General features: G+C 50.8%; 205 protein-coding genes. 83 read left to right on the top strand and 122 right to left on the bottom strand.

All coding sequences use genetic code 11. From position 1 onward, the window contains the following. Positions 1-147 precede the first annotated feature (147 nt). From PsW64_RS12275 to PsW64_RS12245, 7 genes are all read right to left on the bottom strand, one after another. On the bottom strand, positions 148-1,731 hold the full coding sequence (locus PsW64_RS12275; protein WP_063303776.1) for an ABC transporter substrate-binding protein: 1,584 nt from the start codon (positions 1,729-1,731) through the stop codon (positions 148-150). A gap of 424 nt (positions 1,732-2,155) precedes the next feature. Then, a complete protein-coding gene (locus PsW64_RS12270) occupies positions 2,156-2,983 on the bottom strand; it encodes an ABC transporter ATP-binding protein (RefSeq protein ID WP_063303775.1) in 828 nt (275 codons plus the stop codon). Continuing rightward, entirely contained in the window at positions 2,983-3,825 is an 843-nt protein-coding gene (locus tag PsW64_RS12265; RefSeq protein WP_063303774.1) for an ABC transporter ATP-binding protein, read from the bottom strand. Before PsW64_RS12265 ends, PsW64_RS12270 begins: the two co-directional genes overlap by 1 nt. 2 nt (positions 3,826-3,827) lie before the next feature. Beyond that, a complete protein-coding gene (locus PsW64_RS12260; RefSeq protein WP_063288355.1) occupies positions 3,828-4,727 on the bottom strand; it encodes an ABC transporter permease subunit in 900 nt (299 codons plus the stop codon). Positions 4,728-4,730: 3 nt separating this feature from the next. Next, positions 4,731-5,741 (bottom strand): ABC transporter permease subunit, encoded by a 1,011-nt coding sequence (locus PsW64_RS12255; RefSeq protein ID WP_063303773.1) that lies wholly within the window; start codon positions 5,739-5,741, stop codon positions 4,731-4,733. Between the two features lie 127 nt (positions 5,742-5,868). Next, positions 5,869-7,458: an ABC transporter substrate-binding protein gene (locus PsW64_RS12250; protein ID WP_275078088.1), complete on the bottom strand. Its 1,590-nt coding sequence runs from the start codon at positions 7,456-7,458 to the stop codon at positions 5,869-5,871. A gap of 585 nt (positions 7,459-8,043) precedes the next feature. Beyond that, entirely contained in the window at positions 8,044-8,487 is a 444-nt protein-coding gene (locus tag PsW64_RS12245; protein ID WP_057466043.1) for a MerR family transcriptional regulator, read from the bottom strand. Positions 8,488-8,939: 452 nt separating this feature from the next. Between PsW64_RS12245 and PsW64_RS12240 the strand changes: the two genes are divergently transcribed. Both PsW64_RS12240 and PsW64_RS12235 read left to right on the top strand, forming a co-directional pair. Beyond that, complete coding sequence (locus PsW64_RS12240; protein ID WP_057466042.1) at positions 8,940-9,152, top strand: SlyX family protein; 213 nt, start codon at positions 8,940-8,942, stop codon at positions 9,150-9,152. 263 nt (positions 9,153-9,415) lie between these two features. Continuing rightward, positions 9,416-10,096 (top strand): GntR family transcriptional regulator, encoded by a 681-nt coding sequence (locus PsW64_RS12235; protein ID WP_063288353.1) that lies wholly within the window; start codon positions 9,416-9,418, stop codon positions 10,094-10,096. A gap of 51 nt (positions 10,097-10,147) precedes the next feature. Here PsW64_RS12235 and PsW64_RS12230 read toward each other — a convergent pair whose 3' ends face one another. From PsW64_RS12230 to motA, 39 genes are all read right to left on the bottom strand, one after another. Further along, entirely contained in the window at positions 10,148-10,444 is a 297-nt protein-coding gene (locus PsW64_RS12230; protein ID WP_208980746.1) for a hypothetical protein, read from the bottom strand. 64 nt (positions 10,445-10,508) lie between these two features. After that, positions 10,509-11,000, bottom strand: a complete 492-nt coding sequence (locus tag PsW64_RS12225) for a flagellar basal body-associated FliL family protein (protein WP_063293136.1) — start codon at positions 10,998-11,000, stop codon at positions 10,509-10,511. A gap of 6 nt (positions 11,001-11,006) precedes the next feature. Beyond that, complete coding sequence (locus tag PsW64_RS12220; protein ID WP_057466039.1) at positions 11,007-11,459, bottom strand: hypothetical protein; 453 nt, start codon at positions 11,457-11,459, stop codon at positions 11,007-11,009. Continuing rightward, a complete protein-coding gene (locus PsW64_RS12215; RefSeq protein WP_063303772.1) occupies positions 11,452-11,943 on the bottom strand; it encodes a rod-binding protein in 492 nt (163 codons plus the stop codon). The genes PsW64_RS12220 and PsW64_RS12215 overlap by 8 nt, the downstream gene beginning before the upstream one ends. Before the next feature lie 61 nt (positions 11,944-12,004). Further along, on the bottom strand, positions 12,005-12,409 hold the full coding sequence (locus PsW64_RS12210; protein WP_063303771.1) for a hypothetical protein: 405 nt from the start codon (positions 12,407-12,409) through the stop codon (positions 12,005-12,007). A 4-nt stretch (positions 12,410-12,413) separates the two neighbouring features. After that, positions 12,414-13,169, bottom strand: a complete 756-nt coding sequence (locus PsW64_RS12205; RefSeq protein ID WP_208980745.1) for a flagellar biosynthetic protein FliR — start codon at positions 13,167-13,169, stop codon at positions 12,414-12,416. Further along, complete coding sequence (gene flhA, locus PsW64_RS12200; RefSeq protein ID WP_063288349.1) at positions 13,166-15,247, bottom strand: flagellar biosynthesis protein FlhA; 2,082 nt, start codon at positions 15,245-15,247, stop codon at positions 13,166-13,168. Before flhA ends, PsW64_RS12205 begins: the two co-directional genes overlap by 4 nt. Positions 15,248-15,390: 143 nt before the next feature. Beyond that, the gene (fliQ, locus tag PsW64_RS12195; RefSeq protein ID WP_063288348.1) at positions 15,391-15,657 is read right to left on the bottom strand and encodes a flagellar biosynthesis protein FliQ; all 267 of its coding nucleotides are present in this window, start codon (positions 15,655-15,657) and stop codon (positions 15,391-15,393) included. Between the two features lie 23 nt (positions 15,658-15,680). Next, positions 15,681-16,181 carry a flagellar hook assembly protein FlgD gene (gene flgD, locus PsW64_RS12190; RefSeq protein WP_208980744.1) on the bottom strand — a complete coding sequence of 167 codons (501 nt, stop codon included), beginning with the start codon at positions 16,179-16,181 and terminating at the stop codon, positions 15,681-15,683. 11 nt (positions 16,182-16,192) lie between these two features. Beyond that, complete coding sequence (flbT, locus tag PsW64_RS12185) at positions 16,193-16,636, bottom strand: flagellar biosynthesis repressor FlbT (protein ID WP_063288347.1); 444 nt, start codon at positions 16,634-16,636, stop codon at positions 16,193-16,195. Positions 16,637-16,651: 15 nt separating this feature from the next. After that, positions 16,652-16,999 (bottom strand): flagellar biosynthesis regulator FlaF, encoded by a 348-nt coding sequence (gene flaF / locus PsW64_RS12180; protein WP_063303770.1) that lies wholly within the window; start codon positions 16,997-16,999, stop codon positions 16,652-16,654. Positions 17,000-17,040: 41 nt separating this feature from the next. Then, positions 17,041-18,114 (bottom strand): flagellin N-terminal helical domain-containing protein, encoded by a 1,074-nt coding sequence (locus tag PsW64_RS12175; RefSeq protein WP_063303769.1) that lies wholly within the window; start codon positions 18,112-18,114, stop codon positions 17,041-17,043. Position 18,115: 1 nt separating this feature from the next. Next, entirely contained in the window at positions 18,116-19,546 is a 1,431-nt protein-coding gene (gene flgK / locus PsW64_RS12170) for a flagellar hook-associated protein FlgK (protein ID WP_063303768.1), read from the bottom strand. A gap of 10 nt (positions 19,547-19,556) precedes the next feature. Beyond that, the gene (locus PsW64_RS12165; RefSeq protein ID WP_063303767.1) at positions 19,557-20,774 is read right to left on the bottom strand and encodes a flagellar hook protein FlgE; all 1,218 of its coding nucleotides are present in this window, start codon (positions 20,772-20,774) and stop codon (positions 19,557-19,559) included. Between the two features lie 89 nt (positions 20,775-20,863). Further along, positions 20,864-21,439 (bottom strand): transglycosylase SLT domain-containing protein, encoded by a 576-nt coding sequence (locus PsW64_RS12160; RefSeq protein ID WP_057466028.1) that lies wholly within the window; start codon positions 21,437-21,439, stop codon positions 20,864-20,866. Further along, entirely contained in the window at positions 21,396-22,769 is a 1,374-nt protein-coding gene (locus tag PsW64_RS12155) for a flagellar hook-length control protein FliK (protein ID WP_063303766.1), read from the bottom strand. Before PsW64_RS12155 ends, PsW64_RS12160 begins: the two co-directional genes overlap by 44 nt. Next, positions 22,769-24,007: a hypothetical protein gene (locus PsW64_RS12150; protein WP_063303765.1), complete on the bottom strand. Its 1,239-nt coding sequence runs from the start codon at positions 24,005-24,007 to the stop codon at positions 22,769-22,771. The genes PsW64_RS12155 and PsW64_RS12150 overlap by 1 nt, the downstream gene beginning before the upstream one ends. Next, complete coding sequence (locus PsW64_RS12145) at positions 24,007-25,728, bottom strand: flagellar motor protein MotB (protein ID WP_063303764.1); 1,722 nt, start codon at positions 25,726-25,728, stop codon at positions 24,007-24,009. Before PsW64_RS12145 ends, PsW64_RS12150 begins: the two co-directional genes overlap by 1 nt. Before the next feature lie 5 nt (positions 25,729-25,733). Then, positions 25,734-26,366, bottom strand: coding sequence for a hypothetical protein (locus PsW64_RS12140; RefSeq protein ID WP_063303763.1), 633 nt, complete (start codon positions 26,364-26,366; stop codon positions 25,734-25,736). Further along, positions 26,363-28,045, bottom strand: coding sequence for a flagellar basal-body MS-ring/collar protein FliF (gene fliF / locus PsW64_RS12135; protein ID WP_063293147.1), 1,683 nt, complete (start codon positions 28,043-28,045; stop codon positions 26,363-26,365). The genes PsW64_RS12140 and fliF overlap by 4 nt, the downstream gene beginning before the upstream one ends. Positions 28,046-28,181: 136 nt before the next feature. Beyond that, positions 28,182-28,517 (bottom strand): hypothetical protein, encoded by a 336-nt coding sequence (locus PsW64_RS12130; RefSeq protein WP_063303762.1) that lies wholly within the window; start codon positions 28,515-28,517, stop codon positions 28,182-28,184. Between the two features lie 197 nt (positions 28,518-28,714). Then, positions 28,715-29,716 (bottom strand): flagellin N-terminal helical domain-containing protein, encoded by a 1,002-nt coding sequence (locus tag PsW64_RS12125; RefSeq protein WP_063303761.1) that lies wholly within the window; start codon positions 29,714-29,716, stop codon positions 28,715-28,717. Between the two features lie 191 nt (positions 29,717-29,907). Further along, the gene (gene fliP / locus PsW64_RS12120) at positions 29,908-30,663 is read right to left on the bottom strand and encodes a flagellar type III secretion system pore protein FliP (RefSeq protein WP_063303760.1); all 756 of its coding nucleotides are present in this window, start codon (positions 30,661-30,663) and stop codon (positions 29,908-29,910) included. Next, positions 30,663-31,172, bottom strand: coding sequence for a flagellar basal body-associated FliL family protein (locus PsW64_RS12115; RefSeq protein ID WP_057466019.1), 510 nt, complete (start codon positions 31,170-31,172; stop codon positions 30,663-30,665). Before PsW64_RS12115 ends, fliP begins: the two co-directional genes overlap by 1 nt. Positions 31,173-31,183: 11 nt before the next feature. Then, positions 31,184-31,894: a flagellar basal body L-ring protein FlgH gene (gene flgH, locus PsW64_RS12110; protein ID WP_063299060.1), complete on the bottom strand. Its 711-nt coding sequence runs from the start codon at positions 31,892-31,894 to the stop codon at positions 31,184-31,186. Then, positions 31,891-32,370 (bottom strand): MotE family protein, encoded by a 480-nt coding sequence (locus PsW64_RS12105; protein ID WP_208980743.1) that lies wholly within the window; start codon positions 32,368-32,370, stop codon positions 31,891-31,893. The genes flgH and PsW64_RS12105 overlap by 4 nt, the downstream gene beginning before the upstream one ends. Before the next feature lie 150 nt (positions 32,371-32,520). Continuing rightward, positions 32,521-33,645: a flagellar basal body P-ring protein FlgI gene (gene flgI, locus PsW64_RS12100; protein ID WP_057466016.1), complete on the bottom strand. Its 1,125-nt coding sequence runs from the start codon at positions 33,643-33,645 to the stop codon at positions 32,521-32,523. A gap of 4 nt (positions 33,646-33,649) precedes the next feature. Next, a complete protein-coding gene (flgA, locus tag PsW64_RS12095) occupies positions 33,650-34,132 on the bottom strand; it encodes a flagellar basal body P-ring formation chaperone FlgA (protein ID WP_208980742.1) in 483 nt (160 codons plus the stop codon). A gap of 10 nt (positions 34,133-34,142) precedes the next feature. Then, complete coding sequence (gene flgG, locus PsW64_RS12090) at positions 34,143-34,931, bottom strand: flagellar basal-body rod protein FlgG (protein ID WP_057466015.1); 789 nt, start codon at positions 34,929-34,931, stop codon at positions 34,143-34,145. A 23-nt stretch (positions 34,932-34,954) separates the two neighbouring features. Next, positions 34,955-35,311 (bottom strand): flagellar hook-basal body complex protein FliE, encoded by a 357-nt coding sequence (locus tag PsW64_RS12085; RefSeq protein ID WP_057466014.1) that lies wholly within the window; start codon positions 35,309-35,311, stop codon positions 34,955-34,957. After that, positions 35,311-35,727: a flagellar basal body rod protein FlgC gene (flgC, locus tag PsW64_RS12080; RefSeq protein ID WP_193757797.1), complete on the bottom strand. Its 417-nt coding sequence runs from the start codon at positions 35,725-35,727 to the stop codon at positions 35,311-35,313. The genes PsW64_RS12085 and flgC overlap by 1 nt, the downstream gene beginning before the upstream one ends. Positions 35,728-35,735: 8 nt before the next feature. After that, positions 35,736-36,206 carry a flagellar basal body rod protein FlgB gene (flgB, locus tag PsW64_RS27115; RefSeq protein WP_244277268.1) on the bottom strand — a complete coding sequence of 157 codons (471 nt, stop codon included), beginning with the start codon at positions 36,204-36,206 and terminating at the stop codon, positions 35,736-35,738. A 74-nt stretch (positions 36,207-36,280) separates the two neighbouring features. Then, positions 36,281-36,730 (bottom strand): hypothetical protein, encoded by a 450-nt coding sequence (locus PsW64_RS12070; RefSeq protein ID WP_208980741.1) that lies wholly within the window; start codon positions 36,728-36,730, stop codon positions 36,281-36,283. A 39-nt stretch (positions 36,731-36,769) separates the two neighbouring features. Further along, positions 36,770-37,831 carry a flagellar biosynthesis protein FlhB gene (gene flhB / locus PsW64_RS12065; protein WP_063303759.1) on the bottom strand — a complete coding sequence of 354 codons (1,062 nt, stop codon included), beginning with the start codon at positions 37,829-37,831 and terminating at the stop codon, positions 36,770-36,772. Positions 37,832-37,886: 55 nt separating this feature from the next. Continuing rightward, entirely contained in the window at positions 37,887-38,918 is a 1,032-nt protein-coding gene (locus PsW64_RS12060) for a flagellar motor switch protein FliG (RefSeq protein ID WP_063288329.1), read from the bottom strand. Between the two features lie 51 nt (positions 38,919-38,969). Then, positions 38,970-39,248 (bottom strand): flagellar motor switch protein FliN, encoded by a 279-nt coding sequence (gene fliN, locus PsW64_RS12055; RefSeq protein ID WP_244271751.1) that lies wholly within the window; start codon positions 39,246-39,248, stop codon positions 38,970-38,972. 134 nt (positions 39,249-39,382) lie between these two features. Further along, positions 39,383-40,033, bottom strand: coding sequence for a hypothetical protein (locus PsW64_RS12050; RefSeq protein ID WP_063303758.1), 651 nt, complete (start codon positions 40,031-40,033; stop codon positions 39,383-39,385). After that, positions 40,014-40,979: a flagellar motor switch protein FliM gene (locus PsW64_RS12045; RefSeq protein ID WP_057466008.1), complete on the bottom strand. Its 966-nt coding sequence runs from the start codon at positions 40,977-40,979 to the stop codon at positions 40,014-40,016. The genes PsW64_RS12050 and PsW64_RS12045 overlap by 20 nt, the downstream gene beginning before the upstream one ends. Beyond that, positions 40,979-41,866 carry a flagellar motor stator protein MotA gene (gene motA, locus PsW64_RS12040; RefSeq protein WP_057466178.1) on the bottom strand — a complete coding sequence of 296 codons (888 nt, stop codon included), beginning with the start codon at positions 41,864-41,866 and terminating at the stop codon, positions 40,979-40,981. Before motA ends, PsW64_RS12045 begins: the two co-directional genes overlap by 1 nt. A 323-nt stretch (positions 41,867-42,189) precedes the next feature. Here motA and flgF point away from each other — a divergent pair, with 323 nt between their 5' ends. Genes flgF through fliI form a run of 3 tightly spaced genes read left to right on the top strand, consistent with a single transcriptional unit; the run spans position 42,190 to position 44,939 of the window. After that, the gene (gene flgF, locus PsW64_RS12035; protein WP_063288327.1) at positions 42,190-42,915 is read left to right on the top strand and encodes a flagellar basal-body rod protein FlgF; all 726 of its coding nucleotides are present in this window, start codon (positions 42,190-42,192) and stop codon (positions 42,913-42,915) included. After that, on the top strand, positions 42,915-43,604 hold the full coding sequence (locus tag PsW64_RS12030) for a hypothetical protein (RefSeq protein ID WP_063303757.1): 690 nt from the start codon (positions 42,915-42,917) through the stop codon (positions 43,602-43,604). Before flgF ends, PsW64_RS12030 begins: the two co-directional genes overlap by 1 nt. Positions 43,605-43,622: 18 nt before the next feature. Beyond that, on the top strand, positions 43,623-44,939 hold the full coding sequence (fliI, locus tag PsW64_RS12025; protein WP_063288325.1) for a flagellar protein export ATPase FliI: 1,317 nt from the start codon (positions 43,623-43,625) through the stop codon (positions 44,937-44,939). A 60-nt stretch (positions 44,940-44,999) separates the two neighbouring features. Here fliI and PsW64_RS12020 read toward each other — a convergent pair whose 3' ends face one another. Continuing rightward, positions 45,000-45,674, bottom strand: coding sequence for a response regulator transcription factor (locus tag PsW64_RS12020; RefSeq protein ID WP_057466177.1), 675 nt, complete (start codon positions 45,672-45,674; stop codon positions 45,000-45,002). 755 nt (positions 45,675-46,429) lie between these two features. Here PsW64_RS12020 and PsW64_RS12015 point away from each other — a divergent pair. The 3 genes from PsW64_RS12015 (at position 46,430) to PsW64_RS12005 (ending at position 54,420) form a co-directional block, all read left to right on the top strand. After that, complete coding sequence (locus PsW64_RS12015; RefSeq protein WP_063293158.1) at positions 46,430-47,746, top strand: UDP-glucose dehydrogenase family protein; 1,317 nt, start codon at positions 46,430-46,432, stop codon at positions 47,744-47,746. Positions 47,747-47,978: 232 nt separating this feature from the next. After that, entirely contained in the window at positions 47,979-49,961 is a 1,983-nt protein-coding gene (locus PsW64_RS12010; protein ID WP_208980740.1) for an autotransporter assembly complex protein TamA, read from the top strand. Between the two features lie 52 nt (positions 49,962-50,013). After that, positions 50,014-54,420 (top strand): translocation/assembly module TamB domain-containing protein, encoded by a 4,407-nt coding sequence (locus PsW64_RS12005; RefSeq protein ID WP_063303756.1) that lies wholly within the window; start codon positions 50,014-50,016, stop codon positions 54,418-54,420. Here PsW64_RS12005 and PsW64_RS12000 read toward each other — a convergent pair. After that, the gene (locus tag PsW64_RS12000; RefSeq protein ID WP_063303755.1) at positions 54,417-55,433 is read right to left on the bottom strand and encodes an Ldh family oxidoreductase; all 1,017 of its coding nucleotides are present in this window, start codon (positions 55,431-55,433) and stop codon (positions 54,417-54,419) included. The genes PsW64_RS12005 and PsW64_RS12000 overlap by 4 nt on opposite strands. Positions 55,434-55,886: 453 nt before the next feature. Here PsW64_RS12000 and PsW64_RS11995 point away from each other — a divergent pair, with 453 nt between their 5' ends. The 8 genes from PsW64_RS11995 to PsW64_RS11955 all read left to right on the top strand — a co-directional run bounded on the left by PsW64_RS11995 (position 55,887) and on the right by PsW64_RS11955 (position 63,510). Beyond that, positions 55,887-57,362, top strand: a complete 1,476-nt coding sequence (locus PsW64_RS11995) for an NAD-dependent succinate-semialdehyde dehydrogenase (protein WP_063303754.1) — start codon at positions 55,887-55,889, stop codon at positions 57,360-57,362. 70 nt (positions 57,363-57,432) lie between these two features. Next, positions 57,433-57,981, top strand: a complete 549-nt coding sequence (locus PsW64_RS11990; RefSeq protein WP_063303753.1) for a GNAT family N-acetyltransferase — start codon at positions 57,433-57,435, stop codon at positions 57,979-57,981. 93 nt (positions 57,982-58,074) lie between these two features. Continuing rightward, positions 58,075-58,578: a class I SAM-dependent methyltransferase gene (locus PsW64_RS11985; protein ID WP_063303752.1), complete on the top strand. Its 504-nt coding sequence runs from the start codon at positions 58,075-58,077 to the stop codon at positions 58,576-58,578. A gap of 318 nt (positions 58,579-58,896) precedes the next feature. Further along, positions 58,897-59,475, top strand: coding sequence for a YceI family protein (locus PsW64_RS11980; protein ID WP_063293164.1), 579 nt, complete (start codon positions 58,897-58,899; stop codon positions 59,473-59,475). Between the two features lie 99 nt (positions 59,476-59,574). Continuing rightward, positions 59,575-60,144, top strand: coding sequence for a cytochrome b (locus PsW64_RS11975; protein ID WP_063303751.1), 570 nt, complete (start codon positions 59,575-59,577; stop codon positions 60,142-60,144). Between the two features lie 21 nt (positions 60,145-60,165). Beyond that, positions 60,166-60,735 (top strand): YceI family protein, encoded by a 570-nt coding sequence (locus PsW64_RS11970; protein ID WP_063303750.1) that lies wholly within the window; start codon positions 60,166-60,168, stop codon positions 60,733-60,735. Positions 60,736-60,918: 183 nt separating this feature from the next. Further along, entirely contained in the window at positions 60,919-62,553 is a 1,635-nt protein-coding gene (locus tag PsW64_RS11965) for a fumarate hydratase (RefSeq protein ID WP_063303749.1), read from the top strand. A 360-nt stretch (positions 62,554-62,913) separates the two neighbouring features. Then, positions 62,914-63,510: a L,D-transpeptidase gene (locus tag PsW64_RS11955; RefSeq protein WP_057465994.1), complete on the top strand. Its 597-nt coding sequence runs from the start codon at positions 62,914-62,916 to the stop codon at positions 63,508-63,510. A 28-nt stretch (positions 63,511-63,538) separates the two neighbouring features. Here the strand turns inward: PsW64_RS11955 and PsW64_RS11950 are convergent, their stop codons facing one another. Further along, positions 63,539-63,907 carry a gamma-butyrobetaine hydroxylase-like domain-containing protein gene (locus PsW64_RS11950; protein WP_063299075.1) on the bottom strand — a complete coding sequence of 123 codons (369 nt, stop codon included), beginning with the start codon at positions 63,905-63,907 and terminating at the stop codon, positions 63,539-63,541. A gap of 189 nt (positions 63,908-64,096) precedes the next feature. Between PsW64_RS11950 and moaA the strand changes: the two genes are divergently transcribed. Further along, complete coding sequence (gene moaA / locus PsW64_RS11945; RefSeq protein ID WP_063288316.1) at positions 64,097-65,131, top strand: GTP 3',8-cyclase MoaA; 1,035 nt, start codon at positions 64,097-64,099, stop codon at positions 65,129-65,131. Between the two features lie 55 nt (positions 65,132-65,186). On the opposite strand, the gene PsW64_RS11940 is transcribed toward moaA, so the two are convergent. Then, positions 65,187-65,366, bottom strand: a complete 180-nt coding sequence (locus PsW64_RS11940; RefSeq protein ID WP_057465992.1) for a Flp family type IVb pilin — start codon at positions 65,364-65,366, stop codon at positions 65,187-65,189. A 574-nt stretch (positions 65,367-65,940) separates the two neighbouring features. On the opposite strand from PsW64_RS11940, the gene PsW64_RS11935 reads away from it, so the two are divergent. Further along, positions 65,941-66,849 carry a LysR substrate-binding domain-containing protein gene (locus tag PsW64_RS11935; RefSeq protein ID WP_063303747.1) on the top strand — a complete coding sequence of 303 codons (909 nt, stop codon included), beginning with the start codon at positions 65,941-65,943 and terminating at the stop codon, positions 66,847-66,849. 105 nt (positions 66,850-66,954) lie between these two features. On the opposite strand, the gene apbC is transcribed toward PsW64_RS11935, so the two are convergent. Continuing rightward, positions 66,955-68,088 (bottom strand): iron-sulfur cluster carrier protein ApbC, encoded by a 1,134-nt coding sequence (apbC, locus tag PsW64_RS11930; RefSeq protein ID WP_063303827.1) that lies wholly within the window; start codon positions 68,086-68,088, stop codon positions 66,955-66,957. A gap of 652 nt (positions 68,089-68,740) precedes the next feature. Between apbC and PsW64_RS11925 the strand changes: the two genes are divergently transcribed. The 10 genes from PsW64_RS11925 (at position 68,741) to PsW64_RS11880 (ending at position 79,617) form a co-directional block, all read left to right on the top strand. Continuing rightward, on the top strand, positions 68,741-70,675 hold the full coding sequence (locus PsW64_RS11925; RefSeq protein WP_082831090.1) for a bifunctional 2',3'-cyclic-nucleotide 2'-phosphodiesterase/3'-nucleotidase: 1,935 nt from the start codon (positions 68,741-68,743) through the stop codon (positions 70,673-70,675). Positions 70,676-70,889: 214 nt separating this feature from the next. Beyond that, entirely contained in the window at positions 70,890-71,348 is a 459-nt protein-coding gene (locus PsW64_RS11920; RefSeq protein ID WP_063288313.1) for a BLUF domain-containing protein, read from the top strand. A 188-nt stretch (positions 71,349-71,536) separates the two neighbouring features. After that, on the top strand, positions 71,537-72,178 hold the full coding sequence (mobA, locus tag PsW64_RS11915; RefSeq protein WP_082831089.1) for a molybdenum cofactor guanylyltransferase MobA: 642 nt from the start codon (positions 71,537-71,539) through the stop codon (positions 72,176-72,178). A 105-nt stretch (positions 72,179-72,283) separates the two neighbouring features. Beyond that, positions 72,284-73,522, top strand: coding sequence for a molybdopterin molybdotransferase MoeA (locus tag PsW64_RS11910; protein ID WP_063303745.1), 1,239 nt, complete (start codon positions 72,284-72,286; stop codon positions 73,520-73,522). Positions 73,523-73,784: 262 nt separating this feature from the next. Next, positions 73,785-74,561, top strand: coding sequence for a transporter substrate-binding domain-containing protein (locus PsW64_RS11905; protein WP_057465987.1), 777 nt, complete (start codon positions 73,785-73,787; stop codon positions 74,559-74,561). 416 nt (positions 74,562-74,977) lie between these two features. Beyond that, a complete protein-coding gene (locus tag PsW64_RS11900; RefSeq protein ID WP_063303825.1) occupies positions 74,978-75,754 on the top strand; it encodes a transporter substrate-binding domain-containing protein in 777 nt (258 codons plus the stop codon). Between the two features lie 255 nt (positions 75,755-76,009). Continuing rightward, a complete protein-coding gene (locus tag PsW64_RS11895) occupies positions 76,010-76,786 on the top strand; it encodes a transporter substrate-binding domain-containing protein (protein ID WP_057465986.1) in 777 nt (258 codons plus the stop codon). 77 nt (positions 76,787-76,863) lie between these two features. Beyond that, positions 76,864-77,574, top strand: a complete 711-nt coding sequence (locus PsW64_RS11890) for an ABC transporter permease (protein ID WP_057465985.1) — start codon at positions 76,864-76,866, stop codon at positions 77,572-77,574. Further along, entirely contained in the window at positions 77,571-78,488 is a 918-nt protein-coding gene (locus PsW64_RS11885) for an ABC transporter permease (protein ID WP_063303744.1), read from the top strand. The genes PsW64_RS11890 and PsW64_RS11885 overlap by 4 nt, the downstream gene beginning before the upstream one ends. Positions 78,489-78,735: 247 nt before the next feature. Beyond that, the gene (locus tag PsW64_RS11880; protein ID WP_063303743.1) at positions 78,736-79,617 is read left to right on the top strand and encodes an NAD(P)-dependent oxidoreductase; all 882 of its coding nucleotides are present in this window, start codon (positions 78,736-78,738) and stop codon (positions 79,615-79,617) included. A 64-nt stretch (positions 79,618-79,681) separates the two neighbouring features. Here the strand turns inward: PsW64_RS11880 and PsW64_RS11875 are convergent, their stop codons facing one another. The 3 genes from PsW64_RS11875 to PsW64_RS11865 all read right to left on the bottom strand — a co-directional run bounded on the left by PsW64_RS11875 (position 79,682) and on the right by PsW64_RS11865 (position 81,666). After that, positions 79,682-80,173, bottom strand: a complete 492-nt coding sequence (locus PsW64_RS11875; protein ID WP_057465982.1) for an Lrp/AsnC family transcriptional regulator — start codon at positions 80,171-80,173, stop codon at positions 79,682-79,684. Positions 80,174-80,407: 234 nt separating this feature from the next. After that, positions 80,408-80,941 (bottom strand): uracil-DNA glycosylase family protein, encoded by a 534-nt coding sequence (locus PsW64_RS11870; RefSeq protein WP_082831097.1) that lies wholly within the window; start codon positions 80,939-80,941, stop codon positions 80,408-80,410. A gap of 80 nt (positions 80,942-81,021) precedes the next feature. Next, positions 81,022-81,666, bottom strand: a complete 645-nt coding sequence (locus PsW64_RS11865) for a glutathione S-transferase (protein WP_082597167.1) — start codon at positions 81,664-81,666, stop codon at positions 81,022-81,024. 204 nt (positions 81,667-81,870) lie between these two features. Between PsW64_RS11865 and PsW64_RS11860 the strand changes: the two genes are divergently transcribed. From PsW64_RS11860 to PsW64_RS27905, 3 genes are all read left to right on the top strand, one after another. Further along, positions 81,871-83,421: a sensor histidine kinase gene (locus tag PsW64_RS11860; RefSeq protein WP_275078087.1), complete on the top strand. Its 1,551-nt coding sequence runs from the start codon at positions 81,871-81,873 to the stop codon at positions 83,419-83,421. A 46-nt stretch (positions 83,422-83,467) separates the two neighbouring features. After that, positions 83,468-83,824, top strand: a complete 357-nt coding sequence (locus PsW64_RS28440; protein WP_208980738.1) for a GFA family protein — start codon at positions 83,468-83,470, stop codon at positions 83,822-83,824. Positions 83,825-83,911: 87 nt separating this feature from the next. Next, complete coding sequence (locus PsW64_RS27905; RefSeq protein ID WP_208860398.1) at positions 83,912-84,268, top strand: GFA family protein; 357 nt, start codon at positions 83,912-83,914, stop codon at positions 84,266-84,268. Positions 84,269-84,432: 164 nt separating this feature from the next. Here PsW64_RS27905 and cobT read toward each other — a convergent pair whose 3' ends face one another. Further along, positions 84,433-85,461, bottom strand: coding sequence for a nicotinate-nucleotide--dimethylbenzimidazole phosphoribosyltransferase (cobT, locus tag PsW64_RS11845; protein WP_063293179.1), 1,029 nt, complete (start codon positions 85,459-85,461; stop codon positions 84,433-84,435). A 392-nt stretch (positions 85,462-85,853) separates the two neighbouring features. Here cobT and PsW64_RS11840 point away from each other — a divergent pair, with 392 nt between their 5' ends. From PsW64_RS11840 to PsW64_RS11830, 4 genes are all read left to right on the top strand, one after another. Then, positions 85,854-86,672, top strand: a complete 819-nt coding sequence (locus tag PsW64_RS11840; protein ID WP_063303741.1) for an adenosylcobinamide-GDP ribazoletransferase — start codon at positions 85,854-85,856, stop codon at positions 86,670-86,672. Positions 86,673-86,827: 155 nt separating this feature from the next. Beyond that, the gene (locus PsW64_RS11835) at positions 86,828-88,000 is read left to right on the top strand and encodes an alpha/beta hydrolase (RefSeq protein WP_063303740.1); all 1,173 of its coding nucleotides are present in this window, start codon (positions 86,828-86,830) and stop codon (positions 87,998-88,000) included. 40 nt (positions 88,001-88,040) lie between these two features. After that, positions 88,041-88,262, top strand: coding sequence for a DUF1289 domain-containing protein (locus PsW64_RS27110; protein ID WP_275078086.1), 222 nt, complete (start codon positions 88,041-88,043; stop codon positions 88,260-88,262). Then, on the top strand, positions 88,247-88,945 hold the full coding sequence (locus PsW64_RS11830; RefSeq protein ID WP_063288306.1) for a retropepsin-like aspartic protease family protein: 699 nt from the start codon (positions 88,247-88,249) through the stop codon (positions 88,943-88,945). Before PsW64_RS27110 ends, PsW64_RS11830 begins: the two co-directional genes overlap by 16 nt. 78 nt (positions 88,946-89,023) lie before the next feature. Here the strand turns inward: PsW64_RS11830 and PsW64_RS11825 are convergent, their stop codons facing one another. Both PsW64_RS11825 and dusA read right to left on the bottom strand, forming a co-directional pair. Beyond that, positions 89,024-89,845: a sulfite exporter TauE/SafE family protein gene (locus tag PsW64_RS11825; protein ID WP_063303739.1), complete on the bottom strand. Its 822-nt coding sequence runs from the start codon at positions 89,843-89,845 to the stop codon at positions 89,024-89,026. A 135-nt stretch (positions 89,846-89,980) separates the two neighbouring features. Next, the gene (gene dusA / locus PsW64_RS11820; protein ID WP_063303738.1) at positions 89,981-91,027 is read right to left on the bottom strand and encodes a tRNA dihydrouridine(20/20a) synthase DusA; all 1,047 of its coding nucleotides are present in this window, start codon (positions 91,025-91,027) and stop codon (positions 89,981-89,983) included. Positions 91,028-91,134: 107 nt separating this feature from the next. On the opposite strand from dusA, the gene PsW64_RS11815 reads away from it, so the two are divergent. Beyond that, entirely contained in the window at positions 91,135-92,262 is a 1,128-nt protein-coding gene (locus PsW64_RS11815) for an integrase (RefSeq protein WP_063303737.1), read from the top strand. 113 nt (positions 92,263-92,375) lie between these two features. Further along, the gene (locus tag PsW64_RS11810) at positions 92,376-93,233 is read left to right on the top strand and encodes a hypothetical protein (RefSeq protein ID WP_153042365.1); all 858 of its coding nucleotides are present in this window, start codon (positions 92,376-92,378) and stop codon (positions 93,231-93,233) included. A gap of 34 nt (positions 93,234-93,267) precedes the next feature. On the opposite strand, the gene PsW64_RS11805 is transcribed toward PsW64_RS11810, so the two are convergent. After that, positions 93,268-94,134, bottom strand: a complete 867-nt coding sequence (locus PsW64_RS11805) for a BRO-N domain-containing protein (protein ID WP_063303735.1) — start codon at positions 94,132-94,134, stop codon at positions 93,268-93,270. After that, a complete protein-coding gene (locus PsW64_RS11800; protein ID WP_063303734.1) occupies positions 94,131-94,388 on the bottom strand; it encodes a hypothetical protein in 258 nt (85 codons plus the stop codon). The genes PsW64_RS11805 and PsW64_RS11800 overlap by 4 nt, the downstream gene beginning before the upstream one ends. Between PsW64_RS11800 and PsW64_RS28340 the strand changes: the two genes are divergently transcribed. The 5 genes from PsW64_RS28340 to PsW64_RS11780 all read left to right on the top strand — a co-directional run bounded on the left by PsW64_RS28340 (position 94,387) and on the right by PsW64_RS11780 (position 97,976). Then, complete coding sequence (locus PsW64_RS28340) at positions 94,387-94,512, top strand: hypothetical protein (RefSeq protein WP_256387153.1); 126 nt, start codon at positions 94,387-94,389, stop codon at positions 94,510-94,512. The two genes, PsW64_RS11800 and PsW64_RS28340, sit on opposite strands and share 2 nt — an antisense overlap. Before the next feature lie 236 nt (positions 94,513-94,748). Next, positions 94,749-94,961 (top strand): hypothetical protein, encoded by a 213-nt coding sequence (locus PsW64_RS11795; RefSeq protein WP_153042364.1) that lies wholly within the window; start codon positions 94,749-94,751, stop codon positions 94,959-94,961. A gap of 3 nt (positions 94,962-94,964) precedes the next feature. Then, entirely contained in the window at positions 94,965-95,558 is a 594-nt protein-coding gene (locus PsW64_RS11790; protein ID WP_063303732.1) for an ABC-three component system protein, read from the top strand. Next, the gene (locus PsW64_RS11785; protein WP_063303731.1) at positions 95,555-96,076 is read left to right on the top strand and encodes an ABC-three component system middle component 5; all 522 of its coding nucleotides are present in this window, start codon (positions 95,555-95,557) and stop codon (positions 96,074-96,076) included. Before PsW64_RS11790 ends, PsW64_RS11785 begins: the two co-directional genes overlap by 4 nt. Then, a complete protein-coding gene (locus PsW64_RS11780) occupies positions 96,063-97,976 on the top strand; it encodes an AAA family ATPase (protein WP_063303730.1) in 1,914 nt (637 codons plus the stop codon). Before PsW64_RS11785 ends, PsW64_RS11780 begins: the two co-directional genes overlap by 14 nt. A gap of 70 nt (positions 97,977-98,046) precedes the next feature. Here PsW64_RS11780 and PsW64_RS11775 read toward each other — a convergent pair whose 3' ends face one another. The 37 genes from PsW64_RS11775 to PsW64_RS27365 all read right to left on the bottom strand — a co-directional run bounded on the left by PsW64_RS11775 (position 98,047) and on the right by PsW64_RS27365 (position 126,594). Further along, on the bottom strand, positions 98,047-98,262 hold the full coding sequence (locus PsW64_RS11775) for a hypothetical protein (protein ID WP_063303729.1): 216 nt from the start codon (positions 98,260-98,262) through the stop codon (positions 98,047-98,049). A 42-nt stretch (positions 98,263-98,304) separates the two neighbouring features. Continuing rightward, positions 98,305-98,499 carry a hypothetical protein gene (locus tag PsW64_RS11770; protein ID WP_063288283.1) on the bottom strand — a complete coding sequence of 65 codons (195 nt, stop codon included), beginning with the start codon at positions 98,497-98,499 and terminating at the stop codon, positions 98,305-98,307. A gap of 76 nt (positions 98,500-98,575) precedes the next feature. Continuing rightward, the gene (locus PsW64_RS11765; protein ID WP_193757792.1) at positions 98,576-98,923 is read right to left on the bottom strand and encodes a thermonuclease family protein; all 348 of its coding nucleotides are present in this window, start codon (positions 98,921-98,923) and stop codon (positions 98,576-98,578) included. Positions 98,924-98,969: 46 nt separating this feature from the next. Next, the gene (locus tag PsW64_RS27600; protein WP_193757791.1) at positions 98,970-99,341 is read right to left on the bottom strand and encodes a hypothetical protein; all 372 of its coding nucleotides are present in this window, start codon (positions 99,339-99,341) and stop codon (positions 98,970-98,972) included. Further along, positions 99,304-99,525, bottom strand: a complete 222-nt coding sequence (locus PsW64_RS11760) for a hypothetical protein (RefSeq protein ID WP_063303727.1) — start codon at positions 99,523-99,525, stop codon at positions 99,304-99,306. Before PsW64_RS11760 ends, PsW64_RS27600 begins: the two co-directional genes overlap by 38 nt. Further along, positions 99,522-100,028 (bottom strand): hypothetical protein, encoded by a 507-nt coding sequence (locus PsW64_RS11755; protein ID WP_063303726.1) that lies wholly within the window; start codon positions 100,026-100,028, stop codon positions 99,522-99,524. Before PsW64_RS11755 ends, PsW64_RS11760 begins: the two co-directional genes overlap by 4 nt. 34 nt (positions 100,029-100,062) lie before the next feature. Then, the gene (locus PsW64_RS28435; RefSeq protein ID WP_446737468.1) at positions 100,063-100,329 is read right to left on the bottom strand and encodes a D-Ala-D-Ala carboxypeptidase family metallohydrolase; all 267 of its coding nucleotides are present in this window, start codon (positions 100,327-100,329) and stop codon (positions 100,063-100,065) included. 647 nt (positions 100,330-100,976) lie between these two features. After that, positions 100,977-101,981 (bottom strand): phage late control D family protein, encoded by a 1,005-nt coding sequence (locus PsW64_RS11745; protein ID WP_063303724.1) that lies wholly within the window; start codon positions 101,979-101,981, stop codon positions 100,977-100,979. Positions 101,982-101,984: 3 nt separating this feature from the next. Next, positions 101,985-102,191 carry a tail protein X gene (locus tag PsW64_RS11740; protein ID WP_206599555.1) on the bottom strand — a complete coding sequence of 69 codons (207 nt, stop codon included), beginning with the start codon at positions 102,189-102,191 and terminating at the stop codon, positions 101,985-101,987. Positions 102,192-102,210: 19 nt separating this feature from the next. Then, a complete protein-coding gene (locus tag PsW64_RS11735) occupies positions 102,211-102,639 on the bottom strand; it encodes a phage tail protein (protein WP_057466123.1) in 429 nt (142 codons plus the stop codon). 23 nt (positions 102,640-102,662) lie between these two features. After that, positions 102,663-105,830, bottom strand: a complete 3,168-nt coding sequence (locus tag PsW64_RS11730) for a phage tail tape measure protein (RefSeq protein ID WP_063303723.1) — start codon at positions 105,828-105,830, stop codon at positions 102,663-102,665. A 168-nt stretch (positions 105,831-105,998) separates the two neighbouring features. After that, a complete protein-coding gene (locus PsW64_RS11725) occupies positions 105,999-106,307 on the bottom strand; it encodes a phage tail assembly protein (RefSeq protein WP_063303722.1) in 309 nt (102 codons plus the stop codon). 9 nt (positions 106,308-106,316) lie between these two features. Further along, a complete protein-coding gene (locus PsW64_RS11720) occupies positions 106,317-106,823 on the bottom strand; it encodes a phage major tail tube protein (protein WP_063303721.1) in 507 nt (168 codons plus the stop codon). Between the two features lie 9 nt (positions 106,824-106,832). Beyond that, positions 106,833-108,233, bottom strand: coding sequence for a phage tail sheath C-terminal domain-containing protein (locus PsW64_RS11715; protein WP_063303720.1), 1,401 nt, complete (start codon positions 108,231-108,233; stop codon positions 106,833-106,835). 70 nt (positions 108,234-108,303) lie between these two features. Continuing rightward, positions 108,304-108,708: a hypothetical protein gene (locus PsW64_RS11710; protein ID WP_063303719.1), complete on the bottom strand. Its 405-nt coding sequence runs from the start codon at positions 108,706-108,708 to the stop codon at positions 108,304-108,306. A 20-nt stretch (positions 108,709-108,728) separates the two neighbouring features. Continuing rightward, complete coding sequence (locus PsW64_RS11705) at positions 108,729-109,472, bottom strand: hypothetical protein (RefSeq protein WP_063303718.1); 744 nt, start codon at positions 109,470-109,472, stop codon at positions 108,729-108,731. Then, positions 109,469-110,155 carry a phage tail-collar fiber domain-containing protein gene (locus PsW64_RS11700; protein ID WP_063303717.1) on the bottom strand — a complete coding sequence of 229 codons (687 nt, stop codon included), beginning with the start codon at positions 110,153-110,155 and terminating at the stop codon, positions 109,469-109,471. Before PsW64_RS11700 ends, PsW64_RS11705 begins: the two co-directional genes overlap by 4 nt. Next, complete coding sequence (locus PsW64_RS11695) at positions 110,152-110,889, bottom strand: phage tail protein I (RefSeq protein ID WP_063303716.1); 738 nt, start codon at positions 110,887-110,889, stop codon at positions 110,152-110,154. The genes PsW64_RS11700 and PsW64_RS11695 overlap by 4 nt, the downstream gene beginning before the upstream one ends. Then, complete coding sequence (locus PsW64_RS11690; RefSeq protein WP_063303715.1) at positions 110,882-111,841, bottom strand: baseplate assembly protein; 960 nt, start codon at positions 111,839-111,841, stop codon at positions 110,882-110,884. Before PsW64_RS11690 ends, PsW64_RS11695 begins: the two co-directional genes overlap by 8 nt. Before the next feature lie 22 nt (positions 111,842-111,863). Next, positions 111,864-112,238 (bottom strand): GPW/gp25 family protein, encoded by a 375-nt coding sequence (locus tag PsW64_RS11685; RefSeq protein WP_063303714.1) that lies wholly within the window; start codon positions 112,236-112,238, stop codon positions 111,864-111,866. Positions 112,239-112,241: 3 nt separating this feature from the next. Next, entirely contained in the window at positions 112,242-112,442 is a 201-nt protein-coding gene (locus PsW64_RS11680; protein ID WP_063303713.1) for a hypothetical protein, read from the bottom strand. Between the two features lie 12 nt (positions 112,443-112,454). Then, positions 112,455-113,069 carry a phage baseplate assembly protein V gene (locus tag PsW64_RS11675; protein WP_063303712.1) on the bottom strand — a complete coding sequence of 205 codons (615 nt, stop codon included), beginning with the start codon at positions 113,067-113,069 and terminating at the stop codon, positions 112,455-112,457. Positions 113,070-113,084: 15 nt separating this feature from the next. Continuing rightward, the gene (locus PsW64_RS11670; protein ID WP_063303711.1) at positions 113,085-113,873 is read right to left on the bottom strand and encodes a hypothetical protein; all 789 of its coding nucleotides are present in this window, start codon (positions 113,871-113,873) and stop codon (positions 113,085-113,087) included. Next, complete coding sequence (locus tag PsW64_RS11665) at positions 113,873-114,247, bottom strand: hypothetical protein (protein ID WP_063303710.1); 375 nt, start codon at positions 114,245-114,247, stop codon at positions 113,873-113,875. Before PsW64_RS11665 ends, PsW64_RS11670 begins: the two co-directional genes overlap by 1 nt. A 2-nt stretch (positions 114,248-114,249) precedes the next feature. Continuing rightward, positions 114,250-114,552, bottom strand: coding sequence for a hypothetical protein (locus tag PsW64_RS11660; RefSeq protein WP_063288263.1), 303 nt, complete (start codon positions 114,550-114,552; stop codon positions 114,250-114,252). Beyond that, on the bottom strand, positions 114,552-115,607 hold the full coding sequence (locus PsW64_RS11655) for a major capsid protein (protein WP_193757789.1): 1,056 nt from the start codon (positions 115,605-115,607) through the stop codon (positions 114,552-114,554). Before PsW64_RS11655 ends, PsW64_RS11660 begins: the two co-directional genes overlap by 1 nt. Before the next feature lie 13 nt (positions 115,608-115,620). Continuing rightward, positions 115,621-115,971, bottom strand: coding sequence for a hypothetical protein (locus PsW64_RS11650; RefSeq protein ID WP_063303708.1), 351 nt, complete (start codon positions 115,969-115,971; stop codon positions 115,621-115,623). Further along, positions 115,968-117,044: a head maturation protease, ClpP-related gene (locus PsW64_RS11645; protein ID WP_063303707.1), complete on the bottom strand. Its 1,077-nt coding sequence runs from the start codon at positions 117,042-117,044 to the stop codon at positions 115,968-115,970. Before PsW64_RS11645 ends, PsW64_RS11650 begins: the two co-directional genes overlap by 4 nt. A gap of 24 nt (positions 117,045-117,068) precedes the next feature. After that, positions 117,069-117,329, bottom strand: a complete 261-nt coding sequence (locus PsW64_RS11640) for a hypothetical protein (RefSeq protein ID WP_153040889.1) — start codon at positions 117,327-117,329, stop codon at positions 117,069-117,071. After that, entirely contained in the window at positions 117,322-118,953 is a 1,632-nt protein-coding gene (locus tag PsW64_RS11635) for a phage portal protein (RefSeq protein ID WP_063303705.1), read from the bottom strand. Before PsW64_RS11635 ends, PsW64_RS11640 begins: the two co-directional genes overlap by 8 nt. Then, the gene (locus PsW64_RS11630) at positions 118,938-120,992 is read right to left on the bottom strand and encodes a terminase gpA endonuclease subunit (protein ID WP_063303704.1); all 2,055 of its coding nucleotides are present in this window, start codon (positions 120,990-120,992) and stop codon (positions 118,938-118,940) included. Before PsW64_RS11630 ends, PsW64_RS11635 begins: the two co-directional genes overlap by 16 nt. A gap of 16 nt (positions 120,993-121,008) precedes the next feature. Next, positions 121,009-121,692 (bottom strand): hypothetical protein, encoded by a 684-nt coding sequence (locus PsW64_RS11625; RefSeq protein ID WP_063303703.1) that lies wholly within the window; start codon positions 121,690-121,692, stop codon positions 121,009-121,011. 169 nt (positions 121,693-121,861) lie between these two features. Further along, on the bottom strand, positions 121,862-122,398 hold the full coding sequence (locus PsW64_RS11620) for a phage tail protein (protein ID WP_063303702.1): 537 nt from the start codon (positions 122,396-122,398) through the stop codon (positions 121,862-121,864). 115 nt (positions 122,399-122,513) lie between these two features. Continuing rightward, positions 122,514-123,245, bottom strand: coding sequence for a hypothetical protein (locus tag PsW64_RS11615; protein WP_063303701.1), 732 nt, complete (start codon positions 123,243-123,245; stop codon positions 122,514-122,516). A 312-nt stretch (positions 123,246-123,557) separates the two neighbouring features. Continuing rightward, positions 123,558-125,216, bottom strand: a complete 1,659-nt coding sequence (locus PsW64_RS11610) for a DNA primase family protein (RefSeq protein ID WP_063303700.1) — start codon at positions 125,214-125,216, stop codon at positions 123,558-123,560. Continuing rightward, entirely contained in the window at positions 125,213-126,352 is a 1,140-nt protein-coding gene (locus tag PsW64_RS11605; RefSeq protein ID WP_063303699.1) for a DUF7146 domain-containing protein, read from the bottom strand. The genes PsW64_RS11610 and PsW64_RS11605 overlap by 4 nt, the downstream gene beginning before the upstream one ends. After that, the gene (locus PsW64_RS27365) at positions 126,352-126,594 is read right to left on the bottom strand and encodes a hypothetical protein (protein WP_153042363.1); all 243 of its coding nucleotides are present in this window, start codon (positions 126,592-126,594) and stop codon (positions 126,352-126,354) included. Before PsW64_RS27365 ends, PsW64_RS11605 begins: the two co-directional genes overlap by 1 nt. A gap of 77 nt (positions 126,595-126,671) precedes the next feature. On the opposite strand from PsW64_RS27365, the gene PsW64_RS11600 reads away from it, so the two are divergent. Both PsW64_RS11600 and PsW64_RS11595 read left to right on the top strand, forming a co-directional pair. After that, positions 126,672-127,349 (top strand): hypothetical protein, encoded by a 678-nt coding sequence (locus PsW64_RS11600; RefSeq protein ID WP_063303698.1) that lies wholly within the window; start codon positions 126,672-126,674, stop codon positions 127,347-127,349. Between the two features lie 107 nt (positions 127,350-127,456). Next, on the top strand, positions 127,457-128,248 hold the full coding sequence (locus PsW64_RS11595; protein WP_063303697.1) for a hypothetical protein: 792 nt from the start codon (positions 127,457-127,459) through the stop codon (positions 128,246-128,248). Positions 128,249-128,319: 71 nt separating this feature from the next. On the opposite strand, the gene PsW64_RS11590 is transcribed toward PsW64_RS11595, so the two are convergent. From PsW64_RS11590 to PsW64_RS11580, 4 genes are read right to left on the bottom strand one after another with little or no spacing between them, the layout of a single operon-like run. Continuing rightward, positions 128,320-129,078 carry a BRO-N domain-containing protein gene (locus PsW64_RS11590; protein ID WP_063303696.1) on the bottom strand — a complete coding sequence of 253 codons (759 nt, stop codon included), beginning with the start codon at positions 129,076-129,078 and terminating at the stop codon, positions 128,320-128,322. Beyond that, positions 129,078-129,251: a hypothetical protein gene (locus tag PsW64_RS27595; RefSeq protein ID WP_193757788.1), complete on the bottom strand. Its 174-nt coding sequence runs from the start codon at positions 129,249-129,251 to the stop codon at positions 129,078-129,080. Before PsW64_RS27595 ends, PsW64_RS11590 begins: the two co-directional genes overlap by 1 nt. After that, positions 129,248-130,015 carry a Rha family transcriptional regulator gene (locus PsW64_RS11585; protein WP_063303695.1) on the bottom strand — a complete coding sequence of 256 codons (768 nt, stop codon included), beginning with the start codon at positions 130,013-130,015 and terminating at the stop codon, positions 129,248-129,250. The genes PsW64_RS27595 and PsW64_RS11585 overlap by 4 nt, the downstream gene beginning before the upstream one ends. Further along, complete coding sequence (locus PsW64_RS11580) at positions 130,003-130,284, bottom strand: hypothetical protein (RefSeq protein ID WP_063303694.1); 282 nt, start codon at positions 130,282-130,284, stop codon at positions 130,003-130,005. The genes PsW64_RS11585 and PsW64_RS11580 overlap by 13 nt, the downstream gene beginning before the upstream one ends. Before the next feature lie 330 nt (positions 130,285-130,614). On the opposite strand from PsW64_RS11580, the gene PsW64_RS11575 reads away from it, so the two are divergent. The 5 genes from PsW64_RS11575 (at position 130,615) to PsW64_RS11550 (ending at position 134,420) form a co-directional block, all read left to right on the top strand. Beyond that, positions 130,615-132,099, top strand: a complete 1,485-nt coding sequence (locus PsW64_RS11575; protein ID WP_063303693.1) for a pentapeptide repeat-containing protein — start codon at positions 130,615-130,617, stop codon at positions 132,097-132,099. Beyond that, a complete protein-coding gene (locus PsW64_RS11570) occupies positions 132,100-132,528 on the top strand; it encodes a hypothetical protein (protein WP_063303692.1) in 429 nt (142 codons plus the stop codon). A 90-nt stretch (positions 132,529-132,618) separates the two neighbouring features. Next, positions 132,619-133,056 carry a hypothetical protein gene (locus tag PsW64_RS11565; protein WP_063303691.1) on the top strand — a complete coding sequence of 146 codons (438 nt, stop codon included), beginning with the start codon at positions 132,619-132,621 and terminating at the stop codon, positions 133,054-133,056. Positions 133,057-133,284: 228 nt separating this feature from the next. Further along, on the top strand, positions 133,285-133,722 hold the full coding sequence (locus PsW64_RS11560; RefSeq protein WP_063303690.1) for a hypothetical protein: 438 nt from the start codon (positions 133,285-133,287) through the stop codon (positions 133,720-133,722). Positions 133,723-134,099: 377 nt separating this feature from the next. Then, a complete protein-coding gene (locus PsW64_RS11550; RefSeq protein WP_063303688.1) occupies positions 134,100-134,420 on the top strand; it encodes a hypothetical protein in 321 nt (106 codons plus the stop codon). A 29-nt stretch (positions 134,421-134,449) separates the two neighbouring features. Here PsW64_RS11550 and PsW64_RS11545 read toward each other — a convergent pair whose 3' ends face one another. The 3 genes from PsW64_RS11545 to PsW64_RS11535 form a co-directional block, all read right to left on the bottom strand. Next, on the bottom strand, positions 134,450-134,968 hold the full coding sequence (locus PsW64_RS11545; protein ID WP_063303687.1) for a hypothetical protein: 519 nt from the start codon (positions 134,966-134,968) through the stop codon (positions 134,450-134,452). Continuing rightward, positions 134,965-135,459 carry a phage regulatory CII family protein gene (locus tag PsW64_RS11540; protein ID WP_063288237.1) on the bottom strand — a complete coding sequence of 165 codons (495 nt, stop codon included), beginning with the start codon at positions 135,457-135,459 and terminating at the stop codon, positions 134,965-134,967. The genes PsW64_RS11545 and PsW64_RS11540 overlap by 4 nt, the downstream gene beginning before the upstream one ends. A gap of 213 nt (positions 135,460-135,672) precedes the next feature. Continuing rightward, a complete protein-coding gene (locus PsW64_RS11535; RefSeq protein WP_063303686.1) occupies positions 135,673-135,927 on the bottom strand; it encodes a hypothetical protein in 255 nt (84 codons plus the stop codon). Between the two features lie 89 nt (positions 135,928-136,016). Here PsW64_RS11535 and PsW64_RS11530 point away from each other — a divergent pair, with 89 nt between their 5' ends. The 4 genes from PsW64_RS11530 (at position 136,017) to PsW64_RS11515 (ending at position 138,258) form a co-directional block, all read left to right on the top strand. Beyond that, a complete protein-coding gene (locus PsW64_RS11530; RefSeq protein WP_063303685.1) occupies positions 136,017-136,331 on the top strand; it encodes a helix-turn-helix domain-containing protein in 315 nt (104 codons plus the stop codon). A 768-nt stretch (positions 136,332-137,099) separates the two neighbouring features. Further along, the gene (locus tag PsW64_RS11525) at positions 137,100-137,384 is read left to right on the top strand and encodes a hypothetical protein (protein WP_063303684.1); all 285 of its coding nucleotides are present in this window, start codon (positions 137,100-137,102) and stop codon (positions 137,382-137,384) included. Positions 137,385-137,386: 2 nt separating this feature from the next. After that, positions 137,387-137,959: a hypothetical protein gene (locus PsW64_RS11520; protein ID WP_063303683.1), complete on the top strand. Its 573-nt coding sequence runs from the start codon at positions 137,387-137,389 to the stop codon at positions 137,957-137,959. Beyond that, positions 137,956-138,258: a pyocin activator PrtN family protein gene (locus PsW64_RS11515; RefSeq protein ID WP_244277265.1), complete on the top strand. Its 303-nt coding sequence runs from the start codon at positions 137,956-137,958 to the stop codon at positions 138,256-138,258. Before PsW64_RS11520 ends, PsW64_RS11515 begins: the two co-directional genes overlap by 4 nt. A gap of 54 nt (positions 138,259-138,312) precedes the next feature. Here the strand turns inward: PsW64_RS11515 and PsW64_RS11510 are convergent, their stop codons facing one another. Beyond that, positions 138,313-142,347 carry an Ig-like domain-containing protein gene (locus PsW64_RS11510; protein ID WP_193757787.1) on the bottom strand — a complete coding sequence of 1,345 codons (4,035 nt, stop codon included), beginning with the start codon at positions 142,345-142,347 and terminating at the stop codon, positions 138,313-138,315. 818 nt (positions 142,348-143,165) lie between these two features. Here PsW64_RS11510 and PsW64_RS11505 point away from each other — a divergent pair. Next, the gene (locus tag PsW64_RS11505) at positions 143,166-143,411 is read left to right on the top strand and encodes a hypothetical protein (RefSeq protein WP_063303681.1); all 246 of its coding nucleotides are present in this window, start codon (positions 143,166-143,168) and stop codon (positions 143,409-143,411) included. A 101-nt stretch (positions 143,412-143,512) separates the two neighbouring features. Here PsW64_RS11505 and PsW64_RS11500 read toward each other — a convergent pair whose 3' ends face one another. Further along, the gene (locus PsW64_RS11500; protein WP_063293183.1) at positions 143,513-143,869 is read right to left on the bottom strand and encodes a winged helix-turn-helix transcriptional regulator; all 357 of its coding nucleotides are present in this window, start codon (positions 143,867-143,869) and stop codon (positions 143,513-143,515) included. A gap of 212 nt (positions 143,870-144,081) precedes the next feature. Between PsW64_RS11500 and PsW64_RS11495 the strand changes: the two genes are divergently transcribed. The 5 genes from PsW64_RS11495 to PsW64_RS11475 all read left to right on the top strand — a co-directional run bounded on the left by PsW64_RS11495 (position 144,082) and on the right by PsW64_RS11475 (position 148,990). Beyond that, positions 144,082-144,366, top strand: coding sequence for a putative quinol monooxygenase (locus tag PsW64_RS11495; RefSeq protein ID WP_063303680.1), 285 nt, complete (start codon positions 144,082-144,084; stop codon positions 144,364-144,366). 427 nt (positions 144,367-144,793) lie between these two features. Next, entirely contained in the window at positions 144,794-145,264 is a 471-nt protein-coding gene (locus PsW64_RS11490; protein ID WP_082827131.1) for a cupin domain-containing protein, read from the top strand. A gap of 11 nt (positions 145,265-145,275) precedes the next feature. After that, positions 145,276-146,763, top strand: coding sequence for a flavin-containing monooxygenase (locus PsW64_RS11485; RefSeq protein ID WP_063303821.1), 1,488 nt, complete (start codon positions 145,276-145,278; stop codon positions 146,761-146,763). A gap of 302 nt (positions 146,764-147,065) precedes the next feature. Continuing rightward, positions 147,066-148,556, top strand: coding sequence for a hypothetical protein (locus PsW64_RS11480; RefSeq protein WP_063293184.1), 1,491 nt, complete (start codon positions 147,066-147,068; stop codon positions 148,554-148,556). A gap of 197 nt (positions 148,557-148,753) precedes the next feature. Continuing rightward, positions 148,754-148,990 carry a hypothetical protein gene (locus PsW64_RS11475; RefSeq protein ID WP_057465945.1) on the top strand — a complete coding sequence of 79 codons (237 nt, stop codon included), beginning with the start codon at positions 148,754-148,756 and terminating at the stop codon, positions 148,988-148,990. 68 nt (positions 148,991-149,058) lie between these two features. On the opposite strand, the gene PsW64_RS11470 is transcribed toward PsW64_RS11475, so the two are convergent. Continuing rightward, a complete protein-coding gene (locus PsW64_RS11470) occupies positions 149,059-149,937 on the bottom strand; it encodes a DMT family transporter (RefSeq protein WP_063303679.1) in 879 nt (292 codons plus the stop codon). A gap of 146 nt (positions 149,938-150,083) precedes the next feature. Here PsW64_RS11470 and PsW64_RS11465 point away from each other — a divergent pair, with 146 nt between their 5' ends. Continuing rightward, positions 150,084-150,584, top strand: a complete 501-nt coding sequence (locus PsW64_RS11465; protein ID WP_063303678.1) for a MarR family winged helix-turn-helix transcriptional regulator — start codon at positions 150,084-150,086, stop codon at positions 150,582-150,584. Positions 150,585-150,789: 205 nt separating this feature from the next. Here PsW64_RS11465 and PsW64_RS11460 read toward each other — a convergent pair whose 3' ends face one another. Continuing rightward, positions 150,790-151,893 carry a metal ABC transporter solute-binding protein, Zn/Mn family gene (locus PsW64_RS11460; RefSeq protein ID WP_063303677.1) on the bottom strand — a complete coding sequence of 368 codons (1,104 nt, stop codon included), beginning with the start codon at positions 151,891-151,893 and terminating at the stop codon, positions 150,790-150,792. Positions 151,894-152,142: 249 nt separating this feature from the next. Between PsW64_RS11460 and PsW64_RS11455 the strand changes: the two genes are divergently transcribed. Both PsW64_RS11455 and PsW64_RS11450 read left to right on the top strand, forming a co-directional pair. After that, positions 152,143-152,622 carry an Lrp/AsnC family transcriptional regulator gene (locus PsW64_RS11455; protein WP_063303676.1) on the top strand — a complete coding sequence of 160 codons (480 nt, stop codon included), beginning with the start codon at positions 152,143-152,145 and terminating at the stop codon, positions 152,620-152,622. Between the two features lie 243 nt (positions 152,623-152,865). After that, a complete protein-coding gene (locus PsW64_RS11450) occupies positions 152,866-153,987 on the top strand; it encodes a saccharopine dehydrogenase family protein (protein ID WP_063303675.1) in 1,122 nt (373 codons plus the stop codon). Positions 153,988-154,084: 97 nt separating this feature from the next. On the opposite strand, the gene cydC is transcribed toward PsW64_RS11450, so the two are convergent. Both cydC and cydD read right to left on the bottom strand, forming a co-directional pair. Next, the gene (gene cydC / locus PsW64_RS11445; protein WP_063303674.1) at positions 154,085-155,824 is read right to left on the bottom strand and encodes a thiol reductant ABC exporter subunit CydC; all 1,740 of its coding nucleotides are present in this window, start codon (positions 155,822-155,824) and stop codon (positions 154,085-154,087) included. Beyond that, positions 155,821-157,626, bottom strand: a complete 1,806-nt coding sequence (cydD, locus tag PsW64_RS11440; RefSeq protein WP_063303673.1) for a thiol reductant ABC exporter subunit CydD — start codon at positions 157,624-157,626, stop codon at positions 155,821-155,823. The genes cydC and cydD overlap by 4 nt, the downstream gene beginning before the upstream one ends. A gap of 451 nt (positions 157,627-158,077) precedes the next feature. Between cydD and PsW64_RS11435 the strand changes: the two genes are divergently transcribed. Next, positions 158,078-158,578, top strand: coding sequence for a hypothetical protein (locus PsW64_RS11435; RefSeq protein WP_208980737.1), 501 nt, complete (start codon positions 158,078-158,080; stop codon positions 158,576-158,578). A 45-nt stretch (positions 158,579-158,623) separates the two neighbouring features. Here PsW64_RS11435 and PsW64_RS11430 read toward each other — a convergent pair whose 3' ends face one another. Next, positions 158,624-160,123 carry a CoA-acylating methylmalonate-semialdehyde dehydrogenase gene (locus PsW64_RS11430; RefSeq protein ID WP_057465938.1) on the bottom strand — a complete coding sequence of 500 codons (1,500 nt, stop codon included), beginning with the start codon at positions 160,121-160,123 and terminating at the stop codon, positions 158,624-158,626. Positions 160,124-160,313: 190 nt separating this feature from the next. On the opposite strand from PsW64_RS11430, the gene PsW64_RS11425 reads away from it, so the two are divergent. Both PsW64_RS11425 and PsW64_RS11420 read left to right on the top strand, forming a co-directional pair. After that, positions 160,314-161,204 carry a LysR family transcriptional regulator gene (locus PsW64_RS11425; protein WP_063288218.1) on the top strand — a complete coding sequence of 297 codons (891 nt, stop codon included), beginning with the start codon at positions 160,314-160,316 and terminating at the stop codon, positions 161,202-161,204. A gap of 112 nt (positions 161,205-161,316) precedes the next feature. Beyond that, positions 161,317-162,156, top strand: coding sequence for a hypothetical protein (locus tag PsW64_RS11420; RefSeq protein WP_063293190.1), 840 nt, complete (start codon positions 161,317-161,319; stop codon positions 162,154-162,156). Between the two features lie 87 nt (positions 162,157-162,243). On the opposite strand, the gene PsW64_RS11415 is transcribed toward PsW64_RS11420, so the two are convergent. Beyond that, entirely contained in the window at positions 162,244-163,755 is a 1,512-nt protein-coding gene (locus tag PsW64_RS11415; RefSeq protein ID WP_063293191.1) for a phosphomannomutase/phosphoglucomutase, read from the bottom strand. A 109-nt stretch (positions 163,756-163,864) separates the two neighbouring features. Beyond that, the gene (locus PsW64_RS11410) at positions 163,865-165,268 is read right to left on the bottom strand and encodes a mannose-1-phosphate guanylyltransferase/mannose-6-phosphate isomerase (RefSeq protein ID WP_063303672.1); all 1,404 of its coding nucleotides are present in this window, start codon (positions 165,266-165,268) and stop codon (positions 163,865-163,867) included. 236 nt (positions 165,269-165,504) lie between these two features. Here PsW64_RS11410 and PsW64_RS11405 point away from each other — a divergent pair, with 236 nt between their 5' ends. The 12 genes from PsW64_RS11405 to PsW64_RS11350 all read left to right on the top strand — a co-directional run bounded on the left by PsW64_RS11405 (position 165,505) and on the right by PsW64_RS11350 (position 180,506). Next, positions 165,505-166,818: an acetylornithine deacetylase/succinyl-diaminopimelate desuccinylase family protein gene (locus PsW64_RS11405; RefSeq protein ID WP_063303671.1), complete on the top strand. Its 1,314-nt coding sequence runs from the start codon at positions 165,505-165,507 to the stop codon at positions 166,816-166,818. Between the two features lie 20 nt (positions 166,819-166,838). After that, positions 166,839-168,350, top strand: a complete 1,512-nt coding sequence (locus PsW64_RS11400; RefSeq protein WP_063303670.1) for an ABC transporter substrate-binding protein — start codon at positions 166,839-166,841, stop codon at positions 168,348-168,350. 197 nt (positions 168,351-168,547) lie between these two features. Beyond that, positions 168,548-169,495, top strand: coding sequence for an ABC transporter permease (locus PsW64_RS11395; protein WP_063296325.1), 948 nt, complete (start codon positions 168,548-168,550; stop codon positions 169,493-169,495). Then, positions 169,492-170,376: an ABC transporter permease gene (locus PsW64_RS11390; RefSeq protein ID WP_063301878.1), complete on the top strand. Its 885-nt coding sequence runs from the start codon at positions 169,492-169,494 to the stop codon at positions 170,374-170,376. The genes PsW64_RS11395 and PsW64_RS11390 overlap by 4 nt, the downstream gene beginning before the upstream one ends. Beyond that, positions 170,373-172,010 (top strand): ABC transporter ATP-binding protein, encoded by a 1,638-nt coding sequence (locus tag PsW64_RS11385; RefSeq protein WP_063303669.1) that lies wholly within the window; start codon positions 170,373-170,375, stop codon positions 172,008-172,010. Before PsW64_RS11390 ends, PsW64_RS11385 begins: the two co-directional genes overlap by 4 nt. Positions 172,011-172,082: 72 nt before the next feature. Next, on the top strand, positions 172,083-172,781 hold the full coding sequence (locus PsW64_RS11380; protein WP_063303668.1) for a class II aldolase/adducin family protein: 699 nt from the start codon (positions 172,083-172,085) through the stop codon (positions 172,779-172,781). A gap of 67 nt (positions 172,782-172,848) precedes the next feature. Continuing rightward, complete coding sequence (locus PsW64_RS11375) at positions 172,849-173,781, top strand: ROK family protein (RefSeq protein ID WP_063303667.1); 933 nt, start codon at positions 172,849-172,851, stop codon at positions 173,779-173,781. Between the two features lie 72 nt (positions 173,782-173,853). Continuing rightward, complete coding sequence (gene argE / locus PsW64_RS11370) at positions 173,854-175,008, top strand: acetylornithine deacetylase (protein WP_063303666.1); 1,155 nt, start codon at positions 173,854-173,856, stop codon at positions 175,006-175,008. A gap of 287 nt (positions 175,009-175,295) precedes the next feature. Further along, on the top strand, positions 175,296-177,458 hold the full coding sequence (locus tag PsW64_RS11365) for an anthranilate synthase (RefSeq protein WP_063303665.1): 2,163 nt from the start codon (positions 175,296-175,298) through the stop codon (positions 177,456-177,458). Between the two features lie 404 nt (positions 177,459-177,862). Next, positions 177,863-178,882: an ABC transporter substrate-binding protein gene (locus PsW64_RS11360; protein WP_063303664.1), complete on the top strand. Its 1,020-nt coding sequence runs from the start codon at positions 177,863-177,865 to the stop codon at positions 178,880-178,882. 63 nt (positions 178,883-178,945) lie between these two features. Beyond that, positions 178,946-179,713, top strand: a complete 768-nt coding sequence (locus PsW64_RS11355) for an ABC transporter ATP-binding protein (protein WP_063303663.1) — start codon at positions 178,946-178,948, stop codon at positions 179,711-179,713. After that, the gene (locus PsW64_RS11350) at positions 179,706-180,506 is read left to right on the top strand and encodes an ABC transporter permease (RefSeq protein WP_063303662.1); all 801 of its coding nucleotides are present in this window, start codon (positions 179,706-179,708) and stop codon (positions 180,504-180,506) included. The genes PsW64_RS11355 and PsW64_RS11350 overlap by 8 nt, the downstream gene beginning before the upstream one ends. Before the next feature lie 42 nt (positions 180,507-180,548). On the opposite strand, the gene PsW64_RS11345 is transcribed toward PsW64_RS11350, so the two are convergent. Beyond that, positions 180,549-181,010, bottom strand: a complete 462-nt coding sequence (locus tag PsW64_RS11345) for an SRPBCC family protein (protein WP_063296316.1) — start codon at positions 181,008-181,010, stop codon at positions 180,549-180,551. Beyond that, positions 180,982-181,320 (bottom strand): ArsR/SmtB family transcription factor, encoded by a 339-nt coding sequence (locus PsW64_RS11340; RefSeq protein ID WP_063296315.1) that lies wholly within the window; start codon positions 181,318-181,320, stop codon positions 180,982-180,984. The genes PsW64_RS11345 and PsW64_RS11340 overlap by 29 nt, the downstream gene beginning before the upstream one ends. A 238-nt stretch (positions 181,321-181,558) precedes the next feature. Between PsW64_RS11340 and PsW64_RS11335 the strand changes: the two genes are divergently transcribed. Next, entirely contained in the window at positions 181,559-182,209 is a 651-nt protein-coding gene (locus PsW64_RS11335) for a peroxiredoxin (protein WP_063303661.1), read from the top strand. An 83-nt stretch (positions 182,210-182,292) separates the two neighbouring features. Here PsW64_RS11335 and ilvD read toward each other — a convergent pair whose 3' ends face one another. The 8 genes from ilvD to PsW64_RS11295 form a co-directional block, all read right to left on the bottom strand. Further along, entirely contained in the window at positions 182,293-184,140 is a 1,848-nt protein-coding gene (gene ilvD / locus PsW64_RS11330; RefSeq protein ID WP_063303660.1) for a dihydroxy-acid dehydratase, read from the bottom strand. 191 nt (positions 184,141-184,331) lie between these two features. Continuing rightward, on the bottom strand, positions 184,332-185,633 hold the full coding sequence (locus PsW64_RS11325) for an NAD(P)/FAD-dependent oxidoreductase (protein ID WP_063303659.1): 1,302 nt from the start codon (positions 185,631-185,633) through the stop codon (positions 184,332-184,334). An 18-nt stretch (positions 185,634-185,651) separates the two neighbouring features. After that, positions 185,652-186,992 (bottom strand): NAD(P)/FAD-dependent oxidoreductase, encoded by a 1,341-nt coding sequence (locus tag PsW64_RS11320; protein WP_063303658.1) that lies wholly within the window; start codon positions 186,990-186,992, stop codon positions 185,652-185,654. Between the two features lie 184 nt (positions 186,993-187,176). Beyond that, positions 187,177-187,944, bottom strand: a complete 768-nt coding sequence (locus tag PsW64_RS11315; RefSeq protein ID WP_057465964.1) for an SDR family NAD(P)-dependent oxidoreductase — start codon at positions 187,942-187,944, stop codon at positions 187,177-187,179. A gap of 111 nt (positions 187,945-188,055) precedes the next feature. Further along, positions 188,056-189,525 carry an adenylate/guanylate cyclase domain-containing protein gene (locus PsW64_RS11310; RefSeq protein ID WP_057465918.1) on the bottom strand — a complete coding sequence of 490 codons (1,470 nt, stop codon included), beginning with the start codon at positions 189,523-189,525 and terminating at the stop codon, positions 188,056-188,058. Between the two features lie 86 nt (positions 189,526-189,611). Further along, complete coding sequence (locus tag PsW64_RS11305) at positions 189,612-190,433, bottom strand: MBL fold metallo-hydrolase (protein ID WP_063303657.1); 822 nt, start codon at positions 190,431-190,433, stop codon at positions 189,612-189,614. Between the two features lie 13 nt (positions 190,434-190,446). Beyond that, positions 190,447-190,887 (bottom strand): cyclic nucleotide-binding domain-containing protein, encoded by a 441-nt coding sequence (locus PsW64_RS11300; protein WP_193757786.1) that lies wholly within the window; start codon positions 190,885-190,887, stop codon positions 190,447-190,449. Positions 190,888-190,987: 100 nt separating this feature from the next. Further along, a complete protein-coding gene (locus PsW64_RS11295) occupies positions 190,988-193,579 on the bottom strand; it encodes an ABC transporter ATP-binding protein/permease (protein WP_063303656.1) in 2,592 nt (863 codons plus the stop codon). 253 nt (positions 193,580-193,832) lie between these two features. Here PsW64_RS11295 and PsW64_RS11290 point away from each other — a divergent pair, with 253 nt between their 5' ends. The 5 genes from PsW64_RS11290 to PsW64_RS27900 form a co-directional block, all read left to right on the top strand. Next, on the top strand, positions 193,833-195,074 hold the full coding sequence (locus PsW64_RS11290) for a glycosyltransferase family protein (protein ID WP_057465963.1): 1,242 nt from the start codon (positions 193,833-193,835) through the stop codon (positions 195,072-195,074). 2 nt (positions 195,075-195,076) lie between these two features. Then, positions 195,077-196,315, top strand: a complete 1,239-nt coding sequence (locus PsW64_RS11285; RefSeq protein WP_057465915.1) for a glycosyltransferase family 4 protein — start codon at positions 195,077-195,079, stop codon at positions 196,313-196,315. After that, complete coding sequence (locus PsW64_RS11280) at positions 196,315-197,445, top strand: glycosyltransferase family 4 protein (RefSeq protein WP_063303655.1); 1,131 nt, start codon at positions 196,315-196,317, stop codon at positions 197,443-197,445. The genes PsW64_RS11285 and PsW64_RS11280 overlap by 1 nt, the downstream gene beginning before the upstream one ends. Beyond that, on the top strand, positions 197,445-198,644 hold the full coding sequence (locus PsW64_RS11275; RefSeq protein ID WP_063303820.1) for a glycosyltransferase family protein: 1,200 nt from the start codon (positions 197,445-197,447) through the stop codon (positions 198,642-198,644). Before PsW64_RS11280 ends, PsW64_RS11275 begins: the two co-directional genes overlap by 1 nt. Further along, positions 198,634-199,148, top strand: a 515-nt coding sequence (locus tag PsW64_RS27900; protein WP_208980736.1) for a polysaccharide deacetylase family protein, incomplete at its 3' end; no start/stop codon positions are given. The genes PsW64_RS11275 and PsW64_RS27900, both read left to right, overlap by 11 nt.

Below are 199,148 nucleotides of genomic sequence, written 5' to 3'. Positions count from 1 at the left end.
GCTCCGCCAGCAGCCCGTTACGTAGGCATGCGCTTAGTATGGGCATGGTTTTGAGCCAGGGGGATAAGTCTTTACACACTGGCATACAGAAACAAAAAAGCCCCAGCACATGGCCGGGGCTTTTCGCATTCCAGAGAGAACTCTGAATTACTTGAGGTCAACGCCGTAGAAGATGTGACCACCGAATGGATCGATCTTGTAGTTTTCGACCTTCACAGAAACTGGCTCAGAAACAACAGAGTGAGCGATGGTTGCCCATGGAGCTTCACGCTTGAAGACCACCTGTGCCTGCTCATAGAGCTTGGTACGCTCAGCAACGTCTGCAGTTACTTTCGCTTTCTGGATCAGGTCTTCAAACTCAGCGTTACACCATTGAGCGCGGTTGGAACCACCAACGCCGTCACAGCCAAGAAGAACTGCGAGGAAGTTGTCCGGGTCACCATTGTCACCAGTCCAGCCGAGCAGAACAGCACCGTCACGGTCTACCTCTTTAGAGCGCTTCAGGTACTCACCCCACTCATAGGAAACGATCTCAACGTCAACACCAGCCTTTGCGAAGTCGCCCTGAATAACTTCAGCCATACGACGTGCGTTCGGGTTATAAGGACGCTGAACAGGCATCGCCCAGATCTTCATCTTCAGATCTTTAACGCCTTCCGCTTCCAGAGCAGCTTTTGCAGCAACCGGATCATACTTATCATCCTGAAGGTCTGCATTGTAAGACCAGATGGTCGGCGGGATTGGGTTGGAAGCGACTTTACCAGCACCCTGGAACACTGCGTCCAGAATTGCCTGCTTGTTGACAGCCATGTTCAGAGCCTTACGGACCTTCACGTTGTCAAACGGTGCAACCTTGGTGTTGTAAGCCAGATACCCAACGTTCAGGCCTTCCTGCTGCATGAGGTTGATCGATGGATCATCCTTCATTGCTGCAATGTCAGCTGGGTTTGGATAAGGCATTACGTGACATTCGCCAGCTTTCAGCTTCTGATAGCGCACGGACGCATCAGGAGTGATCGCGAATACCAGATTGTCGATTGGTGCTTTGCCAGCCCAGTAATCCGGGTTTGCTTTATAGCGGATCAACGCATCTTTCTGATAGCCAACCAGCTGGAATGGGCCGGTGCCAACAGGGTTCTGATCGAATGCATCCTGATTGTCCATCATCTTCTCTGCGTATTCAGCAGAGTGAATGGAAGCAAAATCCATCGCAAGGTTTGCGATCATTGGCGCTTCTGGACGGGTCAGAACGAACTTCACAGTGTAGTCGTCTACCTTCACGATCTCTTTGATGAGATCAGGCATGGACATTGCGTTGAAGTATTCGTAGTTACCGCCGGAAACGCTGAAGTATGGGTTTTCTTTGTTGCCCTGACGGTCGAAGGAGAAGATCACGTCGTCCGCGTTGAAATCACGCGTTGGAGTGAAGTCTTTGGTGGTGTGGAATTTTACGCCCTTACGCAGCTTGAAGGTGTATTCCTTACCATCTTCAGATACGTCCCAGCTTTCAGCCAGTGCCGGAGCGATGCTTGTTGTACCGCGCTCAAATTCAACCAGCTTGTTGAAGATCTGGCGGGAAGACGCATCAAATGTTGTGCCTGCTGTGTAGAGCGCTGGTGTGAAGCCCTCAGGAGAACCTTCTGAGCAGTATACCAGTGTTTTGGCCATGCTTGGTGCAGCAAACGCCATTGTTGCAGCCAACACACTGCCCATAAGAATTGATTTTTTCATTTCTCGTGTCCCCAATCACCTAAAGTGAATGCAAAAGCCAAGGCCTTTGATCATTTATCGAAGCTGCTTGATGCAGTTCTTCTCATAGGATTTTGCAGCGCCACACCGCAGGCTCACCTCAAGCCTACGAACCTCTCCTCAAAGAAGAAGTCATGTTCAGAATGATTTCAGGAAGAAATAGCGCGGATAGAGCACAAAATAAGCCCCCTTCCGCTGCATCGTGTCCTCCCCAGCACACCCCATATGCAACAGCTGCAAACGGGAGTACCTTATACGTAATTCTCGGTAAAATCTCCTCTTAATTGCGCATTTTTCAAAGAAATTGTTTCAACATTGCACTGAATTGGGAAAATCGTTAATGAAATGACAAAGGGCGGCTCCCCGATGGGAACCGCCCTTTTAATTTTCAAACTACACAATCAGCTTAGTGAGAAGCAGCAAGCCGCGCTTTGATGTGAGCGATGTCTGCCTGAGGCGTCGCGTTGAACAGTGTCTGGGTATACTCATGCTGAGGATTTCCAAACACTTCGTCGCGCGTGCCGTACTCAACCACTTCGCCATAATACATCACCATGACCTTGTCCGCGATGTAGCGTACCACAGACAAATCGTGGGAAATGAACAGGTAAGTCAGGTTGAACTCATCCTGCAAATCTGCCAGCAAGTTCAGGATCTGAGCCTGAACGGACAGATCCAACGCTGAAACAGGCTCATCAAGAATGAGGAGTGACGGGTTGAGAACCAGTGCACGACCAATCGCAATACGCTGACGCTGACCACCAGAGAACATGTGCGGATAGCGGTTGAAATGCTCAGGACCAAGACCAACCTTAACCAGCATTTCCATCGCCTTGTCGCGGCGCTCGGCTGGAGACATGGTGGTGTTGATCATCAAAGGTTCGGTAAGAACGTCACCAACACGCTGGCGCGGGTTCAAAGACCCGTACGGGTTCTGGAACACGATCTGCACCTTGGAGCGCATGTCCTTGGACAGCTTTTCCTTTGAGATGTCGATCGGGTTGCCCTCAATGAGAAGCTCCCCTGCCGTTGCCGGATCGATCAAAGTCAGGATACGCGCCAATGTAGACTTGCCGCAGCCGGATTCTCCCACCACAGCAAGCGTTTTGCCGCGTTCCAGACTAAAGCTGATGCCCTTCAGAGCACGGTTAACATGCTCTTTTCCGAAGATACCTTCTTTGGTGCGATATTCGCGAACCAGATTGCGCGCTTCGAGGATGATATCGTCAGCCATTATGCAGCTCCTTCATCGCCGAGGTGAAAATCAGAGACCGTTGGCAAACGATCGCCTGTCGCGTTTTCAGGAAGCGCGGAAAGCAGTGCCTTGGTGTACGGGTTCTTCGGGCTTTCAAAGAGTGAGAGAACATCTGACTCTTCCATCTTCTTGCCTTTGTACTGAACCACCACACGGTCAGCCGTTTCAGCAACCACTGCCATATCATGAGTGATCATGATCAGGCCCATGCCGCTTTCTTTCTGCAGATCAAGGAGCAGATCGAGGATCTGCTTTTGAATGGTCACGTCGAGCGCAGTTGTTGGCTCATCAGCGATCAGCAGCTTTGGCTTACACGCAATCGCCATAGCAATCATCACACGTTGACACTGACCACCAGACATCTGGTGTGGGTATTTTTTCAGCGCCTTCGCGGACTCAGGCATCCCAACAGAGTCGAGCAATTCAATAGCCCTTTCTCTTCGAGAAGTTCTGCTAAGCTTGGTGTGCTCTTTGAGGGTCTCATCAATCTGAGCACCGACAGTGAAGCATGGATTCAAGCTTGCAATTGGCTCCTGGAAGATCATGGAAATGTCTTTACCAATGATCTCGCGGCGCTTTTTTGCAGACATGGTCAGAAGGTCATAGCCTTCAAACTCCAGCTTGTCCGCCCACAGATGACCGTTGTTGGCCAGCAGGCCCATAACAGCCAACATGGCTACAGATTTACCAGATCCACTTTCACCCACAACAGCAAGAACTTCACCTGCGTCGACGGAATAGCTCACGCCATCCAGAGCCCGGAAACGTCCATCAACCGTGTCGAATTCAACCGTTAGGTTTTCAATTTCAAGAAGGGCCATCGTCAGCTCCTCTTCAGTTTAGGATCGAGAGCGTCACGCAGGCCATCACCGATCAAGTTGATTGCCAGCACTGTGGTTAAAATCGCAATACCTGGGAAGGTGACGACCCATGGCGCACGCAGGATGAACTCGCGAGATTCAGCAAGCATTGTGCCCCATTCCGGCTGAGGTGGCTGAGCACCCATACCGAGGAAGCCCAGAGCCGCTGCATCAAGGATCGCGGTGGAGAAGGAAAGCGCTGCCTGCACGATGAGTGGAGCCATACAGTTTGGCAGCACAGTCACGAACATCAAACGCAGAGTACCAACACCGGAAACACGCGCGGCCATCACATACTCACGGCTCATTTCGGACATCACTGATGCTCGGGTGAGACGCACATAGTATGGCTGCTGTACGATCGCGATCGCGATCATCGCGTTGAGGAGCGATGGGCCGAGAATAGCAACAAGCACCAAGGCCAGCAGCAACGACGGGAATGCCAGGATGATGTCCATGATACGCATGATGATGGTATCAACCCAACCACCAAACGTACCGGCCACCAGACCGAGACACACACCAACAACAAGCGCAACAGATACAACGACCACACCAATGAAGAGCGAGAACTGGCTACCGTAAATCAGGCGAGACAGCAGGTCACGCCCTACAGCATCTGTGCCAAGAACGTAGGACCAGCTCCCACCTTCCTGCCATGCTGGTGGCAGGAGCAGCGCATCGCGATACTGTTCGATTGGTGAATGAGGTGCAATAAAAGCTGCTCCCACAGCAATCACAACAAGCGTCAGGAAGAAGATCAGACCCGCAACAGCCCCTTTGTTGGTGCGGAAATGTCTCCAGAAATTGACGATAAGTTCAAACCGGGTATCCGGTCCGGAATTTTGTGTCACGTCAGCCATGATTTACTCCGTATGCCGAATTTTCGGATTAACCAGACCGTACATCAGGTCCACAATCAGGTTCACGATCATGACGATTGCAGCAATCATCAAAAGACCGCCCTGCACAACCGGGTAGTCACGACGGAAAATACTATCAACCATCCACTTGCCGATTCCCGGCCAGGAGAAGATGCTCTCTGTCAGGATTGCGCCGCCAAACAGCACGCCGATCTGCAAACCAATAATGGTGATGACCGGAATGAGCGCATTCCGCAGAGCATGAATGCCGACCACACGGAAGTTGGAGAGGCCTTTTGCACGTGCAGTACGCACATAATCTTCATCCAGAACTTCCAACATGGCAGAGCGCGTCTGACGCGCAATAACTGCCAGTGGAATAGTGCCCAGGACGACGGTTGGGAGAATCAGATGGCTTACAGCCGAGGTGAATGCACCTGGCTCATCTGAGAGCAATGTGTCGATCAACATGAAGCCTGTAACAGGCTCAATCCAGTACAACAGAGAGATACGACCTGAAACAGGTGTCCACCCCAAAATGCCGGAGAAGAAGATGATCAGCAGCAGGCCCCACCAAAAGATTGGCATGGAATAACCGGCCAACGCTGTTGTCATAACAGTGTGGTCCAGCGCCTTACCGCGCTTTACAGCTGCGATAATACCAGCAGGAAGCCCGACGACGATTGCAAACAGAATTGCACAGAGGCCAAGCTCAACCGTTGCCGGAAAGAGCGTCATAAACTCCTGAAGAACAGGCTGTTTTGTGACAATAGATACGCCAAGATCGCCTTGAACCAAATTGCCCAAGTAAGTGAAATACTGTTGCCAGATCGGTTCATTGTAACCGAACTGCACCATAAGTTCCTGATAGCGCTCAGGGCTTACACCGCGTTCGCCAGCCAAGAGCAGAATTGGATCGCCTGGCAGCAGGCGAATGAAGAAGAACGAGGTCAGAGTAACCCCGATAAAGGTCGGGATGAGCAAACCCAGTTTTTTTAATATGAGACGAAGCATACTTCAGTCACACCAATCAGAGGATTGTTTATCCGCAAGCCACCACTTGCGGTATGGAAGACTTTTCCAAAAAAGTATCCCGGCGAATACATCGCCGGGATACAAATTGTCCAGCGGAAAATTATTTCTACTTCAGATCTACGCCATAGAAGTAATGGCCACCAAACGGATCAATCTTGTAGTTTTCAACACGAACACTGATCGGCTCAGAGACAAGAGAGTGCGCAATAGTTGCCCAAGGCGCCTCACGTTTGAATACTACCTGAGCTTCCTCATAAAGTCTTGTGCGTTCATCTACGTCAGATACCTGTTTGGCTTGTACAACAAGATCATTAAATTCATCATTACACCACTGTGCACGGTTGGAACCGCCCACTGCATCGCAAGACATCAGCACTGCAAGGAAGTTGTCCGGATCACCATTGTCACCAGTCCAACCCAGCAGAACTGCGCCGTCACGATTGATGTCAGAAGAACGCTTAAGGTACTCACCCCACTCGTAGCTGACGATCTCGACTTTAACACCGATTTTCGCAAAGTCAGCCTGAAGGATTTCAGCCATACGACGCGCATTCGGGTTGTATGGACGCTGTACAGGCATCGCCCAGATCTTCATTGTCAGATCTTTGACCCCTTCCGCTTCCAAAGCCGCTTTTGCTGCTGCCGGATCATATGGGTCATCAACGATTTCGTTGTTGTAGGACCACATTGTCGGCGGGATTGGGTTTTTCGCGATCTGACCGACACCCTGGAACACAGCATCCAGAATAGCCTGCTTGTTGATAGCCATGTTCAGCGCTTTACGCACTTTTGGATTATCAAACGGTGCCTGCTGGGTGTTGTAGGCCATGTAGCCAACATTCAGACCTTCCTGCTGCAGAAGGGTGACGTTTGGATCTTTGGACATTGCATCCAGGTCAGCCGGGTTTGGATATGCCATCACCTGACATTCACCTGCAGCAAGCTTTTGATAGCGCACAGATGCATCTGGTGTGATTGCAAAGACCAGATTGTCGAGTGGCGCTTTGCCATTCCAGTAATCAGGGTTTGCTTTATAGCGGATCAGAGCGTCTTTCTGGTAGCCAACGAGCTGGAAAGGACCGGTACCAACTGGCTTCTGATCAAATGTGTCCTTGCTGTTCACCATTGCGTCTGCGTATTCAGCAGACTGGATGGAGGCGAAGTCCATCGCCAGGTTCGCAATCATTGGTGCTTCTGGACGGGTCAGCTTGAATTTGACAGTGTAGTCGTCAATCTTTTCAATGCTGTCGATCAGGTCAGGCATGTCCATGGCGTTAAAGTACTCGTAGGTACCGCCAGACACGTTATGATATGGGTTTTCCTTGTTGCCCTGACGGTCGAATGAGAAGATCACGTCATCGGCATTGAAATCACGGGTTGGTGTGAACCACTTTGTGTCGTGGAATTTTACACCCTTGCGAAGGTGGAAGGTGTATTCCTTGCCATCCTCAGAAACTTCCCAGCTTTCAGCCAGTGCCGGAGCAACTTCGGTTGTGCCAGGCTTGAACTCCACCAGCTTGTTGTAGATCTGACGCGAGCTTGCATCAAATGTGGTGCCTGCGGTGTACAGAGACGGTGTAAAGCCTTCCGGAGATCCTTCAGAACAGTACACGAGAGTTTTTGCCATTACAGGGCCAGCCACAACTGCTGCTGCGAACAGGCTACCACCAAGCAAGAGGCTTTTTTTCAAGGACATTGGTATTCTCATTCCGTTTTATTGCTTGTTCCAGTTGTTCTTCAACACTGCTTATTGTTGCAGTTTATTCAGGGATTTTGGCTTTGAGAGACTATTCCGGCAACGGAAGGATGGAAGGCCGTCTTCTCCACATAAAGATGCATGACGCGGTTTCCCTGCGAGATACATTCTTCAGGTTTTTCGATTTCGGCTTGCACGTAATTCCGCGACGAGATTACCCACTCATAGCTCAAACCAAATCAACGACATCGCACAATCATATGCGATTAATTCTTCGATGGTCGATTTTAGAACATTAAGTTTCGTTTCTGACTTCGGAAATAATTAAAAATTTCAGAAGCACTGTCTAATCGGTACGACTACCTAGAACTGCATCCTCAGGTTGTTTTATTCCTTCTTACTTACCTGAAATTACATAGGTATTCTTACCACATATTTGCGGTGTCGTAATTATACTTTAGAATCGAACTTGATTATTTAAACAGTTTTTACACAATACTTTCAGGAGCTTATACAAATTCAGGCCTGCAGATACGCGTATTGCGTGTCACACAAGCCTGTTATCCAACTGGTTTTGGAGTGTTTTTATTCTTCTGAAAGCTTAGCCATACATTCGTCATGTATGGACTGGATTTCGGAGATCGTGACTTCCAGCGCTTCTTTTCTCGCGCTCAGCTCTTTCAGCACTTCCCCGGTTCTAGATCCAAGGTACTCAAGCTGCTGGCGGTGCCCTTCCCCGTGCTGACCATAAAGGTCCAGGAAGTGCTTGATCTCGGAAAGAGAGGAACCAATCGCTTTACCGCGCAGGATCAACGCCAGGCGCGCTCTGTCTTTGCGGTTATAGATACGCACACCATTGACGCGCTGAGGTGAGATCAGACCTTTACTCTCATAAAACCGGATGGATCGGGTAGAAATCTCAAACTCTTCAGCCAGATCGCCAATTCCAAAAAGTTCCTGATCGGCGTGACCCGTTTCTTTTTCCGCTTCCGCGAGAGGGTTCAGCGTTTCTTCTCTTCTCTCAGACATGCATCCCCCTAACATTGAAGAACTTGATTGACGTTACCTAACGTCGCCGTAAAGCATTACCATAACGGCGACACTATATCACCAAATTGTCATTGCGTTTACGGCTTCTCGTTTTCTTCCTAATCTTTACCTATAGGATAACCATCAGAAATCAACACAAATTGCAATTAGCCAGATAGGTAATATTGCGAGATATCGATAGCGCCTTATAAAAAAGAACGGGATAAACCCACAAGAGATGCCATAGAACATCCGTATCCTGCGTGTTTTTGAATTTTTATTGCGCTGCCGCATTCCCCAGACTTGACAAGTTTGAGGTTTTGGAAGACCCCTGCCCCTACGACGCCTACTGAAGCAACTTGCCTTTGGCTTAGGTCATTTCAGTTATTTGTATGCGTATCCTCTTTTGCGAACCGACTGGCTCTTCAAGGAGATACGCTCTAGGATAAGTTATGAGTAAGAGTCTTGAGGAACGGGTCGACGAACTGGAAATGCATATCGCACACCAGAACGAAACGATCGAAACACTCAATGATGTGGTCTCCAATCAGGCACAGGTTCTTGACCGACTCGTCTCAGCAATGGGACAGATGAAGGACCACCTGCTTGATATTCAGGATCTGGTTGAACAAACACCTGCGAACCAGAAACCTCCACATTACTGAGCAAACAGGCTTTTCCTATACTAAGAGGAAACTATTTTCCTGCTGAACATCAGCAAAGATAGGTATACTCAGGTAAGGGGAAACCTGATATTAAGAGATGACAGGTCTGCTGTGCTTGAACGCAGGCCCTTTTTTCGTGGATCACTCAACGTTACGAGAGTGAACAATACAATTTTCTGTTCCGCCGCCTATAAGGGCTGCCACTGCTGTCCTTTTTTGAACAGCACCTGAGAACAAAAAAGCCTGGATGAGAAAGAAACCCAATGGCTATTGAGCAGATACTGGCGACCCATAAAAAGGAGAGCCTTGCCGATAAAGCTTATCGTCTGATTGAAGAGCTGATCGTCAACCTTGACCTTGCGCCTGGCATGGCGCTGACTGAAGGTGACCTTTGTGAACGGACCGGCATCGGCCGAACTCCAGTGCGCGAGGCCATCAAACGCCTTTCAACCGAAGGGCTGATCGTTATTCGCCCACGCAAAGGCCTGTTTGTTTCTGAGATTGAGACTTCCGAGTACGTTCTGGTTCTGGAAACCAGAAAGCCTTTGGAGCAGCTTCTCGTCGCTTCCGCTGTTAAGCGTGCGACTGCAGAAGAGCGCGAAGCTCTGCACCAGTGTGCTGAAGAAATCCTTGCGCAGGCCCGTGCAGGCGATGTGAAGGGCTATCTGCGCGCGGATAAGGTTTTTGATGAAGTGCTCTGTGCCGTCTCTCGGAACCCGTTTACAGCTCGCGCTGTGGCTCCGCTGCAGACTATGAGCCGCCGGGCCTGGAGTGCTTTCCGCGGCGCTGAGAAACTCGAAGATTCTGCTATTCGCCATCATAAGCTTGCTGAAGCTTTGGCAAACAACGATGCAGAGAAGGCAGAAGCGGCAGCTGTCGAGATGATGGACCATCTGACCAACTTTGCAGTCAAGCAAGCTGAAAAGACTGGCGACAACGCCTAGGTTCAGAGATCTCAATCAATAAGCAAAAAGCGGAGCCTGTGCTCCGCTTTTTTATTGCTCAGTTTTTGGCATTTTAAAGGTATCGATCCGGGCGTTACGCCCGCTTGCCCCGAGCAGAACCAAATAGGGTTGATCTGTTTGAATTACCGGTCGCTTTGCACCGTAAATGCCTGAGAGCCGCAAACGCACCTCACCGTGAGGTGTCATTCCTGTAACCATCCCCGCAGACATCTGAGAGAGCTTAATAGGAGCGTAAAGGATCTCGTAGGAGGGAGGGGCAGCTCCAGGTCTCATGACGACCACAGCGTTTGCTCTGATATCACGCCCCTCGTCCTGTACGTCGACCACTCCAACGGCTCGGTGTAAAATTTTATACTGGCAATTCATCTAGATAATCATCGTCGTCGATACATTATGAAGCCGCTGCCTGTTTGGCAGCATTTTCAACAATGTTGTCCTTCAAACTCGCAGGTACATGGAATGTAAAGTCCTGAATGAGGACGTCCTGCACGATATCTGTCGCGAAGCGTTCGTTGACACGGTCACGGACCTCGTCGGTCAACTCCTTCAGGTCAGATTTTTTCAGCTGGGCGAACTCTTTGTCAGCCTTGCTGTAAATGATACGGAAAGCTTCATCGACGATGAACGCATGAGGTGGAACCGCCAGCTTTGCAAGCAGTTCACTATCAACCGTGAACACAAACTGCGCAACAATATAACCGTGGATCTTGCCATCTTCGAGTACTGGAACGTTGATGGTCGGCGTGCTTTGATAATCCAGCCCTTCCAAATGCGCATTCTTTTGCAGCATCGGATCAAAGTCGGTCTTGTACAGAGCTGTAAAGTAGGCTGCACCGACGGTGACGAGACAGATCCAAACTCCGGTTACGAGAACTTTCAACATACGTTTTTACCAGCTTCCAACCAGAGATTCATAGGTGCCATCAGAGTCATGATCCTTCATCACTTGTGACAGGAGACCAGATACTTCTTTGACAGCATTGAGCTGGGTCGACAGCAGCTTCATATTAACTGCGAGCTTTTCCTGAAGTTCCTGAAGCCGGACAACGATCTCGCTTGGCAAGTTCTCAGGGCCAACGGCCTTGCCTGCCATATCAAGATCAAGCATCGCGCGGCCTTTGAGATAGGCACTCTCTTCCAGATCAATATCGCCTTTGCCGACCAGAGCTTCATTCTCGGTCGATAACAGCTTGTCTACGCGCCCAATACTTTTAGAAAGAGCAATGTAGTCTTCCGGCAAAATGTAAGCGTCGGTGTCATCAAGCTGCCCAGTGTCCTGAACCACCGGCTTTTCCTCATGCGGAACCAGTTCCTTGTGCTCACTGTCGATCATCTCAGACATTTATGCCTCTATGCTTTGGGAGAGTTGGACGAATGGTATCTGGCAGGAGCATTTCTGCCAGCCCAAGAGAACCTGTTTTAGCGAGTTGGTTTGCGAGCTGCTCCGCCATCAAGCCTTTCCACATGGTGCCTGCTGTCCCGCCGCCATAGACGTTTTCAGTCTCCTTGGGCAGCATGGACTTCACGAAGGTCTGCAAGACAGCACTTTCCAGCTTCTCACCAAGATCAGCTGTCTCAAGCTTCTTGGAGTAGCGGTTGGCCATTGACTTTAAGCTCTCAACGCCCTCCTGCCCCCTTGCCTGAGCTGTGTCAGCTTCCGCCATAAACCTAGAGAAGCTGCTTGAGGCCCAAGACGGCTCAGAGACAGGCAGATCCTTTGAAACAACGGCGGGAGCCTTAAGAGAGCGTGTGGCAGCTCTGACCTCAAAAGGGTCTGCTTGATTTATTACGTCCAGAACAAGATCGCTGACAGGCTGAATGGCCATGAGCACTCCCATTAGTCAAAAGAAGGGCATTTATAATTGGAAAGACCCTAATTTCTCAGACTTATCTGGACCTGACCTTCTTAGGTACTGCCTGTAGCTCTGCGATTTCCTGAAGCTGCTTTTTCTCTTCGGTCCGGTGATAAGACACCAGAGCTTTGCCATGATGCTTTTCAGTCATGGAAGTCTGCCTCTTCTGGTCAAGCAACTTGCCGAGCAACTCGCCCTTATGCTTTTCCTTCAGAGACTTGCTTCGATTGTTGGTATCCAGACGCCTTGAGATCGCCCGGTTCATCACTTCTCGTAATTCCCCTTCATGACGTCCCCAGTGGCTGACCAACTCCTCGCTCTCTTCGTCGCAACGCTGAATCTCACTTTCAAGAACCGCGATGTCATATTTGATCATCTGCTCTTTTTGTTCCTGAACCTTCATAATGCGCCGGAGGCGTGTGACACGTGCTTTATCCATGGCTTTACTGCAATACCAACCAGTCGCCGAGCCCTGCATAGAACAGGCGCAACAGCTCAGTTATGATCTGCCAGAGGATGAAAAGTCCCCCCATCATAACAACAGGCAGTGCTACAAAGTAGACTGGCATCTGAGGCATCAGTCTGTTGGTGAGGCCCAAGGTCAGGTTCACAACAACACCGTAGATCAAAAACGGACTTGTGATACGCAATGCCAGCAACAGGCCCTGCATCAGCTTGGTTGAGAACTGATCTACCGCTGCTGCGGGAACAAATTCCCCCCCCACCGGAATTGTCCGATAGCTCTCGGCAAGTCCAACAAAGACATCAGCGTGCGCACCAGTGATAAACAACATGGCAGTTGCAGTGAGCGTAACCAAAGATGCTAACGGTGGTAGCTGCTGAAATTCTTCGACAATAGTGACAGGCTGGTTGAAGCTGGAGGCATTCGCCGCCGCACCAACCATCATCTGAAGCATGCCGAAGAAGGCTCGTCCGAATGCTGCGATCAACAGTCCGATCAACAGTTCAACAAAAATGATGCGCAGCAACTCATCCAAAGGCGCAGCTGAGATGATTGGCTCAACCACCTCCAATATGAGAGGAGAGATCGCCAGGGTTGCAGATATTGCTATAAACAAGCGAACACGGATCATCACACGTGGCGACGAAAAACCCGGCATGGCCATGAGGCATGCTCCGACGCGGCAAAAGACCACGAAGACACTTAGGATTGCCTCAGGAGCATTTTCCAAGGTCACGAAATTGATCCCAATGCCTCGATATCAACGCCGCGGGCCACTTCCATATGAGAGAGAATTGGCAGTGCGGGGAACATACGTTCAGTGATCATGCGCACGTACTGACGTGCTTCCGGAGCAACGACGACAGCAAATCGCTGACCTGAAGAGATATGCTCTCGAATAACTTCAGCGCTGTCTTTTGCGAATTCTTCAACCTGCGAAGGCTCCATATCGAACTCAATGATTTCACCATTTGCGTCGCGGCGAAGTGCCTGATGGAATGCAAGGTCCCAGCGGTTCCCCAGACGGAGCACTTTGAGGCTCCCATCTCCGGCAATATCACCACAAATTTGTGTCGCCATGCGAATGCGCACGTGATCAGCAATTTGCTCAGGTCTGCGTGCATGAGGTGCGATCTCCGCAATCGCTTCCATGATCAGTGACAGATTTCGAATGGAGATACGCTCTGCAAGCAGCAGCTTAAGCACGGCCTGCAAGCCAGAGTATGAGATATGCTGCGGGCAGATATCATCGATCAGGCGTGTGTAAGCCGGATCAAGGCGATCTAACAGCTTACGCATATCTTTATAAGAGAGAAGCTGCGACAGGTTATTTCTGATCACTTCAGACAGATGTGTCAGCACAACTGAAAGGTTATCGACGGTCGTATAACCTTGACGTTTTACTTCATGTTCAAAAGCGGTCGGGATCCACATAGCCTGCATACCAAACGCAGGTTCGCGGGTCTCGGTTCCCGGAAGAGCTGGCAGCTCCCGATTGCCACCGATCACCATCAGTTCACCAACTTTGATGTTCTCAGAAGCGACAATCGTACCGTGGATACGAAACTCGTAACTCTTCGGCTCCAGATTGAGATTGTCCGTAACCTTGATCTCTGGAACCACAAACCCGTATTGCTCAGCAAACTTCTTACGCATCTTGTTGATGCGGTTTCCAATTTCAGGCTTTGCGGCCAAAAGACGGGCTGTGAGCTGCTTGCCAAGACGCATCTCAATCTCAGAAAGTTCAAGACTGTCCTTCACGGACTCTTTCTTGACTTCCTTCTGCATCTCAACTTTTTGCAGCTCGGCTTTCGCGAGCTCCGCCTTGGCTTCCGCTGCCCTTTTCGGAATAACGTAGGCAGAAAACCCAAGCACACCGCTCAAGAAAACAAACGGCAGGAATGGAAGCCCCGGAAGCAGCGACAGTAATAAAAGCAGCAGTGACGCGACAGCGAGCGCGCGCGGATATCCAGCCAGCTGCCCCATTACAGCTTGCTCAGCTGACCCTCTGGTCCCACCTTTCGAGACAAGAAGACCTGCTGCAAGAGAAACGATCAGCGCCGGAATCTGTGAAACAAGGCCATCGCCAACAGACAGTTTAGTGAAAACGTCGGCAGCTTCAGCTAAGTCCATGTTGTAGCGTGTAACGCCAATAACGATGCCACCCAAAATATTCACAACGGTGATGATCAATCCAGCGACAGCATCACCGCGCACAAACTTTGAGGCACCGTCCATGGCACCAAAGAAGGAGCTTTCCTCTTCCAGCTCTGCACGTCTGTGCTGCGCTTCCTTGTCATCAATCATACCAGCAGACAGATCGGCATCAATCGCCATCTGCTTGCCGGGAATACCATCAAGGGTAAAACGTGCACCAACTTCCGCGATACGACTTGCACCTTTGGTGATCACCAAAAAGTTCACCGTTACAAGGATCGCAAAGACGATGAGGCCGATGACAAAGTCACCGCTCATGACAAACTGAGAAAAGCCGTTGATCACATACCCAGCGGCGAGCGGTCCTTCATGGCCGTTTGCCAGAATAACGCGCGTTGTCGCAATATTCAGCGCAAGCCGAAGCATGGTCGCGATCAACAGAATGGTTGGGAATGAAGAGAACTCTAAGGGACGCTGGATCCAAAGCGAAACCATCAAGATCAAAACCGATAATGCAACTGATATTGCAAGACCGAAATCGATCATAAACGTTGGCATGGGAAGAAATAGCACAGACAGAATGAAGATAATTCCGACTGCAAATCCAATATCACGCTTGCTGTTTGGAGCAGCAATTCCCGTCACTGTCTGAGACATTCGCACCCTTCAATTCGGTATAAGCATACTGCGCTACTTAGGCCGAAACATTGGAGAAGGAAGCTTGTGTGAGGGTGGTCTGGAGGGAAATCAGCGTGAGCTATCCCCTCCTTGCTTATTGCGGCAAACCTGAAAAAGCAGGTTTAAAACCCGTATTCGATCCGTCCGTAGACCATCTCGGTCAACGAGAATATCTGGGAGCCGATATACGGGCCAGTCATGGCAATCAAAATAAAGATCACAACAATCTTCGGAATGAACGTAAGTGTCATTTCCTGAATTTGTGTGAGCGCTTGAAACAGAGCGATAATCAAACCAACAAACATGGCCCCACCAACGGCGGGACCAGTTGCTGTAATCACAGTCCAAATTGCGGTACGCACAATATCGAGTGCATCTGCCTCATTCATTGCTTTATGATCTCACTTCACCATTAAGATGTAGCATCAGACTCGTCAGGAGTGTCGGTATCAGCAGGGGTGTCAGTGTCAGTCGTCGCAGCAGATGCAGGACGCGAAATCTGAATACCAGGCACCAGAGCCACTTTTGTCCCATCTTCCAGAGTTGCAATCGAGCCATCTGTAAGGATCTGAACGGACTTGATTTTACCAGTCATGGTTTCCGTACCATCCGCATTAGGCACCTCAACTGTCGCACCGATCAGATTGTTGGCCTGATTGATGGAGTTCTGCTGAAGCATGGATGTCAGATGCGTGTTCGTTTTAGTGGACTGCTCCACAGCGGAGAACTGCGCCAACTGGCCCATATACTCAGCAGTATCCAACGGATCTGTCGGATCTTGGCTCTTAAGAGACTCCATGAACAGCATTAGAAACGCATTGTAATCTAAGTAAGCTTGCTCACTGCCCTGCGGCTTGAAGACAGGTTCATTGTTTTGAGTAGTATTTGCGGAAGATACTGGATCAACACTCATGTTTTTGTCCTTTAATTCTCGCCAACTGCACGCGCGAACGGCATAACAACTGTTTCGGGCTGATCATCCTCTTGCTTTTCGGACCAGATCGCCATCTCGATCTCAAAAAGCTTCTTCAGCGTGCGAAGTGCGTCAAAATAGCGTTTCTTTTTGATCTGAGCTTCAACAGTCGCAAGCCCCTCAAGAAGTTCAGTATTTTCAATAGCCATATGGATAGATGCAAGCATTAAGAGAGCTCGCTGAAGACTATCCATTTCCGTCTTGGGATCAATCAGAGCAGTCTGAATATAGAAATACAACTGACGCAGAGGAGTCGTCGTATCTTCTGGCTGCATAACATAAGCTTCGAGAAGAAAACTCGCGTCATTCAAAAGCTTCACCGAAGTCTTCTGCTCAAATGATAGAACAGCACCATTGATGAAGACCTTCTCACCCGCTTTTAAGTGCAAACGCATTGGATATTCCCTCGCTCAACTCAAGCCGTCACGAACAAGCTCGTTGATTTCAATAAGACTATGAAAATCATCGGAGTTTCCCGACCTGATCAAATCAGCCTGCTTCACGCACCAAATTCCGATTGAAATTAGATCGGCCCTTAACTCGGCAGGAAGCGCGTTTTCAGGACTACCCAGATCGTCGATTAGAATACTCCACAGTCGATGGACTGAAGTTAATGCTTGTGCTGCCTCATTAGAGCTACTTCCAGCATCTTTAGCTGCTTGCAGTTGTGCAACTACAAGTGAGAATAACTCACGCTCTTGCCCTCTTCGATCATAAGAAGAGTCTTCAAGAGCTTCTGCATAAGACATTTGATACATTCAACACTCCTAGAGAAATTCAACTCATCTCTTCTAATGACCTACAAATATCTCATGATATTTAGATCTTTGATCTTGGCAGTAATTGAATAAGTTGCCTCTAACTGAGTTTGAGCTTGACTCAACTCGACAGCAGCACGGTTCTCATCGACGTTTTCAAGATCAATGATCCGGGCGTTCAAAACATCTCGTTTAGCTTCAATGTCAGTGTTCGTGCGTGTTACATTAGCCTTAATCGCACCATTGGTAGCCGAAACATCGATTGTCTTACCAACACCTACATTCAGATGATTGATTGCTCGGTCGAAAATGAGCTCCTGAGCTCCTTCTCCAATGTCAAATTTTCCGAAAACTGCTACCATCGCGTAGCCTTTAGCCAATTCACTAAATGCTTTTGAATTTGCCGTACCTGAACCGTCCGTGGTGACCCCAGGACTGATCGTCGTCAACATTTTCTCTGTAGTTGCGGAAGTCCATGTCGGCGACCAACTAGCATCAAAAATACTATTGAATTCGGGACTATCTAAAAAAGCCTCCCAAGAAGCATCAGGCAGCGCCTCAATAAGCGCAGTATCAGTACCAATAGTTAACCCTGTGACAGCAAAGAACGCTTGCTCAATCGCCTGTTCAGGACCTGCGGGGTCTGCAGCCGACGGTGTTGGTGACACGTAATCGAAATCGCGAACTGGCGGAGTCCCTGTATTAATTCCGCCAAATACATACACTCCACCCACATTCGAATTTAAGGCATTTGTCAACTTGCCCAGTTCTGTATAAGCCAGTTCCGAAGCAGTCTTTAAAGTACCAGCATCTTTCTGCAATGCTACTAAGTTCGAACGAAAGTCCGTCGCACTTTTTTCAACATTATCCAGTGCTGTATCCATTACCTCAAAACGGGTAATGACTTGCTTATTTGTGTTCAGCTGGCTTACCATCTGTGAGTATTCAGAACGGAAAGATGTTGCCATCCCGGTCTGTGCACCTAAGGTTAAGCCAAAATCAGCATGTTTCTTTGAAGCGTTTTCGATTACCGCTTTATCTAACTGCGCTCTGTGCTCGATGAGATAGTCAGTTAAACGCAAAGAACTCGACAATGTAGAAACTGAATAGACCATTTTATCTCACTGCTCCCAAGAGCTCTTTGAACATATTGTCAACCGTCGTCATCAAACGAGCAGACGCAGAATAGGCTGTTTCAATTGTAAGAAGGCGCTGCATCTCAGTATCAATGTTGACACCAGTCGTATTTGACAGCATTTGAGCATTTGAACTAAACGCAGAGGCCTTCAACGTCGAATTCTCGGTCGCGACCTTGCGCTCAGCACTAAACCAACTCACCGTATTTGCAGTAAAATCCTGCAAGGTGGAATTAGCAGTTACCCCAGTGGCCCCGGTAAAAGACTGCACAGCATTAAGTTTATCTGTATAGCCGCGAAGCAGATCTGAATAACCAGCAGCATCACCCGTATTGTGCTCGTAACCAGCCGTGATGCCACCGTCACGAAGCAAGGTAACATCTGCCGCAACCAATGGGTTTACCTGCAAACGACTAACAGCATCCGCAGTGGTAGGTCCATCAAGGATAAAGAAACCAGGCCCATCACTTGTACCCGGAGCAGGCTGCGGTTCTCTAAAAGTCTCAACCAGCGCGTCCGCGACGGCATTAAGCTGCGTTTGCATCGTAACAAGAGTTTCATCTCTCGCTTTGGCATAACCAGCAATTGCTCCACCAGTGACTGGGGCAGTCGCACCAGGTCCTGCGACAGAAATACCATCTACAAGTATATTATTCCCGACATCTCCAGACCCTAAATGAAGAGAGGTGTCGAATGTAACTTCGCGCGCACTTTTCTCAAAAAGAGTGACGCCACTGTCGGTATAGATCGCCACCCCGTTATTGTTCTGCTGAAGAACTTCGATACCTATTTCTTCAGAGAGAACCTTTAACATTTCATCGCGTTGATCCATCAACGCGTTGACGTCCGTACCGGCAGCAGTGCCTAGAACGATTTTATCGTTAACACCCTCAAGATCAGAGAGGATACTATTTATATTGTCTACCGCACGCCCCATAGCTGCATCAGAGTTCAAGCGCGCTTCTTTAAGTGTCTCAGAAGACTGCTTCAATCCATCAACTAGGCTATGACCAGCATTTAAAACCGAAAGTCCGAGCACCTTATTTGACGGATCATTGCTGTAAGCAACAAGTGTCTCATTCAGCGTACCCATTGCAGTCGCAGTACTTGTACCAAAAGGCACTTGTCCTGACGGGTTAAGCTGATCAAGCAGTTTAGCGTAGGAACCCGCGGCAATGGCAGCACTACCTGTCTTCAGGGTTGCTTTAAATGCTGCTTGATTGACCATGCGAGATGCATGAGAAACATAAACAACTGATCCGGTATCAGTAACAATGTTCTGTACGCTTGCTTCTACGCGAGTGTAGTTCGGATTATTGACATTAGCGACATTGCGGGACGCAATTGCCATCTCAGCTGAGCGAGCTGCGATGGAAGATTGCGCCGTAAGCATTGCAGAGGTAAGAGACATATCGGAGCCCCTAGCGCAGGTTGTTCAGTTCTTGGAGCAATTCAGAGCTCGCGTTGAACACCTTTGTGTTCGCGCTGTATGTGCGCTGAGCCTGAACCATCTCTGTCAGCTCAGCTGCAAGGTCAACATTCGACCCTTCAACCGCACCCGAATAGAGAGAACCAAAACCATTATCACCCGGGAAACCCACTGCAGGATCACCAGAGGCATCAGTCGCAGCATAAACATTACCACTCTTAGCCTGAAGGCCATCAGGATTTGAGAAGTTTACAATCTGGATCTGATCAAGAAGTTTCTCAGCACTACTACCGTACACGCCAAACACGCGTCCATCAGATTCAATACGAATGGTTTGAATAGTTGATGGTTTATATCCATCAACATCAACTTTGTTGACACTAAATTTTTCACCGGCGGTCACTGTTTTACTCAGGTCAAGTGTAACATCCCCACCATTCGGCACTTTAAAGACAAAGTCTGTAGGCGAGCCAGCTGCAAGCTTTCCATCACCAGAGAATTGTAGTGTCGTGACCCCTGGCGCAGGAAATGCAATTTTCGCCCCTGTCTCATCTGCCGCCTCAACAAGCCACTCAGAACCAGTAATATCGCCAGTTACCGGGTCAACGGATTCGGATTTCTTTGTATAAACAATGTCAATCTTAACCGCATTACCATTCTGGTCGAACGTACTAATAGATGTCTTGTAATCAAAACCAGTAGGGAGGCCCGTAGTTGGCCCTGGAGCTGCCGGTGCAGGAGTATTTGACGCTAAATTAACGCCCAACTCACCCTGAGAACTCGCCTGCCATACTGGAGTATTGAGATCGACTGTGACAGGTGCGCCGCCAGCTGACAATAATTTGTAGCCACCGGAGTTTACCATCTGACCGTTCTTATCGAGAACGAAATCACCAGCACGCGTGAAGTAGGTACCGCCCTGAGAGTCCTCTACTTGAAAGAAGCCATTCCCATTGATCGCAAGATCAGTACCGCGGGAGGTGAAGTTGAAGGCGCCTTGTTGACGGACGGACTGAACAACGGTTGTGTTTACGATGCCGGATTCATGACCGGAGCTGCTACCAGAACCAACAAGGGAGGAGAATGCGGTTTTGTAGCGTTTGTAGCCTACGGTGTTCGCGTTCGAGATATTGTCTGCGACAGTTGAGAGTTTGTTCGACTGCGCGTTCATACCTGACACGCTGGTATTCATAATTCCGTAGAGGCCCATGGTGTGCTCCTGGCTACATCAATTGCAAAATTAACTCGTGGCAGTAAAGCTTGTTAATCTTGTCTGAGCCTGACCCGAAACCTGTTGAATTATTTACAAAATTTTAATGAGTTCGGCGTCCATCGCCCGTAACCAGACGCGACGATATTTTTGATCACGCGGCAAACATAGCGCTTTTGTGCAGGGTTGTTGTTTGGCCCGGCATGGTATCTGGCGACGGCCATGGTCCAGCTCTTCTCACGCTGCTTCAACTCAGAGAGAAATCTTGCTGCATAAGCAACATTTTGCGAAGGATCGAGCATTGCACGAAGATCGGAGAACTTGCTGAGATGGTAGTAAATGTTGATCTGCATACAGCCAACATCAATCAGTTTCACACCCCGATTTCGCGATCTTTTTATCGCAGCGAGCGCTTCTGTTGCGCTGTCGGCGAAGTAGGCCTTGCCAGCGATATTGAGAGCATAGGGATGTAATGAGTTTTTGCGGCCTGTCTCAGTCAAACCAACCGCATAAAGGATCCCAAGCGGCACGTTGTATTGCTGTGCTGCTTCCTGCATCTGACGCTCACATAGGCGGATGGCCTTCTTCTTTCCAGCCGCCTGCGCAGAGAGTGCTATCAGACTACAAATAGATGCCGCTGCGAATATCTTGAGCGTCCGCTTCATTCTGCCCTACCCCGGCATGATCCGCATGTGGTTGGTCGTCCCAGTTTTGCTGAGCCCCAGCTTCACCGCTATCTCCATCAGAGTTCTCTCCCCGACCGAACCGTTCCTGATTTTGCCCAGGCTGACGCATTTGATCAGAGACTTCCTCTTTGAAGTTGACGGTGATGTTTTGTGTCTCAGTGCGATAACCAGCATCTTGCAGAACACGTGCCAATGCCTGTCGATCACCCTTCAGCATATCCGCTGCTTCCCGGGTGTTCGTGACAAGAGAGATTTCCAACTCACCACCGCGCATTTGGATATTTGCACGAACAGCACCAAGATTGTCCGGCCGCAGCTGGATTTCGAGCGATTTAACAGGCTTTGCCGCTTTTGCATCAGCAGCTTGAGCTGCCAACTCCTGAGCTGTATTTGCTGCAGATGCCGCCTGAGAGAGTTGCTTGGACAAAGCACTGGCGACCTGTTGCGCAGGACGTCCCAACTCAGCAGGTGGAAGGTGTGTCTCAAGACTGACCACTTTAACTTCACCGCCCACTGCAGGCTTGCCAGCATTCTGGTTTACAGAGGTGTCTGGTTGCGATTTGCCTTGCTTTAGCAGAAAGTCAGCTGATAGCTTCTTAGCTCCGGTTGCGTTTCCTTCTGCCTGAGGCAAGTTGATTGCACCGCTACCTTCAAGCTTTGGGCCAGCATTAGTAGACTTGAGACTGCTTACTTCTGAGGTACCCTGCCCCTGAGCAGTTCCACTCGTTTTCGCGGTACCCGATTTCGCATCGGCGTCGCCATTCAAGGCCTTCAACTCTTTTGAACTTAACGCGTTCAGAACCTGAGCCATCGTCCCATCTCGACTGGTGACGGCGGATCCGCTCATATTAGCAAGGCCGGTCATTGAACTCATCTGCAATCCAGCTTTTTGCTCAGCTGTCATTGCTGCATTGACAACAAGCTGCTTGGCCAACAACTCATCCGTAAGCAATTCTGCAGCGCTTGAAGCCTTTTGAGCGGCTTCAGCCTCACCTTTCGCAACAGTATCGTCAGCTCCGTCGGCGTCAGATGAGCCTGCACCAGCCTTTTTCAAAAGGTCTTTGAGAGCTTCTGAGGCATCAGACTCGCTTTTATCAGACTTACTCTCTGTTGATGCATATTTTGTATCTTTTTTCTCGTTAGAAGTATCTCGGCGATCCGGGACTTTTTTGTCATCGCGAACTTTATCGATGACCTTATCAAACCCGTTCGCACGATCATCTTTTTCGGCACGAGCTAAATCTTTACGAGTATCTGCTGCATCTTTAGCAGAAGCACTACGATCTACATTGGGAAGAGTTGCATTCATCAAAACTCGGCCTCTTTCAGTGCTTCATCTGCATCGTTTAGTGCGTTTTTAAATGGGACTAACACTTCAGTGTCATAAAGTTTCTCATCCAGCCCAACGTGTGGAACGTAAGGGACATACTCGGAGGCAGCAGGCGTTTCAGGTTGTGGCCACTCCCGAATAGTATTAGCCATAGCGATTGCAGCAGCCTGGATCAATTGGTTACCCGCACTTAAATCTGCAGCCTTTACCTCAACCAAACCGGAGATTGCCTGTTCCCATTCTTCACCAGAAGCTTTGGCAGCAGAAAGATAAAGCTTGGCTTCGCTCACACGCTCTGCATCATCTGAATTGAGATCAAGAAATGCGGCGCTACCTTTAACTGCAAAAGCGGTATTACCACTGATCAAAGCAGCTTTGGCGAGGCGAAGGAGAAGGATGCTTTGAGATTCCTCGTCAAACTCCGATACCAGTTGGAACACGCGGTCCCACTCATCTTCTTGCTTTAAGTAATCAGACCCGCTGATCACATCAGCGACCGTGTCCCGAAATTCAGAGGCAAATACAGAGGAGCTATATTGGAACAGATACCGACGAGACAGTCTCTCGAACTTTTCTGTATCACCCAGCTCTGCAACCATTGGCGCTTGCCTGCGCAATGCGCTCTCTTCCACAAGCGTCCCAGGCATCATCAAGCGCGCAAGATCAAAGTAACGTTGTGCGCCTGCCGGGTCATTATTGGAAATCAAGATCGCCTGCGCCAGAGCCACCTGACCTGCAACAGCTACCGGAAGCGTTATTGGATCGACCTTTAACAACAAGTTCAACGCCATTTGGCGATTGCCTTGCGAGTAGGCCATGGCGCCGGCAAACAGGTTTGGATCACCTGTGAACTTTACACCCTGAACCGCAAGCTCCTGAAAAACCGATCCAGATCCACCACTGAGCATAAATGACACAGCAGCACGCGAGTTTTTCTCCAACTTCCAAATCTCAGGATCCAGGCGAAGGAATCGACGACCAATCACAATGAGAGAAGGTTGCAGCAAGTTGTAAGCTTCCAGATTCCCCTTAATGATCTCATCTTGAAGAATCTGCAGCTCCAGAACCATAAGATCAGGATCCGCTGTCGACACCATCTGGGCTGATGCTGGCTGAAAGTTCATCGCAACAGGACTTGCGGCTAAAATCAGCGCAGTGGTCAGTAGTCCAGATCTCAGGAGCGAAGTTCCAGCTTTTCTTGCAGCGCTAACCAGCATCAAGCCTTCCCTTTCATCAGCATAATTTCAATGCGGCGGTTCTGAGGAGCGTATGGCTCTTCGACATCCTTCAGACGGCGGTCTGCATAGCCTTCAATGCCTACGATACGGTTTTCATCTAAACCACCCCGAGTGAGCATGAAATAAGCCATGTGGGCACGAGCCGTTGACAGGCGCCAGTTGTCATTGCGCTTGGATTTAAATGGCCGTGCATCAGTATGGCCGCGAATGACGATCTCACCGTTCTCTTCTTCAAGAACCTTCGCAATCTGCTCCATAGCTTTCACAACATCCGGATGAGGCTCAGAGGACCCGACAGCGAACATTCCAAAGTCGTCATTGTCCATGATGCGGATCAGAACGCCATCTTGAGAATGTGTGAATTCAATGCTCGCTCCGGTTTTCATTCCCTCAAGCGCTTCACCAACGGAGTTCGCCAGAGAGACGAGCTGTTTATTACCTTCGTCGTCCTCATCATCGCCAGATTCGGACTTCTGAGATGGCTCTGTAGGCTTTGCGGCAGGAACTACTGCGACAGTTTCAAGCTTGGCATCAACCGGTTCAACTGGCTCAGTAACAAGATCAGGCTGCTTTATGTCAACCTTCATGCTGGCGTTTTTCTGAATTTCCTCAGCGTCCTCGATCAGTGTCGGAATTTCCTGTTCGGCATCATCAGCCGCCGTAGTTCCTGCTTCCACTTCAGCGAAAACAAGGCGCGTCATCACAGCATCTTCACCATCTGCCTCTGCCTGGCTCTTAGCAAGCTGCTTCAGAATTTCTCCCTCGGCAAAACTCTCACCTTCACCGTCTGGAGCATCACCGATTACAATCACAGAGTTCTCAGCGGACGCCTCGCCCGAAACTGCCGGAAGGTTCTTACCTCCGCGCGCCAGTTCGGAAGCATCTTCCAAAACTTTGATTTGCTCTGCGGTCAACTCATTCGCCGGAATACCTTCTTCTTTTTCATGAAGGATCGGAATTTGAGCAAGTAAAGGAGCATTACCTGGCAGTTCATCTTCTTGCCAACCAGAGGGATCGAATGGATCGCGGAAACTGGTTCCGTCAGCCAAACCTTGTCCATCTGGATCACGGTTAGGAAGGGCGAAGAGAACCGGGGTCTTCGCCATCTTGAGCGAGCCTAAACCACCTGTGCCAGGTGAGCCGTCTGTCTCGACAGTAGATTCTGCTTCTGCAGCGAGCGCAGCAAGGATTGCATAAGGGTTGTCAAAAAGCTGAGCTTCGCTGTAGCGGGCATCACGCTCATAATCACGACTAACGGCATTGATTGGCTTAACACCGCCATCTTCCGCATTTGCACCAGCTAGCTTAGAGTTTTCACCTGTCTCGCGATCGGAAACAGGTTCTGGCCTGTCCGCACCACCGCCCGATGTAGGGCCTTTCTTTTCGATACCACCAGCGCCAACGGGTTTGCCGTCGTCTACACCCTCTTCACTCTCAAGAGGAGACGGTGTTTCTTCAGGGTCCCGAATACCTTTAGGGCTTGCGGTAGAGTCCACTAATTTGATCGGATTGAAGTAGCTTGCAATACCGCGCTGAGAAGCCTCATCAGATGCATTGACCAACCACATGAGAAGGAAGAATGCCATCATCGCCGTTGCAAAATCGGCATAAGCAATCTTCCATACACCAGATTTAGGGACGGTGATCATATCGCTGTTACGCCTGCGAACGATAATCAGTTCTTGTGGTTCCAACGCCATGGCTACTACTCTCCCAGCGTACTGCGAAGCTCCTCGCACCATTCCGATAGGCCGGTGGAAAGCGCCATGTCAGACACCTTCACCACGAGATCAGTGCTGGAGTTTTCAGAAAATTTAATTGTGTTTGAAAGTTCGCCAGTTTTTTTGCCGAACAAATCATATAAATGTTCGGGCCCAGTTACCTCAAGCACGACTTCAGGCGTTTCAGAGAGTTGTCGACGTACGACCTGCACCAATGAGGTTACAGCACGATCCCGTGCGCTCTCTTCGATAAACGGAACCAGAATTTCGGATACTGCCTTAGACAGTCTGTCTTCAATTTCGACGAGAGACTGCTGAAAAGCTTCCTTTAACTTCTCGCCCTCCCCCTCTTTGAATGCTTTTTCTCGCTCGATCAGCTCAACGTCTAATTCTTCACGCATCTTCTTGACGCGCTCATCTGCACCCGACTTGGCAGCTTCTTCCCCCTCTGAGAACCCATTTTCATAAGCCTCGAAGACACGGTTAACCCAGTCCCCACCTTCGCCATACCCCTTCGGAAGCATGGAGATCACTTCCTGCATGTCCTGAAGGTCTTTGGTGGTAACGCCTGTATCTGTCGTAAAGTCTGCTAGATAGTCGTTGATGCCGCGTGTCATCCAGCACGCTCCTGATCATACATCCACTGCTTCAGGATGATTGCAGCCTGCATGTCATCCATCTCAACAGCACGCTCAAGCTTGCGAAGATTATCACGGTTCACAACGGTCGCATCAACGCCTTCACCAGACATGCCGTCCCCGTTTGTGTAATCCGGCAACTGGCCATCTTCGCCTTCAATCTCACCATCACGAACAGCGTTGGAGTTGGCACCAACTGGCAAACCTTCTTCAACCTCTTCAGATTTCGGAATAAGGAAGGCGACAGCTGGGCGCAGACCGAACCAGATGATCATCAGCGTCACAATCAGGATTGCACCAGCGTTGACCACTGACCCCATATTGCGCATCAACACATCCTGCCAGGTCCGCTCAGGGATAGCAGCGAGCTGCTCACCAGCCAGCATAAAGTTCACGGCAGAAACAGACACCTTATCGCCGCGCGCGATATCAACACCGGCTGCTGTCGCGATAATTTCTTCGATCTCTTCGACCTTTTCAGTCAAATCCGCTTCTGCACCATCAACAACAGCATCGCCTTTTTGACCTTCGACACGACGTGCTAATTCTTCAACAAGACGATCACGATTAACCAGCACAGCTATACTCATGCGATCAATACGATAGTCATCAAAAATAGTTTCGACGGTACGCGAGGAGATCTCGTAGTTCGTCAGCTCTTCACGGCGTTCATTTTCCTCTGAAGAGCGCTCACCGGATTGTGATGATACAGCTTCTTCAGGCAGGTTTTGCTCAACAGTGGTTGGATTTTCCAGACTAGCATTTTGAGCGCTCGCATTTTCTCGCACAACGCGGAAAGATCGCTCAACACGTGTCTCGGGATCATAAGAGGTTTCGGAAACCCTTTGATTGTCTGTATTCACAGAGGCAGAAACACTGACTTCAAAATTGTTTACACCGAGATAAGGTGCCAGCGCCTGGCGGATCGCATTTTCCTTACGCGACGCCAAATCAGCTTCCAACATTGCCTTACGACCAGTGGACGCGCTTTGCGCATCTTCACCAGCCGCAAGAAGCTGACCCTCAGTATCAAGAACCGTCACCGCTTCAGCAGTAAGACCCGGAACGGCAGCTGCAACAAGATAACGGATAGATTGCGCAACCGAGTTTGTCTGAACACCCTCGGTGCGAATAAGAACAGAAGCTGTCGGTTTTTGATTCTCACGACGGAAAGTTGCTTTTTCAGGAAGAACCAAATGCACGCGAGCAGCTTTAACACCCTGCATACTTTGGATTGAGCGGGCAACTTCACCTTCAAGCGCACGGACTTTGGTCACGCTCTGCATAAAGGATGTCAGACCCAGAGAACCCATCTCATCAAAGAGCTCATAACCTGCACCCGATCCGCGCGGCAGACCCTTTTCTGCCAGCAGCATACGAGCACGAGCCGTTGCGCCAACACCGACTGAAATCGACGTGCCGTCCGCATTTACATCAAACGGAACACCGCTGGCCTGCAATGCCATGCCGATCTGAGTGACATCGTCCCTCTCCAAATTAGCGTAGAGAATTTCCTGTTCCGGACGGGACAAGAGATATGCTGCTGCGCCAATCGCAACAAACGTAAATAACCCAATAAAAGCGAGCACCATCAGGCGCTTTGCACCTAACTCGGCCAGATTACCATAGATTTTTTCGGCGTTTTCACGAGCTGCCATTGCGACCTCTGCAGGTGTATCAATGGCGCTACCTTCGCTTTTCAACCTTGCGCGAACGTGATCAGGATTTACATTGGGCGAAAATCCACGGTTTCTCCGAGGCAATACAAGCTATTTTTAAAGAAAACTAACAGTATCAGGTATATGCGTCTGCGTGGGTGATGCGCTGAATACTCGGCAGACCATTTACCGTCAAACCACAGCCCTGCCCTTTCAAGCGCTTACTCACCCGATCAGCCGTTGCGTTGATTGCCACAATCGTATTTGCGCCGCACTCAATTTGACGAAGCTGACCTTCCTGTTCAAAAAGCACATCGCGCGCTAGTGCAACAACAGAACTCCAAAACCGCTCATTGCCCCGCAATGCAAACGTTAAGCCTTCAAGCTTCTGCTCAGAGGCGAGCGCAGACAGATCAACTTGACCAACTTCCTGATCCCCTTCTCGGGAGATATTTAATTGACTACTTAACATCAAGCACCGCACAACTCAAAACAACCCAACACGAGATAAAGCTTAAGAAAGCTTATTTCAAATACTGGTATATTTTATCGAACTTGCCTTAACCTGACTTGTAACAATTTTATCTAAAATTTTATCATAACGACAAACAAAGGCCCCGGCGATTAACCGGGGCCTCAAAGCTTCTAAGGTTCTCAGAGTTGTCCGACTTAACGGAACAGGCTGAGGATGTTCTGGGAACCAGAGTTAGCGATAGACAGAGCCTGAATACCGAGCTGCTGCTGGGTCTGAAGAGCCTGCAGACGAGTAGATTCCGCATTCATGTCCGCATCAACCAGCTGACCGATACCACGATCAACAGCGTCCGTCAGATTCTTAACGAACTCCATCTGCATATCTACACGGCCCTTAGTAGAACCGAGCTCTGCAGCCGCGTCAGTCATATCTTTCAACACACCATCAACAGCATTACCTAGAGCACGCAAAATGATCTGATGTTCTGTGTTACCATCTTCAAGATCAGAGATATCAATTTTTAGGAAGTCGACGGATGTCGCATCACCACCAACGAGGGTATAGTCAGTGAGCGCTGTACCGCCAGCAGCAAGGATCGCAGCATTCAATTCAGCAGACAAATCGGCAGTCAAAAGGCCTTTATTGGTAGCAGCATCAGTATCGCCATCAACAAGGATCATCTCCAAGATGTCAATGTCGATATTTTGCAACTCAGGCTCATTATCTGCAGTACGTGTGAACGTACCTACGAAAGATTTATCTGAAGAATAATCCGCTACGCTTGTATCCTGACTGAGCCAGTTTTCACCATTAAAGCTTGCAGATGCAGCAATAGTGCTCAGCTGATCCTGCAGCGCAGTGATATCTGCCTGAATCTGACCGCGATCAACACCATCTTTAGTTGCCGCAAGCAACTTGGCTTTAATCTGTGTCGCAACGCCTTCTGCCTGGTCCATAGCAGTAAACGCTACATCAACAGTTGCCGCACCAAGACCTAGAGCATCCTGAACAGCGCCAAGGGCTTCGTTGTCAGAGCGCATGGTTGTCGCGATGGACCAGTAAGCTGCGTTGTCAGAAGCATCAGCCACACGCATACCAGTGGAAATACGGCTCTGAGTATCAGCCAGGTCGGTGTTGATGTTACGCAGAGTGGTCAGAGCCACCATTGCGGAGGAGTTTGTCAAAAGAGAAGACATAACATTTGTCCCTTAAATAAAAAGAAATGGGACATTCCGGATTAAATTCCCGGGGCTACAGAGTTGCATCATGCACTTTGAAGGTCAAAGCCTGTAACAGAACCCAAGAATGACTCACAAAACTTACGCCAGACTGACTCATTAGCTTAGACAAGAAAAAAACCCCGAAACGGGGCTTTTTGTGGTTAAGTTTAGGTAAATGATCTTATCAGACCGCCCGTTAACAAGTACCACCCATCAATCAAGACGAAGAATAACACCTTAAAGGGGAGTGAGATAACTGTTGGGGGGAGCATCATCATGCCCATGGACATTGTTATTGTTGCGACAATCATATCAATGACAACAAAGGGCAAAGCGATGAGGAAGCCAATTTCGAAGCCGCGTCGTAATTCTGAAATCATGAAGGCCGGTATGAGAACGCGGAGGTCGAGCTCTTCGATGGGCGCGTCTTCCTCGTAGTTGAATGCACTCACCGCCAGATCGTCGAAGAGGACCAGATCTTTTTCGCGGACGTTATCCAACATGAACCGTCGGAACGGCTTTGTCATTTCCTCGTAGGCGACTTCTTCTGTGATTTGCTCTTTGATTAATGGTTGAAGACCATTTTTCCACGCAGTATCGAACGTTGGTGCCATAACGTAGAAGGTCATGAACAATGCGAGGGAAATGAGGATAATGTTGGCTGGTGTTGTTTGAAGGCCGATACCGGAACGCAAGAATGACAAAGCAACAACGAAGCGCGTGAAGCTTGTTACCATGATCAGGATCCCTGGCGCCAATGAGAGCACCGTCAGGATCATGACGTATTGGATAATCCGGCCACTCGCAGATGCCTGCCCTGCCGGCAGCAAGTCACTCAGGTTGATATCCTGAGCGGAGGCCGGAGCGACCCAAAACAACGCAAATAAACTCAAAAAACTCGTAAGAAACGCAAAATAACGCATTACTGAATCACCACAGATTCAAGGACGAGTTCCTTGACAAATTTGCCACCACGCATCTTGGCGCGTTCATTGAGATCATCACGCAAACGCAGCAAACCACGAGTGCCTTCAAGCTGGCGTGGCCCCAGGGTCCGGGCGTAGAGCAACAGATCCTGCTCAACCTGCTTGACCAGCAAGGAGTGATCTTGCTCTTCTATACCGCGCTGCATCAAAACAACTGAGGCTTCAATACGAATCCAGTTCTTAGAGGAAGACAACAGGTTGGTCACGATTGGCTTCAATGAGACAATCTGACTGCTTTCTGTATATTCTGGATTGATCAGAGCACCACTGTTGGCTTTTTGCTCTTCCAAATATTTGCCGTGCACCTGATCGACCAGCGTAGAGCCGATCCCCATTCCACCAGCACTCGCAACGGCCGTCACGACAATGGCTGCGACTGCGACGCCTACCCAAGAATTCTCGGAGGCTGGCAACTGCGGCTTTGGCAACTGTGGTTTAAGAGCCATAGAAGCCTCCTTTAGAGCGGGCTAATGATATCAATGATTTGCTGACCAACGCTTGGTTGCTGCATTTCCGTCACGCGGCCACGGCCACCGTAAGAAACACGCGCTTCAGCGATCTTGTCATACTCAATGGTATTTCGACCTGTGATGTCTTCGGGACGCACGATGCCAGCAACTGACAGAACGCGAACCTCATAGTTCACACGAACTTCCTGTTGCCCTGAAATGATCAGATTGCCATTGGCAAGTACTTTGGTCACGACTGCTGCAATGGAAAGTTTGATCTCTTCACTGCGATCAATCGCGCCCTCACCTTTACTGCTTGTCTCGCCAGTACCAGAAATGCTTGCGTCTGCTTCTCCTGAATCAACACCAGCCCAAGAGAACGCACCTCTCAATCCAGTAGATCGTGAAGAATCACGCGATCTCTCACTGGAGTTGTCTAACTTAGCCTTATCGTTGATTTTGATCGCAACGGTAAGAACATCGCCAATTTGCTTTGCTCGGGGATCGCGGAAGAAATCCTGCTCACCATCAGCCCAAAGCCCGTGATAAGCGCGATTTGAACGGCCGCCACTTTTCGCTGGAGTTGCCGGCAAGTTTGCAACATTTGGCTGAAGTCCCTGCCCCAACGGGGTCAGATGCGGCTCCTTGCCAACGTTTTTCATTGCATTACAGCCAGTGAGCGTAATTGCGGCGAGAATGCATACCAAAGTGCGCTTCACTGTGAAACTCCCATACTTTGCTTGGCGGCCTTTCGAGCTGTAAGTTCTGCCATCAGATCAGTAAGATACGCTGCGCGCTCTGAGGCCAACTCAGCAAGCACCGAGCTGGCTTTCCGCGCCTTCATCTGGAGAAGAATTGAAACGGCTGTTTCATCATCCAGAGACGTCAACTGCAGCGCCGCTGCATCCGGGCGCATGTTGGCATAGATATTAACAACATGCCCTTCCGCTCTCTGCAGGATTTCATCACGACGTTTCACCCACATGCGCAACTCAGCAATCTTAGCGTCGAGCTCTGTAATCTTAGCTTTCATCTGATGCTCAACATCAAACAGAGCACGCATTTGCCAAGCAATCCGAGCGTCTTTTGCCTGATCGGCAATCGCTTCGCAGTAGTTCTTGGCCTGCTCAATTGCGGCACTTAGTTCTTCTGTCTCGGCCTCGTTCGTCTGGGCACTTGCGCTTACAAGCGACATGCACAAACCGAGAGATACCGCTGCACACTTAAGGGGAAAGAATTTCTTCTTAGAGAGCTTTAAGAGAGGCATTACAACTCAGTTCCAATAGGTTTAGCGGTACAGTGAAGCCACAAGCTTGCCCGTGGCTTATCCAATTGCCGTGCAGTCTTATTTGACCACGAGAGTTGCCTGGAGAGCCCCTGCCTGCTTAATCGCCTGAAGGATTGCAATGATTCCACTTGGCTTCAGACCAATACGGTTCAATCCTCTGACCAGAGTTTGCAAATCAGTTCCACCAATCAACTGCAACTGACCATCTTCCTGAACCACATCAATATCCGTGCGCGGCACAACAGTCGTTTCGCCTTGCTGTGCGAACGGTGACGGCTGAGAGACTTCAGGCCGTTCAGAAACACGAACCGTCAGATTGCCGTGCGTCACAGCAACTGTTGAAATCCGCACATTCTGACCGATAACGACGGTTCCAGTACGTTCATCCACAACTACTCTTGCTGGCGTATCCGGCTGAACCATCAGTCCTTCGATCTGCGAAATGAAACGAACTGAGCTGATACCTGCAGGGCGTTGAACCTGAACGGATCTATAATCAAGCTCACTCGCAAGCTTCAAACCATAGCGGTTCAGTGAAAATGCATTGATTGCATCCGTCACTCGTACAGCGGTCTTAAAGTCTGGATTTTTAAGTTCCAACACCAGCTGTGGTAGCGAAGAGAAATAATCAGGTAGCGTTTTCTCAATTAGCGCGCCATTTGAAACACTTCCGGCAGTTGGAACACCTTGTGTCAAACTACCAGCATCACCTACAGCCGCAAAGCCAGATACAGAAACAGAACCCTGAGCAACCGCATAGACGTTGCCATCAGCCCCCATCAACGGCGTCACAAGAAGCGTTCCGCCTTGTAACGATGCTGCATCGCCAAGCGATCCGACAGAAACATCAATACGGGCACCATTCCCAATAAAGGGAGGCAACTCGGCAGTCACAACAACCGCCGCTACATTTCTTGATCTTAAGTTAGACTCTCGAACGTTCACCCCCATGCGCTCAAGCATGGATTGCAAAGACTGCTCAGTGAACGGAGAATTCCTCATGGTATCGCCTGATCCATTCAGACCAATCACAATACCATAGCCGACAAGCTGATTAGAACGCATGCCGCGCAGATCAGCTATATCCTTGATACGGACGAGTGCAGACGCACTGTCAAACGATAAAAACAAAGCAAGAAAAGCAAGATAAATTGCCCCCAGAGAACGGCTTACAGAACGCACGGTGTTATTCCCCTTCAGCCAGCAAAGATCCGTTTTCTTGCACTTTGCCTAAAACACTTAAACCTGTATCAGGGTTCTTAGCCCTGATATTTGCACCAATTGCCCCAGATTCCTGCGCCTCAACAATGGCGCGGATTTCCAAGCCTTCTTCTTTAAAAACTAACAGAACAGAAGAACCGCGTTGCACTACAACAGGATCTTGAACCGCGTTTTTTGGAATTGGTTTTCCTGGAAAAAGGGTACGGCGCGCTTCCAACCCAACTACATCTTGCATTCGACCTACAATCGAAAGCTGCGCAACCGACTTCTTGAAGAACCCGTGTTCACGAAGCATACCTTCTTCGATCTTATCACCCGGATAAATCATCATGGCCGGCACTGGAAGCTTTACAACTTCGCGTCGGCCAGCTGCTGATGCCGCTGTTAAGAACAACGGCACGCAGCACACTAGCAATGCCAGGCTACGCAGGCGCTTGGAAGCACTCATCACCGCGTCCTTAGCGAATGCCCTTGGACACAGTTCCAGCCATATCATCTGCTGCCTGAATCACTTTGGAATTCATCTCGTACCCACGCTGCGCGCTGATCAAGCTTGTGATCTCTTTAACGGGATCGACGTTGGCACCTTCAAGATACCCTTGACGAATAACTCCAAGCGAACCTTCGCCAGCAATACCGGTATTAGGCGCGCCAGATGCAATAGTTTCGCGGAAAAGATTGCCACCGATCGCCTTCAGGCCAGCGTCATTCACAAAGTTAGTCAGGTTCAACTGACCGATGCTTGTGGCTGGATTTCCGTCGGCATAAGTAGCAAACACTTCGCCACTTTCATTGACAGTAACTTTAACAGCCTCGAGCGGAACAGTGATACCAGGCTGAACCTCGTAACCATCAAGGGTTACAAGAGCCCCCTCGCCGTTTACGTTGAATGCACCGGACCGGGTAAAGAGCGCTTCACCTTCAGGGCCGATAATTTCAAACCAACCTTGTCCATCGATCGCCAGATCAAATGCGTTATTGGTTTGCTGCAGCGCACCTTGAGAATGCAACTTACGAACCGCTGCGGTTTTCACACCAAGACCTTGCTGAATTCCCTCAGGAACAGGTGCAGCACCACCACGATTGGACACGCCAGCTGCACGATCAGTTTGATAAAGCAGATCGGAGAACTCAGCGCGAGATGCCTTAAAGGCAGTCGTATTCATGTTCGCGATGTTATTGGAAATAACTTCGAGATTTTTCTGCTGAGCAGACATACCCGTCGCAGCGATAGCAAGAGCCTTCATAGGAAAAACCTTTTCTCAAACAATTAAATGCTCATACGAGAGAATTCTTGATAGGCCTCAACAACCTTGTCACGCACAGCTACTGCGCTCTTCAAGGAAAGCTCTGCCTTCATCACAGCCTCGACCACTTTTTGAGCCGAAACCTCGCCACGTACTGCCGCAACAGATGTCGCTTCAGCCGTTTTCAAATCGCCTGCAGTTTCACGAACCACATCAGCCATAGTATCAGCAAAGCTGCCCTGAACCTCTTGGGTCGCCTGCGCATTCTGCGCTCCGCCTACCAAGTACTGACGAGTACGAGCAGTAGACGAAACATCGTTTACCCCACTGGTAAACGTTGAAACACGCGACACTGAACTCAACGCCGAAAGATCCGCCATCACCTACTCCTCAACAAATCGATTGTACGGGTAATCATTTCTCTGGATTTGACCATCATCTGCAGACCAGCTTCATAAGAACGCGAAGCCTCTCGCATGTCCGCCAACTCAATCAGAGTGTTTACGTTTGGATATTTTACATTGCCATTCTCATCTGCCGCTGGATGCGACGGATCAAATTCAATACGGTAATCACCTTTATCCGTACCGATATCCTTAACCTCAACGAGATTAGCACCAAGCGCGCGATCAACCTCACTTTTGAAGGTAATCGTTTTACGCTGATAAGGATTTGCCCCAGGAGTATCGCCTGTCGACTGAACGTTGGCCAGGTTCTCAGAGACCACACGCATACGCTGTGACTGAACCCTCAGACCTGAGGAGGAAATCTTTAATGAAGCGACAAGTGGATCAATCATAATCTTTATCTTCCTAAGCTGCTCGTCATCAAGCCATAGAAGGACCCAACAAGCTGAGTATTGAGTGAGTGCTGACGAGCAACCTCACCTGACTTAATCAACTCTTGCTCTAGGGAAACGGAATTATCTGAGACGGTAACTTGCCACGCCTCACCGTCATTCACCCGCACACGACGGGCATTCGTTCCATCTTCGCTGATATGACCTGACTGGGTAGCAGCCATCTGAATGCTGGTTTTATCCAGAATGTCCTTAAAAGGCTCGACATCCTTACTTGCAAAACCAGGAGTATCAACGTTCGCAATATTTTCGGAAATTGTTGATTGCCGCACTGACAACCAAGAATTTTGCCGCGAAACCAAACTAAAAAGATATACGGGCTCCAAAAAATCCACTCCGCTACAAAAACTGCTAAAAGTGGATAGCAGTGCAATCTTGTCCGTAGCTGGCGGAATCAATATTTCCGGAAAAAGCAAAAAAGATATACTTGGTTAGTCAAGTATATCTTTTTATCTTAAAATTTTAGGTAAATAACTAATTAATATATTGCTTAAGAATTAACAGATGCGTCCGCGAGCGCAGTTTCCAGCCTCTTTGTATTTTCCTGCGGGTCTTCAGAAGGCTGCTCAAATGCGATGAACTTGACATCAACTGCCGAGTTTAACGCAAGCAAAAACAAATGAAACATGACACTCACACCGTCATTTACAAACTTCATATGCAAGCAAACTGTAACATCGCCATTCCAGTTCAAATCGATTGACGACGTTCCAGCATAGGTGAGTGTGTCGGACCTAAAATAAAGTTCCGACGAAGATTCCAGCAAATCTGTGAGATTGGCAGCTTCGTTTGAGAGAATATGGCGAGCTAAAGAAGACAGATCACATAACCGTAACTCGGCTGCGATGGGCTTCATAGCGTTTGCAATCAATGCCTCACGCAAAACATCTTCAGATTTTGCAGGCAGGTCGTTTTTCTTCAATGCGGTCTTTGTAGACAAAATACCCTCTTAAGGCAGAAACGCGCTTCGACAAAGTCTTTAGCGCTTTAAATAAACATATGAAATAATTTCTGCTACCGCTCGATAATATTCCTCTGGAATACTCTGATCTATCTCTACGGCGGCATAAAGTGAACGCGCGAGTTGTCGATCTTCTACAACTGGAACATCATGAATATAGGCCAGTTCTTTGATTTTCAGTGCAATCAGGTCCTGCCCTTTTGCAACAACACGCGGCGCTTGTTCGCCCTCACGCTCATAATACAGCGCAACAGCAAAGTGGGTGGGGTTCGCAACAACAACAGTCGCATCCTGAACAGATGACATCATGCGTTTGCGAGCCCTGTCACGAGCAAGAGAGCGTAAACGCGCCTTGATAAGCGGATCGCCCTCTGCCTGCTTAAATTCGTCTTTCAGCTCCTGGTGAGACATGCGCAAGTTCTTGCGCCACTGGAAACGCGCCAGAACCAAATCAAAACCAACAAGGAAGATGGTTGCGACGCAGATACCGGAAAGCAAAGTCATAGCAACAGACAAAATAAGCTGAGGCACCTGACTTGGGTCGCTGTACATCGCTGTCAACGCGACCGCTTGCTGCGATTTCAATACAAGCGCAGCAACGACGATCACAGTTATCAGCTTGAAGAGAGACTTCACAAACTCCATGGCGCCATTGACACTAAAAAGCCTGCCCAGTCCCTTTTTCAAGGAGATTTTGCTGAGCTTCGGTTCAATTCGGTCCAACACCAAACGTGGCGTATTTTGCATGAAAGAGGAAGCCAAGCCAAAGAAAATCAAGACAGAAACGATAGGGCCAAGAAACCAGACCAGCTGAAAAGCCACAGCAGACATCAACTGCAAAGGCTCCGCAGCACTGACAAACTGTATTTCACCCGGATTATCCAAAAACCACTTCAGAAAATACACCAGGCCCTGCGCCTTATCGACAGCGATGAAGGAAAGCACAAGAAGAAGCGCTAGCATTGAAGCAAGCACAGACGCTTCCTTGGAAACTGGGATATTCCCTTTCTCCAAGGCATCACGAACCTTCTTCTCCGTGGGTTCCTGGGTTTTACTATCGGGATCCTGGTCTTCAGACATGAAACCTGCCGCTTCTCAAGATGGTTTGACAAACTTAAAAAGTCATCGGGAAGCGTTAGACGTAGACTTCTTCTCCACGCCCAATCTCAAGGTCGATCTCACCTGAATTTGCCTTTTCAAGGGCAAGATCAGTAATCGCCCGACGCGCATCCATCACTTCACGTTGTGTCATAGGTTCACCGGAAGCCAGATCGTTCTCAACGATCCTACGGGCACGAGACGCCATACTTGCAAGGATTGACTGACGGAACTCTGGATTCGTTCCTTTAAGAGCTGCAGTGATAACCTCACTGGTAACATCATCAAAGATTGCAGTTCTGGTGCGAAGATCCAGGTTCTGGATATCATCAAAGGTGAAGAGCAAGGCATCGAGCTGCTCTGCAGATTTTGGCAGAGCTTCACGCAGATTACCCAGCGTATCTTCAAGATCGTCACGTTCCATTTTGTTGAGAATATCAGCCATACGAACATGGGAATCTGTACCCACAGTTCTTGCAAAGTTCACCATGAAGTCTTCATGCAGTGTCTTCTGCACTTCCTCCATAATGTCCTCAACGATAGGCTTGAGTGTCAACATACGGCGGACAATCTGATTACGTTTTCTACGCGGGATCTGGGAAATCACACGCGCAGCACCACTTGCGGAAATCTTTGACAAGATCACTGCTGCAGTTTGCGGATGCTCTTTCTGCAAATATGTAGAAAGAACATGCTCCGAGATTTGTGAAACCTTGTCCCAGATCGAACGCTTGGAGTAGCCCATCACGTCCGACATAATTTCCGCGACCTGATCTTCTGGAAGAATACCTTTCAGAAGACTCTCGGCCCCTTCGGCTGTACCGAACAGGTTTACACCACCTGAGAAAAGCTCGATGAACTCTTCAATTAGCTCATCGAGTTCACTAGCAGGAACCGTGCCCAGATCTGCAGCTGCCCGAATGATCATCCGCATTTCGTCGTTATCGAAATGCTTCAGAACACGGGTTGCCTTATCACTCCCCATAGCCAACAGCAAAGCTGCTGCCTTCTGATGGCCATTTTTTCTGGAAATGACGCTTCCCATTTCAGCTGGAACAACACTGTTCATTCTCTACGCGCCTCGGATACACATATAAAATCAAGCACAGCTCTTGTGCGGCTAGTTGTAGCTGCCTTTTGCGCCTACAATCTCAGTCAGCGACACACCAAACCGCGAGTTATCGTCTTCAACAACTACGATTTCGCCACGCGCTACAGTGCGGCCATTTACGACAATGTCGACAGGCTCACCAACGCGGTGATCCAGAGGTATAACCGCACCACGACCAAGCTTAAGCAAACTGGCCACAGGCATGGTTGCAGATCCAAGAACAACCTGCATATCAACCGGAATACCTAGAACTGCTTCCAGATTACGGTCAACGTTCTCGTCGCTCATACCCTTTTCAGGCGCGGAAGCAGCTGGTTGGGCTGCAGCAGAAGGCGCACCCATATCCATATCCATCTCGGCTTCAGAAGCAGCAGCTTCCCATTGCAACGCGAGGGCTTCATCACTCATTTCATTTGAGCTGCTCATTGCGGATCATTCTCCTTCTCAGGACTTTCGTCGTCCTTTACATTTACAGATCTGAATGTGGCGCTCTGGCCGAAAGAAACTTTTCTAACTCTGACATTCTGGTTATCTATTGCAGATACAGCAGTATTTTCTTGGTTACCTGCCGGTGCAGGCTTACCCATTCCACCAGCCAGCAACAACGCGGCGGTATTGGACGCTGCACTCGTAACGGGCTTTTGCTTTGGCTTCGTTGCAGCAGGCTTTGCAGCACGACCGGAACGTCGCCCGCGATCCCCACCTGGCCTTGGTGGCGCATCATTCATACTGATGCCGACTTCATCACTCTTCTTGCTCAACCACTCGATATGCTCCTGAAGCGCTTTCATTTCTGTTTGCGCCTGAAGGATCACACCAGAGATATCGACCGTAGCTTCACGAGCCTCATCAATCCGCTGCCCAAGATTACTCAGGATCTCCTCACCGCGAACCCGGATTTCCTGCAAGGACAAACCAATGTTGTCCATTGCCTCCGAGGTCTGGTCAAAAATCCTTTGATACTCTTCATGATAGCCGGAGAGCCGCTTTAGCTGTCGGTACATGATCACAACGCGCCATGTCGTAACCAAAAGAGCAAAAAGTAAAAATCCGTCAATTAGATAAGATATCATCGAGAAGTTCCCCTTCCTGCTCGATCAATTCTTCAACGCGTACTGTGTAAGACCCTGCAACCTGACCCAGGCGACAGTTAAACAATGGCTGACTGTTACATTCGAGCTGAACGGCAGTTTTTGGAGTAGCATTCAACTCAAGAACAAGACCAACTTCGAACTGCGCAACCTCTTCAAGAGTCATGCGCTGCTCTTCAAGAATTGCCGTAAGCTTGACTTCGGTACGCTGAACTTCCTGCTGGAACTGTTTAGTCCAACGGGTATCGCGACCGGCAACCTCACCAGACAACACCTGCGTCAGATTTTCGCGCAACGGGTTCAGAACCGACTGAGGGATAATGATGAAGATCTCACCTTCACGACCGATGATTTCAGCAGTCATTTTGGCAAGTACGCACGGATTACTCTTCCGGCCCGTTTGCGCGAATTCCATACGGTTTTCGAGACGCTCAACCTTCAACGAGGTATCAGCAATCGCCTCAAACGCCGTTTCGAGCGCTGTAGCCGCCTCCTGGAACATTCTATAGGCAAGTCGCTGCTCGACATTGGTCAAAGCGCGATCTTCAAGAAACGCTTCTTCTTCACCATCACCGCCAAGCAGAACCTCAACCATGGAGAAGATGAAGGTTCGATCAAACCCGAGCAAAATGCGTGCATCCCACTCCTGAGCATGAAGAACCGCGACAACTGCGCGATCCTCATATTGCTCAAGAGCATCACCAATACGCTCATTTGAAACCGATTGAACTGCTAAGTAAGGCGCAGTTGCTGCCATCTGCCGAAGTGTATCGATGTACTGGCGCGCCATACGGTCAAAGACCACATGCAGCATTGGGAGACGATCGACACCAAGGCCTGCTGCATCCAACAAGCGAGAAGGCAAATCCACCTTTGCATTCTGAGCGCTGATCACCTCATCACTCATTTCCAGCTCTTGAGGCTCCATCAGGCTTCACTCCCAGCTGCAGCAGACACCACCGGACCAGCATTCATAGTTTCCGCCTCAACTTCATCAATTGTAGGACGATCGTCTGCGCCGATGGTTTTACGGCCGTGCTCCAACGCAATCTGAGGCGCCGCACCATTCATAAACGCAAGCAATGTCTGCTTCACCTCAATATAGAGACGATAACGCTGCTCACGAATGGATTTAATCTTCACTGCGACCGGGCTGACAATTCCGTACGACAAGAAGATGCCAAGGAATGTACCAACGAGCGCAGCACCAATCAGACTACCAAGAATTTCCGGCTCCTGATCAATGGCCCCCATCGCCTTCACGATACCAAGCACAGCAGCCACAATACCGAGAGCAGGCAAAGTCTCAGCAACAATACTAAGCGCTTGATACGGCTTCATCTCTTCACGACCAAGGGTGTGCAACTCTTCATCCATCAAGGATTCAATTTCATGAGGACGAACATTACCGATGATAATGAGACGAAAGTAATCACAGATAAAACTTGTCAGAGATATGTTCGCGAGAACCCGCGGGAAACGCTGAAACAACTCAGAATCATCAGGATTGTCAATGATCTGCTCAACATCATTACGCCCCTTTGCACGAAGGGTTCTCATAAGACCGTAGAGCACACTTAGCGTATCCAGATGGTCACGCTTTTTTGGCTTTGCATTCACCAAAGCTTCATGAATACCGCGCCCGGTATCCTTAATCGTCTTAAACGTATTCGCTACCACGAAGGTACCGAAGGCGGCTCCCCCAACAATCAGCAGCTCAAAAGGTTGCCATAGCACCTTCATATAGCCACCCATTGCAACATAACCACCAATTATGGATCCAATAACGATCACGAGGCCAACTAGAATATTCAATTTGCGCTCCACACACTTACCGGACAAGCACTTTTCTTATTTGGTGGTAGCGAGACTTACTTGTCCGAAGCTGGCGTAAAGACGCTAAAATCCTAACAAACACCCGTACAGCTTCAGACAAGCCCTAAAGAGCATTCTCTCGAAGCATTTGAGTGTAGATAGGTTTGCTATGATCAGCACATTAACGCGATATGCGCTTCTGACTTGGAGCATGGATACTGCATTGGGAGGCACAACTATGAACACCATAGAAGACCGCGAACCACGCAAACCTGCAGGAAATATCAGCGCTAGTAGCTTGATCGGATTTGGAGTCTAAATTTATGGTCGTCCCTTCTCTTTATGTCTCCCTTTCCGGGCAAATGGCCCTTGAGCGCCGACTTGAGACAGTTGCTCGAAATGTAGCTAACATGGAAACTGCTGGCTATCGGTCTACAGAAGTCAAATTCGATAGTCTCGTTAAGAGCCCAGGCAAAGACCCAGTCTCCTTTGCGTCTACTGGAGAGAACTATATCTCGACGCAGGCTGGCGCGATCAAACAAACTGGTAATTCTCTTGATGTTGCGATTGATGGCAACGGCTGGCTGGGTATTCAAACTGGCAATGGCGTTGCTTATACTCGAGATGGCCGTTTTCAGATCGGTGTTGATGGCATCCTCAGGAGCATCGAAGGCAATCCAATTCTTGATAGCGGAAATGCACCAATTATCCTGGACCCACTTGGCGGAGCTCCAGAGATTGCTAAGGATGGCTCCATCTATCAGGAAGGCCGTCAGGTTGGCGTACTCGGCCTTTTCTCCATTCCTCAGGATGCCAAGCTGAGCCGCGCAGGAAATTCTGCTGTTATACCTGACGCGCTCGCAGAACCAGTTCAGGATTTTACAGAGAATGGATTCGCCCAGGGCTTCGTGGAAGGCTCGAATATTAATCCAATCTCTGAGATCACCAAGCTCATCACCATTACCCGTGCTTTTGAAAGTACAAATTCAATGATGCAGAGTGTGGAAAGTATTCGACAGCAGACAATACGAAAACTTGGAGAGAGCTGATGGCTGTTAATCCGGTTCAATCAATTTCTGGCACTTCGGAAGATACTCACGCCGGAAGCACCTCCAATAATAATAAGACCTCATCACTCAAACCATTTAGTTTGGGTGAGTTGCTTGATATCATCAATCCATTGCAGCACATCCCCGGTGTAAATACTCTCTATCGAGAGATTACTGGTGATGAGGCTTCTGTTCGTTCTCGCGTTGCAGGTAGCTCATTGTATGGGATGATTGCCGGCCCTCTGGGAATGGCGGGTCTCGTCGCTGGGAACCTTGCAGAAATGAAAATTTCTGGCGTGCTCGACGCGGAGAACGCGAGCACAGACAAGGCAACAGCTCTCAGCACCATTGAGAAAAAAATACAGGCAAGTCCAGCTGTACCTGCACCTGCTTCAGATATGGTGTCCTCACTGCAAAGGGGAACGCCAATCCTGCCCGTCCAGTCCAAAGAAATCCCGCCGCTTTTTGGCAACATCGCTTCTGCCAGAGCCATTTCTATGGGAAATGAGGACAAGCTGATTGAAGCTCTGGCTGGTAGCTCGAAGAACGAGGAAAAAACTTCTTCTGACTTGGAAACATCAACACTTCCAACAGTTGATAAGCTGTCACAGGATGCTCGGAACTTGCTGCCAGATGATTTACTCAAGCAGCTACAAGAGCGGCATCGCAATACAATTGCACAAAGCTAATACTTCAAAAGGTTGTTTATGACCGCCCTTGCGCGCATTCAGGAACTTACCGCTCAAATTCCATCCAGCTCATGGAACATTGAGATAAGTGGAACCCTCTGTGAGGTTACCCCTAATCATCTTAGAGTGAAGGGCCTTTCAGGTGGCGTTAACTTGGGAGACCAGGTCTCCTACATGAGCAACAACGGTGAAGAATTTGGAGAAGTAATCCGAATTGAACCTGACAGTGTGCTTGTGAAGCCCTATGCATCCAGATCTGACCTCGGCCTTGGGATCAAGGTAAAGCGTTGCGGCGAACTTAGCTTTTATCCGGACAACAACTGGCGCGGGCGCATTATCAATGCGTTTGGACAGCCAATCGACGGTCTCGGTCCGATGACTGAAGGACCATCTCTTGCGTCATTTAATACCCTCCCCCCTCCGCCAGTTCACCGTGCGCGTGTTAAAGACGCTGCCTTAACTGGGGTACGGGTGCTCGACCTCTTTACACCAATTTGCCATGGTCAGCGCCTGGGCATCTTTGCCGGGTCTGGCGTAGGTAAATCAACACTGCTCTCCATGATCGCACGAAGCAACTCTTTCGACACTGTCGTTATCGGGCTTATCGGTGAGCGTGGCCGTGAAGTTCGTGAGTTCGTCGAAGAAACACTTGGTGATCAACTCTCCAAATCCGTGGTGGTGGTCGCTACAGGTGATGAAAGCCCCATGATGCGGCGGCTTGCTCCTAAAACAGCAATGACAGTGGCCGAGCATTTCAGAGATCAAGGACAATCAGTTTTATTGATCGTTGATAGCGTCACTCGCTACGCACATGCTCTACGTGACGTTGCATTGGCAGCTGGAGAACCTGCTCTTTCTCGCGGCTATCCACCGAGCGTATTCTCGGAACTCCCCCTCCTGCTAGAACGTGCAGGTCCTGGCATCGAAGGAAGCGGCATGATGACCGCCATCTTTTCCGTGCTGGTTGATGGTGACGACCATAATGACCCTGTCGCAGATAACATCAGAGGCCTACTGGATGGGCATGTCGTTCTGGATCGGCATATTGCTGAGGAAGGCCGGTATCCTGCCGTCAATGTCCTCGGCTCCATCTCGCGACTTGCGCAAAGCTGCTGGTCCCCTCAGGAACGTGAGCTCATCCTGAAACTAAAGGCAATGATTGCGAAGTTTGAAGATACCAAAGATCTACGCATGATGGGTGGCTACAAAGAGGGTGTAGACCCCTTGCTCGACCAAGCCATTGAGGTTGCCCCGAAGGTCTACAATGCGCTTGTACAGGGCTTGGACGCCCCCTCAAGCCAGGATGCCTTTACTGAGCTGGCTCAGCTTCTGTAAAAGAAAAAAGATACGAGACCTAAACAACAAAAAAGGCTGCTCAAGCAGCCTTTTTTGTTGTTACAGAGAATTAATTATATAGCCGAGATAACGCTTTGAATCGATGGGATCATACCCCATCTGTGTGCGTAGTTTCTTTCTTAGCTTACTGATGTGACTTTCGATTACATTTTCGTCTACTTCACTTTCAAAGATGCCATAGACAAAGTTGTAAATCTGAGTTTTCGTCAGTCGCCGTCCGTTATTCTGAGCAAGGTACTCAAGAATACGACGCTCTCGGCGTGGTAATGCCAGTGTCTTCCCTTTGATTTCAGGATCCCGTCCATCAAAGTATACGGTAAGATCACCTAGCTCGACGTTAATGCTTTGGTTCGTTGTCCGGCGCTTGATTGCGTTGACACGCGCAAGTATCTCTTGCGGATGCACCGGCTTACGGACGACGTCATCTACACCAGCAGCAAACAACTTCAGTGTCTGTTCCAAAACCGGACTGCTATTCAGAACCAATACCGGTTTTTGAGAGCACCTACGGCGGATAATCTGCGGGAACTTTTCACGTTCCCCTATCTCACCAATCAAAATAGCTTCGACGGCCTCGAACTCGGTATCAGGTGCAGTATTTAACCAATCCCGAAAGTCATCCGGACTAAAGCCACTTGTCGAAATACCTTCTCGCTCAAATCCAGATGCATACCCATCGGTCACAAGCTGTTGTTCATCAACAATTAAATACATAACCCCAACCCATTCATTCCCAAATGAATACATCGCTGGTAAATCAGTGAAACACATTCTGTCAATTTCTCTTGAAGAATTTTTACCTTCAGCACCAAGTAAAACCTCACAAGAAACTATAGTAATTATAATAGAAAATAAGAATAAACTTTACTTACAATTTTATCTTAATACAAAACATAGGTACCGGTTTCTGCCATTTTTCGGAATCTTTCGAATTTCAATCTTTATTTCTCATACCCTTATTTTTTGTAGAACAAAAATTCAAAGGCATATTTTTGCCACATCCTCTCCATATTTGAGTTCGCGTCATACGGGAAAATTCCTTGGGATAAACTATTAGCAATTTTAAGTTAGCTACTATTGGCACAAGGAGTAGAATCAAAAAGAAGCATTAAAGCCGGAGAAAAACGGGCGTACTTCTACTTATTCTTACAATTGTATATCTCATGTAATTTTATCTAAATTAGCACATTAACCATCCAATTCTTAGTAGGCAGCATTTTCCTACTTAGAAAAGAAATGTATTCTCCTAGAACTTTAGATAAATAACAGAGCTATACTCTCAAATACTCGTCACAATTCGACTACAATTTTACCACAATGCGTGTCTTTTTTCAGGCAAGGATACCACGTTATCAGGGGGATATACCTAACTGTGGGATGTGTTTCATCTCAGGTTATGTACTATTGCGTTTCAACTTAAACAAACCTATTTGCACATCCAGAAAAGATCGGCTCGTGCAGGAGACACAATGTTAATTACAGTAATAGGCAGCGGCTACGTCGGGTTGGTTTCAGGCACGTGTTTTGCTGATTTTGGTCATGAGGTCATCTGCGTTGATAAAGCAGAAGACAAGATTGAAAAGCTAAAGAACGGACAGATCCCAATTTACGAGCCGGGCCTGGAAGAATTGGTTGCCAGCAATGTGAAAGCCGGCCGTTTGAGCTTTACAACCGAGCTACCTGACGCAGTTCGTAAAGCCGACGTCATCTTCATCGCAGTCGGCACCCCTTCCCGCCGCGGAGATGGGCACGCCGACCTTAGCTACGTGTATGCAGCGGCTGAAGAGATCGCAACGTCCCTTAATGGCTTTACAGTCGTTGTCACTAAATCGACTGTTCCGGTTGGTACGGGAGATGAAGTCGAGCGCATTATTCGCGAAGCAAATCCAAATGCGGATTTTGAGGTTGTTTCAAATCCAGAGTTCTTGCGCGAGGGTGCTGCGATTAATGACTTCAAACGCCCTGATCGTATTGTTGTCGGCCTTTCTCATGAACGCGCAAAATCGGTTATGACTGAAGTCTACCGTCCTTTGTATCTCAACCACTCTCCAATTCTGTTCACCAGCCGCCGCACCTCTGAGCTGATCAAGTATGCCGGCAATGCCTTCCTTGCGATGAAGATCACGTTCATCAACGAACTTGCTGATCTGAGTGAAGCAGTTGGAGCAGACGTTCAGGATGTTGCCCGAGGCATCGGTCTTGATAATCGTATTGGTGGCAAGTTCCTGAATGCTGGCCCTGGTTATGGTGGTTCTTGCTTCCCGAAAGATACACTTGCGCTTGTTAAGACTGCGCAGGACTACTCCAGCCCTGTACGCCTGATTGAGACCACTTGTTCAATCAACGATCAACGCAAACGTTCTATGTCCAAGAAAGTAGCAGCGGCTATTGGTGGGGATGTTCGCGGCAAGAAAATCGCAGTGCTTGGCCTGACCTTTAAGCCAAACACAGACGATATGCGCGACAGCCCTGCCCTTTCCATTATTCAGGCGCTTCAAGACAAAGGTGCTGACATTCACGCCTATGATCCTGAAGGTATGGATTCAGCTGTAGAGCTTTTAGAGGATGTTACATTCGGAAGTAATGCCTACGAGATTGCAAAGGGTGCACATGCTCTGGTTATTGTGACCGAGTGGGATGCGTTCCGCGTTCTCGACTTCAGCCGCCTTAAAGACGAGATGGCGACTCCAGTGCTCGTGGATCTCAGAAACATCTACGGCAAAGACGAAGTTGCAAAACACGGCTTCTCTTACACCTGTATTGGACGTCCTGACGAAGAAGTCTAAACAATAAGGTCCCGGCGAATTATGTGTTTTGCCGGGACTTTTCTCGCCTCCCACAATCCATGCCCAATTTTTATGTGCTGTTACCAAAGAGGTGACAATTGCGGTTTGCTTTCAACACACCAATCATGCGAATTTTAATTATCGCGTGAGCAGATTCTCTCAGGGCTAATCCCAAGAGCTTTATGAGCTGAGAGCAATCTGCATTTTGGAAGATTGTTGGAGCCTATCCTAGTTGCTTTACAAGCATAAAAACAGACGAGAGCGTATAGCCTCTGGTTGGCCATGGAACGTCAAAATTCCTCGCGCTGTTGCTTTGCTTGTTTGCTTGTGCCTTTCATTCAGCAGCTTTTCGCAAGCCTATGCCTTTGAACTTTTCGGATACCATCTCTGGGGTGAAAAAGCCGAGAGTGATGAAGATAGCTTAGCTGGTGTGCCAGACCCGACACCTTACACGGTTGAGTTCCGTGTTGTTGGGGAACATGAAGACCAGCCGAGTGAACTTGAGGAAGAGCTGCAGTCCGTCAGTCTTTTGGTTCAGGACGTCAAGAAGCTTCCGTCTGGCGCCAGTGGCGTTCTCGCCCGCGCAACTCAGGACTTTGAACGCCTGATTGGTAAGCTTTATGAAGATGGATATTATGGTGCTCTGGTTCAAATCACCGTAGCAGGATCACCACTTAATCAAGCCATCCTTCATCCTGAGAAGATTACAGAGCGCCCTATTCCTATTCTCGTGGAGATTAACAGAGGTGTTCAGTTTCACTTTGGCAATGCAGATGTAAATTATAAAGGTTCGGCAACAGAGAATGATCTTGACCTGCCCAACGCGCAGTCACTCGGCCTTGTCGAAGGAATGCCAGCACTTTCAGCTAAGGTGCTGGAAGCAGAAAAGCTGGCTATTAAGTTCCTTAAGGATGAAGGATATCCATTTGCGAAAGTGGGGAACCGGCAGTTACTGGCCAATCACGCCAGTCAGACGCTCAAAGTTAAACTGGATATTGTCAGTGGACCATATGCGCGGTTTGGTCCGGTTTCTGTTTCCGGCACAGTCAAAATGGATCCTGAGTTTGTTCGCAGTTACGCAAACCTTCCTCGCGGTGCGCAGTGGGATGCCAAAGTTATCTCTCACGCACAGAGCAGACTGAGGGATCTGGAAGTCTTCTCCAGCATTCGCTTTGAACCTGATGACCAGCTTGATGCGAACGGTGAACTGCCTCTGACGATTGTTGTGGCAGAACGCCCACGGAAAGTTTTTGGAATTGGTGCCAATTACTCCAGTAATGAAGGCGTTGGTTTTGATGGATACTGGCGACACCGCAATCTGTTTGGAAAAGCGGAGCGACTTTCAGTCACCGGCGCAGTCGGCCAGCTTCTTGCCGTAAATAACGAGCAGATTGAGTATGCCGCCCGCGTCACCTTTGAAAAACCCGGTGCGATTGGACCGTTGACCGCTTTTTCAACCAGCGTCGCTGCCGTTCAGGAAAACCCAGATAACTATCGCAGCACGTCATTTACATACGATGCTTATCTATCCCGTGATTTTACAGAGGCTTTGAGCGGCCGAATTGGTGCAGAAGTCTATTTTGCCAATGAACGGGACGTTTTTGGCCAGAATGATTACTTCCTATTGGGAATTCCTGCAGACCTGACTTACGACACACGCAATGACGCTTTGAACCCGACCAATGGTATTGAAGCCAAATTATTCTTTGAACCAGCCTATGACGTGCTTGGTGATACCGAAAACCTGTATTCTCAAGGCTCGATTGCCAGTTACCTGCCGATTGTAGGTACGGACCGTGTTGTTTTAGCTGGCCGCGTATCAGCTGGTGCAATTATCGCCCCGTCGGTTCAGGATGTCCCCGCTGCACGGAGGTTCTTCCTTGGAGGTGGTGGATCAATCCGAGGGTATGCTTACAAAAACGTGGGGCCGCGTTTGGATGACGAAGTTACGGGTGGGCGCAGTTTCATGCTGTTTAATGGTGAAGTCAGAACAAGAATTACCGAAAACATTGGTCTCGTCGGATTTGTAGATGCAGGCGCTGCATATTTGACCCAGTTTCCAAACTTCGATGAGCCCTTCAGCGTAGGTGTTGGCGGAGGGGTGCGCTATTTCACACCTGTTGGCCCTTTGCGGCTTGATGTTGGTGTCCCACTTGAACCTCAGCGCAATGATCCGCCGTTTGCAGTCTATATTGGTTTAAGTCAGTCCTTCTAATCAGCACCGCCTACAGAAGGCATGCGTTAACAAGAGAAAGATCAAAGAGCGAATGCAACTGGTCCGACGTATCACAATGACCCTTGGCAAAATACTAGCCCTTCTTCTCGTGCTGGTACTTGTGGTTTATGCGGGACTTGTGGTGACAACTAGTTTTCAAGCAGGTCGCCAATTCCTCGGATCAACTTTGAGCTCTTTTTTGCCAGATGTGAGGATTGATCAACCTCGCCTGACCGCTTCCGGCAATCTGTTTGCAGATGGGGTCTATCTTTCCGATGCGAAGGGCACATGGCTTGAAATTCACAGTGCTTCAGTTCGATGGTCACCGCTTTCGATTCTTTTCGGCGCACTTGATATTCACGAAGTCGCAGCACAACGGATTGCATTAGCACGATTGCCAGAAGCTACGGAAAATCCGGTTTCTGAACCTATCCCTACTGAAGAAACAGGCATTACCCTACCTTTCAACACCATTGATCTCCAAAGCCTCAACGTCAAAGAACTTGCCCTCCCCGCTTCTATTGCCGGGATGTCTGCTCAGTTCGAGATCACGGGCACTGCGACTTATGCGAGTTCTCCTGACAAAATTGCCGGCAAGCTCAACATTTCACGCACTGGCGACGTTCAGGGCACAGCAAGCATTAACGTCGATTTTGATCCGGCAGATGGCGTAGTCAATTTCCGTGGCATGGTCTCTGAAGCAGCCAATGGGCTGACTGCCAATCTTCTTGACCTTCCGGATGCACCGAGTTTTGCGCTAGTTATGGAAGGTGGCGGCCCGCTGACAAACTGGTCGTCTTCATTACAAGTAGATCTGAATAGGGTTCGAGCCATTGATGGTGAGATTACTCTTGCGCAAAGTGGAACGCAGAAGTCACTAACTACACATTTATCGGGGGAACTCGAGCAGTTTCTTCCCTCTTCTATCTCCAGCCTATTTGCGGGGCAGACTACGTGGTTTGCAAACGCGACACTCAATGAAGATTATCTGCCGCTTTCAGCAACCGGAAAGCTTTCAACCGGTGCGATCTTAGCGCATTTGGAGAACACATACGCAACTGACAAGAACTCTTTGATAGCGAAGATCCAAATCCAGACACTTGAGAGCAACACTAAACCACTTCTCATCAAGACTGGCGAGCAGGCTGTTCAACTGGATACTTTGTCTGTGACTGCATCGGCTTCGGGACCGCTTGAGAGCCTGAATTGGGAGCTCTCTGTTCAGGCAGATAAGATTCAAACACAAGAAGCGGATCTGGGGGCGCTTAGCCTTTCTGCAAAAGGTGATGGTGCACACATTTCCGCGCAGATGATGTCCATCCCGCTTGAAGCGCTTCTCCAAGTTAGTGGTGTCCATCTTGCTGGAGCTTCACAAGACCAAAACATCAAGAATATAAGTGTTTCGCTCAAAGGTACAGTGTTTCCAAATCAGGAGAAACTAAAGCTAAGCGACTTACATTTGGAGAGTGATGCAGCGGCTGCACGGTTTAATCTGGTAGAACTCTCGCCGAGCAACGGACAGGCACAGGGCAATCTTTCTGTATCTGACCTTAGCCTTCTGTCAAGATTTGTGCAGCAAAACGTAAGCGGCTCTGTTGAGGCTCAATTATCTTTACTGGCGGATTTCCAAAAACAATCTGGAGAGATCAATCTCAAGGGAACCAGCAGCCGTGTGAGTCTGCAAAATGAGCGCGTTGACCGAATTCTCACTTCCCCGGGTAGGTTTTCTGCCAAGCTTGCAGCAACCCTTGATAGCACCGACCTGCTCGCTTCATATGGCCGACTGGAAGTCCTTTCCTTTGAGAACATGTTTGGACAATTTGAAGCTCATGGCAGTTTGCAAGATCGTCAGCTGGATGGTGCATTTTCTGCCCAAGTGCATCAACTCGATCTGCTGGAGCCCCGTGTAAGTGGGGCCCTCACTGCCAGCGGGAAGGTTTCAGGTAATGCTTCTGCACCTGAAGTGACACTTGAAATACACTCTGACCGGATTGAGATGGATGGCACTCCCTTAGAGAAGTTGCAGCTTGTTGCAGATGGGACGCTTTCTGAAACGGCCCCCAATGCGGACATCAATCTCACAGGCAGATTTAAAGGGGAAGAGCTTGTTGGCAAGTTCAAGCTGCTGAGTGAGGCTGGCAAACTGTCTGTTCCAACGCTGGATTTTGATTTGGGCGGAAACAAACTCAGTGGCAATGCACATGCTGCTGATCTTGCGCTTCTACCACAAGGTTTGGTTGGGCAGTTCACCATTGAAGCCAATGATCTGAGCACTTTGTCATCACTGGCCTTGACCGAGATGGAAGGTCAGGCTCATGGACAAATCGATATTGAGCAGGACAACGGAGATGCCAAGATCTCATTTGATCTTAACAGCGAAAACCTTCGGTTTGCGCAAAGTTCCATCATGTCCTTTGTCGCAAAAGGCTGGATAGACAAACCTTTCACACGCCCAGCTGCAAATGCGAACATTGCGCTCGATGGTGTTGAAGTGGAAGGGGTAAACCTGAGATCGTTGACATTAAATGCGACACCTGTTGAAGGCAAGGCAAGTGCAGAGGTTGCAACTGGCTTTTCCATTAATGCCGAATTCGCTGAAAACAACGACCAAGTTCAAAGCACAGGGCTGGTGCAAGCTGTTCCCGAAGGGATCATTCTTACGCTGAACTCTCTTAATGGCCGCTACAAGGGGATCCAGACAAACCTCAAGCAACCAGCAGTGATTTCGCTACTTGAAGACAAACGGACTGTGTCCTCCTTTGAGCTGGCTCTTGGCAGTGGCTCTTTAAATGTTTACGGGAGCAACAGCAATCAGCTCGACATCAACGCCGAACTGAAGCAGCTGCCACTTTCCATAGCGAATGCCTTTGTTCCAAGCCTTGCCTTGGATGGTGCTCTCAACGGGACCGTTCGCGCCTTTGGAGAGAACGACGCACCTCAAGTCAGCTGGCGGCTTGCGTTGAGCCAATTTTCAGCAAAGCCGCTTCAGGATAACCGCATCCTCCCACTTCAGATTGAGAGCACCGGCTCATTTGCTGACAACAAAATTGACCAGAAAACCACCATCGCCAACAGCTCAGGCTTGAACGTTGAGGCTTCAGGGGCAATTGGGCTTGCAGATGGTCAAGAAGTGTCTTTGACCACGGCTGGCAACATCCCCCTTGATGTGGTGGGAGCCAAGTTGATCGAGCAGAATTTGGGTGGCAGTGGTGGCTTTCGTCTCAGCGGCTCAGTTTCCGGCTCCCTCATGGACCCTCAGATCGCCATAGATATCCAGCCTGTGAACCTTGAGACCACGCAGCTCTCAACTGGCATGACGCTGACAGACTACTCAGGTGACATTAAGGTCACACGGCAAGAGATTGCGATCAATAAATTTGCTGCCAAGTTCAGCAATGGTGGCACGTTGGTACTTGATGGCAAACTTGGGCTGGGTTCAGGCCTGCCTGCTCAAATAGAACTCACGATTGATGGTGGCCGCTATGTTGACGGGACATTTGTTAGTGCATTGATTGATGCCAATCTTGCACTACAGGGCTCTCTTGCCGATGCAGGCGCCCCTCCTGCAATTTCGGGCAAAGTCACCATTAACCAGGCAGATATTGAAATACCGAGCTCCTTTAACTCCGGTATCAATCCTGTGATCGTCCGGCATTTGAATGCGCCCAAGCCTATCCTCAAACAAGCAAAGATCCTTGCTCAAGATGAAGGGCGGGAAAACGCCAAGAAAAACGAGCAACCCAGCCCGATCTCGAAAGCCAGTTTGAATGTTGACGTGGAAGCACCAGGCAAAATCTTCATCCGTGGGCGCGGCGTCAACGCTGAAGCTGGCGGATCACTTAACATTGGCGGCCAGCTCGACAATGTGAAAACCGTGGGCGCTTTCTCTCTGGTGCGTGGCCGTATCGATATTCTGTCAAAACGCCTGACACTCAGCCGCGGTAATGTGACGTTTAGTGGTTCTCTTGTACCAACACTCGATTTTGCGGCAACGACAACATCTGGCTCAACGGAAGTGACTGTTCTGGTGAGTGGACCTGCTGATATGCCGGTGATTGATTTCACTTCAGTCCCAAGCCTGCCAAAGGATGAGGTCCTTGCGCAACTGTTGTTTGGCGAGTCTGTCAACGATCTTTCGCCAATTCAGCTGGCAAGCCTTGCAAGCGCGATCGCAACGCTAACCGGAGGCACTGGCGTGGAAGGACCATTGGGCACACTCCGCAATCTACTGGGTGTCAGCGACATCGATATCAAATTTGATGCAGCAGGAAATCCAGAACTGGCCGTTGGTGGCTATATAAGTGAGCGGATTTATCTGGGCGTGACACAGGAGCCGACAACAGGTGACAATGCAGCAACTGTTGATATTGATGTCACGAAGTTCCTGAAGCTTCGTGGTGAAGCCGGCTCCGACGGAGATGCAAAAGCCGGCTTCTACTATGAGCGTGAATACGACTAAGTCGACGGCCCAGCGAGGCGGACGGCCTCATCGTAAATTGGCTTTGGCAGGTTGATACCGTATTGCTCTGCTTTTGCACGCGCAGCAAGGCGAGATGTTCCTGGCAAGCGAGCGCCCTGCTCCGCCTCAATCGCAGCGACAAGCGTTTGCATGCGTTCAGCGAACAAACCACCAGAGACAAGATCAGCGTTAATTGCCAGAATAACCTGACCAAGATCAGGGGCGTTGCCCTCTCCTGAGAACAGACTGGACGCTTCAAAACCAAATGCAGCTCCGCACAGGCCAGCTGCCATGATCTCAATCATCATGGCCAACGCCGCTCCTTTGGCCTCTCCAATAGGGATCATGGTTCCTGCAAGCGCCGCCTCCGGATCGGTGGTTGGCTGTCCGTCTTTATCCAGTGACCAACCTTCCGGGATGGATTTTCCTGTTCGCTGCGCTGCCATGATCTTTCCGCGCGCAACACGAGAGAGTGCTAGATCGATGACAAGTGGCTCTCCATCTCCATTAGGAGCTGCAAATGCAATTGGGTTGGTTCCGAACATGGGGTTCTTACCGCCATAGGCTGCAATTGCCTTCGGGCCATTGCCAAAAATGAAGGCAACCATTCCATCTCGCGCCAAGTGCTCACAGTGTGCCCCTGCTTGCCCAAAGTGGTGAGAGTGACGGATCGCACTCAAAGCCAGTCCATTCTGCGAGGAGGCGTCTTTTAGAAATGGCAATGCAACTTCAATTGCGGGGTAAGCAAATCCGTATTTGGCATCAATCCGCTGCACAACCGGAGTGACCAACTCTGCTTCCGGTTTGGCAAAGCCGTCTACTTTGCCGGTTCTGGTTTGGGCGGTATAGGACGGAATTCTGGAAAGGCCATGCCCTGCCTGGCCATCTGCCTCTGCGTTCACCAGAGCCTTTGCAACGATCTTCGCAATTGCAGGATCTGTTTTGTTGGCAGACAAAGCATCCTCAGTAAGTTTGCGTGCTTCTTCTAATGAGAGATTGACTGTGTCTGACATGGAACACCCTTAGCTATTTGAGTTCTTAAGCACGTCGCTCCTGACACATTTTGCGGATACGCACAATTGCACGCGTTTCTTGCAAAGACATAAATGCGGATTGGGTTTGCTCATTTGAGCGGAGCAGATGACATTTCAACAGGACAGGAACCCACAAATTTGCAGGAATGACATTATTCCATATTTTCCGCCCAGCTCATCTCTATCTCATCCCCGTAACGGCTTATAACTGCACGAGTTTTGGCTCTATGCGTATTCCATTGAGAAAGAGACAATCGTTACGGCCCCTGATTTCCATTGCAGAATAGATCAATCTTTGTAAATCCTATGGGAACTAGGTGTTTTTCCTAGATCTACCACTTATATGTGTAGGTCAGATAAAACCATTGTTAGGTCTTGTTTTTCTATCTCTCCTCATTGCCTGGCGAGATATGACTTCATCAGGAGATACTCATGAGTACGACACTCTCAGCAATCAAAGAAATTCCGCTCCTACGTGAAGCTTGTTTCATAGGGGGAAAATGGGTCAGCGGTGATGAAAGCAATTCCATCTTCGTAAACAATCCAGCTACAGGCGAAATTATCGGGCGTGTTCCGCGTTTTGGCCGCCCTGAGACTGCTAATGCAATCGATGCAGCTCATACAGCGTTTGCCATCTGGTCAAAGATGACGGCTGTTGAGCGCTGCAATCTGATGCTGCGATGGGCAGATCTGATCACTGATAACCAGAAGGACCTTGCAGAGCTGCTCACTGTTGAAATGGGTAAGCCGCTGGCTGAATCTACCGGTGAAGTTGCCATCACAGCCAACTACATTCGTTTCTTCGCTGAGGAAGGTAAGCGGGTTTATGGCGATGTGATCCCGTCCCCTTGGAAGGACCGCCGTATTATGGTGACCAAGGAGCCCATCGGCGTTGTTGGTGCCATTACCCCTTGGAATTTCCCAAGTTCCATGCTTGGTCGTAAACTGGCTGCAGCTCTTGGTTCTGGCTGTACTGTTGTGGCAAAACCAGCAAGCCAAACGCCTTATTCCGCCTTGATCCTGGGTGAACTTGCGGAGAAGGCTGGAATTCCAACCGGTGTGATCAATATCATCACTGGCTCTGCTGCTCAGATTGCTGATGAACTTTGTGAGAACGACAAGGTTCGCAAGATCACTTTTACCGGATCTACTCCAGTGGGTAAGCAGCTTGCCTCCAAAGCATTGGCCAACATGAAAAAGGTCTCTATGGAGCTTGGCGGCAATGCGCCGTTTATCGTGTTTGATTCAGCTGATCTCGATAAGGCTGTCGAAGGTGCCATTGCATCCAAGTTCAGAAATTCTGGTCAGACTTGTGTCTGCGCAAACCGCATTTATGCTCAGGCTGGAATTTACGACGAGTTCTCAGCAAAGCTGAAAGCTGCCATTGAAGATCAGCTGCGCGTTGGCGATGGTCTGAAGTCGGGTACCAACCAAGGCCCTCTTATTGATGAGCATGCTGTTGCGAAAGTCGAAGAACTGATCGCTGATGCTGTTTCTAAAGGCGGTACAGTGGTAACAGGCGGCAAGCCAGATGCTCAGGGAGGCACGTTCTTCGAACCGACACTTCTGCTTAATGCGACCCCAGAGATGAAGGTTGCCAAGGAAGAGACGTTTGGTCCATTTGCCCCTGTCTTCAAGTTTGAGAGCGAAGATGATGTGGTCAGAATGGCGAATGACACAGAGTATGGCCTCGCTTGTTACTTTTACACTCAAGATTTGGGCCAGACCTTCCGTGTTATGGAAGCATTGGAATATGGTCTTGTTGGCGTGAATGAAGGCGTGATAACGACCGAATATGCTCCGTTTGGCGGTTATAAAGAAAGCGGAATGGGGAACGAGGGTTCCAAATACGGCGTGGATGACTACATCAACATCAAGTACTCTTGCATTGGCGGGCTTGGCCTTTAACGCTCAATATTAATTTTGTGGGAGCCGGAGTGTTCATCGCTTCGGCTTTTTCTTTTTGAGGACTGCTTTCGTGATTATCGAAGAAGAACGCCGTACGGCTGCTCCAACACTTAACGGCGAGCGCATTATCATGCGGGCTCACCAAACTTCAGATTTTGAGGCATGCTGCGCCTTGTGGGCGGATCCTGATGTGGTTCGCTATATTTCAGGGAAGCCTTCCAGCCCAACGGATACGTGGGGACGCATCCTCAAGTATGCCGGGCACTGGAGCCTCTCCGGTTTTGGGTATTGGGCTGTGATTGAGAAAAACAGCGGAGAGCTTATTGGCGACGTTGGTTTTTCTGACTTTAAGCGAGACATCACTCCGAGCCTTGATGGGTTTGCAGAAGCTGGTTGGGTGATCTCGCCTAAGTTTCATGGCAAAGGTTATGCCCGGGAGGCTGTTGAGCTGAGCCTATCCTGGTTGCGCAGTTCCAGACTGTTTCGTGAGGTTCATTGCATTATTGCCCCAGAGAACACAGCCAGTGTCAGCCTTGCCGAGCGTGTTGGCTTTGAGAAGTACACGGACGGGTCTTACCTCGGACAACCGACCCTTTTCATGAAGCAAAGCTTTACTTAAGCCCAAGAGCCCAACCTGTATCCGCCGGGTTGGGCTTGTTCATTTTCTGCGTTCCTGTATATCCTTTATCTAATGATCCATTCAGGCTGAGTTATGCAGAAATACGATAAGATTTACGCCAAGGACGAAAGTTACTTCGGCCATACCTCCAAGCAGTTTACAACACTGTTCTCAAATCTCGATTTTGACAGCGGCACAATTCTCGATCTGGGTGCAGGCCAAGGACGCGACGCGATCTTTCTTGCTAAGCGCGGTTATAATGTAATTGCTGTCGACAGCTCCAAAGTAGGTCTGGACCAATTGCAGGAACGAGTAGACACGGAGAATCTGCCGATTGAGGTTGTTCACGTGGATGCACTTGGTTACACGCCCCCGCAAGATCTTGATGCAATTGTTGCTGACCGTTTCTTCCACGAGTTGCCGAAGAATGTGCGCGTCAAACTTCTGCAGCGTATGCTCAGTCACCTTCGCGTTGGTGGCTATATGCTTATCGCTGATGAAAAGAGCGTTCTGCCGAACCTGCGCGACACTCTGAAGAAGGAAAAATTTGAGTTCCTACGCGATAAAAACGGCATTCTCTTCACTTACAAACCATAGGCACCTGATCGGAGGCGCATACGTGTGCCTCCCTTCCCCATTTTTATTACTAGAGTTTCTAACTGACAGATCACACACGAAAGTGTGATGTAAAACCCTTATATTTTTGCAGTTGTATCAGCTGGCTTTACAATCTCCATTATATTGCCACAGTGGCAACTCATTTCCGCAACAATGTTTGCAAAAATTGGCGATATTGCTGACTTCCTCGTGATTGTGCACCTGGGATGAACAATGCGTTTAATTGCAATTCCCAGAACATCTGCCAATTGTATGCCCAAGATTGAAATTCACAGTTCAACATAATTGGAGATTACAATGAAATCAGTTCGCTTTGGAATGCTCGCAGTCGCAGCTTCTTTCCTCGCTACAGCAGCGGTTGCTGAACCTGTTGCTTACGACGTTGATATGTCCCATGCAAATCTCGCTTTTAACTACAACCACCTCGGCTATTCCACCACCGATGGCCGTTTTGCTACTTGGTCCCCTACTCTGATCATTGACGAAGCAAACCCAGCGAATTCTAAGGTGGACGTTGAAATTGACGTCAACTCTCTCAACACATTCTGGGAAGCTCGTGACACCCACCTGAAGAGCGCTGACCTGTTTGATGTTGCTAAGTTCCCATCAGCAACATTCAAGTCCACCAAGGTTGAACAGGTTGGTGAGAAGAAGCTGGAAGTGACTGGTGATCTGACCATCCGTGGCATCACCAAGCCAACTGTCCTTGAAGTTGTTGTAAATCAGCTTGGTGAGCATCCAATGGCGAAGAAACAAGCTGTTGGTCTGGATGCGACTACCACGATCAAACGTTCTGACTTTGGCATGGCGATGGCTGTTCCTTACGTGTCAGATGAAGTGAACATCAACATCAGCTTCGAAGCGACTGTTAAGTAATGTTTCCGGCCTGTCGGATGCTGAGAATGCTCTGACGGGTCTGGTCGAACTTTGAGAAGGGGCAGCGATGCCCCTTCCCTCGATCAAAGGGTCTTTTCCATGATCAGGAACACTCGATCAGCCTATGGCATCGTGGCAATTGCACTACACTGGACCATAGCAACGCTTATCATTGGTATGTTGGGATTTGGCCTTTATATGGTCACGCTACCGATTTTCGAGCCTGCCACTTACTCTCTTTATCAGCTTCACAAGTCCATTGGTTTTGTCGTCTTGGCATTGGTCTCATTGCGCATCCTTTGGAAAATCACTGGTATCACACCTGACTTACCTGCCGAAATGCCGGTTTGGGAAAAGCTTGCTGCGCATATGGGTCACATCAGCTTATATGCTCTGATGCTGCTGATGCCGCTGACAGGATGGTTGCTGGTTTCGTCCAGCCCGCTTGGACTGCCGACAGTTTTCTTTAACCTCTTTCAGATTCCGCATCTACCAACACCTGAGTTTTTGGGGCAAAAAGCAGATGTATCTGCGTTCTTCACCGCAGTGCATGGCTGGGCTGCGTATGCGTTTATCGCAGTGATCCTTGCACATGTTGGAGCTGCCCTTAAGCACTACTTCATATCCAAGGATAAAGTCTTACAGCGTATTTTGTCCTCAAAAGCCTAATTTGAGGATCTGGAGAAAACCATGAAACGATTGACCGAAATGTTCTTTAAAGCCGGCGTATTTCTGACCTTCATCTTGGTAGGAGCAGCTTCATCTGCCCTTGCAAATGAATGGTCAGTGGATCGCAATAAGAGCACGCTTGGCTTTGAGGTCATCAATAACGGAAACACCGTTACGGGCACTTTTGCCACCTGGAATGCTAAGATCATCTTCGACAAAGAAGAACTCGACAAAGCCCAGATTCAGGCAACAATCATCACTGGAAGCGTAAAAACAGAAGATGCGCAGGCAGCAGGTGCAATCACAACTCCACAGTGGCTGGATATCTCCAGCTTCCCTGATGCTGTGTTTCGCGTAGAAAACGTGGTTCCTGCTGGTGGTGATCTCTATGAGGCTGCAGGTACGCTGGAGCTCAAAGGTGCAAAGATTGCTATTTTCTTGCCCTTCACTTTGACCATTGAAGGTAAAACCGCTCACGCGGTTGGTGAAGCAACGTTATCTCGCAGTGACTTCAAGATTGGTGATGGCGTGCCAGACAGCACTGTCAGCAATAAGGTGACTGTGAAACTGGACCTATATGCTACTCGTTGATGGATTGCACCAAAGAGAGCCTTGCATTTTCCACCCAGTCTCTCGTCAATTCGGCGTAATCTAGCAAATTTGACAAGTTTTGAAGGCTGAGGGGCTTTGCCCCTCGGCTTTTTCTCTATAAAACGACGCTCAGCAAATTCAACAGTGTACAGCGGTACACCAAAATAGCCAGAGAGTGCCAAGATGTCCGAAACACTTGCTCCCGAGTACGTTCACACCTCTCTTTTTCCATTGGGTAAAGACAAAACTCCTTATCGCAAACTGACCTCCGAGTACGTGAGCGAAGTTGAGTTTGACGGTGAGAAAATCTTGAAGGTGGAGCAAGAGGGTCTTCGCTTACTTGCCGAAGAAGCGTTTAAAGACATCAACCATTTCCTGCGCCCTTCCCATCTGGAGCAGCTCCGAAAAATCCTCGACGACCCTGAAGCAACTGCAAACGATAAATTCGTTGCCTTTGACTTGATGAAGAACGCGAATATTTCAGCTGCTGGTGTATTGCCAATGTGTCAGGACACTGGCACTGCAATTGTGATGGGTAAAAAAGGCCGCAAAGTCTGGACTAACGGGCATGACGAAGCAGCACTTGGTGAAGGTGCACGTGATGCTTACTTCAAAAAGAACCTCCGCTACTCTCAGCTTGCGCCGATTTCCATGTTCGAAGAAAAGAACACCAAGAACAATATGCCGGCTCAGATCGAGCTTTATGCTGAAGGTGATGACGCGTACAAGTTCTTGTTCATGGCAAAAGGCGGTGGGTCTGCTAACAAGACCTTCCTGTTCCAAGGTACTCCGAGCCTGCTGACCAAAGATCGCATGATTGAGTTCCTGAAGGAGAAAATTCTCACTCTTGGCACTGCAGCATGCCCGCCATATCACCTCGCAATCGTCATTGGTGGCACATCTGCAGAGTTGAATCTGAAATCTGTAAAAATGGCTTCTGCCCGTTATCTGGATGAGCTGCCAACAGAAGGGTCTGAAGGCGGTCACGCATTCCGTGATCTGGAAATGGAAGCTGAAATTCACAAGCTGACACAGTCCAGCGGTGTTGGCGCACAGTTTGGTGGCAAATACTTCTGCCACGACGTGCGCGTGATCCGTCTACCGCGCCATGGCGCATCCCTACCAATCGGCATTGGCGTCTCTTGTTCAGCAGACCGTCAGGCAACTGGCAAGATCACCAAAGAAGGCATCTTCCTGGAGGATCTGGAACGGAACCCGGAAGTCTATATGCCGGAAGTTACCGACACCGATCTTTCTGATGATGTTGTAAAGGTGGACCTTACACGCCCAATGAGTGAGATCCTTGGCGAACTGACCAAGCATCCAACCAAAACACGGCTTTCGTTGAGCGGTCCGTTGATCGTGGCCCGTGATCTGGCACACTCCAAGCTCCGTGATCGTCTCGAGGCCGGCGAGCCGCTTCCTGACTACATCAAGAACCATCCGGTTTACTATGCAGGTCCAGCCAAGACGCCAGAAGGTATGCCTTCCGGTTCATTTGGCCCAACCACTGCTGGCCGTATGGATGCTTATGTGGACCAGTTTCAGGCCGCTGGAGGCTCTATGGTGATGCTTGCCAAGGGCAACCGCTCAGCGGATGTTCGTCGTGCGTGTCAGGCTCACGGTGGTTTTTACCTCGGTTCTATCGGTGGCCCTGCAGCCCGCCTTGCTCAAGACTGCATCAAGAGTGTTGAAGTGGTTGAATATGAAGAGCTGGGTATGGAAGCCGTTTGGAAGATCGAAGTTGAAGACTTCCCTGCCTTCATCGTGGTGGACGACAAAGGCAATGACTTCTTTAAAGAGCTGAACCTGAGCTAACTGTTCTGGTGAGATAGTACCGAGATTGAAGGGCGTTCATTAGAGCGCCCTTTTTCACTGCTTGCATTCATGACAATTTCATTCAATCACAATTCAAATTAGCCACATTCATGTTTCATTGAATATATTAATTAGCGTTTTAGCTAGATGCAAATTAAGCTCGAGACGAATGTAAATCAGCTTCGAATGGATCGTGAGTAAAATCCTTTTCCATAAGAAGTATATAGCAGCAGTTGTAGTCTGTATTACTTCAACAATTAATAGATTTGACATTCTAAGCTGCGAGCGTCTCCCTACTCGCTGCATAAATTCCCTCATGCAAACGAGATAAAACAAACAACAATATCCCAGGGGGTATCAATGCGCATACTTATCGCGAGTGTTGCTCTTTGCTTCGCAGCACTATTTACCGGAACTCAGGCAGATGCCGCAGCGTCTGGCAAGTTCTTTGATCACGCATCCAAAAAATGGGTTTCCTATGGTTCTGCTCACCATGGAAAATCCCCAATCAAACGTAAGCAGGTCAGGTATAATGGCTCATACGGCCCGAACACTATTGTGATCAGCACAAAAGATCGACGCCTCTACCATATTCGCGGCAATGGCACCGCGATGGTATACGGTGTTGGCGTCGGTCGTCAGGGATTCCAGTGGTCTGGAACTCACCGAATTACCCGTAAGGCTGAGTGGCCAAGCTGGACACCACCAAAGGTCATGATTGAGCGTGAACGCCGCAAAGGTCGTAATCTGCCTAGTTTCATGAAAGGTGGCCCTAACAATCCACTTGGAGCACGCGCCATGTATATCGGTAGCACCATCTATCGCATTCACGGTTCTAATGAACCATGGACGATTGGTTCAGCTGTCTCATCTGGCTGTATCAGGATGGCAAATGAAGACGTCATTCACCTCTATGACAATGTCAATGTCGGCACGAAGGTGATCGTGCTTCGCTAGACCAAGTAGGGCTGGCTTTGTGTCAGCCCTACTTGCTGAGCTCTCTGCTCAAACCACGTTCCTGCAGTTCACTCAGATATCGATTCCATAAAAAATCTTTTTGATCGTTCATTTCCTGAAAATAGGTCCACGTGAAAATTCCGGTATCGTGCAGATCATCAAATGTCAGTTTAACTGCATAGTTTCCAACTGGATCTACACCGATAATCGTAGTGTCCCGCTTCCCCGCAATCACTTTTCGTTGATCTGGAGTATGCCCTTGCACTTCTGCTGATGGGGACATTACTCGCAGAAACTCCGAGGTAAACGAGACTTCAAGGCCATCATCAAAAGTAATTTCAAGATTTTTGCCTTGGTTTTTTAAGTGGATTTGCGTAGGCCAGCGTGTATCCGACATATTTTTTTATCCTTGCCCAAGTTCATGGAACTCAGTATTGATGATTTAGGAATTATACCTGTGGTTCTAAGATATATTTCTAGTTAAATCCACTGGAACTCCTTACTGATGGATTGACGCTAACTCATTGCGTACTACATTAGAATTGTTAAATTCGTCGTCTAAAGAGATACGTGAGTGGAGGTTTCCATGGGGCAATATGCCGAGGACAAACAGCAGGGTGCCCACCCAGCATTGATTGACCCGTTCGGCCGCGCCGTGACGTATCTTCGCGTCTCTGTGACTGATCGTTGTGATTTGCGCTGCGTCTATTGCATGTCCGAGCACATGACTTTCCTTCCCAAGAAAGACGTTCTTTCACTGGAAGAGCTGGATCGCCTCTGCGCTGTTTTCATTGAAAAAGGCGTCCGCAAAATCCGCCTCACTGGTGGGGAGCCGTTGGTTCGTAAGAATATCATGAGCTTCATCCGCGGCCTGAAGCGGCATCTGGATAGCGGCGCACTTGATGAACTCACCATTACCACGAACGGTACGCAGCTCGAACGCTACGCTCAAGAACTGTATGAAGCAGGTGTGCGTCGCATCAACGTCTCTCTCGACACCTTAAATGCAGACAAGTTCAAGGATGTTACACGGTGGGGTGATATTCAGAAGGTTTTCGATGGCATTAAGGCTGCTCAGGAAGCCGGTCTTCAGATCAAGCTGAATGCTGTTGCACTGAAGAACTTCAACGAGGATGAGCTCATCCCGATGCTGGAATGGGCGCATGAACGTGGGCACGACCTTACCTTCATCGAAACCATGCCACTCGGTGAGATTGATGGGGACCGTAATGAGCAGTATCTGCCGCTGAGCGACGTGCGTAAAGCACTCTCCGCCAAGTACACACTGACAGACATTCCATATAAGACCGGCGGCCCTGCTCGCTATATGCAGATTGAAGAGACTGGTGGACGTCTTGGTTTCATCACCCCAATGACACACAACTTCTGTGAAAGCTGTAACCGCGTCCGTGTGACCTGTACCGGGCAGTTGTTCATGTGCCTTGGCCAAGAAGATCAAAAAGACCTGCGTGCGGCACTACGAGCATCTGAAGGGAATGAAGTGCTTTCGGAAGCGATTGAATCAGCGATTGCACGAAAGCCTAAGGGGCATGACTTTATTATCGACCGTGATAACAAGTCTGCAACTGGAACGCGTCATATGAGTATGACGGGCGGGTAAGTTTATCACGAGCGAGAAATGCCCAGCAATCTTTAGCTGGGCATTTCTTCCAAAGTTAGTTAGGCGCTGCTGTTTTCGCACCTTCAAGCTGTGTTGAGATGTTATCAAACACAGCAGTCAAATCGTCGCCCAGAATAGTGACTGCTCCAATGATGGCAACAGCGATGAATGCGGCAAGAATACCATATTCAATTGCAGTTGCGCCTGACTCGTCCTTAAGAAATTTAGCGAACATTGTTTTAAACTCCGTATTGAACCCTAGAAGCCCCACTCCTCATCGGGACTAGCTGCAACCTAGGCTCTCATTTCTTGCCAATTTATGAATCAAATTTGCGGAGCAATTTAAGTTTGTTGGGCATAAGCACTATTATCAGCAGAGCATGTTTAACACTACAAATTCAGCACACACATAATGCCATTAACTTATTGATTTAAATAATTTTTTCATTGTATAAAATTTTATACAATGCATTTACTATTTATTTACTCAGTCTATTAGTTACCAGTTTTCGCAGTGCATAGTTTTGTTTCTTCAACTCAAAACGTTAATCTCCCTTTCTCTTCAACTTCGAGTCTTTCCAAAGACCTCGCCAGAAGAGGTGAAATGCGTGTGATCGTGCGTAGCGGCCTTGCATTAAAAGTCGATGCATTAGCAGTTCAGTTGGTTCGTTTTGATCTTGGAAGGTTTCTTTCGCCAGATAGCTCATTGCCTTATGCTCCTTACCGCATTTCGTTGAACAATAGTCTTGTGTCGAAGATGCTGACAAACGAGTAATTTCAAGCAATCAGATCAGTTTTCTTGAGGCGAAATGCGTTATTCTCTTCCTCCTCTCAACTCGTTCAAAGCCTTTGAATGCGTGGCACGTCACATGAGCTTTGCTAAGGCGGCCAATGAGCTTGGGCTAACGCCGTCGGCCTTGAGTTATCAGATAAAAATGCTTGAAGATCAGCTGCAGGCCCAGTTGTTTACACGCCTAAACCGGGCGATTGAGCTTACTTCAGCTGGACACCAGTTGTTGCCAGGCGTTGAAGCAGGGTTAGAAAACTTCAGCGAGGCTGTCGCTCGCATTAAAGGATTAGATCAGGATAAAGTCCTCGTTATATCCACGGGCCCAGGCACGGCATCCAAAGTTATTGCACCTCGGATTTATCGTTTCATGGAGGCTTATCCTGAAATTGAACTGCGCATCTCGGCTAATTTGAAGCTTGTGGATTTTTACAAGGACGATGTTGATCTCGGGCTTCGCTTCGGGCGAGGACCATATCCGGGTTTGCATATTGATGTTCTTGCTGAGGATTTTCTTACGCCCATGTGCGCACCTCGGCTGGCGAAAGAGATGCGTGAGCCCGCCGACTTAAAGAACTTTACCTTGCTTCATGAAGACAGCATGGCGACCTTCTTGAACGCACCAGGACGGAAGGAGTGGTTGAAGACTGCAAGAGTTTCCAAAGCCTCCTGGTCAGAGAAAGGAATGCACTTTTCTCAAATTGATCACGCTCAGGATGCTGCTATTGAGGGGGCTGGTGTTATTCTGGGTCGAAAAGTTTTATGCGCGCATGACGCTCGACTGGGTCTGTTGACCAACCCATTCGATTTTGAAATTTCCGCAACTGCTCATTATATGCTGGTGGGTTTGGAAAGTTCATTTCAAAAGCATAAGTGCAAGGCATTCATTGAATGGATAAAGGCAGAACTTGATGAGCTCTGCCTTTCATAATTGCATTTCGTAGAACTGGGCACTGCAAACAGAAACGGCAGATGTCAACGAAATGACTACCTGCCGTCTAAGCGAAACTTTTTCAAAGAAACAGATTAATCCTGATCAACCAACAACGATTTTGGGTGCTGACCTTGCTGCATCTCCAGTGGGTTGAAGGACGCCCTGCCACAGGCCAGCAGCAATGATGCCGTATGCCTTAGAGATTGGGCTATCTGGATTACTCACTGTGATTGGAGTGCCTGTATCAGATTGCTCTCTGATTTCCATCGTCAAAGGCACTTCACCTAAGAACGGGACTTTCATCTTCTCAGCTTCTGCTTTTGCACCACCATGACCAAAGATCTCATGCGTGCCACCGCAGTCTGGGCAGACAAAGTGACTCATGTTTTCTACGATACCCAACACAGGGATCGCGACTTTCTCAAACATAGCAATACCACGACGTGCATCCAGAAGCGCAAGGTCCTGTGGTGTTGAAACGACCAGAGCACCTGTAAGAGGTACTTTTTGAGCCATAGTCAACTGTACATCACCCGTTCCAGGCGGGAGGTCAACGATAAGTGCATCCAGCTCACCCCAGTCAACTTCGCGCAGCATCTGATTGAGGGCAGACACCACCATTGGGCCGCGCCAGATCATGGCTGTTTCTTCTTCTACAAGAAAACCAATAGACATCAACTTGATGCCATGGGCTTCCAGAGGCTTCATAATACGGTTTTCAAGAACTTCCGGCTGCCCAGATGCTCCCATAAGCTTTGGAATAGATGGGCCGTAGATATCAGCATCCAGCAAACCAACCTTCAAGCCCATTGCAGAAAGAGCAAGTGCGAGATTGGCTGATGTTGTTGATTTACCAACCCCACCTTTACCTGATGCAACAGCAATAATGTGTTTTACGCCAGGCACTTCCTGCTTTGCTGGCATTGGGGCACCTTTCGGCGGGGCTTTGCGTGCAGCAGGTGGTTGCGTAGATGGAGAACCAGGTTGTTTTTCTGCTGTAAGTGCAACGAGGACCGTTTCAGCACAAGGAAGCACCGACACAACCTTCTCGGCGGCCTGACGAAGCCCTTCAAGTTCTGAAGCTCGCTCTGCAGGTACTCTGATAGAAAAGACGACACGACCATCTGATACAAACAGGTCTGCAACCAGATCCTGATCAACAATATTGCTCTTGCCATCAGGCGATTTAACCTGTTTGAGCACTTCGAGAACGCGCTCCTGCGTCAACCCAGCCATAGTCTCTTCAGTATCCTTATGGTTCTTGCCTGATGTGAACCCGCCTTTGAGGCGCCCCCACAATCCTTTAGATTTGTCGTTGTCCATTGTGCACACCCTGTGAAGCTCTGCATTGCAGAGAGGGATAATATGATCTTGCAGGTAAATATGCTTGCAAACTGAATGTACAAGCTTTTGCCTATGGTTCTTTTATATCTTGGTATACGTCTCAAGATGAATAGAGCAATACAGAATTCATCAAAGACGTTATTTGTCCTTTGCGCATTCGCAACCCGTTTTGCCAAAACTGGGTGCCATCAGTTGAGCGAAGTTCACGCAAAGTTGAGCTCACCAACACAAATTCACAGATATTTGCGGTTGGCGCAAAATCTTTCGCTGCAGATAAAACCTAACGTCTTCTGAGGATTAGCGCGCCACCTAGGGGATCTGCCTTACGCATTGGAGAACCTGTTTCATGCTCCTGATACATTAGGCCCACAAACTGAGGGGAATGCATGGTATTTAGGGGTCTAAGAACCCTCTTGCTGCTGCGATCAGAAGCTGGAGGGGCGGGCAAAATTCATGCTGACAATTATGTTCTGCATTTTCCACGGGCTAGGAGGCAATCGTGTCTAATCCTATTTTGATGAATCGTCGTAGCGTGCTGGGAGGCATGGCCGCTACCGGTGCCATTGCAATGGTGCATCCATATTCTGTTCTTGCAAAAGAGAACACAGCGCACTTGCGTTTGATGGAAACAACCGACCTCCACGTCCACGTCGCTCCATACGATTATTATGCTGACCGCCCAATGGACACAGCTGGCCTTGCTCGCACAGCAACTATCATCAAAAAGCTGCGCTCTGAAGCAACCAACACCATGTTGGTTGACAATGGTGACTTTCTGCAGGGCAACCCAATGGGGGATTACATTGCTTACGAGCGCGGCATGCGCGAAGGTGATGTGCACCCGGTCATCAAAGGCATGAACGTGCTGGGTTACGACGCTGGTACATTGGGTAACCATGAGTTCAACTACGGTCTGGACTTCATGATGAAGGTTCTTTCCGGAGCAAACTTCCCTGTTGTTTCCTCCAACGTATCCAAAGGTACCACCCTTGCTTCCAATGGCCGTAAGGATGATCTGTTCTTGAAGCCGTACACCATTGTTGAGAAGAAGATCAAAGACGGTGCTGGCATCGAGCACACAATTAAAGTGGGCTTTGTTGGTTTCGTTCCTCCAATGATCATGAACTGGGATTCCCGTCACCTGGTTGGTAAGGCGAACACTCGTGATATGGTGGATGCTGCGCGTGCATGGGTTCCAGAAATGAAGGAACAAGGCTGCGACCTCATCATCGCGTTGTGCCATGGCGGTATCGCTGGTGGCGAACATGAAGACGGTGCTGCAAACACTGCACTTCACATCGCTGGTGTTGAAGGCATTGATGCTCTGTTTACGGGCCACCAGCACGATGTCTTCCCGGGTCCTAGCTATGAAGGCATACCTGGCGTTGATGCTGTCAAAGGCACACTGCAAGGCAAACCAGCTGCTATGGGTGGTTTCTGGGGTTCTCATCTCGGTGTCATCGATCTGATGATTGAGCGCGACGGTAACAACGGCTGGCGCATTGCAAACTTCACCACAGACGTACCATCTATCTATAAGAAAGAAGGTCGTAAGCGTATTCCTCTTGTTTCCAGCGATGAAGAAGTGCTGGCAGCGGTTGAGGATGATCACCAAAAGACACTTTCTTATGTGCGCCGCGCTGTGGGCAAATCCTCTGCTCCGCTGCATTCCTATTTTGCACTGGTGGCTGATGATCCGTCTGTTCAGATCGTTTCCAAGGCACAAACCTGGTACACCAAGGAAATGCTTAAGGACACCGAGTGGGCTGGCCTGCCAGTACTTTCTGCTGCTGCTCCGTTCAAAGCAGGTGGTCGCGGTGGTGCGGACTACTATACTGATGTTGCTGCTGGTGATATCGCAATTAAGAACGTTGCTGACCTTTACCTTTACCCGAACACAACACGTGCAGTGCTGATCACCGGTAAAGACGTGAAGGAATGGCTTGAGCGTTCTGCTGGTATGTTCAACCAGATTGAAGCAGGTAAGAAAGACCAGGTGTTGCTGGACGCTGAGTTCCGTTCTTACAACTTTGATGTGATCGACGGTGTTACCTACGAAATCGACCTGACACAGCCTTCTAAGTATGACGGCAAGGGCAATGTTGCACATCCAGATTCTAACCGTATCGTGAACCTTCAATTCGAAGGCAAGCCAATCGATATGGATCAGAAGTTTGTTGTTGCAACCAATAACTATCGCGCTGGCGGTGGCGGTAATTTCCCTGGCATCAACGATGATGTGATCATCTTTGTTGGTCCGGACACAAACCGCGATGTGATTGTTCGCTACATTGTAGACCAGGGAACGATCAACCCGTCTGCTGATGCGAACTGGAAGTTCACACCTGTAGCTGACACGACAGTTCTGTTTGAGACCGGACCTGCTGCTGAAAAGCACATGAAAGGTGTGAAGGGCGTTCAGATTGAGGCTGCCGGTGAAGGCAAAGACGGTTTTGCCATGTACCGCATTACGCTTTGATTTTGACTGGGGCGTAGCGTTATCCGAAAATCGGAACCACTTCGCGGCGATACGCTCTAAGTCTGAATGACTTACATGCTTTTGGGAAGGCGGGGCCATGAGCTCCGCTTTTTCTTTTTTCGCAAAAAGCGAGAAGTATCAGTGTTTTAAACGCTGTATTTTACATTTTTAGAAGAATTTACTGTCAGGCTTTCATGAACCGGAGGATCTGACAATGAGTGTTACGCAATTATGTTATCGCAGCCGCATTCATTGGCCTGCGCTTCGCTATAGCCTCGATGAGGAAGTTGAGCGGTCGTTGACCCGTATTCGGCGCATCAATTCGATGGCAGGCGTTACCGGCGCCCTGATCCTGACAGACAATCATGTTTTTCAGCTTTTGGAGGGCCCCTGGCCCTTAGTGAAGCGGACGTTTGAGTGTGTGCTTGAGGATAAGCGGCATTCTGATCTGACCGTTCTCTCCAATGAAGAGCAGGATTTCAGGCTCTTTCATAACTGCTGGATGCATTTCTGCGATCTTCGTGAGGAAGCAGATAGTCAGTATCCCAAGTTTTTCGGCAATCTCCTTGCCCATCCTGACCGCACCTGTAGCGAGGAAGTGATGGAGTTGCTGCTTCTGCTCTCAATGAACATGAGCGAAAGTCAGCTGACCAGCCGACTTGCACTCATGTAGTCCCAGTACCTGTTCCCCAAGGTGGCATGACCACCGCTCCCAGACGCTCTTAAAGGCACCTCTCCTCCCACTGCCTTTAGGAGCGTTTTCTTGTGGTTTGCGACTGGATGCCACTTTGCACCCTGCCCTATCCTGCTTCACAAGTAGCGCTGATGATTTGCGCGTCAGGCCTAAGTGGGAAATCAGGTATGTCTGTTGAAACAGAGAAGCGAAACAAAGTGATCGGTTGTATCCTCTGCGGTGGGAAGTCCCGACGCATGGGCGGCTCTGATAAAGCATTACTAGACCTGAATGGCACGGCTTTGCTGGAACATGTTGCTTCCCGCTTGCATGGGCAAGTCGCACAGAGTGTTTTGAGCGTGAATGAGCCAAGTGACCTTCACGAAAGTTTGGGACTGCCGATGCTTTCAGATGAGCTTGAAGGTCATCTAGGGCCATTGGCTGGTGTTCACAGTTCATTGAGCTGGGTAAGACAAAACGCTCCTGACGCATCCGATGTTGTGACTGTGGCAGTTGATACGCCGTTTTTTCCAACGGACCTGGTGGAGACGCTTGCTGCCAACAGAAAAGCGAATGCTGGCGCCCCAATTATTTGCTCCAGCGGTGGGCGCGACCACTTTGCATTTGGCTTGTGGCCTGTGGCCTTAGCAGACCCTTTGAAAGAGTACCTTTTGAAGGGTGGTCGTAGCATCAAAGGCTTTTTTGAAAACCATCCGCCAGTCATCGTGGAATTCAAACTTCAGAAAGCTGTTGATCCCTTCTTTAACATCAACACGCCAGAAGATGTTCCTGTCGCACTTGAGCATCTTGCTCAATTACAGGTGCAATAGTCGTCAAAACGATCAGATGCCTGTGAGATCTTTGATTTTTGCCAAATCCTAAGGCGTGACTCTGGTAAATAAAGAAACACGCCCACTCAAGTTTCCGGAATAGACATGAACACGAAAACGCCCAGTCTGAGCTTTGACGAAGCCCTTTCTCATTTGCGAGGTTTAGGTCACTGCAAAGTCACTGCAGAAGAAACATCGCTTTACGAGGCGTATGGCCGTGTTCTTGCCAACGACATCATTGCAAACTGCGACCTTCCTCCGCTTGATAACTCTGCAATGGATGGTTACGCGATCGCTCAAAGTGGGTCCGAGCAGACATCCTTTCCGGTGGTCATGGAAGTCTTTACTGGCTCCATGCCGGAAGCCGCGCTGAAACCGGGAGAAGCTGCTCGGATTTTTACGGGAGCACCGGTTCCTGAAGGAGCCGATTTTGTTGTTCCTCAAGAAGATTGCTCTGAGAGTGAAAGCGATGGAATACGTTTGGTTCAGCTTTCTCGGAGCTATTCGACTGGCTGTAATATCCGTCGCAAAGGTGAAGACCAGACTAAAGGCGCACCTATAGTGAAAGCAGGTACTGTGCTGCGCCCGCAGGAGATTGCCGCGGCTGCCTCTATCGGTATTGGCCAACTCCAAACATACCGCCGGCTGAAGATTGGTGTATTTTCCACGGGCAATGAACTCATCCGTCCGGGAGCAACGCGGCAGGACGGGCAAATTTTCGACACGAACCACTTCCTGCTGCGCGGTATGCTTGCCAATTTGCCGGTAGAGCTGGTGGATCTCGGCATTCTGGCAGATCAACATGATGTTGTGGAAACTGCGTTAGAATCAGCCTCTAAAGAATGTGATGTGATCCTGACCTCTGGCGGTGCTGGAGGTGGTGATAAGGATTTTGTCTCTGCAACGCTCTCCAAGCTTGGCAAGACCACCTTCTGGCACTTGGCTGTTAAGCCGGGACGCCCGTTCATGGTGGGCGAACTGCCTGATTGCGTCTTTATCGGCCTTCCGGGCAATCCTGTGGCAGCCACTGTCGCCTTCGCATTCCTTGCGCGCCCGTTGATTGAAGCGCTTGCCGGGGCTGACTTCATTGAAGCGCCGCGCCAATACATCGCTGCAGATTTTGAGATTTCTGGCCGCAAAGCCGGACGCCGTGAGTTTTTGCGCGGGCGCCGGGTGGTTGAAGATGGCACTCTTAAACTGACCAAGTATCACAGTGACGGATCAGCCTTGTTATCTTCTCTCACTTTCGGCGATGGTTTCATTGAGTTGACAGAGGATATGACTTCTGTTCGCAAGGGTGATCTTGTTCCGTTCATCAGCTTTGATGAAACTGGCCTTAGGTAACTCTGCTGGCTCGCATTTTCAGAATCGCGTGCGAGCCATTTTTCCACGCCTAGATCACTGGTTGCAATTTTAACAAGTTTGCCCTCAAAGCTGCGAAATATTGCAAGATATTACCGCGAAGCATTGTCATTTTGCTATTAATTAGCCTAATATGCCCAGTATATAGGTTGATCTACGGATACTTTTAGTGAAACATAAGCTCCGGTTATGCAGGGGCCTACCTAAAGAAACCCTGCCAAGATAATTAATTCGGGGACATAATATGCGTATTATGCGTTTGGCAGCAGTAGCAGCAATTGCGTTGGCAGCAGTTTCTGGCGCGGAAGCAAAAGAATGGACAAAGGTTCGCATGGGCACCGAGGGCGCCTATCCTCCATTCAACTATACCACCGCTGACGGAACACTGACTGGCTTCGACATTGAGATTGGCAATGCTCTTTGTGACGAGCTGAAGCTTGAGTGTACATGGGTTACTCAGGACTGGGACGGTATCATCCCTGGTCTGGTTGCTGGCAAGTACGACACCATCCTTGCTTCCATGTCCATCACTCCAGAGCGTATGGAAAAGATCTCCTTCTCTGAGAAGTACTACAACACTCCTCCAGGCATCGCAGTACGCAAAGATTCCGAGCTGAGCGAAGCCTCTCCAGAAGGCCTCAAAGGCGTTCGTCTTGGCGCACAGGGCAGCACCACGCACTCTCAGTTCGCTGAAGAGATACTGAACGGCTCCGACGTTGCTCTTTACCCAACTTCTGAAGAGTACAAGCTGGATCTGGAAAATGGCCGTGTTGACGCTGTGGTTGACGACGTGATGGCTCTGGAACAGTGGATCAGCTCTGACAAGGGTTCTTGCTGTAAGATCCTTGGCACTATGCAGTCCGTTGAAGAGATCCACGGTAAAGGCGCAGGCATCGGCGTTCGTAAAGGCGACGAAGACCTTGCAGCTCTGTTCACCAAGGGCATCGCTGCTCTGCGTGCAAACGGTAAATACAAAGAAATCAACGACAAGTACTTCAAGTTCGACGTTTACGGCGAATAAGAGTAACTTGGCACTCAGCTGATTTATCAGCTGACGGTTTTGAGACCCTCGGGTGCTTTTCCCCCGAGGGTTTTATTTTGCCAATTTGACCAGTCAAAGTCACCAGTTTGGCAGAATGGCTCATTTAGTCTCTCAAAATGGCAAATTGTAATTGATTCCGGGAAAGCTCAAACCCGCTCTTCTGAGTGTGAAGGGACATAGTTTTCTCACTTAACTCAGAAAGTGGGAGAAATATTTCTTCCACACAACCCGTCGAATTGACGGATATCACTCCACAATAACGGCACATGGCGCATTTTTCTTCCGATATCTCCGTTATTTCAGTTGAAGTCCTGCGCATTTTTTATAGTGTCCTTGGCAACAAATGCAGAGCACAACCAAAATGGCACTCTGCCAAAAAGAACAAGGATACACGGATGTCTTTTGCCCGTATGGCGCTTGCCACACTTATGAGCTTCACAGCAGTTTCAGCCCTTCAGGCAGATGAGATCACCAAACTGCGTATTGCGACAGAAGGTGCTTACCCTCCATTCAACTTCACAGGATCAGATGGTGTTCTGACTGGCTTTGATGTTGAGATTGGCAATGCACTTTGCGCTGAGATGAAGGTTGAGTGTGAGTGGGGCACGCAGGTGTGGGATGGCATGATCCCAGGTCTGGTTGCTGGCAAGTACGATGCGATCATCGCCAGCATGTCCATCACGGAAGAACGTCTTGAGCGCATTTCGTTCTCTCGCAGCTATTACAACACGCCATCAACCATTGCAGTGCCTAAGGATTCTCCCGTTTCCGATATCACTCCTGAAGCATTGGAAGGCCTGTTGATTGGGGCACAGGGCGGCACCACGCACTCTGTTGTGGCGGAAGAGATTTACTCCGACGCTGATGTGTCGCTGTACCCGACCTCTGAAGAGTACAAGCTGGATATCGAAAACGGTCGTATGGATGCCGTAATTGATGATCTGGGTGTTTTGCAGAGCTGGGTGGATTCTGAAGCAGGTTCTTGCTGTAAAATCATCGGCTCTCTGCCAATCCAGCCTGAGTTACACGGTCAGGGCATCGGTGTTGGCGTTCGCAAAGGTCAGGAAGAGCTGGCAGATCGCTTCTCTCAGGCTATTCTCGCAATTCGTGAAAACGGCACCTATAAGACGATCAATGACAAGTATTTCTCTCAGGATGCATTTGGTGAATAACAGCTGAAAGGAGCCAAGAAAGATTCGAAGCTGGGGAAAGTTTCTGTGATGCATCACCGTTTTGTGGAACAACCATGCCCAAAACTGATCAGAATGGAAACTTACTCCTCTCAAGATGAAATGAATTGGCTATTTTCTGCTGACACCCCTACTCAAATAGGTTGAAATCTTATTTCTTCCATTTAAATATGCGCCCCGGCTGTGCAGGGAGCCATTTTGATGACCCCTGCCAAGAATTTACAAAGGGGAATACAAATGGGCTTCATGCGCTTTGCCACTGTTGCAACACTCGCACTTCTTGCTTCAACTCAGGTTCAGGCAAAAGAATGGACCAAAGTCCGAATTGGTACTGAAGCCTCGTACCCTCCATTTGCCTACACCACTGCCGATGGCAAGCTGGTTGGCTTTGAGATTGAACTGGGCAACGCGCTTTGCGCCGAACTGAAGGTTGAATGTGAATGGATGCCGGTTGACTGGGACGGATTGATCCCTGGCCTCGTTGCAGGCAAGTACGACACGATCATGGCATCTATGTCCATCACACCAGAACGGAAGCAGCGCATTCAGTTCTCTGAAAAGTACTACCAGACCCCTCCGGGAGTGGCAGTACCAAACGATAGCAAGATCACTGAGGCATCCATTGAAGGAATGTCTGGTGCTCTTGTCGGCGCGCAGGTTGGCGCGACACACGCAGTGTTTGCTGAAGACATTTTGACTAAATCAGAAGTGTCTCTGTACCCTACTGCTGATGAATATAAACTCGATTTGGAAAGTGGTAGACTTGACGCTGCAGTTGATGACGTAGTTGTTCTTTCTGACTGGTTGAAGTCAGAGGAAGGCAATTGCTGTAAACTGCTCGGTACCATGTCACCTATTCCAGAGATACATGGTGAAGGCGTTGGTGTAGGCGTTCGTAAGAACGACCAAGACTTGGCAGACCTATTCTCCAAAGCGGTTATTGCTTTACGTGAGAATGGAAAGTACAAAGAGATCAACGACAAATATTTCGACTTTGACGCCTACGGAGAGTGATGGCGTCAAGCTGCAATACACTCTGACGGCGGGACCAGTTTCCCGCCGTTCTAAAAAGAATAGGGGCAATCCCCGTAATGAATGAAATTTTCACACTCTTGTCCTTTGGGGACATGGGCTGGGGCGATGAGATAGCACTTGGCGTTGTTATGACCGTCTCCCTTGCGTTGGCAAGCCTTCCCATTGGCTTGCTTTTGGGGTTTCTGCTGGCGCTTGCGAAGAAGTCCGAAGAGCCTTCTCTCCGCGCTGCAGCCAACATTTACACGACAATTTTTCGGGGACTTCCCGAGCTTCTAACCCTTTTCCTTGTCTATTACGGTGGTCAGATCCTCATTCAACAAGTGCTTGCACTGTTCGGGGAATTCTATTTTGAGGTGAACGCATTTCTGGCAGGGATGATTGCCCTGTCGCTTGTGTTTTCCTCCTACGCTTCCGAAGCTTTCCTTTCTGCCTTCCGCGCAATTAACAAAGGCCAGTATGAAGGCGCGAATGCGCTCGGTCTGGGATACGTGCAGACCATGCGCCTGGTTATCCTGCCGCAGCTCGTCCGTCTGTCCTTGCCTGCGCTGAGCAATCTGTGGCTCATCTTGCTGAAAGAGACTTCTCTGGTCTCCATTATCGGTCTGGCGGACATTATTCGCTATTCCAATATGGCAGCGCGAACCACCAAAGAACCGTTCCTGTTCTTTTCGGTTGCTTGCGTGATTTATCTCGTTCTGGCTGTGATCTCTTCCGGTGGCATTTCCCGCCTTGATGCATGGGCTAAACGCGGGGAGATCTCCAGATGAGTGATGCATCTATCGGCGCTCCGGGAAGCTACGTTCAATCTCAGGCCATTCAGGCAAAAGCCCCTCCTCCGTCTCCGACTTCCCGTCCGTGGACGCCAACGCGTGTTGTCGGCACCACTTGGCTGACACTTTGGATTGTCAGCGGACTGGGCATTGTATGGTTCCTGCTGAATTCAAACAGCGTTGCATTGGTGTTTGGCGGCGAAGGTCTGCTGCCGGTTTCTCTCACCCACAATGCGAAGTTCCTGACTAAGTATGGTGAGAAATTTGTTTCCGGCTTCATCATCACGCTGAAGCTTGTTGGCGTTTCCATGCTGCTGGGCGTTCTGCTCTCCATTCCGATGACCTTCATGCGGATGAGCAAGAACCGTGTTTTGGGCGGCATTGCGTATGGCTACGTCTACTTCTTCCGTGGCACACCGCTGCTGGCACAGGTGTTTCTGATTTATTACGGCGCGGGTACGTTCCGTGAGCCACTGGAATCCGTTGATATTTGGTGGTTCTTCCGGGATGCGTGGAACTGTGCTGTGCTTGCGTTCACGCTGAACACCGCTGCCTATCAGGTGGAAATCCTGCGAGGTTCCATTGAGAACATTGCCAGAGGACAGTGGGAAGCTGCGTCTGCGCTTGGTCTTCCGAAGTGGGTGACTTTCTGGAAAATTATTCTACCGCAGGCTCTGATCGTCTCTCTGCGCCCTTATGGTAACGAGATCATTTTGATGATCAAAGGCTCTGCGATTGTAGCGATCATCACCATCTACGATCTGATGGGTGAAACGCGTCGTGCGTTCTCACGGACCTATGATTTCCAGGCGTATGTTTGGGCTGCGATTGCTTATCTGGTGATGGTGGAGACATTGCGCCGGGCATGGGATCGCATTGAGGCTCGTTTGACGCGCCACCTAAAAAGATAAGCCAATAGGCAGAGATAAATACTTGAAAGCGCGGGTCCAAAAGCCTGCGCTTTTTTCATTGGTACACCTAAGGCTCGTTGCGTTCAGTAACGCTCACGCATCGCGCTCCCGCATCTTTGGTGGAGCGAATTCCTGTTGTTTGGTTGAATACAATAAAACGGAATGCGCGCTCGTGAATTTACGTGGTATCTGCTGGTGAAACTGGTAGTGTTGCTGCGCTCTGATTCAAGATTATAAGGATAGTCCGATGGCAAAGGTCGCGTTTATTGGTTTGGGTGTTATGGGATACCCAATGGCGGGTTTTCTGGCCTCACGTGGTGGGCATGACGTTACCGTTTACAACCGGACAACAGCCAAAGCAGAGGCATGGGCCAAAGAATACGATGGCTCCTTCGCTCTGACCCCTCAAGAGGCCGTTGAGGGCTGTGACGTTGTTTTTGCTTGTGTTGGCAACGACAACGACCTGCGCTCTGTCACGACTGGCGAGAACGGCGCATTTCACGGCATGAAGGCTGGCGCTATCTTCGTGGACCACACCACAGCTTCTGCTCAGGTGGCTCGCGAGCTGGATGAGGCAGCACGTGCGGGGGGATTTTCCTTCCTTGACGCGCCCGTCTCAGGTGGGCAGGCAGGTGCTGAGAATGGCGTTCTGACCGTTATGATTGGCGGTGAGGAAGACGTCTTCAATCGCGCAAAACCGTTCATCGATTGCTTTGCAAAGTTTGCCGGTTTGATGGGTCCTGTTGGCGCTGGCCAGCAGACCAAGATGGTCAATCAGATTTGCATTGCGGGTCTGGTGCAGGGTCTGTCTGAGGCAATTCATTTTGCGCAAAAGTCCGGCCTTGATGTTGAGAAAGCTATTTCAGCAGTGCGCGGCGGGGCGGCTCAGTCCTGGCAGATGGAGAACCGCTGGGAGACCATGCGTGACGGTGAGTTCGAGCATGGCTTTGCGGTGGACTGGATGCGCAAGGACCTGAAGATCTGTCTTGAAGCAGCTGATGAGGTTGGTGCACGCCTGCCGGTGACAGCACTGGTCGATCAGTTCTACTCAGAGGTTCAAGGCATGGGCGGTAATCGCTGGGATACCTCCAGCCTGATTGCCCGGTTGAACAACGCCGACAAGAAGTAAGAAAACACAAAGCCCCGATCAGATGACCGGGGCTTTTTTAGTTCTCAGCTTTGCCGAACAAGTCCTATGACATGTTCGCTTTTGGCTTTTCAGCGATGATGTAAGACAGTGGCAGTTCAGTTGTGTACTTGATCTGCTCCATCGCAAAGGACGTGGACACGTCTGCGATATTTACCTTTGCAATCAGTCGCTTATAGAAATCATCATAAGCATCAATGTCTGGCACGGCAACGCGCAGCAGGTAGTCTACCTGTCCGGCCATGCGGTAGAATTCCACCACTTCCGGGAACTCTCGGATGACATCTGCAAATTTGCGGAGCCAGTCATCGGTGTGTTCGTTGGTGGTGATGGCGACGAAGGCGGTGACTTTGGCGTTGACCTTCTTTGGGTCAAGCACTGCAACGCGGCGGGTGATGACGCCGTCTTCTTCCATCTTCTGGATACGGCGCCAGCATGGGGTGGTTGATAAGCCGACGCGGCGACCGATCTCAGCTACGGGAATGGTGCTGTCTTCTTGTAGAATGGACAGAATGCGACGGTCGATCCTATCGATCATATTATACCCCTATCTCCCACCGGAATTATTGTTTGGCGCAAAATCATTGCAGGAAGCATAAGGTCATGTGAAATGTTATTCCAGCTTCAAACAGCAAGATTTATGCAGGAATATAGGTTTTCGTTCTACGCATAATTAAATTCATGAAATTTATTTTCATCAAGATGGATTTTAGCGGGGACCAAAGAAAACCGTTCTCATATTTATAGGCACATAAAAAAAGAATCTCTCAAATCAGCTCAAAAGACGGCTTACTTCTTCTTTCAGGAGCGGAAGCAGCTCATTTTCGAACCAGGGATGCTTTTTTATGTGGGCATTGTTGCGCCAGGAAGGATGAGGGAGCGGGAGAACGCGAGGGCCGAGGCCTTGGGCATGGCGCTCGACTGTCCTGTCCCAGATTGATCGAAAATCAGCAATTGTTTCCCAGAGGCGTTTTTTGGTCAGCTCGGGCATGTGGTAGGCCTGTGCGTAGCCACCTATTGCCAGCAGTGTTTCAATCTGTGGCATATTGCTGAATATTTCTTGATGCCAGGTCTTCTTGCATTCCGGCCTCGGCGGCTTGTCGCCCCCTTTTGAGTCCAATCCCGGAAAACACAGCCCCATGGGGATAATTGCAAGTTTGGCGGGGTCGTAGAAGACTTCTTCACCTATACCCATCCAGTCGCGCAGGCGATCTCCCGATGGGTCTGTAAACGGTTTTCCAGAGGCATGGACGCGTGTTCCCGGTGCCTGACCGCATATGGCGATACGTGCTGTTGAGGACAGCACAACAACGGGCCTTGGCTCGTGAGGCAATGGCTGGCGGATGGGCTGCTCTACACAAACCCTGCACGCAGCAATGCGCTCTGTTAAGCGCTGGAGGTCTCTTTCATCACCTGAAGGGCTGCCTGCACGCCCGGGCGCTCTGTCATCTTTGCATACCATCTGCGCAGATTACCAAGTTCCTCAGGGACTTGCAGCTTAATTACGCGAGCAAAGTTGATTGCTGCGAACAAAGTGATGTCAGCGATTGAATACCGGTCACCGGCAACAAACTGATTGTCTGCCAGTTGCCTATCAAAAATGGCAAGTGTCTCCAGAACTTTAGGCCTGTTCGCCTCTCCCCATTCCTTGATCTGCGGCTGCTCCAGTGGAGCCATGGCCGGATTGGTGTGGCGAAATACCTGAGAAATCTGATTTAACAGCCTCAGATCAGCACGCCGGTTCCACATCTCAATCAGCGCTCTTTCCTTGGCCGTCTGGCCCAGCAAAGGCTTGAGTGGGTTCATTTCTTCTATGTAGCGACAGATGGCACAGCTTTCAGATATCGCTGTTCCATCCTCCAGCACGAGCACGGGCAATCGCTGAAACGGATTGATCGCTTTAAACTCATCTGCCTTCAATTCGCCATGCATGAAATCTACGTAGGCAGTGTTAACCTTAACGCCCTTCTCAGCAAGGAACAGAGTGACGCGAAAAGGGTTAGGTGCTTGCCTATGGCTATAAAGTTTCAACGGTGCCTCCCAACAACCACGAGCTGTTGCCCCTACAATCTAAAAGAGAATCTGTCCCAAAATGGGGCAAAAACCTAGCATTTTTTTGACCCTGTAAACCCAACATTAACCTTATGAATCAGAGCAATCTTAAGAGATCATGTTCATTCTGGTCAAAAGAGCAAGTATCCCGTCAATCTATTGGCACACAGAGGCCGAGAATACATGAACAACGGATCGTCGCAGAATAGTAAGGACAAAACAACTATTAATCGTGCCCGAGCAAATCGCCGGCGCGAGGTTGCACGTACCGTAACGGATGCTCGCGAACGTCTTGGCACCGTTGAGGGCGTGAGACCCAGTTTTGAAGCTGATCTTATTTTGATGTTCGTGAAGAACAGATTGTCCGTGGCCTACGCCATGCCGATGATCGCCATTGTGGCTGCGACCATCTCAAGTGTATGGCTTCCTGTGGAAGTGGCCGGAGGCTGGCTTGCCGCCATGCTGATCGCCCACTCCCTTATTCTTCTTTCTACAAAACGAATGGAAAAAAGCTTAGCTCAGGAAGGTGATCTGCGCTCAATTCGCAGAGAGCTTTTTGCTGGTGATATGCTCTATGGCATTGTTTGGGCTATCTTTTTTATCGGAAACCTGCAGTTCAACACGGATTACGGGTTTGGCGTTTTCCAGTTTGCGACCATGCTGATCGTCATTGCCATGGCGACCATGTTGTCGTCCCCTCTCCCCGGCGCTTTGCTGGCTGCCACCGCCCCGATTACGGGCGCACTGATCTTCAGCTTCTGGCAGTATGACAGCATGCCTCATTATGCGATGGGGATGATGGCGATTGGGGCGCAGCTGTTCTTTTATATCCTCAGCAAACAGTTGCATAACTCCGCTTTGACCTTGCTGGAATACCGCGCGGAGAAGGACCACCTGATCTCCGAAATGGAACAGGTGAATGCAATTTCTCAGGAAGCGCGGCGGCGGGCTGAGGAAGCGAACCTGGCTAAAACACGTTTTCTTGCGACAATGAGTCACGAATTACGCACACCTCTGAATGCGATTCTCGGGTTCTCTGAGGTGATGAAGGACGAAGTTCTTGGCCAGATGCATAATAAAACCTATCTGGATTACTCCAAGGATATCAATCAGTCTGGTGAGCATCTGCTCAATCTGATCAATGAGATTTTAGACCTGTCGCGCATTGAGGCAGGCCGCTATGAGTTGCAGGAGGAACCAGTCTGTCTGCGTGACGTGGCAGCGGCCTGCAAGCACATGATGCATATGCGGGCGGCGGCGAAGAACATCGAGATTCATGAGATCTACGAGAGTGGTCTGAGCAAAGTCTGGGCCGATGAAAAAGCCCTGCGCCAAATGGTGCTGAACCTTTTGACCAACGCCGTGAAGTTCACGCCTCCTGAGGGGGAAATCTCAATTCATGTGGGCATCGACAATTCAGGTGGTCAGTACATCAGTGTAAGCGATACAGGGACTGGTATTCCTGAGGAAGAGATCCCTGTGGTGCTGCAGGCTTTTGGTCAGGGCACGCAGGCCATTCAGGATGCGGAGCAAGGCACCGGCCTTGGCCTTTCCATTGTGCAAGCGCTTGCGCATATGCATGAGGGCGAGTTCAAGCTTGCCTCCAAACTGCGTGAAGGAACGCAGGCGACAATCTCATTGCCAGCCAAACGCGTGCTGAGCCATATCGACCCGATCCCGACACCAGACCCGAGTACACGCAAGGATAGAGAGCCCTTGCTTCGTGCAGGCTAAGGGTATACGTTCCTAATTTGTTCTAGGTGCGTATATTGGGGGATGTATGCTTCGTGGTTCATGCCATTGCGGTGCAGTTAAATTTGAATTTCGTGAAAATCCAGAATGGCTTACAGAGTGCAATTGCTCAGCCTGTCGTCGTTACGGCACTGTTTGGGCGCACGGGTCACCCAGGAATGTGAGCATTGAAAAAGCTCCTGATGCGACATTCACCTATATTTGGGGTGATAAGATGATCGCGTTCCATACCTGTAAAACCTGCGGAAACACCACTCACTGGTCCGATCTGGACGAGGATTATGACCGTATGGCAGTCAACACACGCCTTGTGCCAATTGAGGATGTGAAAGGCATCCCCATCCGTCATTTTGATGGCGCTGATACGGGGCAGTTTCTGGATTAAACCCATTCCCTTTTCATCGTGATCCTGCACCCTGCTTTGCTTTGGGTTTGCGGATCGACGCTTCTATTCATTTACCGGGAGAAACACATGTTACGTGGCTCATGCCATTGCGGTGCAGTTAAGTTTGAATTTCGTGAAAAACCAGAGTGGCTGACGGAGTGTAATTGCTCTGCCTGTCGTCGCTACGGCACCATCTGGGCGCATGGTTCGCCCAAGAACGTGAGTATTGAGAAAGAGCCGGACGCGACCTTTACGTATTTGTGGGGCGACAAGGGCCTTGAGTTCCATACCTGCAAAACGTGCGGAAACACCACGCACTGGGCGCCAGTTGATCCTGACGGGGATAAAATGGCGGTGAACACACGGCTGGTGCCTGCTGAGGATGTGAAAGACATCCGTGTGCGCCACTTTGATGGCGCGGATACATGGCGCTTTGTCGATTAGCGCAGCTCATCAAACCAACGTTTGCGTTGCTATGTGCGTTGGTTTGAAAGGAAAGCGTTTTTCCTGCGTTATTTGCTGAAATTGAAAAAGGCCGCCTCAACTCGTCTGAGTGAGGCGGCCTTTTTCAATTTATTCCCCTCCTCGGCGGAGGGGCTATTCTCAAATTAGTCCTGAGCTGCAACGCCTGCATCAGCGAAGGTCGCCATGCCTGCATGCGTTGCTGCTGCTGCTTTGATGATGCCAGCTGCGATGGCTGCACCGGAGCCTTCACCCAGACGCATGCCCAGATCCAGAAGAGGCTTGCCGCCCATCTCGGTCAGGGCGCGGCGGTGTGCAGGCTCAGCGGAGGCATGAGAGAACACACAGTGCTCCAGCGCAGTCTTGTCCATCTTGTAAAGAATGGCAGCTGCGGCGGAGGTGACGAAGCCATCAACAACGACAGGAACCTGCTGCATGCGCGCTGCAAGAATAACACCGGCCATTGCTGCGATTTCGCGGCCACCGATCCGGCGCAGAACTTCCAGAGGCTCAACTTTGCCCGGTCCGCCGATCCGCTGCACAGCTTGCTCAACAACAGCAATCTTGTTTTTCAGCGCATCACCCTGAACGCCAGTGCCCGGGCCAACCCACTCTTCTGCAGTGCCGCCGAACAGCGCGTAGAAGATGGCAGCGGCTACAGTGGTGTTTGCGATGCCCATTTCGCCAAGGCAGAGCAGATCCGTCCCGCCGGAGATCGCTTCCATGCCGAAGGCCATGGTCGCTGCGCACTCAGATTCTTCAAAAGCGTCTTCCTCGGAGATGTCCGGGGTTGGCATTTCGAGTGCCAGTTCGAACACTTTGAGGCCAAGGTCATACGCAATGCAAAGCTGGTTTACGGCTGCGCCGCCTGCAGCAAAGTTGGAGACCATCTGCGCGGTCACTTCTTTCGGGAAAGCAGAAACGCCTTTGTCAGCAACGCCATGGTTTGCGGCAAACACAGCAACCAGTGGGCGGGTGACTTTTGGCATTGGCATGCCCTGCCAGGCTGCCAGCCATTCCACCAGCTCTTCCAGACGGCCCAAAGAGCCTTGAGGCTTCGTCAACTGCGCATCGCGTTTCTTCACCGCCTCAATCGCTTCAAGGCTTGGACCGGGCATTGCACCCACCAGGTTTCTGATATCATCGAATGGCAGTGCAGACGTTGCAAGAGACATACGCTTCTCCGAACTTAAAGCAGTTCTCATTCAGGTTGGATCAGTTGAACTGCTTTAGCTTTTGTTTCCGCGCACCTTTGATCCGAAAACCGGTTTCCACTTTTCGGAGATGCACATTAGTTGACCCGCAAAATGAATTTTTGCGCCTTGTTGTTTGCGCAGATCTATAAGCCACTGGAGGCAGAATACAAATGAGACTTATCAACTATTTGTGGTTTCCACGGCTTTGCAAACTACAAATTGTTGATTTAGAGCTTGCGCATTCATGCGCCATGCTCTGAAATCTTTGTGTTTGAGCGAATTCTTATCATTTGATTGAAATAATCAAATGGAACGCGCTTTAACTGAATTCAGAAGCTCTTGATGCCTGTTTCATTTCTGTGAGAACCATCATGTCCGACGACAAACATTCAGAAGATTCTCTTCCCACACCTTCCTCCATTTTGGCCGAGGTGGCGGAACTGGTGCGCTTCTTCTCCCGCATTCCTCTGCCGAAACTTGGGAGCTGGGATGATTTGAGCACAGCACCGGATTTTCGTATGCGCGCACGCAGCATTCCGCTAGCGGGTATTGTCATTTCACTGCCAAGCATGCTGGTGTTGCTCATACTCTCCCAAAGTGCTCTGTCGCCTGCCATTATTGCGCTGCTTGCGGTTGCTGTGGCGGCGGCTGTGCAGGGCTGCCTGCATGAAGACGGCCTTTCTGATGTGGTTGACGGGTTCTTTGGAGGTCATACGGCTGAGCGGCGGCTTGAGATCATGAAAGACAGCCGTATTGGGGCTTTTGGCACAGTGGCACTTGTGCTTTCCCTGAGCCTGCGCTGGCTGCTGCTTTCCATGTTGCTGGAGAGATTTGGCGGCATGGGCGCGGCGCTTGGCTATCTGGCAGCGGAAACGACTGGCCGGGTTGGCATGATCTGGATCTGGAACACGATGCCGCCTGCTTATCATGGCGGACTATCCACCCGCTTTGGCATCCCCCAAAACAGTGCTGTCTCCTGGGCCGCGGGCTTTGCCTTGCCACTGCTGATCATAAGCTTGTTCTACCTCAGCTTCTGGCAGGTGGCGTTTGGGGCAGCATTCAGCTTTGTGGTGGTCGGTGCCTTGGCAAAACTGTCTCTGGCAAAAATCAAGGGCATCACTGGTGATGTTTTGGGGGCTGCGCAACAAGTTGGTTCACTGGGCTTCCTGCTGGGCGTCCTTGCTGTTTAGAGCCTGCTGCGTGTGCTTGCCTGAAAACCGGAGCAGCGCTTTTAAGAAACCATCATTGTGCAATCTTTTGCTAGCATTTTAGCTTTATTCTACGCGCATTGATTGCCTAGAACACGTTTGACTTACTGATTGAACCTTACGGGCTCGGAGAAATCATGAAGCTTTCTTTTGCTTGCGCACTGTCTGCATTAAAACGCGCTGCCACTGTTGCACTGGCCGCTGCCGTCCTTGCTGGTTGTGCCTCCCGGCCCGGACCAGATGCCTTGCGTGTTTCTTTAGAGGAAGCGCCGGGAACCAGAGAAGTCAGCATGCTCATCGCCACCACACGCGCACGCTCTGACGTTCCTCACCAACTTTACTCTTCAGGACGCTCTGAAGGCGTGGACTTTGGGTCGGCGACCATCTCCATTCCGCCAACCCATAAACCGGGCCGGATTGCATGGCCGTCTTCCTCTCCGGGCGACCCGAACACTGATTTTGTGGTGCGCCAAGCCTCTTACATTGATGGCAATGCCGCCTTTCAGAAAGAGATAAACCGCGAGCTTGCAGCGCGCTCCGGGAAAGAGCGTGAGGCAGTGCTGTTTATTCATGGGTACAACACCCGCTTTTCTGAAGGTGTTTTCAGACTGGCGCAAATGGCAGCTGATGCAAAAGCAAACCGCTTGCCCATTTTGTTCACCTGGGCCTCAGCGGGTTATCTCACAGACTATATTTATGATACTAACAGTGTTGCCATTGCGCGAGATGGACTGGAGAAAGTCCTCATTGATCTGACCAATTCCAATGCGCAGCGTATCACCATTGTGGCTCATTCTCTTGGAAACCTGCTGCTTCTGGAGACCTTGAGGCAAATGGAGCTTCAGGGTAAAGGGCTTTTGAAGAATAAAAAAGTCACCGTTGTCATGGCATCTCCTGACATCGATATTGATGTTTTCGAAACAATGATTACCTCTCTTGGGTACAGAGCAAACCCTGTTTTCGTTCTGGTCTCGCGTGATGACCGGGCACTGCGCTTCTCTCGCAGGCTTGCGGGTGGTAAAGCGCGTGTTGGTGATGTGGAAGACGATGAAAGGCTGACCAAACTTGGCATTGTTGTTATTGATCTGACAGAGGTTGAGTCACAAGATTCGATCAACCATGACAAGTATGCGCAGCTTGCTCAGTTTGGCCCTCAACTCGTCAAAGCGCTTGAACAGGGCAAGCAGAACAGAAACAAACAAGGTATTGGCGGGCGCCTTGGCAATGCCGGACGCAGCTTTACCGAGTTCCTTGGCCACACAGCCAAGATTGTGGTGAGCACACCCGGATCAGTTTCAACGCGCCCTTAAGACGCGCGTTGGAGCCCCAGCGATTTTGTAGGACTTTATTTTGTCAGTCACTTTAGAACCACCTGCCAGCCCTTGTTTAAAACTGTGTAAGCTGGATGAAGACCGGAGGATGTGCGTGAGCTGTTGGCGCCTTTTGAGTGAGATCGCCGGATGGGGGTCCCTCTCCGCACAAGCTCAACATGATGTGCTGGCAAAGCTCCCTGCCCGGAAAGCCAGATTTCTCACGGTAACACAGGAGGATGTACAATGCGCTGGACGATAGGCCTTGTCATCCTTATTGGCGCAATGGTGATTGGCGTTGCGACTGGTTACCTTGGAACACCTGAGTTTTTGGGCGACAAATTTCAGGAGGACGGGCCGCGCCTCGTTGCCCTGCTCGCCATGGGAATTGTGATTGGGATGGGCGTGCTCATCCGCCGTCCAAAATTCCGCGAAGTTTTTGGCGCAGTCGTCTTCTGGGGTGGTTTGGCTCTGCTGCTGATTATCGGCTACTCGTACCGCTATGAGCTGATGACCGTTCGTGACCGTGTGATGTCCGAGCTGTTCCCCGGCTCCATCTCGCAAACAGCAAGCGGCGAACTGGTGATTTCTCGCGGCATCAACCATCAGTTTTTCATTGATGCGCAGGTGGATGGCACCTCTGTCGATATGCTGGTGGATACAGGTGCCTCCCATATCACCCTGTCTTATGGCGATGCCCGCCGGGTTGGCATCGATACGCAGAACCTGTCCTTCACAACACCGGTTTCGACTGCCAACGGCATGGGTTTTGTGGCCCGTGTGCGCTTGCAGGACATGCAGATTGGAGACTGGGACCTAAACGATGTGCCTGCCTTTGTGGCGCAAGAGGAGATGCTCTCCACCAGCTTGTTGGGCATGAGCGCCCTGAACACATTTGCCAGCTGGCGCGTGGAAGGCAATCAGCTGATCCTGAAGGCTCGCTAAACAATCATCTGATGTCAGATAAAAGAAAGCCGCCGACATTGCTGTCAGCGGCTTTTCATGTTTCTACGAGAGGCTGGCTTACAGCAGGCTGATAGTAAACCGGGCGCAAGCGATGAGCAGGAAGACACCGAACGCGACTTCCAGCTTGCGCTTTGGCAGATTGTGCGCGAAGTGCGCGCCCAGTGGGGCCACGTAGATTGTGATTGGAATGATCAGCGCCACGGCCAGCAGGTTGATGTAGCCAACAGAGAACGGTGGAAGATTGGGAGCCCCCCAACCTGCGGCGACCATGCCAAAGACCGCCGGAATGGAAATCAGCACTCCAACACCGGAGGATGTTGCAACAGCCTGATGGATCGGACGGCCAAACAAGGTCATGAAGGTGTTGTTCATAACGCCGCCGCCGATGCCCATGAGCGTTGAGAAGAAGCCGATCAGCACACCAATGAGCGCACGCACCGGATTGCCCGGAATATCGTTGCCCAGCTTCCAGCTTTCACGGTTGAACAGCATGCGCATGGCGACCACGAACGCGATCACAGCAAAGATGCCCTTGAGCGTATCCCCTGAAACGAGCGCAGCAACATAAGATGCCAGCAGTACGCCAATAGGCACCGGAATAATCCAGCTTTTCAGCAAGGACAGATCCACAGCGCCCTTCTTTTTATGCGCGAAGAAGGACCGTAGAGACGTTGGGACGATCACTCCCAGAGAGGATGCCACCGAGATGTGGACCACGACGTCAGGATCAACGCCCACTTCCGTTAAAATGGTCACGAGAACCGGCACAAGGATCGCGCCGCCTCCGATACCAAACAATCCTGCCAGAAAACCTGCTAGTGCGCCGGAGGCAACCAATGCCGCTCCGAAACCCAGCATAGACGCTGTAATCATGTCCATGCTGCCCCTCCTCAATTCCAAACAAATTTTTCTACACGTACCCTTGTCCGAAAACTAGCGTCCATTCTTCGGGAATACGCATCCCTCAAGCGCACTCTTGTCCGAAAACCGGTAGCCACTTTTCGGGAGTGCGCTTTAAATCAATGCGGCCTCTTTTTGCTCGCGTGCTTCGCGCATTACACTTTGATGGTGTAATACGGCGGCCAATGCATCTTCCAGCACCTCAATGCCAGCGCCTGTCTTGTTTGCATCCACCGTCATGATACGGCGGAAATGACGAGCACCAGGAACGCCTTGGTATGTTCCTAAAATATGGCGGGTGATTGACGCCAGCTTTGTGCCAGCGCTCAGTTCATCCTCAATATAACTGCGGTAAAGGTCCATCGCCTCAACAGGAGAGATTGCAGCAGTTTCTTTTCCGTAGACCACGCGGTCCACTTCAGCCAGCAACATCGGGTTTTGATAGGCTGCGCGGCCCATCATGACGCCGTCCAGCATTTCCAAATGCGCTGAGGTCTCTTCCAATGTGGCTACACCGCCGTTGACGCCGATAAACACGTCCGGCAAGCGCTGCTTCAGGCGATAGACAAGGTCATAATCCAGCGGCGGCACATCGCGGTTTTCCTTCGGGCTCAGGCCTTTCAGCCAGGCCTTGCGGGCATGCACCCACAGTGCGTCCGTGCCAGCTGCGATGACTTTATCTGCCAGCGCATTCAGCGCTTCCTCCGGCTCCTGAGCATCCACCCCAATGCGGCATTTGGTGGTGACGGGAATAGACACAACATCCTTCATGGCAGCAATGCCTTCCGCTACCAATTCAGGTTCCAGCATGAGGCAGGCACCAAACTTGCCGGACTGTACCCGGTCAGACGGGCAACCCACGTTGAGGTTGACCTCATCGTAGCCCCAATCTTCCACCATCTTGGCGCACTCGGCAAGCGCTTTGGGATCAGAGCCCCCCAACTGGCAGGCAACTGGTTGCTCATCTTTAGAAAACCGAAGATGACGGTCCCTGTCGCCATGGATCAAAGCGCCAGTAGTGACCATCTCAGTATAGAGCAGCGAGTTCTTGGAAAGGACACGATGAAATGCACGACAATGCCTATCCGTCCAGTCAAGCATCGGCGCGACTGCAAAGACAGACTGATTGATATCATAGAGTTTTTTTGTTTTTTCAATCATTTAGCATTCCTAGAACTCTATCGAATTCGTACCGTTTCTGTCCGTTATTGACTATCGCGTCCCTTCTGGTACGAATAATTCGTACTCGAAAAGGGCGGTTCGTACCGATGGGCACTATAGTCTCAAAACCACGCAAAGATGGCAGTATCTCACATTGCGCGCAGATACTCATCAAGCGAAAAGGCAAAATTGTCCATCGAGAAAGCAAGGTCTTCTCCCGCAAGAGGGCAGCCCAAGCATGGCTCAACAAACGAGAGACCGAATTATCGCTTCCAGGTGGGCTAGAACAAGCCCAAAAACCCTCGAAGACTTTAGGGGAGGTAATAAAGCGATATATCGAAGATCACAACAAAAACATTGGCCGCACAAAGTCTCAGGTTCTGGAGACTATTCGAGAGCAACATGCGATCGCAGACCTGGACTGCACTGAGATCCGGTCCGAGCACATCGTTGAGTTTGCAAAACAGCTTTCTCAAAACGTCCAGCCGCAAACAGTTGGCAATTATCTCTCCCATCTTTCAGCGGTGTTTTCCATTGCACGCGCTGCATGGGGCTTCCCTCTCGACAAGCAAGTCATGAAAGACGCTCACATTGTGTGCAAGCGCCTTGGTATCACGTCAAAGTCCAAGCAGCGGGAGCGCCGACCGTCACTGGATGAGTTGGACAAGCTGCTAAAGCACTTTTGCCTGAGCCAAACAAAATATCCCGGCAGCACTCCTATGCAGCAGATTATCCCGTTTGCTCTTTTTTCTACGCGCCGTCTTGATGAGATTTGCAGACTAACGTGGGCTGACTTCGACAAAGAGCACAAGCGCATCTGGGTGAGAGACATGAAGCATCCAGGCGAGAAGATCGGAAACGATGTTCTGGTTGACCTGCCAGACCGAGCAATCTCCTTCCTTGAAAATCAAGGTGAAGTTGACGAGAAGATCTTCCCTTACAACCCGAGAACCATCTCAACGACCTTCACGAGAGCCTGCAAGGTGCTTGGCATTGAGGATCTGCACTTTCACGATCTCAGGCATGAAGGCATTTCGATCTTGTTTGAGAGCGGCCTAACCATCCCTCACGTCGCAGCTGTTTCTGGCCACAGGAGTTGGACCTCATTGAAGCGTTACGCTCACATTCAAAGCAAGGCAGATAAATATGAGGATTGGGATTGGTTGAATAAGCTGCAGATGAGCTCGGAAAATTCAGCAGAAGAAGCCTATGACAGCAGCAACTCGCTGGTATAACTTGGCGGCGGACCGCAAACTCTAATTAACGCCCTGTTAGCCAGCTCCACAGGGGCTGGCTCACGATCATTCCTTGTCCTCGTCATTCCGGATGACAATAAAAGGAGTGAAACATGTCTCAATCAAAAACCAAAAAACACATGGCACTTGGCGTGGTAACCGGACTTATTATGATGGCCACAGCAGGCACCGGAATGGCAAATAGTACCTCAGGTGTTCTGGTCTTTGACTCGATCTGTGAGGACCGCCTTCCCGCGGGGATTTTTGAGTTGGCTTGGCTGAGCAGAACAAGAGGCAAGCAAAACATTTATCATATGGATACTGAGGGTAAAGTATCTGCGTTGACACGTGATGCTCCCACTTCCGATAAAATCGAGGACCTGCGCGTTACTGAGCACGGAAGTTGTAAGTCCGTTGGACCGATGTCATCCGAAGAATTTGCTAATAATCTCACAGCTAGTTTTGATCCTGACAAGCTTTCTACAGTCGATCTTGCGACATGTAATGGCGGCAGCTTAAATATTGACTCTCCTGCTCGGGTTCTCTCCAGGAAACTAGGTAAGCAAGCAAGGGTCATGGGTTGGAATGAGCTCGTTAGCCTTACCGGAAATGGCAGCTATGAACTGGCAGAGCAGCAGTTTGGAACTGCAACCAGCAACGTTCACGATAAGTGGGAGCAAGCGCAGACGGAGATCGATAAAAAAATTATTAGTAGTTGGGGCTCTTTCAGCAAAGCTAAGTACACCCAAACCAAATGCAAGGCTGCTTTGAAAGAAGCTATAGAGAACCCGGATGAAAGTGATTTTATGAGCTTTATTCGAGGAACTGTGAACTATTACACCACCGCCAAAGCTATGGGGGAAAAATACCATTTCCTTCTTGGTTCTTTCTTTGAGCTGCAACCAGGGCGGACAGTTTGCGGTAGCGTTGTGTTGAACATCACAGGAGAAGAATGCGTCTCAGCCAGATAACCCCACCACCCCAATAGGTGATGAGGCCACTCCACTACCCCACATAACGTTCCACTAGCGAGAGGGGCAGGATGACTGCTCTTCTTTGCTTGCCGTCGATCATGATGGCGTTTTGGGATTGGCAGGCGGCGGGGAGTTTTTGCAAGGCTAGTTTCCAGTTGCCGTGCCATTGGGTGAGGCGGAAGACCTCCCACAGGTAGTCGTGATCGTAGGCGATGGCGACGCCATCCGGGTAGGCATGGGGGCGCAGTTTGAGGCCCAGTTGTTCCATGCGGCGGGCGCCGACGTCATCTGCCAGGGCGAAGGCCAGGGCAATGCGGACGGAGAGGTTTTTGCCGCAGGTGAAGTTGATCAGGTGCGTCAGGCAGCCATCGGGATCATCGGCGGCGGTGCCGGCCACCTGATTGACGCCCTCGCTTGCGATATCCGGCAGGCCGAGCCTGTCCCACAGCTGCATGGCAGCCTCGCGGCCATAGATGTAGCGCGCTTCTTTGAGCAGATTGGCGCGGGCGTTCATTTCGTTGACGAGCAGCACCTGCTTTGCATCTGGCCCTTGCTGCTTTTGCGGTGTGGGGCCCATGGAGTAGGTGCCGGACTGGCGCAGCGCGGGCAGCACTTCTGCCGTCACCCATTTTTTGAACTTTTTGGCCGCTGGCTTGCGGGATTCAAAAATGAGCGAGTAGAGGCCGCTCTCATTCACCGCAGTAAATTGCCGTTTACCCGCGCTCGTGTCATTTGAAATGACGCGTATGTCATCGCTGTCAAGTTTGGTGACGGCTTGCCGACTGTTCTTGATCTCCAGCACGGTGCAGACATCTTTGGCGATGAACCAGAACAGGCCGTCCACCGCCAATGTACGCAGGCTGTGATCTTCAAAGTCGAAGATGGTGAGCGCGCTCATGCCTGCCCTCCCCGGTTCAGCTTACTGATGTTGCTTTCCATGACATCCAGCTCTTTGATGAGATCGCTGTGACGCTCGGAGAGTTCATCCTGCAAGGCAACAGCTGCATTCCACAGCGGGCTTGGGCTGGAGATTTCGTTAGAGACATGCCCCAGAGCCTGAAACAGCCCCTCGATGCGCGCTGCAAGGCTCTGCAGTGCCGAATGGCTGGAGGAAAGGGCTTGAAGCGAGGTATTCCGGGAAAATTCTGTCATGACTAATTCCCTTGTGTATGGATTTAGTCTGGTCGACACCTGCGAAAATGGCGGCCAGACGCCACGGGTTCGCAGACCGGCACACAAGGAAACCGGCAGGCATAAAGCCTCCCATAACGCCTGACCATATGCGCAACAAAAAACGCGCTCAAAAGCGGTTTTCTGGCGCGTCGACGCCTTGTGTGTTTCATTCAGGCTGCGAAACCCGGCTCACCACTTTGAAGTGAGCTTGGACAGGTTGACGGAGGATGGGAAGGTTGTCAAGGGAGGTGGGAATAAGTGCAATAAAGCTAAAAATTTATCACTTTTACAAAATGAGAAGTCTGCTAGCGTCTTTGCAACTATAAGGAGATGCGATTCATGGACACTATTTTAAGTATTGAAAATATAGGTGTTGTTCTTGCCATTGGCATTGCATTCACTGTAGCAGTCGTACTTGTAATCAAATTTTCGTTTTCCTCCAACAAGGCAGGAAAAGATGGATATCTCGTCGACCAATCGGGTGCAAGCTCTCAGGGTGATCTGGTCGGAAGAGACAAGATTACACACGAAAAAGATCAAGAAGACGCATAATTTATGAGCCCAATTGCGATCAACCAACATGGTGCACAAGCAGGCCAAGACCTAGTTGGACGTGATAAAAACACAGTGAACAAAATTACCTACAATATTGGTAGTGTTCTTAGTACAGTCACAGACCCACTAATTGCTCGTCTATGCAATGAACTGCAAAACGCCGTTGATGACGATGCAACGATTGCAGACATCGTCGAAAATTTAAGTATTTACAAAAGAAAACGAGATGCAAAAGATGGTGTTGTTGGTTTGGAGCAAAAACTGAACCGATCAGACAGAGAATATCTTTTAGAAGATGCTCTTGAGCAAAAGCAACTTTTTATCGAGCTACTCAATAAGTGGTCACTATATGCATCAGCTCAGGAAATTTTCGCGCACTTGCTTGCAACAGCCAAACGGAATTTTACTACGCAGGTATACTCTCATGTAGGGACCGCAAATAATACTATTATCGACAAGCTAACTGACGAGCATGTTGTAAAAGTGACAGTGCAAATGGGTTCAGATATTCCTTTATTTACAATCAATACAGACATTGCATTAGGTCTTTTGTACTGGCTCGCCGAGCAGTGCTTGATAAAGTGGCACAAATGACGCAACTCACTTACCAACCTTCTCAAGACACGTATCACACTGCATTTCGTATCATGCGACTAAATCAATCTTGTTGGTCGCAAGAGCCTTTACATTTTGACGCTCTGCGAATTTTGGACTTCTTTCTACTGTTTCCCTTTTTCATCTCTGAAATTCGAGTTCAACGAAAACACACCTCTTATAAGAAGTTAGGGAAAAAATACTCAGATGCTAGGCCGTTTGGTCATCTGCCGGAAAAACGCACGCTGCTTAATAAGATGAATGTAATTCATTTGTCAGCAATTGAAACTTTATCGAAGGCCGGAATTGTAGATGCCAAGGTTTGGACGTCTGAAAAGGCAATTGTTCAAAACGCTGATATTCCATCCCCGCTTCAAGAACGCATAAATGCAACGAATATAGATCAAAGTGATCTAATTGAGTTTCTAGGTGTCTTAGCGTCAGATTACCCACTATTGGGGAAAGATGGATTGAAAGACCGCAGTGCACTTATGGAATATAGATATGACTCGGTTTGATCCTAGCATAAAGCTAAACCGCTTATTGGTTCAGAAAGATGACCGTTTTGTTTACGATGAAGAGTTTCACAGCGGTGTAAACATTATTCGGGGTGACAACTCATCCGGCAAATCGACCGTTTTAAACTTCATATTTTATGTTCTCGGCGGTGATGTTGCACAATGGAGTGAAACTGCTCTGTTATGTACCAGCGTAATCGCAGAAGTTGAGTTTAATGGAATTGTCGCAACCTTAAGGCGGTTTGTTTCTCCCAAAAATGGGCAGCCCATGGAGATTTTTGGAGGGCCTTGGGAGAAGGCTAAAACTGCAGGTATGGCATCTTGGAAGAGGTACCCCTACGCGAGAACTCAATCACTTGAAAGCTTCTCTCAAGCCTTATTTCGTTTGCTTGATATACCTGAGGCAATCAGCGATAGCACAGGCAATCTGACGATGCATCAGATAATGCGTCTGCTTTATGCCGACCAATTAAGCCCCGTTGAAAGTCTCTTCTTGTTCGATAAAAGATGGGATACCCCAACCATTCGAGATGCTGTGGGCAGGTTGCTATGCGGTGTAAAGGAAGCTGACCTTTATGCTAATGAACTCAAAATTAGGTCTCTTCAGAAAAACCAAACAATTCTTCATGGGGAACATGACAGCCTTGTTTTGGCATTAGGTGTCAGTGCTGAAAATCTAACCATTGAGTGGGTTGATCTTCAAAAAGAGAGCACATCAAAGGATTACCACCAGCTTCAACTTGTTATCGATACCAAACTTATCGAAGTAAACACCGATGCAACAAGTCAAATCTATACACTTGACGCTCAAAATAAAGCCTATAACGAAACCAAGAAAGCAATGGCGCTGCTCACAGATAAGCAGGCTGAGATTGATAATCTAACTCTAAGTATCGTAGACACGCAAAAATTCATTTCTGATTTAGAGGCAAAATTAAAAGCCTTAAAAGACTCGGCACTGACTGCTGAAGTAATTGGAGACGTAACATTTCAGACCTGCCCAGCTTGCTATCAGCCGTTAGAAAAACAACCGATCGCCCATGCTTGCCATCTATGTAAACAGCCTTTCGAAAACAAAGATGTGCTTTATCAAATAGCTGAGTTGATAAATGAAACTTCGTTACAGATTAAGCAAGCCGCTGTTGTGCAGCAAAACCGAGAGAAGAAGTACTCCACACTAAGCAGGGAAATAAATGAACTCAAAGTGATGTGGAGTACACATAAGACAGAACTAGAGCAAATTAAACGTTCGCCGACCACAGTAGGACAGGATGAACTTCGAGAGTTGTATACGAGGGTTGGCTACTTACAGAAGGAAATTGAGGAGTACGATCGGCTAGCAGGAGCCGTCAAGAAAGTTGAAGAACTAAAAGAAAAGCTCTCCGAGATAGCATCACAAATAACGGACCTAACGAACCAAAATAGAGCAATCCAAAGACAGCAGCAAAATCGAATTTCAATTGCTTACACAGAAATTGGTGACGAGATAAAGACTCTGTTGCGAAATGATTTGAATCGCCAACATGGTTTTGAAAACCCTGAGATAATTGACTTTGATTTTGGCGCAAACACTATCCGAGTTGATAATAAATCTTACTTTTCTGCAAGTTCTAGGGTGATCTTAAAGACGAGTTTTTTCATAGGTTTCTTAGCTGCAGCCCTGAAGAAGAGTTTCTTCAATCATCCAAGATTTTGTATAATCGATACGATTGAAGATAAGGGAATGGAACCTACTAGGAGCCAGAATTTTCAGCGGGAAATTGTTCGCGTTTCAGAAACATCTGGGGTCGAAAATCAGGTTATTTTTGCAACTGCAATGATCGATCCAAGTTTGAACAATGAAAAGTATTGTGTCGGAAAACACGCTACCCGGAGTAACTACACTCTCGATATTCTTTAGATAGCTTTTCTCGTGATCAATGCCTCAAGAAACCGCAGCCGAACCTAGTTGGCTGCGGCCTATAGCAAGACTACTTGAGCCTCAGGACATTGATGTGATCAAGTTCGCTTTGAGGATTGTCATCACAGGCGAGCGAGACATACCATTTGCCGTCATGGGGCTTCATGGAAATGGTTCTTTGGCTGACGCCGGATGACTTATCCGCCCTCACTTCACTGCAATCAACAATAGTCAGATATTGCGTGTCCCCTGTGGTGTGAAGCACCGTATCTTCCGCAACCACCATCACATGTCCGGTATCATCAGCCGTCTCAGGGTCTTCAGAGTTCTAGTTCTTCTCCCGCAATTGCTTTCGTTTGAGCTGAATATCCAGAAACCGGAGCCAGACCACGAAGGCGGCGCCGAGCACGGTTAGCAGAATAATCGCGGCCTGCAGGAGCGGTTCTGCATAGCCCTCCCAGATGTTGGCGATCCAGGCAGAGCCTAAGGCTGCTGCGGTAGAAATCTCGTTGCGGGTGATCATGCAGCCCTCTCCTCAAAACAAAAGAAAACCCGGCATCGTGTGAGGCCGGGTTGAAGCGTCTTTTCCTGTGCCGGGCTTAGTTGTCCAGACACCACGGCGCTGCTTTGGTGCCGCCGTCGTAAGTCACCGCATGGCCGTTCTGGATGAGCAGTGCACCCAGATCCCGCCCATCATTCAGGGCCAGTTTGCCCACGGCACGGCCCGCGTATTTGCCAAGCTTCACCCCGGTCAGCAGCAAGGTGTCATCCGGCTTTACATGGGCCTTCACAAACTCGGTTGCTTTGACGCCCAGTTGCTTCTCATGGGTCTTGATATGCGCCGGGACATTTGCCGCCTTACCGCCATAGAGTGCGGTGCAGCCGGTGCTGCGTTTTTCCGGCGTATCAATGCCCTCCAACCGCACATCCACACGCTTGAAGTCCATGGGCCAGACCTCCACAAACACGCGCAGCGTATCGGCATCAATGACTTTAATTGTCCTGGCGGTGTAGGGCCCGGGCAGCGTCCGGCTCTTGGCCAGTCCCTGCTCCGCGCCCGCCCAGATCGTCAGGCACAGCACTGCTGTCAGAAGATGTTTCATGGTGACCTCTTAAGGTTTGGCAGGCCGGTTGCTGCCATGTGTCGATGACGCACACAGCCCGTCGCAGGACCTGATAATGCGCTGTGATCTGTCGCAGCTTTGCGTGCCGCGGCAGGGTTTCCAGCTCCTGAGCCACAGCGACGGAGTACGTCAGGCTGTAGGGGTGGAGCGTTGGAGTGGGAAAGCGCCAGTCATACCCAGCGGGCTGTGTTGGCGGGGGCGGATCAGAGCCCGTGCTTGCGCAGGCGCTCAGGCACATCATCAGGGCTATCATCCAGCAGCTCGCGATTGGCCGCAGCCTCTGCCTCTCTGGCCCGCTGCTCAAAGTCATGATGCTCCTCCGTCTTATTGAGCCGATCGGTGCGGTTTTGCGCACGCTTTTGGTCAAGACGGCTGAACAGCGCCTCAACCATGGCTTTGAGTAAGACACGCAGCAGCTGGCTCATGTGCTGCCCTGCCCGGTCGCGCGATCGCCCTGCTGGATTTTCTGCAAGGTTCTGGGCCCCACGCGTCCAGAGACAAATTCGGCCAGATCATCCGGCTGCAGCTTGAAATGACGAATGGCATCGGGGGCTTTTCTGGTGGCGTAGCCCGCAACCTCGGCCACGAGCTGGGACCGGGAGTGGATGCGCATGGAGGCCCGGTTGCCCTCATAGGCATCTGTCAGCATCTGCCGCAGTTTGGAAACGACAATCTCCTCCAGAGTTTTGCGGTGGCGTTCATCCAGCGATACACCCAGGTATCGATGCAGCAATCGCGCCGCCCATGCCAGAGCTGCCGAGACAAGCGCCCCCAGCAGAGCGATGAGCGTGGGCATTACAGCCTCTGCCAGTGGCGCAAGGTCGATGGTGTAACTGCCCTCATCAGCAGCCAGCGCAGTGCTGGCAAAGCTCAGGGCGGCAAAGCAAAGGGCGCACAGGCCCATTGCAAGGGAAATGATCCGTTGCATCAAAGAGGTTCCTTTTATGAGTGAGGTGTGGCCGTCAGGTATTGTCCCAGGTGGCGTTGGTGCCACGTCCGTCCACATGGATGAAACTGCGGTAAAGGCCGAGGCCACCGACAAACACGCCGCGATCGCGCTGGATGCTGAGCCAGTCAAAACAAGCTCGCGGGGTGATGCCCGGGCAGCTCAGATCCAGCGCGGCAAACTTCAGGTGCTGGCTGCGGGAAGCTCCGCCAATGGCCGCGTTGTAGGCCGCAGAGCGGTAGGCAGAGAGAATGATAACCGGGCGTCCGAAGTGTTCTCTCATTCTATCAGCCATGGTGATGGCGGGGATAATGTTGGGCCAGAGCTCCGCAGGCGGATCTGCGTTGAGGCCGTAACCAGAATGCCGGGGTGTTTCATGCGCTTTCCCCTTGCTCAGCAGCTCGCGAGGCGAGAAATGGCGCAGGTTGAGGCCCTCGCAGAAGGCGGCAAAGCCCTCCACGCTCTCTAGTTCAGTGATGTTCACGGGAATTACTCCAATAAAAAACCCGCCTCGGAGGGCGGGTGGATGAGTTGCGAAATGCGCAACCAGGAGCTGAATGTCTCTGCAAAATGCAGTATAAGGAGAGTGTGGTGATGGGGATGGATTGGCCATCCCCGCCACAAAGGAGAAAAGCATATGAAGTTACAGCTTCTCGCAATTCTCCTTCAGATTATCGTGGCCCTGATGCTCTTAGTGAACATCATACACCACTGGTAACCTGAAGCCGGTAGGCCCTCTCTGACACAGAGGGTCTACTTGGCTTACAATATAGGAGCACAATCATGTCAACGCAAGATAAACTGGCAATCGCCTCTATCGGCCTTTCCATCGTGATCCTAATTCTGATTGGCATCAACTACGGTTGGTTTTCCTGAAAGCTAAAGCTGTTTATTCAAACCTGGTAGCCTGAGAATGCTATTCTTTGCCGGTCAAGCAGTGTCGCTTCTCGCTTTAGCCTTGCCTTCAATTTCGGTCAGTAATCCACCGCCTTTGGAGTAACTGTGGGTGACGCCTTCTGCGATAAACTCCAACCCGTCTACACCAGGACGCACACCGGCATAGGTGAACGGTTGCCCGGCCAGAAAATCAGGTCTGCCCTCAATTGAAACTGTTGTGGTCACCTCACCGCGCAGCAGCTCTTTGGCACGTGCCTTAGCAGCCTCTCTTGCCTCGCCTTCAGAACTGAAGGTCTCACGGATCTTGTAGGTGCCTTTCCCGTTCTTATCGCCCTGTGCCTCAACACCAACACGGCGAGCTTTGTTCGGGTCCTGATAGTACGCCTTAATCGTCTTGTACCGGCCACGATCTCCAAACCGCACGCGGCACGACCCTTCAATGATCTGGGTTTGCGAGATAGTTTGAACAGGAAGTTCCTTTCCACTCGCACTTTTACCGGTTCCTTTTTCGGCAAAAACCAGCCGGCCATCTTTGATAGCAAACAGCGCACCATGGCGACGCGCAAGCCGTTCAAGCAAGTGCATGTCCGATTCACTTTGCTGACCGAGCCACTCATAAACGTGGGCAGCAACTGCATCATCAATGACAGGCTTTAGTCCGTGCTCACCAGCTATCTGCTTCACAATGTCTTTGACGGACTTATTGTCAAAATGGCGTTCTTTCTGGGTCTTCAGGTCTTCCGTTACATCCGCGCCTTGTCCTGGCACATTGAGGAGATACGGCAGGCACTGCACCTCAATTTCGCTGGCCGTATATTCGCCTTTGTACACCAGACCACTGGTGGCGTACCCCATCCAAACCTTGATCTTAGCTTTCGGCTTTGGCAGGGCGACAAAGGGAGGACCATCCTCCAGTTCCAGATCAACGGTATCTGATCGCGTACCTTCACGGTCCACCACACGGATGGAAATCAAGCGCTCCAGGAACAGCCCTGAAACGGGTTTGCCGTCGATAGAGACTTTTACGATTGGCCGCATTGTCTAATCCCAGAGCTTCAGCGTGGTTGTCTCATTACCGCTTAAAACCGGCATAGAGATCCTGGTTCCACGCGGTACAATAGGTGTGAGCCCCACAAGGTGGGTGTTTGCCTTCAATACCGCTTCAACGCTGCCTCTGGTATGGCCGTAATACTGCGAGCAGATCAGGTCCAGAGGGCGCTCCATGTCCACCTCAATCAGTTCCGCCATGTGTGCTCCGTGAGTTGAGTTAAAAGATCGAAGCGACAGCTCCAATCACATTAAAAAAACTGCTTGGGTAGGCCAGCAGCTCGATGGTGTATTCATTTTGCCCCGGTGTACCGATCCGGTTGTGAAGGCTTTGAGCTTCTTCAACCCCTTGTATGGTGTGAGATCCAAATACCCGCCCACCAATAGACACCAACATCAACGGCACACCCTGCCTGGCAGCAAGACGCACACCGTCAAGCGTTGTTTGCCCGCCGAATTCTTGCGGAAACAGGACTCCATTGATGCGGATGGTTTCAGAGCCGGGGCCCGTCCATTGCTGGGCATGCATACGCCCGGCAGTTTCCTGCGTGGCCCACCGGGTTTCCAGTGTCCGTTCCAGCTCTGTATAGCCAAAGCCGTGCGCATGAAACAAAAACGGCCCCAGCGCCATGGGAATTGGTCCAGCCATAGCCACTCCATAAGTTTGTAAGATTACATGCCACCATCAGAATGATACTGGCGAAGAGCTTTAACGCTCTCTCGCCCTACATCCTTGCCCAATGAGCGAGCGTCTCTGCCACTTCCACCAGACACATGCACATGAAGCTCACCCACAAGCGGTGCACTACGAGCTGTACTGACAGCCCCTTGCTGCTGAGTAGTTGGCGGAGTGAACAAGGCAGCTGGAGCAGGCGGTTGCGGTAAAGACAAGCCAATGGGCATTGCAATCGCAGCAGATGCCGCAAGTGCTCTGATTTGTTTCAGTTGGTTGTTATTGGAGACATATTGGCCCCTCTCGGTCCAGATGTATTCCGGTCCGTTTTCTCCAACGAGCGCCGGACCACGGCCTGTGACACCACCTCTTGCAAAAGCTGGCAATGGCTTTGCTCTGGGGGCGTTTGCTGGCACCATTACCGCTTTAATCTGGTCTACTTTTTGTTGCAGGGCCGGCGCGATCTGCGAGGCCCGCAGATCTTTTTCAAGCTTGGCAATTGTTTGTGTCAGCTGCTCGCGCATACGGTTCAGGGTCATAAGCTGGGAAGCCTCCTGAGGCGTCCCTTTCACCTTGGCAATCTTGTCGTCAACGAACGCCAGTTTTTCCTTAGCTGTCGCAAGGTCTCCGGTGAAGGCACTCTTGTTTTTGGTTTCTCGGGGGCCATAGATCTGATCACGTATTGCAGTCAGCTCTTTTGGCGTTTCTGCCAGCGGATTATAGCGTTGCAACCAATCATCCCGCCCCTTCCAGTACTCTTCAACTTTTTCCTGGAACAGGTCAGCTTGAAGACCGGCTTTCGCGTGAGCAGGAAATACCTTTCCCACCCCAACATCAATCTTTTCCGCCGCAAATTCAGCAATATCACGTTGCGCTTTTGCTGTAGCTACAATCATTGCAGCCACACCGACCTTGCCAATAAAATCATTCGCAGAATCTAAAACACTCTCTTCCCCTTCTGAAGAAGCCCCCTTTTTTGTAGCATCAGGGGGCCGCCCGTCTTTCAGGCTTGCCCCTCCAGCCATGGCCAGATCGCCCAGTAAAACACTACCCCTATGCCCAGTGAGCTTGCTACGCGCCGACTTAAGCCCAATGGCAGCAATCGTTGCCGTTGCAACAAGAGTGGTCAGGGCTCCACCAACTGCAATCAACCCGGCCACAACAGCTGCAATGGTGCCTGCAAGCTTGGCCTGATCCGGGTTTTCTCTCACCCAGTCACGCAATGGGGCGAGGAACTCACGGATACTCTTGGAGACCGCCCGAACAACAGGCAGCATGGTTTCACCGAATTCCGCTTTCAGCGCATACATCTCATTGGAAAGAAGCTGCAGTTCGTTTTTGCTTGTCGCTGAGCGAGATTTAAACTCAGCTTCCGCCGATCCTTTGTAACCTGCATAGTCGTTATTGGGATCATACTGGCCATCATTCTTCACGAGCTTGTAGGTGTCTTTCAGTAGCTGGACATTCGCAGTCAAGCCTCCAAAAGCAGCCGCTTCCTGACCAAACAACTTATTTTCAATCGCCAGACGACGGTATTCTTCCACGCCTCCCAGCTTTTCAACCACCTTGACCAAAGTACCAAAAGCGTCAACCTGCATATCCTTGGCAACCTGGACAGGGTCCATGCCGATTTCATCAAAGGCCTCCCGCTTATCTTTGCTTAAGGTATCGGCACCGGTCAGAGTATTGATCACATTCTTAAATGTGGTAGCAACAACTTCCGGCGCAAAGTTACTGGCTATCATGGACGAGCCAAGTGCTAGCGTTTGATTTTGGGTAAAGCCTGCTTTCTCAAATCTACCAGCGACTCGAGAAAAGTAATTGAGCAGGTCAGGAGCTTGGGATGATGTCTTATTGGAAAGGTGGTTCACTGCATCCACATAGTCCGTCAGTCCGTCAAGATCCGTGCCTAAAGCAGTTTTCGTCTTTGCCAGAACTTTACCGGTCAATCCGCCATCTAGATCAAATGCCACACCTGTTTTACCAGCAAGCTCGGTAAAACGCATTAAATCCTCCTTGGCAATGCCAGCTCCACTGCCCTCTTCCTGCAAGGCAAACAGCTCTGTCAGGGGCATGGCAATCTGCGTCGACTTATCAATCGTCGCCTGCTTGAATTTCTTCTCTTCCTCCTCATTTTCAAAGGTGGTTTTGGCTTTCACACCCGCAAAAGCGTCTTCCACATCAATCGCAACATCAACCGGATTGTACCAAGCCCGCAAAGCTCTTTGGCCACCATAGAAAGCTGCAGCACCGCCAGCTCCTACAGCCGCTGCCTTAACAGCCTTGCCTTTCATGACCTGCTGTTTCTGGTCCCGCACCTGTGTCGCTTTCTTTTGCTGAGAGAGCTTGGCATTTTGTGCATCGATCGCTTCACTGGTGTTATCTATAGCAGCGGCCAGCTTGCGCTCTTCAGCTGTCAGGTCTTTTACGTTCATACCAGCTGAACGCATGCCGGTCTTCATATCGACAAGAGACTTAGAAGCCTTCCTGGTTTCTCGTGAGAGCTTTTCAGCTCCCTCTTCAGCCTGGTCAAAAGCCCGACCAACTTTTTTCGCCTCACGCGTTGTGCTGGCAAGCTGCTTGGAAAGAGTTTTAGCTTCCTGCCCGGCCTCTTTGGTTTCGGCGTTAAGTGCAGTCAGCTGCTCTTTCTGTGCAGTCCGTGTTGCTTTCAGGCCCTGCTCTTCTGCCTTCAGTTCAGCAATAGCAGTCTTCAGGCCATCAATCGGTTCCTTAGCTTTCTTGGCTGCGCGCATCTGCTCTTCCAGAGCCTTTCGCGCTGCTTGATTGCTCGCCAGCTGTTTGCTGGTTTCAGCTTGTTCAGCCTTCAGACGCTGCATACGGTCGGCAAGCTGCATCACCCGATCACTTGCTGCCTCATAAGATCCGGCCAGCAATTTGGCCTGATTGTTCAGTCCTGCCAGCTGCTCGCGCCGGCCGGAGAGCATATCATAAGCTGCTTTGGTTTTATTCTTCAGGCTGTCCAGCTGGCCTTCCAGTTTCCTGAAGTCCCCGAGCTGGTTCATTTTGTTGTTGAGGGTTTTCACCTCTCGCACCCATGGCTCGGCAAACTTCTTTGCGGCCTGCGCACTCGCACCCGTGGTCTTTTGAAACTCGCGGGTCATATTGGAGACCACACGCAAGTTCAATTGGGTTTCAATCTTGCGCATGGCATGCTCCAGTTTGCTTTAATTATCGCCGGGAGGTCTCAAAAGCTTCCCGCTTGATCCTCTGGGCTTCATAGAAATAGTCGATGGCTTTTTGCGGTGACAGCTGTTCCACATGGCTGAGCGGCGTGGATAGGTGAGCGGCAATCTCTGCCGCCACCTGTAGCCAGCTTAAGCTTGTTCCGTCACCGCTTCCGCGTTTGGGTCTTCACCCTCACCCGGTCGCTTATCAGGAGGAAGAAACAGCGGAACCGTTTGCATGTCGCACGCGTTGTAATCATAAAGCTTCAGACGCTTGATGACAGGCAGGCTCACATCGGCAAGAGCTGCCAACAACACAGCGTTGCTTTCCAGAGTGTCCTTTTCAAACTTCTCTGCCTGAATCATGTCCGCAACCGTTGGCTCGCGAAACGTAAGTTCGTTATAGGTCCGCCCATCATGCTCGACAGGCGATTGCAGTTTTACGGTGATCTGATCCATGTCGGTCTCTTAAAGCTGGAGTGCACTGCGGATGCTGTCATATTGCGACACACCGCCAATCTTCACGTCGAAATCATCCATCTCAACAATCTGGGCACCGTCGATTTCCAGTTTCATTGAGTGGACCGAGACCTGATAATCCGTCTCTGATTTATCACCTGGCTTCCAGCCTCCGGCATCGACTTCACGCAGGAAGCCGCGCATATAACAGGTGGCGCTATGAGTGGTGCCGTCCTCATCAGCAAACGCCCCAGCGGCGAGAAAATCCTTTTCAACACCAGCTGCCAGCCCGAAGAGCTTCAAAGTCTCAGGGTCAAAGGCTGTCATTTTGAAGCTCATTTCCAGCTTCTCATAGCCAAGAACCACATCGCGCTCTTTGATCATGCCGGCATTGCGCATGCTCTCAGTTTTCACCGTGAGCTTTGGAATGGTGATTTCACTTGCGTTGCCCACTTTGGAATCGCGATCCACGAAAATGGTGCAGTTGCGCAAGATGTATTGCGGTGTCTCTTTCATGGGGTTTCCTTAAACGGAGGTGGTCAGAACACCGTTCAACAGCTCAGTGTAATAGGTGATGTTGCGGTGAGCGATGAAGCGGATATCTTCCATGGGGGCTGGCGGCTCAAAATCCACGGCCAGCGTGATTTTGCCGCCTGCCATGGCTTCATTGGTGTTGCGCTCCATGTCCAGCCAGACCTTACCGCCCAGGATCGCACCTTCAGCCTTCAGCTTGGCCATGAAGGCATTCCCGCTCTCAACCATGAACCTCAGGTTGGCCTTGGAGAACGGCTTGTCGACAAACTCTATGTAGCCCTCACGGATAGCGCCATTGATGAAATCAGCCGTCCGCCGCACAGCCATAAACCGCCAAAGATCATCGCCGCCAGAAAGCCGGTTGCCCCAGGTCTTAAAGCCGTCTCCATGATTGATGATGGTGGCAATGCCGCGCTCATTGAGATAGTCGGTCTGGGAGCCATACGCGATCGGGCGGGACACCGCCGTAACACCGTTGATTGTTTTGTTGGAGAGCGACCACCAGAACCCGTGCGTGCGATCCGTTTTTGCCTGCACACCGCAAAAATACGGCGCTGATGGCTTAAACCGGTTGGCATTGAGATCCGTGTCCCAGTCGCCAGCTTTTGGATCAACAATGAAGATACGCGGGTGGGCATTTACTTCCTTAAAGTTCACCGCGTCTTGATCCGTGCTATCAGGTCCATCAACGATGCCGATAGCCTCAAGCTCACCCAGCACACCGCCAAGCTCAGCAATCACCGGATCGCCAACCGCCCCAATATTGACAGTCGCAGTTGCCCCGTTGCCATCCCCGTTCAAGGTGGCTGTGGCATTGGTGTAACCAGAACCAGCCTTAGTAATCACCAGTTCAGTGACTGCCCCATCCAAGACCATTGCAATTGCCTCAGCCCCGGTGCCATCACCTGCAATTGTAACGGTTGTGGCATCGGTATAACCGGCACCACCATTTGTCACATTGATGGACTGCAGGCCTTTATCTTCAAAGCTGCCAGTAAAGCCAGGAATGGCAATCAGGCGCGGTGTCAGTCCATGAGCCGACTGGCATTTTTTGAGCGCGTGGATACCTGTGAGCGTGGAGGCTTCACCGATCACGTTAGAAAGCGTTGCAGCAGCATCTGCCCCTTCTGCAACACGGATCACAAACACGTAGGTTCCTACCTGTTTAAACACCGCATCAACGCCATCGCGCAGATTTCCGTCCCCGAGCAATGCCGCCTTGCGCCGGTCCCCTAAAAGCAACACCGGCTCATTCAAAGGGAAGGCTTCAGCATCGGCACCTTCAGCAGTGCCAATCAATGCGATGGTAGAGGTCTGGGCAATCTCGATAAGAATGGGATTTTCAGCAGATTCAAAGACCCGCACCCCATGGTGAAAGCTGACATCAGCCATTCAATTCTCCATAAAAAAACCGGCCACACAGGACCGGATACGGATGAAACTCAAAAGGAAGGGAAGCGGCTTAAAACTGCTCTGTCAGTGCAACCACTTCAGGCGGGCACTCCGGCCAGCTGGCCTCCTGTGTGAAATCGGTGCCCGGATCTTCAGCAAGTTCCAGGCATTTGGAGCGCATAACCCCCACCCAATCCAGCGCAGCCTTTGTACTGCTCAAAAGCGTGACTTCATCAGCGCTGCGATCCTCAGCGGCTTTGCCAGCAATGGCAGCGGCAGCCGTTGCCATATTCATCTGGGTCTCAGCGCTGGCCTGCTCGTAAATGCGCTTGCGGCATTCGTCTTTGATTGACTTAAGGCGAGTGCCTTTTTGAGCCTCATCAATATCAGCTTGCGGCACGCCAGCAGCAAGGGCATCTTCGGCAGTAAAATTCCGGTAGCCCCGACCGTTATATGAGATGTCAAAGGTATCCATGGATAGGCCTTCCTAACGCTTTAGAGCGTTGCCATGTTTGTGATGAGTTGAGTGGTGTTTGATGGGTTCGATGCATCGGCACCATCCACGTATCGGCCCGACATATTCCCGTTTACATCAACGATGCTATTGCCGAGAAAGACCAGCCCGGTTCCAGAGGCACAAGCAAGTAAGCCAAAACCATTTTCATTGGGGAAAATCAGCTCGGCATCTGAGATGGCAAAATGGGAAAGTGTCTGAACATATCCAGAAAAATTGCCAAGAATTGAACGATAGCGATTAAAGCCGGGAAGCTCGCCAGTGTAGGTTGGAAACTCAATATCGACGAAGCGGAGCATGAAACCAGCATTCAAACCAAACGTATTCCAGCCAGACAGATAGGCATAGCCATCTTTTTCAAAGACAGTGGCTTTAAGCTTTGCTTTACCACCTGGTGCCCGATGACCGTAGATCTGAATGCTCTTGTTCTGAAGAGAGTAGCGCTCTGGTGGCAAGATAACGTTTGACAACAAGTTAATGTTCGCGCTGCCATTGATCGGCGTCCGCTCGACCGCATCCTGTATGGTAAGCAAGGGCTCTTCTTGGTCGCCGGAGTTGTTGCTGTCACCATTGACGGCATCCACATAAAACACTTTATGCGTTTGAGGAAAGGCAGCTACAGCGGCCTGAACCTCCTGATTAATCTCAGCTTCTTTTGCTTCGAATGTATCAATCAGCTCTGTGGCTTTGCCAACCAATTTGGTGATTTCGCCCGTCAAACTCATTGTAGGACCTCCTTTGTCTCAAAGATATTTTGGGCGTTGGTAAGTGCCAGCGCCCCAGTGTTGGTGATGAGGGATAACAGGTCATCAATCTGCTGTTGCTGGTGCTCAACGACATGTTGAAGTTGGCCGGTATTTGCGCTGAGTGCGAGTGTCACGGATTGCTGTTTTTCCAGCTCAACCACCCGTGTCGAAAGCTTGAGATTACGCAACTGCTCACTAATCAAAGCCGCGCCAAGTTGGGCGAACTCTTCACCAAAGAAGAGTTGCAGATCCACATCACCCGTTACTTGAATGACACCCTGAGGAAGCGCAGCAAGCGCCAGTACAAAAGAAAACGCAATCGGCACGCCTGGAGTGTATTGAGCTAATGGCGTGTCAGGATCGGACCAGACAGCAAGCAAGGTGCCGTCCTCTAACATCACGCCCAGCTCTGCCAGAGTGAACCCGGTATCTCCGTCAATCTTAGCCGTGATCTCCATCTGGAAATCATCCAGATAACGAGACCCAACAATCTCAACACGGGCCTTTTCTGATTTCAGACTGTTTTCATTACCCGTTGGAGAGTAGCGCGAGGCACCAAACGCCAGGTGTGTGATCCTGGCATGAAGGCCAGCGTCTGAGGCATCAAAGATGGATCGCATGCCAGCGCGCGTAAGTGTTGGATTGATCGCCTTAAGGCTCATGTCAAAAGCTCTCCATGAAGTGAAAGGAAGGAATGGCAACGAGCTGCTGCTGCACAGCCAAGAACTGTCCCCATCTGCGGCAGAACCGGCTCAACTGTTTGCGCCAGGAAGGCAACACTACGCGCCATTGTGCCTGCGCTCAGCGTTGCTCCACTTTCGGGAAGAACCGTTGCGCCCATGGGCTGTGTGAAGGCGTTGGAACGGCCTGCAAGGCCAATGCTGAGCGACGTCTCAAATTGCGCCCCAATCTGGAAGCTGAAACCGCGTGACTTTGGCTTAGTTGCTGAGATTGTGCTCAGGATGTTTTCTTGCAATCGTGCATCCAGAACCGGCCCATCAGCAAAGATTTGCTCATTGGCATAAGCTGTAATCTCAAACGTGCCAGGAACGCCGGAACCGCCCTCTTGCCACCATTCCAGCAAGTGCGCTGCCACCCCCAGAGCTGCGAGTGCAGTCTTAACTGAGTATGGAGTGCCTTTGTATTTGTGCACCTCTTTCGAGACAGCCAGCACACGGCGTTTGACTTGCTCAGGCCATTCCCGGTCCCACACATCAACGGAAAGCTCCCAGCCCAGATGATCAAGCAGGCTTGCAGGTGCTTTCAAAGGGTCCAGACAATCGCGAATAACCTCAGCTGGAAGACCAGACATACGGTCTTCAACAAGGTCCATTGCCACGGCAATATCAGCGGAGTTCGGCGGCAGCACAGTTTGGCGGGGAGCCTTATCAGACATTGCGCCAGCCTCCAGTGATGGAGTTGACGGTAATTTTGACAGAAGACGCGTAAGGCGCTTCGAAAGGCCCGACCATCACATCAGCTGCAGGCTTGGTGATGATCACCTCCTCCACGCCATCTACTTTCAATGCCGCAGCAAGAGTGGTGCGATAGAGCGGTCGACCTATGGCAAGGCGCGTTGAAATAAACTTCTGCAAGGTTGCTTGCGCTTGTTCTTCAACGATAGAAGCAGTTGAAGCTGACACAACTTGCAGCTCAGCTTCAACTTCATAGTGAACAGATGTCGCAGAGATAACCGTCAGCTTGTCACCCACTGGCCTGCGCTTGTCTGATTTCAGGTTCCGATAAACGCTCTCCAATAGAGCATTACTTGCGACCCCGTCCCCAATTCTGGAAAGAACACAAATCACGGGCTCAGCTGGAGGAATTGGCGGGTCCAGATTGTCATCAGGCCCATAAGGTACAACGTCCAACACATCACCGGAGGCCTGCAAAGCCCAGTAGACGTATGCGCCTTCCGGCCCATAGGGAGAGTAGCTTTCCAGCACCAGCTGAATGCGTGCCCTATAACTCTCGTCATCCTCATAAATGGTATTTTCAGGGTCACTGTCATCCAGAACCAAGCGGGCAACGCCCCGCCCTGCTCCGCGATGGTCAAGATCAGATCCAGTTGCCGTTGCAAGCAGAACTGATTTCACCGCCGCATTGATGCGCGCATTCATGTAAAGCTCGCGCGATGCTCCTGCCTCACTTAAATAGCGGGCGGGCGATGCTGCAATGGAGCGCGCCAGTGCCATGATCTCATCAGCCTCAGCCTGTTCAAAGCGGCCATCACGCAAATGACGGTCCAGCTCCACAAGGCGGGCTTCAAGCAAAGCAGTATAGTCCAGTTCCACCACAGCGGAGGGTTCCGGCAGTGTCGCCAGATCAAGCGCAGCAAAGCGGCTCATGGTGTTATCCTGATGTCGGGAGTTAAAGGCCAGAGATCGGCACAGATAAGGTTTGCTCTCCACCTTCCGGCGTGGTGTCGCCGTGATGGCCTCTTGGCAAATAGATGCCAACCAGGTTCAAGAGGATCTTGCCAGGTTCAGCCTGTGATACGTTTAGGGAGCTTAAAGAAAACCTTGGTTCCCATTGCTCCAGAGCAGTTGCGACAGCTACAAACAGCGCCAGAATGCCAGCATCATTTGAGGGAACATCCACCAGGTTTGGCAGGTCAGATCCAAACTCACGCAAGAAAACCCGCGTGTTTTTTGGAGTTGAGAACAGCCGGTTGATAGACTGGACCACATGAGCCCAACCAGAGACCTCACCGCCCGTTATCTCACTTAAGTCCTTACCGGCCATGTTCTAGTCAGCTCTTCGAGAGGTGGCCTTGCCTTTAGCAGGGGCCGGCTTCGTGGTCTTCGCGTTTACTTCTGCAAGCCGGCTACCAAGAGGCGGAAGATCAACTTGAGCCTGTTTTTCAAACAACTCAATTTCCTCGCCTTCCCGGCGATAGGTTCCATGCAAGAAGCCTGCACGCAAAACACGGTAGCGGTTTTTTTCCATAGTATCCTCCAATTAGACAGGAGCCCCGGTCTTAGATGGACCAGGTGTCACTCCAGAATGAATGTGGGTGTGGTCTATTGTGGTGCCTTCCGACTTCACATAGCCGGAGTTCAAATCCACATCGCCTGCGGCCTCAATGCCTGAAGGCGTCAAGGTGATGGACGTACCAGCAACGCTGAAAGTCATCCGCCCATCAACCAAGGTAATGGACGCATTCCCAACACTGAGCTGGAGTTTAGCGCCACCACCTGAAACGATAATTTTTGTAGCCCCAACCTGCGCCAGGACATGGTCGTCTCCTTTTGCGCTCGGTCTGGGATTGTCTTCACTTGGCAGCGCAGACCCAATGCGGGCATCGGTTAAATCACCGCTCTCACTGGTCAGTGATACTTGCTGACCAATCGAAGGCGGATTGTGGGTCTTATTGGCGCCGCTTGCCGGCTCGGTCCAAGGTAGCCAGCCCGTAAGCATGGGAGTATCTGAATCTGTCAGCCTGACCCGTGCTTTGCCTTTGGCCGCATCAACTTCAGAAATCACCCCTTCCCGCGTGCGCGAAGCAAGCCGCCGTTTGATCTCGGCAACCTCAAAATGCAGTTCAGCAATTAAGTCTGGCAGGTCCTGCGACATTGCGCGTGCTCCAAGTTACGGGGAACCGGCGCTGAGTGTGCCTTCCGGTTGTTCGCTGGAAAATGTTGCTGAAGGATTGGTCTTGGAAGCGCTGGTCAGTTTCAGGGCATCCGCTTCAAGGCCAGATAGCCCATGAAGGAAGGAAAGCCGGTCATCCTGTTCCCGACCGTTCCAGGCAAGCAAACCTTGCAAGCGCTCACATTGTTCCGGATCACTTTCAGCAAGCTTTGCTAGAAACCGGCTCCAAATCCCGGCCTCAGGCAGTGCTGCTCCTGGAACAGGATCTGCAACTAGCTCAACGGTTAGCCGCAACTGACCACTCACCAGCCGCACCCCATCACGGGCATTGCCATGGCGCAGCTCTTCACAAGCTCGAAAGTCTGGAGCAAATCCCTTAAGCAGCTCAGACCAAGGGTTTTGAGGATCAAGAAGAGCAAACTTGATTTGCCGCGTTAAGGCATCAAGAAAGAGCTCAAAGTTGGGACTTGTTGCAGGCACCTCCAGCCCAACGACAACACTCTCACCCTTCTCGTTGGTCTGGGTCATCGCAGCTGTAATACCGAAATTAAAAACCAGATCCAGGTGACCATTTACGCGCAGCGAGCGACCACCCAACTCGCCCGAATTAGAAACATCCGTGTAAACGGCAATAAAAGGGCCTTCCTCATCGGTGCGCAAACTTCCATCACTACTCACCTGAAGCGCCGCCACCTTGCTATCAAGGATGTTGGCACCAACTAGTGTTCCTGCTGTTTTTAACGCCTCTACGGCGCAGTGACGCAATGCAATACGGGCAAGCGACATTAGGCTTCTCCGAGTTCAAGAATAATGCGGGAGGCACCGCGATCAGAAACATCAAGGACTTCAAACCACGGGAGGCCAGCGCGGGAAAGCGCTTGCACCTTATCCCCGGTCTTGGGCATAGGTCCGCCATAGTCAGAGCGGGAAAGCTCCAAGAAAGATGGCTCTGCAGAAAGGCTGGTGCGCTCTTTTTTCGATCCCTTGGCAAGATTGAACGCATGCCCCGCACCACAGCGCAAAACCGCATTCACCGCCGTATTTTCGCGGGTAGGATCGCTGTGCTGTTCACCGTCAAGGAAAGCCAGCAAAACCGGCTCTCCCATGACGTCATCCACCTCTTCGGTGAGTTCAGCCCGAAGGTCATCAAGCTCAGGCATGATCAGTCCTGAGCCGAACCATCGGTGCTGGTCTGATCCTCAGAATTCGTGCCATCAGAACCATCACCGGCACCAGCACCAGTAGATGAATCCTTAGATGACTTGCCGCTCTGAGAACCAGAGTTGTCACTCTGCGTTGCCGCTGGTTTAGGCGGCAGAGAAACTTCTGCAAGCCCACCAAAGGCATCCAGTTTACTTAGCTCAGCCTTCTTCAAACCTGTTGGCAGTTGCTCGCCCGGTTTAATGACGCCTTTTGAGGTCAGCAACCGGGCAGTTGCGATCTTGACTGTGCCAGCTCCTGCCATCAGACCACCCCTTTCCAGACTTTCACACCGTTGGGACGACCCGGGATCATCAATGGCGCTGATTGCGTCATTGCCTGATCAATGGACGGATTGTCCTGTTCCCAAACTTTGGGGAACATCGGCATCGCCTGAAGGCCAGCTTTCTTGTCCATGATGGTGCCAAATGCACGAACCCCGTAAACTCCAGAGGTCCCACTTTCGCCAACTGGTGCAACCAGCATGACTTCACCGGGTTCCAGATAAGGCTTTTCGGTCCTATCAACATCACGATAAGTGCTGTGATCGACATAGATGTTAAAGTTGCCAACGGTTCCTTTGAATTCAACTGGATTTTCCGGATCTGTCGCAGATGGGGACGCCGTCAAAGTGCTATCATTGCGCTTAGTGAGATCCATCTCGGCCTTCACGCTTTTGTTCACTTTGAAATGTCGCCATACATCTGGAGCAAGGTAGACTTCTGTTGCCCGAGACCCGGTCTTTTTAGCAACTTCCGCAGAACCTTCTTCCAACAGAGAAAAAAGCTCATAGTCGGCATTTGACCATTTCTGATCATCATCAGTGATCAAGTCCACCATTTCAGGCGCACGGCCAAAGTCCACCAGACGAGCGGGATAATCATCCCCCACAATCAGGACTTTGCCTTCTTTCAGAGCGAAACGTCCAAGCCATTCCCATCGCGCTTCAACTTGCATTTTTTGTTCGTAAAGAGCGAGAGCGACTGCGCGTTCAAACCGATCCATAGCAGTAAGTTCGCCAGAGAACTTTTCACCAGCCATACGCGTGACAGCATCGGTTGGCTTGATCATGTTCAGCGGCTTCACATAAGCAGGCTTGAATGATTTAGCCGTATATCCAGCTCGCTCCTGCGGTTTGCCTGCATTCAGAGGCATCACGAAAGGCGCAAGCGACACTTGGTCTCTGAACACACTATCAAAATGGATCTCTTCTTTGTCTGAGAGATACTCAAGCTTGAAAAACTTATCAATGAAGTGCCGTTTAGGCGTAAAAATTGTTTCGATCACGGTCATCAGATCGCTTAGGGTGTAAATATCCACGTGCATAATCTCCTTAAGCAACCTGCCAGTAACGCGCCAAGATGCCGTTGCCGCGCAGCGCCTGTTTCACCACTTCAGCGTCCAGGTCACCAAAGTGCATTTCATTTAAGTTGAAATCGTCACCTTGAATGTAAACGCCCATGGAACTGTCCGCCTCCAGCGTAATGCCAACAGGCATCACGATACTGGCCTTGCTCGCATCGTTAAGAGCAACAAACACCTTGTTGGCGCTGTCATACTCAAGCACTTGACCGCGCTTATAAGAGCCAGCGGCAACTGTGTTGGGTTGAGTTTTAACATTCCCGCCATGAAGGTTATCGACGGGTGACGGTCCGTGGTTAGTACTTCCAGCCAGATGGCTCATTTAGCACCTCCAAACATGCTCTTTGCTCGGTTGACCAGACGTGCCCCTTTGTCATCGTCAGTCGTTTCCGGCGGTTTGCTGTAATTTGATGCTTGCGAACTCGCAGATAGGCGCTGTTGTTCGTAAGTGCTGGCCTGCGTCTTTGGCGTATCACCTTCAGGCTTTTCAGTTCCCTCTGCCTTAGGGGCTTTGGCAAGCACCTTCTGGCCATCCTCAAAGCTTGTTGAGGTCTCAAACGCGAGGTACTTTGCAAGTTCAGTGCGGCCAGCAGCTTCCTCACAATTGAGGATTTTGCCGATGCGCTCGCGCTCGGCTGTTTGCGCATCGGCAGCATTCGACTGCGTCTGGTCAGTAGTAGAGCTGGCGGAGTTGGCATCCGCCGCAGGTTGTGTCGTCATAGGCTGTGTCTCCTGATTGACAGTCATTTGTGCGACGGATGCCGCCGGAGAGCGCTGAGGCTCAGCGCTCCAGTTTTTTGTCTTGGAAAGTTGTTTCAGGGTGTCGGGCGCGCAGTTGTAAGTGCGGTAGTCAAAGGCAGACACACTCACCGCCTGAGCTGCCTCATCAACGGTTGCAAAACCTTGAGCCTGGGCTTCACTGCCATTCATCCAGGTTTCTTCAACCATCATTTGGCGTAGTTCTTCGGATGTCTTGCCGGTTACATCTGCGTAGATGCCTGCCAGCAAATCAGCTTGCTTGTGCAGCAGCTCACCCATCGCTTCGTGCTCTGCTGCTGTGCCGCGTTTTTCTCCAGCAGGATCATGGATCATCATCATGGCCCCGGTGCGCATAGTGCGCTCATCACCAGCCATGGCAATAATGGAGGCAGCTGAAGCTGCCATTGCGTCGATGATGACAGACACTTTGCCCTTGTGCGTCTTCAGAGCATTGAAGATGGCAATACCTTCATCGGTATAGCCACCGCCTGAGTTGATCCGCGCGGTGATCGGCTCATCACGGCCATGCAGAGCAAGAGCATTTAGCACTTCCAATGCTGTAAAGCCTTCATCCCAATAGTTTTCGCCAACGAACCCATAAAGAATGAGTTCGCCGTCCTGTAAAATTCCCGGCATTTTGGATATCCTTAAAGGGTGGGTTCAGCACCAGCGAACTGAGCGAGCCCGGCGGCGAAGCTTGCCGCCAGCAGCTAGGCTGCATTTGGCATCGTACTGAGCAATCAGCTTTTGCAGCGCAGGCAGATTGGCAGCTGAGTAGGTCACTTCATCCCGTCCAAACCGGACGGTTTCACGGCGTCCACCAGCGGCAACAACCAACTCAATTTTGCGGAGCGCCGTTGCAACAGCACATGGCTCATTGATGGAAACCATGTCAGAACCTATTTTGACCTGATCACTCATCAGCAGCTCCTTGTGCTTCATCAGTGTTTGGTGCCGTTGCCTGTGAAGATACTCCCTCATAGGGTGAACGCATTCCCTCAGCGAGATAGCGCCGGTGCTCGGAGAGGCGCTGCTCAAACAACTCCTCTTCATCTATGCCCATCTCAGAGCATTCATGGGCAAGGGATGAGGTGCCATTTTCCAAACGGGTGCTGGAAGCCTTAGCGCTTTTTGCATCATCTGCCGTTGGTTTGGCTGGTCCTTGCCACTGGGCCCAAGACGCTTCTTCACGCAAAGCCGAATAGGCTTCATACCCGCCCTTGAACGGGATACGCTCTTCACCGATTTCCTCATCAAGCCAGCTTTCGTAAACAGCCTGATAGGTGGGCGCAGCAATGCGCTCTCGCCGCCTGGTCACGACCGGCCAAATGCTTGCATTTTCCATCCGGACACTGGAGTAAGTGGCATTGGAATAATCCATGGTGAGACCTCCGTAGGTAATCCCAATCGCCCGAGCCATTTCCCGACCAAGCGAACCAGAAAACGGTAGGTAATGAGGACCTGGAGTTCCAGCTGTCTTGATTTCGAAATCTTCTCCAGGCGCGATATGTGACACCGTAGGATCACTGCCCAAATGAACGGAGTTTTCTGCTGATTTATCCAAGGTGCTTAGGAGATAATCAGAAAAAGAGTCTTTGAACTCCTTGCCGGCTTCGGTGTCTTGCATCGCGTCGATCGCAGCAAACGCTTCTTCTGATGGCAACTCACTCTTCAAAACAGCAGCAAACAGGGTTTGCAAAATAGCGGTTTGCAGCGTGGCATCTTCAAGCATTTCGTGCTGGATGTGCTTTCTAAAGGCAGACGCTAAAACGGAAATCCCACGTACATCGCTTGCACAGGTGGGATCAAAAATATGCAAAACCTGAGCACGCCCAGCCAGATCGCGAGCGTTATACCTTGTCTTGACGGTTTGACCGTTTCTCGCCTCTTCAATCAAATAGGAAATCGGGCGGCCATTCTCATCATGGTAGACACCTTGAAACAAACGGTCATGTTCCAGCGTGTCCTGAACCAGCTTCTGCGGTGAGAACAGGCAGAGCTTCGTTCCGGCCTTAATGCCGTAACGAGCCCGCTGAGCGCTGCCCATATAGTCCAGCATGCCCGTCACTTCGCCAAAGGTGATGTAGTCTCTCAAAGAGCAATCAACCAACTGTGGCAGGGTGAACTTACCGCGCATGTCGCATTCAGCCTGGTTCCAGGCAAACCGCTTCCAACGTTGCTTAACTAGTCGGCACCAATCAGCAGTTTCCTGCGCATCATAGCCTGCAGCGTGTAAGTCCGGTTTGGGATTAAGCAGCAGCTCGGAGCCAACCGTATCTGCAATCACCTGATCCACAGCGCCTTTAAGCCGCCCTGAGTTTTGAATGATGTCACGCGCCAGCCCCGCACAGCGGCGCCAGGACAAACGAATATCATCCCGGCTGTTTGTGAGCGGAGCTGGACGTGTTGCCAGAACCTTAGAGCGAGTATCGCGCAGATATCGACTGACGCTGCGCACTGCAACCTGCCCTGTTCCCTGCTCAGGTGGTGCTGGTTTCCCACCCCGGTTAAGCAGCCGACCAAGCGCTTTTAACGGTTCCGCCATTTCTCGCGCCTCTTCCTGATACGTTGCTGCCTCTCCGCCCATCCGTTGTCGTGAGCGGGAGCTGCTTTTATCTGTGATGTTTTGGTGGGAGTGCTGGCCTGGTTTGCCTTGACAGCTTCAGGCGAGAGCAAGTCCAGATCCTTTGCAGGCACCAACCGCTTTCGCAGCCGCGCCCAATCATTGTCAGTGTTGGAAGTCAGACCCAAATGCTCGGCAATCGCCATGGCGTAGATCCGGCAATCAAGGAAGTGGTTATCCTTCCGGGATTTCTTCCATTCCTCAAGCAGCCGGCCTTTCACCAGTTTCTGGTCGAAGTACTCAGCGGTGATTTGAAGAAAGTACTCTTCATCCAGCCAAACCCCATAATGACAGTAACCAGGAGGATCACACTCAGCGCCAGCTGCCATGCCAGACTTATGCAAGCTGCCAAAGAACTCGTGCTTAAGGCCCCATGTTCCAACAGGCCAAAGCTGCGAACCGCGCACCTTTACGCGCTTGCCTCGTTTGTTGACTGACTTCTTCTGCGGCAGACCGATCGCAGGAACACCGCGCCCACCCTGCCCTTTAATGGCATAGGTGTCAGGCCTTGCTCTGCACCAACTCAGCACCTGCTCCATGCGACCACTGTCACCAGCATCAACCGCCAAACCGTCCAGCCGGCGCTCCATGCCCCATGCGTCCTTAAAGCCTTGCTTGTAAAACACATCCAGCTTGAGCCATGCCCCCGCCTTGATGTCATCCGTTGAGCCTTCAAGAAAGTGCGCATCCACGCACCAACTTTGCCGGTCATCTCCAAAGGCGACCGCCTCCACATAGATGCCGTAATGCTGAACATCCGCGCCGGCCACAAACAACAGGCCTTCAGCCGGGATTTTCCCACGCTCCAGCTGTTCACGCCGTTCCATAAGCCGTTCATGTTTCGGAGCATTGCCGCGCATGGCATATGCCTTGGCGAGCACCAGATTGGTAAAGTTCTTTTTGGCTGCTTCACTTCGTTTTTCCGCGTTGATGAAGTCCCGCGCGATATCGCCGTAACTCATCATCAGCGAGCAAAATGCATCCACATGGAAACCCGGCTGGCGCCCCTCGCCCGCCTTCAAAGCAATGAACTGCCCTTTGCGAACAGCAACTACGCGCTCAGCCTCTGTAATGGAGTGGCCACATTCCTCACAAAGGTAAGTGCTCTCCTCTGGATTCTCGCGGTTTACCTGAAACCCGCTCCAGTCCTGCCGTTGCTCAAAGTCACAGGACGGGCAGCGAATATGCCAAAACCGTTGGTCTGAGCGCTTGAAATCGCGATCGATACGGCAATGACCCGGACCTTCTCCATCGTCATCACCGCTATCATGTTCCGGGGTAGAAAGAGCAAAGATCTTATAGGACTTCTCACGGCGAAATGCGGTAAAGCGCCCAAAGAAAAGCTCTTCAGGATCGCCGCCATTGTCCGTCTCTTCCCACTTGGAAACTTCGTCTTTTACTCCATACTTGATCGTCTTGGAGGAAAGATCCATTTCCGAATTGGCATTGGCAAGCGACAGTGCGCCACCTGGGAACTTCTTCTCAAAGGTGGTCGAACCTTTACCGCTGCGGCTTGTAATCGGTTCAATCACCTGCTTGGATGTGCGCTTCTCCCATGCCTCAATCAAAGGCATGATCTTCATGGAGTTGGTTTCTTTCAGCGCCTGATCGCCTGGCACAGCGTACAGAATATTGTCGGGTGCGTTTTCCGCCAGGTAGATGCTCCAGGAAAGCCCCAGGATAGAAACACCGGTCTGCTGTGATTTGCGAACACAGACATAGTTGCAAGGGTGATCAGCAGACAGACACGCGGCGATTTCCAGCAAATACGGAGCGTCTTTTGCATTCCAAAGCTCTCCACGTCTTGGGCCGTCCACCAGCTCAATGTTTTTGGGAAGCCATTCGTGAAACGGCAGTGGCTTTTTAGGGCGGATCGTTCTTGCAAGCACTCGCGTAACGAGGCGAGCTGCACCATAAACTCTTGTGTTTGCACCTCGCAAACTTCCCAAAGTTTCCTGCATGGCTCACCTGTTATCGTTAGAGTTCCTCCTGTTGCTCCCCTGCAAGCATGAGTTCTTCTGCACTGGCTTCAGCCCCGACCACACCCTCTGGTAGGTCATCAAACTGTGGTGCTTCCTGAAAAGCAGCTTCCATTGCTTCGGCAATCTCCTCTGCAACTTCAAAGGCAGCATCCTTCAGCGCCAGACGCAGGCCATGGACACCATCCTTGGTGACACGCGCTGCCAGGTCATCCGCTCGATTGGGAAGCCGCGAAACAACGGACTTAATCTCGCCTCCCATTTTGGCGAGCGCATCTTCCATAAGATCGCGGCGCACCAGTGCTCCAAGCTCTTCCTGCATTGCAAGCCGGAGCCGAAGCACCTTAAGCCATGTTTCCTGACGCTTACCTTCGTTCAAGCTTTGCGGATCGGCACCGGGTGCTGCCGGCATACTCCCCTCTGTCGAGGGCTGGCTTGTTGGTGCCGTTGGAACAGCGGGGAGCTTGGTGGTCGTTTTCAGCGGATTAGAAAATCGGGAGCGGATGTGATCATAGTGGGCAAGCGAAAAGCATGTGATCCGCCCGCGCCCATCCCGCTCAACTGGCAAGTTATGATTGTCTGCGTAGTTGCGCACGTTTTTTGAAACAGCTGATTTGGAGACCCCATCCCGATCGGCAACCTGCACAAATGTTGCCATCACCAGTGGTGCATCTTCGTGCATCTGAAAACCTCCACTTCTGGCAACCTTGGCAACCGGTTGCTGGCAACTCTAACAACCCTGACAACTCAATTTTTCAATCTGTAAAACTGACGAAACCCCGGGAGCTGCGCCCCCCGCGGGGAAAGGATGTTTTGTACGGTCCCTTTTTTTCTCAGCCGCCGCCGCGCCCTCAAAGCGAGCGGAGCAGCCGGTCGATTTCGTGTTCCAGACGAGGACGTAGCTTTTCGTCAGCGACGCTTTCGAGCACGTCCATAAATTCTTCTTCATGATTTTGAACATCAGCAGCAGGGTTTGGCCCCCAAAGTTCGCGGACTGGAAGGCGAGCTGCGCTTGATCGTTTGAACACTCCGGCGTGACCAGAGGCCATCGTGGCAAGGAAGGTGCCTTGGTGTGTTCCCCAGTTGCGAACAGATACACCATCCCGTGTCTGGCGGACGCTCCCCAGCTGGTAGAGCGGTATCCAACCAGAGCGCATGATAACACTGGCAGTATCTGCTCCTGTGTTCATCGCAATGGTTACACTGCGAATATCCTTTTGCCGCATTCCTGTGGATGTTGCGGACTTTCGAATTACCCGAGTTTTGGCAATTGCTGTCGTATGTTTGAGGGCGCGAGCAATGGCCTTTCCTTTGATCTCACCAGGCAAGTTGCCAAGCCCACGCATGAGATCCTCAAGGTCTCGTTTGTCGAAGCTAACTGTGAACATGTTGAGGCCTCAGGAAACAGGAGACGTGGAGCTTCTCAATAAAAAACCGCCCTGCAGGTTGTCCCTCAAGGCGGTTTTCTTTCCGCTGTCAGGCTGTCAAACGACGCGGGTCATTTCAAGCCACTGAGCTCATTTCGAGCAATCTCACAGCCTTCCGATCGAACTCAGGTGCTTGAAACTTCATGAGTTTGTGAGTTTTCAACATCGGTAGCGCACCGCTTATGATTTCGAGCGCTGCGCACCAGTAGGTGTAGGTTTCCAGCAAAAACTCTTCCAAATCACTCTCAACGGATACCACCTGCAGCTCACAGGCCTGCCCGACGCGGCAGCCCGGCCCGTCATAGTCGTGAGGCTTTGGCAGTTTTGTACCCGGACGAGCAAAAAGCTCCTCACCATCAGCCCGCCAGTAGCTCATCACTGTGCGCCCGGTCCTATCGCGCTTTTCCTGTAGCTTGCTGCCACTCAGAGCTGGCTTTTCTGGCTGTGTCCGGTTTGCGCCGTAGTAGATCAGCAGGCCAGCGGCATAGGCGCAATCATCGGACTGAGCTGCAAACTCCTTCACCGCACTATGCACGGCCTCGGCATCCGGATGCAGCTCCACACATGAGCGTCCACCACCATCCACGAAGGTGCGCAGATGCAGCAGCTGCTCAAGTGAGTTCAACGCACAGCGGACGTCGAAGTGCCGGGGCTCATCATCGCTTACGATATCCAGATGAGCTTTCTGCTCGCCGTAGGTCCAGTCCAGCAAGCTGACCAGATCAATCCTGCGGACTTCGTTCTGCTGTGCCTGCTCTTGTTTGAGCCGACCAATGTATTCCGGTGATGCGCGCAGCGTTTGAACCATAATTGATCTCCTGCGAGTGTTCCGAGGGTACCGCGAGTGTTAAAATCAGACCCTCGCGGCCATTTTATCTTTTAATATCAATTGTTTTTATAACCCTCCGCGAGGGTTCAAGGGTTAGTTGACTAGTTACGCATATGAGAAGTCTTTTCCTTAAAAGCTATTCCCCATTCCCCTATATATGCGCAGGCGCGCGATATACCCTCGCGCCCTCGCGGCTATCCTCTAACCCATTCACGGCTTTACGAAATCCGGCGCGAGGCACACGGCTCAACCCTCGCGCATACCCTCGCACCCTCGCGGGCTCAGTTACACTCATCCCATAGGCTCCCAACTCATCGTTTCAGAACGCATCTCGGCTGGCAGATTGAAGCGCACATTGGCGTACTTGCGGATGCGGGTCATCACCTTTCGCATGCCCGGCTTCTTCGGCAGCTCGCGCCCTAAAGCTGTTTCCGTAAAAGGCTTTAGGCCGGAGATTTCAGACCACTTCTTATAGGTGTCATACATGGCGCGGCCAGTGATGGAGGGCTCGTTCGGGTCCTCTCCCGGCGGCTCGGCAAACTCCAGACAGGCATCCACAAATTGCTGTATCGGGTCCAGTTCGGTCTTGTAATCCTGCGTCAGGCCTTCCACGGCTGGCGGCACGTCCAGCCCTTCCTCCATGTAGATCTGCAGCCCCTTCAGCATCCAGTTGAGAATGCCCGATCGCTCGGCCTCGAACTCGGCCAGCACCTCGGCCATGGGCCGCTTCTGCTCTTCGCTGATGCGCACAGACCACGGCACGATCAGCAAGCGCCGCCAGATGCCATAGTCATTGCCTTTGATGAAGGGCTTGTCGTTACCACTCATGATCGCCTTGAAGATCGGCGTCATATCAAAGAAGCCCTGATGCAGCCGGCGCACCTGCATGGGCTCACCACCCGTCAGCGCCTTGATCAGCTCCTCCTTCACCGCTTCGCCCTTGGGCAGTTCGGAAACGCGCACCAGCCGTTTGCCCACCAACGTTGCCAGATCCGGCGTTGCCTGGTCACCACGCCGCTGGCCTGTGCCCGTCACACTTTCCGGGTTCAGCTGTCCGGCATAATCGCCCATCAGCCCGCAGATCGCCTCCACGAAGGTGGATTTGCCATTGGCCCCATCACCATAGAAGAACAGCAGCTTTTGCTCTGCCGTCAGCCCGGTCAGGCAATAGCCGGCATACACCTGCAAAAAGCGCTGCACGCCCACATCGGGCTGGAAGAAATCCAGAAACGCCTGCCATTGCTGGCATTCCGCTTTGGGGTCAAAGTTCACCGGTGCGCATTTGGAAAGCCGCATAGCTCTGTCGTGGGCCACGGAATCCGGCACCATCACCTGCCCGCCTTCTCCATCAGGTTCAGGGTGCAGCTGCAGCGTGGCCGTGCGCGTGTTGAACACAAGATCGTCTTCGTCCATTTCCTCTGGCGCATAGGTCACATGCGGCAGGGCCTGTACAATCATGCCTTTGATCTTGTTGGAATTGCCGCTGGAAACCGCAAACTTCTTGCGCGCAGTCCGCCTGCCGGAGCGGGCCTTTTTCACGTCCTCCGCATCCTTCAGCAGGGCTTCCTGCTCTTTGGTCAGCGCCGCTTCTTCTGCCAGACGCGGCACCGCCTTGGCTTTTTCCAGCACCAGCTCCTCCCAGGGCTCATAGCCAAGGTAGTCGAGCTCTTCTTTAATCAGCTCCGCCGTGCGCTGCGCATAGCGGGTCATCACTTCCTCACCGCCGGTCAAATCCCAATGGGTGCCTTTGAAGGTGTAAAATCCCACCTCCCGCACATGCAAAAACTCCTCACCAAAATGCTCCCGCAGCCGCTTGGCATTGCCCGTATCATTCTGGTCATAAAGCGCGCAGCGCGAGAGTTTTTCCGCAAACTCGGTTGAAAGTGGGGTGATGAGGGGATCGTCACTTGGCTGCATCGCGCCCTCAATCGCCTGGCTCATGGTGCTCATGCCGCATCCCTCCCGTTCGCCAGTATCCAGTCATTCATGTCCATCCCCAGTGGTGGCCATAAGATCTGCGCTGACCGCTCCTCAAAGCGCAGGCGCCGCACAGCCCGTTCCAGCTGAGCTTTCAGTGCCTCAAGGTCTTTGGTGTCACTGTCGGCCAAAACAATCATGGACCGCGCCTCAAATGGCAGAAACGCCCGGGCGCTGGCCATGTCCGGTTGCCGTGATGGCAACAGGTGGCCGGTACGCACCGGATGCGGCTCGCAGATCCCGTCGGGTTTGCCAGAGCCCACCAGATTACCAAGCGAGCCCGCACACCAGCACGAAAGGCCAAAGGGCGCACAGGACAAGCAGGTCTCAATGCCCTCACCCACGCCCATCACAGGCGCAGGCGGGCCAAGCCGCAAACTGGCGCCCATATACGGTCCGCGGATTTTTTTGGCCGGCAACCGCAGCCCATCCTCAAGGCTTAGTTTGATTTTGCCGCTGCCATCCGCGTTCAGCCAGGTCTGGTGCACCGCTGCAAACCGACCCTGCTTGTTTTGAAAGGCCGCCAGCAGCGCAGGCCCATGATGGATGATCTCGAAACGACCCTTTGCAGTCTCTGCCCAATACGGCAGATCCGCAGCAAACCGCAGCACCGCGCCGGGCAACGGGATGTCACCCAGCCCCCGCGCCTCGCGCAGATAGGTTTCCGCAACACTGCCGGAAAGCTCTGTCCCCGCTGAAAAGATCTTGTAGGCCGCCTGACGCGCTTTTTCCTGTGTGGAGGCCGTGCGCGCAGCCGCAAGCACCTTGTTGTCCTGCACCAGCTTTTGCTGTTTGTCCTGCCAGCACTGATCACGGGCAATCTGTGCCCCACCCAATGCCTCAACCGCATCAGCAAAACTCGAAAAGCCCTCAAATTCCATCATCCAGTCGATGATGGACCCGGAGCGGCCACAGGCGGTGGAGTAACAGCGAAAACTGTTGCTAACAGGATCAAACACAAAGCTGGCATTGCGATCGTCATGGTCGGGAAACGGACATTTGCCGGAATACAGCCGGCCAGATTTGCGCAATGTGGTGTGGCGGCAAATGCGACCATACAGGTCAGCAGATTGTTTCAACCGCAATAAGTCGAGAGTGGAATACCGCATCACACCAACCTCCCTTGCTTGGGCGGTCGTGGCGGCGGCGGCGTGCGCTTGGCGGCCTCAACATCTTCCTCATACTGTTTGGCATGCTCGGGACAAAACCACAGCTGCTGACGCTTGCCTGCATCATCCACGGTGTAACCACGAGAGCCCCAGTTTGGACAGCCCTCAGCCATGCAAGGATGCTCAGAATGACCTGCGACCGTTGTTCTGGGGGATTTACGGAGATCTATCTTGAGGGTCATGCTGCGCACCTCTCAACTGATGCGTGCATAGTACGAGAGACTCGGTTATGTCCTAGAGGCGTATTGGAGTTGTGTGCATGAACAACCGAAACTGGAACCAACTTGTGGCCGTCGCTGCAGGTACTACTGTTGCGGCCATCTTTCTGGCAACGATAACTCACATACCAATCCACGAATGGGCGTTTTGGGAAAAAGCTGTTTCTACACTCAATCTGAGTATTCTTTTGGGCATCCTGACGCTGATTTTTGTTTTGCGACAAATCTCGATAGCCCAAGAAGATAACGCCCTTTTGAAGTTCTCGCTTGCAGCTGATTTCCTTGACTTTCTTTACAAGCAAGAAGATATCGCTGTGCAATGCATCAGGCTTTCGAGGATGATCGGAGTCCTCAATCATGAGATAACGCGAAATCCCCATAAGATTTTTGCATTTGAGTATGCCGACCATGCCAAACATCAAAAAGTAATCAGCGACAAGTGCACACAACTGTTGCGGAAAATGGATGAGCATCGTCCTGCTGCACGAAAATATTTTAATCCCGATGTACTCAAAAAATTTGATGAGCTTTACGGACAGTGTGACCGTTTTCTTGCCTTTGAGTACGACGCTTGGGTTCAGGAAGACAAACTGCGCGATGAGTATGTTGAACAGTTCAACTATGCAGCACTGACTTATGAAACAACAGTTCGCGAAATGATAGCGCGACTGGAACCAAGAAAGAACTCTGCACTTGGTAAGCTGTTCTCGGAAAACTAAATTTATGCTTCTTGTGATCATGCCACACACCTCGCAACTTCTGCGTGCGCCTGAACATGATTATCGTTATGACTAATCAGTGTGTTTGGGTCTATGAGAACCTCCCCATGCCCAAATTCAACTGGAAGCATTTCCTTGCGTTCGCCGCACTTGGCATCGCCTCGTCTCTTGTTGCAGCCTTTTACACTGCCTCTGTCGTTTCTTACTGGGCAGGAGGTGTACCTGTAGGGGCCGTTGCTATCCAAGCTGAGCAAGAACACTGGCTTCGCGCGTGGGTCGGCGCGACTAGTGGTTGGGCAGCAGCGGTTGCTGCTGTCGTGACTATAATTGTATTGCGCAATCAGTCTAAATTGGCTGAAAAGGCCTATCTGGCCCAATCCAAAAGAGACATTAGGTATCAACTTGCTAAGTTGACAAAACACATCCATACGATTGAAAGCGTAAAAGCAATAGCGCCACAAACATTTTACAGCCTCAAAACTAGCAGCAATAAAGTCGATGATGAGGAGTACGAAACTCGATTGGAGTACGCCATCTGGAACTTTGTTATGATTTTTGATGAAATTGAAAACTGCAAAGACACTCAGTTTGACGTGTTTGATAGCTTGACGGACGAAGTAGTAAAGCCGCACTCTATTGCTATGAGTATTGTTGGTGCTTTGCTCTTTGCATATAAGTTGGAGCATAATGGATCTCCAAAAAACTATTATATAGGTCAAGATAAGACACTGAGAAATAGAGATTTTTTCATTCGAAACATAGAAAACTGTGAGGATATTTTGCAGAGTAAGCTTGATAAAGGAGGAGGACACTCTTTCGAAGAGGTTCTCTCTGCTTATCTTGGGCTTCTTAAAAGTCAAAAGACACAATTGGAAGATATAATTAAATCTCGATCCTAACTTCGCAAATAATGCAAAATTACTATCTATACGCATGTATACTGAGATGATTTTTGTTTGAGCTTTTCCCATCACCCCTCCTCCTTCACCCGCAAGCCACGGTAAGTCACCACGCGGGCTTTGATTTTCAGGAAGTTGTAGTCTTGTGTGAGGTGGAGCATGGCGCGGCCGAAGGCGGTCTCGGTGATGATGGGGTGGCCTTCTGTGTGGGCCCAGTCTTTGTAGGCCAGGAACATGGCTCGGGCGGTGATGGTGTAGTCTGGATCCAGTTGGCATCCCTCCTCGATGAAGGTGCGCAGTTGCTCTGCTGATGATGCGACAATGCCAGTTGGAATTTCGACTTTGCGTGGGGTGAAGGATGAGACCATGGGCAGGTCCAGCTTCTCCCAAAGCTCGCAGGCTGCGCGTGGGCCGGAGATTTTTGCTGCGATCTCTACCAGTCTGGATTTATTGGCAACCTCGGTCAGGCTTCCAAGATCAGCGCGATCAACCAGCCTCTCGCCTTTTGGGGTATACGCTCCAGTTTTGCGGATGCTCGGCAGAACGTCATGAGCAAGCCAGCGCTTGAAACGCTCTGCCTCTGGTTTGCGCGAACGGAAGATCAAGCGATAGAGACCAGGTTCTGAGATGACGATCATTTGCTGATCTCCAGAGGGGGTGCCTACAGTATAGGTACCCCTTTCCTCTTCATCCAAAGCATCCAGAGCCTGATGATGCTTTCCGATGTCCAATGAACGGCAAACATCCTTGCCAACAAACCACGGCTCTCCCTCCAGCTTCACGATACGAACCAGATTGTCTTCAAAATCCATGTTGATCAGATCGGTCATCATTTCGCTCCTTTGGATTGTGCAGATGGGTGGGATGTCATTCCGGCAACGCGTGGCAAATCGAGTTTGAACCAGAGGGCTTTGGCAGCCTCCTCTCCGAAGATCAGTCGGGCCTCCTGAACCATCAGAAGTTTGTCGCTCTCAATGAGCAGAGCGATGTTATCTTTGGTCATGCTGCTGCTCCCCGTTCGGCAGATTCGATCAGCTGCATCAGGCCATTGAAGGTGGAGAAGTAGTAGAGAGGTTGGGTTTCGCGCGGGTTGTTGGCGCTGACTTGGTTTTTGCCGAAGGACAGGCCTTTTTCTGTCAGCAGTTTGAAGCGCTTTTCCTTGCCACTGGTGGAGGTGCGGGTGCGCTCCTCCAAAATGCCGAGGTCCAACAGCACCTTGTTAACGGCGCGGGCTGAGCGGTTTTCTCCGATTTCCTTAAGCAGAGTTGTGAGCGCCAGACAGGCTCTCTCATTGACATAGTCAGGCAACATGTTGGTTGCGCAGCCGTGGTTGTTGGCCACGGTTTCAATCATCTTCAGCTTGGAGCTGTCAGACATGGCGAGCGCCCGTCCTGCGGCTTCTGCAACGGCCATTTCCATTTCAATGGAGATGACCTGCGGAGCCCTGTCATAATTGCTAGAAACAAGCCGATCCCGATACTCCAGAAACGCTTCAACGAGTTTACGTTGACCTTCCTTTGATTTGCGGCCACCAATGAATGGCATTGCAATCAACGCTGCCTTTTCTGACAGCTGATACATCGGCTGCTCTTTGTTCTGGGCGTTGAGGTAGGAGGACGACGCAAATTCCCGGAGTCCTATTGTCCCCTCATTAATCAATCCCCGCACGCTTCTGAGCACTTCGTCATGCCGACGCCCAAACACCTCCGCAATCACCAGTGTGTCCGTAACAGGCTTACCATTCTCAATTTTGATCAGATGCTGCATTCCGAAACTCCTTTGACTGGCAAAAGCACGCGGGTGGAGTGCCACGCGGATTGGGTGTGGGTGAAAATCTCTTTGTGGTGGGTGAAAAGAAGGGTCTGCAGGGTCACGATGGACTGCACCGCCTCGCACTGATGGGGAGGCAGGTTGTTGCCGAGCGCAGACATGGCGTGCAGAAGCGCGCCGAACTGGGCCACAGCTAAATCGATATTTTCAAGGGAATTCCGTAGTTCACGACACGCACGTGTCGCGTTATCTGCCAGCACTACCATGGCAAATCTCCTGTAGATCGGTTGAACCCGACTACCGCAGACGCCAATCTTTGGTGGTCGAGCGAACAGGATTGGCGTTACCGTCCTACAGGATACGGCGAGTCCGCAGACTCTCCCATTCACCCGACCATAAAAAACCACGCTCACGGAGAAACGTGGCGCGGTACGTGCGCCTGTAGAATAGGAAGGGACGCCAATCCCCGCACGCCTTTGTGTGACGCACTCACTGGTAAACCACCAGCTGAGCGGAATCATGACCTGATTTGTACCTGTTGTCAACGCAGATGGAATCGCGGATAGGTTGCATATATTTGTATTGGGAATACTTAAATGGAAAAACTGCGCTGGCTCTTCAGAACAAAAAAAGATTTTCGGAGTTTGCGCACTCGAGCGATAGTGCTCTTTGTTGCCATTTACATTGGCTCTTCCCTGCTTGGGCCGATGATCGCAATGTTGGACGTTATCTTCGAATGGGTAATAGCGTTTTTTGCAGAGCTCGCAGGAACTGGTGAGTTTGATAAAGCAAAGGCCAGTAAACTTGTGGTTCTTCGCAATGTTGCAGTGATCATCGTTTCGGTCATAGCTTTGTGGCTTGCTTACAAGCGAACCAAAACCAGCACCCGACAAGCAGATCTGACAGAAAGAGGTCTGAATAACGAGCGTTATCAAAAAGCTGCTAGCATGCTCGGAGAAGATCAAATGTTTATGCGCCAGGCAGGTGCAAGATCTCTTGCAGAGCTGGTGAGCCAGGCTCCCCAAAACTACTTTCTGAGTTCGCAAAATCTCCTTTGCGATTTCATCCAGCACCGCTCGGCAGAACTGAATGATCTTTCGACGAATAAAGCTAAGAGCAGAAACAAAAAAGCAAACCTTGATCAATCTGATCGCAAGCGAAAAACTGATATAGGTACTGCACTGACTAGCCTCGGCGAAATTCGAAGCCAAGTTATGCAACACCATGCTCTGGAAAACAAACCGCAACTGAATGCTATCAGCCTGAGTGGCTGCCAGTTTCCCAACAGCAAGTTGATCGGCCTTGAGTGTAAAGATAGCGAATTTATCAACGCAGATTTGCACGATAGCGATTTGAGTTATTGTGACTACACCAGAACAAAGTTCATCAATACGAACCTGAGCAATACACAGTTCGTAGGTGCTAGTTTTATAGAAGCCGATTTCAAGAACGCCGATCTCAGAGAGGCAAACACTTATCCTCCGGCAAGAACAGCTCTTGCAATTGCCATAGTACACTCTCTCCCGTTCGCTTTGGTAGTTATTCTTGAGAAGACAGACCAGGTCCACCCCGGTATCGCAATACCACTCGAGATCGGTTACGGCTGGCTGCTCTTGAATTTGAAACTTCAGACCAGACGAAAAATCAACAACAGAATCAAAATGTTTTTCTTTTCGACTTGGCCGTTTAAGCGGTTGATGCCGGCCTCCTCTGACTTCAGTAATGCTGATCTTTCGAATGCAAACCTTGAGGCTGCTAGCTTGGATTACTGCAACTTCAGCGGAGCGCGACTGAACAGAGCTAAACTCAAAAACGCAAACCTTTGGTATGCAGATTTTACAAATGCTGATCTGTGTAACGCTGAACTTTGTAATGCAACACTTACAGGTGCGACTACCCTGGGCACCAAGGTTGAGGACAAATGGAAAGACCTCTTCAGCGATGAACAATGGAATAGAGTTTGCATCGTAAACAAAAACGGTGAGACTATTCGTTCTCCAATCGCAGAATGCGCCGATCATCCCAAACCTAAAGCTGATGTTGAAACTAAGCTGGAAGAACTCGAACGGGAGGATGCCTAAATGACCACCCTGCCCCCTGCTCCACCGAAACCTTTCCGCTCCTACCTGCCAGGACAACTGCGTGGGTTCGGGTTTGTTTTTGCGGGCAATTTGTGGAGCCTGGGCGTCTATCTGATTTATCAGGGCAGCGTGCTGCGGGACTGGTTTCCGGCTGGGTTTCTCTGGGTTGTTGGGGCGGTTCTCGTTTACTGGCTGGCAACACGGATAGAGCCCGTTTTCAGCCCGCTCAAAGCCCTGTTGGTTACCCTGTTCTTTCAGGTGCAGATGTTCGCCGCCATCGCCTTCATCCGCGTTAGCCTGGCGGATTTCAAGATTGAGGCCCTCAACCAGCTGACCATCACTCAAATGGTTCTGGCCGTCTACATCCTCATGATCCCCATAACCCTCCTCACCGCCTTCATAAGCTGGGTGAGGCAGAGCAACCACTGAATTCTTTTCACTGGCGACAGACTGGACACGCATCAGCAAACTGAGCGACAGTTGCGCCATTGAAATCACTAGGAATTTTTGAGCAAATTGATGATTACTACCAGCGCTACGCAAACGAGAGCTGCTACCGATGATCCACGCCAGCCCCTGAGTAAAGCTGAGCTTATAAAGAAGTATGCTGCTGACATCGCGTTCGTCGCAGGAGCACAGGGCATCTGGTTCGTTAGCCGCCATCTCTATGACACGCGACCCATACTTCAGGTGGCTATGGTTGTCGGCAGTCTGATTATAATTAGCTTTGGTGTGTGGCTCAGACCAAGGAAGACCGACATTATCATGCTGCTCTGTCGGATTGTCCTGATAAACGTTGGCGTAGTTGCACTCTTCTTCGGGATTGGCGTTGCAATCGCCTTCCTGCACTATTTCGAAGTCCTTGAGGCGTGGGTAGCCGAACTCAAACCAATTTTTGGTCTGACAATCAGTAGTATTGTGACCTATTGGCTGTTCAATATCATTCGTGCGCCCTAGCGCCACACAGTACAGATACAAACCGGGGCGCTCAATCAGCAGACCATCACCCAAATGGTTCTGGCGGTTTACATCCTCATGATCGCCATACCCCTCCTCACCGCCTTCATAAGTTGGGTGAGGCAGGGCAACGACTGAATTCTTTTCACTAGCGACAGACTGGACACGCATCAGCAAACTGAGCGACAGTTGCGCCATTGAAAACACTAGGATTTTTTGAGCAAATTGATGGCTAAAACCAGCGTGCCCCAAAGCGACCAAACCACCATCGAACTGCCTCAAGTTCTGAGCAAAACTGCCCTTATAAAGAAGTACGTCGCCGTTATCTCCTTCATCATTGGTGGACGGGTTCTCTGGGCACTTTATCCGAAGCTCTCTGGCCCGCTCTCTGCACTTCAGTTGGCTATGATCGTCGGCTGCTTGACTGCGATCGGCCTTGGTGCTTGGCTTTGGCCTAAGAAACTCAACATCATCAATCTGCTTAGCCTGGTTGTTCTGATAAATGTTGGCTTGGTCACCCTCTACATAATCTTTGGCGTTCCACTTGGCCTCCTGGACTATTTCGGTTTCATTGATAGCTGGGTGACCGAACCTGTAACTCTGTATGGTCTGATAATCGGCAGTATTGCCACCTATATGTTGATCAATGTCATTCGTGCGCCCTAGCATCGGCCCGCCTCCTTTAGGAGACCGGGACGAACCATTGGTCCCTGAGACACGAAAATCTGCTTGAGGCGGCTAAACCAGTTGTCAAAGTCAACCAGTCTGCCACTCTGCATCGCTTGGTTGTAAAACGTCTCGTCAGTCGCTCCGAAGTGATCAAACATCATTCGCAATACATGCATTGCGCATGAATTCTTTTCACCCGCTAAGGTGTAGACTCTGAGGGCTGCTTTATTGCAAACTTGCCCTCGCGGTAATGGCGCGTTTTGCGCGCTATTCGCCCTTCCAAATACTCCTCTGGACATGCGCTTTCTCGTGAGTGAGCGCATGTCTCTTTTTCTGAATTCAATTGATACTTCAATGTAACGGACCTGTTCTTCATGAAAGACAAAGCCGATCAGCCTCGCCCCTATATCAAGTCCCAAAATACGTTTGCTGTGATTGGCTTGCTGGGCCTTTGTGGCCGTGTGTGTGTGTCCATCACCTTTTGGGTTAATGCAGCGCTGCAACTGATTGTCTCTGTTTTGATGCTCCTGAGCGATGAAAACAGTGATCCGGTTCCGCAACTGATTGCGGGCTGTGTGATGATGCTGTTGGGGTTTGTGTTCTGGCCTCATTACAAACCAGCTACCCAGCACACAAAACGCAAACGCGTTTATGCGGGCAGTCTTCTCAGAGGCAAACATACGGAAGCCGGATAAGGCTCTTGGTGCCACTGCATCAGCTGCATTCACGCCACTGCCCTCCGTGCATTCAGCAGCTCGCTTGGACGTGGTGCGCCTACCTGAGTGCAGTAGCGGTTGACCGCTCGGCAGACGACGTGGACGCTGACGCCGGAGGCGTGTGCGATGCGCTCATAGTTCCAGTGGAACTGGCAGCTGAGGCCGTAATAGAAACAGCCACGGCAGAAGACATCCTGCTTTCGTTTGCTGTTTGAGGTGAACAGGCGGCCCACGGGCACCTTGCAGGTTTTAGCCACACCGGATGCAAAGGTCCGGACGTCCTCCGGCAACGCCTTGAACAGACGGATTTGCGGGGTGAGGTCAGCATCCCTGCTCTGCACCGGATAGAGCGCCACACCGCCCGACACAGGCACACCAGACAGGATGATCCGTTCGGCTGTTTCTGTCTTGATCACGTTCTCCACGTCACCCTCTGAACAGCCATAGATGCCAGCGATGGCGCGGTGGCTCATGTTGTTGAGGTGGTGCTGCACAATTCTGCGCCGGATTTTGGGGGACTGGATCATCTGGCCGGCTCCCTCTCAATGGCTTCGCAGGTTTTATCCAGCTTGACAGCCACGCTGATCAGCTCGGCAATTTCTCTGCGCAGGTGGTGGCGTTTCACTTCATCGGCTGTGACTTTGCCATCGTCTTTCAGGCATTCAGCGACGCGGGAGAGAACGTCCGAGAATTCCTTTGAGAGCTGGCCCATGTTGCCGACCCAATCCGGCTCTGCTGCTTCCCTTGGGAGTTTGACCAGCGTGTGACCGCTCATGCGTGCCAGGATGCGGGTGAGCACGGGATCAGCGGCCTCGTGTTCCAGATCAGCAATCACGTCCACCGGCATGGCGTCATGGCTCTGCTGGTTGCCATAGCGGGAAAGCTGGCACGGAGCGACGCGGGTGACCATGCTGGCAGCTTCCACACCGCCATTCAGCTTCACCAGAGCTTTGGAGTAAGCAAACAGGCGGGAATAGTCAGATTCCGGCAGGGTGCGACTGGTTTGTGAGCGGGACATGCAAAACTATCCTCAAGTGTTTCGCTGACAGCGCCGGGGCAGTCTTGCAGACTGCCGATCCAAAGCAGCGGAGCTGAGCTGAGCTGATGCAGGCAAAGAAATGGAATTTGGAAAAACTGGAGCGCGATGCTGAACGGCAGCAAAGCCATAGCCGGCGACAGATGCAAAGCGCCCTCGCCGCCTGCCGGTTCGCCCGAGGTATTGCCGGAAGGATCAGAGCTCAATCTCATGAACCCGCTCCTGACGGCAAAACTTGATGAACAGCACCAGGCCTCTGAGTGAGGAAAGCCGGATATCGGCTCCGGTGCGCAATCGCAAATGCAGATGAGGATTGCCGACAGCGCGCTGACCCAGCTGCGCAGGCGTCATGTCAAACTCGTTACAAGCCGTGTCGATGAGCTTGATAATGTCTGCTCTGGTGGGAAGTTTGAAGTCCGCTTCGCTGATCTCGGATCTTTCCGTCTGCATACCAAATCACCTCCAATGAAATCGAGGTCAGTATGGAGTATACTGCGAACAAGTCAACGCAGTATTGTGCGCTAGACGAAACGAAATGCATGGATTATTATCCGCGTATGGAAACTTGGCGTAAAAACCTTAAAGATCAGATGGATAAGAAGGGCGTAACTGCACGCGCCCTCTCCTTGGCCATTGGAAAAAGTCCTGATTACGTCAATAAAATGCTGAAGAACTTCACGCCGACCATCGAAGTTTTCTCCGCAATTTCGCATGAGCTGGGCAGCAATGTCGGTGATTTGTTTTATGGCTCCGATGGGCCGGATCACTCTCAGCTTATCAAGGATTTCAATCAGTTAAGCGACGATGACAAGAAGGTCATTCTCCGCATGATTGACGGCTTCTCCCAAAAGTAAGCACTTTAAGACTGCCCGTCAGCCCTTGATCTTTCCCTCAGGCGCTCAATTTCTATCGCTACCTTCACAAGCTCAATGGATGACAAGGTCCTGATTTTCTCAGCGAACTTAGCGTCCTTGTTTTTGGTGTCTTCCTGTAGTCCAGCCAATGCCTTCACAACCCCAGTGCTAATTCCACTAATCCAATGAATGGATCTCTCATTGCACAGGCTATCTACCGATTTACAGGGAACACAAGTCAAAGGGCGAAAAATTGAAGAGCAGCGAATTTTAATTGATAATCAGTAATTTGAGAGATTTCTGCATTCAGGCTGAATTGATTTCATTTAAGAGCGCCCCACTTAACCTATTCCCTTCCACTGAAAGGCTAACTTCCTATCTAGGCGGATAGTCCACGCACGATTGCGCTCAGCTAAATGATTATTGGTTATGTGCCCCCGGGCGTAGTGCTTGTCCACAAATCATGTGCACAATTTTCCATACCGCGCCGCTCCATCTGAACGATCGAGATACTGATTCACACCCATGAATGCGTATTATAATCCATTTTGATATTGACATAGGGATTATAATACGCATCAATTGGCGTACTTAATTGATCTGATTTGGGTGTAATGAAGCGCCTCTAATATGGATCACAGCATTCATTTTCAAACTGATAGTCACCTGTCCTGCAGAACCCCTCATGTGGCAGGTGACTGGCGCGGGTGCTGCCACCAACACATGCACCCGCGCCATCCTTTTCACGGTGGTTCAGGAGATATCTACATGAGCTCTCATCTGAGGCTGATTACTCAAGATCCCGTTGCGCCGCTTCAACCAGGTCAAGCAACAACAGTCAGCGCTGCAGAGCAACAAGGCCACAAACTGCTCGACCAGATCTCTCCAAGCTTTGGAGAGATCGCCCTGAAGCGCGAGGACCTGAAGCTGGTTTTGAAGGATACGCCGGATGATGGACCAGCGATCGTTGCACAGATCCGCAACCTGCAGGATTTTTACCGCGACGGCTGGCAACTCTGCCAGCAAACGCTGAACAAGATGGGGCGGGGTTAGAAATGACGGACACAACATGCCTCATTCCATTGCCAGAGCGGTGCTACATCAATCTGCAACACCCAGCTTCATCAAGACTGACTTGGCGCTCAGTGGGCATCGTTTTGGGCCGTGTGGCAGCCCTGCCCAATCTTACGGATGTTTTTATCTCTCAGGCGCAGTTCAATCTGTTGACCTCCCGTTTCACACCGCGTCCGTTGCGCCCGCTGATGATGACCTCCGGCCTTCAGGTCATTCTTGCCAACCTTGCCTATGTGGAAACGGACTGCGATAGCGGCCAGACCACACTCCAGAGACCGCAAGGCGGCCTGTGTGAGCTTGCAAAAGCGCTTGGAGCACTCATTCCGCGACCGCGGCAGATCAGCATGGTTGAAACCGCCAAACTGGAGGAGATCCGCCGAGCCGCGGTGACAACCACCCTCAACCAACTCTCTCGCAGATGCGTATCAGGCCCAACCTTGCCGCTCGCCTCCACCATCAAACCCAAGAGCCCCGAAATGGCAGCAATGGACTGGGCAGATGCGATGGAAGAAAGCTGCAGGCATCCCTCATTGAAGCAGCCCTGCGCGGCATGACTGAAGTTGAAATTCGTACTCTGGAAGGCGATCCTATGAACACCCAGTTTCTCTTGCTGGCTCAGTATTCTGGAAAAACAATCATACCCGTACAGGAAGTATGCAAAGACTTCTTCGGACACCTGACGCTGCAAAAATTCCTTCGCAAGCACAACTGCGGCGAGATTGACCTTCCAATTGTCCGGATCGAAGACAGCCAAAAATGCGCCAGAGGTGTCCACCTCGTGGATCTGGCCCATTACCTGGACAAAAAGAGGGAAGAAGCAACGAAAGAAAACAATGCGATGTTTGGCAGATAAGGCCATCCCGGCAATGTAGACTACCGGGATGGCTAGAGGAGTTATTACCTTTTATCAGACGAACTGGAAGTCATCAATCAGGAGATCTTCTTTCAGCACACCGAGTAAGGTGATGCTGCTATTTTCGTCCAGCATGATGACTGTGCCAGTGCCTTCATTACTGGCAGCTTCAATCACACTTTCAAAATCTGCAAAGACATCGCTATCTAGGCGAACGACGTCATCCGACCCACCTCCAACTACAAAGTCAGTAATCACATCATTGCCAAAATCATCGCCTGAGAAAACGAAGGTGTCAGAGCCTGAGCCGCCGGTTAAGACGTCGTTTCCGCGTCCACCATTTAGCTGATCATCCCCTCCATAAGCCCAAATACTGTTGTCGCCAGCATCACCTGTGAGGACATCCCCGTGAGCATCCGTGCCCATGATATTTTCGATGGAGATATATTCATCTCCGGCCGCATCACCTGCATTTTGAGACTGATCGGCGAGGTTGACCGTGACAGCAGTCTTCGACCAGTAGTATCTGACCGTGTCGGTTCCTTCACCACCATCAAGATAGTCCGCTCCTAAACCATAGGCATTGAGCGTATCATTTCCTTTACCACCATAAAGGCGGTCAATACCACTTCGGGCATAAAGGGAGTTATGGTTGCTGTCGCCTATCAGCAGATCATCGTGATGAGAGCCCCCAATAGTTTCAATACTGACAAGGATATCTCCGGTCGCATAGCCACCACTAGCAGTATCTTCAGCAAGATTGATCGTTACTCCTGCATCCGATTCACTATAATCGACAAGGTCAGAACCATTGCCACCATCAAGGTGATCGGCACCGGCCCCGCCATACAGACTATCATTTCCCTCTCCACCAAAGAGAGCATCATCACCTCCAAGACCCCAGAGCTTGTTATCACCAGCATTACCGATGAGAGTATCGCTATAACTATCTGTGCCTATGACATTTTCTATGGAGATGTATTCATCGCCAGCCGCATCACCAGCATTCTGAGACTGATCAGAGAGATTAACGGTGACGGCAGCATGCGACCAGCGATACCTTACCGCATCTTCCCCTTCTCCCCCATCAAGATAGTCTGCTCCTGAACCATAGGCATTGAGCGTATCATCTCCTTCGCCACCATAAAGGCGGTCAAGGCCATTTTGAGCATAAAGGGCGTTATTGTTGCTATCACCGATCAGAACGTCATCGTAATGAGAGCCCTCAATACTTTCAATGTTGACAAGAACATCTCCGGTAGCATAGCCGCCAATGGCCGTACCTTCTGCGAGATTGATCGTTACTCCTGCATCCGATGCATGATAATAGGCTATGTCAGAACCAGTACCACCATCAAGGTGATCTGCACCGGCCCCGCCAAACAGATAATCACGTCCTTCGCCACCATAAAGAGCATCGTCACCGCCATAGCCCCAGAGTATGTTGTCACCAACATCCCCTGTGAGGGTATCACCGTAAGTATCTGTGCCTATGATGTTTTCTATGGAGATGTATTCATCGCCAGCTGCATCACCACTATTCTGGGATTGATCTGAGAGATTGACAGTGACAGATGCACTCGAAAGCAGATAGCGAACAGTATCCTCTCCTTCACCACCATTAATACGTTCCGCCAGATCTCCGGCAGAAATCTTGTCGTCGCCATCAGTGCCAGTTAACTCAACACGGCCATCATTCAGCACCTCAATCTTGCTGAGTGTCGTCCCGTCAGCAAACTCAAATCGCTCAATATGCTTACCCATGTTGGCGATCTGGAGTTGGCCTGCAGGCATACCCTCATCTGCATCCCAAGAGAGTTTCAGAGCGGTACCGTTGTCGCCATCGTGATCAACTGTCGTAATTGTTAGGTCAAGAAGAGAAAGATCCTCAAAGACAACTGTGTCATACCCGCCATCATCAACCTCAGTGGAATAGTCAATCATCGTTGATCCACTACTTGCCTGGATCAAATAAGTATCATCTCCCAGACTCCCGGTCAGTCCTTCGCTGTCTCCTGTAACGGTCACGATGGCTGTTGCAGCTGAGCTTTCTCCGGCGCTGTCTGTAACCGTATAAGTGAAGGTATCAGTGATAGATTCACCAAGACCTAGAGAGCCAACCAGATTTGTCGGATCATAAGAGAATGTATCATCATCATTCACGGTCACTGAACCGAGAGTGTTGGTGGTATCCACACTGAAGCTGTGTGTATCTGAGGTATCTGCATCAGAGTAAGACGGCGTAATGACAACAGAACTGTCTTCGTTAGTCTCGCTAAAAACTTCAGCTGCTACAGGAGCGTCATTAGTTCCGGTGATCGTCATAGTCACTGTCTTTGTGACGACACCGCCATTGCCATCATTCACTGTATAGGTGAAAGTATCAGTCGCACTCTCTCCTACAACAAGATGCTCAAATTGGCCATTTGGATTGTATTGGAAGCTTCCATCAACCAGAGTGACCTGCCCAGTGGCTTCACTGGCATCTACGGTGACGGTATGAGTGTCTGAGACCTCAGCATCTGAGAAAGTTGGTTCTATAAAGACGCTTTCACCCTCAGAAGTTGTTGCTGCGATATCATCAACAACGGGTGCATCGTTCACACCGCTGATTTTAATCGTAACAGTTTCCGTGGAGGTCGCACCGGAACTGTCGGTAACGGTATAAGTGAACGTATCGGTGGCAGTTTCATCAGCTGTAAGGCCATCAAACTGGCCCTGCGGATGATAGGAGAATGTACCGTCATCATTCACGGTAACCGAGCCACGTGTATTGGTGGTATCCACACTGAAGCTGTGAGTGTCTGAAGTATCTGCATCAGAATAAGACGGTGTAATGACAACAGAACTGTCTTCGTTAGTCTCAGCAGAAACTTCAGCTGTTACAGGAGCATCATTAGTTCCGTTGATTGTCACAGTCACAGTCTTTGTGACCACGCCACCATGGCCATCATCAACGGTATAAGTGAAAGTATCGATCTTGCTTTCACCTATGCTCAGATATTCAAACTGTCCATTCGGGTTATATTGTAAGCTACCATCAACCAGAGTGACCTGCCCAGTGGTTTCACTGGCATCTACGGTGACGGTATGAGTATCTGAGGTATCAGCGTCTGAGAAAACCGGTTCGATCAGAACGCTTTCTTCCTCAGAAGTTTCCGCTGCAAGCTCAGAAACAACAGGCACATCATTCAAGCCGCTGATTGTAATCCGAACAGTTTCCACTGAGGTAGCACCAGAACTGTCCGTGACGGTATAGGTGAAACTATCAGTTGCAGTCTCACCAGCTGTAAGGCCGTCAAACTGGCCTTGCGGATGATACGAGAATGTACCATCATCATTAACGGTAACCGAGCCAAGAGTGCTGGTGGTGTCCACACTGAAGCTATGAGTATCTGAGGCGTCTGCATCAGAGTAGGAAGGCGTGATGATAACGGAACTGTCTTCGTTAGTCTCACCAGAAACTTCTGCAGCTATAGGGGCATCATTTTCACCAGTAATGGTGATGGTAACCTGCGCTCCTGCACTGGCCCAGGAGCCATCAGTAACAACATAAAAAAAGCTGTCTGTCGCCGTTTCGCCAGCACCTAAATGATCGAACTTCCCATCAGTGTCATAGCTGAATGTGCCGTCAGCGTTTGTTATGACTGCACCTGCAGTGTTTGTATTAATGATACTAACGATATGCGTATCCGATGCGTCTACATCAGAATAGGAAGGAGTTATAGTAACTGCACTGCCTTCACCTGTGGTTTCGCTCGAAGCAAAAGCTACAGGACCATCGTTAGAACCAAAGAGCTCTATAGTGACTGTCGCTGATGAACTGCCCCCGGAACTATCGATCACTGTATATGTAAACGTATCTGTCGTTTTCTCGCCCAAAGCCAGATACTCAAACCGCCCTGCTGGATTGTAAGAGAACGTACCATCATCATTGATTGTGACCGAGCCAAGCGTGTTGGTGGTATCTACGGTGAAAGTGTGTGTATCGGCAGAATCGCTATCGTAAAAAGCAGGTGTGATTTTATGAGAAGAGCTTTCGCCCCCTCCTATTGCGACAGGAAAGGCAGAGGGTACAAAATTTGTCATTTGAGATACCATAGATTCATCATGCATAATTGCATCATGCATCTATGCATGCATATTTGGGATTGTAAACATTAATTAAAAAAACCCAGAGTTGTAAAAACAAACTTCTGGTTAGGACAAACTTAAGGCGCAAGGGATGAGCGTGAATTAGTTGGATTTCCTAGAGACTATCCGAATGGCTGTATTCTCATGGAGGAGCCGAACTTGGACCACTTCCCTGTTCCACGTCCTACATCAAGATTTGATAGGGAACCAGAAGAGAAACAACTACAGCCTCCAAGAGGACGTTGATCCAACTACTGATGAGTTGATTGATCGACAACTAACGGCTGTGGTTGTTAGACTTAGATCTGAAACGCCCGCTGTCTATAACGTAATTTTATTTTCAGGCCTCACTAATATCTATCTCAAATTCAGATATTAGTACGAATATCAGTACGACTGACAACGCCTTCAGCTGACAACACATTGTAGTATATAAACAAACTTTAAGTATCGATCCCATCAAGCATCGGCGCGACTGCAAAGACGGGTTGGTTGATATTATAGAGTTTTTTTGTTGCTTCAGTCATTCATGACGGTCTCAAACTGCCTCAAGTCGCAGCCTTTTGCCCTTTCTGCACCAAATTGGCAAGTCAGCCCCACCAGAAACGTAGGAATGGACTGCTATGACGGAATGAATGGGGCATCACTTTTGGGCTGCCGTCCTTATCAAACATCACCGGGTCATACCCTCTCCACACACAACATTGTGGGGTGTGAGTGATTGTGGGATCTGGTAGGGTTTTGGGTGTGTTTGGAATGGAGAGAGCTGAGATATGGGTGGTGGTGTGACGCAACCGGAGGCTTCGCGGTCTTTTCAGGAGTTGGTGATCCTGGGCGTGCAGATGCTGCTTGGGGTTGGGTTTATGGTGTTTAGTGCCTACGTGTTTTATGAGGCGGCACTGGCGCTTTATAAACTGGATCTGGTGCGCATGGTTGGTGCTTACTTCCTGTTTTTCTGCACGGTTGGGCTTGGGCCGTTTTTCTGGCCATTTTCATGGCCGTTTGGTGAGGGCCATTAAAGAAGCCAGATTACCCCTACGCCATATTATGTCTTATGTTTTGAGCGTATCCCGGCTTGAACGCCATGTTCATTCTGGTTGATATGCTCTTTCTTCGTCGTTCAGGCCTCTTCCTTTTCCCGTACAGCATGATCGATGCCCCAATCGCGCAGTGCGATGATAATGGGGCGTAGAGTTTCGCCCTTTGGTGTGAGTGAGTATTCTACGTGAGGCGGAACCACAGCGAAGACTTTGCGGGAGACCAGACCGTCGGTTTCCAGCTCTCTCAATTGTTTGGTCAACATACGCTGAGTGACTGTTCCGACTTGTTTTTTCAACTCGCCAAAGCGCTGTGTCCCTTCCATCAGATGGTAGAGAATAACGCCCTTCCATTTGCCGCCAATCAGCTCCAGTGCAGCTTCTACCGGACATCCCTGACTGCAATTGTATTGCTCGAAGCGTTGGTTTTTATCACTCATATTATCTCCTGAGAGCAGGTTGCTTTCATATGCATTCAAGCAACAGGCTCTAAGCCTTTTTTGCACGTACTCTTATCCGAAAACCGGAACCACTTTTCGGGAGCACGCCTTAGTATACTTCTTGTACCTATAGACCAAAATTGTGCGTACTTGTTATTAATATAGCGACTATATAGGTTCTCTGCCAGCAAAACAAAGAGAGGATTGCTCCTATGACCTTGACCATCGTCGCCAATATCCATGCCGCTAAGGGCAAAGAAGATCTTGTGAAGGCAGAGCTTAAGAAGCTGATTGCGGTAACGCGCGCTGAAGCTGGTTGCCTGCAATATGACCTGCACGTGGATAATGAAAATTCTAGTCACTTCATGTTCTATGAGAACTGGGAGACCCGTGAGCTGTGGCAGGAGCACATGAATGCCCCGCATCTGGCTGCTTACATGGTGGCAACAGAGGGCGCCGTTGACGCGTTTACTGTGAACGAGATGACACGCATCTAACAGCTGCTACGAGTATTTTGCAGAGTCTTTCCAATGTTGTGAGGGCTCTGCATAATTTTATCGCACATTGTAAAAACCGAAACCTTCTCAGACGAATCCCAGCAAATCCCGCTGGTTACGTCCTTCCCTATGCGTTCTACATTTTTGATTTCATCCTCCAAAATCGATAGTTTGTAGAGCCCCACAACATTTTAAGCTTGAACTATCTCCCTTCGCAGATATCATTGTTTTAAGTTTAAAAAAGAATCTATCCAGACCAGGTAACTATTTATCTCGCAGATGCGAGATAAACCTGACCAACGCCGCCTGATTACATAGTATTTCTATGTATTCATGACGGAGGTATTGCGGAGATAGATTGATAATTTTTCAAAATAAATAATCAGAGCTAAGCAGCCACTTTATTCTATTGATGAGGAGGGAAATTATGTCTGATCAAATCTTGATGCCGGAAGGTGCTTTGCAAGGTGTAACGCTTGTGGGGGAAGGCCTTAATGACAACACCAGCTGGAATGTTGTTGGCCATACATACACACCTAAAGTGCTGACCGAGAACGTGTTTATCTGGCATGCAACTATTCCGGACGGGACCTTTGTGCCACCGCACATTCATCCAACACAGGATGAGTGGATCACAGTTTTGACTGGTGCCCTTGAGGTGGAGTTTGGGGAAGCTTGCCACAAAGCGGGACCGGGAGACACAATCAGAATGCCTCGCGGAATTGCGCATGGGATCTTCAACCGCTCCGGCGATGAAGCAACCTGTGTGTTTGGCGTGGCCCCTTCCCGTAAGCTCTATGATCTATTTGAGGCCCTAGACTGCGTGACAGATCCAGAAGAGCTTGTGCGCATCTCTGCCTTGCATGAAGTCGACTTCTTACCACCACCAGCGGAATAAAGGTGGCTGACATGGTGAAGAAGAAGAAAGTTGCTGTCATTGGCGGCGGCGTGAGCGGACTTGCGGCTGCCAAAGCCTTTGACGAACGTGGGCACCGGGTGTTCGGCTATGAGCGCACCCACGATTTTGGCGGGGTCTGGGAGCTTTCCAGATCCTATCCAGGGGTGCAAACCCAGTCTCCAAAAGATTTGTATTGTTATACGGATCATCCTATGCCCAAGGAGTATCCGGAATGGCCCAAGGGGTCGCAAGTGCATGCTTATCTGCATTCCTATGCTCACAAGCACAAGCTGCATCGGTTGTTTCAGCTGAATACGTCGGTCCTTTCCATGGACCGCCGGGAGGACGGCCAGCCAGGATGGACACTGACGCTGGATGCTGCGGGGCAGGTTCGCAAAGAAAACTTCGATTTTGTCGTCATCTCAACGGGACAGTTTTCTGAAAAGAACATTATCAGCCATCCGGGACAGGACCGTTTTGAGGCGCAGGGCGGGCATGTCATGCACTCATCCGACTATACCGACCCTTCCCTTGCTAAAGGCAAACGGGTGGTGGTGCTGGGCGGGTCCAAGTCAGCAACAGATGTGGCGGTGAACGCGGCGAAGAACGGGGCCTCTCAGGTAACATTGGTGTATCGTGAGCCAGTGTGGCGGGTGCCGTATTTTGTGGGTGGCATCAATTTCAAACGGCTGCTTTACATGCGGGCACAGGAGTTGCAGTTCAACAGCTGGGGCAGAAATCCGCTGCAAAAGGCAATGGCTGCGATTGCGAAACCGTTGATCTGGGCGAATTTCCGCGGTCTTGAGATGTTGCTGAAGTTTCAGTTGGGGCTGAAGAAGTGGGATATGGTGCCGAAGGTGCCGATTGAGAAGGACATTTCCTGCTCAATTCCCATTGTCACCCCAGGACTGTTTGAGGGGTTCAAGAGCGGCGTTATCAAGCCGGTTCAAGGCACGATTGATCATTATGAAGATGGTCAGGCAGTGCTAACGAACGGCGATAAAGTGGGCTGTGATGTTTCCGTGCTTGCGGTGGGGTGGAAGCTGGGCATTCCGTATCTGGCAAAAGAGTATCGTGACAAGCTGATTGAAGAGGACGGGCAGTATCGGACCTACCGTCTTTCTGTAAACCCTGACCTGCCAGAAATGGGGTTTGTGGGCTTCAATTCCAGCTTCTGCACGGTGCTTTCTGCAGAGATGATTGCAAACTGGCTGGTGCGCTATGCGGATGGGCAGCTGGAGAAGCAACCAACGGATGGACAGATGCGCCAGAACATTGATGAGATGCTGGACTGGCGGCGCGATGACCGACCTGCAGCTCAGGTTTATGGCGGATTGTGCTCAGCTCCATTCCACTTCAAGCATTTTGATGAACTGCTGGAAGATATTGGAGCGGCCAAACGCAAGCGCAGTAATCCTGTTGCAGAGCAGTTCTCTTATCCCAATGCGCAAGCCTATGGGAGTTACCTTAAGTCAGCTCCGCAGTATCTTGCACAATAACAACATCGTGAGACGCCGTCATCTGTTAAGCCTGTAGCGCTAAATGGTTGTTTCTCGCGTTTAATCTCTAAATGTCTCTCCAGTGCCTTCGGTTTTGCTGAAGGTGCTGGAGAACCACCTTTAAACGGTGATCAGCGGTGTTTTAATCAAACCACTTGCAACATAACAATGCCGATATAACCATTGTGATCTTTGTGAACGCTCCTCTCAATATTTTATCGATTATTTTAAACCCCATGCAACACGGCCCAGACATTGTCGTGAGATGAGAATAAATGGTCATCTGTCTGAGGAGTGTGTCGATGCTGGGTGGTGCACAACAACAACCTGAGAGTTCAGGAAATCAAGACGAGCTGAGCTGGGCGAAACGCGTATGTCAGCATCTTGGTATCGATTTTCCTGATAGTGTGCAGCAGGCTGAGCAAATAGAAGCCAGCATGCCCAAGGCTGATGTGCTGAGCGTTGCTGACAACAAAGCCGTTGAAGCATCGATGGCGCAGATTGCTTCTGATAGTCCGGCCGCACACAAGACAGCTGACAGTCTGATTAAGAGCATTGTGACCGTGTTTACGCGGCTTGAAGGTGACGACGAGCTCAAAGGCATGATGGATGCCATGCAGGCTTATACGGGCGACAATCCGAAATACGGTGTTGTCGGTCAGCTGGGTGCTGGTGGTTTTACCAAGATTGTCGACGGTGCCAAGAAGGGCAAAGAAGATAGCGACGTGACAATCCGCGAAAAAGGCACGGCCTATTTCGATTTGTCCAACTCCCCTGCTTTCCGAAAGGCCATGGAGAAGATCTATCACTCCCCCGAACTTCAGGAGAAGATGAAAGACATCATCGACATCGATTACTTGCACAGCTTCAAGTTTGGCCGCCCTCGTGGCGCTGGACCGGACAGCACTGCTCCAGATGAGTTGAAGCTTTACACTTATCGGAACGAGAACAAGCAAAACGCCTCGGAGAACCCAGAGCTCTACGGCGAAGTGCCGGGCAGTGACCAAGTTGACGGACCCGTTCCGCAGAATGATGCACTGGCAGGTCAGAGCCTGACAGCGAACCAGCGGAAGTATCGTGAGCGCGGCAAGAAAGGCGGCGATGGTGCGTGGGCAACGGCTGCTGATCTGGAAGCGAACAAACGCCTGACAGAACGCGAGATTAATTTTGCGAAGACCAACCCGCGTAATCGGCACGACAGAGAAGACTACCAGTTCAAAGAAAACAAACCTGTCAAAGCCGGTGAGATGCCGAAGGACAAGGTTATTGTTGAACACCAGCCCGGTTTTTCTGTTTGGGATGTTAAAGACGGCACAGGCTTTGCCAAGGATGCGGACCTGCACAACAAACCAACCGTTGCTGGTCCGTCCGGTACCACAGACCGCTTCCTCACCGGCATTCGCCTGCTGGGTAAAGGGGTGATGAAGGAACTGGGGCTGGAAGGTGACAATGCCGAGAACCAGGTGAAGGAACTGGGCAGATGGCTGGCGACCGGATATCTGGTTGGCGATGAGCACCACTCTGCTGTTGAGGTAAACCTGGGTGCTGCCAACCACGGTTTGAAGCCTCAATGGGGGTCTGATCTTTATACCGAACCGTTCTCCGAGCCGATCAAGGGCAAGGGCTTTGAGATCTCCAGTGAGGCAGTTGTTGATCAGCTTGAGACTAAGCTGGAAACAGCCGAAGAGGATGCCGTGAACAGAGACGCCTACCGCTTCGATCTGGAAGGCGGTTCCAAAGGTACGGTCTCCCCAGACGGTAAGGTCAAGGCACCACCAAAACCGAGCAGATAATCTGGTTTTCCATGCAAGACATCGCTTAAGACGTGGTGTTTGGGAACAGAAAATTTCATCAAAAAATGAGCAGCCCAACCCCGTGTTTGGGCTGTTTTCATGCCCTCTCAGATTTAATCCTTAACATCCGTTAGGAGAATTTTAATGGAATCATTTCACAATGAGAACATAGGAAGAACATCGGGTGTTAGATAACTATGTCCAAGAAGTTTCAGTGGCGACAGCTTTGGAGAAATGTTCCGGATCACACTGTAGGGACAGGCGTTCTCAATACCGAGATGAGCATGCGGGTTCATCGCGAAGGTGATGATGAAGCCCGTAAGCCATGGCGGTGGGAGCTGCATCACAATGGTGTTGTGTGCAAAGGAGACGTCAACGACAAGGTTGAGGCCATGCAAAAAGCGCAGGATGCTTATATCGCTTACCTGCGCTAATCCTTAGTTTTTCAATTTGGAGCGCTTATTCTTATCTGAAAATCAGAGTCCCCTTTCGGGAATGCGCTCTAACTGGTTGCAGCCGCATCTTTGGTTTGTGCCGCGGCCTTTGCAGCGCTGGGTGTCTTCAGCGCAAACACGATACTTCCCAATACGATGAGAATGCCGACCCACTGGCGTAAGCCAAACTGCTCCCCAACCAACAGTTGACCGCACAAAACCGCGGATACCGGATTGACCAGAGACAGGAAGCCAATGGTTGTTGGGTTGAGCTGTACGATCCCCTTCAGCCAGTTGACCGAAGCCAGACCCATTCCCAAAATGCCGATCCAGAAGAATGCCAGTGCCATGTTCAGGTCCGGCACAGGAGCTGCGCCTTCCAAAACAAGTGCGATTGGTACGGCGTAGAGGCCGCCTAATGTGACGTGCCAGCCTGTGTACGTTACCATGCTTGCATCTGGTCTGCCCCATTTGCCGCTGAGATAAACGCCCGTGAAGGTGCTCAGGCAAGCGGCCATTGCAGCACCGATACCAATCCAGTCCAGTTCAACAGCGCCGAGCAGCAGCATGCCGACACCGAACAGACCGATGAGAGATGCAATGAGCTGGCGGGCAACCGGTGTCTTGCCGTCCAGAATCCAGATGTAAAAGATGATCTGCAAGGGCAGTGTTGCCATAAGAGTTCCGGCCATTCCGCTTGGAAGGCGGAAAGCGGCGATGAACACAAAGAAGATCATGGAGAGATTGGTCAGGCCGATGGTCATCGCTCTCTTGACCCAAGGACCTTTAAGCAAGCCCGGAGCAAACGCCAATAACAACAAGCCTGCGGGCAACAGGCGGTAGACCACCATCCAGACAGGGTCTTCTGCTGGCAAGAGCAACGTTGTAACGGCGTAGGTGGTGCCCCAAATTGCGGGCGTAAGCGCCGTGCGCAGTTGAACAAGCATGTACTTCGACCTCAATTATCTTGATCTCAAATTAATTCGATCTGATGCTTAGGATATATACGCAGATCCGTCAAGTATCTTGATCTCAAGTAATTCCTCTGCAATATACCTCTGTATTGCTGCAAGCCAGATTATTGAGAGTGACCATGAGTGATCACGTTGCGCGCGTCGTGCGCCAGTGGAAGAGCGAATATCCTGAGGTGGATGCCAGCCCGATGTATGTGCTGGCCCGGATGATGCGCCTCAACATGCAGATCAACAAAGATCTTTCTGCAAACTTTTCAAAGTTTGGTCTGGCAACGGGTGATTTTGATGTTCTGGCAACGCTGCGGCGAAGCGGTGAACCTTACGCACTGCGCCCGACCGAGTTGACCAAATCCAGCATGTTGACTTCTGGCACCATGACCAGTCGCCTCGATAAGCTGGAAAAGCTGGGGTTGGTGTGCCGTAATCCCAATCCGGAAGATCGCCGGGCTCTGATGATCCATTTAACGGACAAAGGCCGCGCACTGGTGGAGGAAGCAGCCGCCGCGCACTTTGAGATGGAAGCTGAGATGCTCAAGATTCTGGATCCAGAAGATCGGGACGCGCTTGAGGGTATATTGGAAAGATGGAGCCACAGGCTGGAAGAAAACGGCACGATGTAATCTGCCTTAAGCTTGGGGCAGGCAAACTGCCTGCGCACGTTTCCTTCTTGCACATTCACTTGCGAAAACTGGCACTTGCTAAAACTGGTGAGGTCTTTGCAGTTGAGCTGGCCGCCTGTGGCTGAGTTGGGAGTATACAAAACAGACAGTGCTCGTTCACATTGCACTGCCTGTTCTGACCTATTGTTCTTGTTATCTCTTAGAATTATGAGTTGCCGGAGAGGCAGGTGTTGAAGGCACCACCCATTTGCTTAAGCAGCTCGGTGTAAAGCTGAGGGCCTGAATCCAGCGTTGATCCAAGAGGGTCGAGTTCTGCAGAGTTGACGCCTGTTCCCTCTTTCAGCACTGCAACCATGCGCGGATTGAACTGAACTTCAGAGAAGACACAGCTGACGCCCAAACCTTCCAGTTTCTGGCGAACTTCAGACAAACGCTTTGCTCCCGGCAGCACTTCCGGGCTGACAGTGACTGAGCCGACCGCGTTGAGGTTATAGGCCTCTTCAAAATAACGGTAAGCATCGTGGAACACCACGAAAGGCTTGGTCCGATTGTTTTTCAGATCAGCTTTCAGCGTCTTGGAGACTTTGGTGATCTCCTCTGCTTCCGCCTTTGCATTGGCTGCATACTTGGCAGCGTTTGCAGGGTCGGCTTTGGAGAGGGCTTCCTCAATCTCATGCAGCATGGCGATCGCATTTTGCGGATCCAGCCAGATGTGCATGTCTACGGCTTCATCACCATGCTCATCGTGCGTCTCATGATCAGCATGTTCCTCATGCTTTTCATGATCAGCGTGTTCTTCGTGCTTCTCATTGTCATGATCGGCATGCTCTTCATGCCCTTCGTCGGCGTGTTCTGCATGTTCTTCTGCAGTTTCACCAGCGTGCTTGGCATGCTCTTCAGCGGTTTCGCCAGCATGATCACCGTGGTCGTGACCTTCAAAGTTGCCACCTTCACGGAAGTTCAGGAGCGTGAGACCATGGGCATCTTTCAGTGTCACGATGGTTGCGCCGTCGGCAAGGTTCTCAAGCGGGGTTTCAAGGAAACTTTCCAACTGAGGGCCAACCCAGAACACCACATCTGCGTTGGCGATCTTGCGAGCTGTTGACGGACGCAGGCTGTAAGTGTGTGGAGAGCCTGCCCCTTCCACCACCAGATCAGGCGTGCCTACGCCTTCCATCACGCTTGCCACAAGAGAGTGAATTGGCTTGATGGATGCTACCACATTGACCTCGGCCTGAGCCAGAGCAGGAAAGGATACGCTTCCGGCAAGAAGACCGAGAATGCTTAGTGAACCTAAGAGATGCTTCATACGTCCCACAACCACTTTGTTATAATATTACATTCGATTTGTTACTTTATAACGTCACATATTTTGGAGTGCAACGGCCTTTTTGCGATTTATGCAAGGCTGGGCAAAACTCAAAATGACGGGATAAATACCCTATTGATCTCAGCAGGTTCGCTCAGCCCTCAGCCAGTAAACTGTTAGTTTTGCCTGATCCTACTGCCAAATTAACGAGATGCCTGTTATATTGCCGCAAAATTCAAAGGACTTTCTATGGCCGAGATTAAGGATGAGCTGGACCGCAAGCTAATTGCCATCTTGCAGGGAAACGCTCGGGAACCGGTGTCTTCTATTGCACGCCGGCTGGACGTTGCCCGTTCAACAGTTCAGGAGCGCATTGCCCGGCTTGAGCGCAAAGGCATCATTATCGGCTATACGGCGATTTTGGGAGACCAAGAGGACCAGAAGCGGGTTCAGGCTCTTGTGATGCTTTCCGTTGCACAGCAACGCTCACGCGAACTGATTGCGCAGTTGGAGTCCTACCCTGAAATCCGCAGCTGTCTGACGATTTCCGGTGAATTTGACCTCTGCCTGATTGTGGAGCCTGACCGTCTGGAAGAGCTGGATGCCGTGCTCGACGAAATTGCCGCCATTCCAGGTGTTGAGCGCACGCGGTCCTCTATCGTGCTGACGAAGAAGTTTGAGAGGCAACGGCCTTTCATGCCTCAAAATACTTATAGCATTGAGAAATAACAGCTCCTGCGCATTCGTACACTTCACCTATTCGATTTAATTGGCACTCCTCGTGTGTTTTCTCAAACACGAATCGTGTGAGCGCTGCACGTAAAAGTCGTCATATTTACAATTTTAATGTCAATATGACATAGTTACCGTCATTTACACGAAATAAAGCGTCATTTCGGCAAGTTGCCCCATAAACTCCGGCAGTGTTTTCACGTAGACTTCTCGTCAATCGAAACAAGCTTGGAGGGGCTTATGAGCCGACATCATGTTGCTGTTGTGGGTGCAGGTAAGATCGGTGGGATGATCGCTGCATTGTTACAAGGTTCAGGTGATTATCAGATCAAGGTACTGGACCAGAGTGTGGAAGCGCTGAGTGCGCTGGACGTGCCGCATGTGACAACAGAAGCACTGGATGTGAGTGATCTGGGGAAACTCACAGAAGCTCTTAAAGGATGCGACGCAGTTATTTCAGCTGCACCGTTTTTCCTGACGCCGGTGATTGCGCAGGCCGCGAAAGATGCAGACTGTCATTATCTTGACCTGACCGAAGATGTGGCCAGCACTGCTGAAGTGGAGAAGATTGCAGCAGGCGCCAACAAGGCGTTTGCTCCGCAATGCGGCCTCGCACCCGGTTTTGTATCCATTGCCGGATATGATCTTGCAAAGCAGTTTGACAGTCTTGAAGACCTGCATCTGCGTGTAGGCGCCCTGCCCCGTTATCCGACCAACAAGCTCAAATACAATCTGACATGGTCCACCGATGGCCTGATCAACGAGTACTGCAATCCATGCCTTGCCATCGAGAACGGCGAGTTGACCAAGGTGCCAGCTTTGGCCGGTCTGCAGCATTTCTCTCTGGATGGCGTTGATTATGAAGCTTTCAACACCTCTGGTGGCTTAGGCTCTCTTTCTGAGACGCTAAAGGACAAGGTGCAGAGCCTTCGTTATCTCTCCATCCGTTATCCGGGGCACCGGGACATCATGGAGCTGCTGCTGAAGGATTTGGGCTTCATCAACAAGCGTGATTTGCTGAAAGAGGTGATGGAAGATTCCATTCCGGTCACCATGCAGGACCGCGTGCTCATCTTCATCACCGCCACAGGCATGAAAGATGGTCGGTTCCAGCAGAAGTCCTACTCTCACGTGGTCAATGACCGTGAGATCATGGGCAAACATTGGAGCGGTATTCAGATCACAACGGCAGCCAGCATCTGTGCCACGCTGGATCTGCTCATGGATGGTAGTTTGAACGCCAAAGGCTTTGTGAAGCAGGAAAGCATCAACCTGGATGACTTCCTCTCCAATCGCTTCGGCGGCCTTTACAACAACGGTGGTTCTGATCACGAAACACCGGGGTGTCAGATCGCAGCTTGATGCTGTTTATCTGATCCGTTTTGTGATCATTGAGAGAACAAAAAAGCGCAGCTTCGTTTCTGAGGCTGCGCTTTTCTTTTAAACTCGGTTTCCCGGATCAATCGTCGCGAAGGCGACCTTTGATCTCCTCAGACAATGGCAGGGTGACTTCCCCCAGCTTGCCGTCTTCAAGCACCAGAACCCGGTCAGCACCTTCCAGCTCGCTGGCGCGGTGGGAGACCATGAGGACTGTTTTACCTTTGGTCATGGCGCGGAAGGATGCGAGTACTTTGTCTGCAGTTGCGTGGTCCAGTCCTTCCGTCAGCTCATCCGCAATCCAGATTTCCGGATTACGCAAGTAGGCACGGGCCAATGCCAGACGACGACCTTCACCACCAGACAGACCCAGACCACCTTCGCCCAGACGGGTTTCCAGTTTTTCCTGTCTGCCTTCGACAAGCTCCTTCAAACCAGCGTGGGCCAGTGCTTCCCAAAGCTCTGCGTCGGTTGCATCTTCACGGGCAACGCGCAGGTTCTCTGCGATGGTGCTGTGGAAGATCTGCGTGCGTTGACCGACAACTGTCAGAGCAGCACGCAATTTATCTTCTGCCATACCGTTCAGCTCGACGCCGCCAATCTGGATTGCACCAGATTGCGGAGTTTGCAGGCGTGCAACAATAGCTGCGAGCGTAGACTTACCAGCACCACTTGGACCGATCACGACTGTACGGCTGCCAGTTGGCAGAGCGAGGTCTACACCGTCCAAAATAGCAGCTGCCTTTGGTGTGTAGGCGAAGTGGATGTCTTTCAGGTTCAACGCATCTTTGCCAACCTCAAAAGAGGGCATTTCAGAATTGCTGCGGGCGTTCTGAAGTGCTTCGCTGTCCTGCCCTACTGTGAGCAGGGAGCGGACGCGATCAGCTGCACCAGACATCTTGCTCCAGCTGCCTGCGCTGTTGGCGAGGGAGATGAGCAGTTCTGGTAGAGCAAGAGCTACAAACGCGAACAGAGCTATATGCTTCAGTTCCATCTGGCCTTGCTGATAGGAATAAGCGGCGAACAGGAACGTGACAGCGACCATCACCTGGCTCATGGTGCTCACCACAGCCTGATTTCGCATGTCTGTCAGTTCGTTCTGCTCTTGCACATCATCCAGCTGGTTCACTGCTTTGAGTGCAGCAACACGTTGTTGTTCAAGACCGCCGAAGACGGAAAGGTCACGACGTCCCCGTACCAGATCCGACACACGAACGCGCAGAGCGTCACGGGCTGCATTGAGCTTGCGTGCCTGTGCCTTTTGGCGATGACCACCAGATTTTGCCAGAACAGTGAGGCCTGCTGCCTGAACAGCGCCCAGAGCAATGGATGCCATTGGGGAGTACTGCCAGAGGATAACCAGTGTCAGGCCAGTGATGATGGTTGCTGAGGCAAGAGGCACAACGAGACGCAGGAACAAGCCATCAAGCTGGTCCACATCACTCACCACGCGAGAGAGCGCTGTTGCGGAGCGTTGGCTCAGTGTGCCGTTGCTTTCGCGGGCGACAAGACCACGGAACACGCCGGAACGCAGGTTGGCCAGAAAGCGGAAGGTCGCATCGTGTGTGATCACGCGCTCGATGTATCTACCGAAGATACGCATGGAGGCATAAAGACGAATGCTGCTTGCCGCTGAAGATGTGTTGAATGCAATCGCGCCTGCAGACAGGCCAGCGATTGCTGTTGCGGTGATGAAGTAACCAGAGACGGCGAGCAAGGCAATGCCAGCAGCGGCTGGTAGGAATGCCAAAAATAAGCCGCCCCAGAATGCGAGCGGCTCTTCTTTTTGCAAAAGCCAGATGATGCGAAGGGACGATCTCATTGTTCTTCTCCTTCACGTTCATTCAGCTCAACCAGCACACCTTCTTTCAGGGTCAACACGCGGTCGGCTGAGCCGACAACGCGCGGATCGTGAGTTGCGACCAGAACTGGCTTGTTGTGTGCCAGCTTTTTAAGAGCCGCAACAACCTTTTGTGCGGTTGCACCATCGAGATCTGCAGTTGGTTCATCTGCAATGATCAGTCTTGCGTCCTCACGCAGGGCAGCACGCGCCAATGCAAAGCGGCGACGCTCCCCTAATGACAAGCCCTTGCCGTCTTCACCAATCTGGCCTGAGAGACCTCCCGGGATTTTGGCGAGCAACTCATCAACGGCAGCAAGCTTCAAAGCTTGTGTGAGTGTCGCATCGTCTGCTGACTGATCAGCGCGGCGCAGGTTTGCCCGTAACGTGCCGTGGAACAGTTCAGGATTTTGCGAAAGGACGGAGATAGACTGCTGCCAGTTGGTCAAGCCGTATGAGGTGAGTGGCAGTCCGCCATAAGCAATCTGGCCCTGATCAGCTGGCAAGAAGCCGAGAATGCAATCCATCAGGGTTGATTTACCGGTCCCACTCGGGCCTTTGACAACGACCAGTTCCGGTTCACCCAGAGACAAGTTGACGTCAGCGAGGATCTTGCGGTGACCGCGGGAAACACTCAGGTTTCGGATCGTCAGTGCACCGGTTGCAGGCAGTGGCACAACATCAAGCCCGGTCCCGATGATATCTGCCTGGCCGTCGTCCTCCAGCTGTTTTTGCAACTCAACGATATGATCTGCTGCCGCAATGCCTGCGGCGCGATCATGATAAGCTGCCGCAAAAGCGCGAAGTGGTGCAAAATATTCAGGAACGATCATCAGAACGAACAGGCCACCGGCCAGTGTGAGCGGTGAGCCATATGTGCCGAAGCTCCAGTCTCCAAGGAGAGAGAAGCCGACATAGATTGCGGTGATGGCGATTGCGGCGGCACTGAACAGTTCCAGCGCAGTGCTGGAGAGGAATGCAATACGCAATACACGCATAGTGGATGTGCGGAAGTCACCGCCCAGTTTGCGGATATCGTCCTCAGAGCGTTTCACCGCACCAAACAGACGCAGGGTTTCCATGCCTCTGAGGCGGTCCAGCAGCAGCCCGCCCATATCGGCAAGAACACCGAGCTGACGGTCGCTGGCTTTCTTGGCGCGGATACCAACGATTGCCATGAAGACCGGCACCAGCGGGCCAAAGATCAGCAGACACAGCGCTGCGAACCAACTGACATAGGCGACAGACGCAATCAAGACGAGAGGGACGAGTGAAAGGCGCGCTTGAATTGGGAGAAAACGGCCAAGATAAGGGCCGATTGCCTGAATGTGCTCCACTGCGATGGACGCGATTTTACCACTTGCAGGCAGTTCGGTTGCCGGTGACAGGTTGGTCAGATTGCTCAGCAGACTGGTTTCCAGTCTGTGGCGCGCCTTTGAGGCTGCGCGAACTGCGATCTCACCGCCCCTGATGCGCAGAAAATGGCGGATCACGGCTAAGATAAGTATAGAGGCTGTTGCATAGAATGGATCAAGGCCCGGTCCGTGTGGATCGATCAGGCCAGCGATTGCCAATGCCAATAATGCTGCCTGCGGAATCCAAAGGAGTTCCGAGAGGCCTTGTAACATTGCACCGCGTTTCACCAGTTTCATTTCCGGGCGAACCGCATCCTGCAGCCAAACCTGACCCGCGGATTTTTTGCGTCCACGTTTCTTGGCGGAGGCATTTGCCTCCGCAACGTCTGCATCAGATAGCTCTGTTACGTTTGCTAGGTTTTCAGTCATTCCGCTTGTCCGGTTCCCTCTTCGCCGGGGCATCTGCCTGTAATTCATAAAGACAATTTCCGAAAAAACTCTTCAATTGCCTAGACTTGCTTGCGCAATGGAATCGACCCGTCCGGTCTGTGATTGCAACACGCTCGTTAGAATTACTCCAGTTTTTTAATAAATCGCAACAAACTCAGAGGCGAAGACCCCCCAATTTGTATGGGACATAAGCGCACAGGTGCGCATATTGAGAGATCATAGGTGCCCCGCAGAGCGTTGCTTCGCCGAGGTTTACGGGGTTTTACCGAAGAGCTGCCACGATAAAAATCAAAATGGCTCATGGATCCCCGAGTTTTCGGGAATATTAACTGCTTTCCGCTAGGGTCCCCGAGTTCTCTTATAGCTCTCAGCCTACATCGAACTAACGAGTTGATATTGCTGAATAACAACAAAAAGGAGAGAACCTGCCATGTTTTGCTCTTTTCGCCGCCTGTGTCTGGCGGCAATTTGGGGCCTGGGCCTTGCCTCCTCATCCTTTGCCTCTGAAAAAGCCGGATTTACTGCAGAACGGGATGATGTGATTCCGCCATTGGACATTTTCAAGACGATGGCAAGTGATCTGGAGCCTGAGGGCTGGATCACCTTCCAGACTCTGGACAACAAGCAGATCATCAACTTTGCCCCCATCATGTCACTGCGCTGCAGGCTGAAAGAAATTAAGTATTCGATTGACTCCAAGGATCTGGATAAGAGCTTTCCTATTCCTGATTGCGATCCTGAATACCCCTTCCGCGTAGAAGCACAGAGCATTCATAAGCCGTACGTCATGGAGTTCCCTGGTGGGACAGTGCAAGCCCTTGCAGTGCAACTGACGTGGGATGACGGAAGCACCAGCAACACTGTCTATTATGAACCCTGCCGCGCGGTTGGTGCCGCACCTTGCGCCTATCCTCTTGGTAGCAACGAATAAAAAAGGCGCTCCAAAGAGCGCCTTTCAAACTGTCAATCCGAAGGTTTAGCCCATTGTTGGGATAGAGAATTCTGCACCTTCCTTCACACCTGAAGGCCAGCGGGATGTCACTGTCTTGGTGCGGGTGTAGAACTTGAAGCCATCTGGGCCGTGCTGGTTCAGATCGCCAAAGCCAGAACGCTTCCAGCCACCAAAGGTGTGGTATGCGAGCGGCACAGGAATTGGAACGTTGATGCCGACCATGCCGATGTTGATGCGGCTTGCAAAGTCACGTGCAGTGTCACCATCACGGGTGTAGATTGCAGTGCCGTTGCCGTACTCATGATCCATTGGTAGGCTCAGAGCTTCTTCATAGGTTTCTGCACGTACAACAGTCAGAACCGGACCAAAGATTTCTTCTTTGTAGATGTCCATGTCTTTGGTTGCGTTGTCGAACAGGCAAGGGCCAACGAAGTTACCGTTTTCATAGCCCTGCAGTTTGAAGTCACGTCCGTCAACAACAAGCTTTGCACCCTGCTCAACACCGGAGTTCACCAGACCGAGGATACGCTCACGTGCCTGTGGGGTGATGACCGGACCGAAGTCAACGTCGTCGCCTGCAGTGTAAGGGCCAACTTTGAGAGCTTCAACGCGTGGGATGAGTTTCTCGATGAGGCGGTCTGCAGTTTCCTGACCAACAGGAACAGCAACGGAGATCGCCATGCAGCGTTCGCCAGCAGCACCGAAGCCTGCGCCAACCAGAGCGTCAGCAGCCTGATCCAGATCAGCATCCGGCATGATGAGCATGTGGTTTTTCGCGCCGCCGAAGCACTGAACGCGCTTACCGGAAGCTGTACCACGGGTGTAAACGTACTCAGCAATCGCGGTGGAACCAACGAAGCCAACAGCCTGAATGATTGGATCATCAAGGATTGCGTCTACGGATTCTTTGTCACCGTTCACGACGTTCAAAACGCCGTCTGGCAGGCCAGCTTCCTGCATCAGCTCAGCCAGCATCATTGGCACTGACGGGTTGCGCTCGGATGGCTTGAGGATGAAGGAGTTACCAGCTGCGATCGCAACACAGAACTTCCACATCGGGATCATTGCCGGGAAGTTGAATGGCGTGATGCCAGCAACAACGCCCAGTGGCTGACGCATGGAGTACATGTCGATGCCAGGACCTGCGCCCTCGGTGAACTCACCCTTCATCATGTGTGGTGCGCCGATGCAGAATTCTGCAACTTCCAGACCACGGATCACGTCGCCTTTAGCGTCCGGGTGTGTTTTACCGTGCTCAGCAGACAGCTTGGATGCCAGCTTGTCCATGTCGCGGTGAAGCAAAGTCACGAACTTCATCATTACGCGAGCGCGGCGCTGTGGGTTGGTTGCAGCCCATGCTGGCTGCGCTTTTTCAGCGACGGCGACAGCTTCCTGCATTTCTGCTGCAGTTGCCAAAGCAACCTTTGCAGTTACTTCACCGGTTGCAGGGTTGAAAACGTCTGCAGTGCGGCCGGACTTGCCAGCAACGCGCTTACCATTGATAAAATGACCGATCTCTTCCATGAGGTCCTCCCTCTCCAGGTCTATTCTTGCGGCCCGCAAACACATGCGTTTTACAGGTCTGCGAGCGAATTTCTTTATGCCCCTAGCATGAACTATATTTTTCGCATATCAATGAGATAATATCCGAAACCGTTGTGCAAAAATTAAAGTACGATCCGTGCAGCATGTGGACTGGGAGCTATCAAAAATCATGAACTGGGATGATGCAAGAGTGTTTCTTGCTGTGGCGCGCTCCGGACAGATTTTGGGCGCTGCACAGCGGCTTGGCCTCAACCATGCAACGGTTGCCCGCCGCCTTTCCGCGCTTGAAACTGCTCTGCAGGCCAAGCTCATTGATCGGCGCACCACGGGGTGTGCGCTGACCAGCGAAGGTGAGCGGTTCTTTGAGTTTGCTGAATCGATGGAAACGGAGATGCTTTCCGCCCGCGCCGAGATCGGTGGGACGGATGTGGAGCTTTCCGGTGCTGTGCGCATTGGTGCACCCGATGGCTTCGGGGTGGCTTTTCTGGCGCCGCGTCTGGGTGCACTGAATGAGCGCTATCCTGACCTTACGCTCCAGTTGGTGCCGCTGCACCGGGCTTTCTCTCTTTCCAAGCGCGAAGCTGATCTGGCAGTTACGGTTGGCCAACCTGAACACGGACGTCTGGTGAGCCGCAAGTTGACTGACTACTCATTGGGTCTTTATGCATCTCGCGCTTATGCCGAACGCTACGGGCTGCCGGAGAACGAGGAAGAGCTGAAAGAACATCGCCTGATTGGCTATGTGGACGATTTGATCTTTGCCTCTTCGCTCAACTACTCCGCAGAATTTTCCAAGGACTGGCAGTCTCGCCTGGAATGTGCCAGTGCACTTGGCCAGACTGAAGCAGTACGAGCTGGTAGCGGGATCGGAATCCTTCACGGATTCATTGCAGATGGCAATGATGATTTCGTTCCAGTGCTTCCCAAACGTCGTATTTCGCGCAGCTATTACCTTGTCACCCATGAAAGCGCACGGCACCTGCGCCGTATTAAAGCGGTTTCTGATTTCATTGGTGACTTGGTAAAGCAGGAGAAAGATCTCTTTAGAAATCATCTGTAACGCTTTGATTTGGAATCCGAATTAAGCCTTTAAAATTATAAATTGTCATTTTTGATAATTTATAATATACAGTGCGGATCACTTCCCGACTGTAACTTGAAGGCAAAATGAGATGATTGGTAAGCTTGCGGAGTTCGTTGGCGTTCCTATGATTGTTGTCGCGATTGTCGCGACCCTGCTTTACTTTGATTTTGGCGGATCCCTCACACAGGAAAGCCATGCAGCTGATGGCAAAGGTCAGCAGGTTCTCCTAGATACTCTTGCACCGGATATCCCTTCCCTGCCTGTGATCAAGATTGAATTTCCGAATCTTTACAAGGACCTGCAGAGCCAGATTGAGAAAGAGATTCAATCAGGGGCAGATGAGCGCGGGCTGGCTAAGCGTCTGCATGACTTGCTTTACCGCGCACTTCAGGTTTATCGCCCACTGCTAAAATATGCTGATGACGATAAGATCATCACCGTCCTCAAGGCCAAACGTGCTCTCACCTTAAAACTGAAGAAAAGCAAAGGTGAGCTGGTTTGTGCTCAGTTTTTTTCCGGTTCCACTGGTGCGTTTCTGGACAGCTACGCCGTGGTGGAGAGCGAAAGTACGCAGGAAGGGCTCGCGCTGTTCCAGTTGCTCGCGGATGCTCAGGTTAAAGCCAAGGACGATGGGCTCGTGATCCATTACACCGCTGAGCCTGCGCAGAAGAAAGTGCGTGTGATTGGCAAGCCTGCGGATAAGCCGACTGATGCAGATTTGTATCTGCCTGCGAACCCGGCATTTGATACGCTGATGAAGGTGTATCCAATGGATTCCCTAAGCCGCATTTTCGCTGCTGATCCAACCGATAAACAGCTGTGTGATAGTGAGGTCCGCCTTTACGATGCTCTTGTTGGCCTACCCGCACCACATGGCCCTGCAATGCGCAAATACATCGTGGACCTGCTCCACTTCGCTGGTTACTAACCTGCCCAAGGTAAGCAGAGCGCCTAAAGCAAAAAACGCCGCCCCATACAGGTCGGCGTTTTTTAGTCTGTTTTTTAAGGTGGTATCTTAAGCGAGTTCTGCCAGTGTCTGGTTGTAGTCACCAACCTCTGGGTTCTCGCGAAGAACTGCATCCATTGCTTTGAACATCTCGTGCAGGCGCACTTCTGAGACCGGGCTTTCAACAACAACAACCAGTTCTGGTTTGTTGGAGGATGCACGGACAAGGCCCCATGTTCCATCTTCACACACAACACGGACACCATTCACGGTGATCAGATCAGCTATATCCTGACCAGATACCTTCGCGCCGTCAGCATGCATGGATTTGAAGCGCGCAACCACACGATCAACTACATCGTACTTGATCTCGTCCGCGCATTTGGCGGCCATGGTTGGGGAGCCCCAGGTCTTTGGCAGATCACGGCGCAGGTCAGCCATGCTCTTATCCGGATTGCGGTCCATCATATCCAGAATGGCAATCGCAGAGACAACACCGTCATCATATCCACGACCGATTGGCGGATTGAAGAAGTAGTGGCCGGACTTTTCAAAACCAGCAACAGCACCAAGCTCAGTTACACGGCGTTTGATGTAGGAGTGGCCTGTTTTGAAGTAATCAGTCTTTGCACCATTGGCCTTGAGGACCGGATCGGTGTGGTACAGGCCGGTTGATTTTACATCAACCACAAATTGGCTTTCCGGATGAAGAGCGGAGATATCGCGAGCCAGCATGACGCCGACTTTATCAGCGAAGATCTCTTCGCCTTCGTTGTCGACCACACCACAGCGGTCACCATCACCATCAAAACCCAGACCGACTTCAGCACCGGTTTCCAGCACTTTGTCACGGATCGCATGAAGCATCTTCATGTCTTCCGGGTTCGGGTTGTAGTTCGGGAAGGTATGATCCAACTCGCAATCCAGCGGAATAACATCTACGCCCAGCGCTTCGAGAATACGCGGAGCAAACGCACCTGCGGTGCCGTTGCCACATGCGACGACAGCTTTGATTGGACGCTTGAACTTTTCGCGTTCTGTGAGGTCTGCGATGTAGCGATCGGTCAAATCAGGATGGTATTCGTAAGCTCCGCCACCGCGTAGGTCACTGGCCCCTTCCAACACAATCTCTTTCAGGCGGCCCATTTCTTCCGGACCAAACGTCAGTGGACGGTTTGCACCCATCTTCACACCAGTCCAGCCGTTGTCGTTGTGAGACGCGGTGACCATGGCAACGCATGGGACATCCAGATCGAACTGCGCGTAATAGGCCATTGGAGACATGGCGAGGCCGATGTCGTGCACTTTGATGCCTGCAGACATCAGGCCGGTGATCAGTGCCATCTTGATGGATGCGGAGTAGCCGCGGAAGTCGTGACCAGTAACGATCTCAGGACGTACGCCAAGTTCATGAATGAGGGTTCCAAGTCCCTCGCCCAGCGCCTGAATGCCCTTCAGGTTGATCTCTTTTTCAAAGAGCCAGCGTGCATCGTACTCGCGAAAACCGGTCGGCTTGACCAACGGTGTCGTTTCATAGGCCAAGGTGTTTGGCGTTAGCTGTGAAACCGGCTTAACTGACATAATTTCTCCTAGACAAGCTTCAGGTCACTGGTAATGCAGAGACGTGACGCTTTTATCAAACTCCGTTTGGTTGTGAGACGTTTCTCACCCAACGGTTTTCAAATTCACGTTATACTCGCAGGATATCATCCTCGGCGATGTATGCGCCGGACTGGACTTCGATCATGCGAACCGGGATTTTTCCCGGGTTTTGTAGCTTGTGCCTTGCGCCAAGCGGGACAAACACGGACTGATTTTCTGAAATCAGCTCATCTTTTCCATCAATGGTCACTTCCAGCGTGCCACTTACAACAACCCAGTGCTCTGCACGGTGGATGTGGCGCTGCAAGGTCAGGCCTTTGCCGGGCTCAATCATCATGGACTGGACGCGGAAGCGCTCACCTTCAGAGATGCGCTCGCTCCAGCCCCATGGACGGTACACGCGGCGGTGCTGTACGGTTTCCGGCCTATTGGCCTTGTCCAGCTGTTCCACCACCTTCTTCACGTCCTGCGCCTTATCTTTTGCGGCAACCAGAAGCGCATCCTTGGTGTTGACGACCACTACGTCTTCAAGCCCGACAACACTGACGAGGGCATCTTCAGAATAAACGAGGCAATTTTTGGACTGTTCGAAGATCGCTTCGCCCAAAGCGGAGTTACCCTCATCATTCTTCGCCATAGACTCCCAAATAGCAGGCCATGATCCAAGATCGCTCCACCCCGGATCAGTTGGAACGCAGGCGACGTTCTCTTCATTTTCCATAATCGCATAGTCGAAGGAGATGTTGCGCACCTGAGCGAAGGCTTCTTCTTCAAGCCGCAGGAAATCCAGATCGCGTCGTGCGTTATTGGAGGCCTTAGCAACTTGCTCCCAGATGTCAGGCGCGTGTTTTAAGAAGGCGTCGCGCATGGCAGCTGCGGAGTACATGAAGATGCCAGCATTCCAAAGGTAGTTGCCGTCCTTGAGGAACTCTTCAGCCGTTGCCAGATCAGGTTTCTCGACAAAGGCATCAACTTTGCGGACGGAAGCGCCGCCTTCACAGAGTTTTATATAGCCGTATCCGGTGTTGGGTTCACTTGGCTCAATACCAAATGTGACGATCTGACCAGCTTCAGCAGCTGCATGAGCGGCATCGACAGCACACAAGAACTCCTTATCATCAGCGACCAGATGGTCTGATGGTAACAGGAGGACAATTGCGTTTTTATCTGTTTCAAGCGCCATGAGTGCAGCAAGAGCAGCGGGAGCAGCGGTGTTTCGTCCGCATGGCTCCAATACTATAGCTTGTGGCTCTATCCCAAGTTCGGCCATTTGCTCACCGATCAGGAAGCGATGGTCTTGATTTGAGATAACCAGCGGTGCACGGAACTGCTGAGAGCTGACACGCTCACATGTCTTTTGAAAGAGACTTTGACCTGAAAAGATTGGCAAGAATTGTTTTGGCCTTTCTCTACGGGACAGAGGCCAGAGGCGAGATCCAAACCCACCCGACAGAATCACAGGTGTGATTTTGCTTATGCTATTGCCAGTCATATTTTCAGGATCACTTTCAAACAAACGAATAGACTATTCGTAAACTTAGATGCTGTAGCCCAAAACCCTCAAAACACGTGGAGTTTCAGTGTTCCACACATTCTCTCGAAAATAATTAAGGCTTTTTACCAGTCTGCGTGCTCCGAGATACTCCATTATTTTTCAGGGGTATTCAGTCGATTTGGGAACGGTCACGATATCACTTAATTCATTTAAGCATTTGTTCTGGGGGGAAGATGCGGGAGGAATTAAGCCAATCCGTTGAGCGGAAAGTGGATGAGCTTGTTGCGCTCACTCGTGACCTGATAGCTTTTCCGACAATCAACCCTCCCGGAGAAGCTTATCGTCCCTGTGCAGAGTTCATCGGCGAGCGCTTGAAGCGTAAAGGCTTTGCCGTCGAGTATGTCAGAGGAGAGAGCACCCCCGGAGACTCTGACCGTTACCCGCGTATCAATGTCATTTGTCGCTATGAAGGTCGCGGTCCCGGTCCTTGTGTCCACTTCAACTCCCATATTGATGTTGTCGAGGTGGGATATGGCTGGACGGTTGATCCCTTTGCTGGCGTGGTAAAGGACGGAAAGGTCTTTGGGCGCGGTGCCTGTGATATGAAAGGTGGGATGGCTTCTTCCATAATCGCGGCAGAGAGTCTGATTGAATGTTTCCCAGAGTTTTGTGGTGCCATCGAGATATCAGGAACGGTTGATGAGGAATCCGGCGGCCTTGGCGGTGTGGCTTATCTTGCCAGACATGGCTACTTTTCCAAACCACGTGTCGACCATGTGATCATCCCCGAACCTTTGCACAAGGATCAGGTTTGTCTTGGGCACCGAGGGGTGTGGTGGAGTGAAATTGAGACGCGTGGTTCGATTGCTCACGGCTCAATGCCGTTTTTGGGTGACAGCGCAATTCGTCACATGAGTGCTTTCCTGAATGTGCTGGAAAACGAGCTTTACCCTGCGCTCAGCAAAAAACAAACACAAATGCCGGTTATTCCTAGAGGCGCCCGATCATCCACGTTAAATATCAATTCCTTACATGGCGGGCAGGATGAAGGATACGATGGTCTTCCCTCCCCTTGCGTTGCAGATAGTTGCCGCATCATACTGGATCGTCGATTCCTGATTGAGGAGCCTCTGGAGGATGTAAAACAAGAGATAGTTGAAATATTAGAAAATCTGCGTAAAACACGTAGAAATTTCGAATATGAACTTAAGGATCTCCTTGAAGTTCTCCCCGTGATGGCAGAGAAGGACTCCCCAGTCGCTCGCGCTGTTGCAGGCGGAATTAAAGACGTGCTTCAAAAGGATGCATCATATGTTGTCTCTCCGGGGACTTATGATCAGAAGCACATAACACGATTGGGCCACTTGCACGATTGTATTGCGTATGGTCCAGGCAAACTTGAGATGGCGCATAGGCCGGACGAATTTGTTGGAATTGAGGATCTCGTTGACAGCGCCAAAGTGATGGCGCTGGCCGCGTACTCTCTTTTGACGGAGCCTGATGCAAGACCAATAACAAGAACACTGTCTGATCACGTGCACTCTTAAAGTATAAGGGACGGAATGGAATGCATGCAAAGTCATTAAAAAGCCGGCTGCTTTGCCTTGCCGGAGGCGCGGCCCTCGTCCTTGCTGCACTAACAGGTGCGCACGGTTCTGCTGAAGCCAAATCTTCCCTGTCTTTGGGAATGGTACTCGAACCACCGCATCTTGATGCAACTGCAGGGGCTGCAGCTGCTATCGATGAAGTGGTCTATCAAAACGTTTTTCAAGGCCTGACACGTATCGGGCCAGACGGAAGTGTTCTGCCCTCTCTCGCCAAATCGTGGGATGTGAGCGAAGACGGCATGACCTATCGCTTCCATTTGCAGACGGGTGTCCTCTTTCATGATGGAACGCCGTTTTCTGCTGATGACGTAAAGTTTTCCTTGGATCGTGCACGCGCTGAAGGCAGCGTAAATGCACAGAAGCCGCTCTTTGCAGCGATCTCTGATGTGGTTGTCGTAGATCCGCAAACCGTTGACATCAAGCTCACTACGCCAAGCGGCAATCTTGCTTACAATCTGGCTTGGGCCGATGCGGTAATTGTATCTCCTAAAACGGCTGAGACGAACAAGACGCAGCCTGTGGGCACCGGACCGTTCAAGTTTGACCGTTGGATGAAGGGGCAGGAAATTCGGATTTCCCGTTTCGACCAGTATTGGGGTGAACAACCGAAGCTGGAAAAAGCCTCTTTCCGTTTCATCTCTGATCCTAATGCCGCCTTTGCTGCAATGATCTCTGGCGATCTGGATGCGTTCCCGACATTTTCCGCTCCAGAAACCATTATTCAGTTTCAAGCGGACCCACGCTTTGAAGTTGCTATTGGCACGACTGAGGGTGAAACCATCCTTGCGATGAACAACACTCACGGCCCGCTCATGAACAAGCTCGTGCGTCAGGCAATATCGCATGCGGTCAATAAGCAAGCCCTGATTGACGGTGCTATGTTTGGACTTGGTACGCCAATTGGAACGCACTTTGCTCCGCATCATCCCGCTTATAATGATCTGACGGGGCTTTACCCTTACGATCCGGCAAAAGCGAAAGAACTTCTTGCCAAAGCTGGGTATCCAGATGGCTTCAGCGCAACGCTGAAACTGCCACCACCGACCTATGCCCGTCGTGGTGGTGAGCTGATTGCCTCCGATCTGAAGAAGATCGGCATTGATTTGAAGATCGTACCTGTTGAATGGGCGCAGTGGCTTTCCGAGGTCTTCAAGGAAACCAATTACGATTTCACGATCGTTTCTCATGTTGAGCCGATGGATATTGGTATCTATGCGCGCGATAAGTACTACTTCAACTACAACAGTGATGCTTTCAAACAACTGATTGAAGAGCTGAATGTGACTGTTGACGAAGAGAAGCGGTATGAGCTTTTGAAGCAGGCACAGCAAGTCATCTCCGAGGATGCAGTGAACGTCTACCTGTTCCAGTTGGCGAAATCTGCTGTGTGGAATGCCAATGTGAAGGGGCTTTGGCGAAACTCCCCGACACCGGCTAACGACCTATCACAAGTCTATTGGGCGAATAACTAAAAACACCTAGCAAATACACGTAGATATTTGCACAGGACTGCGGTTGCAACCGCAATCGCAGTCCTTCTCAATTGCTATTCCAAATTATATGGTTTAAGCGGTTGCCAAACTGACAGTTACTTTAGGGGTAACCCTTTTCTCTCATTGTGCAATTTGCTTGTGCAACGCAAGTTTGATTGGTTTAGCGGATTTGTCCGATGCTCTGGTTTGCGTTCCTTCGTCTCATAGGCTTACTGACAACTCTCCTAGCCGCAAGCCTCGTCATCTTCGTTGTCCTTGAGGTTATTCCCGGTGATCCGGCTGAAGTGATGCTTGGGTTGAATGCGCAGCCTGACACACTCGCAGCTCTGCGCGCTGAGCTTGGCCTCAACGCTCCTTTATCCACCCGCTATGTGAACTGGTTGCTGGGCATGTTGCAGGGTGAATTTGGTGTAAGCTACACGTATTCAGTTCCGGTTTCTGAACTGATCGGCGAACGCATTCAGGTCAGCCTTCCACTTGCAACTGGCGCACTGATCCTCTCGACAGTCATTGCTATACCGATCGGCGTTTACTCTGCCCGCTATCATGGCAAGGTCATCGACACAGGTATTATGTCCATTGCTCAGATCGGCATTGCTATCCCAAACTTCTGGATTGCCATTTTGCTGGTTTACGTGTTTGCGATCGTGCTGCGGGTTTTACCATCTGGTGGTTTCCCGGGCTGGGATGTGAGTTTTTTTGGCTCATTGCAGGCGCTCTTATTGCCTGTTATCGCGCTGGCTCTCCCCCAAGCGAGTATTCTGGCCCGCGTGATGCGCTCAGCCTTGCTGGATGTTTTACATGAAGACTATATCCGTACAGCGCGCGCCAAAGGGCTCTCCAACAAAGCCACGCTTTGGAGACACGGCGTACGCAATGCTCTTATTCCGGTCCTGACTATTCTGGGTCTTCAGTTCTCTTTCCTGATCGCAGGTACGGTGATTATTGAAAACCTCTTTTACCTACCAGGCCTAGGGCGTCTGATTTTCCAAGGCATTACTCAGCGCGACCTGATCGTAGTGAAGAGCAGTGTCATGTTGCTCGTTGCTCTTACAATCTTTGTGACATTCCTTGTCGACATCGCCTACGCAGCCATTGATCCGAGACTGAGGCGACGTGCATGAATCAGGAACTCCCAAGTTATCCGCCGCTTGCCAGTTTTGACGAAATCTCCATCTGGAAGAAAGCCTTTCACAGTCGTTCGTTCGTGATCGGGGCAGTACTTGCTCTCGTTATTCTCATTGCCGGGGTTACTTCCGTCTTCTGGACACCCTATGCCATCGATGTTCTGGATGTTTCCAAGCGCCTTAAGCCGATGAGTTCTGAATTCTGGTTTGGGACGGATCAGTATGGTCGCGATATCTTCTCCATGCTGATGGTTGGCGCCCGCACCTCCATTATTGTAGCGCTGATTGCTGTTGGCATCGGCATGCTGATTGGCGTGCCATTGGGACTTCTGGCAGCGGCCCAAAAGGGTTTTCTTGAAGAACTGGTGATGCGCACCAATGATCTGATTTTCGCATTTCCCTCTCTACTCTCTGCTGTGCTCATCACGTCCATCTTTGGGCCTGGAACAATCAACGCTGTAATTGCGATTGGCATCTTCAATATTCCAGTTTTTGCCCGCGTTGCTCGCGGTGGCGCCTTGTCTCTTTCAGGACGCGAGTTTTTGCTTGCCGCCCGTCTTTCCGGCAAGAGCTCGTTCTTGATCACTCTGGAACACGTTATTCCGAACATTGCCAACCTGCTGATTGTACAGGCGACCATTCAGCTTTCTCTTGCAATCCTTTCAGAGGCAGGTCTCTCCTATCTTGGTTTGGGGACGCAACCACCCATGGCGAGTTGGGGCCGCATGTTGTATGAGGCCCAGACCATGGTTGCTTTTGCACCGCAGCTGGCGCTTTATCCGGGATTTGCGATTATCTTTTCTGTTCTCGGCTTTAACCTTCTTGGCGACGGACTACGGGATTTACTGGATCCGAAGATGCGGAGGAGAGTTGCGTGACCTCTGTTTTTTCCGCCACTGACCTTTGCGTTTCCATTTCTGGCAAGCCGATCCTGCGCAATGTGAGTTTTGACCTTGAGCAGGGCAAAATCCTCGGTCTCGTTGGCGAAAGTGGCTCTGGTAAATCCATGAGTGCGCTCTCAGCCATGCAGCTTTTGCCGGAGGGTGCTCATCAGATTGGTGATCTGATGTTTGAGGGCAAGAACCTCACGCGCGCTACAGATACAGAGATGACCCATGTTCGTGGCAAAGACATCTCTATGGTCTTTCAGGAACCGCTGACCGCTCTCAATCCGACCCGCACCATTGGCGAGCAAGTTGCTGAAGGCCTTCGCTGGCATCAGGGTCTTACACGCAAGGAAGCGATGGACCAAACCATCGATGTTCTGGAACGGGTTGGTCTTGGTCTTGAATATGGTTTGATTGATCGTTTCCCCCACCAGCTTTCCGGCGGACAGAGGCAGCGCGTTGTCATCGCCATTGCTATCGCCTGTAAGCCCAAGGTATTGATTGCTGATGAGCCGACCACTGCGCTTGATGTGACGGTTCAGGCGCAAATCCTGACATTGCTGAAAGACATCGTGCGCAAAGAACAGATGGCCATGCTGCTCATTTCGCATGATCTGGCAGTTGTTGCTGACATGGCGGACACTGTTGCGATTATGAAAGACGGGGTGATTGTTGAGCGCGGCCCGACTTGCGAGCTGTTCGACAACCTTTCTCACCCCTATTCCAAGAAGCTGTTTGAAGCCTCCAACCACGTACCTGTTCCACGGCAAGAGCCAGTTGACGAGGTCACACAGCCACTCTTGCAGGTGAGCAATGTGCTGCGGGAATATCCTCTCCCTCGCGCCAGCATCTTCACACGCAGACAGTGGCACCGAGCCGTGCAACATGTCTCCTTCCACGTCGCCCCGCGTCAGAGCATGGGTCTGGTGGGTGAAAGTGGATGCGGTAAATCCACCCTTGCACGCACTATTTTGGGACTGACGCCTCCGAACGCCGGCCATATCCAGTTTCTTGGCAAAGATCCTTACTCGGTTTCACGAAAAGACCGTCAGGATCTTCAGCTGGGCATTCAAGCCGTGTTCCAAGATCCTTATGGAAGCTTTGATCCGCGGCATACGGTTGAACGTACCGTGGGTGAGCCTTTGCACCTCATGCGCAACGAACTGTCTCGTTCTCAACGTAAAAAACGCGTTCATGAGGTTTTGGAAAGCGTGGGGCTTTCTTCTGCAGATGCCAACAAATATCCGCACGAATTTTCTGGCGGACAACGGCAGCGTATCGCGATTGCGCGTGCGCTGGTCACCAATCCAAGCCTGATCGTCGCGGATGAACCCGTTTCTGCCCTTGATGTTTCCATCAGAGCACAAATTCTGGATCTCTTTGCAGATTTGCGTGATCGGCTGGGTATGGCTTATCTGTTCATTTCGCACGATCTTTCTGTTGTGCAGGCTATCACTGACCGGGTGATTGTGATGAACGCAGGCCGTATTGTTGAAGAAGGTCCAACCGAAGAAGTCTTTTCCAATCCCAAACATCCTTACACACGTATCCTTGTTTCTGCGGCACCAGACCTCAACGAAGCCTTGCGCAGGCGCAGAGAAAAAGAGAACAAGGATACGCATTGAGCGCTATTGCCTGAAGTAAGCCAGTGCAGCTAGCCTTGCATTTGCTCAGGCTACAGCTATCGGAGACATGTTATGACAACAGCTGAGAACCAGCTTCGCCGGGAAGTTATAAGAACGGCGCGTGCTTTACAAAGCACTGGTTTGACACATGGAACCTCCGGCAACGTGAGCGCCCGATATGAAAACGGTATGCTCATCACCCCTTCTGGCATTCCTTACGAAGACCTGGAGATCAAGAAGATTGTCTTCATGGATCTTGAAGGCGGATACTTTGGGGATTACTTGCCTTCGTCCGAGTGGCGCATGCATATGGACATCTACCGGCACTACAAAGAAGCAGAGGCGGTTGTTCACTGTCATTCAGCCAGAGCGACTGCGCTTTCAACCCATAACAAAGGCATTCCGGCCTTTCATTATATGGTGGCTGTTGCTGGCGGTGATCAGATCAAATGCGCAGACTACGCAACATTCGGAACCAAAGCCCTTTCTCAAGCAATGATCAATGCGCTAGAAGACCGGAAGGCTTGCCTTTTGGCGCATCATGGACAAATTACTTTTGGCCCTTCACTGCACAAGGCGTTTGGGCTTGCCGGTGAAGTGGAAGCATTGGCTGATCAGTACTTGTCTGCGCTGGTTCTGGGAGAACCTGCACCTCTTTCTCCAACTGAGATGAAAGAGATTTTGAGAAAATTTAAAAGCTACGGCAAACAGCTGGATGCATTGGATGGGAACGACGCAGGCGCTTTTGAAATGCCCCAGCGACGTGACTAATCCAGAAAAGAACAAAGAATACAGAGGCCAATGCCTTTTATGATTGTAATGGGGGAATGACTGGAACATGCGAATTGGACTTGACTGGGGTGGTACTAAAATTGAAGCGCTGGCACTTTCTAACGAAGGTGAAGAACTGTTTCGCAAACGCGTTCCAACTCCCAAGAACGATTATCAGGGTTGCGTAGAAGCTGTTATCGGACTGGTTGCTGCAACGGAGGCGGCGACTGGCGAAGTCGGCACAGTGGGCATTGGCATTCCGGGCTCTATCTCACCAAGCACAGGGCTGGTTAAGAACGCAAACTCCACTTGGATGAACGGGAAACCTCTCGATAAAGATCTTACAGATGCGCTTGGCCGTGAAGTGCGCATTCAAAACGATGCCAATTGCATGGCGGTTTCTGAAGCCATTGATGGAGCGGGTGCAGGATGCGGAGTTGTTCACGGCATCATCATTGGCACTGGCTGTGGCTCAGGCATTGCGATTAATGGACGTCCCCATAAAGGCGCTAATGGCATTGGCGGCGAATGGGGCAACGTTACTGTGCCGTGGATGCAGGAAGGCGAGTTCCCAGGGCCGCTCAACTGGACCGGACACCACGGTACGATTGACCTTTTGTGCTCTGGCACAGGTTTCCAGTGGGATTACGAGAATGCCACCGGCAAGGCTCTAAAGGGCAGCGAAATCATTGAGCTGATGCGCTCTGGCGACGAAGCTGCCATGGGCACCTATCAGCGTTATGTAAGCCGCTTGGGCCGTGCTTTAGCGATGGCAGCCAACATTTTAGATCCGGACTGTTTTGTACTGGCTGGTGGCATGTCCAACGTGGAGGAGATTTACAAGGATCTTCCTGCTGCGATGCGTCCTTACATTTTCTCTGATGGTTATGATTTTGATATCCGCAAGGCCAAACACGGCGACAGCTCTGGTGTGCGCGGAGCGGCATGGCTGTGGGGTAAAGGCGAAACAACGCTGCGGCATGTCAACGAAAGCTCGTAAACGTACTTTTCCTTATGGATTTCTCTTTCTATAGTCAGAACTCACGATTCCGATTTCCTGAAAGAAATTTCCATGACAATGACAAGCCAAGAAGTCCTTGCAAAGCTGGTTAGCTTTGACACGGTCAGCGCAAAAACCAATCTCCCCCTGATCAAGTGGATCGAAGAATATCTTAATGATCTGGGGGTCTCCTCTTCCATTCTACCAGACGAAACGGGGGAGAAGGCGAGCCTGTTTGCGACGATCGGCGGAGATGGCACCGATGGTTACATTCTTTCAGGTCACACAGATGTGGTGCCGGTTGAAGGGCAAGACTGGAGCAGTAACCCGTTCTCCCTTCGCGAAGAAGACGGTCTGCTATACGGTCGCGGTTCCTGTGACATGAAAGGCTTCGTGGCGTGCTCTCTTGCCAAAGTGCCAGAGATGCTCAAGGCGCCGCTGAACAAGCCGTTCCATCTGATGTTCTCATATGATGAAGAAACAGGTTGTACTGGCGTTCAGCCTGTGCTGTACAAACTTGCTGGTGAAGGGTTCCAGGCGGAAGCATGTTTCGTTGGTGAGCCGACTGAAATGCAGGTTGTGGTGGCACATAAATCCAAAGCCTCCTACCGCGCTGTGTTTACCGGCCTTTCCTGCCACTCCTCCCTTGCTCCACAGGGCGTAAACGCCGTGCATTATGGCGCTCGTCTTGTTGCAAAACTGGAAGAGATGGCACGGGAACTGGCAGCGGGCCCGAGTGATGATCTGTTTGATTTGCCATATTCCACGGCTCACACAGGTGTCATGAAGGGCGGCACTGCGCTCAACATTGTGCCTGAACACTGCGAAGTCATATTTGAGTTCCGCGTGCTGCCAACTGAAAGCCTTCAGGCTTGCATGGATGAGATCAGGCGTTTTGCCACGGAGGAGCTTCTTCCTGAAATGCGCAAAGTTTCTGAAAAGGCAGATATCGAGCTCATTCCTTACTCTGAGATCCCAGGACTGGATACGGAAGTTGAAGCGGATGTGACTGTTCTGGCAAAGAAACTGGCTGGTCGCAACGACCACGCAAAAGTTGCTTATGGCACGGAAGCTGGCCTGATCCAGACCATTTTGAAAGTCCCAACCGTGGTGTGTGGCCCAGGTAGCATCGAGCAAGCTCATAAACCGGACGAGTACATCAAGCAGTCCGAACTCGACAAGTGCGACGGTTTCCTAGACCGCCTTATCCAGCACGCATGTGCTTAAGTTGATGATGGGGAGCTCTTCACGATGGGTTGAAGGGCTCTTCTTTTCATTGCTGGGTGCAATTTTGTTTCAGGAGTTGCACCTATGAGCTCCTTAGGTTATGAAAATCGCATGATGACTATGCAAGCACAAAACATGCTGTGGTGGTGGCGCCGATGACGGTGGCTGAACACGCATGTCTTGTTGACCTGTAATTTCCAAGCCGCCGCATTTTCTGCAGGCGGCTTTGTTGTATCTACCGCCTCGCAAACATCGGAAACAGGTGTGCACGACCCGGAGGATTGACCATGCCGATTACGGCAGAACGGACTTATAAGAGCAAAGGCGGCGTTATCATCCGCCGTAAAAGCCGAAATGCTGATTATGCCACTGGTACAAGCGAATGGATGGACAGGCTGGACCGTCAACGCGGTGCTGTGCTTTCCTCTTCCTACGAATATCCGGGCCGCTACACGCGCTGGGATATGGCACTGGCCAACCCACCGCTGCTGATTGAATCCAACGATCGCAAGATTACCATTCAGGCGCTGAACGAGCGCGGGCGCGTGCTGATGCCTGCCGTTCATGGCGCATTGGACGGTCACGAGGATATTGCAGATTTCAATGCAGACGAGTACCGCATTGATCTGACTATCAAGACGCCGGACAGAGCTTTTTCAGAGGAGGAGCGCTCCCGCCAGCCCTCAACCTTCTCCGTGGTGCGTACACTTGTTGATCTGTTTTCCTGCGACGACGATCAGCTCGGGCTGTATGGCGCATTCGGATATGATCTGACGTTTCAGTTTGAGCCGATTAATCAGAAGCTGCAACGTCCTGACGATCAGCGGGACATGGTGTTGTTTCTGCCCGATGAAATCCTGATTGTTGACCACTATGGGCGTAAAGCCCATGTGCTGGAATACGATTTTGAGTTCAATGCCAAAACGACAGACGGTTTGCCGCGTGATGGTGAAGAAACGCCTTACAAGGCTGCGACTGAAACTCCAGCGCGTGGTGACCATGAGCCGGGTGAATACGCTGACCTGGTGCGCTCTGCAGTCGATTATTTCAAGCGCGGTGATCTGTTTGAGACCGTACCTGGTCAAGTGTTCTATGAGCCTTGCAAAAACCCACCATCCGCTGTTTCCCGCCGTTTGCAGCAGATCAACCCATCGCCTTATTCCTTTTTCATCAACCTAGGCAACGCCGAATATCTGGTTGGTGCTTCTCCTGAGATGTATGTGCGGGTGACTGGTGGTCGCCGTGTGGAGACATGCCCGATTTCCGGCACGATCCGCCGTGGCAAGAACGCGATTGAAGATGAAGCACAAATCCGCAAATTGCTGAACTCCGCCAAAGACGAAGCAGAGCTAACCATGTGTTCTGACGTGGACCGGAACGATAAGAGCCGCATCTGTGTTCCAGAGTCTGTCCGTGTGATTGGTCGTCGTCAGATCGAGATGTACTCTCGTCTGATTCATACCGTGGATCACATCGAAGGCACTCTGCTTGATGGCAAGGATGCGCTGGATGCGTTCCTTTCTCATACATGGGCTGTAACTGTTACTGGTGCGCCGAAGCGTTGGGCCATGCAGTTTATCGAGGATCACGAAAGGAGTTCTCGTGCATGGTATGGCGGTGCGATCGGTGCTGTGCTGTTTAATGGCGATATGAACACAGGTCTGACCCTGCGCACAGTTCGCATCAAAGATGGTGTGGCTCAGATCCGCGCAGGTGCGACCCTGCTTTATGACAGCATCCCAGAGGATGAAGAAGCTGAGACTGAGCTGAAAGCATCTGCGATGATTGCTGCTGTTCGCGAAGCTGGACTTGCGCTTACCTCTGAAGAGGAAGTGGTTAAGGCTAAACCGGGCAAAGGCAAAAAGATTCTACTCGTCGACCACGAAGACAGTTTCGTGCACACACTGGCAAATTACTTCCGTCAGACAGGCGCTGAGGTTGTGACCTACCGTAGCCCGGTGCTGGATGATGTCTTTGATCAGGTTCGTCCGGATCTGGTCGTGTTGTCCCCTGGCCCCGGCTCTCCGAAGGACTTTGACTGCCGGGCTACCATCGAACGGGCCCGTGCACGCAAGCTGCCAATTTTTGGTGTGTGTCTTGGTCTGCAGGCGCTGACCGAAGCGTTTGGCGGTGAACTTGACCAGCTTGATGTGCCTGTGCATGGCAAGCCATCTCTTGTTTCCTTCAGTCACGGTTCCAAGCTGTTTGATGGGCTGAGTTCACCTGTCAGTGTTGGCCGTTATCACTCCTTGTTTGCTAAACGGGATGTGTTGCCAGATTGCTTTGAAGTGACTTCAGAAACCAAAGACGGCGTGATCATGGCAATTGAACATAAGAGCGAGCCTATTGGCGCCGTTCAGTTTCATCCGGAGTCCATCATGTCCCTAGATCAAGACGGTGGTCACAAGATAATTGAAAATGTGATGACCAAACTTCTTACCGGTGGCTAGATCGACTCTCTGACCAAATTGAATTCATCAATTGGACTAAATTAAAGGCCGGGATTGAGCGATCACTTCCGGCCTTTCTCCTAGAATTTTGTATAGATGGTTTATCTGCACGAAACCTAGAAGCATCTTTGGTCGCATTGTTGTGGAATTGCAGCATATAAATGCGCTGGATAGTGAAAGTGAACCTATTCAGATTGAGAATATTGCAAGTCTCATGTGCGCCGGGTTGCGTTATATGACTAATCTATGCACGATTGAAGTGATTGACGCAGTCATTTTCCATAGGGATTTATAGACTGCAAAAGATTTTTACTGCGTATCCTACCGGAAAACAGTTGCCACTTTTCGGGATTACGCTTTGATTGACGAGAGTTTGCTCTCAAGGTTCACTTAAGAGGATAAAGATGAAGGTACGCGGTATTTTAAGCGGCGTTTTGATGGGCGCAGCGGTTCTAACAGGAACGTTTGCGACTACAGCAACTGCAGCAGAGAAGATCACTGTCGGCGCCTTGCGCTTCACTTCTCATGCGGCAAATTTTGTTGCGTTTGAAAAGGGTTATTTCAACGAAGCTGGTCTGGAAGTTGAGTTCAAGTTCTTTCAGGCTGCACAACCAATGGCGCTTGCTATCGCCTCCGGCGATGTGGACTTCGGCCTTACCGCAATTTCCGGTGGCTTGATCAGTCTTGCCGATAAGGGCGCTGTGAAAGTGATTGGTGGCGCGCTACAGGAAGAAACTGGCATTGACGGCCAGATGATCCTTGCCTCTAAAGCTGCGTTTGATGCAGGCCTGAAAACTCCTGCTGATCTGAAAGGCAAGAGCTTTGGTGTGACGACAGCAGGTTCGTCCTTCCATTACATGGCGCATAAAATTGCAGATAAAGAAGGTTTTGACCGCAAAGACATCAAGATCCGTCCGCTCCAAAAAGTTGGCGCGGTGATTGGTGCGCTGAAGAGTGGTCAGATTGATGCGTGGTCTATTGTTCCCCACATCGCAAAAGGCCTTGCCAAGTCCCCACAAGTGGAAATGATCGGCAAAGTTTCTGACTATGTACCAAATTATCAGGTGACCACTGTCTTTACCTCCGCGAAGAACATTAATAGTAATCCAGAGCTGGTAAAGACCTTCCTTGGTGCCTACTCCAAAGGCGCAGCTGACTTTAACGCGGCTCTGGTGGACAAATCCGCCGGAGATGCGGCAGCTGAAGACATGGTGAAGCTCATTCATAAGTACGTCTATGCTGATCGTCCACATGAGAAAGCTGCTCCATCCATTCGCAATGGAGCGATGCGTCTTAACGAAGGTGCTGCGCTAAACATGGCGAGTGTTGAAGACCAGCTCAACTGGTTCAAGAGCGAGAAGTTGGTGCCAGCAGGTGTAACACTCGACAAGCTGGTTGATGTGAAGTTCGTCGAAACCTTCTAATCCAACACACGCATTGCCCGCTGCGGGTGGGCAATGCCTTTTCCCTTAATCCGGTTGGATTACATGCAAATTTCCATTGAAAATCTCTCGCATGCCTACGGCTCTGTCGAGGTTCTGAATGATATCAATCTGACCTTTGAGCCCGGCGAGATTGCCGTGATCATCGGTCCGTCCGGTTGCGGAAAATCTACGCTGCTGCGTCTGATGGGCGGACTTGAAGAGCCGAGCAAGGGCGCCGCTTATATCGCAGGTCAAGCACCAGAAGGGTCTCTCAATCCCCTCACCTACATCTTTCAGGATTTTGCGTTGCTGCCATGGCGCTCTGTAGCCGGGAATATCTCTTTGGTGCTTGAAGACCACAAGCTTTCCAAACAGCAGAGCAAGGCGATCATTGATGATGTGCTTGCACGCACCAACCTCTCAGAGTTTCATGATGCACTTCCACGCCAGTTATCCGGTGGGATGAAGCAGCGTGTGGCAATTGCGCGAGCGTTGGCTGTGCGTCCAGCCTTTCTGCTCATGGATGAGCCTCTGTCAGCTTTAGACAGCCAGACACGAGAACTTCTGATGGATGATCTGGTGGCTCTTTGGGCCCGTGAGGCATTCTCTGCTTGCTATGTGACGCATAATCTTGCTGAAGCTGTTCGCCTTGGCCACAAGGTCATTGTGTTGTCTCGTCGCCCGGGCAAGGTTCGCGATGTTGTTGAGATCTCCATCCCTCTTGAAGAACGCCGGGAGCGTGCTGTGGAGCTTGAGGAGGTGCAGCAGCAGTTATGGCATATGATGCGCGAAGAAGCTCTTGCTGCAGACAGGGAGCTTGCCGATGTCTGATCAGATAAACCGCAAGAAAGTTCCTTTTCGTGGAGGCGGGTTCAAACCACGCCCAATCCGTTTTGTTGCTCCATTTGTATTTCTGGCATTGGTGCTATTCTGGGAATTTGGCTCTCGCACAGGCATCATCAGCAATCTGGTTTTGCCAGCACCATCAGAAGCGTTTCAGGCCTTCTTAGATCTCTATAATTCAGGTCTATTCTGGAAGCACGTGAGCACAAGTCTTTATCGGCTTGTCTTTGGCTGGAGCATTGGAACAGCACTCGGCATTTTGGTGGGATTGCTGATTGGGCTGTTCTCACTGGCACGATCCAGCCTTCTTCCACTCACCTCGGCGTTTTTTCCAGTTCCAAAGATTGCCTTGCTGCCGCTCTTCATCATCTGGTTCGGAATCGGGGAAGGCTCTAAAGTTGCGACAATTCTGTTTGGTACGTTTTTTCCTACAGTCATCGCCACTTATGGCGGCGTTGATAATGTGGAGCGTGGATTGGTCCGCATGGGACAATCCTTCGGTATGAGCTGGCTTTCCATCGTACGGAAGATCATTTTGCCCGGAGCCTTACCTGCGATCCTGTCCGGAGCTCGGATCTCCGCAAGTATCGCGATTATTCTACTGGTCGCTGCAGAAATGATCGGCGCAGAATATGGCATTGGCGCTTATGTGTTGATGGCTGGTTCCTTGTTCGCAACAGATCAGCTGATCGTCGGCGTTGCGATGCTTTCCATTTTGGGACTGTGCGTCAGTTGGTTGATCGGGAAAGCGGAAAAGGCCCTGCTGAACTGGCGCGGATAACAAACAGGCCTCGCTGGAGAAAAAACAGCGAGGCTTTGCTTCCTAAGCAGGACTGGAATTACACGCGTTTTTGAAATGCACCTCAAAAACGCTGACCCAGCCGTTGTTGTAGCTTTCGCGCATTGTGGAGCCGATTTCGCCCATCTTCTCCCAATCATGATGGCTTAGAACCACTTTGGTACCCTCGCCGTCCTTCTCAAACGTCACATCCACACAGGTTGCCATGCTCTCCGGGTTATTAATGTGCCAGAGAAACGAGAGGGCTTTTGAGGGCTGATAGATTTTGAGCGTTCCCCAGTCATGCCGCGTGCCATCCTTTGCGACTTCATATAGCTTGCCGCCTTCCTGCCGCTCACAAAAGACCTCAGGTAGTTCGCTGCCATTCATTGCTGTTACAGAATGGGTTTGAATTGGCCACCATTTACTGAAATCCCCTGTAAAAACCTCGAAGGCTCTTTCCGGACTACAGTCCACCCTAATCGTTTTCACCACTGGTGTGATCATGCCCCATCTCCTGTTGTTCGGTGACTTCAGTTGCAAAAGCGTTCAGGACGTCCTCCCAGAACTGATCAAGGTAGTCACGCAAAGGTGAGATGCCCTCACGCCTTACTGCGTAGAATCTCGACGTTCCGCGTTGATCGGCCTCCACCAGCCCAGCCCGTTCCAGCACTTTCAGATGCTGAGAGACAGCTGGCCGAGTGACCCCTTTTGCCTGTGAGAGTGCTTTGACATTCTTAGGACCTGCCCGAAGATCTTCAAATATCTTGCGACGAGTATCATCTGCCAGCGCATGAAGGATATCTTGGTAAGTCATAACTTACGGTAAGCTTTGACTAACGCAAAGTCAATTGATTAATATGTTTGATTGCATTAACAAATTCTATTGAGAGATCAGGTTGAAACTCTCCACGCTAATACTTCACAAAATTGTATCAAGAACTGAAAGCCGCTCCCATTGAATGCAGAAATTCGGTACTTAAATGTTATTGGTGCTGTGGGAGGTCCAAGGCCTTTTGAGCGATGCGCAGTACTGGATAAGAAGAGGATTACTCATGGTTTTACGCATTAACGATACTATCCCTAACCTTTCCGTAGAAACTGATCAGGGCGAAATCACCCTGCATGATTGGATTGGCGGTAACTGGGCAATTATCTTCTCGCATCCGAAAGACTTTACTCCGGTTTGCACTACCGAATTTGGAGCTGTGGCAAAGCTCAGTGAAGAATGGGCAAAGCGTAACACCAAAGTCCTAGGCGTTTCAGTTGATGATGTAGAAGACCACAAGAAGTGGAAAGTCGACATTGAATCTGTTGGCGGTGCAAAGCCAGATTTTGCGATTGTAGCCGATGCTGGTCTTGAAATGGCCAAAGCCTTCGACATGCTGCCTGCTGAATATGTGCTTCCTGATGGCCGCACACCTGCAGACTCTGCCACTGTGCGCTCAGTCTTCATCATCGGGCCGGACAAGCAAGTGAAGCTGATGATGACTTATCCAATGACCGTTGGACGAAATTTCGCAGAAATCCTGCGCGCGCTAGACGGGCTTCAGATGTCTGCCAAGGGCGTTGCAACGCCTGCGGACTGGACTGTTGGTCAGGATGTAATCGTGCCCCCAGCTGTCAGTACCGAAGACGCAGAAGTCAAATTTGGCTCTGTGAAAACAGTCCTGCCCTATCTGCGATATGTGAGCGCGCCGAGCTAACCACTCAGAACACGCTCCTGCAATAGAAAGCCCCGCAGAGATGATCTCTACGGGGCTTTTGAATGTCTTATTGAACCTGAGGCTTAGTCAACTTTACGAACTGCGCCTTTGGATGCGCTGGTGGTCATGGCAGCATAGGCTTTCAGTGCGGTGGTCACCTTGCGCTTACGCGTCTCAACAGGTTTCCATGCAGCATTCCCTTTTGCTTCCATCGCAGCGCGACGGGAGGCAAGCTCTTCATCAGAAACACGCATCTCGATTTTACGGTTTGGAATGTCGATATCAATCACATCGCCTTCTTCCAACAGGCCGATATTGCCACCTTCAGCTGCTTCCGGGGAGACATGGCCAATGGACAAGCCGGAAGAGCCACCAGAGAAGCGGCCATCTGTGATGAGTGCGCAGGCTTTGCCGAGGCCTTTGGACTTGAGGTAGCTGGTTGGATACAGCATTTCCTGCATGCCCGGACCGCCACGAGGGCCTTCGTAACGAATGAGAACGATGTCGCCCTCTTTCACTTTACCTGTCAGGATCGCGCTGACAGCTGTGTCCTGAGATTCAAAGATGCGTGCTGGGCCGGAGAATGTGAGAATGCTCTCATCTACACCAGCTGTCTTAACGATACAGCCGTCTTCTGCCAGATTGCCGTAGAGAACTGCCAGTCCGCCATCCTGTGAGAAGGCATGTTCTTTGGAACGGATAACGCCGTTTTCACGATCCTCATCAACACCTTCGGCATAGCGGGAGCTCTGAGAGAACGCGACCTGTGTCGGCACACCACCAGGTGCTGCTGAGAAGAACTCGCGCACGCTTGTACTGTCTGTGCGTTTGATGTCCCAGCGCTCAAGAGCATCGGCTAAGTCTTTGGCATGGACTGATTTTACTGAGGTATCGATGAGACCTGCACGGTCCAGCTCGCCTAGAATACCGAGGATGCCACCTGCGCGGTGAATGTCTTCCATGTGGACGTTGGCGATCGATGGAGCCACCTTACACAACACTGGTACAATGCGAGATAGACGGTCAATGTCTTCCATGGTGAAGTCCACTTCACCTTCCTGCGCTGCGGCAAGCAAATGCAGAACGGTGTTGGTGGAACCGCCCATCGCGATGTCCATAATCATTGCATTTTCAAAAGCTTTGAAGTTTGCAATGTTACGCGGTAGTGCGCTCTCATCTTCCTGTTCGTAATAGCGTTTTGCCAAATCTACGATCAGGTGACCAGCTTCGATGAACAGGCGTTTACGGTCTGAATGCGTTGCCAGAGTTGAGCCATTGCCCGGAAGGGACAGGCCCAGAGCTTCTGTCAGACAGTTCATGGAGTTTGCGGTGAACATGCCAGAACAGGAGCCACACGTCGGGCATGCGCTGCGCTCGATGCTTTCAACGTCGCTGTCAGAAACGTTGTCATCAGCTGCGGCGATCATTGCGTCGACAAGGTCAACTTTGCGTTTTTCACCGTTTGCGAGCGTTACTTTGCCAGCTTCCATCGGTCCACCGGACACAAACACGGTTGGAATGTTCAGGCGCAAAGACGCCATCAGCATGCCTGGAGTGATCTTATCACAGTTGGAAATACAGACCATGGCATCTGCGCAGTGGGCGTTGACCATGTACTCCACGGAATCGGCGATCAACTCACGAGAGGGCAAGGAGTAGAGCATGCCGTCGTGACCCATTGCGATGCCGTCATCGACTGCGATGGTGTTGAACTCTTTTGCGATGCCACCGGCCTGCTCAATTTCGCGAGCGACGAGCTGGCCGAGGTCTTTCAAATGCACGTGGCCTGGAACGAACTGAGTGAAGGAGTTGACGACAGCAATAATTGGCTTGCCGAAGTCATTTTCTTTAACACCGGTTGCCCGCCACAGGCCTCTGGCGCCTGCCATGTTGCGGCCGTGTGTGGAAGTGCGCGAACGATAGTTTGGCATCGAAAACCCCAATCTGGCGAATATGTTATTTACGCGTTGCGGTATAGTTAGTTTTATCGGACTAATTTGGCAACTTTTCTTCAGCTTACACCACTAATGAGAAAAAGAGTACCCGCGGGTACGCCTCTCCCCTTCTGATCGCTTGAGCATTTCTCGGGTGTCGCCTGCTCGTGCCTCAAGTCTTGCAGCTTTTAGAAGCGGTTAAAGGCAAAACTGGAGAGATCGTGACCAGCTGGTTTCCCTGTGAGCACATCTGCCATAAGACGTCCAATAGATGGGCCTATTCCAAACCCATGGCCTGAGAAACCCGTCACGATATGCAGGTTATCCAGATCTGGAGCTCTATCGATCACCGGCAGAAAGTCTGGCATGGCATCAATGAGGCCGCCCCAGGCGGATTGCAGTTTTGTTCCTTTGAGCTGCGGGAAACGATCAGCGAGTGCTTGTGTAAGAGCACCCAGCTCTTTCTGATCAGGTTTAGAGTTGAGGACGCGCATGACTTCAAATGGTGTTATGTCCGCTCCGGTCCAGCGTCTTTTTTGCATCCAGTGATCAGGGTAGTTTTTTGGAGACCATGGTTTGATGCTGGTGCCCTTGAGGTTTTCGGCCATATTGGGCAGCCATTCTTTCAGGAACCGGAATGAATCCAGACCGATATGATGGGTCTGATTGTTCTTCAGTGCCAGCGTGTAGCCACCACCCTGACGGCGGCGCATAGCAAAGGTGTTGTCTGAGGCATTTGCCGGGAAGACATCCGGTACGGCTTGCGTTGCTGCAACGGTCAACTCTACAGAAAGTTGAGGCAGTTTAATGCCTGCATTGGCGGCGAACAGAGAAGACCATGCCCCACCTGCCAGCATTACTTGCCCCGCTTTGATCTCGCCTTGTTCTGTGACAGCGCCCACAACCTCGCCACCGGATTTTACCAATGTACGAACAGCGTTGTTTTCGCAGATAACAGCTCCAAGACGCTCTGCAGCTTTTGCGATGCCGAGCGTCGCCTGCCCGGGTTCAGCACGACCATCACTGGCAGTATGCATTCCGCCGATCCAGCGTCCTTCTTTGCCTTTTATGTCTTCATGAACCTGCGCTCTTGAGATCATGCAGGTATCAAGATCATATTTCCGGCCAAGCTCGACGAACTTTTCGAAATTTTCCAAGTCCTCATGCTTTTCAGCAAGGTAGTAGACGCCGCTCGCGCTGTAGCCGAGGTCTTCCCCTGTCTCTTCGCTGAGCTCCGCCCACAAACGACGAGCTTCGATAGAGAGCGGGATTTCCGGCTCATCACGTCCTTGCTGGCGAATCCAACCCCAATTGCGACTGGACTGCTCTCCTGCAACTCTCCCCTTTTCGCAAAGAGTGACGCTCACACCCTTCTTGGCGAGGTAATAGGCGGTACACACGCCAATGATGCCCCCGCCGATTATGAGCACATCTGTTTTCTGCGGCTGTTCTCCATGGAACTGCTGCGGTGTATTTTCTGAATAAATCACGTCACTTACTCAAGGAGGTTAGATAAAGGGTCCGAGCTTGATTTTGGAGCCATCGGAAAAACGCGAATAACGGAAGCGCGTCAGGTCGTAGCCAGCTGGTTTGTCCATGAGCAAATCTGCCATTATGCGTCCTGCGGCAGGACCAATGCCAAACCCATGCCCGGAAAAACCCGTTGCGATAAACACGCCTTTTTGCGTCGGGACTTCATCCATGATCGGGACAAAGTCCGGCATTGCATCAATCATTCCAGCCCAACTTTCTTCCATTTGCAGCCCTTTGAGCTGAGGGAAGCGGTCAACCAGACGATCCTGAATGCGTTTGAGAGCTTTCGGGCTTGGATCAGGGTTTAGCACACGACATGTTTCAAACGGTGTGACTTCATCTCCAGACCAATGCCGCTTATGCGCCCATGAACCTGGATAGTTCTTTGGTGGGTTCATGCCAAAGGAAATGCCTTTGAAGGACGCTTTCACAGCAGGAAGCCACTTGAAGATGTGACGAAACGAGTCCTTACCGATGTAGTGATCATGAATATCACTGACCGCAAGCGTGTAGCCACCATCTACTCTTTTGCGGAACGCGAATGTGCCGTCTGCAGCGTTGCCGTTGAAAAGATCAGGCACAGCCTTGGTTGCAGCCACAGTTGCCCGCACACATAACTGAGGCATGGACACGCCGAGGTTTTGTGCAAAGAGTGAGGACCATGCACCAGCAGCGATCAGGACGCGGTTTGCTTTGATCGTCCCCTTTTCGGTCACAGCACCTGTGAGTTTACCACCTTCAATCTCGAGCGTACGCACTGCACAGTCTTCAACGATCACAGCGCCGTTGCGTTCCGCTGCCCTGCCAATCGCGGGCACAGCTATCCATGGCTCAGCACGGCCATCGCTTGGTGTGACCATGCCACCAACCCATTTGCCATCACGCCCCGGAATTTTGGTATAGACCTCGTCTTTGCTGAGGAGCTTGGTATCGAGTTGATGCTGTTTGGCGAGCTCAAGAAAGTCCTCATAGTTTTTGAGGTCCTCTTGTTTTTCTGCCAGATAATAAACACCCTCCTGGCGAAACCCGAGATCCTCTCCGGTTTCTTTCATCAGCTGCTGCCAGAGCCGGCTGCTTTCCATGGATATGGGGAGTTCTGCGGCATCCCTGCCTTGCTGGCGGACCCAGCCCCAGTTGCGGCTCGACTGTTCTCCGGCAACGCGGCCCTTTTCGCAGAGTGTCACGTTCACACCCTTTTGTGCCAGCCAGTAGGCTGTGCAGGTGCCAATCACGCCACCGCCAATTATCAGAACATCAGTCTGTTCTGGAAGGTCGCCGAAGAACTGTTGGGGAGTGGAACTGGTATAGGTCGCCATGAAGGCCTCTAGGAATCGGAACTATAATTTGCAATCCGATGAACTTAGCAGGACTAAGATACCACTGCACGAAGGTGTGCCTAAGCACTTAGTCGACCTTTGGATTAGACCATATTGGTAGGTCTGGTTGTTTCGCAACCAGAAGCTGGCCTGAGAACTCAGCGCTCTCAGACCAGAGAATTGCTTAGCGCGGTGCCATGCGGATTGCTCCATCCAGGCGGATGGTCTCACCGTTCAGCATTGGGTTGGTGCAGATTGCTTCCACCAGCTGAGCGTATTCGTCGCCGCGGCCCAAACGGGACGGGAACGGCACCTGCTGACCAAGTGAGTCCTGCACTTCCTGAGAGAGACCACGAAGCATTGGGGTTTCGAAGATACCCGGTGCAACAGTCATCACGCGGATGCCGGACTTGGACAGGTCTCGTGCAACAGGCAATGTCAGAGCGGCAATGCCACCTTTAGACGCTGCATAAGCTGCCTGGCCGATCTGACCGTCAAATGCTGCCACAGATGCAGTGGAGATGATCACGCCGCGCTCACCATCTTCTGTCAGTGGCTCAAGATTTGCCATGCGTGTTCCAGCAAACGACGTACAACGGAATGTGCCAACAAGGTTTACGTTGATCACCGTCTGGAACATATCCATTGGGTGCGGCTCACCACGAGAGGTGGTTTTTGCAACAGGCGCGATACCTGCACAGTTGACGAGAATACGTGTTGGGCCGTGCGCTGCTTCAGCTGCATCCAGACCTGCTTTCACGCTGTCATCGCTGGTGACGTCAACTTTTACGAACTGACCACCAATCTCTTGTGCCAGTGCTTTACCAGCTTCTTCATTCACGTCAAAAAGAGTTACTTTAACACCATGGCCAGCCAATTTCCGTGCGGTTGCCGCGCCAAGACCTGATGAGCCGCCGGTTACAACGGCTGCAATTTCTTTATTAAGTTGCATGGAATCCCATCCCGATTCATTTTGTTTGCCCCGCTGTCTTTCAAAGCTCCCGCCAAAATTCTTTGAAAGCAGCAAAATGCTGGATTGCGGGTCGGCATGAGAAAATCATTCTCACGCCAAAGCCACAAGGTCTACTTTTCCATTGATTCCCGCAACACACTCAGACTTTAAATCTATCATGTTTCCCTTATACCCTTGTCGTAGAGCCATGGAATAACTTGCGCCATCTGTCAGGAACCGCGTGCCCTGGACCTTGTTGGCGGCTTCCAGCTTTGCAGCGCGATTGACAGCATCACCGATCACGGTGAACTCCAACCGGTCCCGCACACCAACAACTCCGACGCTGACCGGACCTGCTGCGACCCCTACACCAACTTCAAATTTCATGGGCCAGCCTGCAGCTTCCAGATCGGCGCACTCTTCCTCCAGAATGTGAGTCAGTTCGACACCTGCTCGCAACGCATCAGCTGCATACGTTTCGCTGTCTGATACAGCGCCGAAGGTTGCAAGGATTCCATCACCAAGGAACTTATCAATTTTGCCCCCTTCTCCCAAAATCACCTTTGCAGCTTTCTTTTGGTAGAGGCTCAAAACACGCATGGTGGTTTCTGGCGGCAGTTTGGCGGCAGTTTTTGTAAAGGACCGGATGTCGACAAGAAGGATGGCAACATCCCGGATTTCACCGGTTCCAGCCATGAGCCTGCTTTCAGATTCCACAATGGAATTTGCAACTTCTGGCGTGAAAAAGCGGCTCAAGTCTTTTACTGCATTCTTTTGGCGAATGGCTGAGAAGAAGGTCCGTCGGGCTCTGAAGATAGAAAGGGCAAGAAGCGCTGTCACTGACAGGATGATTATCAACTTATCCAGCTCTGCCCCTATGAGAACCGCTTCGCCCGTCAGATACTCGATGTAGTTGCGGGTGATGAGCGTCGAACCACCTTGATACGTCAAAGCGTAGAACACCAGTCCCAGCCAGCCCAGGGCTCCGAAGACACCAGTGAGGATCACGTATCTTGGATCAAAGCGGAGGGCTCTCAAGGCGATGAACAGGAACAGGTACATCAAGGTCGGGGCCTTGAGGTAAAAAGTGGGATGCTGGGCATACTGGATGTGGAAGGAGAAAATCAATCCGACCAGAAGCGCCACGTCTGCCATGATAGACAGGACCAGATACCAGACCGGCAGAGTGGTTCTGAAAGAGACGTAAATTCGAATAAGCGTAAAGACAAGATAACAGGAAAAGGCGATGGGAACGAAGTTGAATCCCATTGTGCCTTCGGCCCTCGGAGCAAGGGCATATAGAACAGCGAAGAAGATGATAACGCCGAGCTGGACAATGCCGATCAGACGTTCGGAGGCCGCTTCCTGACGCGCTACTTCACTACGCACACGTAAAGGTAAGTCTCCTTCCGGAGCTTTTGGACCTAAAACACCGCGCTTCAGCTGTTGGTAGAAGTTAGGTTCAGCTTTCTTCTGATAAGAGATGCCATGGAACTTTTCGCTCAAGTCCACATCCGGCTTTTTCTCAGATCCACGTTTTTTTGAAGGATCGGAATTTTCTGGACCACTTCCAACTGCCACACTTGTCTCCCGTCACACCATTCAACAGGTGTTGCTGGTTTGCTCGCAGTTTCATCCGATCGGTTGCGAGCGACGGGTGAATGAACTCAAGGTTTGAAGACCATCCCTTCAGAGGCCACGATTGCTCGTGGATGCATCTGCTGGGCAGCCAAACCTATCTCGTCCAATTCATCATCCGTGCGACGCGGATCGTGATGAAAGATCACGGGCGTTTTCACGTTGGCGCGCTGGCATATTCCGACCACATGCTCCCATGTGGAATGTCCCCAACCCTTATACTTAGGGTATTCGGCACAGGTGTACATCCCATCCTGGATCACAACATCTGCATCACGGATAAACTCTAGGACAGCTGCATCGTGAGATTCGCTCCCCATTTCGTGATCTGTGATGATGCACATGGACTTACCATTGTACTCCATCCGGTAGCCACAGGCGCCGCCAGGATGGTTTAGCGCAACAGTTTTGATTATCAGCCCATTGTCTTTCTTCAGGGTGTCCCCTGCCTTGAAACTTTTAAAGGAAACAGCACTTAGCGTGTTCGCTCCTACCGGGAAAATAGGGGGCGACATGATCCGACAGATGATATCCTTCAAATCACACGGGTCATTAAAATGGCCTGCAGTTAGACGAATATTGAAATTGGGATCGTACGCAGGCTCAAAGAAGGGCAAACCACAAATGTGGTCGAGATGTGTATGCGTGAAGAGAAGATCGATGTCGCGGTGCGGGCCTTTCATCAACTCTTTGCCCAGATTGCGTGCACCAGACCCACAGTCGACCATCAACAGAACGTCCCCCGCCCGGATTTCAAAGCAGGTTGTTTCTCCGCCGTATCTAAGTGTTTCGGGACCAGCAGCAGCTGTTGAACCGCGAACACCCCAAATTTTAAGAGAAAACTCGTTCAAGTAATCTGGCCTTTCAAGTGGACGCAGGGCGTGCCTGCGCAAGTTCTCTGGTCGTTTTTTCCAATCGCAACGCCAATACACGCATAATCTCGAGCGAAACTTTCGGAAACTCCGCGATGAGCTTCAAAAAATCGTCTTTGGATATTGCCAGAATGTGAGTTGTACCCACTGACTGTAAGGTCGCTGTTCTTGGCACATCACACAGGATCGCAATCTCACCAATGATGGCATATTGTCCAACCTTCGCAACCTCATTTTCATCAACAAACACAGCAACTTCACCGGAGAGGACAACAAATGCACTGTCACCATCATCTCCCTGATGGCACAAATGCTCCCCATCCTGAAACTCCATGCGGTCACTGATGAACGCAAGAAGACGCAGTTTGCTTGGTTCCAATCCCTGAAAGAGAGGGACACGGCTTAAAGCTTGGACTTCTGCATCAATAGTCACATTTCACTCCCAATAACTTGATGAGCATAGCTGAAGTTCTCCCAGCAAACTGTGTTCCAGCTCACATCATCTCGCCTTTGTTTCACCATAGTTCCCAAGACTATCTTTCGATAACCCTCCCATTTTCTAGGTGAAGCGTCGTAGAAAACTCCTCAGCAACACTTTCATTACTTACTCCGAACATGAGAATTTTATCACTCATGAGCTTCCTGAGGTCTTCGCGCAGGGTCATATCTGTTGCACTTACACTGTTTGCTGTTTCATCCAGAACGTAGATGTGGGCATTCTTCAACAGAGCACGAACCAGACAAATCAACCTACGTTGATGGGAGGATAACTTCGCGCCAGCAATGCCCACCTGATAATCGAAGGCAGCGCGGCGAATTGGGGCGATCAGATCTCTTTCACGCACGAGCTCTTGCAGAACTTGTTGTATTTTCTGGCGGGCATCGCGGCGGTCCAACCTTGCGTGTCCGAAGACCAGATTGTCCTCAATGCTCAAAGTGGTGAGATAAGTGTCTGGATCAAAGAACTCGAAACGCTCATTGTCTTTGCCCACTGTTTCCATAAACTGTTTCCGAGCTGCAAGGATCTTCTCCCGCATATCATCATCCAAGACACCAAGGCGGTGCTTTGCTGGAATGAGCTTGAGCGCCAGCGCAATCAAACGGGCCCGATCTACATCTTTGAGCCGTTTGCGCCGCTGTTCACCCTTTTGCTCATTCACAATACGGGCAAACTCCGGAAGATCCTCACGACTGATGAAAGAGTACCTGTTCAGCAAATCACTGTCTGCACTCACATCAGCAAACAGTTCGACCATAGTCTTTGCAATTTTCAGTCCGATATCCGCCAGAAGCACATCAAACCCGGTCTCTTTGAGGAAAGCTGAAATCTGCGGGTCTGTCGGAACATGTTCAATGGTCATGAAGTGTTCTTTGGGACTTGCAAAAAACAGGTTCTGCGCAAGATTGGCAGACATATTGAATTTTTCAGGGTCCCAGAACTCGACGAGATTTTGAAGTTTCGTGTCATTTTGGATTTTCTCGCGCAAGGCTTTCCGCGCCTCAACCAATTTGGGCATGAGGCCGCCATTGAGCTCTTCAGTCTCGTTTGGATTGATGACTGTCTCAACGCCCAGCAAGTACAGATCACGTGAGAAGCCTGCTACTTTACACAGCTCGAGGGCTTTGTCTTCCAGCTCCTGCATGGAACCTGCATCGGCCAGCTCGTAATCTTCCCAGCGCGCTTTCAAATCAAAGTAAGGATTGAGTGTCATGGCAGCTTCCTTCAACTGACGCTGCCTTTTCCTCAGATCACTGCCTTCGTACTCTACTTTTTCCTGAGGCCGATGACGCAGCCCGTAAAAGAGATTATCGCGAATTGTCCCCGTCCAGACATGCAAATGACCACCCACGTAGGCAATCTGCCGACCCAAGGTCGCTTCTGGCATGCTTTCGAAATTGGTGTTGTTGATGGTGACTGATCCTGACGTGGGGCTCAGCAATCCAGCTGCCATCTGCAACAATTCAGCGCGTCCAGAACCATCCACACCAGAAACAGCCAGTGGTTTACCCGGCTCGACATTAAGTGAAACATTATGCACTTCCTGCCCGGTCCCTACTCCTGATAGCCCTAGTTTATCTAGGGTGAGTGGGCCTGTGAGCACCAGAGATTCATCATCCAGCAGGCGTTGCTTGTCGTAGAGATCAGGTGGGTCGAAGTTTTCAACCACTGTCTGGTATTTGACTGAGACGTCTGCGGTCATTTGGTAGTAGGCCAGCAGCTCTTTCCATGGACCAGCCAGATCCTTGTAGGCTGCAATCACCGCAATCAACGCACCGATGCTGAGCTGCCCTTTGATGACCAGATAGCCGCCGATAAAGTAGAAGAAAAACGGCGTCAGCTGATTCATGAAATTATTGACGAATTTGATGAAGTACTTGCGATTATAGATATCGAAACGAATACGGAAGTTTCGATAGAGTCTGTCTGAGAGGTCTGCTGAATGCCACGCTGAGGTGTCGTTGCTATGAATCTCGGAGATACCTGAGATGCTCTCCCCCACCTTATCGGCGATCACGCGCACATTCTTCACACGTTGGCGAGACAGGCGAACGACCTTCTGTTGAAGCTTGGGGATGATATATCCCTGCACCGGATAAAGTGAGATAGCGGCCAGCCCGAGCAGTGGGTCCTGCATGAAAATAAAGCCGACCTGAACGACCAGCATTCCGCCTTGATAGGCTGGCAAAGCGAAGGCCTCGCCAACAAAACCACCAACATCCTCGACCTCGGCGGTAATCATTGGTATGATCTCGCCGGAGCTGACCTTCTTAAAGTGAGGCAGGCGGAAGCGGAGTACGCGCTGAAACAGCTCAAACCGCAACTGGCGTAGCATCCTCTCACCCAGTCTACCCTTGTAGACATTGAGGTAGAGCTTGATGCAGTTGCTAACAACAACAAGAACCAAAAACAAAATACATAGCACCGCCAGATACTGAATCTGACCGAGCTGCATTCCGAAAAGTTCTACTGGAAAATTGCTACCCTGAATTGCTTCATTGGTAATTGTCTTAGGTAGATCCAGCAGGATGTAACTCACCGGATAGGACAATATGGTGACTAGAAGAATCGCCACTTGATAGCGGGCTGAGTTCTTCCAGATGAATTGGAAAAGCGATTTTTCCATGTCCACTCCGATTAAGCTCAGATCAGGCTAACCCAAACTGAGGCGATGCGATTTACGCTCTAACTGACGCAAGGGAACTTTACGCTTTAAGATCTTAAAAAACGGCATAAACCCGCAAGATCCCTTGGATTTATGGGGGTACTTCTTTGGTGTTTAAACGCTTCAAAGCAGGTTTGACCGTTCCTTGGTGGCCCTCCCCCGCCAAACTGATCTGATGCTGAGGTTTATGCGCAGCAGATGGAATAAGAAGCGCATGACGGTAATGACGCCAAAAATTCTGATTTATAGCCACGACACCTTTGGATTGGGCCATCTGCGGCGGTGCCGCACAATCGCACAATCTTTGGTTGGCTCCTTCCAGGAAATGTCCGTTCTCATCCTTTCAGGATCTCCCATCATTGGTAGTTTCGAGTTTCGTTCCCGGGTCGATTTTGTCCGCATTCCGGGCGTGATCAAACTGCGCAGTGGTGAGTACACTTCGCTCTCCCTACAGCTTGATATCAATGAGACGATCGCCATCCGATCATCCATCATCGAACACACGGCCAAGGTGTTTAAACCTGATATCTTCATCGTCGATAAGGAGCCGCTTGGGCTGCGCGGTGAGGTTCTCCCCTCGCTTCAATACCTTAAGGGGCAAAAAACACGGCTGGTTTTGGGTCTTCGCGATGTGATGGATGACCCGCATGTTCTGAAGGAGGAGTGGCTTCGCAAACGCGCCTACCCTGCTCTCAATGATCTTTATGATGAGATCTGGGTTTACGGCCCTTCAGTGATGAACAATCCATTGGATGGGCTTGGCTTTGACCAGTCGGTGATGGAAAAGACGCTCTTTACCGGCTACCTGCGCCGGTCAATGCCAAGTTCAGCTCAGGATTTCACAGCGCCCTTTGATGGTGCCCCCTATGTGTTGGTGACCCCGGGCGGGGGCGGTGACGGTGTTGAGCTCGTCGATTGGGTCATACGGGCCTATGAAGCACGTTTGCGTCCCTTGTTCCCTGCTCTCATTGTCCTTGGACCTTTCATGAGCAAGGCAGATGTGGAAGCGTTTACAACGCGTGCATCTCATTTGCGCGATGTTGAGATCCTTCGATTTACCCCTGAAATTGAGCCCTACATGGCCAATGCGACTGCTGTGATTGGCATGGGAGGGTACAACACATTCTGCGAGATCCTCTCCTTTGACAATCCAGCCCTTCTGGTTCCACGTGTTGTGCCACGCAGAGAGCAGGCTATTCGAGCTGAGCAAGCCCAGCGGCTGGGTCTTGCGCAAATGCTTCCGATTGACTCATACCCGAGTGTTGAGCTGATGGTGAAAGCATTGGCAAACCTACCATTTATCGCACCGCCGTCTCATGCTCATTCCGAAAACTATCTGGGCGGTTTGGATATTATCAATCTGCGAACTGCCGAAATTCTTGGCATGCGTGAACAGCATTTATCACAACGTCTTGGTCCTCGAGGCGATGTCAAACTGACATATAATGCGGGGTAGTGATGGAAGTTGGTCGCATTGCTGTGGTTGTTAAAGGGTATCCTCGTCTTTCCGAGACCTTTATTGCCCAGGAAATCTACGGTCTGCAGGAACGCGGTGTAGGCCAGCTTATTGTTGCGCTGCGCCACCCCTATGATCCTTATGTGCATGACGTCCACGAGAAGATCACTTCCGACGTGCTTTACCTCACTGAGTATCTCAAGGATGATCTTCCTCGTGTCCAAAAAGCTATGGCATGGGCAAAGAAACAACCGGCATATGCAGCAGCCAGAGCATGTTTTGAAAAAGACCTAGAGAACAAGAAAAATGCAGAGCGCTTCCGCCGATGGGGGCAAGCTTGTGTGATGGCTCATGAACTGCCAGAGGATGTTATCTGGATACACACGCATTACCTTCACAGCCCTTGTAGTGTTGCACGTTATGCGGCTCTGCTCTCGGGGCGTCGCTGGTCATTCTCAGCTCATGCCAAAGACATATGGACCACAGAACGGTGGGAGCTTGAGACAAAACTTGCTGATGCTGTCTGGGGAGTAACCTGTACCAAAGCAAACCTTGCTTACCTGCGTTCCCTTTGCAAGGAACCTGACAAAATCAGTCTTGTTTATCATGGTCTCGATTTTTGCGGATTTCCTGAGGCTCCCCGTCCTGCCACGTTACGGGATGGAACAGGAGCTGACGGCGTTCGGATTATCTCCGTCGGGCGACTGGTAGACAAGAAGGGTTATGACAACTTGCTGCGCGCTTTCAGCAAACTCCCAAAGGACCTGAACTGGCACTTCACTCACATCGGTGGAGGTGAGCTGTCATGTTCACTCAAGGACCTTGGTGTGCAACTTGGTCTGGATGACCGTATATCGTGGCTGGGAGCCCAACCGAGGAAGCTTGTGTTGGAAGAGATGGAAAACGCCGATATATTCGCTCTTGCCTGTCGTGTCTCAAAGTCAGGTGACCGGGACGGTCTGCCGAACGTGGTGATGGAAGCACAAGCTATGGCGTTGCCGTGTGTTTCAACAGAGGTATCTGCTCTTCCTGAAATCATTGAAAGTAATGAGACTGGCCTGCTTTGCCCTGCTGAAGACATCTCAGCCTTATCAGAGGCACTGCAGCTTCTGATCACCCGCCCTTCTGAGCGAGAGCGCATTGGAACCAATGCGTTTGAAAGCGTTCATCGCCGGTTCAGCGCCTCGCCCGGTTTGGATTTTCTGGAGGAGAAGTTCTCGAGAAGTTTGGAGCCCTGCTGATGAAAGTCGCCTTTACAGCGCCCATGAAGCCTATTGACCACCCTGTGCCTTCGGGAGACCGAACCATGGGGCGATTGATCGTGCGAGCATTACATTTGGCGGGGCATGAAGTTGAAATTGCCTCCACTTTTCGCAGCTGGCGCGCTGAGGGTGGTGAGGACGTGACACGCGACGTGAAAGAGCTGGCGCTTACAGAGGCAAAGGCTATCGCAGAGCGCTGGATTGAACACAGTGAAGTGCCTGATGTGTTTCTCACGTATCACCTCTACCACAAAGCACCTGACTGGATCGGCCCGTACCTGTGCGCGAAATTCAACATTCCTTATGTGGTCGTGGAAGCCAGTCGTGCCCCAAAACGACAGGCAGGCAACTGGGCTCTCGGGTTTAATGCAGCTGATGCAGCTCTTGCTCAGGCCAGTCAGGTGGTCGCTCTGACTAAATCTGATGCACAATGCCTGAAAGAGGTCCTGAATGAAGATGTTCTGACGGTTCTGCCACCATTTTTGGAAACTGCAAAGTTTGAGGTCAGTCACAGTGTCACCAAAGGCTCGGCTGATGGAAAGATACGGCTGCTATGTGCAGGTATGATGCGTGAAGGCGACAAGCAATTTTCATACATGGTGCTTGCTGCTGCCCTGAAACAGATTGCCGATTTGCCATGGCGCCTGACCATTGCCGGAGACGGACCAGCCCGAGGTGAGATTGAACCGCTGTTTGATCCGGCACGCACCGAGTTTGTCGGGCTCATCCCTTGGCAAGAGATGCCGCGTCTTTACCGGTCTCACGACATTTTTGTCTGGCCTGCCATTCGTGAAGCCTTTGGCTTTGTGTTTCTGGAGGCTCAATCCTGTGGCTTGCCCGTAGTTGGTGGGCGGGTGTTTGGTGTACCTGACATCGTGGAGGAAGGTACCAGTGGTTTGCTTTCAGATGAAGGCGACGCCTCTGCTTTGGCTCAGAACCTGATGTCTCTCATAAAAAACACACACAAGCGGGAGAATATGGGTCTCGCAGCTATAGAAAACATTCACAAAAACCATAGTCTTGAAGCTGGGGCGCGAGGGCTGGACAAGGTGCTCAACGCAGCTCTTGAACATCACAGATTTAAACGGAGAGTTCACGGAGGCCGATGATGAAAGCCTTCATCCATGTTCAGCACTTACTTGGCTCTGGCCATATCGTCCGGGCAGTGGCGCTTGCCAAGGCACTGGTTCGTCAAGGCATTGCAGTGACCCTTGCAACTGGGAACCGTATTCCTGACACGTTGAATTGTGATGGGCTATCTGTTGTCCGGTTGCCTGCTGTGCGTGCTGCCAATGCAAAATTTGATGTTCTGCTGGACGAACATGATGCCCCGATTGATGAGGCTTGGTGGGAGAAACGCATCACGGCAACCCTTTCTGCCTTCTCCTCTGAGCATTTTGACTTGCTGATCACAGAAACCTACCCCTTTGGGCGCAGGATGTTTGCAGCTGAGATGACGCGTCTTCTTGAATGTGCTGGCAGCAAACTCTCCCCACCCTGGGTCGTTTGCTCCGTGCGTGACATTCTGGTGCGCAAGGACGAGCTATGGAAGGAAGAATGGATGGCATCACAAGCCTCTGCCTTTTATGATCGGATCCTTGTCCATTCAGACCCACAACTCATTACGTTTGATGAGAGTTTTCCGTTCTCAAACAGGGTGAGTTCGCATATCCGCTACACGGGCTATATCAGTGATGACCGTACAACATCCGCACCTTCAATTGACGGTGCGAGTGAGATTATTGTTTCGTGTGGAGGTGGAGCTGTCGGCTCTGCTTTGTTGCGGGCCGCGCTTTCTGCTCCCAACCATATGTCACCTAATATCAGCCATCGGTGGCGTGTGCTCGTTGGACAGGACGTTCCTGACGCTGAGTTCCAACAGCTTTTCAGGCACTCCACATCAGAGCTCATTATTGAGCGGGCTCGAAAAGACTTCCCTGCGCTTTTGAAGAATGCCAAACTTTCTATTTCTCAAGCTGGTTACAACACGGTTGTCGATATCCTGCGTGCAGGTATTCCATCCGTTCTGGTTCCTTTCGCGCAAGAAGCTGAGACAGAGCAAACTCAACGCGCGCTCAGCCTCATGAAGCATCACAGAGCTGTGGCTGTGCCCGAAAAAGTGCTCAGCCCTAATACGCTTGCACAAGCAGCACAAAAAGCACTCTCCCTTCCAGCACCAGACTTACACGTGGCGCTCAATGGAGCGGAGATTTCAGCTCAAGTGCTTGCCGCAGATCTTGGCATGGAAACACCCATGGACCATGCGCTCGGGATTATCTGGGAAAGGAACGTTTCTCGTGATCTCTAGTATTGCTCCTGTCTTTGAGCCTGTTCCGGAAAGCAGACAATTCGCAGGTGACGGCCAAGGGGTGTTTGAACATCATCTCACCCAGCACCTCAATTGGTTTGAAGAGCGCGGCCTTACTGTCAAGTTCTGGTGGCGGGACGATGATGCTGTTTCGCCAACTCCTGCGCTTGAAGAATTGCTTGTGTTTTCTGACCGGTTCCGCATTCCGCTTTCGCTTGCCGTAATTCCAAAATTCGCAACAGATGCGCTCGCCCAGCGCCTTGCGAACACGCAGGATGTTCATGCCGTTCATCATGGTTGGCAGCATAAGAATTATCAGAAGAAAATATACGGCGAGAAAGCCAGTGAGTTTGGGTGGCGGCGAACGTCTAAGGAAATGGCAAAAGAACTGGCAGAAGGCCGAGAGATCCTGCAAAACTTGTTCGGTGAACGCTTTGTGCCGTTGTTTGTGCCTCCCTGGAACCGGATTGCGCCGCGTGCTGTGCATCTGCTTAAGCAGCAAGG

This window comes from Pseudovibrio sp. W64 (assembly GCF_001623145.1).
Lineage (GTDB): Bacteria > Pseudomonadota > Alphaproteobacteria > Rhizobiales > Stappiaceae > Pseudovibrio.
This window is presented reverse-complemented; position numbering and strand designations above follow the sequence as displayed.

Coding starts and splice junctions, on each gene's coding strand:
- PsW64_RS12275 (WP_063303776.1), bottom strand. CDS start 1,731: ATGAAAAAATCAATTCTTATGGGCAGTGTGTTGGCTGCAACAATGGCG.
- PsW64_RS12270 (WP_063303775.1), bottom strand. CDS start 2,983: ATGGCTGACGATATCATCCTCGAAGCGCGCAATCTGGTTCGCGAATAT.
- PsW64_RS12265 (WP_063303774.1), bottom strand. CDS start 3,825: ATGGCCCTTCTTGAAATTGAAAACCTAACGGTTGAATTCGACACGGTT.
- PsW64_RS12260 (WP_063288355.1), bottom strand. CDS start 4,727: ATGGCTGACGTGACACAAAATTCCGGACCGGATACCCGGTTTGAACTT.
- PsW64_RS12255 (WP_063303773.1), bottom strand. CDS start 5,741: ATGCTTCGTCTCATATTAAAAAAACTGGGTTTGCTCATCCCGACCTTT.
- PsW64_RS12250 (WP_275078088.1), bottom strand. CDS start 7,458: ATGTCCTTGAAAAAAAGCCTCTTGCTTGGTGGTAGCCTGTTCGCAGCA.
- PsW64_RS12245 (WP_057466043.1), bottom strand. CDS start 8,487: ATGTCTGAGAGAAGAGAAGAAACGCTGAACCCTCTCGCGGAAGCGGAA.
- PsW64_RS12240 (WP_057466042.1), top strand. CDS start 8,940: ATGAGTAAGAGTCTTGAGGAACGGGTCGACGAACTGGAAATGCATATC.
- PsW64_RS12235 (WP_063288353.1), top strand. CDS start 9,416: ATGGCTATTGAGCAGATACTGGCGACCCATAAAAAGGAGAGCCTTGCC.
- PsW64_RS12225 (WP_063293136.1), bottom strand. CDS start 11,000: ATGTTGAAAGTTCTCGTAACCGGAGTTTGGATCTGTCTCGTCACCGTC.
- PsW64_RS12220 (WP_057466039.1), bottom strand. CDS start 11,459: ATGTCTGAGATGATCGACAGTGAGCACAAGGAACTGGTTCCGCATGAG.
- PsW64_RS12215 (WP_063303772.1), bottom strand. CDS start 11,943: ATGGCCATTCAGCCTGTCAGCGATCTTGTTCTGGACGTAATAAATCAA.
- PsW64_RS12210 (WP_063303771.1), bottom strand. CDS start 12,409: ATGGATAAAGCACGTGTCACACGCCTCCGGCGCATTATGAAGGTTCAG.
- flhA (WP_063288349.1), bottom strand. CDS start 15,247: ATGTCTCAGACAGTGACGGGAATTGCTGCTCCAAACAGCAAGCGTGAT.
- fliQ (WP_063288348.1), bottom strand. CDS start 15,657: ATGAATGAGGCAGATGCACTCGATATTGTGCGTACCGCAATTTGGACT.
- flgD (WP_208980744.1), bottom strand. CDS start 16,181: ATGAGTGTTGATCCAGTATCTTCCGCAAATACTACTCAAAACAATGAA.
- flbT (WP_063288347.1), bottom strand. CDS start 16,636: ATGCGTTTGCACTTAAAAGCGGGTGAGAAGGTCTTCATCAATGGTGCT.
- flaF (WP_063303770.1), bottom strand. CDS start 16,999: ATGTATCAAATGTCTTATGCAGAAGCTCTTGAAGACTCTTCTTATGAT.
- PsW64_RS12175 (WP_063303769.1), bottom strand. CDS start 18,114: ATGGTCTATTCAGTTTCTACATTGTCGAGTTCTTTGCGTTTAACTGAC.
- flgK (WP_063303768.1), bottom strand. CDS start 19,546: ATGTCTCTTACCTCTGCAATGCTTACGGCGCAATCTTCCATCGCAGCT.
- PsW64_RS12165 (WP_063303767.1), bottom strand. CDS start 20,774: ATGGGCCTCTACGGAATTATGAATACCAGCGTGTCAGGTATGAACGCG.
- PsW64_RS12160 (WP_057466028.1), bottom strand. CDS start 21,439: ATGAAGCGGACGCTCAAGATATTCGCAGCGGCATCTATTTGTAGTCTG.
- PsW64_RS12155 (WP_063303766.1), bottom strand. CDS start 22,769: ATGAATGCAACTCTTCCCAATGTAGATCGTAGTGCTTCTGCTAAAGAT.
- PsW64_RS12150 (WP_063303765.1), bottom strand. CDS start 24,007: ATGCTGGTTAGCGCTGCAAGAAAAGCTGGAACTTCGCTCCTGAGATCT.
- PsW64_RS12145 (WP_063303764.1), bottom strand. CDS start 25,728: ATGGCGTTGGAACCACAAGAACTGATTATCGTTCGCAGGCGTAACAGC.
- PsW64_RS12140 (WP_063303763.1), bottom strand. CDS start 26,366: ATGACACGCGGCATCAACGACTATCTAGCAGACTTTACGACAGATACA.
- fliF (WP_063293147.1), bottom strand. CDS start 28,045: ATGGCAGCTCGTGAAAACGCCGAAAAAATCTATGGTAATCTGGCCGAG.
- PsW64_RS12130 (WP_063303762.1), bottom strand. CDS start 28,517: ATGTTAAGTAGTCAATTAAATATCTCCCGAGAAGGGGATCAGGAAGTT.
- PsW64_RS12125 (WP_063303761.1), bottom strand. CDS start 29,716: ATGTCTTCTCTTTTGACAAACTCCTCCGCAATGGTGGCTCTGACCACT.
- fliP (WP_063303760.1), bottom strand. CDS start 30,663: ATGCGTTATTTTGCGTTTCTTACGAGTTTTTTGAGTTTATTTGCGTTG.
- PsW64_RS12115 (WP_057466019.1), bottom strand. CDS start 31,172: ATGGCTCTTAAACCACAGTTGCCAAAGCCGCAGTTGCCAGCCTCCGAG.
- PsW64_RS12105 (WP_208980743.1), bottom strand. CDS start 32,370: ATGTCGCTTGTAAGCGCAAGTGCCCAGACGAACGAGGCCGAGACAGAA.
- flgA (WP_208980742.1), bottom strand. CDS start 34,132: ATGAGTGCTTCCAAGCGCCTGCGTAGCCTGGCATTGCTAGTGTGCTGC.
- flgG (WP_057466015.1), bottom strand. CDS start 34,931: ATGAAGGCTCTTGCTATCGCTGCGACGGGTATGTCTGCTCAGCAGAAA.
- PsW64_RS12085 (WP_057466014.1), bottom strand. CDS start 35,311: ATGGCGGATCTTTCGGCGTTGAGTTCAGTGTCGCGTGTTTCAACGTTT.
- flhB (WP_063303759.1), bottom strand. CDS start 37,831: ATGTCTGAAGACCAGGATCCCGATAGTAAAACCCAGGAACCCACGGAG.
- PsW64_RS12060 (WP_063288329.1), bottom strand. CDS start 38,918: ATGAACAGTGTTGTTCCAGCTGAAATGGGAAGCGTCATTTCCAGAAAA.
- fliN (WP_244271751.1), bottom strand. CDS start 39,248: ATGAGCGACGAGAACGTTGACCGTAATCTGGAAGCAGTTCTAGGTATT.
- PsW64_RS12050 (WP_063303758.1), bottom strand. CDS start 40,033: ATGATATCTTATCTAATTGACGGATTTTTACTTTTTGCTCTTTTGGTT.
- PsW64_RS12045 (WP_057466008.1), bottom strand. CDS start 40,979: ATGGAGCCTCAAGAGCTGGAAATGAGTGATGAGGTGATCAGCGCTCAG.
- flgF (WP_063288327.1), top strand. CDS start 42,190: ATGGTCGTCCCTTCTCTTTATGTCTCCCTTTCCGGGCAAATGGCCCTT.
- PsW64_RS12030 (WP_063303757.1), top strand. CDS start 42,915: ATGGCTGTTAATCCGGTTCAATCAATTTCTGGCACTTCGGAAGATACT.
- fliI (WP_063288325.1), top strand. CDS start 43,623: ATGACCGCCCTTGCGCGCATTCAGGAACTTACCGCTCAAATTCCATCC.
- PsW64_RS12020 (WP_057466177.1), bottom strand. CDS start 45,674: ATGTATTTAATTGTTGATGAACAACAGCTTGTGACCGATGGGTATGCA.
- PsW64_RS12015 (WP_063293158.1), top strand. CDS start 46,430: ATGTTAATTACAGTAATAGGCAGCGGCTACGTCGGGTTGGTTTCAGGC.
- PsW64_RS12005 (WP_063303756.1), top strand. CDS start 50,014: ATGCAACTGGTCCGACGTATCACAATGACCCTTGGCAAAATACTAGCC.
- PsW64_RS12000 (WP_063303755.1), bottom strand. CDS start 55,433: ATGTCAGACACAGTCAATCTCTCATTAGAAGAAGCACGCAAACTTACT.
- PsW64_RS11995 (WP_063303754.1), top strand. CDS start 55,887: ATGAGTACGACACTCTCAGCAATCAAAGAAATTCCGCTCCTACGTGAA.
- PsW64_RS11985 (WP_063303752.1), top strand. CDS start 58,075: ATGCAGAAATACGATAAGATTTACGCCAAGGACGAAAGTTACTTCGGC.
- PsW64_RS11980 (WP_063293164.1), top strand. CDS start 58,897: ATGAAATCAGTTCGCTTTGGAATGCTCGCAGTCGCAGCTTCTTTCCTC.
- PsW64_RS11975 (WP_063303751.1), top strand. CDS start 59,575: ATGATCAGGAACACTCGATCAGCCTATGGCATCGTGGCAATTGCACTA.
- PsW64_RS11970 (WP_063303750.1), top strand. CDS start 60,166: ATGAAACGATTGACCGAAATGTTCTTTAAAGCCGGCGTATTTCTGACC.
- PsW64_RS11965 (WP_063303749.1), top strand. CDS start 60,919: ATGTCCGAAACACTTGCTCCCGAGTACGTTCACACCTCTCTTTTTCCA.
- PsW64_RS11955 (WP_057465994.1), top strand. CDS start 62,914: ATGCGCATACTTATCGCGAGTGTTGCTCTTTGCTTCGCAGCACTATTT.
- PsW64_RS11950 (WP_063299075.1), bottom strand. CDS start 63,907: ATGTCGGATACACGCTGGCCTACGCAAATCCACTTAAAAAACCAAGGC.
- moaA (WP_063288316.1), top strand. CDS start 64,097: ATGGGGCAATATGCCGAGGACAAACAGCAGGGTGCCCACCCAGCATTG.
- PsW64_RS11940 (WP_057465992.1), bottom strand. CDS start 65,366: ATGTTCGCTAAATTTCTTAAGGACGAGTCAGGCGCAACTGCAATTGAA.
- PsW64_RS11935 (WP_063303747.1), top strand. CDS start 65,941: ATGCGTTATTCTCTTCCTCCTCTCAACTCGTTCAAAGCCTTTGAATGC.
- apbC (WP_063303827.1), bottom strand. CDS start 68,088: ATGGCTGGGTTGACGCAGGAGCGCGTTCTCGAAGTGCTCAAACAGGTT.
- PsW64_RS11925 (WP_082831090.1), top strand. CDS start 68,741: ATGGCCGCTACCGGTGCCATTGCAATGGTGCATCCATATTCTGTTCTT.
- PsW64_RS11920 (WP_063288313.1), top strand. CDS start 70,890: ATGAGTGTTACGCAATTATGTTATCGCAGCCGCATTCATTGGCCTGCG.
- mobA (WP_082831089.1), top strand. CDS start 71,537: ATGTCTGTTGAAACAGAGAAGCGAAACAAAGTGATCGGTTGTATCCTC.
- PsW64_RS11910 (WP_063303745.1), top strand. CDS start 72,284: ATGAACACGAAAACGCCCAGTCTGAGCTTTGACGAAGCCCTTTCTCAT.
- PsW64_RS11905 (WP_057465987.1), top strand. CDS start 73,785: ATGCGTATTATGCGTTTGGCAGCAGTAGCAGCAATTGCGTTGGCAGCA.
- PsW64_RS11900 (WP_063303825.1), top strand. CDS start 74,978: ATGTCTTTTGCCCGTATGGCGCTTGCCACACTTATGAGCTTCACAGCA.
- PsW64_RS11895 (WP_057465986.1), top strand. CDS start 76,010: ATGGGCTTCATGCGCTTTGCCACTGTTGCAACACTCGCACTTCTTGCT.
- PsW64_RS11890 (WP_057465985.1), top strand. CDS start 76,864: ATGAATGAAATTTTCACACTCTTGTCCTTTGGGGACATGGGCTGGGGC.
- PsW64_RS11885 (WP_063303744.1), top strand. CDS start 77,571: ATGAGTGATGCATCTATCGGCGCTCCGGGAAGCTACGTTCAATCTCAG.
- PsW64_RS11880 (WP_063303743.1), top strand. CDS start 78,736: ATGGCAAAGGTCGCGTTTATTGGTTTGGGTGTTATGGGATACCCAATG.
- PsW64_RS11875 (WP_057465982.1), bottom strand. CDS start 80,173: ATGATCGATAGGATCGACCGTCGCATTCTGTCCATTCTACAAGAAGAC.
- PsW64_RS11860 (WP_275078087.1), top strand. CDS start 81,871: ATGAACAACGGATCGTCGCAGAATAGTAAGGACAAAACAACTATTAAT.
- PsW64_RS28440 (WP_208980738.1), top strand. CDS start 83,468: ATGCTTCGTGGTTCATGCCATTGCGGTGCAGTTAAATTTGAATTTCGT.
- PsW64_RS27905 (WP_208860398.1), top strand. CDS start 83,912: ATGTTACGTGGCTCATGCCATTGCGGTGCAGTTAAGTTTGAATTTCGT.
- cobT (WP_063293179.1), bottom strand. CDS start 85,461: ATGTCTCTTGCAACGTCTGCACTGCCATTCGATGATATCAGAAACCTG.
- PsW64_RS11840 (WP_063303741.1), top strand. CDS start 85,854: ATGTCCGACGACAAACATTCAGAAGATTCTCTTCCCACACCTTCCTCC.
- PsW64_RS11835 (WP_063303740.1), top strand. CDS start 86,828: ATGAAGCTTTCTTTTGCTTGCGCACTGTCTGCATTAAAACGCGCTGCC.
- PsW64_RS11830 (WP_063288306.1), top strand. CDS start 88,247: ATGCGCTGGACGATAGGCCTTGTCATCCTTATTGGCGCAATGGTGATT.
- PsW64_RS11825 (WP_063303739.1), bottom strand. CDS start 89,845: ATGGACATGATTACAGCGTCTATGCTGGGTTTCGGAGCGGCATTGGTT.
- dusA (WP_063303738.1), bottom strand. CDS start 91,027: ATGATTGAAAAAACAAAAAAACTCTATGATATCAATCAGTCTGTCTTT.
- PsW64_RS11815 (WP_063303737.1), top strand. CDS start 91,135: ATGGGCACTATAGTCTCAAAACCACGCAAAGATGGCAGTATCTCACAT.
- PsW64_RS11810 (WP_153042365.1), top strand. CDS start 92,376: ATGTCTCAATCAAAAACCAAAAAACACATGGCACTTGGCGTGGTAACC.
- PsW64_RS11805 (WP_063303735.1), bottom strand. CDS start 94,134: ATGAGCGCGCTCACCATCTTCGACTTTGAAGATCACAGCCTGCGTACA.
- PsW64_RS28340 (WP_256387153.1), top strand. CDS start 94,387: ATGACTAATTCCCTTGTGTATGGATTTAGTCTGGTCGACACCTGCGAA.
- PsW64_RS11800 (WP_063303734.1), bottom strand. CDS start 94,388: ATGACAGAATTTTCCCGGAATACCTCGCTTCAAGCCCTTTCCTCCAGC.
- PsW64_RS11795 (WP_153042364.1), top strand. CDS start 94,749: ATGGACACTATTTTAAGTATTGAAAATATAGGTGTTGTTCTTGCCATT.
- PsW64_RS11790 (WP_063303732.1), top strand. CDS start 94,965: ATGAGCCCAATTGCGATCAACCAACATGGTGCACAAGCAGGCCAAGAC.
- PsW64_RS11785 (WP_063303731.1), top strand. CDS start 95,555: ATGACGCAACTCACTTACCAACCTTCTCAAGACACGTATCACACTGCA.
- PsW64_RS11780 (WP_063303730.1), top strand. CDS start 96,063: ATGACTCGGTTTGATCCTAGCATAAAGCTAAACCGCTTATTGGTTCAG.
- PsW64_RS11775 (WP_063303729.1), bottom strand. CDS start 98,262: ATGGTGGTTGCGGAAGATACGGTGCTTCACACCACAGGGGACACGCAA.
- PsW64_RS11770 (WP_063288283.1), bottom strand. CDS start 98,499: ATGATCACCCGCAACGAGATTTCTACCGCAGCAGCCTTAGGCTCTGCC.
- PsW64_RS11765 (WP_193757792.1), bottom strand. CDS start 98,923: ATGGACTTCAAGCGTGTGGATGTGCGGTTGGAGGGCATTGATACGCCG.
- PsW64_RS27600 (WP_193757791.1), bottom strand. CDS start 99,341: ATGATGTGCCTGAGCGCCTGCGCAAGCACGGGCTCTGATCCGCCCCCG.
- PsW64_RS11760 (WP_063303727.1), bottom strand. CDS start 99,525: ATGAGCCAGCTGCTGCGTGTCTTACTCAAAGCCATGGTTGAGGCGCTG.
- PsW64_RS11755 (WP_063303726.1), bottom strand. CDS start 100,028: ATGCAACGGATCATTTCCCTTGCAATGGGCCTGTGCGCCCTTTGCTTT.
- PsW64_RS28435 (WP_446737468.1), bottom strand. CDS start 100,329: ATGAGAGAACACTTCGGACGCCCGGTTATCATTCTCTCTGCCTACCGC.
- PsW64_RS11745 (WP_063303724.1), bottom strand. CDS start 101,981: ATGCGGCCAATCGTAAAAGTCTCTATCGACGGCAAACCCGTTTCAGGG.
- PsW64_RS11740 (WP_206599555.1), bottom strand. CDS start 102,191: ATGGCGGAACTGATTGAGGTGGACATGGAGCGCCCTCTGGACCTGATC.
- PsW64_RS11735 (WP_057466123.1), bottom strand. CDS start 102,639: ATGGCTGGACCAATTCCCATGGCGCTGGGGCCGTTTTTGTTTCATGCG.
- PsW64_RS11730 (WP_063303723.1), bottom strand. CDS start 105,830: ATGCGCAAGATTGAAACCCAATTGAACTTGCGTGTGGTCTCCAATATG.
- PsW64_RS11725 (WP_063303722.1), bottom strand. CDS start 106,307: ATGGATCAGATCACCGTAAAACTGCAATCGCCTGTCGAGCATGATGGG.
- PsW64_RS11720 (WP_063303721.1), bottom strand. CDS start 106,823: ATGAAAGAGACACCGCAATACATCTTGCGCAACTGCACCATTTTCGTG.
- PsW64_RS11715 (WP_063303720.1), bottom strand. CDS start 108,233: ATGGCTGATGTCAGCTTTCACCATGGGGTGCGGGTCTTTGAATCTGCT.
- PsW64_RS11710 (WP_063303719.1), bottom strand. CDS start 108,708: ATGGATACCTTTGACATCTCATATAACGGTCGGGGCTACCGGAATTTT.
- PsW64_RS11705 (WP_063303718.1), bottom strand. CDS start 109,472: ATGAGTTTGACGGGCGAAATCACCAAATTGGTTGGCAAAGCCACAGAG.
- PsW64_RS11700 (WP_063303717.1), bottom strand. CDS start 110,155: ATGAGCCTTAAGGCGATCAATCCAACACTTACGCGCGCTGGCATGCGA.
- PsW64_RS11695 (WP_063303716.1), bottom strand. CDS start 110,889: ATGTCTGATAAGGCTCCCCGCCAAACTGTGCTGCCGCCGAACTCCGCT.
- PsW64_RS11690 (WP_063303715.1), bottom strand. CDS start 111,841: ATGAGCCGCTTTGCTGCGCTTGATCTGGCGACACTGCCGGAACCCTCC.
- PsW64_RS11685 (WP_063303714.1), bottom strand. CDS start 112,238: ATGGCCGGTAAGGACTTAAGTGAGATAACGGGCGGTGAGGTCTCTGGT.
- PsW64_RS11680 (WP_063303713.1), bottom strand. CDS start 112,442: ATGGAAAAAAACCGCTACCGTGTTTTGCGTGCAGGCTTCTTGCATGGA.
- PsW64_RS11675 (WP_063303712.1), bottom strand. CDS start 113,069: ATGTCGCAGGACCTGCCAGACTTAATTGCTGAACTGCATTTTGAGGTT.
- PsW64_RS11670 (WP_063303711.1), bottom strand. CDS start 113,873: ATGTCGCTTGCCCGTATTGCATTGCGTCACTGCGCCGTAGAGGCGTTA.
- PsW64_RS11665 (WP_063303710.1), bottom strand. CDS start 114,247: ATGCCTGAGCTTGATGACCTTCGGGCTGAACTCACCGAAGAGGTGGAT.
- PsW64_RS11660 (WP_063288263.1), bottom strand. CDS start 114,552: ATGGCAGGAGCTGGCACAGTCAAGATCGCAACTGCCCGGTTGCTGACC.
- PsW64_RS11650 (WP_063303708.1), bottom strand. CDS start 115,971: ATGAGCCATCTGGCTGGAAGTACTAACCACGGACCGTCACCCGTCGAT.
- PsW64_RS11645 (WP_063303707.1), bottom strand. CDS start 117,044: ATGCCGGGAATTTTACAGGACGGCGAACTCATTCTTTATGGGTTCGTT.
- PsW64_RS11640 (WP_153040889.1), bottom strand. CDS start 117,329: ATGAGTGATCAGGTCAAAATAGGTTCTGACATGGTTTCCATCAATGAG.
- PsW64_RS11635 (WP_063303705.1), bottom strand. CDS start 118,953: ATGGCGGAACCGTTAAAAGCGCTTGGTCGGCTGCTTAACCGGGGTGGG.
- PsW64_RS11630 (WP_063303704.1), bottom strand. CDS start 120,992: ATGCAGGAAACTTTGGGAAGTTTGCGAGGTGCAAACACAAGAGTTTAT.
- PsW64_RS11625 (WP_063303703.1), bottom strand. CDS start 121,692: ATGCACGAAGATGCACCACTGGTGATGGCAACATTTGTGCAGGTTGCC.
- PsW64_RS11620 (WP_063303702.1), bottom strand. CDS start 122,398: ATGTTCACAGTTAGCTTCGACAAACGAGACCTTGAGGATCTCATGCGT.
- PsW64_RS11615 (WP_063303701.1), bottom strand. CDS start 123,245: ATGGTTCAAACGCTGCGCGCATCACCGGAATACATTGGTCGGCTCAAA.
- PsW64_RS11610 (WP_063303700.1), bottom strand. CDS start 125,216: ATGAGCACCATGAGCCAGGCGATTGAGGGCGCGATGCAGCCAAGTGAC.
- PsW64_RS11605 (WP_063303699.1), bottom strand. CDS start 126,352: ATGCGGTATTCCACTCTCGACTTATTGCGGTTGAAACAATCTGCTGAC.
- PsW64_RS27365 (WP_153042363.1), bottom strand. CDS start 126,594: ATGACCCTCAAGATAGATCTCCGTAAATCCCCCAGAACAACGGTCGCA.
- PsW64_RS11600 (WP_063303698.1), top strand. CDS start 126,672: ATGAACAACCGAAACTGGAACCAACTTGTGGCCGTCGCTGCAGGTACT.
- PsW64_RS11595 (WP_063303697.1), top strand. CDS start 127,457: ATGCCCAAATTCAACTGGAAGCATTTCCTTGCGTTCGCCGCACTTGGC.
- PsW64_RS11590 (WP_063303696.1), bottom strand. CDS start 129,078: ATGACCGATCTGATCAACATGGATTTTGAAGACAATCTGGTTCGTATC.
- PsW64_RS27595 (WP_193757788.1), bottom strand. CDS start 129,251: ATGACCAAAGATAACATCGCTCTGCTCATTGAGAGCGACAAACTTCTG.
- PsW64_RS11585 (WP_063303695.1), bottom strand. CDS start 130,015: ATGCAGCATCTGATCAAAATTGAGAATGGTAAGCCTGTTACGGACACA.
- PsW64_RS11580 (WP_063303694.1), bottom strand. CDS start 130,284: ATGGTAGTGCTGGCAGATAACGCGACACGTGCGTGTCGTGAACTACGG.
- PsW64_RS11575 (WP_063303693.1), top strand. CDS start 130,615: ATGGAAAAACTGCGCTGGCTCTTCAGAACAAAAAAAGATTTTCGGAGT.
- PsW64_RS11570 (WP_063303692.1), top strand. CDS start 132,100: ATGACCACCCTGCCCCCTGCTCCACCGAAACCTTTCCGCTCCTACCTG.
- PsW64_RS11565 (WP_063303691.1), top strand. CDS start 132,619: ATGATTACTACCAGCGCTACGCAAACGAGAGCTGCTACCGATGATCCA.
- PsW64_RS11560 (WP_063303690.1), top strand. CDS start 133,285: ATGGCTAAAACCAGCGTGCCCCAAAGCGACCAAACCACCATCGAACTG.
- PsW64_RS11550 (WP_063303688.1), top strand. CDS start 134,100: ATGAAAGACAAAGCCGATCAGCCTCGCCCCTATATCAAGTCCCAAAAT.
- PsW64_RS11545 (WP_063303687.1), bottom strand. CDS start 134,968: ATGATCCAGTCCCCCAAAATCCGGCGCAGAATTGTGCAGCACCACCTC.
- PsW64_RS11540 (WP_063288237.1), bottom strand. CDS start 135,459: ATGTCCCGCTCACAAACCAGTCGCACCCTGCCGGAATCTGACTATTCC.
- PsW64_RS11535 (WP_063303686.1), bottom strand. CDS start 135,927: ATGCAGACGGAAAGATCCGAGATCAGCGAAGCGGACTTCAAACTTCCC.
- PsW64_RS11530 (WP_063303685.1), top strand. CDS start 136,017: ATGGATTATTATCCGCGTATGGAAACTTGGCGTAAAAACCTTAAAGAT.
- PsW64_RS11525 (WP_063303684.1), top strand. CDS start 137,100: ATGAGCTCTCATCTGAGGCTGATTACTCAAGATCCCGTTGCGCCGCTT.
- PsW64_RS11520 (WP_063303683.1), top strand. CDS start 137,387: ATGACGGACACAACATGCCTCATTCCATTGCCAGAGCGGTGCTACATC.
- PsW64_RS11515 (WP_244277265.1), top strand. CDS start 137,956: ATGACTGAAGTTGAAATTCGTACTCTGGAAGGCGATCCTATGAACACC.
- PsW64_RS11510 (WP_193757787.1), bottom strand. CDS start 142,347: ATGACAAATTTTGTACCCTCTGCCTTTCCTGTCGCAATAGGAGGGGGC.
- PsW64_RS11505 (WP_063303681.1), top strand. CDS start 143,166: ATGGGTGGTGGTGTGACGCAACCGGAGGCTTCGCGGTCTTTTCAGGAG.
- PsW64_RS11500 (WP_063293183.1), bottom strand. CDS start 143,869: ATGAGTGATAAAAACCAACGCTTCGAGCAATACAATTGCAGTCAGGGA.
- PsW64_RS11495 (WP_063303680.1), top strand. CDS start 144,082: ATGACCTTGACCATCGTCGCCAATATCCATGCCGCTAAGGGCAAAGAA.
- PsW64_RS11490 (WP_082827131.1), top strand. CDS start 144,794: ATGTCTGATCAAATCTTGATGCCGGAAGGTGCTTTGCAAGGTGTAACG.
- PsW64_RS11485 (WP_063303821.1), top strand. CDS start 145,276: ATGGTGAAGAAGAAGAAAGTTGCTGTCATTGGCGGCGGCGTGAGCGGA.
- PsW64_RS11480 (WP_063293184.1), top strand. CDS start 147,066: ATGCTGGGTGGTGCACAACAACAACCTGAGAGTTCAGGAAATCAAGAC.
- PsW64_RS11475 (WP_057465945.1), top strand. CDS start 148,754: ATGTCCAAGAAGTTTCAGTGGCGACAGCTTTGGAGAAATGTTCCGGAT.
- PsW64_RS11470 (WP_063303679.1), bottom strand. CDS start 149,937: ATGCTTGTTCAACTGCGCACGGCGCTTACGCCCGCAATTTGGGGCACC.
- PsW64_RS11465 (WP_063303678.1), top strand. CDS start 150,084: ATGAGTGATCACGTTGCGCGCGTCGTGCGCCAGTGGAAGAGCGAATAT.
- PsW64_RS11460 (WP_063303677.1), bottom strand. CDS start 151,893: ATGAAGCATCTCTTAGGTTCACTAAGCATTCTCGGTCTTCTTGCCGGA.
- PsW64_RS11455 (WP_063303676.1), top strand. CDS start 152,143: ATGGCCGAGATTAAGGATGAGCTGGACCGCAAGCTAATTGCCATCTTG.
- PsW64_RS11450 (WP_063303675.1), top strand. CDS start 152,866: ATGAGCCGACATCATGTTGCTGTTGTGGGTGCAGGTAAGATCGGTGGG.
- cydC (WP_063303674.1), bottom strand. CDS start 155,824: ATGAGATCGTCCCTTCGCATCATCTGGCTTTTGCAAAAAGAAGAGCCG.
- cydD (WP_063303673.1), bottom strand. CDS start 157,626: ATGACTGAAAACCTAGCAAACGTAACAGAGCTATCTGATGCAGACGTT.
- PsW64_RS11435 (WP_208980737.1), top strand. CDS start 158,078: ATGTTTTGCTCTTTTCGCCGCCTGTGTCTGGCGGCAATTTGGGGCCTG.
- PsW64_RS11430 (WP_057465938.1), bottom strand. CDS start 160,123: ATGGAAGAGATCGGTCATTTTATCAATGGTAAGCGCGTTGCTGGCAAG.
- PsW64_RS11425 (WP_063288218.1), top strand. CDS start 160,314: ATGAACTGGGATGATGCAAGAGTGTTTCTTGCTGTGGCGCGCTCCGGA.
- PsW64_RS11420 (WP_063293190.1), top strand. CDS start 161,317: ATGATTGGTAAGCTTGCGGAGTTCGTTGGCGTTCCTATGATTGTTGTC.
- PsW64_RS11415 (WP_063293191.1), bottom strand. CDS start 163,755: ATGTCAGTTAAGCCGGTTTCACAGCTAACGCCAAACACCTTGGCCTAT.
- PsW64_RS11410 (WP_063303672.1), bottom strand. CDS start 165,268: ATGACTGGCAATAGCATAAGCAAAATCACACCTGTGATTCTGTCGGGT.
- PsW64_RS11405 (WP_063303671.1), top strand. CDS start 165,505: ATGCGGGAGGAATTAAGCCAATCCGTTGAGCGGAAAGTGGATGAGCTT.
- PsW64_RS11400 (WP_063303670.1), top strand. CDS start 166,839: ATGCATGCAAAGTCATTAAAAAGCCGGCTGCTTTGCCTTGCCGGAGGC.
- PsW64_RS11395 (WP_063296325.1), top strand. CDS start 168,548: ATGCTCTGGTTTGCGTTCCTTCGTCTCATAGGCTTACTGACAACTCTC.
- PsW64_RS11390 (WP_063301878.1), top strand. CDS start 169,492: ATGAATCAGGAACTCCCAAGTTATCCGCCGCTTGCCAGTTTTGACGAA.
- PsW64_RS11380 (WP_063303668.1), top strand. CDS start 172,083: ATGACAACAGCTGAGAACCAGCTTCGCCGGGAAGTTATAAGAACGGCG.
- PsW64_RS11375 (WP_063303667.1), top strand. CDS start 172,849: ATGCGAATTGGACTTGACTGGGGTGGTACTAAAATTGAAGCGCTGGCA.
- argE (WP_063303666.1), top strand. CDS start 173,854: ATGACAATGACAAGCCAAGAAGTCCTTGCAAAGCTGGTTAGCTTTGAC.
- PsW64_RS11365 (WP_063303665.1), top strand. CDS start 175,296: ATGCCGATTACGGCAGAACGGACTTATAAGAGCAAAGGCGGCGTTATC.
- PsW64_RS11360 (WP_063303664.1), top strand. CDS start 177,863: ATGAAGGTACGCGGTATTTTAAGCGGCGTTTTGATGGGCGCAGCGGTT.
- PsW64_RS11355 (WP_063303663.1), top strand. CDS start 178,946: ATGCAAATTTCCATTGAAAATCTCTCGCATGCCTACGGCTCTGTCGAG.
- PsW64_RS11350 (WP_063303662.1), top strand. CDS start 179,706: ATGTCTGATCAGATAAACCGCAAGAAAGTTCCTTTTCGTGGAGGCGGG.
- PsW64_RS11345 (WP_063296316.1), bottom strand. CDS start 181,010: ATGATCACACCAGTGGTGAAAACGATTAGGGTGGACTGTAGTCCGGAA.
- PsW64_RS11340 (WP_063296315.1), bottom strand. CDS start 181,320: ATGACTTACCAAGATATCCTTCATGCGCTGGCAGATGATACTCGTCGC.
- PsW64_RS11335 (WP_063303661.1), top strand. CDS start 181,559: ATGGTTTTACGCATTAACGATACTATCCCTAACCTTTCCGTAGAAACT.
- ilvD (WP_063303660.1), bottom strand. CDS start 184,140: ATGCCAAACTATCGTTCGCGCACTTCCACACACGGCCGCAACATGGCA.
- PsW64_RS11320 (WP_063303658.1), bottom strand. CDS start 186,992: ATGGCGACCTATACCAGTTCCACTCCCCAACAGTTCTTCGGCGACCTT.
- PsW64_RS11315 (WP_057465964.1), bottom strand. CDS start 187,944: ATGCAACTTAATAAAGAAATTGCAGCCGTTGTAACCGGCGGCTCATCA.
- PsW64_RS11295 (WP_063303656.1), bottom strand. CDS start 193,579: ATGGAAAAATCGCTTTTCCAATTCATCTGGAAGAACTCAGCCCGCTAT.
- PsW64_RS11290 (WP_057465963.1), top strand. CDS start 193,833: ATGACGGTAATGACGCCAAAAATTCTGATTTATAGCCACGACACCTTT.
- PsW64_RS11285 (WP_057465915.1), top strand. CDS start 195,077: ATGGAAGTTGGTCGCATTGCTGTGGTTGTTAAAGGGTATCCTCGTCTT.
- PsW64_RS11280 (WP_063303655.1), top strand. CDS start 196,315: ATGAAAGTCGCCTTTACAGCGCCCATGAAGCCTATTGACCACCCTGTG.
- PsW64_RS11275 (WP_063303820.1), top strand. CDS start 197,445: ATGAAAGCCTTCATCCATGTTCAGCACTTACTTGGCTCTGGCCATATC.